Genomic DNA, 198,346 nt, shown 5'->3' with positions numbered 1-198,346 from the left:
GCGATCACTGGAATCATCGGTGGAATCACTGGTGGTGATCTAGGCAACAATCCTGTCACTGGCGTGATTCAAACTGGTATTGATGTACTCCAAGGTGTCGAAAGCCTGAAAACAGATATTATCAACACAGGTATTAGCACTGTAGGCGGTGCAATTGGTAGCGTACTTCCGGGTGTTCATCCAGTTACGGATCTGACCAATCTCGGTACCCTCACCTTTGAAACTTCTCGCGATACTGTAAACGGTACACTTGAAGCCATTTCTGATTTAGCAGGCGCTGATATTGGTGGTGCTGCGGGTGCTCTTACTGGCGTTGTCGGTACACTGATCACCAATGGTTCAACGGCTTCTGGTCTGGTTCAACATGCAGTTGGTGACCTCACTGATGTTGGTGGCTTGCTTGGTGGTATCACAGGCGGTATTGGCGGCGGTGAAGGTGGTCCTCTTGGTGCGATCACTGGCATCATCGGTGGAATCACTGGTGGCATCGGTGGTGGTGAAGGTGGCCCATTAGGCTCAATCACTGACATTATCGGCGGTATTACTGGTGGTATTGGCGGCGGCGAAGGTGGTCCTCTGGGTGCAATCACTGGAATCATCGGCGGAATTACTGGTGGCATCGGTGGTGGTGAAGGCGGTCCTTTAGGTTCGATCACTGACATTATCGGTGGTATTACTGGTGGTATTGATGGTGGCGAAGGCGGTCCTTTAGGTGCAATTACTGGAATCATTGGTGGTATTACTGGCGGTATCGGCGGTGGTGAAGGCGGGCCTCTTGGCGCGATCACTGGAATCATCGGTGGTATCACAGGCGGTGACCTTGGTAACAATCCTGTCACTGGCGTGATTCAAACTGGTATTGATGTACTGCAAGGTGTCGAAAGCCTGAAAACAGATATTATCAATACAGGTATTAGCACGGTCGGTGGTGCAATTGGTAGCGTACTTCCGGGTGTTCATCCAGTTACCGACCTGACTAATCTCGGTACCCTCACCTTTGAAACTTCTCGCGATACAGTAAACGGTACACTTGAAGCTATTTCTGACTTAGCAGGCGCTGATATTGGCGGTGCTGCGGGTTCTCTTACTGGTGTTGTCGGTACACTAATTACCAATGGTTCAACAGCTTCTGATCTGGTTCAACATGCAGTAGGTGACCTCACTGATGTTGGTGGATTGTTAGGTGGCATTACGGGCGGTATTGGCGGCGGTGAAGGCGGTCCTTTAGGCGCAATCACTGGCATCATCGGTGGCATTACTGGTGGTATCGGTGGTGGTGAAGGTGGTCCTTTAGGTTCAATTACTGACATTATCGGCGGCATCACTGGCGGTATCGGTGGTGGTGAAGGTGGCCCATTAGGTTCAATCACTGACATTATCGGAGGTATTACGGGTGGTATCGGTGGCGGTGAAGGTGGTCCTTTAGGCTCAATCACTGACATCATCGGTGGAATCACTGGCGGTATAGGTGGTGGTGAAGGCGGTCCTTTAGGCTCAATCACTGACATTATCGGCAGTATTACAGGCGGCATTGGCGGCGGCGTAAATAGCGGAGATATTATTTCTGGTATCGCTCAACCAATCCAGACCGTGATTAGTAGCGTAAATGTGGCTGTTGATACATTACAAGACCACGTGAGCACCCTCTTCGGTGATGGCTCGCTTGATAGCCTCAATAACCTCATTAGTATTAGTGCTGGAAATGGCGACTACAGTATCCATGGTAGCGTTGATGGAATTTTAGATGCGATTACAGGAACAGTTTCCTCAAGTTCAGGTATTGCGGTGGGTGAACCAAATCCAAATGGTGGTTCTTTAACCGACCTTGTATCGCTTCAATCTTCTTTAGGTAATTTAACTGATCATCTCTTCAGCTCAGTAAATCACTTCTAAACAAATCAAGAAAAAAGCCGCTATTATTAGCGGCTTTTTTATTTTTTAATAAAACAACCGCTCACTCCTAAAAAAACAGCTCATATAAAAACCCTAAATCCACTTAAATAAAATATAAATTCTAAAAAAATAATAAACATCCCCACAAAAGATTAAAATAATTCCATTTAAAAAACTCAAATAATCACTCCGCTATAGCGCTTGATAAAAACTATTCACTCTATTAAAAATCTACCTGTATTAAAGGCTTAAGCATTTTAATATTTTTAAATAACACAACAATGACACATCATCCCTAAGGGATGCTTTATAAACTTTTCAGGATGAAAAAATGAGAGTTACGGTTTTAATTGCCAGCATATTCACGATCATCACCAGTTCAGCATTTGCTGCTCCTCACATGTATGGTGAGATCGACGCCAGTGTTGATTATTTACCCGAAAAGAATGCCCATACAAAAAATAAAGATGTATGGAAAATCAACACGAATAGTTCCTTTGTCGGTCTTAAAGGTGAGGAAAAACTAACAGATCGTTTAGACGCAGTTTACTTAGTCGAATGGGCATTTAATGCTGATGGAGATGGTACCGATTGGTCACAACGGGATCGATATGTAGGTTTAAAAGATAAATATCTAGGTACGCTAAAAGTTGGCAAACATAATTCACCGTTAAAGAGACTTTCAAGCCCAGTAGATAGCTTTAACAACTATGTTCGTAATACCGCAGATGTCACTGGCATTATGCCTGGTGAAAACCGGATTAATAATTCGGTGTTATATGAATCACCTAAGTTTTCTGTAGGTCAGGATGCCAATGTTGAATTTATTGCCCTTCTGGCAACTGGAGAAGGCCAAGGTATCAAAAGCAGTCAAGGGGGCGTTACTGTTGACGGTAAAGGCTTAGGTGATGCGTGGTCAAGCTCTCTGACCTATACCAATCCATTTCTTGTCGCAGGTATTGCCTATGATAAGGCGATCCCAAGTAACTTTTTAGGGCAAGGTTTCCTGAACGCATCAGACACAAATATTAACATCGATGGTGTATTGGCTGCCGCAAACACAACACGCTTAATCACTCGTATTAAAGCAACCGACGACCTTGCTTTAAAAGCTTTGATCCAGAAATCTCAGATCGAAGAGGCAAAAGGGAATCAGGAAGGTGCAGCCAATATTGATGATTCAGTGGGCTGGCTTATCGGTACGGAATACAAGATTCCAAATCATGAAAAATGGAATGTGCAAGCCCAATACAGCACCAACAAAACCAGTTTTAAAGATCAATCTGCCGACTATACAGCCCAGCAAATCATGACAGGTGTCGGTTATTCATTTAGCAAGCAGGTAAGATCGTATGGCTATACAGGCTATGCACGCTTTAAACAGGCAAATCTAAAGGATAGTCAAACTCTTGTAGGCACAGGTTTAGAATTTAAGTTCTAAGTCCCTACATCGCTCAGAATTTATAATCATTAAAAGCCAGAAGTTATATTTCTGGCTTTTAAACTCATGAGCAAAATCCCCCCTTATGACAGGAAAAACCATTTTACTCATCAGATTAATCCATTAAAAAATTAAAACCGTTTAAATTCAGCAATCCGTACCTTCTACATCCATTTTTAAAAACACCTAACACTCCAAATAAATTAACAATATAGGAATATTTTAAAACCACACCATTGACTCATAAAATATAGTGCTAATCTCAATAATAACCAAGTCACACAATAGTAAAAATCTAAAACAGAGGTTAATGGACCACCTCCAAACTAAAATTCAATTATTAATAGAAATTCTAAACTCTTATTAAAAGCAGCACCATTAAATATGCATGAATTTGCATATCAATATAATTGTTTACGGAGAAACATTTAAAATGTTAAGAAAAATTTTATTCACAAGTACATTGATCACCTTAGGATTCGGTTTATCTGCATGTGATAAGAGCAAAGGCCAAGTCGGAGAACCCAAACGTCCTGAATGTATTGCCCCTGCTAAACCGGGTGGTGGCTTTGACCTGACTTGTAAACTGGCACAAAAAGCATTTAGAGAAACTGAACTTCTCAACTCTCCAATGCGAGTGACCTACATGCCAGGCGGTGTGGGTGCAGTGGCATATAACAAGATCGTCGCTAATGATCCAGCAAATGACAATGCTATTGTCGCATTCTCAACAGGCTCACTCCTTAATTTAGCCCAAGGCAAATTCGGACAATACACCGAAAAAGACGTACGCTGGCTCGCAGTGGTTGGTACAGACTACGGCGTTGTTGCTGTGAGTGCCGAATCACCCTACCAAAATCTTAATGACCTGATTCAGGCTCTTCAGAAAAATCCGAAATCGATTAGCTTTGGTGCGGGTGGCAGTGTTGGTGGTCAGGACTGGATGCAAACCGCAATGTTGGCGAAAGCCGCTGGCGTCAATCCGAAAGATATGACTTATATCGCGATGGAAGGTGGTGGTGAAGCCATTACTTCAGTTTTAGGCAATCATATTCAAGTCGTCAGTGCAGGCATTGCGGAGGTTATTCCTCATGTTAAATCAGGCAAGTTACGTGCTCTTGCAGTTTTTGCACCAGAACGACTCCCTAATTCCCTAGCAAATATCCCGACAGCAAAAGAACAAGGTTATGACATCCAGTGGCCTGTTGTACGAGGCTATTACGTTGGTCCAAAAGTGAGTGATGCAGCCTATCAATGGTGGAAAACAGCATTCGACAAAATGCTCACTGATCCAAAGTTCACTCAGACCCGCGAACAGTTTGATTTACTGCCATTTTCGATGACTGGCGCTGAGTTAGATCAATTCGTCTTACAACAAACCAATCAGTTAAGAGATCTCTCCAAAGAGTTCGAACTCATTACCAAATAATCCCGAAAACAATAAATAAAAGTATTTCAGCCTCTGGAGGTTTCTCTCGCTGAAACTCCAGTGTCCTGAAATGTATCTAAAAACCAGATCAGAAAAGGAATGATTATGCCCATAGAAAGAATTTTTTCAGGGATTTTAGGGATTGTGAGTCTTGGTCTGCTTTATTTATGCTGGAGCTATGTTGCACCCATTGCCTATGATCCATTAGGGCCAAGACCCTACCCCGCACTTCTATTATTACTATTAATTCTATGTTGTTTTTATCTCGTTATTCGGCCCAAGAAACTTGCAGAGTTACTTAACCTAGGGCTATCCCGAAGCATCTTAAAAAAAGTCGGTTTGCTCATGTTATTCATGCTGATTTACGCAACCACTTTTGAGCTTTTAGGTTTTCCTATCGCGACTGCCCTGATGTTTTTTCTGGTCGGCCCTCTTTTCGGTGGCAGCCTCAAGGCTTCACTTGTCACTGGCATTGTCTTTGGTTTCTTACTCTACGGACTATTTGATTATGTACTAGATGTCCCTCTGCCATTAGGCCTCTTTAATTAAAACGGGGAAGAATAAATGGATGTTTTTGAATATTTAATGTACGGTTTTCAGGTTGCACTGACCCCACAAAACTTATTTATTGCCCTTATTGGCGCATTTATCGGAACCATTGTCGGCTTATTACCCGGCTTAGGCCCGATTAACGGCGTGGCATTACTTTTACCCTTTGCCTACGCGCTTGGCCTACCTCCTGAAAGCGCACTGATTCTTCTCGCTTCGGTCTATTTAGGCTGTGAGTTTGGGGGACGAATTTCAGCAATTCTGATCAATGTGCCAGGTGATGCGGCAGCCATTATGTCAACGCTTGATGGTTATCCACTTGCTAAACAGGGTAAAGCTGGTATTGCATTATCATTGTCAGCCATGAGCTCATTTATCGGAAGTATCATTGCCATTGTTGGGATTATTTTATTCGCACCACTCTTGGCAAAATGGGCGATTGTGTTTGGCCCCGCCGAATATTTTGTTCTGATGGTATTTGCACTCACCTGCTTAAGTGGTTTAGTCAGTGATCAACCTGTAAAAACAGCAATCTCCGCTTTAATTGGTTTATTACTCGCGACAGTGGGCGTAGATGCCGTAACAGGTGTATATCGCTTCACTTTTAACTCTGTCAGTTTAAGTGATGGAATTCAATTTACCACGATCGTGATTGGTTTCTTCAGTATCAGTGAAATCCTGATCATGCTGGAACAAACGGCGATTGGGCAAAAAGCGTTAGGACAAGGTAAGCGTAGTCTATTCAATTTAAAGGAATTTACTTTTACACTCGGCTCTACCCTTCGCAGTTCTTTTCTAGGCTTTATTATTGGTATTTTACCCGGTGCAGGTGCCACGATTGCCAGTGCTTTAGCCTATACCAGTGAACGCAAGCTGGCAGGTAAAGACAGTAAATTTGGTGAAGGAGATTTACGCGGAATTGCTGCGCCAGAAGCTGCGAATAATGCCTCAGCATGTGGCTCGTTTATTCCAATGTTGACTTTGGGCGTGCCTGGTTCTGGAACGACAGCGGTCATGATGGGCGCTTTAACTTTATATAATATTACGCCGGGTCCACAACTCTTTACCGAGCAACCAACGATTGTGTGGGGACTTATTGCTTCGCTCTTTATTGCCAGTGCCCTGCTCCTATTTATGAACATTTCACTGGTTCGCTACTTTGCCAAGCTCCTGAGTGTTCCACATTTCATTTTACTACCCGCCATTGCAGCGGTAAGTTTTGTTGGAGTATATGCCATCCACAGTACGATATTCGACCTGATTTTAATGGTCGTACTCGGTATCTTTGGTTATATTTTACGTAAGCTCAACTTTCCGCTTTCGGCATTAATCCTTGGCTTTGTACTGGGTGGATTGATGGAGTCCAGTTTACGTCGTGCTCTTTCTATTTCACATGGTGAATTATTTATTCTCTTTGATGGTTATATCACGAAGGTGTTATGGATCATGGCAGGTATCATGATTGTGTTGCCACTGATTCGCTGGTTACGTAGCAAACGTCAAAGATCTTAATTGCATGGCCAATAGCAATCATGTATTGCTATTGGCACCTTTGCTTTGGTTTATTCACTTATTTTCGGTGGCTTGAATGATGTACCTCAAGTATGCGTTGAGTCTAGCGGTTGCCTTTTTAGGTACCCACTTGGCGGAATGGTTACATCTGCCACTTCCATGGCTACTTGGGCCTTTATTCATTACCGCATTTCTTAAAATGAATCATGCGCCGATCGAATGCCATCACAGCGCACGTAATATCGGCTTGTCGATTTTAGGACTAACGCTGGGTCTCTATTTTACTCCTCAAATGATTCAACTGATTGCAATGCAGTGGCCTCTTCTGCTTGGCGGGCTACTCTTTGCCTTATTCTTGGGTGCAATCGGCTCTGCCATATTGTATCGCTGGGGAAATGTTGACTTTAAAACTGCTTGGTTTGCTTCCGCAATCGGTGGTGCAAATGAAATGTCTAACTTGGCTGAGCATTATCAAGCCCGCGTCGATAAAGTTGCCTCTGCCCATACCTTACGTGTATTAATGGTGGTGGTCATCGTTCCATTTTTTTATCAATTTATGGGATGGCATGGCCTTGATCACAGTACGCTTCATCGTCATGGCGAAGTGAATTGGTATGGTCTTGCCCTGTTAGCAAGTTTGGCTTACTTTGCCAGCCGTCTTTTTAAATATTACAAGCTGCCAAACCCTTGGACCTTTGGGGCACTACTGGTTGCAATTCTATTTACTACACAAGATATTCACCTGTCGGCGATGCCAACATCTATTTTACATCTAGGCCAAGTCTTACTGGGCTGGTCTTTAGGCAATAAATTTAAGCCAGGATTTTTCAAAACTGCACCGCATTATCTCAGTATTGTGGCCCTAAGCAATCTAGGCGCTATTCTGTTCGCTGGTTGGCTTGCCTACGGCCTCACCTTCTGGACAGAGATTCCCTTACCCACACTTGGTTTAGGTCTTGCCCCAGGTGGTGTTGCTGAAATGGCATTAACCGCCAATGTGTTACAGCTCGGCGTGCCTATGGTGACCGCATTTCATGTGATCCGTATGGTGGGTGTGCTTGGGACAGTGGGTTATCTTTATCAAATTTTAGAAAAACATGAACATAAATTTCAACTTAAGTAGTTGAATAAAAATAATAAAACTAGTGCTTTCTAAATAAGTTAAATATGTAAAAACACAAAATTCAGGCACAAAAAAACCGCAGTTAAGCGGTTTCTTCTATTTAAGTTGGTGCGCTCAGAGAGATTCGAACTCCCGACCCCTTAGTTCGTAGCCAAGTGCTCTATCCAGCTGAGCTATGAGCGCATTACTTAGGTTGCCAATAATGGCATGTGTTACTTTAAATCTTTACTTGGTGCGCTCAGAGAGATTCGAACTCCCGACCCCTTAGTTCGTAGCCAAGTGCTCTATCCAGCTGAGCTATGAGCGCCTTAAGTAAAGTGGCGGTGAGAGAGGGATTCGAACCCTCGATACAGTTACCCGTATGCATCCTTAGCAGGGATGTGGTTTCAGCCACTCACCCATCTCACCGTAACACGAGCGCAATAATACAAACTAAAACCACATTACACAAGGGATGTTCCTATTTTTTTCCACTATTTCAGCTCAATCAAATACTTTTTAATCAATTTACGCATTTTTTCAGCATTTTTTAGTTCTACGCTTGTTAATATAGTGTTCTCTCCTTTATTCAGATCGGAGCGATAAACAGAATCTTGCAATCTTTGACGTGCAGTTAGAGTTTGAATGACTTATGCTAAACCGATCTGCCAGATGTGAAATGAAACGATATGACTAAAAATTGGGCTGATCCCGAAGCAAAAGCAGAAGCGCAACGTTACGATAATCCTATTCCTAGCCGAACTCTTATTTTAACTACATTAGAACAATTAAAAACTGCACAGTCTCATGCAGAGCTGGTTGACCACTTTAATATCCCAGATCAAAAAAGTATTGATGCATTAAACCATCGTTTAAGCGCAATGGTGCGTGATGGGCAATTAATGAAGGATGGTTTCAAATACCAGCCTGCAACAGATTTACCGAGCCATGAAGCAACGGTCTATATCAATAGTAAAGGACTGGGCACCGCCAATATTGCTGGTCAGGATGATGTTCTTCTGCCTGAACGAGAGTTACGTCTGGTCTTTAATGGTGATCGCGTTAAAGTACGCCAAACGTCTGTTGACCGTAAAGGCAAAGCTTGGGGTTTTATTACCGAAGTGGTACAACGCCGCGTTAAGCAGATTATTGGTAAAGTCTCTGAGCATGACGGTGAATACTTCATTCAACCCAGCAATCCAAACCAGCATCAACCGATTACCTTAGAAAAAGAATTGATTGAACATGCCAATGCCAAAGTTGGTGATATGTTGCGTGTTGCCATTGATGACTATCCGACCCGTGAAGAACTGGCGACAGGTCATGTGGTTCAATCCATGGCAGACAAAGCAGATACGGAAATCATCATTCCGCAAACCATTTTAGAATTTGGTTTGCCTTATGAATTTCCAGATGCTGTGATTAAAGAAGCAGAAAGCTTTAAAGAGCCTTCTGAGCAGGATCGTCAAGGTCGTGTTGATTTACGTGATCTGCCATTGGTTACAATTGATGGTGAAGATGCACGTGACTTTGATGATGCGGTCTTTGCTGAAAAACGCCCAGGCGGTGGTTACCGCGTTGTCGTCGCCATTGCAGATGTCAGCCATTATGTTCGTTTAGATTCTCCGTTAAATGAAGAAGCGGAAGATCGTGGAACATCGGTGTATTTCCCGCACTTCGTGTTACCAATGCTGCCAGAGGCATTATCCAATGGCTTATGTTCTTTAAATCCACATGTTGACCGCCTATGTATGGTCTGTGATTTAAAACTTTCTCGTGCAGGTAAAGTCACAGGTTATGAATTCTACCCTGCGGTGATGCATTCTAAAGCGCGTTTGACCTACACCCAAGTCGGTCAATATTTTGAAGGCACAACGGATGCTATCCCTGAAGATAAGACCATTCATAAATCGCTGAACACCTTATTCCAGCTTTATCAAACCTTAAAAGGCCTTCGTGCTGAACGTCATGCAATGGAATTTGAAACCATTGAAACCTACATGACCTTTGATGAGTTAGGTGGAATCAAGGAAATCTTGCCACGTACACGTAATGATGCACATAAGCTGATTGAAGAATGTATGTTACTGGCAAACGTTGCAGCAGCTGAATATGCTCTAGAGCATGATATTCCAATGCTTTATCGTGTGCATGAAGCACCTGAATTCTCACGTATTCAAAAAGTCCGTGACTTTGTGAAATTACTCGGCTTGCCATTCCCTGAGCAGCCAACCCAAGCCGATTACCAAGCCGTGATTGAAGCGACCAAAGATCGTTTAGATGCACCAAGTATTCATGCAGTGTTATTACGCTCAATGATGCAAGCATATTATGGCGCGAAGAACGCGGGACATTACGGTCTTGCTTATGAAGCGTATACACACTTTACTTCGCCAATTCGTCGTTATCCTGATTTATTGTTACATCGTGCGATTAAGGCTTATCTTGATAAGAAACCTTACCCGCTTTCAGGTGCAGCATTAGATGATGCGGGTGAGCATTTCTCACAAACCGAACGTCGTGCCGATGAAGCTTCACGTAGTGTGACAACATGGTTGAAATGCCATTATATGCAACAGCATTTAGGCGATGAGTTTGTTGGTATCATTAGTGCCGTGACTGAGTTCGGCCTATTCGTCACCCTCAAAGATCTTTATGTTGATGGCATGATTCATGTCAGCCAATTGGGTGAAGACTTCTTCCTGTATGATCAAGCCAGCCAAAGCTTAATCGGTCAGAATCGTGGTCAATCATTTAGCCTCGGTGATGAAGTCAAGATTCAAGTGGCAGGTGTAAATCTGGAAGAACGTAAAATTGATTTCCAGTTGGTTCAACAATTAACGCACTTAGGTCGTGTGATTCGCCAGAAAGCCCCTCGTACTGCGAATCCTTCTAGCTCAAATCGTGCTTCAACAACTGAAGAAGTATTTGGCAAACCCGCATCTACGAAGTCTAAAGTGAGTGAAGACGGCGAAAAGCCTGTGCGTAAGAAAAAGGATAAGAACAAACCAAGTTCTTATAGCAAAAAGCCAGCTAAAAAAGCAGCTGCTAAGCCTGAAACGAAAGAAAAGGCCAAAAAGAAAGTGAAAAAGAAAAAGTCGAATGCGAAAGCAAAGGCTGAGTAATTGATAAAAGATAAGGGAGCTTCGGCTCTCTTATTTTTTGTTATAGAATGAATAGATAGACTATTTTTGAATATAAATAAAATCCTAATGCCTCATTACCGCATCACCAAATATTATTATCATTATTACGTTTATATACTCTTTTTCTTTTTCACAATCTGTGCCGCTATATCTATATTTTGGAGTGATTTTTCACCTAGTTCTACTAGTAGAAATTGTCGCCTTGATCATTTCTTGTTTTCTCTATGCTTTACTCCTCATTTATTTTCTCTACCTGAAAAAGAAACAGGAATGGGTAATTCCTAGACAATGGGAGAAAGTACAAAAACAACCTAAACATTATGCTTTATTTATTTTCCCTTTATTCATTATTCCCATACTCTGGCTCAACTTGGCGGGTACGCTTCCAATGATCTGGACGTATACCACTGGAGATTCGGAAAGGATAGAGGCATCAGCGATTGCCGAAAAAAAGCACACGAGACATGGAAATATCTATTTTTTTAAAACAGCTTATTCCGACATACCGATCTTTAGAATGACATTGACTGAATATCAAGCGTATAAAAACCATCAACTCAAATTGAAGTTATCGACACGTCAAAGTTATTTTGGCACATATGTACTGTCGATTGATGAAATCCAAGTCGCAACGCAAAACCCAACGAATAAATAATCAATCAACCTTGATTTCTCCCTCGCTAAGCCCTACATCTATAACTATGTTTAAAGATGATATGGCAAAAATACAATGACACTACAGCAAGCGACACTTCCCGTTCCTCAGTTTGATCGCATTCAACTTGCCGAATTAAAACAACAGATCGAACAGACGATTCAAAATGGTCAGAACTTCTTAAATCAACTCAATGAAGTTCCTCAAGGCACAGAAGCCCAACTTGCAACATTGACCGAAGTCGATCAACTTGAAAATAACATGAGTGAGTCATGGGGCATTTTGTCGCATCTGAATGCGGTTATGAACAATGCCGAAACCCGTGAGGTTTACCAAGCACTTTTACCAAGTTTGAGCGAATATTATACCCAATTGGGCCAACATACACCGTTGTATCAAACTTATCAGCAGATTCACGATAGCGCTGCATTTCAGGCACTTAGCGAAGCGCAACAAAGCGCCATTAAACTGGCTTTACGTGACTTTAAACTGTCTGGTGTTGCACTCGAAGGTGAAGCGAAAAAACGTTATGCAGAAATCTCGGCACGTTTGTCTCAGTTATCTTCAGACTTCTCAAATCACGTGCTCGATGCAACCCAAGCCTACTTCAAGCCATTAATAGAAGATCAGCTCAAAGGCTTACCACAAAGCAGTATCGAACTATTAAAGCAATACGGACAACAACGCGAGCTAGAGCAAGCCGTTGCCACACTCGACTTCCCTGCTTATTTTGCGATTATGACCTATGCAGATGATCGCGAATTAAGAGAAGAACTCTACAAAGCTTATGTCACCCGTGCATCTGAGCAGTCCGACAAGACTGAGTTTGATAACACACCTGTGATGGAAGAAATCCTGAGCTTACGTCAGGAAATGGCACAACTGCTAGGTTTCAATAATTTCGCTGAATATTCACTTGCCAGTAAAATGGCACCAGATGTCGAGACTGTCGATAAATTTCTGGTCGATCTGGCAGAACATGCACGCACCCCAGCACTGGCTGAAATTGCAGAGCTCAAGGCCATTGCACAGCAAGATGGCATTGAAGAACTCAAACCGTGGGATGCAACCTATTATTCTGAAAAGTTAAAACAACAACAGTTCAACCTTTCTCAAGAAGCGCTTAAACCATATTTCCCAGCACCAAAAGTGGTACACGGTTTATTCCAGATCGTACAACGTCTTTACGGTATCCAGATCGTCGAACGTCAGGCACCCGTGTGGCAAAATGATGTGCGCTATTTTGAAATTGAAGATCAAGGCCAAGTGGTGGGTGGTTTCTACTTCGATTTATATGCCCGCAATGGCAAACGAGGTGGTGCATGGATGAGCGGTTTCCGTTCACGTGTGCAAACGGCAAATGGCCTGCAAAAACCGATTTGCTACATGGTCTGTAACTTTACTCCACCGATTGGCGATCAACCTGCCCTGCTGACCCACGATGAAGTGATTACCTTATTCCATGAGTTTGGACACGGCTTACATCACATGCTCACTGAAGTAGATAACATCTCGGTTGCAGGTACACACGGCGTGGCGTGGGATGCAGTTGAATTACCAAGTCAGTTCATGGAGTTCTGGGCATGGGATAATGAAAGTCTGGATGTCCTGAGTGAACATACCGAAACCAAACAAACCCTGCCACAAGAACTGCTATCAGCGTTATTGAATGCACGTTTCTTCCAATCTGGTATGCAAACCCTGCGTCAGATTGAATTTGCATTGTTTGACCTGACGATCCATCGTCAAGCACCAGCATTAAACAGCCAGCAGATTCAGGAAACGCTGGACGAAATTCGCAATAAGTTTGCCGTTGCTCCAACTGTTCCATACAACCGTTTCCAGCACAGTTTCAGTCATATTTTCGCGGGTGGCTACGCTGCGGGCTACTACTCATATAAATGGGCCGAAGTTTTAGCAAGTGATGCCTTTGACCGTTTCGAAAGCGAAGGTATTTTTAATACTGAGACTGGAAAAGAGTTTAGAAAGTTTATTCTAGCAGTTGGCGGAAAAGATACAGCACTTGATGCGTTTCGCAATTTCCGAAAAAGAGAGCCTAAAATAGATGCGTTATTACGTCATCAAGGTTGGACGAACACAGATAAAACCGCTTAAACTATGTCATTATTATTCACAGGGTGTAATTAACTGACATGAAAAGACAATTCATCGCGGGTGCAAAATGTCCCAAATGTGGAGCGTTAGATCGTGTGGTTAAGATCATCACTGTGGATGACGAGTGGATTGAATGTATCGACTGTGCTTATAGCGAGAAGCGCCCAACCCACGTGGAAGAGCAACAACCCGCTGAGCCAGATGAAATTGGGGTGATACAGTTCAAACCTCGTCATTTTGACTAGAAAGGTTAAAAATGATGTCCACATATCCAACTGAAAATTCCAGATTATTATGGATGATAATCGGTGGAATAAGTGTTGTTGTGGTTCTGTTCCTTGCTGTCCAATGGTTTTTAGCACAAAAAGATCAGCAATCGACAACAACGCCAACACAACCTGTTGCAGCTCAAACCACTGTTACAAGCTCTCAACCAGACACGACGGTCAGCAATGAAACAGTGACTGCGGAAAATAAGCCTGTTGAACCAATTAAGCTGGTTGAAGAATCGATTATTAAAGCGCCTCTTCCGACCAATGACAGTCTAGCCAAAGAAGAAATTGCAAAACTGGATGATATTCACCTGCAACTTCAAGACCAGCAACATGAGCTTAAGCAGCAACATGAAGATGTTGATCAAATGCTTAAACTAAAGGAAGAGCAGATCAAGTTATTAGAGGCGCAACTCGCTGCCCAGAATCACTCTTAAAACAGAAAAAGCTTTAACCTTCGTTAAAGCTTTTTTATTGCCGAACGATTTAATCTAAAATTTGTTCAGAACGAGATTTCAACTGAAGCGGTTTTTGAATCGTTTGTGCAATCAAGATTCCCAGCAAAGTCAAACCACCACCAATATAATGGAACATTTGCAAATGTTCTCCGAGTAGAGCCACTGCAATCAATGCGGTAAATAAAGGCAATAAGTTCATAAAAATACTGTTGCGATTCGGCCCTAAATGCCTGACCCCTTCAATCCATAAATAAGACAGCAATACCGATGAGAAAATGCTGGCATACACAATCAACGGAATAGTTTGCTGATTCAGTTGTATATCTTGGGCGGGTAAAAACACAAAGAATGGCAATACATATAAAATCGCAAAGCTAGATTGTACGAAATTAGATTGCCAAGCAGGAATCGGCATTTTCCAGCGTTTTAACAACACTCCATATAAAGCATAGCCTGCTGCTGCAATCAGCATTAAGCCATCGCCGAGATGTACACCCTGCCCCCATATATTGCGAATACTACCGTGACCCAATAAATATAAAATGCCATAAAAAGAAAGTGCGCCACCGAATAACATGCCATAGCTGATTCTGTCTTTGAGCATCACGCTACTCAAGATCATGGTGAGTAATGGAATCAAGGCGGTGACAATCGCCATATTGGTTGCGGTGGTCGTCGACGCGGCCTGATACGACAAGAATTGGAACAGTGACACTGACAAGAAACCGCCCAATGCCAATTGCTTCCAGTATTGCCTGATGGTGTGCTGGTTTTTCCAGACAGGAATCAGAACAAACGTACTCATCACGGCGAGCGCCAGTACCAGTCGATAAAAAGTAATCGCCACAGGAGAAATGGCATGACTCGCCATTTTGGAAACAACAACATTGCCAGCCCAAAATAAAATAGCGAACAATGGATAAAAATAAGCTTTCTGAAACATAATCTAAACCTGTACATTGCCGTACAGATCATGCTAAAAAATAATCAACTTATAGTTTCTCGATAAAAAGACGATAACTATCGTAAAAAGGACAATTTATTTCAGGTTTAGCTCAGCATGGGGAAAAACTTTAAACATGGCTTCTTGGATTATCCAGTCTATGCCTTCTCGGAGAATTATCCGCATGGCCATATTGAAGACTGGCATAGTCATGACCGTATCCAGCTGATTCATACCCTGACAGGTGTGATCCGTGTCCAGACCCATGAAGGAATCTGGATTATTCCACCTGGACGTGGTGTGTGGATTCCCGCACACAAACCCCATGCCCTGTTAAGTAGTGGTGATGTCAGAGCACGGGGCGTATTTATTGAAAATACCACGCAGCACGATATACAAAATGAATGCCGTGTAGTCGCAATTCCTGCCCTATTAAAGGAGTTAATGAGCAGCGCGATGGACATCCAAAACGAGATTCAACCTGAGAGCCGCAATGAAAGATTATTGCAACTCATTCTGGATGAAGTCCGTTTGTTACCTGCACTGGCTTTTAATTTACCTGATCCACAAAGCCCGAAGCTTCAGCAGCTCTGTCAGAGAATTAAAGAAAATCTGGCTTTGGAATGGAGTCTGGAAGAGAGTGCCCAACAATTACATATCAGCAGTAAAACACTGGCACGTCATTTTCAAAAAGAAACGGGCTTACATTTTTCTCACTGGGTTCGACAGGCAAAACTGATGCAAGCCATGATTGATCTCGCCATGAATAAGCCCGTACTCAATGTTGCCTTAGATTTGGGATATGAAAGTCCCAGTGCCTTTAGTGCCATGTTTAAACGCGAAACCAGCATGACACCCAGTGATTATCTAAAACAATTTTCCAGCCCTACACTTTGAATGTTGGCATTAGTTCAAGTCTATTGGCCTCTATGGCATTTTTGACTGTTCGCGCCCTCACTCAAACCGAACCACCTGAACGCATCGTGTTTTATTTCTGCCTAATCGGCTCTTTGCTTTCGGTGATCCCGATGTTATGGGTTTGGCGACCTTACCCCTATATGAATTATTTTTCCTGATCTCAGCAGGTGTATTGGCCAATGTCAGCCAGATTTTTATGTCTCATGCCTATCGTCTAGCACCAGCTGGACAGATTGCACCTGTCAATTATATTGCGATTATCTTCGCGGGCATTTGGGGATTTTTGCTCTGGAATGAAGTACCTGATTTATACAGTGTGATTGGCTTCGGTATTATTTTATTGGCAATTTTATTATGCAGCCTGCTGATCTAAAGGATAAAACGATCTAAATAGCCAATCACTTCTATATCAAAACTCACCAATAAAGGCACCACTATTATTTTATTGAGCCTTTTGATAAATTGTGCGGCTTTATAACAACTGGAAATATCAAGTGAATAAAATATTTTTAACCTCATTCATCGGGGCATTTTTACTTCTTTCTGGATGCTCAACCACAATGCCTATTCATTATATTGCTTCTCCATCTATTCGAGGACAAGGAGATATTGGTGTGGGCGTATTCAAATATATCCCCGCTGAGAAAGGTTTGGTTAAACAAAATGAATTTCAAAAACCAACAGCAGCAATTGGTAGCATGTATATGTCTGATAAAGCAGATGTATTGTTAAAATCATCCTTAACTAAAGAATTAATTGCTGCTGGATTCAACCCAAACCAAGATGCAGATCTCAAAATCTCAGGAGATATTCAAAAATTTGAATATAATTGGATTGGCTTTGTAGAAGTAGACTTTTATTTAGATATTGAATATTTAGTCACAAAGAATGGAAAAATAATTTATAAAAATACTATTAAAACCCATAAAGCAGCTCCCAAAACAGCAGGAGGCACGGATTCTGAAGCTGTACGCTCAGCGATTTCTTCGAATATTGGAGACCTTTTACAAGATTTAAGAAGTCAGAAAATTATCTAAAAATAGTTTTATTTAAATCTCTATTTATTTAGTAATAAAAAAGCACCCGTAGGTGCTTTTTTAATGTCAACTGTTAGTGTTTATACCAGCCAAACATCTGGAAGATATAAGGTGCATAGGTCACCAACACCAACGATGAGAACAATACAATAATCGGCAATAACCAACGTTCATAACGGAAGTAGAAACTGGTGTATTTCTCTTTCGCTTCCCTGTCGGCGGCCGAGACTTCCTCATCCCCGACCGAGAGCCTCGTCAGCAAGTGGTTCAAGGCAACAGGCGGTGTCACATAACCAAACTCGAAGGCAACCAGTACAATCATCCAGAAATGAATCGGATGGATACCATTCTCGTAGGCCACAGGTGCAACCGTTGCAGCAACCAGAATCACTGCACCAAATGGATCGGTCGTCATACCAATAATGGCAAGTAGCAGTGCAATAAAGGCAAGTGAAATATAGATATTACCGAGATGCGTTGGTAATAATTCCACAACTTCAGCACGTTCAATTAAGCCACCGACGCTTGCAGACAATGCCATAAGCAGAATCAACGCACCAATATGCCCAACTGTTTCTGAGGTTGCAAAACGTAATGCTCCACCAAAACCTAAGTGCTTACCGCCATGTGGATCATGTGATTTCAGGAACTCAGATTTTTTCTCATGTTCACGAACCAAAGCTTCATGCTTAGGATCAACCACAGGCGCTGGTGCCACTTTTGATGCAAATAACTTGTCAAACAAGATCATTGCAATCAATACCAACGGTAAAATCATTGGAGCAGTGAATTCATTGATAGACGTATCTAAAGCCAGCTTATAGAACATCACGACGGCGAAACCGATAATCACGTAAGGAATGACAGGGACACATGCGCGTAACATGCCCGGTACCGCAACTTTAGGTGAGTTCACACGGAATTTTTCTTCGGCAAGAATCAAGGAAACACCAAGGAAAATAAACGCTGTTAGCCAGAAGACATAGATACCATGATCAAATAATTCGGTAGATGTCACATGGCGACTGTCTAACATTGAGATCAGGATCACAAGTAGACATGGACGAATCACCACACCTAAAGAGCCTGACATTGCCGATACAGCTAAGGCGTATTGACGACGAGCGCCCGAATTCCAGACTTCCTTATAGATGATTGCACCCGCTGCAATAACGAAAATCCCTGAAGCACCTGTATAGGCTGTTGGAATCGCTGCCGCAATCAAGATTAACCAAGTTAACGTTTCAGGCGCCAAGTTCCATGGACGCAGGATATTTAAGAATAAATCCATGACACGGGTTTGGGTCAGCAACATACCTGCCCAGATGAACAATGCAAGATTTAAGAAAATACCCGAGAACTCAACCAGAATACCTAAGTAGATCCCTTGCCCCATTGGATAGTCCATGAAGAAGGTAAATACAATACCGGTCACCAAAGACATGAAGGCATACAACGGCACGCTGAGTAAAGCTAAACCAAAGTTACCCTTCGGCTGAGCCGTTTTCGGTATAAAGATAAACTGGAAGATACTGATAATGGTCAGAGATACGAATAACGCAATCCATAACCAATATAAGACTGTGGTTTTACCAGCAACCTCAACGCCTGAATTCAATACTGAATGATATTGGCTTAAGACCGAATAACTCAGTAATGCATTCCCCGCCACCATCAACGCTGAATAAACACGGAAGTCGATTCTGGTTTTTGGTGCACGTAAACCAATGTGGTGGTAACGCAAAGACGCTGTAATTGAAGCAAATAAAACCATAACCAGTAGAATTACAGTCTGGTTTTCAGAACCTAATTTGAAAATTCCGAAGAATGTTGTCTCAACTTTACGATAAGTACGAATACTTGGATGTGCTTCCAAATGCTTCATCGCTTTATCATAGAATTGATATTTTTCTTCACACTGCTGCTGTGCTGCCAATAATGAGGTACGCACATCAGACTCAGAAGCAGCCCCGAACATACTTGCAAATTCATCCGCAGCATTGGCCTTCATCTGCTCTTGAACTTGTGCATCAATGTTAGGATGTCGATCGCAAGATGGTTTTTCAGGCTCCGCCCTCAAAAACGAATATTGCATTCCTGTGGTTTGATCACCGTAAAGCCGCTCCCCCATACGGAGCATTTGACCGTGAATCATCTCGCCAGTACCAATAAGCAAGGTCATTAGCAACAAAGCAAGAATGATGAATGTTGATATCCAATCATTCCAGATATAGCCTAACCGGGCTAATCCAGACTTTTTCTCTTGATCATTTTGCATGTCTATTCCAGTTTATTCTTATCAACATCCATCCAAAGATGTTGAATCATGCGCTGTCCATGGTTGATAGATAAATGAATTTACCCTCTTATTAACCAATCCCTTTAAACCGCTTAAATTTGAATCAATCTTTTTCAAAAAAGAATGACTACAATCACTTTTTTGTTGGTTGTTTTTATCAATTTATGTGTTCTCTATTTTTTTCCTTCTTACAAATAAATAACTTAACCCACATAGGAGGCCACCGATAGCACCAATTAAATGTGCTTCAGTCAGGACTGGGCTGCCAATCAACTGAGCTGTTCCAGTTTGTCCAAAGGTATTTTCCCAAATCAGTTTTGCTGCAATCAGGGCTAAAACCAGTATTGCAAACTTACGTTCTTTCTTATATTGCAGATAAACCAGTCCTACAGCAGTGTACAGACCATGTAGCACACCAGAAAGCCCAGCATAAGCATCAATATAAGGTAAGTAGAAATAGAAAACTAAACTAATGAATGGCGGCAAAATCAGTAGTAATGCCCATAAATGCCAATTGCGGACATGCGGAAAGATGAAAGGTAAACACGCAAATGCCAGCATATTTAAAAGAAAATGAATCCAGCCAACATGTACCCAGTGTGCGGTCCATAAACGCCAGAACTCACTAAGTAAACTCGGTCTCCAGTAAATGAAATGATCAGCAAAAACTTGCAGACATGCCGATATCGAAACACATATCGCGATCAAAATGACTTTTTCTATCCATATTTGATCTTTCATTTATCGACCACCTCTTGAAAAAACAGACCTTTTACAAAGTGTAGATGTTTGCAATGTAAAAGGCCGTTTAATTCAGGTTACTCTGCTGGTGTTTCTTGCGCTGGAGCAGCCTCATCCTGTGCAGGTGCAGAAGCACCCTCGCCACCATCAAAGAGTGAATCCAGTTCAGCTGAGCTTTCTTGTTTATCATCCCAGAATGTGGTCAAGCCTTCATCGCTTGCTCTCACACCTGTATTTTCAGTCCAATAACGGTCTGCGATGCCGCGAACCATCAAACCTGCCATTTTATCGATCAGTCTGAACTGAGGATTTGCAGGTTTGTCATCACCTGTTGCTGCTGCATAAGAACGAAGCGCATCACGTAATTTTGCATCATCACCACTGGCCTGTGCTGCCACGGCATATAAAGCATGCGATAAGCGAACACCTTTCTTCTCACCAATTGCCATCGATTGCTTCATCGTGGCATAAGGTTCAGGTTTACCATCGCCTGCACCTGGCAATAAAGTCCAGATCACGGCGCGAGTCGCCATTGGCGCACCCCAGAATTTTTCATTGTCCAGACAGGTCATGCCACGTTCAACAATCCCTGCGATATCCTTAGGAACATTGATCGCACCGCCAGAGTTAATGTCATTGGTCATGGCTTGTAAACCACTCACCATACCCAACAAATAAACAGTCTGATCCAGATCATTACGCATGGTTGGGCATGAATCACCTAATTTATATTTGTATTTTGATTCCCAACGATTTGCAAAAAGTTGATAGCCTGCATATTGACGTTCAGCCGCAATCCCAGCCCAACGTTTCTGTTCAATACGCGCATCTTGTGCTTCCGATACCTGACCTGCTTTAGAAGCACGCAAATAGCGTAACTCTGCTTCCAATGCCTGATTTTCAGCACAAATTCCTGCTGCGGTATAAAGCAGAACTGCCATGCGGGTTGGGTCTGCACCCATATCTTTGGTCGACATCACTGCCGGTGTTAATGCATTACCTGAGTTACACACCATTTCAGCATCATCCATTGCCAAAATCGGTGGAACAATATGTTTTTCACCAAAACCTAAGGCGACATTCGCTCCAGTTTTAACGACGTATGAACATCCAGATAACATTGATGTTGTCAGCAAAGCAACCGCTACGCCCTGTCCCATTTTATGGAGTTTAGACATACTTCCTGTCCCTCTAATAATTTGTTTTTTCCTTTTAGCTGTACATTATCAGATGCAATACTTGAATTAAAGAGTAATTGCTCTAATTTCACGGGGACATTTTGACATACTTCACAAATGAATGAATTGACAGATTTGCGGGAATACAGAAATTTCAGGCAAAAAAAAGTAGCATTGCGACGGTTCAGCACATGCTACTTATTAACTGGTAAAATCGTGAAACTCTTTATATTTTAGTTTTGTTGAAAATAATCCTTGAGTAATGTTCCGGCTCTTCCTACTACAATCGCCATAACGATCGCAATTACCAGAAACATCCACATTGAAATCTCCATAGAGACCTCCTACACTTTTGTATCTACTTTTGATAGATACTAGATTGGCGTTCACCATCGATATTCACGGGAGAGTGATATATTGATGATACTTTCAATCTCTTTCTCTTGGTCACAGCAACAGGTTGATGTGATTCAAGATATTCCCTGAGTAAAGTTCCTGCTCTTCCTACTACAATCGCAAAAACAATTGCGATCACCAGAAACGACCATGTTGGAATTTCCATTTTGGACCTCCACCACACTTTACGTTGGTGTTTGTACTTTAACGAAAATAAATCAGCCTTGACTGCCAAATTGTCTGACAATCATAATTTTCACTATTTTTTAGAGTATTTAATCTAACAATTTGACTAAAAAAGACGCTTAAAATAACTATACTATTGAAATTTATAAAATAATTAATTATATACAGATGTAGAATTGTCAAACAATTATGCAAGTTTTGCGTGTAATTTTAGCTTTTTCCACTGTAAAAGTGATAACTGATCCCACCAAATAATGAAATTTTTATGTTCTGGATCAGAAAAATAAAGCACGATATAGGCTTGATGATCGATTATTTTTTCGATTTTGCGACACTGGATGGGGAGAGATGAATCATAAAACTCAAATGACCATTCCTGCTGATCCAGATATTCAAAACGTTTTAATCGGGGTTGTTTAAGAAATAGAAACCAGCTCAACACCAATAACAAGCAACTGCTTAACCATAAAGCTAAAGAAAGTAGAGAATAAGTGAGGCTGACAATCAAAAGTAAAATAATCAGTTGCAATGCAATCGAAAAACGACTGTATTGCAACTCAAAAACACGATTAGCCGTGGACATAATGTTTTAATTTTAGAATAAATTCTTTCAGTTCAGTCCGTGGCGGTTCCCCAACTTCCATGAACCAGTCCAGTAAATCTGGATCTTCCTGATCAACCAGCTCTGCAAACAAGGCCTTTTCAGCAGGATCCGCGGTGAGATAGTAGTTTTTAACATACGGGTCAAAATATACATCGATTTCTTTTAAACCGCGACGTGCACGATACACGACCTTACGTTCTTCCAGTGTCATTTCATCAGACATTATCTGTTCCACTATGCAACAATTTTCTCTCATAGTGTACCCGATCCCCGTTTAAGTTCGCAGCGTTTTTTCTCAAGTGACCAAATACATCAATCAAATTGAGCATTGATCACATTGTTCACTATTTTCTCTTTCTTGTATGGTGAGGAAGATGATTTACATTCAACAAACTAGGGAAAATATAACAAATGCAATCAGGTGCAATTCGTCCAGTTCCAAATATGCTCGCGCGTAAACTTTTTACTTCTGATCATGAAGCATTTCGTGAAACTGTACGTAAATTATATGAAAAAGAAGTTGTTCCAAATATTGAAAAATATGAAAAACAACAACATGTTGACCGCGACTTATGGAATAAGGCAGGCGAACTTGGCCTGCTATGTACCACCATGCCAGAGCAATATGGCGGTTCGGGTGTTGACCGACTCTACAGTATGATTCTGATCGAAGAACAAGCCTATGCGATGGATTCCAGCACTGGTTTTTCATTACATTCAGATATCGTTGCCAACTATATCAACAACTTTGGTAATGAAGAACAAAAGCAGCTCTGGCTTCCAAAAATGGCAACGGGTGAAACGGTTACCGCGATTGCCATGACCGAACCAGGGACAGGTTCAGACCTTCAAGCTGTACGTACCACAGCGGTACTAGATGGCGATGAATATGTCATTAATGGCTCAAAAATCTTTATTACCAATGGCTACCTATGCGACATGGCCATTGTGGTCTGTAAAACTGGTAATAATGAAAAAGGATCAGCCAATCTTTCTTTAATTATTGTGGAAGCAGATCGTGCAGGCTTCAGTAAAGGAAAACCTTTAAATAAAATTGGGATGAAAGGTCAGGATACTTGCGAATTGTTCTTTGATAATGTTCGCGTTCCGAAAGAAAACCTGCTCGGTATGGAAGGCATGGGCTTTATGATGCTGATGAAAGAATTGGCATGGGAACGTATGCTGGTTGCTATTATTTGTCAGGCTGGTGCTGAAGCTGCTTTTGCACATACCGTTCAATACACCAAAGACCGTAAAGCGTTTGGTAAGCCAATTGGCACCTTCCAGAACACCCGTTTTAAACTGGCTGAGCTACGGACTGAAATTGATTTCTGCCGTACTTATTTAGATCGCTGTATGGAGTTACAACTCGAAGAAAGCTTAGGTGTTGATGCTGCCGCAGCTGCAAAATACAAAATTTCGGATATGTTCTCGAAAGTTGTCGATGAATGCTTACAATTGCATGGTGGTTATGGCTACATGCTGGAATATCCAATTGCACGTGCTTATATCGACAACCGTGCCAATCGTATTTATGCAGGTACCAATGAAATCATGAAAGAGTTGATTTCACGTACCCTCTAATAAATCTATAAAACCTAAGGGATCACGCTAGATGCATGATCCCTTTTTACTTTATTTTGGTGCTAGTTTCTCATTCGCCGTTTGAGCAGGTTGCGGATTCATCCGTTCCATTAACTGCTTCACCTTAGGATTTTCACTGTATTGTTGCATGGTCGTATTGAGTGCATTACGCGCATTTTGTGTGGTGAAATGTGCAACCTCACTGCCGACATCACTTGCCTTCTTCGCCCAGACTTTACCTTCAGCAGATTGATAAAAATTTAAAGCTGCTTGCAGTTCTTTTTGATTAAAGCTTTCAACATAACGCTGCACAATAAACTGCTTACGCTGTTCACTATTCAAGTTTTTACTTAAATCGATATAGAAGCTTTCGGGTAGATCTTTTGGCAAACGCATCCGAATTTGCTCTAAAATCATTTTATCGGTGTTTTGCAAACCTTGCTCGGTACCATCAACCGATACCAGTTTTTGTGCAATCGCTTCCTTCTGTTTTGCATCATCTGCAAAAGCCAAACCACTTGATAATATAAGCCCCAAAATGATGAGTTTTTTCATCACACTATCCCTAATCTTAATTTTCTAATCTGCCCAATATACGTGATATTTTTAGAATTCAAAGCCTCTTTCAAATAAAAAACCCTATGTATTGACATAGGGTTGTTCAATTATTGGATATTTAAATTACGACACCAATTTTGGTTTACGATCTGCATGTTCATCACGTTTGTGGAACTGTAGAACACCATCATTAAATTTAGCATCTTTCAATTCTTTACGATCTGCCAAATAGTTATTGGTAATTTTCCAAGGGGCTTGCTTGCCTTGTTTAGGCATCACATCTGCTGCACGAGCAATATAACCAGAAGACATTTTGCCCATAATCGTGTCATGTTCAAGTTGCGATGGATCTGCATGCGCAATGACTTCGTCAAAACCATTCTTGTCCATATGATTAAGCAAGCGGCAAATGTATTCAGCTGCAATATCAACTTTTAAGGTCCAAGACGCGTTGATATAACCAATGATCATTGCCATATTTGGTACATCGCTGACCATCACACCTTGATATAACATGTGTTGTGATGTATTCATCGGTTTACCATCAATTGAACCTTTCATACCACCCAGAATCTGAATTTCCAGACCTGTTGCAGAAATAACGATATCCGCTTCAAGATGTTTACCAGATTTTAGTTGAATACCATTCGCCGTGAATTTCTCAATTTGATCTGTTTCTACACTCGCTTGACCCTGACGTAATGCTTTAAACAAATCGCCATCTGGTACTACACATAAACGTTGATCCCAAGGGTTATAGCTTGGCGTAAAGTGCTTCATGTCGACTTTACCCTTCAACTGCAATTCAATCCCTTTCAGCAATAAGCGACGCACGGTTTTCGGATATTTTTGAGCTAAAGCATAAATACCACGTTGCATACCAATGTTACGTGCACGCGTAAATTTATAAGCAGTTTCTTCAGACATAAATTTACGGGTCTTCTCATAAATAAAGTCAATTGAAGGGACTGTTGCAATATAGGTTGGTGAACGCTGTAACATCGTCACATGGCCTGCCCCACCTTTCACCATTGAAGGAACCAAGGTAATAGCAGTTGCACCACTACCAATGATCACGACTTTCTTACCCGTGTAATCCAGATTCTCAGGCCAGTGTTGTGGATGAATGAACTGACCTTTGAAATCTTCCTGTTTCGGGAATTTCGGTGCATAACCTTGATCATAGTTATAGTAACCCGTACAACCCATCACGAAGTTTGCTGACCAGATTTGCTTTTTCTTGTTGCTGTCTTCTACTTCAACAGACCATTTTTTCTTTGTTGAATCATAATTTGCAGAAAGCACACGATGACCAAAATGGATTTTTTCTTTCAATTGATTTTCGCTAATGACATCACTCAAATAGCTTTTGATTTCAGAGCCACTCGCAAGTACTTTTTCTTTTGCCCATGGTTTGAAGTTAAAACCAAAGGTCGACATATCCGAATCAGAACGAATACCAGGATAACGGAATAAATCCCAAGTCCCGCCAAAACTGTCTCGACGCTCTAAAATTTCAAATTTGCGTTGTGGGCAATGCTTAGAGAGATGTACAGCCAACCCGATTCCTGAGATCCCTGCACCAATAATTAATACGTCAACTTGCTTTTCCATTTTTTTTATACCCTGTATAAACCATGTCTTTATTAAAGCACAAATTTGACAATACACAATGTCAAGTTTAGTCATTCATCGGTTTTTTTATATCAGTTCGGGACATTTTGATAAAAATTCGCTGTCAAAAATGTTGAGATTTTTGCTTGGATTTCTTGGATAAGCATGATGAGTCAAGTAAGAGGATTGGGGAAATTTTGAAGTGATGACACATTGGATTTTGTCCGATCTCAACGCAGCATAACAATTAGGAAAAAACAAAATAAGAGAAAATAACTCATTAAAATCAGCCTAATAAGTCTTTTTTATAGAAGAATTTAAAATGAATGACTCTGAAAAATGGCTTTTGAGCAATTTCATATAATACGGTCATTAAGAGTTTGCAAATAGGCCTAGAGTAGAAAAAGCTTCATTAAAAGCTCATCTGTATATCCAGCATTATTTTTCAAAGCTTTTTGCTCCGTCCCATAGACCTGAAAGCCAAATTTTTGATAAAGCTGAATCGCTGACTGATTGCCATCAGCAACTGTCAGCAAAATTTGTTCGACCTGTGCTTTAGCATAGGCAATAACAGTGCGAAGCAATGCACTTGCAATACCTTGTCTTTGAAATTCAGGCTCAATAAATACACTAGATAAAACAGCTTTGTGAGACAGCTTTATACCTTGCTTTCGTGTTAACGTCGCCAAACCTATAATTTTACCTTTATGATAAACCCCAAAGATTGTTGAACTTGATAAGCAACTTTGAAAAAAGCTTAACGGCTTTATGATTTCTGCATCATAAGTAGAACCAAACATTTCTGGGGCTTTTACTAAAGCTGAAAGCCGAATCTCTCTAAAATCATTCAGCTCATCTACACCTAAAATCTTAATCTCAATATCTAACATATGTATTTAAATTTTTTATAGTGTCTCGGCTTAATTTAACATATTGGTCAAATACTCAAAGCAGTATTGAGAAGCAAAATATTATTTAAAATCTTCCCTTTCCCAAAATGATTAAAAATAAACAATAAAAAAGGCCGGTTATTACACCGGCCTTTTTTGGAACAACTGACTGTTCTACACGTAGAAGTATTATTTTACTTCACGGTCAACAAGTTCAACGTAAGCCATCGGTGCAGCATCACCTGCACGGAAGCCCGCTTTAAGAACACGAAGATAACCGCCGTTACGTTCTTTGTAACGAGGGCCAAGAACGGTAAATAATTTACCAACAGTTGCTGCAGAACGAGTACGAGCAAACGCTAAACGACGGTTTGCTACTGTATCGTTTTTTGCCAAAGTGATTAAAGGCTCAGCAACGCGGCGAAGTTCTTTCGCTTTAGGCAAAGTTGTTTTAATTAACTCGTGCTCAACTAAAGCATTTGTTAAGTTTTGGAACAACGCCTTACGGTGGCTGCTTGTACGGCCTAATTTCACACCACTATTACGATGACGCATGGTGATAGTCCTACTTAATTAACGGCTACGATAGGCAAAACGGTCATCCATACGGAGACTAGCTGGTGGCCAGTTCTCTAAACGCATGCCGAGTTGTAAACCTTTCGATGCCAAAACATCTTTGATCTCTGTTAACGATTTTTTACCTAAGTTCGGAGTTTTTAACAACTCAACTTCAGTACGTTGAACAAGATCACCAATGTAGTAAATATTTTCTGCCTTCAAACAGTTAGCAGAACGAACAGTTAGCTCGAGATCATCTACTGGACGAAGCAAAATTGGGTCAACTTCTTCGCGAGGTTCTTGAGCAACAGGAGTTTGATCTTTCTGAAGATCAACAAAAATTGCAATTTGTTGTTGCAAGATTGTTGCCGCTTTGCGGATTGCTTCTTCTGGATCAACAGTTCCGTTAGTCTCAAGATCGATCACTAACTTATCAAGATCGGTACGTTGTTCAACACGAGCATTTTCTACTGTGTATGAAACACGCTTGATTGGGCTATAAGAAGCATCTAACTGTAAACGACCTACTGGACGTGTTTCACCTTCAGGGAAACGTGAGTCAGATGTTTCATAACCACGACCTTGAGCAACTTTAAGGCGCATTTTTAATGAACCTGAAGAACTCAAAGTACCGATTAAATGATCAGGGTTAACCACTTCAACATTATGAGGTAAACGAAGGTCAGCTGCAGTTACATCACCTGCCCCTTGTTTCTCTAATGTTAAATATGCTTCATTTTGATCGAACAGCTTAATAGACAATCCTTTTAGGTTCAGCAAGAGCTCGACGATGTCCTGCTGCAAGCCTTCTAAAGTACTGTACTCGTGCTCGACGCCTTCTATTTCCACTTCAACCACAGCTGCGCCAGGTAAAGAAGACAATAGAATGCGACGTAAAGCATTACCTAGAGTATGACCAAAGCCACGCTCTAAAGGTTCCAGAATCACTTTTGCCGAGGTCCCGCTCACCGCTTCGACCTTGATCGCTTGCGGAGTTAGAAACTCGTTTGCAGTACGCGTCATTTATTGCTACCTCAAGGATTATTTAGAATACAATTCTACAATCAAGCTTTCGTTGATTTCAGCAGGTAAATCAGAACGATCTGGCGCAGCTTTAAACGTACCTTCTAACTTAGAATGGTCAACTTCCATCCAAGCAGGGATACCACGTTGAGCAGCTAATTCAATTGCGCTTTTGATACGTAATTGTTGTTTAGCGCCTTCATGTACTGCAATTACATCACCAGCTTTAACTTGGATAGATGCAATGTTAACACGACGACCGTTCAAAGTGATGCTACGGTGAGATACTAACTGACGAGCTTCTGCACGTGTAGAACCAAAACCCATGCGATAAACAACGTTATCAAGACGGCTTTCAAGCAACTTCAACAAGTTTTCACCTGTTGCGCCTTTAACACGAGCAGCTTCTTTATAGTAGTTACTAAATTGACGCTCTAACACACCGTACATACGACGTACTTTTTGTTTTTCACGTAATTGTAGTGAGTACTCAGATTGTTTGCTACCACGAGCTCCGCCATGTTGGCCAGGAGCTTTAGCATGTTTTTTAGTCTTAACGTCAAATGGTTTAACGCCAGATTTTAATTGCAGGTCTGTCCCTTCGCGGCGAGAGAGTTTGCATTTTGGACCAATATAACGAGCCATGAATGTTTCTCCTTACACGCGACGTTTTTTAGGTGGACGGCAACCGTTGTGCGGAATTGGAGTCACATCGGTAATGCTGTTAATTTTATAACCCACTGCACCTAATGCACGAACCGCAGATTCACGACCAGGACCAGGACCTTTTACAAGGACGTCCAAGTTTTTCAAACCGTAATCTAAAGCAGCTTTACCAGCAACTTCAGCAGCTACCTGAGCAGCAAACGGTGTTGATTTACGTGATCCACGGAAGCCTTGTCCACCTGAGGTAGCCCAAGCCAATGCATTACCTTGACGATCGGTAATCGTAACAATGGTGTTATTAAAAGAAGCGTGAATGTGTGCGACACCTTCAGAGACGGTACGAGTGACCTTCTTGCGTGCGCGAGTATCTTTAGCCATCTTTTAGCTTCCAGAAATCTTATTTCTTAATCGGTTTGCGCGGACCTTTACGGGTACGTGCGTTAGTTTTGGTGCGTTGTCCGCGAACAGGCAAGCTGCGACGATGACGAAGACCGCGGTAGCAGCCTAAATCCATTAAACGTTTAATGTTCATGGAAATTTCGCGACGTAAATCACCTTCGGTCGGAACCTTAGCAACTTCTGCACGAATCGCATCAAGCTGAGCATCATCTAATTCACGAATTTTCGTAGTTTCAGTGATACCTACAGCAGCTAAGATATTCTTAGCAGTGTGGCGACCTACACCAAAAATATACGTGAGAGAGATAACAGCATGCTTGTTATCCGGAATGTTTACACCGGCAATACGAGCCATTCAATTTTCTCCAAAAAGGCAGTCAAGATAATCAACCGCCCCACAAAAATCTTGAGGGGCGGATAATAACCTAATTAGCCTACTGAAATCAACAGGTCTTAATTAAATTAACCTTGACGCTGCTTATGACGAGGTTCTGCGCTACAAATTACGCGAATTACCCCATTACGACGGATAACTTTACAGCTACCACAAATTTTCTTTACAGAAGCTTGTACTTTCATGATGAAACCTTCTAAGTGCGCTTATCCCTTAGGATGAGCAGTCGTTTTTCTCATTAACGTTTGATTATCATACTGATGCGAAGTAAGGTGCGCTTGGAGTTGCGCCATAAAGTCCATTACTACTACCACTACAATCAGTAACGATGTCCCACCCAAATGGAATGGAATACCGAACGAGCTTTGTAGCACCATAGGCATTAAACACACTACAGTGATGTAGATTGCACCAATGAAGGTCAAACGGTTAAGAATATGATCTAAATAACGAGCCGTTTGCTCACCTGGGCGGATACCAGGCACATATGCCCCGCTACGTTTTAAATTCTCTGAAACCTCTTTAGGGCTAAATACTAGCGCCGTATAGAAATAACAGAAGAAAATGATCAACGCGCCGAAGAGCATTAAATACAACGGCTGTCCAGGCGATAACACCAATGCCAGATCTTGTAGGCTACGTTTTACAATCCCTGCATTTGGATCAGCACTTCCTAACCATTGTCCCAAGCTCGCTGGAAATAATAACAATGAGCTTGCAAAAATCGCTGGAATTACACCTGCCATGTTAATTTTTAACGGCAAATGTGTTTGCTGTGCAGTAAATACACGACGACCTTGTTGTTTTTGTGCGTAGTTCACTGGAATACGACGCTGTGCTTTTTCAATAAACACGATCGCAGCTAATACGGCTAATGAGAGTAAGCCGAATACAACTAAACCAATTAAACTACCCTGACCATTCTGAACAGACGTAAACGACTGAATCACAAGATTTGGCAAACCTGCCACAATACCTGCGAAAATGATCATCGAGATACCATTACCAACACCACGTTCGGTAATTTGCTCGCCCAACCACATCAAGAACATTGTTCCTGCAACTAACGAAGTTACTGCTGGAACATAGAATGCCAAGCCTGACGTTAAGGTAATACCTTGACTAATCAAGCCAGCACACATCCCTACACCTTGCACGAGTGCAAGAAATAAGGTGCCATAACGCGTATATTGATTGATCTTACGTTTGCCTTGCTCGCCTTCTTTTTTCAAAGCTTCTAGCGAAGGAACTACCGTAGACATTAACTGCACGATAATCGATGCAGAAATGTACGGCATGATCCCTAACGCCAGAATCGACATGCGTTCTAATGCACCGCCAGAGAACATATTAAATAAACCTAAGAAGGTACCTTCATTAGCTTTAAAAAAATGTGCTAGCGCGACATTATCAATCCCCGGCAACGGAATATGCGCTCCTAGTCGAAAGACCAATAACGCGCCAATCAAGAACATTAATCGACGAATAATTTCACGGTATTTCACATGAAACGGTTGGCCTTTCATCATGTTGACATGACCTGAAGAACTAGGAGTCATAGACACTCGAGATTACTCCTCGACTTTACCGCCAGCAGCTTCAACAGCAGCTTTAGCGCCTTTAGTCAACACAACACCTTTAACAGTGAATGCGCGAGTGATTTCACCAGAAAGAACGATGCGAGCACGAATTTGGTCACGACGAACAACATTCGCAGCTTTTAAAGTTTCAAGGCTAACAACATCACCTTCAACTTTATTCAACTCAGACAAACGTACTTCAGCAGTTTTCAAAGCGATTTGGCTAGTGAAACCGAATTTAGGCAAACGACGATATAACGCAGTTTGACCGCCTTCAAAGCCCGGACGAGTACCACCACTTTTACGTGAGTTTTGACCTTTGACACCACGGCCACCAGTCTTACCAACACCAGAACCGATACCACGGCCTAGACGACGGTTTTCACGTTTTGCACCTTCTGCAGGTGAAAGTTCATTTAAACGCAGAGTCATGGCTTATTCCTCTACACTAACCATATAGTAAACTTTGTTGATCATACCACGGTTAGAAGGCGTATCTTGCACTTCTACAGTATGACCAATACGACGCAGACCTAAACCTTGAAGGCAAAGTTTATGATTTTTTAAACGATGCGATGAAGATTTAGTCTGGGTAACTTTAATCGTTTTCATGATTGATTACCCTTGAATTTGTTCTACTGAAAGACCACGTTTCGCAGCGACTTTCTCAGGAGAAGTCATATCACGCAAACCTTTGAAAGTTGCGTTTACTACGTTAGCAGCATTTGTAGAACCATAACATTTAGCAAGTACGTTATGTACACCTGCAGCTTCAAGAACAGCACGCATAGCGCCACCAGCAATTACGCCAGTACCTTCTGAAGCAGGTTGCATGTATACACGGCTTGCGCCATGACGAGCATTCACAGGGTGTTGTAAAGTAGTACCCGCAAGGTCTACAGTGATCATGTTACGACGAGCAGCTTCAAGTGCTTTAGAAATAGCAGCTGGAACTTCACGTGCTTTACCACGACCAAAACCTACACGACCGTTACCGTCGCCCACAACAGTTAATGCTGTGAAAGAGAAGATACGACCACCTTTAACAACCTTGGCTACACGATCAACGGCAACCAGCTTTTCAACGAGACCTTCGTTTTGTTCAACTTTCGCCATGATTAGAACTCCAAGCCGCCTTCACGAGCAGCATCAGCCAAGGCTTTGATACGACCATGATATTTAAAACCAGAACGGTCAAATGCAACTTTAGTAACACCAGCTGCTTTAGCACGTTCTGCGATCAAAGCACCAACTTTCGTAGCTGCATCTACGTTACCAGTAGTACCACTACGCAAAGATGCATCTAAAGTTGAAGCTTGCGCTAAAACTTTGCCACCATCTGCTGAAATAACTTGCGCATAGATGTGACGCGGAGTGCGGTTTACACACAAACGAGTCGCACCCAATGCACGAATGTGCAAGCGTGTGCTTTTCGCACGACGCAAACGGGTTTGTTTCTTTTCGTTCATAAGAACCTCGCGCCTTATTTCTTCTTAGCTTCTTTACGAAGAATAACTTCATCCGAATAACGAACACCTTTACCTTTATATGGTTCAGGAGAACGGTATGCACGGATTTCCGCTGCCACTTGACCTAACAACTGCTTGTTTGCTGATTTCAAAATGATTTCAGTAGCAGTTGGAGTTTCCGCTGTTACACCTTCAGGTAAAGCGTAGTCAATTGGGTGTGAGTAACCAAGGTTAAGGTTTACAACAGTACCTTTAACCGCAGCTTTATAACCAACACCAACAAGCTGTAACTTACGTTCGAAGCCTTCGCTAACACCTTTTACAAGGTTGTTCAATACAGCGCGAGCAGTACCAGCTTGCATCCAAGCGTCTTTCGACTCTTTAGCCGGAGCAAGTTGAAGTTTACCTTCTTCCTGTTTTAGCTCGACCAGCGCATGCAGGTTGAAAGACAATGTACCTTTGCTGCCTTTCACTTCGACCTGCCGGCCGTTCTGAGTAACTGCTACACCATTAGGTACAGTTACTGGGGCTTTAGCCACACGAGACATGAGGAATCACCTATTAAGAAACAAAAGCAATAACTTCACCACCGATGCCCGCAGCACGTGCAGCGCGATCAGTCATGATGCCTTTGCTTGTAGAAACAATTGCAATACCCAAACCTTGCTTAACGCTAGGAATTTTATCTTTACCGCGGTATTGGCGAAGACCTGGACGGCTTACGCGCTTAACGGTTTCGATAACTGGTTTGCCTTCGAAATATTTTAAAGTAATTGTCAGAGTAGCTTTTGTCTCTTCTTGAGCAACTGCTACATCTGAAATATAACCTTCTTGTTGAAGAACGTTTGCAATTGCAACTTTCAACTTAGAAGAAGGCATAGAAACAGTTTGTTTCTTAGCCATTTGTGCGTTACGAACACGGGTTAACATGTCGGCAACGGTATCTTGCATACTCATTTAGTCGCTCCTTACCAGCTTGCCTTAACAACGCCCGGTACATCACCTTGCATTACTGTGTCACGTAATTTGTTACGGCTTAAACCGAACTTACGGAAGTAACCATGAGGACGACCAGTTAAACCACAACGGTTACGAAGACGTACTGGAGATGCGTTACGTGGCAATGCCTGTAACTTTAACGTCGCTTCGAAACGTTCTTCGTCACTCGCATTTACATTTGCAATCGTTGCTTTTAATTCAGCACGTTTTGCAGCGTATTTAGCAACTGTCTTTTCGCGTTTCAATTCGCGATTAATCATACCTTTCTTAGCCATATCGACCTCTTATTTGAACGGGAAGCCGAATGCACGCATAAGCGCACGGCCTTCGTCATCGCTACGAGCAGTGGTCGTAATAGTGATATCTAAACCACGGATACGATCAATTTTGTCAAAATCGATTTCAGGGAAAACGATTTGCTCTTTTAAACCCATAGAGTAGTTACCACGACCATCAAATGATTTCGCAGAGAAACCACGGAAGTCACGGATACGAGGGATTGCGATCGAGATCAAACGATCCAAGAATTCGTACATTTGGTCGCCGCGTAAAGTAACTTTACAACCGATCGGCCAACCGTCACGGATTTTGAAACCAGCGATTGATTTACGAGCAAGAGTCACAACTGGTTTTTGACCAGCAATGAGTTGCATATCAGCAACAGCGCCATCTAATAATTTCTTATCAGTTGCAGCTGCGCCTACACCCATGTTCAGGGTGATTTTCGTGATGCGAGGAATATCCATCACGTTCTTAACGCTAAGTTCTTCTTTTAACTTTGCTTTAAGTTCGTCGTTGTAACGTGCTTTAAGTCTGGCCATTGCCTTTTCAACCTATTACTTCGCTACCGCCACTGATTCACCATTTGATTTATAAACACGAGTTTTCGCGCCATCAATCACTTGGTAACCAATACGGTCAGCCTTTTGGGTTGTAGCATTAAAAATTGCCACGTTTGAAATATGAAGCGTAGCCTCTTGAGTAACGATACCGCCTTCAGCGCCAGTTACACGGTTTGGCTTTTGATGCTTCTTCACTAAGTTAAGGCCTTCGACCTTAACTCGATCTTCAGAAACAGACAAAACAACACCTTGTTTGCCTTTTTCTTTACCTGCGATCACGATTACTTGATCGCCTTTTTTAATCTTAGCCATGATTGCCTCTTATAGAACTTCAGGAGCCAATGAAATGATTTTCATGAACTGTTCAGTACGAAGTTCACGAGTCACTGGTCCGAAGATACGAGTAGCAATCGGAGCTTTGTTGTTGTTCAAAATAACAGCTGCGTTATCGTCGAAACGAATAACTGAACCGTCTGGACGACGGATGCCGAACTTTGTACGAACAACTACAGCATTCATCACGTCACCTTTTTTAACACGTGCGCGTGGGATTGCTTCTTTTACAGTAACTTTAATAATGTCGCCAACTGAAGCATAACGACGGTGTGAACCACCAAGTACTTTAATACATTGTACGCGGCGTGCACCACTGTTGTCTGCTACGTCGAGCATACTTTCGGTTTGAATCATTGCCCTACTCCAAAACCGAGCATCACCGGTCACAATTTCGAAAGGCTCAAAGAGTACTCGAAATTGTCCGATGATGCAACAAGAACGTCTAATTACTCAGCAGCAGCTTCAACTACTTCCACTAAAGTCCAAGCTTTAGTTTTAGAAATTGGGCGGCTTTCTTTGATGGTTACCAAGTCGCCTAATTTAGCAACATTGTTCTCATCATGAGCGTGTAATTTAGTTGAACGGCGGATTGATTTGCCATACAACGGGTGTTGAACGCGGCGTTCAATAAGCACAACAATAGACTTGTCCATTTTGTCGCTTACGACTTTGCCGGTTAACGTGCGGACTGTTTTTTCACTCATTGTCCGTTCCCCTGTTTTTCGGTAAGGAGTGTCTTAATACGAGCAATTGTCTTACGAGCAATTTGCACTTCATGCGATTTGCCTAGTTGACCAGTTGCTTTCGCCATACGAAGACGGAATTGGTTAAGCTGTTGCTCATCAAGCAAAGCTTTCAACTCTTCTACCGACTTTTCACGTAGATCTTTAGTTTTCATTACATCACCGTCCGAGTCACGATAGTGGTTTTAAACGGGAGTTTAGCAGCAGCTAAAGCAAAAGCTTCACGCGCTAACTCATCGCTAACACCTTCAATTTCGTACAGGATCTTACCTGGCTGGATCTGACAAACCCAGTATTCCACGCTACCTTTACCTTTACCCATACGAACTTCTAATGGTTTTTCGGTAATTGGTTTGTCTGGGAATACGCGGATGAAGATTTTACCACCACGTTTGATACGACGGCTAATGGTACGACGTGCAGCTTCAATCTGACGCGCAGTCATACGACCACGTTCAGTTGCTTTAATTGCAATCGAACCAAATGATACTGTACTACCACGATGCGCTAGACCAGTGTTACGGCCTTTGTGCACTTTACGGAATTTGGTACGTTTAGGTTGCAACATGGATTATTCTCCCTTGTCAGCAGCACGGTCACCGCGACGACCACGACGCTCTTGACCTTCACCACGACCACGACCGCGTTTAGCTGGACGCTCTTCAGCAGGAGCAGGGTTCATGACTTGTTTCATGCCACCTAAGATCTCACCACGGAAAATCCAAACTTTAACACCGATCGTACCGTATGTTGTTTCTGCGCGCATAGTTGCATAGTCGATGTCAGCACGAAGTGTATGCAAAGGTACACGACCTTCACGATACCACTCAGTACGAGCGATCTCTGCACCACCTAAACGGCCAGAAACTTCAACTTTGATACCTTTAGCGCCAGCACGCATTGTGTTTTGAACCGCACGCTTCATAGCACGACGGAACATAACACGCTTTTCTAATTGAGAAGCAATTGCTTCAGCAACTAAACGTGCGTCCAAGTCAGGGCGATCAATTTCATTGATGCTAACTTGAGCTGGAACACCCATAATATTGGTGAGTTCGCGCTGTAATTTTTCAATGTCTTCGCCTTTTTTACCGATAACGATACCAGGACGAGCAGTGCTAATAGTTACTTTAGCAGCGCCTGTAGGACGTTCGATAAGAATATTGCTGATCATCGCGTTTTTAAGTTTTTTGATTAAAAACTCACGAACTTGAAGATCTTTAAGCAAGTATTCAGCGTATTGCTTCGGATTCGCATACCAGTTAGCGTTATGGCGTTTCACAACACCTAGGCGGATACCGATTGGATGAACCTTCTGACCCATATCAAACCCCTACCTTAACGGTGATGTGACAAGTACGCTTAGTAATACGATCTGCACGGCCTTTAGCACGTGGCATGATACGTTTAAGGCTCATGCCTTCATCAACGTAAATCGTAGTTACTTTAAGGTCATCAACATCTAAGCTGTTGTTGTGTTCAGCATTCGCGATTGCAGATTCAAGTGCTTTTTTAACGAGCACAGCTGCTTTCTTGTTGCTGAAGTTTAAAATGTCTATCGCACGTGCAACCGACTTACCACGGATCAAATCAGCAACTAAACGTGCTTTTTGTGCCGAGATAGCGGCACCGCGTAATTTAGCAGTTACTTCCATCATAGCACCTATTAACGTTTAGACTTCTTATCAACACCGTGACCACGATAGGTACGAGTTGGCGCGAATTCACCCAATTTATGACCAACCATGTGTTCAGTAACAATTACTGGAACGTGGTTACGGCCATTGTGAACAGAAATTGTTAAACCAACAAAGTCTGGAAGGATCATTGAACGACGTGACCAAGTTTTGATCGGCTTACGGTTGTTAGCAGCTACAGCAGCTTCAACCTTAGCGAACAAATGTGCGTCGACGAATGGACCTTTTTTTAATGAACGAGGCATTATTCAGATTCCCTTACTTGACGCGACGGTCGCGAATAATCATCTTAGTCGTACGCTTGTTGGTACGTGTCTTGTACCCTTTAGCTTTTTGACCCCATGGGCTTACAGGTTGAATACCTTTACTACGCCCTTCACCACCACCGTGCGGGTGATCTACTGGGTTCATCGCCATACCACGAACGGTAGGACGAATACCACGCCAGCGCGCAGCACCAGCTTTACCCAATGAACGAAGGTTGCTTTCTTGGTTAGAAACTTCACCAATTACAGCACGACATTCAACATGGACTTTACGCATTTCACCAGAACGTAAACGAACGATAGCGTAAGAACCATCACGACCCAACAACTGAACTGAAGTACCAGCAGAACGTGCTAATTGAGCACCTTTACCGATTTTAAGTTCAAGGTTGTGAAGTGTAGAACCGATTGGCATGTTACGAAGTGGTAAGCAGTTACCTGGACGAATTGGAGCATCGTTACCAGATTGAACTTTATCACCAGCACGTAAGCCTTTAGGTGCAATGATGTAGCGACGTTCACCGTCAGCATATTTCAATAAAGCAATATGAGCTGTACGGTTAGGATCGTATTCGATGCGCTCTACAGTCGCTGGAATACCATCTTTGTTACGTTTAAAGTCAACAATACGGTAGTTTTGCTTATGACCACCACCCACGTGACGTGTAGTGATGTGACCATTGTTATTACGACCACCAGTACGTTTTTTAGCTTCTACCAACGGTGCATAAGGAGCGCCTTTGTGAAGGTGGTCATGAACCACTTTCTCTACAAAGCGACGTCCTGGAGACGTTGGCTTACATTTTTGAATTGGCATAATTCTCGTCCTTATTCCGCTGCGTTTTCAGCGGTATCGCCCAAGTCAGCCATTTCTACATCTTGGCCAGCTTTCAGGGTGACGTATGCTTTTTTCACATCAGAACGACGTCCTAATGTTTTACCAAAGCGTTTTGTTTTACCTTTAGTGATCGTTGTATTGATTTTTACAACTTCAACACCGAAGAGCTGCTCAACTGCTTTCTTGATTTCAAGTTTGTTTGCATTTAATGCAACTTTGAACACTTGAACACCAGCAGTATCACCTAAAACTTGTGCTTTTTCTGAGAATACTGGTCCTAATAGGACTTGATAGATACGTTCGTTGTTCATCCGAGTTCTACCTCAATTTTCTTAGCAGCAGCTACAGACATTACAACTTTATCAAATGCGATCAAGCTAACAGGATCAATAGCAGTAGCATCAACCACATCAACGTGTGGAAGGTTGCGAGCTGCGAGATACAAGTTCTCATCTACAGCATCTGTAATGATCAATGCGCGAGTTGCATTCAAGTCAGTAAGCTTTGCAAGCAATTCTTTAGTTTTTGGAGCTGCAACAGCAAACTCTTCAACTAATACAAGACGATCTTGGCGAACAAGTTCAGCTAAGATACATTGCATTGCACCGCGGTACATCTTACGGTTTACTTTTTGAGACCAATCTTGTGGGCGAGCAGCAAAAGTTTTACCACCACCAACCCAGATAGGGCTACGAATAGAACCCGCACGAGCGCGACCAGTACCTTTTTGACGGAATGGTTTTTTACCACCGCCAGAAACATCTGCACGTGATTTGTGAGCACGAGTACCTTGACGACCACCAGCTAAGTAAGCTGTAACAACTTGGTGTACAAGAGCTTCGTTAAATTCACGTCCGAAAGCAACTTCAGACAATTCAACAGCAGAGCCGGAAACAGTTTTTAAATTCACAGTATTTCCCCTCAGGCCTTGATGGTAGGACGTACAACAACGTCACCGCCAGTTGAACCAGGAATAGCACCCTTAACAACTAAAACAGAACGTTCAGCGTCAATAGATACGATTTCAAGACCTTGAACTGTTACGCGTTCGTCACCTAAGTGACCAGCCATTTTCTTGCCTTTGAACACGCGACCAGGAGTCTGGTTTTGACCTGTAGAACCTAATACACGGTGAGATACAGAGTTACCATGAGTAGCATCTTGCGTACGGAAATTCCAACGCTTAACACCACCTTGGAAACCTTTACCTTTTGATTGACCAGTTACGTCAACAATTTGACCAACTGTGAACAAATCAACACCGATAGAAGCACCAACTTCACGGCCTTCAAGCTCAGCTTCAGTAACACGGAACTCTTTAACTAAACGACCAGCAGCAACACCAGCTTTCGCGAAGTGACCTTTCTGAGCGTTAGTTACGCGCGATTCGCGACGTTCACCAGTAGTTACTTGAATTGCTTGATAACCATCAGTTTCAAGTGTTTTGATTTGCGTAATGCGGTTTGGATCGACTTCGATAACTGTAACAGGTACAGATACACCAGCATCCGTAAAGACGCGAGTCATACCACATTTGCGACCGACTAAACCAATAGCCATGTGCATAAACCTCTAATAAAGCGGCCTAATTAACTTAAAAGTTAATCAACCGAAAGCCTTAACCCAAAGCGATCTGAACATCAACACCAGCAGCAAGATCTAACTTCATCAATGCATCAACAGTTTTATCTGTTGGTTGAACGATGTCGATCAAACGTTTATAAGTGCGGATTTCGTACTGATCACGAGCGTCTTTGTTGACGTGTGGTGAAGTAAGAACGTTGAAGCGTTCGATGCGAGTAGGCATCGGAATTGGACCACACACTTGTGCGCCAGTACGCTTAGCGGTTTCTACGATCTCTTGAGCAGATTGATCAATCAGACGATGATCAAAAGACTTCAAACGGATACGAATTCTCTGGTTAGACATACCAGTAAACTCCAAGCCAAATATATAAAGAATCACCCATGACGCACCTCACCTTTTTGGTAAGTGTCAAGGGCAGTGAAAATCACTATGGTCGTGATCGATGCCACGACTGTAATGCGTTGACTACTTTCTTCGTAGTAAACGCCCTCCATTTGAGGGTCGCCCATTATAACGATTGTTTAAGTCTTATGCAATTCTTCTTTTCATTTTTTAAGCATTTTGTCAGCTCAAGCACTCACCACATAATCAATCGCCTGATTGAGTAAACGATTTCCCTGCTCAAATTTACTTTTCAAGCTTCTTTTTAATTCAGCAATGGGCTGTACATACCTTCCATTAAAAACAGCCATCTCTTCCTCTCCCTCAATCAACAGAGCCAAGGCGTGTGGTGTCATCTCTGGATGAAACTGAAATCCCAATACATTGCGTCCAATTTGATACATCTGATTTAAACACACCTTATTTTCCGCTAGACGTATTGCGCCTTTGGGAATTTCAAACGTTTCACTATGCCACTGTAAAATATTCAATTGTTCTGGTATCTGGAAACATTGCTCTGGAATGTGTGAAGCACGCCCTACATCCATCCAGCCAAGCTCCTGATCAGGATTACGACTGACTGCTGCACCCAAGGCATTCGCAATCAATTGTCCACCCAGACACAACCCAATAGCAGGTTTTCCCGCAGCCAGATAACGTCTTAGCCACCTTTTTTCTAATTTTAACCAGGGATAATTCGCCTCATCATTCACGCTCATCGTTCCCCCCATAATAATCAAGAGATCAACTTCATCTACGCGTGGCAGCGCTTCAAGCTCTAAAGGTAAATCTACAGGTAATGCAAAAAATTCTGTTGCTGTAATTTTTGCGTGATGTGCTTTTAAAAAGTCATAGCAACTGCCAAAACCTTCGCCAGCGATGTGCTGAAAATAATGCACTCTTAAATGCGACTTCATGCGCGAAAACCTATTATCGTTAGAATGATGATTAGTCTTAGCAAAAATAAAGCCAGTTTTTATTGATGACCTGAATCTGTACCGATTCTGTACAAAAGCAGCAAAGCACTAGCAGCTTTTATCATTTTCTCTTAACCTGAGACGCATTCTATTGATTTAATTTTGCCCTATGACAACTCACAATAAAGCACAAACTGATCTCATTCATGCACCACGTAAAGCCCCTCAATACATAGAAACCATCCAGCCTCCCCTATTTCGTGCATCTACGATTATTTTTAAAACAACAGCGCACCTTTTTGATCGCCACTGGACCGATACCTATGACTATAGTTATGGCACACACGGCACCCCAACTACTTTTACATTAGGGGACAATATTGCAAAAATTGAAGGCGGAAATTATTGCCTGCTTGCACCCAGCGGCTTATCTGCAATTAATCTGGTGAACAGTACATTTCTAAGCACTGGTGATGAGGTTTGGGTCGCCGACAATATCTATAGCCCTAACCTTGAACATTTGAATAATCTGCAAGACCGGTACGGCATCAGCGTAAAAATTTATAATCCAATTGATGCAGCCAGCTTTCAACCCACAGAGAAAGCCAAATTAATCTGGCTCGAAGCAGCTGGCTCAGTCACCTTAGAATTTCCCGATCTCAAAAATCTGGTCAAGAAAGCCCAACAAGCCAATGTACTGACTGCATTGGATAACACATGGGGTGCAGGACTTGCTTTTAATGCTTTCGATTTCTCCGATGAACATTTAGCGGTCGACATCACCGTACATGCACTCACCAAATACCCAAGCGGCGGTGGCGATATTCTCATGGGTTCAGTCGTGACCCGTGATCAACAGTTGCATCACAAACTCTATCGCATGCATGCCATTCAAGGGATCTCTGTATCAGGCGATGATACTGCTCAGATTCAGCGTAGTCTGGCTCACATGTCGCTCCGCTATGAACAGCAAGCACAAAGCGCCCGTGTATTACTAGAATGGCTCAAACAACAGCCTCAATTTAGTCAGGTTTTGCATCCAAGCTCACCAGATTCAGCAGGTCATTCGTTCTGGTCAGATATTTGTACCACAGGCAAAAGCGCAGGTTTGGTCAGCGTCATTTTTAAAGCTAATTATGACTTGACGGCGGTTCGACAATTCTGTGATAACTTGAAATTGTTTAAACTTGGATTTAGCTGGGGTGGCCCAGTCAGCCTAGCCATGCTCTATGATTTAAAGCAGATGCGTTCGCTGAAAAATACACATTTACAACAAGGTTTATTGGTGCGCTTCTGTATAGGACTAGAACATCCAGAAGATTTAATCCAAGATATTCAAAACGCATTAAAACAGCTCGATTGAGATCAAAAAAACAGGTGAAGAATGAGTACACCAATCGTTATTGCTAAAAAAACCACAGATACAACACAAGATATTGTTTTGCATTCTAAATTTGCAAACCGACATGGCTTGATTGCTGGTGCAACAGGTACGGGGAAAACCGTTACTTTAAAAGTACTGGCAGAAAGCTTTTCCAGACTCGGTGTACCCGTCTTCCTCGCCGATGCCAAAGGCGATGTCTCTAGCCTTGCCAAAGCTGGCGAGAGTAATCCTAAATTTGATGAACGACTGAAAAACTTACAACTTGAACCCGTCCCATTTGCCGCTTCTCCTGTCATTTTCTGGGATTTATTTGCTCAGCAAGGCCACGCGATCCGCACCACGATTTCAGAAATCGGCCCTTTGCTGCTGGCGCAAATGCTTAATCTGAACGACACACAAGAAGGTGTCCTTTCGGCCGTGTTCCGTGTTGCTGATGATCAGGGCTTACTGCTGATCGATTTTAAAGATCTAAAAGCAATGCTGACCTACGTCAGTGAAAATGCTGCTGAACTAAAAGCTGAATATGGCAATCTCTCTCCTGCCAGTCTAGGCGCAATTCAACGTAATTTACTGGCCTTAGGCGATCAAGGTGGAGAACAGTTCTTTGGTGAACCCAGTCTAAATATCCTCGATTTCATTCAGACCGATACCAATGGACATGGCTATATCAATATCTTAGCTGCTGACAAGCTAATGAATACGCCGAAGCTGTATGCCACTTTCTTACTCTGGATGATGTCGGAACTGTTCGAACAACTACCAGAAGTCGGCGATATGGATAAACCAAAACTGGTATTCTTCTTTGATGAAGCTCATCTGTTATTTGACAATGCCAGTCCAGCTTTACAACAAAAAATTGAACAAGTGGTTCGCTTGATCCGTTCTAAAGGTGTCGGGATTTACTTTATTACTCAAAACCCGCTGGATCTACCTGAAAGCGTTTTAGGGCAACTCGGAAATCGTATACAACATGCTTTACGTGCTTTTACCCCTAAAGACCAGAAAGCTGTCAAAACTGCTGCAGACACCTTCCGCGCCAATCCTGAGTTTAAAGTTGATCAAGCCATTACCGAACTCGCAGTTGGTGAAGCATTAATTAGCTGTCTAGATGAACAAGGCACACCACAAATCGTAGAGCGTGGCTGGGTCATGCCGCCCTACTCATCATTTACGCCGATTAGTCCCGAAGAACGCCAAGTGATCATTTCACAAAGCATTGTCGCTGGTGTTTACGATCAAGCGGTAGATCGGGATAGTGCCTATGAAATGCTGCAAAAGAAAGTATTGCAACAATCCCAGCAAAAAGAAGCCGATGATCTAGCACAACAACAAAGCAAAGAACAGGAAGCGCTCGCCAAGCAACAAGCCAAAGAGCAAGAACGTTTTGCCCGTGAACAGCAAAAAGCTGCTGAAAAAGCACAACGTGACCGTGAGAAGCTGACACAGGATATCGTAGGAACATTTGCCAAAAGTGCCGCGCGTAGTCTAGGTGGTAGTACTGGACAGAAAATTGTGCGTGGTCTACTCGGCTCCCTCTTCGGCAAAAAATAAAACAATACTCAATTGAAAATTAAGGGATAATTTATTATCCCTTAATTTTTTTATGGCTTTTATTTAATTTAGCATTGCAAATCTATTTTTAAAGGTATATTTTAAATACATCTTATAAATGATAGCCAAGAGAGATCTCCTATGACTCCGCAGCAAATTGACCTTGTTAAAGCAACAGTTCCAGTTCTTCGTGAAAACGGCGTAGCGCTGACTGGATACTTTTATAACCGCATGTTGGGCAACAACCCTGATTTAAAAGAAACCTTTAACATGGGACATCAGCGCAGTGGTGCACAGGCACAGGCGCTTGCGGGGGCGGTTTTAGCTTATGCGGAGAATATTGAAGATCCTTCCGTACTTTTACCTGTGGTTGAACTGATTGCGCATAAACATGTCAGCTTAAATATTCAGTCACCAGATTACGGCATCGTGGGTGAAAACCTGCTGCATTCCATTAGTGAAGTACTGAATATTTCAATGGAAGATCCATTAATTGGTGCATGGGCTGCGGCTTATGGTCAATTGGCTGATTTATTTATCAGTACTGAAAAAGCAATTTATGACCAACATCAACAAACCAAAGGTAGCTGGTTAGGCTGGCGTAATTTCAAAATCGCCAAGAAAGTCGTAGAAAGTGACGAAATTACCTCTTTCTACCTTGCGCCTGTTGATGGTGGGGAATTACCAAAATATGAAGCAGGCCAATATATTTCAGTTCGTGTGTTCGTACCTGAGCTTAATTTAAGACAACCTCGCCAATACACACTTTCAACTAGTCCACAGGCAGATTACCTACGTATCTCGGTGAAACGTGAAGATGAAAAAGGTGAACTTGCTGGTGGTTGGGTATCAAGCACATTACATGGTTTAGCTGAAGGTTCAGAAATTGAAGTGTCTGCACCGACAGGAAACTTCTATTTAATCGACAGTAACAAACGCAATGTATTTATCAGTGGTGGTGTCGGCTTAACTCCAATGATTGCGATGCTGAATCAATTGGTGACTTTAGATATGCCGCAGCCTGTCAGCTTTATTCATGCATGTCGTAGTAGCCAAGTCCATGCGATGAAGAAGCATATTCATGAATTGAAAAGCAAGTTTCCACGTTTGAGTACATTCACTGCTTATGAATTTCCACATGCAGCAGATGTGCTCGGTGAAGATTATGATGCCGCTGGTCGTTTAGACCTCAGCACCTTAGATGCAGCGTTATTACCAGTCAATGCCGATTACTATTTATGCGGCCCGATGCCATTTATGGCAGAGCAACACAAGGCACTGGTAGCACGCGGCATCCCTGCTGAAAATATTCACAGCGAAGCCTTTGGTACAGGTGGCGTTAAGCTCAGCTAATTTACACCACATTTTGTATAAGGCTAGCCTGTGATAGACTAGCCTTTTCTATTTATTGCTCCAGATTGAGCGAAACCACATGCAACTTAATAAGTTTACAGATTATGCACTCAGAATCCTGATGTATGTCGCTCGCCCGAGTGATGTACCGTATACGATTGCAGATATCGCGCAGGACTTACATGTGTCACAAAATCATCTGGTGAAAGTGGTTCACTTCATGGGCAAACAGCAATGGATTGTGACCATTCGTGGTAAAGGAGGCGGTCTTCGCCTAAACCCTGAAGCCAAGAACTTGAAGTTAGGTGAGATTGTCCGAACCTTGCAAGGTAGCCATCAAATTGTTGAGTGCAATACCCCGCCCTGCGTATTACGCTCCCATTGCGGTCTCAAAGGTATTTTAGATCAGGCACTAGAAAGCTTTTATCAAAGTCTGAATCAATATACGCTCGGTGAAGTGGTTCAGCACGGTATTGTTCCTTCTCCGATCCATTCAGAGATTAACTTTTTAGAGTTGTCACAGAAAGCTTAATAAGCACTTCAACATCAAGATTCGCACGAAGCCGTCACATCCTTTATAATGGTCGTTGCTATTTCAATTCAAAAGTAAGCTTCTATGCGTCGCAGTGAAAAATCCAAAGACACCAAAGCCAAACTCGCTCCCAAACAAAAAATCAGTTATGAGAAAAAAGCTGACCCTGCAGTGACTGAATATGCAGTACAGTCTCTCACTTGGTTACGCCAAGCTGAATTTTTGATGAGTGCGCCAAAACTGTCTTTATGCGTAGAAGATACAGGCTATGAAATTGCATTTGCTGGTCGTTCTAATGCAGGTAAATCCAGTGCCATCAACACCTTAACCAATCAAAAGCAGCTCGCACGTGCTTCTAAAAAACCTGGTCGTACTCAAATGATCAACTTTTTTAGTTTAGGTAACCCTGATCAGCGTCTGGTCGATTTACCAGGTTATGGTTATGCGGCTGTTCCAGAAGCTATGAAAATCGTGTGGCAGAAAGAACTAGAAAACTATCTGATCCATCGTAAAAGCTTACAAGGTCTAGTGTTATTAATGGATATTCGTCATCCATTGCAACATTTTGACTTGATGATGCTGGAATGGGCACATTCACGTCACTTATTCGTGCATATCCTGTTGACCAAAGCGGATAAACTGAACCGTGGCCCTGCCAACAAAGTGCTGTTAGAAGTTAAACAGCAGTTGAAAAAGATGAAGCTTGATTTCTCAATTCAGCTGTTCTCGTCATTGAACCGAATCGGCTTAGAAGAACTGGCCAGTGTGATGGCAGGTCGCTTGAATTTCACCCTCGATCAACCAACTGAATTTGACCTCGATCAGATTCCTGAAGCCTCAGAAACTGACGTAGAAGAATAAAAAATGCATTTTATGCAACTTGATGCATTAAATAATTTTTAATTGTCCCGAATTGCTAAACACAAACACTAGGTAGTTTACATATACTGCTTAGTGTTGGTTCATTGCACTATCGATTAGGACTAAACAACAATGAAATTACTATCATTTGTGAAGAACAAACTTGGTTCTTCGATTGACTATAAAATCCTCCCGCGCAAAGTTAAATTTGATTGGGAAAATACACCAGTGGATTGGATTCCAAACCAGCCTTTTGCCAGCTATTTTATTAATGAAATTAACAATATTCTACCTGCTGGTGAATTTTGGTTTTGCCGTTTATATAACAAAGTCCTCCCTGAAATTACCGATGAAAAACTAAAACAGGATGTGCAGGCATTTATTCGTCAAGAAGCCATGCATGCCGTTGCGCACACCTCTGCCAACAAGGAATATCTCAGCCAACGCAATATCGATATTCAGCGCAATCTCGACATCATGGATTTCTTATTCACCAAAGCTTTGGCAGATAAACCTTTTGGTAAAGAAATTCCAAAAGCACTTGATCATCAATGGGATTTATTCCGTCTCGGAGTGATTGCCACCGTTGAGCACATGACTTGTGTATTAGGTAAATATGCGCTTTACAACAAACGCTGGGAAGAACTGGGCGCCGATCCTGAAATGCTTGATTTGATTAAATGGCATGGGTCGGAAGAAATTGAACATCGTACCGTTGCCTTTGATCTTTACCGTCATTTAGGTGGTAGTTATATCGCACGTTACTACCTCAGTGTTGCAGTCATTGCGGGCGTTTTAGGACTCTGGGTCGACGGCGCAGCACATATCATGAGTCAGGATCCACGTTTCGCAGATAAGAAGCCAAGTGTGTTCAAGCCATGGATCTGGATTGAATGGTCGAAGATAGCATTAAAAGATTCTAAAATTTTGCCGGGTCCAGCATGGTTAGTGGCACAGCAATTGGATTATTTAATGCCGTGGTACGACCCTGTTAAGGAAGGTAATACTCAAGATGCCGTGAATTACTTAAACAATTCACCAGCCGCAAAACGTGCTTTACAACAAGCCGCTTAAACTTTAAAGACAAAAAAAGCAGGAGTGATCTCCTGCTTTTTTTATTCCAATTCAGCTTAGCCTGCTTCAGCCTCTGCCTGTTTGGCATAACGATCTACCACCACACTGATCATCATGTCACCCTGTACATTGACCACCGTACGTACGGTATCTAAGACACGGTCGATCGGCAGTAAAATCGCAATCGCTTCGGCGGGTAGTCCCACAGATTGTAATACCATGATCATGGTGACCATGCCTGCACTTGGAATACCCGGTGCGCCCAATGAAGCAATCATCGCGGTTAAACAAACGATAACTTGCTGAGTTAAACTTAGATCCAGTCCCATCAGATTCGCAATAAATAAAGCCGCAGCTGCCTCATAGAGTGCCGTACCATCCATATTTAACTGCGTACCTAATGGAATCACGAAACCTGCGGTTTGTGGTCGCACTCCCAGATTTTCCTGAGCACATTTCATACTCAATGGCATGGTCGCAGAACTTGAGCTAGTCGCAAATGCGGTGACCAATGCGGTTCTCGCACCTCTGAAAAAGGTGATCGGATTCATGCGCCCGAAGATCCAGAGTAAGGCAGGCAACACCACCACTCCATGAAAAATGGTTGTCCCTGTCACCACCGCAGCAAACTCGACCAGACGACTGAGTACGGACAGATCTTCTGTCGCAATCAACTTCGCCAATAACGCAAAAATACCAATCGGCGCAAGCTTCATTACCCAGCCTACCAGCATCATCATGATGTCAAAAAATTGCTGGCTAATATTACGGACTAAAACAAAACGTTCCCCGCCCTTGACCAAGGCCACGCCAAGGAATAAAGCAAATACCACCACCGCAAGTACATTGCCTTCGCTGAATGCTTTGAAGGGATTAATTAAGGTATTTTGAATAAAAGTGGTGAAAAAGCTGGACGGCGTTAAGGTATCGGGTGTTTGATGATTATCCATGGCAGCCTGAAACAACTGGATATCGACACCTTTGCCCACATCAAACAAATGCGCACAACTGATCCCTAAAATCAAAGCCAAAGTCGTGGTGGTAAAACAACTCAACGCTGTAATTTTCCAGACCCGACCAAATTGACCGCCTGCCTGTAAATTGGAAACACCCACCACAATTGAACTAAAGATCAATGGGATCAGTAGCATTTTCAGCAAGCCAATAAAGATACTACTTAAGACACCAAGACCATATAGACTGTAGTCAACAAATGCCGTTTGCGGATAAGCAATCAGCAGAAAACCAAATGCTACACCGAGCACGGCTGCAATCAAAATCTGTGTATTTAAATTCATTGTGATTGATAAAGCTCTTTAACTTCACCTTACTATGGCATGCTCATGTTGAAGAATCGAGCAATTTTTTGTCAGCCTTATGCTAAAAAAGCCATCATAATGATGGCTTTATTATGGGCTTATTTTTATTGAGTTTCGATTTCTCTGAGCCGAATCAAACCTTCTTGGACAGTACTACACACCAACTGACCATTTTGCCACATCCGCCCAAAGTTCAGACCGCGAGAACTAGCACTCACTGTTGCCTCCATATCGTAGAGCATCCATTCATCAGCACGTAACGGACGATGGAAATAAATGGTGTGATCAATACTGGCACATTGCAGATTCGGAGAAATCCAAGATAAACCGTGTGGACGCAATGCCGTCGTCATCAAAGTAAAGTCCGAATAGAACGCAACAATTGCCTGATGTAATGAGATTTCATCCAGATCTTTCGGAATCGTACCGTGGGTACGAATATAGTGCGCATAAAATGGAGCTTCAGGTTGAGGCTGAAATGGATTGATTAACTGCGTTGGACGAATCTCGACATGACGTTCACGCATAAAGCTGGCACGCACATTTTCAGGCACGAAATTAATCAGACTTTCTTTCAGTTCATTTTCTGACTTTAATGTTTCAGGCGCAGGATATTCTGGCTCTTTGTGCTGATAGTTCAACCCTTCTTCTGGATAGGCAAAAGATACCATCGCAGAAAAAATAGTACGTCCATGTTGAATGGCACGCACCTGTCGGCTGGCAAAACTCTTACCATCACGAAGTGGGTCGACTTCATAGATAATCGGTGCATTGACATCGCCCCCGTACAGGAAATAGGCATGTAAAGAGTGTGCCGGACGATCCGTCGTATATGACGCTGCTCTCAAGGCCTGTCCAAGAACCTGTCCGCCGAATACCCGTTTGCCTACCAAATTGCGGCTATTGCCTCGGAAAATATGCTGTTCCAGCTTTTCCAGAGTCAAAAGTTCAACCAATTCTTGAGTTAACGCATTCATGTAATATTCTTCCAACATCAATGGGGAGAGATCAACCAATCCTTTCAGGGTTGATAATTTTGATTGTGCCACAAATTCAAATGACAATGGTCAGGATAAAATGATTCATCCGTCACGTTAATCGTATTTATAACTGCTAAAAATACGATTTTTAACGATAAAATCTACCAAATACGCTATATTTTGTCAGAAAATAACATACCGTTTTATGTAAGAATACCGCAGAATGTCGTGTTCATCATGAATCGATGCCAGGATTATGATTTAGGAGTTTGTAATGTCCAAGACTGGATTTGGTCAAATGTATCGCCAACTTTCGAGTAAGTTACTTGACCTTGTGGTAACCCCACATGTTCTTGGTGAAGTTCCTACAGAATCCACCACAGCAGAGCAAAATACAACAGAATCAAATAAGTTAGTTTGCTATGTTTTACAGAATTATTCGCGTAGTAACGCATTGGTGGTCGATGGTGAAACCCGTCGCCTCAATTTAAAACCGGCACTGGATCCGTTGAGTTTTGGATCATATCAAGAAAAAAACTCAGTCCTGTTTTTACATCACAACGAAAATAATTTCTTTAATACGCAAACCTTCCCTCCTCGCCTATTACAACTTGTTGAAGCACTTGAACAACATCCTGATGTTGATATTCAACTGGTGCCTGTTACGGTACTTTGGGGACGTTCGCCAGATAAAGAAGATTCCTGGTTCAAACTTTTATTCTCTGATACATGGGCAACCCCGGGTACAGTCAAACAGTTGATGAATATTGGTCTACATGGACGACAATCTTATTTAGAGTTTCATGAGCCGCAATCGCTACGTGAACTGGTTGACTATGCCAAGACCAATCATCCGAATGTTTCACCAGCCACCTATATTGCCAGCTCACTAGACACTTACCTCGATCAACAGCGTGAAGTAGTTCTCGGCCCCGATTTATCAGATCGCCGTAATGTGATGCAATCGGTAATCAAGTCACCTGAAGTGCAAGATGCGATTCGTCGTGAAAGCATTCAGCATAAAATCAGCATGCTCGAAGCAGAACGTCGTGCAATTGGCTATGTCAATGAAATCGTCTCTGATTACTCGGCATCTGCAGTCCGTTTTGCCGATATGGCCTTAACCCGTTTATGGACACAGCTCTATGACGGCGTTGAAGTCCATAACTTCAGTACGGTTCGTGAACTAGCAAAAGACTACGAAATCGTTTACACCCCTTGCCACCGTAGCCATATCGACTATTTATTATTGTCATACGTGATTTATAAACGCGGCTTGATGATTCCGTATATCGCAGCAGGTGATAACCTCAACTTACCATTTGTAGGCCAGTTATTACGTGGTGGTGGTGCATTCTTTATTCGTCGCTCTTTCCGTGGCAATGCACTTTATACATCTGTATTTAAAGAATATTTATACAGCATCTTATCGCGCAACACCCCAATCGAATACTTCATTGAAGGTGGTCGTTCACGTACAGGGCGTTTATTACCACCGAAAACAGGTATGTTGGCGATGACCATTCAAGGGCATTTACGTGGCCCTGCCAAACCAATCGTATTTGTACCCACCTATATCGGTTATGAGCGTCTGATGGAAGGCTCAACCTATGTCGGTGAAATGCAAGGTAAGCCGAAAGAAGCCGAATCAATTTTTGGTATTGTAAGAACCTTACGCAAAATTGAACGCATCTTCGGTAAAGTTCATGTGAACTTCGGCGAACCTGTGTTCCTGAATGACATTCTGAAGCAGAATAATATCGAGCAAAACCCGACTGACGTACCAAGCTCTACCGAGATTTCAACGGTCGTTGCAGACTCAGCGCATCTGATTCTGGAAAATATCAACCGTGCTGTGGTAATCAATCCAGTTTCCTTGCTTTCTTTAATCTTGCTTGCAACACCAAAACACACTTTGGATGAAGAGATCTGTGCAAAACAACTCGACATCTATCGTGATTTGGCAACTCAGCAACCTTATGATGAACGCACTCAAGTGACTTCATTATCAGGTAAAGAAATCGTTGCCTATGGTCTCAAGCTAAAACTGATTAAACGCGTACAACATGTATTAGGCGATATTATTGCGATTGAAGATAACCAAGCAGTCTTGCTGACTTACTTCCGTAATAACATCCTACATGCCTTTGTATTACCGTCACTGGTCGCTTCTCTGGTTGAGCACAACGGAAAAATTCACAAGAATGATTTAAGCAACGTGATTCGCACCTTATATCCATTCTTGAAAGCTGAACTGTTCATGAAATGGCAAGTGAGTGATTTACAGCAAAAGATTGATAGCTATATCGACGCATTGGTGAAGATTGGCCTGATTTTCCAGGATAACGATGGCAACCTGTTTAGCCCAACACCAAACAGCGAAGAACATCAAAAACTGGTTACATTGGCAATGCCAGTGAAACAGAGCCTAGAACGTTACTACATGACGCTAGCACTGATTACACAACGTGGTTCAGGTAATATCTCAACCAAACAAGTGGAAGAACTAAGCCATTTACTTGGTCAACGCCTGTCTGTGCTGTATGAATTCAACTCGCCAGAGTTCTTCGATAAAGCGCTATTCCAAAGCTTTATTAAAGTCCTGACACAGCAAAATTACATTCGAAACAATGAGCAAGGCTTCATTGAATATGATGATAATTTCAGTGAAATGGCAGCTGGGGCACAACTGGTGCTGGATGAAACCACCTTACAAATGCTACAGCACATCACCACTTTTAGTGATGAAGAACTGGCTGAGGCATTGGAAGCAATGGCATCACAGCAAGCCAAACGTCGCCTAAAACGTAAGAAAGCATAAGCATAAAAAAGGCAACTTCGGTTGCCTTTTTCTTTCACTGTTAGCGGCGACAGCCTAGATATTTAGGATCATCCTGACAACGCAGCCGATTAATCAACTCGACAAAGTACGCATCGTAATAGCCTGCATCGACATAACGTTTACTAATCTTGGCCACCAAAGCATCGTATCCCTGCTTTTCATAACCCGAGATATCCGCCCAGTAATAAGCAGGTAAATGATTTTCCCACTGGATCGCCTGTGCAGCCAAGACATTGCTATTATTGACAAACCATGCGCGTATCTGATGACCAAAACTAGCGGGATAAGCTTGAGGCCGAATCACAATATTCATGGCAAAATAAGCCACAGGAAAATTCACCACCTGTGTTGCCTCACCAAATTCTTTTTTTAGGTTATACGGCAGTATTCCATAAGCAGGGGCCGCCAGAATATCAATCTTTTTACGCTTAAATGAGTCCACCGCATTAGAGAAATCGACATAAATCGGCTTCGAACCCACACTTTGCACCAAAGCCAACTGTGGGGGATTATCGGCCAGAATCCCAATGGTTTTATTTCTTAGCTGCGACACTTTACTGATCTGCTGGGTATTCATGATCATATAAGCCGTTCCAATCGGAATCATCCCCAGCATTTCATAATCTGAACCAACCATCCGTTTTTCAACATTAGGATGATTTAACAGTTGTAGAAAGGCGCGCACCACACGATTATTCGGGATGAGTCCAATTCCTCCCGTTGTCGCCATAAAATTGTTATAGCGATGCGTATTAAAATTTGAAGCCACTAAACCAGAACATTGTTTTTGCTCAAAGGATTGTATTGCGTCTTTTTCATTTTTAAAGACTTTAAACTTGAGCTGCACCTGATTTTGTAATGCGTATGCACGAACATCCTGTAAACGGCGGCTAATATCCCCTTGTGTACCCAATGGATCAAATACACACCAGCTTTGTTCAGTCGCCCAACTCGCTGTTGTTATTAATCCAAGCAGGCCCATGCACATTATTTTTCTCATTGATCACCCTTTTACACCCTACAGCAAACCTCGTGCTCAACTCAGGCAGTTCCTTTCCGGAATCTGTTGATAGTTATGATTCAAAATCCATACCAACTCTTTAAGCTTTCTTTACAGTGTAGTCGAATTATTTTTCATTACTATGGACAGATAAAGCCGCAGCGTAGTCATTAAAGCAAATCAAATGGTCAAATTTAAATCCGGTTTTTGGCAATCGTGTGGCATATATTTGCTTGCCAGTCTGTTGTTCTGAAAGTAATTTTAAAGGTGCTAAATTTAATTGCTGTTGAAACCACAACAGAATTTCATGCATCGGAATAGGTAAATTATTGGTGACAATATAGCTTGCTTCGACTTGAGCCAAATTAACCAATAACGCTAAAAATTTCGCCAAGTCATCAATATGAATACGATTACTGAAATGAACCGTAGGATAAGTCGAGCTTTGCTCAGCCAGTTTTTTGAGTCGGGAAATGGAAGTTCCGTATATTCCTGTAGGGCGGACAATAATGCTGTGTTGCGGATAATGCTGCTGCCACATCAGCTCCATGCGTCGAAGCAGATGTCCTTGCGGATCAGCAGGTTGAATCTCGCTCTCATCATCAATGCACTCCCCTGCATTTTCACCATAGACGCGGGTTGAAGATACAATCACGATGCGCTGAACAGGGTGCGCTTTTAAGGCCTGAGCGATAGGCTCAACACTGTCGACATAAGTCTGCTGATAAGCTTCAATACCGCTTTGAGCAGGAGCAAGCAGCACGTACACCATCTGTATAGGAGGAAGCTTGGTCAAATCAAGTTGCTGGATATCCTGAATGTAATGGGTCGCGTAACAATCTGTTTTTGCACTGCGACTTATTGTGCTAATGTGGTGACCTTGCTCAAATAAGTGTTTAGCGACACGCTGAGATGTTTTACCATAACCAATAAATAAAATATGCATACACACCTTTGACCAGAGATGACATCAGTTCAGCAATTACAAGGCGTTGGTGCTGCCGCAGCGACCCTCTTAGAAAAGCTTCATATTTTTAGCACGGATGATTTGTTATTCCATCTTCCCCGTGACTATGAAGATCGTAGCACTATTATTCCAATGAATCAGCTGGTCGTTGGACGAAGTTATTTGCTTGAAGGTGAGGTTCGCTCTGTAGACTTCCCACCTGGAAAAAAGAAATCCCTTGCCGCTCTGGTTCAAGATGATTTCGGAAAGGTCACCTTACGCTTCTATCATATCTATAAAGGCTTAACGGATCGCATCAAAATGGGGCAACGCCTGCGCATTTTTGGTGAGGTGCGCGTTGGTGCGCGTGGTCTGGAAATGTATCATCCTGAAATTCAGGTGATCCAGCAACATACTGCCCTGCCTAAAACCCAGCTTACGGCGATTTATCCAAGTACCGAAGGCCTGACCCAACCCAAATTACGTGAGTACGTGCGTCAGGCACTCACTCATCACAGTGATGACCTGCCCGAATTATTGCCGAGCAAATATAGTAATGGCTACGAACTGAAAGAGGCGTTGCATTACATCCATGAGCCACCAACCGATGCCAATATGTTGCAGCTCAATCAAGGCTCACATCCTGCACAACAGCGTCTGATTTTTGAAGAACTGGTGGCGCATCAAATCAGTTTACTCACACGTCGAGCCTATATCCGTCAGATTTCAGCCCCACGTTTTAGTAGCAGCAAAGTATTGGCCAAGAAATTATTAGAAGGCCTTCCTTTTCAGATGACCAATGCGCAAAAACGCGTTTCTAAGGAAATCTTGCAAGATCTTAAACAAGATCAACCGATGTTGCGTCTGGTACAGGGTGATGTAGGTGCTGGCAAGACACTGGTCGCCGCTGTCGCAGCCTGTCATGCGCTGGAAGCGGATTGGCAAGTGGCACTTATGGCACCGACCGAGATTTTGGCCGAACAGCATTATTTAAACTTTAAACGCTGGTTTGAGCCTTTAGGCATTCAGGTGGCTTGGCTGTCAGGCAAACAAAAAGGCAAGGCCAGAACACAGGCAGAGCAACAAATTAAAGAAGGTCATGCCCAACTAATTGTTGGCACGCATGCCCTATTTCAAGATACAGTGGGCTTCTCTAAATTAGGTTTAGTGATTATTGATGAGCAGCACCGTTTCGGGGTCGATCAACGTCTTGCTCTGCGCAATAAAGGTGCTGACCAGTTCACACCCCATCAATTGGTGATGACAGCAACCCCAATTCCCCGAACCTTAGCCATGAGTGCCTATGGCGATTTAGACACCTCGATTATTGATGAGCTACCTCCAGGTCGTACCCCAATTCAGACCGTCACCATTCCACTCGAACGTCGGGAACAGGTATTACAGCGCATAGCAACCAATTGTCGTGAAGGTAAACAGGCTTATTGGGTGTGTACTTTAGTCGAGCAATCCGAAACGCTCGATGCCCAAGCCGCGGAAGCAACCTACCAAGAGATTAAAGAACGCTTCCCAGATATCAATATTGGGCTGGTACATGGCAAAATGAAAGCCGATGAAAAGCAAGCGGTCATGCAAGCCTTTAAAGACAATCAATCACAACTGTTAATTGCCACCACGGTGATTGAAGTAGGTGTTGATGTACCCAATGCTTCAATTATGGTGATTGAGAATGCTGAGCGTTTAGGGCTATCTCAATTACATCAGCTACGAGGTCGTGTAGGTCGTGGTGCTACAGCCAGCTTCTGCGCCCTGCTCTATAAAACGCCGCTATCACAAAATGGGCAAGAACGGCTTTCGATTTTACGGGAAAGTAATGATGGCTTTGTGATTGCAGAAAAAGATCTGGAAATTCGCGGTCCCGGTGAATTGTTAGGGACCAAACAAACGGGCGATATGGGCTTTCGTGTAGCTCGCCTAGAACGAGATGACCATCTGCTCACCCAAGCGCATTATGTGGCAGAGCAAATCCTGAAAGACTATCCACAACATGCAGAAGGTCTGCTTAAACGCTGGTTACCTGAAGCCCCAAGATATGCCTATGTTTAAATTACTTGGCAAATCCGCACAACAGCTATTTGATTATTTTACCCCGTGTAGCCTGTGTGATATTGGTATGAAACGGCACTTTGGCATTTGTCAGAGTTGCTGGCAACAATTACCATGGTTCAAACAAAGCATTGAACGGAATCAACAGCAGATTCTGGTGGCCTGCCATTATCAGTATCCGATTGACCGCATCATTCAACAGTTTAAATATGAGCAGAAACTGCATCATCAACGTTTATTGAATGGCCTGTTATTACAAGTCAGACTTCCTAAAGTTCATGCGATTGTGCCTATGCCCATTTCCACAGATCGTCTGGTCGAGCGTGGTTTTAACCAGACCCTTTTATTGGCACAATCTCTAAGTCAGCACTTAAATATCCCTGTCTGGCAGCCAGTACAACGTTTGGCTCAGCATTCTCAAAAAGGCTTATCCCGTCTGGAGCGGCTAGAAAATATTGAACAGCAATTTGTTGCTGCGGCACCCAACCAGATTCGTTATCGCAAAGTTCTGATTGTCGATGATGTGGTCACCACAGGTAGTTCGATTACGGCCTTATCACAAGTGCTTGAACAACTTGGCTGCCAACAGGTCTATAGTCTGTGTCTGGCAGCCGCACAGGATCAAGAGATTAATTCAAACCATGCTGCTGACACCACGGAATCACAACTTCTTTAGTTAAAGGCGCCAATACCGTCGCTTGGTCATCCAGATCAATCCACTTCATCTCAGCAATTTCGGCTGCAATTTGTGGTGCCTGCTTTAACTCAACCGCATATACATAGCTAATTAAAGCATGATCCGGCTCATTGGCTGCCGCTGTTCTAAATTCACCAACAAATTCTTTTAACTCACATTCGCAGCCAATTTCTTCCAGAATTTCACGCTGAATCGTCACTTCAGGTGCTTCATCTAGCTCAAGCTTACCACCGACCTGCATAAACGCATGTGTATTTTGCTTACGGACCAACAGTAATTGATTTTGCTCATTCAAGATAATGGCGGCAGCAACAGTAATGGTTTTCACAATTTTATCCTCAAGCCTGAATTTCAGTGGTAGATAGCCACTTTGGAGTCGCAGGCTGATAAGCAGCAAATGCTTCCAGAACTTCTTCAATCTGTTCTACCACAATGAGCTTGTCCACAAAACGTGCTTGGGTAAAACCACTGTCAACTGAGGCTTGAAGCATTTTCAGCAGATCGGTATAGAAGCCATTTACATTTAAAAAAGCACAAGGCTTTTGATGGATTCCCAACTGACTCCAAGTCCATTGCTCAAAGATTTCTTCGAGTGTTCCCGCACCGCCTGGCAAAGCCACAAATGCATCAGATAGCTCAGCCATTTTGGTCTTGCGCTCATGCATATTGTTAACCCGATACAATTCGGTTAAACCCGTATGGGCAAGCTCTCGATCCACCAAGGCATGAGGAATCACACCAATGACACGACCGCCAGCCTGTAGCGCACTATCGGCCACCACCCCCATCAGACCCGAACGTCCACCACCATAGACCAGCGTTTTGCCTTGCGCTGCAATCACCTGCCCTGTCAACTGGGCCATTTGCTTGAAAACAGGATCATTCCCGAGAGAGGAACCACAGAAAACACATATAGAATTCATACAATTAAAACCGTTTTATAGAACTGTCATGCTGATAAAGTAGGCTATGTAACAAGATTTTTGAAAAAATAACGTTTAGGCAAGTGTTTTTCGCTTCATCCTTGTCTAAAATACACGCTGCTTTTCGGTAAAAGACCGGAAACTTTACATCGACTGCGCAAGGAAAAAAGACATGCTTGAAGCCTTTTATGCCACTGAGCGCGGTAGTCTAGAAGATGCAACAATCAATGGCAGTTTCGACCTTCATCCTGAACTGGTCTGGATCGATCTCATCGCCCCATCCCAAGAAGAACAACAATGGATTCTGGATGCGTATGAGCGAAACCTACCTACCTTAAAGTCACTTGAAGATATTTCCTCATCGGCACGATTCTACCGTGATGATGACGGAATTTTGCATATCAGTACCTATTTTTTAACAAAGAATAAAAATTTTCAATCTGATCGTGAACAAGAAGACCTCGAGAATACACTCGCGGCTACCGTCCACACGGTTGCTTTTCTACTGGATAAAACGCAACTGATCACGTTACGTGGCGAGAAACTGGTTGCCTTTCGGGCCTTTCGCGCTCGTGCAAGACGCAATGATTACAGCATCGACTATAAAGATCCGGTATGGATTTTATTAGGTCTACTTGAATCTAAACTAGATGAACTTTCAGATATTCTGGAAGACACACATAAGTATTTAGAAGAATATTCAGCCGAGGTTTTAAACGACCACCATCGTGAACAGATCCTTGATCTGGATGACATGATCACACGGCTCGCACATCAGGAAGATATGTTAGGAAAAGCTCAACTTTGTTTGACCGACTTACGCCGAGTCCTGTCTTTTCTTTCACGACCGCGTGCTCTAGGCAGTCATATTTACGATCCTGATATTCGAGAAATGAGTGAAGATGTGCGCTCTCTACTTGAGCACAACACATTCCTGTTTCAAAAACTAAAATTCTTACTGGATATTACCACTGGTTTTGCCAATACCGAGATGAATGAGACCTTCAAACGCTTCTCTATTCTTCCAAGTATGCTTGCTCCTCCAATGCTGGTTGCCAGTATTTATGGTATGAACACAGAGGTTTTGCCTTTTTCTCATGGCACTACCAGTTTCTGGATCGTGATTACGCTGGTGTTAACTTTCCTGATTGGCCCGACACTTTACTTCCGTTGGAAAAAATGGATTTAATATTTTTATCACTAGGATATTTTGGCTAAGGTCAAAATATTCTTTCCCCTTATGATAAATTAAATGCAATAAGGTCTTTTTCATTCTCAATAAAATAATCGATTAAGGCATCATGCCCTTTTGTTTTCCATTGTTGATATTCTTTTGTGCTTAAGAAAACAACAAGAATAAAATTATAATTTACCCCATTAATTTCGAATTGATTAGGTAAAAAATTTAAAATATTCGATGTAATAATTGGCAATAAGATTATTCCTCTTACGTCATTTTCTATAAGGCGAGTGTCATCAAACAGCTGAACACAACCAATACCTATTTGCTCATGTCCTTCAATATCTTCAAGTGTTGCAAATAGCTGCCTGATTAAATTAGCATCACCATCAGAAACCGTAATATAAATATTATGTGTATTCGTAGGTATCGAAAAAATAAGATGTAAATTTACATCATCACGCAATGTGCTTACGGCTTGATGTCTTTTTGTCCCATCCGCCTTTTCAAAATAATAAAGATTACAGTCATCGCAAAATAGATCATTATTGATTACCGTATTGACTATTGTTGAACGTATTCTTTCCATATCAAATACATATCCCATTTCTACCCCAAAACAAAAAAAGAGAGTTAGGTAACTCTCTTTTCTCGATGAATAAGTAATATCAAATCAATTTCAGATCATCTTGTAAATGACAGGCTTGGATGATTTTCAGCATTTTTTCAGACACATTCTTAAAATGCAGACCTTGATTTTCTGGCGTTTGACGCAACCATTGCACCAGTACAGCCAAAGATAAAGTATTGCCCTGTTCAAGCTGGCCCAAATCAACAACTAAAGGAAAATTCTTATGCTGTTGAATATGCTTTAAGCCGGTTTGATAGATCTGCTCTGCATTTGCAAAATTAATCGTTTTTGAAACGACAAGTTGCTGATCAATATACTGAATCACCCGTCACCTACTTATTTTTTGCTAACTGCAGCATCTGCATCTGGTTTAAAGGTTGCAATCGCTTTATTAATATCGCCACCGTTACGTTGAACAGTTGCAGCGAACTGGTTACGGAACTGTAAGCCCAAGTCGATACCAGACACGTTAATGTTACGTACTTTCCACTGGTCACCCTTGTCCGTTAACTGGAACGACACAGGGATTTTCTCGCCATTGTGCAAGAAGTCCAAAGTCACAACAGGTGTTTTGCTGTTGGTCGATTTAAACGGGCGCATGGTATAGCTTTCATTGGTATATTTTGCGAAAGCACCGCCATAGTTCTCGATAATCACTTCACGGAAGTTCTTCTCGAACTGTGCACGTTGTGCAGCATTGGTATATTGGTTATTCGCATAAGTACCCAACACAATACGCGTAAACGCTTGAGAATCCACATACGGGTCAAGGTTTTGACGAATAATGCTTTTCACCAATGTCGGATTATTTTGCAACTTGGCATGATCCGCTTTTAGACGCGTAATTAAGCCATCAGCCACACGTTTAACAAAATCAGGTGGGGTTTCTGTTGGTGCTGCAAATGCCGCACTTGCAAGCATTGTCGATAATACGCTTGCGGTTAGCGTTTGTTTCAATAATGTATTCACTTCAATCTCCTAACCTGAATTACTCAACAAAAGAAGGTTCTGCTTCAGCAGCTGGCTGTGAAGCTTGGCTCTCTGTCGCTGTTGAGCTTGATGTGGCTTTACCAGCACCACCAGTAATAAACTTACTGATCAAATCTTCTAAATCCATTGTGCCTTGGGTATTTGAAACCACGTCACCACGTTTAAGGTAATTCACACCGCCACCTGGGACAACTTTCAAATATTTCTCACCCAATAGACCATTGGTTGCTACCATTATATAAGCATCTTCATCGAGTGTGGTGATGGAGGTCATGTTACTGGTAAGTTGCTGTTCCATTTCTTTTTGTTTCGCAGCATCAGCTTGCTCATAGTCAGAACTATAGTGCAGCTCTTCCAGTGCATTCTTCTGCACCTCTTTAAGTTGTTCTGGGTTAAAGCTGGTGAGCTTACCATCCAGATCAAACTTGACTGTCGCCAGACGAGAAACAGGATCAAGCGTAATCGATTCAACACGACCGATGGTCACACCACTCATGGTCACTTTGGCACGTGGCTTTAAACCATTTACGTTGTCAAACTGTGCTGTCATGCTGTAGCTATCACGTAGATTAGTACCTACCAACCCACTCACTTTCATCGCAAGAAAAAATAGAGCGACACCGAAGATAATGACAAAAATACCTACGGCCAGCTCACTAGTACGTGATTTCATTAAATCCCTCCGAACATGACCGCAGTCAACACGAAATCAAAACCTAATACACAAAGTGAAGAATATACGACCGTTCTGGTCATTGAAGTCGCGATACCTTCTGGGGTTGGTTCACAAGCATAACCCTGATACACCGCCACCCATGTACAAATTAAAGCAAAGACAATGCTTTTGATAATGGTGCCATTAAAAATGTCATGCCAGAACTGTACGCTACTTTGCATACCACTCCAGAATGAACCTTCATCAGCACCTAAAAAATCAACACCAACCAGCTTGCCGCCAATAATACCAATCGTTGCAAAGATCACCGTAAGCATCGGTAAACTCACAATACCCGCCCATAGACGAGGAGCAACAATCTGACGCAGTGGATCAACCCCAATCATTTCCATGCTGGCAAGTTGTTCACTTTGTTTCATGGAACCAATTTCAGCAGTCAAAGCTGAACCTGCACGTCCTGCAAATAATAATGCAGCGACAACAGAAGCAAGTTCGCGTAGCAACGTCAGTGAAATTGCAGTACCTAGCATTGCTTCACTGCCAAAAGTCACCAGAATGCTATACATCTGCAAACCCAGCACGGCACCAATGAATAAGCCTGAAACAGCAATAATCAGCAGGGACATCACCCCGACACGATACATCTGATAAACAAAGCGCTGAAAACCACCTTTTGATGGCATGGAAAATAAAACTTGCAGGAGCATCAGCGCGGCAGCACCGATTCCTTTTATTCGCTCAATAACGAGTCTACCTAGCCAGGCAATCGCATTCATGGACGAACCTCGTTATCTAAATATGCTTGATGAGTAAATTGATATTCCACAGGCCCCTCAGCTGAACCTGTTAAAAACTGACGGACAAAAGGTGAAGCATGATTTTTTAATTCTTCTGGAGAACCTTCACCCTGAATCTTACCTTCTGCGACCACATAAATATAATCTGCAATCGACAAGGTTTCAGCCACGTCATGCGACACAATAATAGTCGTTAGATCCAAAGCATCTCGTAGCGAACGAATGAGACGGGTTAATACACCCATTACAATCGGATCTTGTCCAGCAAATGGTTCATCATACATGATCAGCTCAGGATCCAGTGCAATTGCACGCGCCAAAGCAACACGACGGTTCATACCGCCTGAAAGCTCGGTTGGCATTAACTGCTCAGCACCACGTAATCCGACTGATTCCAGTTTTAAAGCTACCAGCTCTGCAATAATATGTTCTGGCAATTTGGTATGTGCGCGGATTGGGAATGCCACATTTTCATAAACCGACATGTCTGTGAATAATGCACCACTCTGGAATAACATTCCCATACGTGCGCGTGCAGCGAATAATTCATGTCGTGACATTGCCGCAATATTTTTGCCATCCAGCAACACCTCGCCATGATCTGGGCTCAACTGCCCACCAATCAAACGCAACAAGGTGGTTTTACCTGTGCCAGATGGTCCCATAATTGCAGTAATTTGACCAAGTCGAATTTTGAGACTGATATCGTCATAAATGACGCGTTCTCCTCGATTAAAGCTTAAGTTTTTAACTTCAATTAAGGCTTCTGCATCGAGAGGAGATTTGTTATTCATAATGGCATTCATTCCTGCACTTTTTATGCACGCATACTATACACTGAAACATTAAACGCTTGTTTCCATTTTGATAAGGGATGTATCAAGAGTATTTAATTTATGTAGTTATTCTTGGGAATAATCTGGCTGGTTGTATGATGAGAATTAACATTAAATGACTCAGCGTTAATCGTATCAAATAACGCATAAGCAAAAAATAAACCGTTACAGAGCATTAAAATGACGAATAGGCATGGCAGCCCTTCACTACACATGAAAGACCAAGCTTGACTCAAAAGGCTTTTATTTTGCTTAACCTTATTCATTTCTTATATAAAATTTGAATTAGTACACATTTTTATAATTTTACATGACTAAACCGAAATAAAAAAGCCAGTTTTTCAACTGGCTTCTTCATTCTATCGGTTTTTAACGATTAAAAATCGTTTTTGCGACGACGGTCGCCACCGAAAGTTTCTTCACGTGAACCGCGTACTGGACGCTCATCGTTACCAAACTTACGCTTTGGACGGTCATCACCACCGAAGCTGCGTTTTGGACGGTCATCACCGAAGCTACGCTTTGGACGATCACCGAAACCGCCTTCACGTTGTGGACGATCACCGAAATCACGTTTTGGACGGTCACCGAAGCTACCTTCACGACGTGGCTTATAGTCTACACGGTTACCACGGTTGTCATCATTCGAGTCAAAACGCGGTTTATCGTTGAAGCCACCTTCACGGCGTGGGCGATCAGAATTGAACTCGCGACGTGGACGGTCTTCACCACCAAAACTACGTTTTGGACGATCATCGAAACCGCCTTCACGACGTGGACGATCTGAATTAAATTCGCGACGTGGACGGTCTTCAAAACCACCTTCACGGCGTGGACGATCTGAATTGAACTCGCGACGTGGACGGTCAGAGTTGAATTCACGACGTGGACGATCTTCGCCACCAAAAGATGGACGCTCACCACGTGGTTTGTCATCGAAGCTACGACGTGGACGATCATCACCGCCTTCACGACGTTTGAAGTTACCTTCACCTTCAAAACGACGACCACCGCCAAAACCACCACGACCACGACCGCCGCCATCACGACCACCGCGACCACGACCACCGCCATCACGACCTGAACGTGCAGGAGGTGGAGATGGCTCTAAACCTTCGATTTCAGATACATTTAAACGTGCATCTAAATAATCTTCTAAAGCACGGATTTTGCCACGCTCACGGTAAGTTGCCAAAGTCACAGCTTGACCTGTACGACCCGCACGACCTGTACGGCCAATACGGTGTACATAGTCTTCATTTTTCATCGGTAAACCGAAGTTAATTACGTGAGAAATGGTTGGTACGTCTAAACCACGCGCCGCAACATCAGTTGCAACCAGAATTTTTGCACGACCTTCACGGATGCTACGTAAACGACGGTTACGAACGGTTTGTGGCATCGCACCATGCAATGCAACAACAGAGTGACCCGCTTCAGCTAATTCTTCAGCAAGCATATCTGTATCTTCTTGCGTGCTTGCGAATACAACAGCTTGATCTACAGACTCATCAGATAACCAGTGAGTTAATAATTTTTTCTTGTGTTCAAAGCCATCAGTCCAATGTAATGTTTGAGTTACATCAGTGTTAGTGCTGTGACCAGTTTCAATTGCAATACGTTGCGGATCATTCATCATGCGTTCAGCAAGACGGATAATACGATCAGCAAAAGTTGCAGAGAACATTAATGTTTGATTACGGTTTGCAGCTAATTCACCAATTGCTTCCAAGTCTTCAGAGAAGCCAAGATCAAGCATACGGTCAGCTTCATCAACAATTAATGATTCAACTTTATCAAGTTTAATTTGACGACGGTTTACAAGGTCAAGTAAACGACCAGGAGTCGCAACGACAACTTGTGCACCTTTAAGCTGTTGAATTTGCTTACCGAAAGGCATACCACCCATAATTGCAGCAATACGAACACCTTTCATGTGACGTACAAATGCAATCGCGTCTTGGCTTACCTGTTGAGCCAATTCACGCGTAGGAGAAATAACTAAAATCGTTGGCTGAGTGACTGCTTTCATGCGCTCTTTAAATGGCACAAAAGTATCTTCACCCGCTAAAGCGTTTAATGTAGGAAGTAAAAATGCTGCTGTTTTACCAGAACCAGTCTGGCTTGAAACTAATAAATCTTTACCTTCTAATGCAGCTGGAATCGCTTGTTCTTGCACAGGAGTTGGTGTCGTAAAACCTAAACCTTCTAGGGCTTGTTGTAAGGTTTCGTGCAAAGAAAATTCGGCAAAAGTTTTGCTCATAGAGAGTTTCACCCTTGTGGGTGCTCCATTTTAATAAATACAAAAAATAGACATCGGCAACAAGCGGCAAAGCGACTCAAGCTGAAAATATATGAAATTCAGCGGCGATCCGAATAACGACGATGTGGACTAAACGCACGCTTGATTACTGCCTCAACCTGAAGAATCGCTAAGCGATTTGGGCGCAAGATGTGGTCCTCTCTATGGACAGCGTGCGCTAATATGAATAGAACTGAATGTTCAGGTAATGAACTGGAATTTAAGTGCGTGGGCGGATTATAGCAGAATAATTTTAAAAGTCACCTTTTTTAATTGGTTTTTCTATTACATCACATTTATTATCAGGACTTTCAGCTTCGAACCGCTCTAAAATCAAACAGCAGATTAAAAGATATACAGCGAAATATCAGCAAGTTAAAAATAATAAAAAGTGCTTTTTTTTATGAAGCTCGCGCAATTACAAACAGAAAAATAATATTTATTTTTACAAAAACTGAGAGGAGTATGCCAATTTAACGGAGCTTACATCCTAGCCCTACCCACATAAGGCACCTGTGCTGTTCATTCAACATGGCATTTTAAATCCACATAAAGATTAAAGTGTGAATAAGCTTTAAATTTCTCTTTTTCTATCTCATTATTTAAATAAATTATTATTTCCTCATCGACCTCAAAGCAATCAAATAGATCAGAATTTCGTTTCCTTATTTTCTAAACGCATAAAAAAACCCTCAACATATTGAGGGTTTTTTCTATATTTACAAATTATTTCGCAGCTTCGCCCCAAGCTGGAACAACGTTTTGCATCAATGGTTTTAGCATCTTAAGTGAACATGCAAGCACCTGACCATTGTCAAATGATTCATTACCACCGCGTGCATCAACAACAACACCGCCCGCTTCTTTCACGATTAATTCGCCCGCAGCGATATCCCACGGTTTTAAACCAAGCTCAAAGAAACCATCAAAACGACCCGCAGCAACATAGGCCAAGTCTAATGCAGCTGAGCCACCACGACGAATTTGCGCGCCAGATTTAGTCACTGCCAATAATGATGCAAAATGTTGTTCTGCATAAGAAACAATTTCACCATTACGCTTTGCACGGTACGGATGACCGACGGCAAGGAAAGTATTTTCAAGGTTTTCTTTTACATTGACACGGATACGGCGTTGGTTCATCACTGCACCACGACCGCGGCTTGCAGAGAATAGCTCATCACGTACTGGATCATAGATCACACCGTGTTGAGTCACACCTTTATGTTGAACTGCGATAGAAATACAGAAATGCGGGAAACCGTTGATAAAGTTTTGTGTACCGTCTAAAGGATCAATCACCCAGCACCAGTCTGCATCGTGACCTTTACCTTCTTGCATACCAAACTCTTCACCAAGGAAGCTGTGGTTTTTATAGCTTTTGCGAAGTGTATCAATTGTAAGTTGTTCCAAGTAACGATCAACACGTGTTACTGGACCATCAATGCCTTTTTCTTCAACTTGTAAATCGAGTTTATGACGATTTTGATGTGCCTTTAAAAGCTCTTGACCAACTGTTTGAGCCGCACGCGCAGCCATAACCACCATAGGTTCCATTGAACACCCACTACAAATTTGAAGATTTTGACAAAGAATAATGCATAAAAGCGCGTATATTCTAGCAAATATAAGCGCTTTTAGGGGAAAAATGTTGCGAAAAATTATTTTCGCGTTTACATCAACTTATAAGTTAGAACCAAGCTTGCTCAATTGAAGCTAAAATTCCCTGAGCATCCAAACCGCAATCCTGCAACATTTGCTGATGCGTGGCTTGATGTAAGAATGTATCCGGCAAACCGAGATTCAGGATTGGTTTTACAATTTTTGCTTGTGCCATGAATTCATTGACGGCACTGCCTGCTCCAGCCATTACGGCATGTTCTTCAACAGTGACAAACAGTTGTGTGCTTTCTGCCAAGTCACGAATCATTTTTTCGTCCAATGGCTTTACAAAACGCATATTCACAACACGCACGCCAATAGCATGCTGATGTGCAAACTGTTCTGCAGCTTCAACTGATGGCGCAACACGGCTACCAAAAGCCAGAATGCTGATGTGCTGTTCAGCATCAACATTAAATTCAGCAACGATTTCAGACTTGCCAATTTCCAAAGCTGTCATTTGCTGTTGAATTTCAACACCCGTACCCGCGCCACGCGGATAACGTACCGCGGTTGGTCCTTCGTAGAGGTAGGCGGTATGTAGCATCTGACGACATTCATTTTCGTCTTTCGGCGCCATAATAACCATGTTAGGCACCGTACGCATATAAGCATAATCGTATGCACCTGCATGCGTTGGGCCATCTTCACCCACTAAACCTGCACGATCGATACCAAAAGTGACATCCAGATTCTGCAAGGCAACATCGTGAATCAACTGATCGTAACCACGTTGCAAGAAAGTTGAATAAATCGCGACAACCGGTTTTAACCCTTCACATGCCATACCAGCGGCTAAAGTCACCGCATGTTGTTCAGCAATTGCGACATCAAAGAAACGCTCAGGGTATTGCTGTGCAAATTTCACCATACCCGAGCCTTCACACATCGCAGGTGTAATGGCGAGCAGACGTTCATCTTGAGCTGCTTCATCACATAGCCATTGCCCAAATACATCTGAGTATTTAGGAGGTGATTTTTTTACGGGTGCTGCTGCGGTTGGCGCAATTTTAGTAATCGCATGATAGGTAATCGGATCTGCTTCCGCTGGTGCGAAACCTTTACCTTTTTTAGTATAAATATGAACTAGACGTGGACCTTTACGTTTTTTAAGTGCATGGAAAACCTGTGCCAGTTGTTCCACATCATGTCCGTCAAATGGCCCGAAATAATCAAAACCAATTGCTTTAAATAAATTATCAGCGGCATCTGTCGCAGATTGATGCAAACGTGAATTATAGGTCCACTTTGGATGAGGTTGAACATAGGCTTCACCCTGTTCATTCACATTGATCAATTGCCCTGTTTCCCAAATGGCAGCCAGATGTTTGGCAAAACCACCCGTACTGCAAGAGATCGACATATCGTTATCATTTAAGACCACGATTAAGTCCGCATCATGCGCAACCGCATCATTCATGGCTTCAAATGCCATACCTGCCGTCATTGCACCATCACCCACGATTGCAACAACATCACATGGATCTTTTTGATAACGGCGAGCCAGTGCCATACCCAAACCTGCTGAAATGGCAGTTGAGGAATGGCCTACACCAAAGGTATCAAATTCAGATTCATCACGTGCAGGGAACGCAGCCAAACCATTTTTACTACGAATGGTAGCGATGCGATCACGACGACCTGTCAGCACTTTATGTGGATAAGCCTGATGGCCCACATCCCAAACCAAACGATCATCTGGCGTATTAAAGCTATAGTGCAAGGCCACAGTCAGTTCGACCACTCCTAAATTTGCACCAAAGTGTCCGCCACTCTGCCCAGCTGCATACAAAATATATTGACGTAACTCATCCGCCACTTGAACGAGTTGGCTTTGCTCGAGCTGACGTAATTGTTGTGGATGATCAATTCCATCTAACAATGGCGTAACAGGGCGTTGAGTTGGAATTTCGGTATACAACATAATGTGGCAAAGCCTTTTTAAGCCTGGCAAGTCCGAAGCTGGGTTAAATGGGGGCAATCATACAATTAAATATGATCTGCCTTCAATCAGCCACACGTGCGAATGATGTAGTGCTGAACATTCTTATGCAATTTTTAAAGAATGACCCGTAGATTATCCTGAATTATGTCACTGTTTATCAACCATTATTGTGTGCTTTGTATGAAAAAGAAAAACTTATATAAAAAATCAGAAATTCCAGTTCGCGCAATCTTCACACATTAAGCTATACTCAGACTGTTTTTATGATCATAGTGAGTTCTCTGTGCCGATTGAATTTATTGCAACATCAAAGCTGCCGACTGCCTTTGGTGACTTCAATATTTCCGTGTTTCAAGATCCAGAAACGGGTGAGGAACATGTGGCGCTTTCTAAAGGGTTAGAAACTGCTCCCAATAAGCCTGTACTTGTGCGTATTCATTCAGAATGCTTGACTGGTGATGCTTTCGCTTCACTTAAATGTGATTGCGGCCCACAGCTACAAGCCACCCAACGCCTGATTAATGATGCAGGCCAAGGCGTAATTTTATATTTGCGTCAAGAAGGGCGTGGTATTGGTTTAACCAATAAAATCCGTGCTTATGCCTTGCAAGATCAAGGTCATGATACCGTTGATGCGAACCTGTTATTGAACTTGCCTGCTGATGCGCGTCGCTACGATATGTGCAGCATCATGCTCGATCATCTTCAAGTTAAAGAAGTGAAACTGGTCACAAATAATCCACTTAAATTAAAAGCATTGACTGATCTGGGTATTAATGTGGTTGAACGTGTCCCACTGACTGTCGGTCGCAATCCATTTAATGAACAATATTTAAAGACCAAACGTGAACGTATGGATCATCTCTATAAAAAAGATGACTTCTGACTTTAGAGTCATTTTTTTGCTTAGATAAGAGAGTTTATCAAAATGAAATTATTAAATATTTTCTTGGTGATAGGTCTCCTGCTACTAAATGGCTGTACTCAGGCAAAAGAGAATAAAGAGAATCCATCAAATGCTGGAATTATCAATCAATTGCATCAATTCCAGCAACAAGATCATTTTTTAACTGATGGCTATCTATATTCTGGCGTTCAAGATCCTCAATTAAAAAAGTTATTGAACCAAAAAGTAGCCGAGACAGCTGAAGCGTATATCCAACTTTATCAGCACTCTGCTCAACCAAGTAAACAACAACGACTTAAAATACTTTCTGACGGTATCCATCAAATTAATCCCGATTCACTAGGTACCGATGATAGAGAGCAAGTTGCTGGTACCTTTGAACATTTTCTAGATATTACTGGCTTGGAAAGTTCTGAAGGTATTTTAAATACTTGGTTATATAATGAAGAAATTAATGATCTTATCGAAAAGAACCGCTCGAAAGATCAAAGTAAAAACCCAAATTAACTGAACACTACTTTTCATCCTGAATCATGCAAATTTCATATAGGTTTAAAAATCCCTTACTTTTTTTATGGATTTATGTTTTGATATCAGTAATTCCTAGATCTTATCAAGAGGATCATCATGCAGCATCCAACTTCAGCTGATATTCAACGTGTTCGCGAGTTTTTACTCGATCTACAGGCACGCATTTGTGCAGGACTAGAGCAACAGGAACGTGCAGGCGGTGGTACCGCTGAGTTTATCATTGATGATTGGCAACGAACCGAAGGCGGTGGTGGTCGCTCTCGTGTTTTGCAAAATGGTGAAGTGATTGAAAAAGGTGGGGTCATGTTCTCCCACATCAATATCAGTAAACTCCCCGCTTCAGCGACTGAACGTCATCCACAAATTGCGGGTGCAAAGGCACAAGCATTGGGCGTATCGTTGGTGATTCACCCGAAAAATCCAAATACCCCGACCTCTCATGCCAATGTCCGCCTATTTGTGGCTGAGCCTGAAGGACAGGATCCAGTGTGGTGGTTTGGTGGCGGTTTTGACTTAACCCCATTCTATCCAGATGATGAGGATGTGCTGAATTGGCATCAAAAAGCTCATGACCTGTGCCAGCCTTTTGGTGAACATGTTTATGCCGAACATAAACAATGGTGTGATGATTATTTCTATTTAAAACATCGTGATGAACAGCGTGGTGTAGGCGGTTTATTCTTTGATGATTTGAACCAGTGGGATTTCGAAACCTGTTTTAAATATATGCAGGCGGTCGGAAATGGTTATTTAGAAGCAATCTTGCCGATTTTTGAAAAGCATCGTGAGCAGCCTTATACCGAAGCTCAACGTGAGTTCCAGTTATATCGTCGTGGTCGTTATGTCGAATATAACTTGGTATATGACCGTGGTACATTGTTCGGCCTACAGACAGGTGGGCGCATTGAATCGATCTTGGTGAGCTTGCCGAATCTGGCGGGCTGGTCATATAGTCCTGAATGGGATGCAGATTCAGCTGAGAAACGTCTTACTGATTATTATTTAAAACCACGAGACTGGCTGGGTTTAAATAAATAAAAGAAATGATTCATCCCTGACATATAGTTCAGGGATGAAATCTTTTAGGGAATCTTAAAATAAAAATATTGCGGTATTGGGGATGGGGCGCTGGATTAGGTCTGATCTAAAATTTTGCATCAGTTCCCGACTCAATGGCTGCGGTGTATGTTTTAGCGTGAGCAATAATTGTAAGAACTGCCCATGCGTAAATATAGCTAAGTTTTGATGTACGTATTCCTGTGCCAATTGTCTTAATTTTTCATGAACACACTGCACTCGCACATATAAGTCAGCAAAAGATTCCGCATCATCGGCATCCCGATAGTCATAATCCATTCGCTTCCAATACGCATTAACCCATTGCTTGCGATCATCCAGATTGGTGTTAGCGCATTTCCTTTCCGAGAGATAACTAAACTCATGCAAGTTGTGATCGACTTCTGCTGTGATCTGATATTTGTGTAAAATCGGTTGTGCGGTTTGATAGGTTCTTTGGTATTTAGAAATAATGACGTGATCAATAGTTGGCAATGCTTCACAAAGTTGTTCTGCCTGCTGCTTACCCTGCTCGCTCAATGCAATTGCAGCATGCGATCTAGTTCGCCCATTGATATTGGCTTCACTCTGCGCATGCCGAATTAAATAAATACTCATCTTTAAAACTAGACCCAACATTTGCAACTCTAAAAATATCAAAGCATGTTCTTGTCCTGAAATCATGCCCTCTTTGAATGTTCAGGTGTAAATCAATATTGCAGCATCCCCCTCAACTTTATAAACTTTAACGACCTCATAAGAATGATTCCCTCATGACCAAACAATTTGCTGTAATTGGAAATCCGATTGAACAATCACGCTCACCAGAGTTACACCATGCATTCGCAGCAAAAACTGGGGTCGACTTAAACTATAAAAAAATTCTTGCGCCATTGGATGGTTTTGAAAATACAGCCAAAGCATTTTTTGCCCAGAATGGTGTGGGGATGAATGTCACCGTACCCTTTAAAGAACAAGCCTTTGCGTTATGTGATCAACTAACTGAACGTGCCAAGATTGCCAAAGCTGTGAATACGCTGTGGATGGAAGATGGCAAGCTCTATGGCGACAATACTGATGGTCAGGGTCTGGTTGCAGCAATTCAAGCACTAGGCTGGGAACTTAAAGATAGCCGTATTTTGATTTTAGGGGCTGGTGGTGCAACGCGTGGCGTGATCTATCCATTAGTACAAGCAGGCGCGAAGCAGATTGTGATCGCGAATCGTACCCTCGCCCGCGCGGAACAACTGGTTGAAGATTTAAAAGATGCTGTGCCACAAACTGAGCTTAAAGCGATTCGCCTAGAACAGCTTTCAGGTGAGTTTGATTTTGTGATTAATGCAACTTCAGCAAGTTTAACGGGAGATGCTTTACAGTTGCCTGAAAGCTTAATTTTCCATCATGCTTATGAAATGGCCTATGGCAAACCTTCCAGCTTTCTGGATCAAGCCCAACAACGCCAAGTGCCTGCTACGGATGGTTTTGGCATGTTAGTGGGTCAAGCAATTGAAGCGTTCTCTATCTGGAATGGGGTTAAACCTGAACTGAAAGATTTTTTATAATCGATTAAACATTAGATAGAAAAAGAGCCTGTATATTACAGGCTCTTTTTTGTGGTGAATTACTTAAGATGTAACATCTTCTGATAGACCTCTTTAAAGATGCCATAATCAATAAATTCATTATGTTCAATCTTTAAGGCTTTGATCGATTGCTCAGACAGTTTGTTTTTACGTGCATCGACATATACCTGCCCCAAGATATTTGCCGTTTGTTCGAGCCAGCGTTTTTCTTCACCTGACACACCGTTATCTTGTTCGAACTGGATTTGATATTGCTTGGCAAATAACTGCTGCGGCTGCTTATACTGCGCCTGTAGCTTTTTCCATGCCTGACGCTGTTGATCACCCTGCATTGCATCACTGACGATATGATGAACCGAACGTCCTAAACGATCATCAAACTGGTCTTCATATTCCAGATGATGTTTCTTTTGCAAAGCTTCAATCTTTTGCAGTGCTTTTCCTTCTGGATTATAAACATCTTCATCGGCATACCAATAAGCATATACACTGGCAATTTCCTGCAACTCTTGGCTTGAGTAACGCTGCACGATGTGTGGCGCACTTTCTGTCAATTTAGCAATAAACACTGCTTTATAAGTTGGCTCATAAGCACGTGTTGCATCATAACGCTGTTCCGCAATGACATTGAGCTGATCATCTAAAGATAGCGTATACGGCTCCGCTGAACGCTCCTGAATACCGGTCTGCCCCAACTTTTCAGAGAAGCTGTTCACTGCCTGCTCTAGCATTGAACCTTTGCTGGCTTCTGCCCATGTTTTCGCCTGTTTCAACTGAGCCTGATCAATCGGCGTACCTTTACCATAATTGGAAATCAGCATATCTGCCTTGACATTAAAGCGTGATTTCAACTCAGGCAGACCATAATTTAAATCATAGTCAATCTTCACAGCACGCCCTTTGGCATCCAATCCGACATCCATAATAAATGGGTTACGTTTATCAACAGGCGGTAAAGCTTTCTCAATGTCCGCCTGATGTTTAAGCCAAAGTGTTTTAAATGCCTGATCATCAACAAACTGGTTTTGATCGTAAACCGCAAATTCTTTTTCAACAGCTTGTAACTTCTGGATATAAGTCAAGAAACCTGGTTCAACGGGCTGATCCGAGAAGACGTCAATGCCATATACACTTTGACAATACTGTACGTCACCATAAGTCGTGTTTTTAGTGTTTTGCAATACCGAACATTGTTCTTCGCTTAAGCCAGTTTGCGCCTCAGCTTCTGAGGCATTTGCTTCTTCATCTGCTACCGCGTCCGCCTGCTGTGAGGCTTCTTCTGCGGCTGCTACAGCGTCATTCGCGGCTTGACTCGCATCTGCACTCTCATCAGCATAATCTTCTTCGACATCCTCAACTCCAAAGTGCTGATTCACAAGACGGTATAACTGTTGGCTAACTAAGTTTGCATCATCTGCCGAATCTTTTGCTTCCAGTAATGAGGCTTTAGATTTTGACTCCTCGGCATTGGCAACTTCATCTATAACCAGTTTTTCTAAATTCTGTGCGTTCAGATTTAAAACGCTTTGCATCAAATATTTTTCATTGACCTTGCTATATAAGTTCGCTTGTAAAATCAGTTCTTCAACCGAGGTTTTTAAACGAATTTTTTCTACGACTCCAGCCGCCTGATCCGCAGAAGAAATAGATAAGGCCTGAATATTATTTTGATCCGCAAGACGATAGTAAACCGCGCTCGACGCTTTAACATATTCAGCAAATTTCTTGTAATCCACTTGCTTGAAAGCATCCTGATATTTTGAAAAATCCAGATAGGCCAGATTGTTCTGGTTTTCTTTATTGACCAGATAAGGCATCAAGGCAAAGTAGTTGATATAGAATTTATAATTATTCAGATCCAGCACCATCGGCACTTTGGCTTGTACCAGCAGCGTCGGCTTTTCATAACGCGCGGTCAGGTTAAATGATCCCATTTTCTGGCGATAATGCACTGAACCATCATATTCAAACTGCATTTCATTCAGAATATTGGTCATGACCTGAGTAAATTTGTCAGCCTTGGAACGACCAGAGCTTTTCTGTTCTTGCGCCAGTGCCGTATACAAGGCCTGCTTCTGTTTATTGTTTAAATTGACCTTCTGCTCTCGTAAGTATTGGTCAACTTTTTGCTTAAGCGCTGGATCTAAAGATGCAGGTTCAGCTTTTGCATTATTTTTACTGGGCTCCTGATCCACATGAATATTGAATTTCCCACGATAATCATAGCTTGGATATTCATAGATGGCATTGAGGCTATTGACCGCCTTCTGCTCAAGGTTCGCCGAAGCTGGATTGGTTTTAATGACATGTTGAGAACATGCAGAAAGACTGAGACCCATTAAACATAAAGTTAAATATTTTAGACGCATAGCTTTACCAAACACCTTTATATCATTATATTTTCAAGTATAGAATTAAGTATTTTTCACGTTTAATATTAGTTTAGACACCAACAGAAAAGTGATTTTTCCATCTCCATCGAATCTAGATGATTCGCTTTTCTGACATTCTTTTCCCCAGTGATTATCAATGTATTTTTATCACCATTGTGAATAATCAAAGTATCGAAACAGATAATCCAAAATGATTCAAATACAGGATTAAGATTATGCCAGCTTATAAAGCCCCGCTCCGTGATATTCGTTTCTTAATGAACGAAATGTTAGATTATCCAGCACATTACCAAACTTTGACAAGTGGTCAAAATGCGGATGCTGATACGGTTGATATGATTCTTGAAGGTGCGGCAGATTATTGCGAAAACGTACTTTCTCCGCTTAACCAGTCAGGTGATGAAGAAGGCTGTACGTTCAACAATGGTGAAGTGACAACACCTAAAGGCTTTAAAGAAGCGTATGACCAGTTTGTGATGGGTGGCTGGCAAGGTCTTTCTTATCCAGAAGAATTTGGTGGCCAAGGCTTGCCAATGTCTTTAAACCTGATCAAATCTGAAATGATGGGGACTGCCAACTGGTCTTTCACCATGTATCCAGGTTTAAGTACAGGTTGTATGAACACCATCATGCAGTTTGGTACAGACGAGCAAAAAAATACTTATATGCCTAAACTGGTTGAAGGCACTTGGTCAGGCACAATGTGCTTAACTGAGCCTCAATGTGGTACAGATTTAGGTCAGGTAAAAACCAAAGCAGAACCAAATGAAGATGGTACCTATAAAATTTCTGGTACTAAAATCTTCATCTCTGCGGGTGAACATGATTTAACAGAAAATATTATTCATATCGTATTGGCTCGCCTTCCAGATGCGCCTGCTGGTACACGTGGTATCTCTCTATTCATCGTGCCTAAATTCATCCCGACTGCGGATGGTGGCGTGGGCGAGCGTAATGCAGTTTCTTGTGGTTCTATCGAACACAAGATGGGTATCAAGGCTTCTGCAACTGCCGTGCTTAACTTTGACAATGCAACAGGCTACTTGATCGGTGAGATCAACAAAGGTTTACATGCAATGTTTACCTTTATGAACACGGCTCGTATCGGTACCGCAGTTCAAGGTATTGCACACGCTGAACTGTCTTTCCAAGGTGCTTTACCGTATGCCAAAGACCGTATGTCAATGCGTGCCCTTTCTGGTAAGAAAGAACCTGAACGTGTAGGTGATGCGATTATTCACCATGCTGATGTTCGTCGTATGTTATTGACGCAAAAAGCGATTGCTGAAGGTGGTCGTTCAATGATCTACCATGCAGCAAAACTTGCAGACAAAATGACAGATGCATTGGTCAGTGGCGATCAGGCAGCTTATGAAGCTTATGACGACAAACTTGGTTTCTATACGCCGATCTTAAAAGGTTTCTTGACTGAGCTTGGTTTAGAAGCAGCCAACCACGGTATGCAAGTGTATGGCGGTCATGGCTATATCCGTGAATGGGGTATGGAACAAATCGCACGTGATGCCCGTATCTCAACGTTATATGAAGGGACAACAGGCATTCAGGCACTCGACTTGATTGGTCGTAAAGTGCTCTTAAGCTCGAAAGGTAAAGTGGTTCGTGATTACACGGCTGAAATCTTGAAGTTCTGTGCAGCACACGCACGTAATAAATACTTACGTCGTTTCGCATGGGATTTAACCAAGCTTTGCGCGCAATGGAACACATTAACAGTTCGTATCATGCTTGCTGCACGTAAAGACCGTGACATCGTTTCTTCAGCTTCGGTTGATTTCTTGATGTTCTCTGGTTATGTGATGATGGCTTACTTCTGGGCACAACAAGCAGTTATTGCCTCTGAAAAATTAGAAGCAGGCAACGGTATCGAAACACCTGAATTCTATAAAGCAAAAATCAAGGTTGCTGATTTCTACTTCGACCGTTTATTACCACGCGCTCAAGGCCATGCCGAGTCAATGGTAACAACATCTCGTACCTTGACTTCACTTGCACCTGAACACTTCAGCTTCGATTACTAATCAAGGCTGTAAAAAAAGAGCGCTTTATGCGCTCTTTTTTTGTTTTGCAAAAGATGGGCGTTTATTCCACTCTTTTGAAAACATAAGCCTGTTGGGGAAAAGGATATTCTTTAAAGAACTTACGGTTATTGCCGTTCCCTTCATTCCACATCTTTTCCAGATTAAAAACCAGATCCTGATTTTGATTAATCTGATAATAAAGACTTAAATCTGCCGCATCACAACGCACCATAATTTCATTCAGTTCTTTATGGACGTGCCAGTGCACCTGCTTACAGGTTTGCTCAATCTTGGCAACACTACGTGTTGGATCGGAACCGAGACGCCCAAAGCTGGTATTGGTCCAGTACACAGAACCATCACTTAATAAATTCAGAATATATTCAGCTTCTTTTTCATTATTTACACAGCCAGCAAAAGGATCTGTACAGGGAATGCGGGCATGATAACGACCGACATAAATCAGATCGGCTTCTGAAGGCTGACTATGGTTCTGTTGACGTACCACTGGGTGTGGCAAAGTTGCTTGTCCAGCAACCTGATTGAGCGACATCGCTTCTGTATCAGAAGAAGCGTGCTCTTGTTCATCTGCGAGGACATGGCTCGCCTCACGATCCGATTGCGTCTGGGGTTGTTGTCTTACAGGTTCTGGATGACGGCCATCACAAGCAATCAAACCTAAACTCAATAAGACTCCTACACTAACATGCTGTAAGAATAACCTGAACTGCATATCTATAAATCTCTAACATCAACATCGCTATCGCGTACTTTTCACTACATTCCCTAAAATTTTGCACAATAAAATATAGGGTTCAATTGAGTGCTCGTCGATTGCCTAGAAAGGTAAGCAAAACGGTCGCAACAAGATGGAAATAGCAAATTAAAAAGCAGTGTGCTTTAAGTCGGTGCATTTTAGGCGATACTGTTGTTTTTTCCAGCAACCATTTACACAACTTAACTAATCTCTCATCTGTTTAAACTTTAAAAAAAATCAATTGCCCCTATTTCTTAAGTAATAGCAGCCATTCAATGAATATTTTACTTTTTGCTGCCGTTTCATGAATTTAAGGAGACAAACTCGATGACCAACTCTGGTTTATATCGCTCAAACCAACAAAGCATGATCGCTGGTGTAATGGGCGGTATTGCGGAACGATTTGGTTGGAATGCAAATTTATTACGCCTGATCTTTGTTGTGATCTCGATTATGAGTGCCGCCTTTCCAGGTATTTTGGTGTACTTCATTTTGTGGTTGGTCATTCCAAAACAGCAACAAGCTCGTGTTGACCATGTTCAAGGTTACAACCAGCCTGTGAAAACAGTTTATGAAGATCAAGGCATAAAACGTTAATTTCACTTTTACCTTTTTGGTCGCTACGGTTGAAATTACCCCTAATCCAACCGTAGCTTTTTTTATCTAAACCAATTTCCGGTTAAGCTGCTGTTGTAAGGCAGCGATCATATCTGCACGACTAATAATTCCCACCAAACGCTGATTTTCCACTACAGGAATATAGTTAAAAGACTTCTCTACAAAGTACGGCACTAAATCCTGAATTGGCTGTAACGGATCAACGGTCACCACTCTCCGACTCATAATCTGTCGCACAAAATGCTGCCATGAATTACGTGGATCGGTCGCGCCCTTAAACCATTCCACCACTTCGTATAAAGCCAGTGTTCCCACCAGATTTTCTTCTGCATTGACCACAGGCAAACTCATCAGATTAACCGCTTTGAATTTATCTAGTGCCTGATGAATATCATCATTTTCATGCAGTTTAATGACATCCCGACTCATAATATCCTGACAGACAAATGAGTTGACCAGACGCTCATTGGCATGCTCTTGCGCTTCTAAAATGATTTTTTCCAGATCATATTGGCTAATGTCCAATAGCTCGGTGTGATGCTCTAAAGCATATTCAATATCTTTCGGCTGGATCGAAACTTTCTGCGTTGGTGTTGGATCTTTCGATCGCTCATTCACATGTGCAGTTAAAGGATAATGGCGCCCAATCAAACGGTTAAATACCACCGCGAAAACCAGCAGTAAAATCGAGTTCAGAAGCACGGGATATAACACGAAATGGAAACCCAGCCGATGTACCGCTTCCCCGCCTAACACGGCAGTAATCGCCACTGCTCCACTCGGTGGATGGAGAGAATCTGTGGTCATCATCATAAAAATTGCTAACCCGACGGCCACACTAAAAGCGCTCGTTAGGTCAGGCAAAAATTGAGTGCAAGCAACGCCGATTAAACCCGCTAATGTATTACCAACCACCACATTCCACGGTTGCGCTAAGGGGCTATTGGGCACGGCAAATAGCAGTACCGAAGAAGCGCCCATGGGTGCAATGTACCACGCATTCATACCACCCAAGACATACCAGCTAATGAGTGAAGAAATCGCCAAGCCACATAAAGCGCCGATACCTGAAAGCATCCTCTCTCTCAAAGGCAGGACTTTATAATTAGGTTTAAGAAAATTTAGCCAGTCTGATTGGGTAGAGCTCACAATGCACCTTGCTGGAATAGTGTTGTTTTATTCGAGGCAGAAGTATACGCCTACTCGGGCTTAAGATGTATTTAAATTATAGTTTTAGATTATGAGTAAAGTTGTTGAAAATAAAATTTATCAGTTCAGATACTCCTGAAGCTGCTCGAGTCGTTCGCCATATTTTTGCATTGGACAATATTCATACATCGGTGAGCCGATATACGCACCAGCATTAAGGCACTCTTGCTCAACAAAGCTTTTCCACAATTGTTGTGATTTCATAATATCGCTATAGCGCTCAGGCTGTTGATATTCTTGACTCTGTTTTTTAATTTGATCCAGTACTTGGACAATCTGCTTTGCATACAGTGTCTTGGTTCTATGACTACAGATGTCCACCACTGCATTATTGATATTCCCGAGCCCGAGTTCCTGAATGGTTTCGTCAACACATACGCTATAAGCATCCGTTGATTTACTTTCTGTCTCGGCAAAGGCATGCATGCTCGAAAAACTCATCGCAAGCAAGAATACTTTAAAATTTAATTTGGTCATTTTTCGGCTCTTTGTTTTAATCATTTTTAAAGTCATTATCAAAAAATCAAGAACAAGATTATTATCTACTCAGATTACGTTACCAGTGCAAGTGTGCCTCGAACAAATCCATGTTCAAAATACAGTAATGCACTTAAACATATTTTTCATTGAGATAACGCCAATAACGTTTCGGCAAATATTGCACATGTAATTTGATATTTTGTCGTTCTTTAATATTGATACTATTGAAATAATCCTTCCATAATTGATCATATAACGCCTCCTGCTCATCTAGCTCTAACTGGAAGCTTTGGCTAAAGCCCGTTTCGATATTACGGTCAACCTCTTTCACATCCATCAAAACTTCATGAATCTCATGCAAGTCATAATACAGCCCATATTGACGCTTCTCATCGTAAATCAGCCAGCGCTGGTCCTGATAACGGCGTTTAAAATGCGGTTGGATCAAAGGCAACACATTAAAATCAGGCCGTACCAGACTGAGAAATAGCCCATCTGTCGTTTTCTTAAAGCGAATAAACGCCTCCATCCGATGCTTTTCACGTCCGACTTTTTTAGTCCATTGCGAAATCGCTAACACACTTGGATGTAAATAGTCCTTTTCAACTGAAAGCTGCTGCTGGAACACATAAATACAGTAATTAAATAAATGCTGATATGCCTCAATCGATTCAGATAAAGACGTAAAATAAAATTGCCTTAACGCCGATTGCGACAACTTTTGTTGCAGGCCTGACCAGACTCGTTGAGCATGCTGCTCATGCGTCGGCACCTCAATAAGACTGGCAAATAAGCCATGTTGTGTTTGATTTTCCAGACACAGTTGCACCTCAAATTCTTTGAACTGAAAGGCTCGAAAAACACAACTCAGCAACCCTGCCATTGAGCCATCAAAGCAATACGCCACTGGTGCATTGAACACGGCTAAAATCCCAAACTAAGTTGCGGTGATAATTGTTGCACGTACTTAGATGAACCTTGCGTCAAGATTTGCTGGCGGATGTAATTGGGTGACAGTTCTTTCTGAAAACGCGGACTATCTTCACAACGAATAAAAAATTTCGCCCGCGAATAGGCCACACCGAGCTGTTTCAATAAATCAATATGGATCTTGCCAAAACGACGGGCCTGTACAATTTTCTTGGCTGATTTCACCCCGATGCCGGGCACACGCAGCACCATCTGATAATCGGCACGATTTAAATCTACGGGGAATTGTTCAGGATGACGTAAAGCCCAGCTCAGCTTTGGATCAATATCCAAATCCAGATGCGGAAAACGCTCATCCACAATTTCATTGACCTGAAAGCCATAAAAACGCATCAACCAGTCACTTTGATAAAGCCGATTTTCACGTAATAATGGCGGTGCCGAACCCACTGCGGGCAAATAATTATTTTCGGTATTAATCGGGATATAGCCTGAGAAATATACCCGTTTGAGTTTAAATTCTTTATAGTGCCGATCCGCCATTAACAACACATCCTGATCGGTTTCCTGATGTGCACCCACCACCATTTGTGTGGTTTGCCCCGCTGGTACATATTTGGGGACGTGCTTGATCACCTGACGTTCATCTTTCAACTGAATCAGGCGATCTCGAACTAAACCCAAATCTTTTTGTACTTCCTGATGCGACTTTTCAGGGGCAAAAGTTTTCAGTCCGACTTCTGTCGGCATTTCCAGATTAATGCTCATTCGGTCAGCATACAATCCAGCTTCATGAATCAGTTCTGGTGAAGCCCCCGGAATGGTTTTGAGATGAATATAACCATTAAAGTTTTCTTCAAGACGCAGTTTTTTAACGACCTGTAACATGCGCTCCATGGTGTAATCTGCGGACTTGAAAATACCTGAACTGAGAAATAGCCCTTCAATATAATTACGACGATAGAAGTTAATGGTCAGGTCAACCACTTCCTGCACGGTAAAGGCCGCACGTTTCACATCATTAGAACGGCGTGATACGCAATAAGCGCAATCAAAAATACAGACATTACTGAACAGGATTTTCAGCAAAGATACACAGCGTCCATCTTCGGTATAGCTATGACAAATCCCCGAATGACTGGCATTCCCTAGCCCCTTATCTTTATTTTTACGGTCACTGCCGCTGGAGGAACAGGACACGTCATATTTGGCAGCGTCCGCAAGAATCTGGAGTTTTTCACGAATGCGATCAGACATTTCAAACGACCTGAAGAAACAGAGAATATCGTTTAAAAATTAGCATTTCAAAGTTGTGAAATTAAGTACCCAAAAGATGCAATACGTCATGAGGTGACGTGTGGATTTTCACTTTAAATCCAGCCGACTTATTTCAACGTCATTTAATCGATCTATAAATATAATTAAGAAGAATCGATCTATTTTTTATTTCTGATCAGAACTTGCGGGCGAACTGTTAGAAGCCTTTGCCACTCACCACCAAAATCCTTATACTTAACCACAATTTTTGTTTGATTCCAGTGGATGCACCATGAGTCGTGCTATATCGCATATTGACACATTTCAGGGCTTGATTCTTGCCCTACAAAACTATTGGGCGGAGCAAGGCTGCGTCGTATTACAACCATATGATATGGAAATGGGCGCAGGGACATTCCACACTGCAACCTTCTTACGTGCTTTAGGGCCAGAAACCTGGAACGCGGCTTATGTTCAACCTTCACGTCGTCCAAAAGACGGTCGTTATGGTGAGAACCCAAACCGTTTACAACACTACTATCAGTTCCAAGTGGTGCTTAAGCCAAACCCGGATAATATCCAGCAGCTTTATCTCGATTCATTAAAAGCAATCGGCATTGATACCCTAACTCACGACATTCGTTTCGTGGAAGATAACTGGGAATCTCCAACACTTGGCGCTTGGGGCTTAGGTTGGGAAGTCTGGTTAAATGGTATGGAAGTGACTCAGTTCACTTACTTCCAGCAAGTGGGTGGGATTGAATGTTACCCAGTCACAGGTGAGATCACTTATGGCTTAGAACGTCTGGCAATGTACCTGCAAGGTGTAGACTCAGTTTACGATCTTGTTTGGACCAAAGGTCAATTCGGTACAGTAACTTACGGTGATGTATTCCATCAAAACGAAGTTGAGCAATCAACCTATAACTTCGAATATGCACCAGTCGATAAAATGTTTGAATTATTCGACTTCTATGAAGCCGAAGCCTCTCGTTTAATCGAAGCTGAATTGCCACTTCCAGCCTACGAACAAGTGATCAAAGCATCACATTGCTTTAACTTGCTCGATGCACGTGGTGCGATTTCTGTGACTGAACGTCAACGTTATATTTTACGTGTTCGTACTTTGGCGCGTTCAATTGCACAAAGTTATGTGGCTGCCCGTGCCAAACTTGGTTTCCCAATGGCAGAACCACATTTGCGTGATGAAGTATTGGCCCAGCTCAAAGCACAAGTTGAGGCAGAAGCAGCCCAAGCTGAAAAAGCGAAGGAGAATAAATAATGACGAAGCATACAGTTTTATTCGAACTTGGCTGTGAAGAACTTCCACCGAAAAGCTTAAAAACCTTACGTGATGCACTCAAAGCAGAAACTGAAAAAGGCTTAAAAGATGCAGGCTTAAATTTCGCCGCTATCGAAGCCTATGCTGCACCACGTCGTTTAGCATTGAAAATTGTTGATATCGATGCGGCTCAAGCAGATACACAAAAACGTTTTGACGGCCCTGCTGTACAAGCTGCCTATGATGCTGAAAGCAAACCGACCAAAGCACTTGAAGGCTTTATGCGCGGTCAAGGCATTACAGTTGATCAGCTTTCAACTTTCCAAGCAGGTAAAGTTGAAAAAGTATGCTTCCTGAAAGATGTCAAAGGTCAAAGCCTTGACGTTTTACTACCGCAAATTTTACAGACTGCATTGGACAACTTACCAATCGCAAAACGTATGCGCTCAGCGGCAAGCCGTATTGAATTCGTACGTCCAGTAAAATGGGTCGTGCTACTAAAAGATGCTCAAGTCATTGATGCAACCATTCAAGATCATAAAACAGGTAATGTGACTTATGGTCACCGTTTCCATGCACCTGAAGCAGTGACTTTGACGCATGCAAATGACTATTTGACGACTTTAGAAAAAGCGTATGTCGTTGCAGATTTTGAAAAGCGTCAAAACACGATTCAAGCACAAGTGAAGACATTGGCAGATGAAGTCAATGCGACTGCAATTGTGCCAGCAGACTTGCTTGATGAAGTAACTAGCTTGGTTGAGTGGCCAGTTGCTTTACGTGCAACTTTCGAAGAGCGTTATTTGGCTGTTCCGCAAGAAGCCTTGATTACCACCATGCAGGATAACCAGAAGTATTTCTGTTTAATCAATGCCGAAGGTAAATTACAGCCTTACTTCATTACCGTTTCAAATATTGAGTCTAAAGATCCGACTCAAATTATTGAAGGAAATGAGAAAGTTGTTCGCCCTCGTTTGTCTGATGCCGAATTCTTCTTCTTACAAGACCAAAAGCAACCGCTTGCATCTCGTAAAGAAAAATTAGCCAACATGGTGTTCCAAGCGCAATTGGGTACGCTTTGGAATAAATCTGAACGTATTGCGAAACTGGCTGTGGCATTGTCGCCGATTACAGGTGCAAATGCTGCCGATGCAGAGAAAGCAGCATTATTGGCTAAATGTGACCTAACTTCTGAGCTTGTTGGTGAATTCCCTGAACTTCAAGGGATCGCTGGCACATACTATGCTCGCCTTGAAGGTGAGAATCATGAAGTTGCTGAAGCTTTAGGTGAGCAGTATTTACCTAAGTTTGCAGGCGATGTATTACCGCAAACCAAAACTGGTACAACCATTGCTCTTGCGGACCGTTTAGATACATTGGTTGGTATTTTCGGTATTGGTCAAGCACCAACAGGTTCGAAAGATCCATTTGCATTACGTCGTTCTGCGATTGGTATCTTGCGTTTAATCATTGAAAATGAATTAGACATTACCATTGAAGAATTGGTGAACTTTGCATTGCAAGGTTATGGCGACATCATCAAAGATCACGATAAGACACGTACCGATGCAGTTGCTTTCCTTGAAGGCCGTTACCGTGCTAAATACGAAGATCAAGGCGTTGCAGTTGATGTGATTCAGGCTGTTCAAGCGCTTGCACCAAAATCTCCACTGGATTTTGATAAGCGTGTGACTGCGGTCAATCATTTCCGTACCTTGCCAGAAGCGGCTGCATTGGCTGCGGCAAATAAACGTGTTGCCAATATTCTTGCCAAAGAAGCGACTCCTGAAGGTGCTGTGGTTGAAGCGAATCTGGTAGAAGCTGCTGAAAAAGCACTTTATGCAGAACTTCAAGCATTGACGCCTGTGGTTCAACCATTGCTTGCTGCACGTAACTATACAGAAGCCTTGTCTAAGCTTGCTGCACTTCGCGCACCAATCGATGCCTTCTTTGAAGGTGTGATGGTGATGGCAGATGATGCAGAGTTAAAAGCTAACCGCTTACGTTTACTCGCTCAATTGCGTGATTTGTTCACGGCAATTGCGGATGTAAGTGTGTTACAGGGTTAAGCTCTCAGCTCATCTTCAATAAAGGGATCTTTTATAGATCCCTTTATTCTTTCTCACTAGAAATTCATCCTTTATACATAACTGTATCAATTTCATATCATCCCCTCTCTTTTCTTCTACCGAACGATAAGATATAAAATCTCGAATGCGACACTATCGCTGAAAGGACAGAAAAGATGATGAATAAAGTACAACTCTTATGTTTAACCACTGCACTCGCGGCCTCGTCTTCTCTCTGGGCAGCAGATACAACAAACACCACAACAACTGTATCAAATGCAGAACCTGAAAAAGCGATGCCTTATGGCGACAACCCAAGTATCGGTCGTGTATTACTTTATAAAACAGGTAAAGGCATGCAGAACTTAGGCAACTCAATTCAAGGTGCATCTGAAAACACATCTCAAAAGATCAGTGAAAGATGGCAAGACACCAAGAAATATACTGAAGAACAATCTGAAGTTGTTCAAACACAAGCAGAGAAAGCTAAACAATTTACGGCTAAAAAATGGCAAGACACCAAAGATGCAGTCGTCGGGACCAATGAAGGAAATGTTCCAATTGAGCGTGCTGGACTCAGTCAACCTTCATCGAATTAATCAAAAAAACCTCTAGCTAAATACTAGAGGTTTTTCTATCTCACTTGAGCTTAAACAGGCTCGGTCTGTGGTTCGACCTCACGATCAATCAGGTATTCATTTAAATTAAAATGACTGAGTTGCTGACGCATCTTAAACGTCGTCCACGGCCATACCGTACTGTTACGCCCATTGCGGTCAATAAAATAACTCTGACAGCCGCCTTTATTCCAGACTGTGGTTTTTAAAGCCTCTTGTATACGTTGATTGAACTGGGCCATCCGCACAGGATCAGGTTCAATTGTTTGAATATTTTGCTGAATCGCCTGTTTGAGCGCATCAATAATATAGGCGAGTTGCGCTTCGATAATGATAAAAGCCGAAGAACTCACCGCAATATTTGGCCCAAACATCAAAAATCCATTTGGACAGTCAGCCACCATCGTTCCCATATAACCTTCTGGACTGCCCTGCCAAACCTCTGACATGCTTTGACCATGACGGTTAAAGACGCGTTGGGCAATTGGTGGTTCAGCCACTTCAAAACCTGTCCCGAGAATAATGACATCTGCCTCTACGCTGCGACCATCACTGGCAAATAATCGATTACCTTTAACTTCACTCAGGCCAGCAGCCACCACCTCAACATTCGGTTGTGCCAAAGCAGGATACCATTCATTGGACTGGAGAATACGCTTGCAACCAATCACATAATTCGGCGTGACTTTACGGCGTAATTCAGCATCTTTAATTCCCTGTTTAATGTGAAATTCAGCAATACGTTGTACTTGCTGCATCGCTGCATTACTTTGTAACCCGCCATTCAACGTCTCAAAAATGCCATATACCGAACCGCGCATAAGTGATTGAGCCACAGGTAGATATTTAAAAACTGTCTGGATCGGACGAGGCAAAGGCATATCCGACTTCGGCAAAACCCAGTGTGGTGTTCGTTGAAAGACAGTCAGTTGCTTTACCAAAGGTTGAATCTGGGGAATAAACTGGATGGCAGATGCGCCCGTGCCTATCACAGCCACGCGTTTTCCAGTTAAATCCAAATCATGCCGCCAACGCGAAGAATGGAAAATTTCCCCTTTAAAATCTTTTAATCCGTTCACATCAGGAATGACAGGCTCATGCATCGGGCCACACGCCATAATCGCAAACTGCGCATGAAACTCGCCTTGATTAGTACGTACAATCCAGCATTGTTGTTGATCTGACCAGCTTGCTGCCAATGCCTCATGCTGAAAATAGACATGCGGCAGTACCTGATATTTCTGTGCGGTATTTTGCAAATATTGTTTGATTTCAGCCTGTCCAGCGAACACTCGACTCCACGAAGGATTCGGTTCAAAAGAATAGGAATACAACGCCGAAGGCACATCACAGGCGCAACCGGGATAGGTATTTTCACGCCATACGCCACCCAGCTCATCCGCTTTCTCAAGCAAGATAAAATCATGAATGCCTGCTTCTTTCAGTTTGATCGCTGCCCCTAATCCCGCAAAACCACCACCAATGACGATGACCCGATGAAACGGTATAGCCTTCGATTTCATATTCATGCGCTCTTTTTTCCATCTTTTTATATCGACAACACTATGGCATTAACCCACAGCATGTTCATTATCAAGACAGGTCTTTTATCAGGTCATTTCTGACACAATTTGCTAAGCAGTATTACTATTGGATTTATTTAAAAAAATAAGCTTAAAATTTACAGTGTTATCTCAAAACATGCATTGAACTTCACGCCCCTAGACCACACACTAAAATGATAATTTCATAGGACTGGAATTTTGCCCATGATGCGTCGCCCATTTAAAATTATTTTTATTTCGATATTTGGTGGAATGAGTTTCACAGCTTGCTCTACTTTTCAGACTCCGAATCCAAGTTCAGCGCAAAGTCTGGAACAGGTTAAAAATATTGGTGCTTCTCCAACAACAGAAGGCAATATTGCGAAACTGATGAAACAGGACAAAAATTGCGTTATTGAATTCACGGGTTATTTTGATGGTGGGCAAGCGGTCGAGCACTGGACCTTTAACCATTCAGGATTAATTTCAGCGAGTTCATCGACCCAACATACCACGCTTGTTTCAGCCAATACTTCAACAGCTTTTGACATTGATGATCCTGCTGTACAGGCAAATTTCAAGAAACTGCAAAGTAATTTCAGTGCGAATAATCTGGCACAATGTCATTAATTCCATAAAAAACTCGTTACATCGATGACTACGCGCTGTAACGAGTGATGGCTTTTAAACGATGCTTTGGATCAATCTTTAACTTATAAAATAAGTTTAATTCAGACTGAGTCCACTGGTTGCCGCGAGTAAATCGATACGTGGAAAAATTAAGCCTGTTCGTGCATCCCTGACTGTTTTACCTGTTGCCTTTAAACGGTTAATGCTCTGGTTAATGGTTTCTGATGGTCTTACATTATTTGCCCGCAATACAGCAATTGCGCCCGCGACATGAGGGGTGGCTTGTGATGTTCCTCCCATCCGATAACCACCTGCTGTAATCATCGCGCCTGGCGCAACAAGTGTGACCAGAGAGCCACCATTACTAAAGCACGTAATCTGGTCTGCCTGAGTCGTAGCATCGTTGCATACAGATGACTTGATTGAGCCCAGATTTGCATCATAAACTGCACCGACTCGTACTGCACCAGTCACGCATGCAGGCGAAGCAATACCATCGGCAAAGGCATCATTCCCCGCAGCAACCACAGGAACGACACCCGCATTCCGTGCTCTGGAAAAAGCAGTGCTATAACTACTATTGCGGCATTCAGACGTATATTTACGTCCAGGAACACTTAAACTCAGGTTAACCGCTTTAATATTATAAGTTCTTGCATTATTGACCGTCCAATTCAATCCAGCCAGAATATCACTGTCATAGGCAATATTCTGTTGTTGCCCATTGGTCACTACTGTTCGAAACGCATCAATACCAATGATCTTGGTTTGAGGTGCTACTTTTGCCACAATGCCTGAAACATTACTGCCATGCCCATCATTGTCGAGTTGATTATCATTCGGTGCACTATCAAAACTATAAACGACCCGACAGCTTGAAGCAGGTGTATTGACCGCAGTACAGCCAAAGTCAGCATGCTTATAATTCACACCTGTATCAATCACTGCCACACTGGTTCCCGCACCTGTAAAACCATTGTTTGCCGCTTGCGGCTGGTTAATTAAAGCTAAGCTTTCAATCGTGGTGGTCGTATTTCTACGGTTGGGATATACCCCTTTTACCATAGGATCATTTAAAATTTGAGCCAGTGTTTCCCGATTTTGAATCCGGTATAAACCCAAAGGCAAACCATTAAATTCTCGCAGCGTCTGAAAACCTTCTGTTCTGATCCATCTATTTTTAAACCGATTTTTACTATCCGCAATAAAATCTCGCTGTGCTGGATCTGACAGCGTATTTTCAGTATTTAGATCATATTCAATAATTAAGTCATTCGATTCATTGCTCACCAATGCATTAATATCAATTTTTCCTTGGGTAATTTTGTTGACAGCAGCAGCGCTGAATCGCTGTTTAAGCTGAGCCGAGTTGAGTGTTGCAGCAGAGGTTGTCGTTATACAAAAAACAGATAAACCGATAAATATTAAAATTTTATTGTTCACTTTTCATCTCCATCATTCTCAAATTAAGAATGGTTTTATTGTCTGGTTTCTTAAAAAAACCCTGATGATTTAAAGCTGTTTAATTTCGTTTGCAGGATCAGTCGCTGGATCAATCGGCTGTAGCGAAGGATCACTTTTCGTGTCATAAAATTCTGGTTCTTGTTGAGAAGTATCCGATAGATTGTCTAGCGTTGAATTGGTTGCTTGTTTGGTTTTTACCTCCATTTCTTGTATTTGGGTTGTTTCCGAATGACTCGGATGCTCTTGATAAACCGTGGTATTCACCATTGACTTGGTTGGCTGCAAATACATCACCACCATGCCTAGTCCAATTAAAACCAGTAAAAATGCTGCCATCTTTTTCATTCTGTTCTCCAGCGCCTCATACTCACCAAGATTTGGCTTCTACTTCTTCTATTTAATACAATTATTCTTTAGAAACTAACTGCCACTCCCTTTTTAGTCTTCAAATAAAAACAACAGATACCCTCCATCAACAGATGAAGGATAAAAAATAAAGCTCCTTAAAAATAAAAATTATTATGCCGACGAAGCATGTTCAGACATGAATGAGTCTTGCTTCTTCTCATTTTTTAATCTTTTTTATATTATTTAGATATTCTTAATTTGTATATTTATTATTCTAAAATATAGAATAAATTTAGAATAACTGTTCATAACCTGCTAAATTATTATTTTAAAAATTAAACAAAATAAATTATTTACAACAACTTAAATTCAAATAAAAACTATATTTTTCATGTTTTTATTCCCGTAATCAATCTTCACAATTTCTATCTAAAGTGTGTTTGAGCTGTAATCTGGTTGTAATTTTTGATGAAAATCACACATTTCTACTTTTTAGCTCGCTATGATGCAATGGCGTTAATGAAGTACCACTTTACGGTACATCGCTAAGGAAATCGCAATGAAAAAAATGATCAAAACAGCTATCGTGACAACAAGTATCCTCGCTTCTGCTTCTGTTTTTGCACAGAGCGCTGAGGTGAACGCGAATGGCTCAGCTCAAGTCAACGTTCAATCAGGTGGCTTGCTTAAGGGTGTGACTGGCGCAGTAAAAAATACTGCTCAAGGCGTAGGTCACGTAGCACAAGGCGTAGGTCATACTGCACATAATGTAGGACATGCCGCTGTAAATACGGGCGTAACAGCCACTCAAAAAACTGTTGGAACAGCGACCCATATTGGTTCACATGTCGTGAACAAAACTGGTGAAGCAGTTAAAAATACAAAAGATTATGCGGTAGACAAAGCCGTTGATGGTAAAGAGATTGCAGCCGATACCACTGCAAATGTCAAAAAACGTATTGAAGACAAAAAAGCATCTAACCAACCTAAATCGTTAAATTTAGGTGCGCAAACCAATGCTCAAGCACAAGTAAATGGTAAAACCTCTGGTGTGAATGCCCAAACTGGCTTGAATGCAGATAAGAAAGGCCTTCAAACAGGTGCAAATGTCGGTGTGAAAGTTCTAGGCGTGAATGCCAATGTAAATACCAACGCAAAAATTGGTGCAAACTAATCCTTTAAGTCCGTTCTAAAAAAAGCCCTTTGCAATGCAAAGGGCTTTTTTATGGAAAAGATCTAGTTACATAGCTGTAGCTTGGTCTGCTCATCCACATTATTTTCAACAAAATGACTGAATCCCTGTTCATCACAGTTTAATGTCAGTTGCTTATAACTGATGCTACAAAACTCTGCATAGCGTTTAAACACCAGTGGTGACTGGTCTAAAGCCAAGGCTTCGCCGACTTTTACCAGCTTGTGAATACCACGGTCATTCATGGTCAATAAATAATTTTCATTATTCAGTTCAAGTTCCACCAATGCATTGGCTGTGACGTTTAACGGAACAAGATAGTTCAGATTGGCTGCAAGCGTATCTGGACGATAACTCTCTAGCTTTAAGCTCACCAGATTAAAGACCAGACAGGTCTCCTGAGCCGTCATAACGGTTGGCTTTGAACTGCCTGCCTGTTGCACGAAATGCGGCTGAATCCCGAGCTTATGCAGGTTCTGTTCTGTGCCCTGCTTAAGATTAAATAATTGCTGAACCAGCTTTTGCTTCATGATCGCATCAAAATAGCGTTCATCCAGTTCAAACTCATTCTTTTCTAAAATCTTTAATAAGGCATGATGATGTCTTGCCAGCAAGGCATCCAGTACATGACGATAATAGAATTTACTTTGCTTTTTGACTTCACGTACACGCTTGTAGAAATAAGTAATTTCAAAAGGTTTTTCAACAAAATCATTGAGCAATTGCGAACTTGCCAGAACCGAAAGTGCCTCATGACCAGTAAATGGCAAATGAATGACATGCATATTTGGCAATAAAGGCTGAATCTTTAAGAAATGCTCTTTATCTTCAGCAAAGTAGGGATCGTAAACAATAATGTATTCACGTGATGCATCCACTTCATCGGCCTGAATCTGCATGTCTTGATGAATACTTGCATCAAAAAACTCTGCATAACGGCGATCTTGAACGACATCTGGATCAATTGAATATTGTGGGACAAAAGCCACCACTTTTTGCATATTCAACAGGTTGGAATATTTAATCGCAGCATAGCCACCCATTGACCCGCCATAGCCCACAATTTCTTTGAATTGCTGCAAAATTGGCAGAATCTGTTGCTGCATCTGAAGCATGCTGCTTTTAGGAAACCATGATTTTTGTTTTGGCATAATGCCAAGGACGTTGTATTGATATTTTATTAATGATTTTTCAGCATTAATGGACATTCCTTTGGCGCGACTAATTAAATCGCCGAACGAAACCACTAAAGTGTTACTTGAACCTTTTAGAAAAATAACGCGAATATGTTCGTCTTCAAATACGATTTGCTTATCCATGCTCACACTGAAAAATTGATCCAAGGTCTGTAGCAAAAAGTCACCAAATGGTGGCTTTGCCAAACCATAATTGCGGAGTATCTTATTTTATAGAGATAAGACAGATTAAAAAGCGCAAAAGATGACACAATCCTTACACCCAGCCGCTCAAAAAGGCTTTAGTTTAGGTGCCGAACTGTACCAGCAGGTTCGTCCCAGTTACCCGCAAAATATTGCCATTTGGCTGCAAGATCCCCTCCAAATAGGTGAAAATTCCACTGTTATTGACCTTGGTTCGGGGACTGGCAAATTCTTACCCTACCTGTTACAGAGCAAGGCAAAAGTGATTGCGGTTGAACCTGTCGCTGAAATGTTACAACAGCTTCAGCACAGCCATCCACAGGTGAAATGTATTCAGGCTTCCAGCGATCAATTACCGCTGGCAGATGCTTCAATTGATGCCATTTTGTGTGCCCAGTCATTCCACTGGTTTGCGAATATTGAAACATTAACCGAAATGCATCGGGTACTGGCCCCATCGGGACATTTAGGGCTGATCTGGAATCAACGCGACACAACGGTTGATTGGGTTCAAGCACTGGCGGATGAAATTACACCTTTAGAAGGTGATACGCCACGTTATCACAGTGAGTTATGGAAACAGGTGTTTGAGCATCAGCAACTGTTTAACTTTGTTGAATTGCAGACCTTTCAGCAAAAACATCATGGCACGGTTGAGCAAGTGGTGAGTAAGCGTCTGCTATCGACCAGTTTTATTGCCGCCATGCCTGTCGCAGAACAACAACAGTTAAAAGCAAAGTTCGAACAAATTGTATTTGATTTTACAGGCTTAACTGCGCAAGATCAGATTGATTTCCCCTATACCACTTTTGCTTATCATTTTCAGAAAGCTGCAAACTAAATATTTATCGAGTTGATCCATGCCTAGTATTAAAACCACATTTGCCCTGACATGTATGCTCAGTTCAGCCCTGCTCTTGAGCGCATGTAATAAAGATAAACAACCGACTGCTCAACAAGAGCAGCAAAGCAGTTCCGCCAATGATACGATTGGTCAATTAAACCAGACGCCGATCAAACAGTTCCCTGCAACCGCAGATGATGGTCATGATATTGCAATACTGGATGACTATGACCGTCGTTTTACCGACATGAGCGATAGCATGGAAATGGAATTGGCGAAGATGAAAGAAGCCAATACCTTAACGCCAGAATTTGAACAACAACGCCAAAAGGACAATGTCAAATCTGCCCTGTCTATGTTGAAAGATCTGGAACTAAAAACCGAGCAAGGCCGTTACATTCAAGGCTTGCTGTATGATTATTGGGAACAGCAGGCTAAAGTTTTAGAACCGGCCAATACTTCAACAGCGGATAGCAACCAGCAAGTCAATCAGCTCAATGAATATCTACATGCACAAAGCCAGTTACATCACTGGAGAAGCACACAGACCGCTTAAACCAAAGTACAGGAAGAATAATTTACATGCATAAAAAAGAGGGATTTCGCGCCCTCTTTTTTATTTAAATACAGCATCCAGTTAAATATTCTGTTTCTCAATCCACTGAATTGAACTGACACGGAACAATTCACACGCACCATCGCCCACACCACCTGGGGTAAGCGATGATTTCCACACCAGATCTTTATCACGAATTTCGACCAGTTCGCCTTTTAACTGCACCAGATCACCACGCTTCACCTGTTTAATCTGTTTGGCAATTTCTGGATTGGCAGGAATAATGTGCATATTCGATACCATTTTTATTGCCTGATCGGGTGGAACAGGTAGTGTTTTCATTTTCCAGTTCAGGTAACGGTCATACTGTTGAACATCAATCGTCCGCGCAATCTGAGGGTCAGCAAAAAGTCCTAAACTGACCGCATAATCAATCGGAGAAAATTTGGCTTGCTCATCGTCATGATAGACTTTTGAACCGAGAATACGGAAGTTCCCATCAAAAGGCTTCAGTACCGAAATCGATTGATATTTCACAACGGGCGCTAAACCATTGGCAATATTGTATTCTTCCCCACTGGTCGATGCATGTGTCTGCCCAATTGCAACAACCATGCATAAACTCATCAACAGACGTTTTTTCATGGCTCAATCATCCTCAAAATAACGAAAAACTTAGAAAAGCACTTCTCTTCATAGTATGCTTAGATGGTGAAAAAAAGTGCTTTTTTTAGTAACAATCAAACTCACTTTAGTCATATTTTTGTGGTGCAGTCACTCTATTTTTATTTTGAATCAACGAATGGATTTCCATGATTTACCAATTTTACCAGCGTCATATATTTCCCCACTTACTTAATCAGGTCATGCAAACTGCGAGTCTGATGGATCGACGTCGTGAATTATTGTTACCGATTGAAGGAGACATACTCGAAATTGGTTTTGGTACAGGTCTGAATATTCCTTTCTATGGCAATGTCGATACGCTCTATGCCTTGGAGCCCAATCCAGATATTTATCTGCTTGCGGTTGAACGGGTTCAACATGCGCCGTTCTTTATCAAACATGTGCAATCTAGCGCAGAGAAACTCCCCTTTGCAGATGCGTCTCTGGATCATGTGGTCTCAACCTGGACTTTGTGTAGTATTGCACAGCTCGATCAGGCACTTGCAGAAATCTATCGTGTGCTTAAACCTACCGGAACCTTCCATCTGGTTGAACATGTCAAACATCCAGACTCTGCGAAAATACAGTCCTTGCAGACTTTACTCACCCCCATCCAGAAACGTATTGCCGATGGTTGCCACCTCAATCGCGATATTGAACGACATCTATTACAAGCCAAATTTAAATTTATAGAAAAACAATATTTTGATGCGGAAGGCATCCCTGCAATTGCACAGAAGATGTTATTGGCGCGAGTACAGAAATTAGAAATTCCGCTTTAGTCTTCAAAATCGATTCTAAGGGTTTCAAAACGAATCCGCCCTTCACGTACCGCTTGAGCAATCGCCTGCTGTCCCTTGCTTAAGCGTGCACCACCACTTTTAATATCCAGCAGAATAACTTCGATATCTTCGGCAGTGCCGTCGCCATCCCGGAAATCGGTATAACCATCAAACACCACATAATCGACTGGATCACCGAGGAATTTGGCATCACTCGGTAAATACTGGAACTCTGGCAAGATCGGCGCAAATTGTTCCGCCATTTTTCCTTTTAAGACCGCACGACTGGTATTGACACTTCGCTTCTGCGCATCCAGCAAAGCCTGTTTATGTTCCAGCTCCAGCTCGGCAATATATTTTTCATATTCCGCTTGCACACGACCATTGCGGGTACTCGACAGAATAATGGTGGTGATCACAACCCCTATACAACCACCAATCAACATTGCAAGCCAAACCGACATAACACATTCCTTTTCCTGAATGCAGCTATTTAACTGCAACATTAAACTTTTGTCATGTGTAACACACTCGACGCAAAAAGATGCTAAGGTATAGTTGAATACGAGAGCCTAGTTAAATAAATCTAATTTCATGAAGACAATATTAATCGCAAATCAAAAAGGTGGCTGTGGTAAGACCATGACAGCGATCACGCTCGCTGCTGCATTATCACAAAAAGGCTATAAGGTCGCGTTGGCCGATGCCGACAATCAGAAATCATCTTTGCAATGGTTAAAGCAGCGTCCAGATACCGTGACAGGCATTCAAAGTCTGGATTGGCGACATGAAAAATCAATTGGTGAAGCACCGAAAAATCTGGATTATTTAATTATTGATGCGCCCGGCGCCCTGTCAGGTGAACATGCAGAACAACTGGTCAGTGAAGCACATGCAATCGTCACACCGCTGCAACCTTCGTTCTTTGATATTGATAGTACTCGTCGTTTCCTTAAACATTTACAAGACATTAAGCGTATTCGTAAAGGTAAGGTACAAATCCTGCTGATTGCCAATCGGGTTAAACCGAACAGTTCTAGCTCTAAAGACATTCAGGACTTCTTTAACAAGATTGAACAGGAACCTGTGGCATGGATTTCAGAGCGTACTGCCTACGGCAGCTTAGCCATGCAGGGCCTGAGTATTTTTGATAAAACCCAGAAAAATTTTGTCAGTATCCAAAGCCAGTGGCAACCCGTGTTAAACCAGTTAGTCGATGATCCAAGCGAATGGTTCTAAAACGACTTGTTCCATCTCAGCTGGATGGAACAAGTAAAAAATTTGGTGCTTAATCTGCATCTATTCAGAGTAAATTGATTTTTATTCGGGTGTGATGAAAGGTGCTGGATTAGGGCTAGGCTCATCTTTTTCAGCACTTTCATCTTTCAAGTTATGCTTCATTTCATCGCGATCTAGGTTTTTAACCGCTTTACGAATATTTTCATTACCGTGACTGCCCTCAGGGTTTTGAGAAGCAGCACTCTGATCTAAGGTCTGTTGTAATTGATCCGTATCCGTCAGCCCTTCAACCTCTTGATAACTGACTTTATCGTTACTCAATAGCTTCGCGACCTTGTCATTGGGCTGGGAAGCCTCATTGGGATTCACTTTTGCTTGATTATGCGGATCTGCTTTCTCAGGTGATTGATTCTGATTATTTGAATAAGCCATCGTACTACTCCTTAAAATTCATTTATGGATACGTGATGGATTTAATCTAACAATATGCTTTGTAACTCTTTGCCGACTCCTGTATTAAACTCGATAGCAAATGTTGCTAAGGTGAATTCATGTATTTTATGCATCTGTGAGGTAATAATTTTTCTAAATATGTCTGGTTCTTTTCAGCTTATTCAAGAGCAAAAAAAGTATAGGGATGACATTTTAAATTTTATGCTTTTATTGCCCCAAAAGATTTAAACGTGAAATTACCGAATGAAATTTTACTGTGCCCATTTTTCAGTTAATATGATTTTATTCAACTTTTATGATTAGAGACGGACGCTTGTGCAACAATACGCTCCCATATTACAACGCGTTTTGCTATTTGGACTGTTCTTTGTCCTGCTCTTTTTGGGATTCAGTATTCTCAAATACTTTATTGTCCCTGTGCTTTGGGCTGCCATTATTGCTTATATGACCTGGCCTGTGTATTTATGGGTACAGCGTCGTTTCTTTGGTGAAAACCGTCCAACCTTAAATGCCACACTGATGATCACACTGGTGATTTTAGTAATCGGGATTCCGTTCATCTTTGCCATCTTTATGTTGCAGTTGGAAGGGCGCAATTTATATTTTAATTTACAGCGTCAACTGTTCTCAGGCCATATTCAGATTCCTGACTTTATCAAGAACCTGCCGATTATTGGTAAAGACATCAGCCGTACCATTAATGAACTGAGTAATGATCCCAATAGCATTACCAAGAATATTGCGGAATGGATTCAAAGCCACTTGAGTTATGGACGTTTTGTTCTCAGTGAAATTAGCCGAAATCTGGTTAAACTCACTTTTGCAATCATGACCCTGTTCTTCTTCTACCGTGATGGACAAATGATCCTGTCTCAGGTTAGCCGTGCCTTGGAAATGGTGATTGGGCCACGTGTGCATCATTATCTGGACACCATTTCAGAAACAACCCGCGCGGTAGTCTATGGCGTCGGTTTAACAGCAGTGGCGCAAGCCTTATTGGCTGGTCTGAGCTACTTTGTGGCGGGTGTACCGAACCCAATGCTGCTCACCATGGTGACTTTTATCCTTGCCCTGATCCCTTTTGGTACGCCAGTTTCCTATCTGGGTGTCGGTCTGTGGCTATTTGCACAAGGCCAGACCATGGAAGCAATTGGGGTGGTTCTGTGGGGCGTATTGATTGTCAGCAGTTCGGATAATGTGATTCGTCCATTGGTCATTTCAGGTGCCACCCAGATTCCATTTATCCTGATCATGTTTGGTGTACTGGGCGGGATTGCCAGCTTTGGTTTAGTCGGTTTATTCATTGGCCCTGTGATTCTGGCGATTCTGCTGGCGATCTGGCGTGAATGGTTGCATGAAAATGTTGAAGAACCGGTTGCCGCGCTGGATGCACCACCTGAGAACAAATAGGTTTGTTTTGTTTAATTTTTTGTCATGAATTGATTAATGTTACTTGCGGGATATCCCTGACTTTGTTTGAATCGTCAAATAAAGATAATTTATAAGGATATCTTCGCAATGACTTCTACGATTCAAAAACTCTCTTTACTGAGCTGTCTAGGCTTAAGTATTGCTGCCTGTTCCTCTGCTGATTTAGATCACAATGCATCTAAAATCCAGACCCAATCCACCACGCAAGAGCAAAAACAACTGGTACAAGTCTATCAGGTCGATGCCAAAGGTGTTGGCTCTTCAATTGGTACAGTGGCTTTTCAGGAAACCCCCAAAGGTCTGTTAATCACGCCAGCTCTTGGCAAGCTTTCTCCAGGTGAACATGGTTTCCATATCCATGAGAATGGCTCGTGTGAAGCGGCAATGAAAGATGGCAAAATGGGTGCGGCACTGGCAGCTGGAAGTCATTTAAATCCAAATAATGCGCCACATCACGGTACGCCAGAAGATGGTCATTTAGGTGATTTGCCTGTGCTGGTTGTGGATGAAAAAGGTTTTGCAACTGCACCTGTGATCGCGCCACGTTTAAAACTGGCTGATATCCAAGGTCGTGCAATCATGGTTCATGTCGGCGGCGATAATTATTCTGACTCACCGAAACCTTTAGGCGGTGGCGGCGACCGTATTGCCTGTGGTGTGATTAAATAATTTACCAACTGTGGGTATCTAAAAAGATATCCACAGTTTTGCTGTTGTTTTGAGCAGTATAAAAAAGCTGAGACATTGATCTCAGCTTTTTTATTAGTTCATGCCTTCTGCTTTACGCTCGAGCATGACCTGTTTTAATACTTTCCGAGGTTGTGCAAACCAGAAAGCGATCAGCACCACACTCACCAGTGCAAAAGCCCAGATATGCACATGGGTATACAGCACCCGTACCAGTTCAATAATGACAAAATAACTGACCATCATCAGCATCGAAACTGCCGCTGCAACCGTGCCTTTTGACACTTCAGATGACATTAAGGCAAAGCGATACATCACAGAGAAACTGATCCCCTCGCCTAAACTTACCAATGTCATGCCAATCAATAAACATGGCACCAGATAATCTTGCCAGATCACACCCAGCACCAAGAATAGCGTTCCCAGTAACATAATCGGTAAGCCCATTAAAATGGTTTTACCTAAAGGGAAACGGTCAATAATCTTGATCAGGATAACATTACCAATGATCAGGCCAAAGAACACAGGAAACTGGGCCAAGCCATATTGCACACTACTCAGCTTCAACTCATCCACCAGAATGATTGGTGATAAAGCAATCCAGAGCATTAACGGCATACCAACCAAAGGTAAAGCAATGCTTAAACCGAGGAAACGGCGATTGCTAAACACTTTTTTAAAGTCATCAAAAATATAGCTAAATGGCTGTTTCGGTTGTTTGCGACTTTCCTGTGTGGCTGGCATAAATTTCTTTAAACCAAACCAGCTCATGAAAGACACCGCCGCAATGGCGACAAAGCCCCAATGCCACGAGACATAATCAATCAGGAAAGCACCCAGTACAGGCCCGAGCAAAGGTGCAAGCAAAGAAATATTGGCCATTAATGCCATGACTTTGATGGCATCACGCTCTTCAAAAGTTTCCTGAATCGCAGCATAGCCCACTGCTGAAATCACAGATAAACCAATCCCTTGCAGGAAACGTAATGTTAAAAACTGCTCGATATTATGTGTCAGCAAAATCAGTAAACAGCAGATGGTAAAGAAAGCCACGCCTGCCAGTAATACTTTTTTACGTCCAAGCCGATCCGAAAGTGGGCCAAGTAACCATGCCACACTGGCACCACCCAACAGATAGAATGACATTGAAGATGGCGCCCAAGTTGCACTCACAGCAAACTGTTCTGTAATGGCCAGCATGGCTGGCTGAATCAGGTCATTACCGATATAAACCGAAAATTCAAATAGCACTAAAGCTAAAGGAAACATGAGCGTTATACGGTTTAACGTCATGTTCTGATTATTTGTCATCATGTTTTATTCACAAAAATAACCAACTAGCGCCCGTCCCATTTTCAAAAAAAGAAAACAGGATCACGACCACGAGATTTTATGGTTTAGATTTAAATTTTGATTTCATGCTATAAAAAAGCATGTGATAAATGTGAAAACACCGTATTCACTAGGTGTATATAAGAAAAACAATCTATTTACGTGAGACTGGTAAATGTTTTTACCTTTTGGCTAAATCGCCAGGCGCAACTTTAGCACTTTTTTAAAATGACAGCAATTTTAATCCATCTTCCACAGGGATTTTGACAATGTGAATAACCTAGAAGTTATCCACATTTTTGAATAGATTTTAGACTGGACAATAGAGTCCCGATAATTATGGGCATAACTCAAACTGGAAGGTTTCCGTATTTTCGCCTCTGGCACATTGATAACTTTGCTTCTTATTCACAATTTTCCAGACATCCTGATCACGCTTTAATTGATACTCTGTACGCACAGCCACGACAGAATCATCCAATTGTGCCTGTTCAACCGTGATCTGTGCATCAGTAGGATTTTCTGCCGTATTAAATTGCTGATCTATTTTTAAATTATTTTCATCGTGAAATAAATTCGGCTGATCCAGCAAAACAGCATGCATGGCCGTACTTTTTTGAACCGCCGCCTGTTGTTGTGATTCGGTGATCGGTTGATTACATGCGCTAAGCAATAAAGCACATCCCAACAGCATAGCCATTTTATACATTTTGCCCCCTCCACTTCACATTGCTCATTTATGCTACTATACAAAACAGCATTGCCAAGCAACAAAATGTTATGGCGTGCAAGGATTTGTTGGATTCAGCAATCCCTTTATAAATAAACAAATAAATCGAAGATACTGATTTTATAACCTTAATATCACAACAATTTAGGCATACAGAGATGTCAGATTTAACTAAAAAATTAACTGTTATTTTAATACTGGGCAGCAGCTTGGTTGCCTGTTCAAAACATCCAGATCATGCCGCAAATGAGGCTGCTGTTGCGACTGAGAGTGTTGCACTCGATAGCGAAGCGGCACAGGAAAATGCCGCGAAAAATCCTGAACAACTGGTGAGTCAGCAACAAAATGCGTTGGAGCAGAATCGTCAACTAGTTAAAAGCGCCCAACTCCAATTTGAAGTCAAAGATGTATTAAAAACTACCTCTGCACTTGAGCAACAGTTATCGCAATACAAGGGCTATATCGAAGAAAAACAGATTAATTATCAAGTCAGTGATCGTTCTGAACGAGACCGTATCGATGGTAGTGTCGACATCTACGAAAAAATCACCCCGACTGTACAACTCACAGTCCGCATTCCCAATGAACAGGTCACGCCATTCCTGAATCAGTTATTGCCACTCATGTTGAACTTTAATAGCCAGACCTATGAAGCCAAACGTTATGAATTAAAATTGCTTGAAGAAAAACTCAATACAGCCAATCAGAGTAACAGCGCTTCGAATGCTGTGAACAATCAACTACAGCAACTGACGAATCTGGAAGTCAAAGACCGTTTGGCTTATAGCACCATTCGAATTGAGTTTTTCCAGCAAGCGCAAGTACGCAAGACCCGTGATCTCAATATCAATCGCATTGCAACTTTAGACAGCGATCCTTTACTCAGCCGAATTTGGGAAGCTATAAAAGTCGGACTCTACGGCTTAAGAGAAACCATCATCTGGTTAGTCATGCTCTGGCCGCTTTATCTTGCGGTTGCAATCTTATGGGCGATCCATCGTTGGTATAAAGCGAGAAAATCAAAAACCGAATAACTCCATTCTTGATTTTTGATCAATAGTATTTTGCTCATTTATGCATTTTTACTCATGAATAGATTTCCTAAAATGCGTCCATATTTTTAGAGATTTATTCCTGAGTCCTCCCATGAGCAATATTTTAATTATTAATGGTGCCAAACAGTTTGAACACTCAAATGGCGAATTGAATGACACCTTAACCGAGTTTTCCGAAGCACATTTACAAAGCTTAGGTCATAACGTACAGGTGACACGCACCGACAGTGACTATGACATTCAAGCCGAGATTGCCAAATATTTATGGGCAGATGTAGTGATCTATCAAATGCCAGGCTGGTGGATGGGTGCTCCATGGACCATGAAAAAATATATTGATGATATTTTTACTATTGGTCATGGTTCACTGTATGCCAGCGATGGTCGTAGCCGTTCAGATGCATCTAAAAAGTATGGTTCTGGTGGTTTAATTCAGGGTAAAAAGTACATGTTGTCTTTAACATGGAATGCACCGATGGAAGCCTTTACCGATCCAGACCAGTTCTTCCACGGCGTTGGCGTGGATGGCGTTTATTTACCTTTTCACAAAGCCAATCAATTTTTGGGTATGGAATCTCTACCTACATTTATCGTCAATGATGTCATCAAGGCACCAAATGTACCAAGCTATATTGAAGCCTACAAAGCGCATTTAGATCAATTATTTGCAGCACATTAAGTGAGAACATATCATGCTAATTATTATTGCTGAAATTCGTACCCATGCAGGTGCTGAGCATCGTCAAGCGGTTTTAGATGCATTTAAAAAAGTGACACCAACTGTGCTTGCAGAAGACGGCTGTCATGGCTATGAAGCCTTGATTGATCACCTGCCTGCGATTGAGATGCAGGCCACTGATGAGAATACCATTGTCATGTTAGAGAAATGGCAAAGCACCGCTCATTTGGAAGCTCACATGCAAACTGCGCATATGCAGCAGCATTTTGAAGCAACCAAAGACCATGTTGCGGATGTGAAAATTCGTATTCTAAACAGTGGGATTTAACAGATAAAATGATTAACTTGAGTTCGACAAGAAATATAATTGTCAGGAATAAGTCCATTGAATATTTAAGTCGACTCAGGTGTTAAGTAAACGCATTGTTTTACTGATAGTAATGCTGTTTTAAATGACGGCTATAATCGGTTAAATAGGCTTCCAAACTGGCACGACGATCTGCCTTGAGCATCGACTTTGCTGCCAGTTGCTCTATCTTGCTTTGCAACAGTTGAAGAATCGCAGCTTGTTTCGCTTGGGGTAGCTGTGCTTTTTCTTGCTGCTGCTTTTTAATTTCCAGATAATCTTCTGCCCAATGCCGTAATGGGTCATTCACATCGACTTGTGCAAACAGATCGGTGATCAGTAATTCAGGCATCTGTTCTTGGGTTGCCAACTCAGCCGACATTAAACCACGAATCGAATAAAAGACTTTTTTATAGGTAAAGTTATCTGCGGTTTGCATCACTTTCATCCCACCTTTTGCCAATGATAAATAGTGGTGATACAAGGCACTATAGTCGATTCGCTCTAGCAATCCATTACGAAAACCCTGCCATTCAGGAAAGGCATTAAAATACACAATATGTGCTCTGACCCACTCCAAAACAGTGGGGTTACTTTTTGCCAGTAGCCCAAACATTTTATCGAGGTCATAAGAAACAAAGTCAAAGTCTCCGTCCATGATCTCAATCAGATCACGATATTTTTTATAATCAAAATATTGGTCTTTACTCGGTAGATGAAAACCGCGTACATCGTAGTCACTATCAGGACTGGCCATGCCCCATAAACGGCTGCCACTTTCGATATAAAATAAGGGGATGTCTTGACGTTGTTGAAACAGTTTTTCGATTTCGTAATGGATATTCATTGCAATGGCTTCATTATTTAAAAATTTATACTTGTGAGAGACAATACTCTTTTTGACTGCACTCATTCATTTGATTTTAAAAAGATCACCAACTGATAAAATCAAGCTCTATTCAATATAACAAATAGGATCATGCATGCGACTGACTTATGCGGGACAGGTTTTCTTAGTGGTGGTTGCGACCTTATGTATCTGGTCTTTTGTACTGACAAAGTTTTGGCTAAAGCGTTTATCCAAGAGTCGTGACAGCAGTAAGTTTGAATTTGCTTATTTATTTGTTGTGGTGTTTAGCATCAGTTCTTTGTTTTTCCCTTTTAGCTATTGGGTCTCGCAAGCGATATATGGCTTAGTGACTAAGCCTAGCTATGATGCAACCATCGTGAGCTATCACTCTGAATGGGTTGATACCGAACGTACGGATTCCAACGGGCGTAAATATAAAACCAAAACTTTAATGCATACGGCACAAGTACAATTTAAAGATGATCAAAACACAACATTGGTCTTGGATAACTCAGTCCGTTCAGGTGATGTGCCTGTCGTCGGAGATCATATTCACGTGGTTTATGAAACGGGGGATCGTTCTGCACAAGAAAAGAGTTGGCGTACAGGGTTATTGTTTGCCGCTACTCTGTTTATGCTATTTATCATGGGCTATATCTTAGTCATGATTATTGCCTATGCTTTGCATCGAAACATGGAACCTTATAAAGACTTTGCCAACGTATTAATTTTTAGAATCACCCTCCCTCTTGGCACCATGGCGATGTTCGGGATGCTGTCTCATTCCGTTTTTGCTTATTTCTTTTTAGGAGATCCACAGAATCTACCTGTCTGGGCTGTTGCAATCTGTGGCTTCTTTGCACTCTGCCTTTTACCGCTGATTTATCATATTTTGACAGGTTGGAAAGCGTATGGAAGGTAATGTGATTCCTCCGTTATTCTCCGATTTCCGTTAGATAAACGATTCCTACACTTTTACCTTGAAAATCCAATATCGGATAATTTTTCATCAACATAATTTGATCTAAAAATTGTCCAAATACAATTTCACAGACCAAAAACTCATCCAAGATTTTCTTTTCTTCATCTTTCAAATATAGGCGCATCATATGGTTTGAATCTTCTATTTTCATAAACAAAATCATACTTATATACAAATCATTATTCTTGTTATGAAAATTAACATAGTCAGCAGCAATGTCTTTACGATGTAAGCAAATATACCCCTGACAAATAGTTTGTTTTTCTATCATTTATTCTTTCCTACATAACAAAAAAGCGCATCTTTCGATACGCTTTTAGCAGAACTTCTTTTATCTAATCAAGCATTAAAGATCAAATAATTTACCTGGGTTCATAATCCCTTTCGGGTCGAACGCCAACTTCAATGCTTTCATATATTCAATTTCTTCAGGCGAACGTGAATACTCTAAATATGGCTTCTTGGTCATGCCCACACCGTGCTCGGCAGAGATTGAACCATCATATTTTTTCACGGTATCAAATACATATTTATTCACTACCTGACACTTCGCAAAGAACTCATCTTTGGTCAAGTTTTCAGGTTTTAAAATATTTAAGTGCAAGTTACCATCGCCGATATGACCAAACCAGCAGATTTCAAAGTCAGGATAGTTATCTTGAACAATTGTATCAATCTCACGAATAAATGCAGGTACGTGGGTAATTAATACTGAAATATCATTTTTGTATGGAATAAACGGCGCGATTGATTCAGAAATATCTTCGCGTAAACGCCATAAGCTTTCGACCTGATCAAGGCTCTGGCTCATAACACCATCAAGTACCCAACCTTGCTCCATACAATGCTCAAAGATTTCCATTGCCTTGTCGACAATCGGCTCATACGGCGCTTCAAACTCAAGCAATACGTAGAACGGGCACTGTGTTTCAAATGGACGTTGTACATGACCGCGGTCGAGTACCTTTTGCATCGCAAGTTCACCAAAGAACTCAAATGCTGTTAAGTCGATATCTTTCTGAAAAGCATGTAATACAGGCATCACGGCATCAAAATCAGGCACACCGAGAACCAGTACCTGTAAGTTCTGTGGCTGACGCTCAAGCTTGATTTCCGCTTCAGTGACTAGGCCTAATGTGCCTTCGCCGCCGATAAATAAATGCTGAAGCGAATAACCCGTCGCATTCTTAATCATGCCTTTGTTTAAACGCAGGATATCACCTTTACCTGTAACGACTGTCAAGCCAAGTACCCAGTTACGGGTCATGCCGTATTTAATAACTTTAATACCGCCCGCATTGGTTCCGATATTACCGCCAATCTGGCTTGAGCCCGCTGAGGCAAAATCCACTGGATAGTACATACCTTGTTCTTCGGCATAATTCTGTAATTGCTCAGTCACTACGCCTGCTTGTACTCGTACCATACGATCCGCTGGGTAGAATTCAAGAATCTGGTTCATCTTGTCAAAGCTAATTACGATCTCGCCATTGGTTGCGACCGCGCCCGCAGAAAGGCCAGTACGACCACCTGATGGAGTAATTGCAACATTAAACTGGTTGGCAAGTTTGACAATGGCCTGCACTTGTTCAGTGCTTGAAGGGAAAACGATGACTGATGGGTTCGGATCAAAATGTTTAGTGTGATCACGTCCCCAATTTTCCAAACTGTCGGCATCGGTTTTAATACGGTTTTCACCCACAATTGCCGTTAATTGGGTCAATAACTCAGGTGTTAAAGCGACTGAAGCATTCATCGTTTACAGGCCTAGCAAGAAGTAAAGATAGAGCGTCTGGATAACAATATAATATTTTTCAATATTTTAAATTGTAGTATCCAACATATAGAAACTCGGCAGAACAGCGCAAACCTGATGGTTTCAGGTTTGACTATCAGATACCTGCATTTTACATAGAAGCAGGCATGGGATAAAGCGTAGGTTAAAGATACTGTGATAACAAAATGTGTTTAACCAATAAAATTCACTCTTAACTGAAAAATTATCAGCAATTCTGATGCGGTAATTTTAAACGAAATATTTATATCTCAAAGCTGTATGCTATAGTACTGCAACTAAATTTTGGCCTTTGTAGCGGAGCCGTAATGAGCCAACATCTATCACTACCTAAAGACAAAATCCGTTTCCTTCTGTTAGAAGGTGTGCATCAAAATGCCATCGATACCTTAAACGCAGCGGGTTATACCAACATCGATTACCACAAAACTGCGCTTGAAGGCGAAGCTTTGAAAGAAGCGGTTAAAGACGCTCACTTCATTGGTATTCGTTCCCGTACTCAATTGACTGAAGAAATCTTTGCAGCTGCGAACAAACTGATCGCGGTTGGCTGTTTCTGTATTGGTACAAACCAAGTCGATTTAAAAGCGGCAATGTCTCGTGGTATCCCAGTTTTCAATGCACCGTATTCAAATACACGTTCGGTTGCAGAATTGGTTCTTGCTGAAACGATTCTGTTGCTTCGTCGTGTACCTGAAAAATCGAAAGATACACATGCGGGCGGTTGGAATAAAGCTGCGGTGGGTTCGTTTGAAACTCGTGGTAAGACTTTGGGTATCGTCGGTTACGGCTCGATCGGTTCACAACTTTCTGTATTGGCAGAAAGCTTAGGTATGAAAGTCATCTACTTTGATGCTGTGACTAAATTACCATTAGGTAATGCACGTCAAGTTGGCTCTTTAGATGAACTTTTAGAAACTGCGGATGTGGTGACTTTACACGTTCCAGATGTTCCATCTACGCGTAACTTCTTCAAGAAAGAACAGTTCGCGAAAATGAAAAAAGGCTCAATCTTCTTGAACGCAGCACGTGGTACATGTGTTGTGATTGAAGACTTGGCTGACGCAATCAAATCAGGCCACATCGCTGGTGCAGCGGTTGACGTATTCCCGAAAGAACCAAAAGCAAATGGCGAAGAATTCCTGTCTCCACTCCGTGGCTTAGACAATGTGATCTTAACCCCGCACGTGGGTGGTTCAACGATGGAAGCGCAAGCAAACATCGGTTTAGAAGTTGCTGAAAAATTCGTTGCTTATTCAGACAAAGGTATGACGCTTTCTGCGGTGAACTTCCCAGAAATCGCATTGCCACTTTCTGATGGTCAGCACCGTTTGCTTCACATCCATAAAAACGTTCCGGGTGTGTTATCGAAGATCAATACATTATTTGCTGAACAAGGGATCAACATCTCTGGTCAGTCTTTAATGACCAAAGGTGATATCGGTTATCTCGTCATGGATGTTGATGCATCTGCGTCTCAAGAAGCGCTTGATACATTGAACCACGTTGAAGGTACCATCCGCGTTCGCGTATTGTTCTAATCTCTGTCTTAGAACAATCCTGAAAAAGCCACAGTTGATGCTGTGGCTTTTTTATGGGCATTTGAATTATTATGTGAATATTATACTGAATGTAAAAAAATAAGATGTCGAACCCTGTACTAAAAACACCTCTGCATGCTTTATTGCTCCTGATGATTGCCATGTTATGTGTACAAGGCAGTGGTTCTTTAGCCAAAGTCCTGTTTCAAAGCTTTCCTGTACTGACCGTCTCTGCCATGCGCCTTTTTTTTGGTGCAATCATTCTGGCCATCATTTTTAAGATCTGGACCATCAATTTCAAAGTGGTTCGCTGGAAAGCCATTCTGACTTATGGCGTCGCCCTTGCAGGGATGAATGCCCTGTTCTATTTATCGCTTGAACGCTTACCTCTAGGTTTAGCTGTTGCCTTTGAATTTATCGGCCCCTTAAGTGTGGCGCTCTATCATGCTCGCCAAAAATACGATTTTATTTGGGTCGGCTGTGCCATTTTAGGTCTGGTCTTATTGTTTCCATTACAGCAAGCACAACAAGGTCTGGATCTCGTTGGGGTATTCTTTGCCGTGAGTGCGGGTGCGTGTTGGGCCCTATATATTATTGCGGGGCAAAAACCGTCAGGCATCTCGGGTAATCACACCGTCTGCTTAGGCATGTCGATTGGTATGCTCTGTTTACTGCCCTTTGCGCTCTTTTCAGGGGCAATCGATCGGGTCTTTGAACTGCCAAATTTATATTATTTTATTGGTCTTGCGATTTTAGCCAGTGCCTTACCCTTTACCTTAGAAATGATCGCCTTGCGCAGTTTAACTCCGCTTAGCTTTGGTACATTGATGAGTCTGGAACCCGCGGTTGCTGCCCTCTCAGGCTTTATCTTTCTGGGTGAAATGTTACTTTGGAATCAGTGGCTTGCTTTGGGTACGATTATCATTGCTTCGATTGGCTGTACCTTTACCACGCAACATGCTCGACAGCAAAAAGAGGCTGGATAATCAGAGTATTCAGTAAGTGCATATGGAAGAATATTTAGAACTCACGTTGATGACCTTAAACACCTTGTCTGAGCAAGCTGGTAAACCCATCAACCAGTCAGCTTATCTGGCCTCTTTAATGCAGGCTTCAACTCAAGGCTATCTATTCGAATACCGAAATAATCAGCAATTACTGGGTTACTTCACTGTTGAGTACATGGAACAGCAGACCTGGTTTGTTCCAATTTTAGTTGTTCATCCAAAGTACCGAACACGAAAGGTATTTACATCATTACTTTCGCAACTCATTCAATTTATTGAAGCTAAACAGGCGACAACTTTAATCAGCCACGCATTAAAAAATAATACCTTATCTATAAAATTCCATAAACGATTAGGCTTTAACGTCATTCGAGAGAATCACGTCGCTTTTGAATTTCAACTCGATATTAATGAAACAACCAAAAAGGCATGGTGTTCTTTTTATTCACAAGGAATACATTCTCATGGCTAAACACCTTATCATCGTCCTATGCATGAAGTGGCTACCAACATGAAAAATCTCCAGTTAGTCGCTGTGTTGTACATGGTTTTGTCCATGTTGTCTTATCAAATCAGTGCTTCATTCGCCAAGCAATTGATTGCCACACTCGATCCACTCACAGTGACGATTTTAAGACTGTGTTTTGCCACCATTCTGGTTGCAATCATGTTTCGTTCATGGAAAATCATTTCCAAATTAAAGGAACTCAAATGGCGTGATTTACTGTGTTATAGCGCTGCCTTGGGCTGTATGAATATTCTGTTCTATACCTCTTTAGGCAAGCTTCCTCAAGGTATTGCTGTAGGTCTGGAATTTATTGGCCCGCTGGGTTTGGCACTGCTCTCGATTAAACAGCGCAGTGACTATATTTGGGTCGCATTTGCGATTTTAGGTATTGCTTTAATGGTGCCGTGGCATGATGCCAATGCGCAACATTTTTCCTATATCGGTGCGGCGTGTGCATTGAGTGCAGGTTTCTTCTGGGCACTGTATATTTATTATGGACATCGTGTGGTACAGCAAAATATCGGCATGCATGCACTGACCATTGCGATTGGTTTATCTGCCCTGACCTTACTGCCTTTTGGTCTATGGAATAATGCTCCTGTACTTCTGGACACCCAATATTGGGGCAAAGCACTGGTCATTGCGCTGCTGGCAACGGCGATACCTTATGCACTGGATTTAATGGCACTGAAACGTCTCAGCAAACTCAGTTATGGGACGCTTTCCAGCCTTGCGCCTGCACTTGCAGCTTTAGCAGGTCTGGTATTGTTACACGAGCGAATTAGCCTGATTCAATGGGTAGCTTTGGCTTGTATTATGGTCGCGTCGATTGGTGTCACGTTGCGCGGAGGGAAGACATAATTTTTTAAGGAAAGTCATTAGGAACTGGAGATTGATATGGAAATTGATGAAGAGCTCACCCTTAAAAAAATACAAATCTTCCTCGCTTTTATGCGCTGTGGAAATCTTTCCAAAACAGCAACTGAAATGCAGCTCAGCAATGTCAGTGTTCATAAAGCGTTACACTCGCTGGAAAGTGCCCTACGTTGTCCACTTTTTAAAAATGAAGGTCGTAATTTAATTCCATTAAAGAGCGCTTATGTATTTGAAGAACGTGCGCAAAAAATCGTACAGGACATTTTTATTACGGTAAATAAAACCAGAGAAGCTGCGGGCTTTGCAGCCAAAGTTCTACATTTAGGTTCTCTTTATTCTTTAACCGTAAAAACGATTCCCAATGTGATTAGCGGACTCAAATTAAGACGTAGTGAACTCGATATTCAATTACTTCTTAGTTCAAATCAGGATCTGGTGAAAAAGCTTAAAACGACGGAACTTGATGCCATTATTGTGGCACTTAATGAAACAACACAAGATGATGACTTTGAAATTTTGCCAATGTTCTGTGATGATATTTTTTTAGCAGTAAATAAAGACTCTAAATATGCTGATTTTGAGGAAATTGATCTCAGTCTACTCAAAGAAGAGACCTTTTTGACTTTAACTCAGGGCTTTGCCACCCATAATGACAGTGATTTCATTTTTAAAAAAGCTGGTTTTTCACCTAAAGTTGCCTTACAACTCAATGATATTTTTACTTTAATCAGTATGGTTAGCTCAGGTGTTGGTTTTGCACTTTTGCCCGGTCGTATTTCTGCGGTATATGAAAGCTCAGTTAAGCTCATTCCTTTAAAACAGCAATACCATCTGCAACAGGAAATTGGGCTGGTATTTCTAAAAAGTAAGGAACGTGATCCCAATTTACTGGCATTAATTGCAGAGTGTCGTATGTTTGCTTCTCATGTGCAGAAATGAATGATAAGCAACTTATAACAAATGAATAAGTTGCAAATATTCATGCTTGATTAGTTATCCGAAAATTGCATTTACCGTGAGAAAAAAGACAGACGGGCCAAGTAAACAACCTAGACCTGTATAAAAGGTTGCCACCAATGCACCATAAGGAACTAATCGGACATCTGTACCTGCCAATCCTGCGGCTGTACCACTGGTTGTGCCAGCCAGCCCACCAAAGACCATGGCTGAACGTGGACTTTTTAGATACATGAATTTTGCAAGGAGTGGTGTGCCAACCATAAAGAACACCGATTTGATCAGGCCAATTGCAATAGAAAGCGCGATCACATCGGAACTTGCACCAATGGCTGTTCCTGTGATTGGACCCACAATATAAGTCATAGCGCCTGCGCCAATCGTTGTCATGGAAATCGGATCTCGATATCCCATAACCCATGCAACCATTACACCAATTACAAAAGGAACAATACAGCCAAGCGTGAGTGCAATCAGGCCAATTTTTCCTGCTTTTTTGACTTCTTTAACATCCACTTCAAATGCAGTCGATGCAATTGCCAGATCACGGATCATTGCACCGCCCAACAGTGCAAAGCCAGAGAAAATAGCAATATCAGAAATCCCTTTTGTACCTTGTGTATAGACGCCTGCAAAATACGCCACTACAAGCCCTAAAGTAATGGCGATTGCCGAGCTTTGCAGTTTTCCTTTGGTCAAATATTTTGACAGCAGATGAGATACAAACATCATCAAACCTGTGACCGCCAGTGCAGTCACCAAAGCATTTTTTGTAAATACCGTAATTAACTCGTCCATTGTTTAAGTCCTTTTGTTATTCATTATCGTGAAGATTATTTATGCTGCTTTTTCAGTGCCTTCTATTGTCCATTCATAGGTTTCATAATCACCACTTAATCGGTTTAAATGGCGAATAACCAGCACCGTCCCAATCAGGGAAGTAATAGAAACGATCAGCCCCAACATACCGCCAGATAACGCTGCAACCACATTTTGCCCTGCCGACATCGCCACCACGATTGGAATATACATACCGGACCAATATAAGATTCCAAACTGTGTCACCTGTGGTAAATAACCTTTTTTTGCTAATAACTCTTTAGCGAGAATCAAAAGAATCATAGAGATGGCAACACCACCTACATTGGCTTTTACCCCGATAAGGACACCTAAGGTATTGCCAAGATAATCACCGAGTAAATGACAAATCGCTAAAATTGCTGTTCCATATATAATCATTGTAAATCCCTCATATCCTTGGATTACTTAAATTTTTTAAATCATATTCCCATAGAAATCTGATTTTCCTGTTCTTTTTGCATTGCCATTCGAATGCTATCTAAGCGCGTTCCCTGAAATGACAATACAGTTCCTTCTTGAAATGGTCGACGTGCAAGTGCCGTCAGTACCGTTCCCGGTAAAGCTTCAATCTGTAATCTGACACCTCGTTCCCATGCCGCCTGAATAGTGCTTTCCCAATCTACAGTGCGACTCATATTAAAAGCCAAGTCATCACCAACCTGTTCTGACCTGCCAAGTGTACGCGCCGTTGTACCACTTAAATAACGTATTTTAGGCTGCTTTAAAGTCACTCCCTCCATAGACGCTGCAAGCTGCTCAGCTTGCTGACTTAATAATTCACAATGCGATGGCACCGATACATCTAATTTTTTTGCCACTACACCTTGTTGCTTCGCCAAAACTGCAACTTGGTTCATGGCTTCAAAGCAACCTGAAATAACAATCTGATTATGTGCATTAATATTGGCGACAAAAACCTGTGGCGTTATTTCATAAACTTGTTTCACCCACTTCTCAACAGATGTGCGATCTGTACCTATTAATGCGGTCATGCCATATCCTGTTGGATAGGCGTTTTGCATAAGTTCACCACGATAGGCAACCAAACGAACAGCATCTTCATAGGTTAAAACGCCTGCTACAACTGCAGCCGACCAAGCACCAATCGATAGACCCGCGACATAATCAGGCATTAATTTTTCAGCAGTTAATAGGGCTGAACTCACCACACCTGAAATCAGTAAACATAGCTGTACTGAACGTGTCGATTGCAATGCAGCCGAGCTGTCCAACAATAAGACATCTTCTTTAAGTGCATCCGATGCACGCTCAAGGTATTCTTTAACCAGAGCCGTTTGTGGCAGGTCGTGCAGCATATTGCTTCTTTGCACTCCCTGTCCTGGATACACCCAAATCGAAGCCATGACACCTACTCCCTAATTCCATGGGTTTTCTACTAAAACAGCACCATCAGGACGCTTCAATAAAACTTTTCCACGATTCCCAGCCCACTCTTTTAACGCCAGACCACCTTTTGGTAGTTGTAGCTGTATATCTACATTCAGCCCTGCTTGCTGAAAATCTTCGAGTAACGCAATTGCCTGCTTTTTGGCAAAAGGCTGTTCCGCTCGAATCAACAAATCGATATCGCTGTGCTGGGTGACGGTTTCAATACCTGTTGCCAGTTCAAAACCGAAACTTCCTGTATACCCCCAATACCCCGAAAAACTTTTCATGATGTTGGAAATGCTCTGTAGACGTTCTGCCAAATGTTTAAAGTGACTGGTATTTACTTGAGTCAGTGCTTCGGGTTTAAGCTGTCTAGTAATGGCAGATCGTGGCATTTGCGTTGCATATCGTTGATGACGGAATTGCCCTCTTACACCTACCGCCACCTGATCTACAGAAATAATTGCCCGTCGAACGACAACAGGATCACCTCGCAGCAAAACCTCTTTCACCCAAAGCGGAGCATCATCAGCCAAACAACTAACCGTCATGCCCCAGAGTAAATCATGGGCTTGCAGCTCAAGTTTCATGACCATTGCTCACGCAATAATTCACGGACTTTTTTAGACATCTGACGATTTTGTCCATGAAGTCGTTGTTCCAGACCTCTGGACGGCTCAGCATGAATCTCTTTAAATGCTTGTTCTACAGCCAGCTTTGCCAATGAAAGATCATTCACTGTTGGTTGCTCTGGATTCTCAACCGATAAAAGTTCAGACAACAAACCAAGCGTTGCATAGCTCTCAATGTCATAGGCCATTGGAGGAATGCTTGATGCCAATTGCTCTAACTCATCAACCGACCGCAAAGTAACGCGTGCAGCAGATTCTTTACCCATTGCATGCACCATAACACCTGAATCTTTTAAGGCAATAATACGATTGGCTTGGTAACCATGCGCCAAGAAAGCACCCGACATCGACTTTCCAACCAATAAACTGACAATAGGATGACCTGCCAATCTGGCTCTGGCATAGCGATCTACTGCACCTGCTAATGCTTGATGGATACCCAGCAATTCTTCACGGCGTCCATAAGCCTGACTAGGCACATCCACCAGGCATAAAATGCCACGTTTCGTTTCAGCATTTGCATCAGCTTGAATCACGTCATCAACCGCCTTTGCCAAACTCCAACCTTCCAGCAATCCAACTTCACCTTGTCTTGCACGCGGGAACAGATTATTACTATCTGGAACAACAGCAATTACCCGTAGTGCTTGTTGACCGATCTGACCATCCGCAACCAAAACAGAAGCTGGAAAGCCTTCAACTACCTTAAAACCTTGCGTAAAAGCCTTAAACCAATCTGCACCTCGAGTAGATGCTTTTAATGTATCAACGGCGATATTCATGCTTGCTCTCCTTGATACAAAGCCTGAACCTGTGCTGGAGTAATTTGCTCTGCAGTATCGACTTGTTGTAGCTGCGCTAAATAGAATGCGTAATTTGAACTGCGATGTTGATGAGGCAAACCTTGTTGCAAATAATCAATCACTTGTTGACGGATTATATTGCGGTCATCATCCACATAAGCATCGGCCAAACCACTGGCGAAGCGCTGATTACCACCTGTAATACTCCAAATAAATGGACGATCTTTGGCGTTATATTCTTGTATGCCTGCTTCCTGCTCAATCACTTGTGGGCCATTCAACCCCAATCTGCCTTCTTGCGTCATCACAATATAACTGCATAATCCGGCAGCAATTGACATACCACCAAAGCACCCGACACTCCCAGCAACCACAGCAATCACTGGTTGATACTGACGTAAATTCACAATTGCGGCCTGAATTTCAGCAATTGCAGCCAAACCCAGATTTGCCTCTTGTAAACGAACGCCACCCGTCTCTAACAGTAAAATTGCAGCAGTAGGAATACCCTTGAGATTATCTTCAACCGCAAGCTCTAAAGCGCCCGCAATTTTGGCACCACCGACTTCACCCAAGCTTCCACCTTGGAATAAGCCTTCAATTGAAATTAAAACTACTGGCTGTTCTTGAATAGAACCTTTTGCAATCACCACGCCATCATCGGCTTGCGGGACAATATTCTGCCGAATCAGCCAAGGTGACATGACGCGTGCAAACGGATCAAGCAACTCTCGAAAAGTGCCTTTATCTAACAATGCTTTGGCACGTTCCCTTGCGCTGAGTTCAATAAAATCCTGTTTATTTAACAAGCTCTCGATATCAGTCATGCGCAATCTCCTCTAATGCTTGTTCCAGACGTAAGCGAACCACACCGGGGGTTGCACCAAAGTCATGAATATCAATTTTGACCGCTGGCGGTGTTTGTGCAGTAAAAATTCGTTCAAACAGATTGTGCCAACGTGCCGCACTACCATCTACCGAAGTGACGACATGAATAGAAGCGTTCCCTTTCTCGCCAGGTTCCATCAAAATTTCTAAATCACCCGAGCCCACACACCCTACCAATGCTTTTTTTACAGGTGGCTCTGTCGCAACAAACTCAAAATGAAGTGTTTCCATCATCAAAATCCCTCTTTATTTTTTAAAGTTGACTGCTCAACACGATCTATAAACAAGGTTGCTGCCAACAAATCTGCAGCACCGCCGGCAGAAGCTTTCATACGAAGTAGATCAATCTCTAAAAGATGCAAAGCACGTCGGCCTTCCAAGCTTGAGCTTCCGCCCAAATCCAGTACTTGCTGTGCCCCTTGTTGCATACGCTTTAAACCCGATATTCCCGAGCGATAAAGCACGCAGGTATCGGTCAGATCAGTCATCATGGCAAGCAAGGCATCTAGACGAGCAAACGCTTCTTTCATAGGTTTATTGCGACTTTGATAAAGCTGCTTTAAACCAAAATTCACAATCGTTGGAAAACCTTGTTGAGCCTGTTCTTTGGCGCCTAAGATGCCTAATTTCTTCTGAACCTGCTGACCATGACTCAAGGCTTGCTCTGGAATAAAACGATCTTCAAACTGGGCAAGCTGACCTGCTAACTGACATAGCTCAACAGCCGATAAATATTGTTGATTGGTACGTGCCAACGCTGCCGCCGTCACCATTAAACCCAAGGCCCAAATTGCACCGCGGTGTGTGTTGACACTATCTGTTGCCAACATCATGGTTTTTTCACCTTGGCGGCCAATTTCACCAATGTCTTCACGCAAAGCTAAACAAACTTTTCCATGATGCACTGCGGCTTGGGCCATCGTCTCGAACATGGGTCCTAAACTTTTTGCAGAGCGCTCCATTAATTCCAATGTCAGGTCATCATGGGCACCACTACCACGGCGATCAACCAAGGCGGGTTTAGGCGTCAGATTCACTTCATCAATCAAAGCCTCGACCGCCATATCTGCCAGAAGCTGACTATCGCTGAGTGTTTGATATTGAACTTGTACCATCATTACCAACTCCTGAATTTTGCAGGGGGTTGATATAGACCATCTGACCATGTCACCAAGTCGGCAATATTTTTCGCAGCTAAAAGCTCACGTGTTGCATCGGTGCGGCGAATGCCTAAATCTTCAGGGAACACCACCAAGCCTTCGCTTCTTAAACGCGCTGTCGTTTTAGGGTCTTGGCTTAAACCAATACTGGTCACGCCTGCCACCGCAGCAATCATGGCTTGACGCTCTTCTTGGCTACTTGCTTTATATAGATACGCAATGCCTTCTTCAGTCAGTAGATGGGTGACATCATCGCCATAAATCATGATTGGTGCTAAAGGTAGGCCTGCTGTTTTAGCCACATCAATGGCATCAAGGCGATCTACAAAAGTCGGCTTGCCACCCTCTTGGAAGGTTTCCACCATTTGAACAACTAACTTTTTACCACGTGCCAAATAGGTTTCTGTTTCATTGGCACCTTGCAAACGCATATCAAGCCATGCTGGCGTATCGTGACGACGTCCACGTGGATCATGCCCCATATTTGGTGCCCCACCGAAACCCGCCAAACGACCTTTAGTGACCGTCGAAGAATGGCCCATGCCATCAACCTGCAACGTTGCACCGATAAATAAATCAACCGCGTATTGACCTGCGAGCTGACACATCATGCGGTTGGAACGTAACGCGCCATCACGACCTGTAAAGAAAACATCGGGACGAGCTGCAACATATTTTTCCATACCGAGTTCGGTACCAAAGCAATGCACACTTTCAACCCAACCTGTTTCAATCGCTGGAATTAAGGTTGGATGCGGATTCAATGTCCAGTTTCGGCAAATTTTTCCTTTTAAACCTAAAGACTCACCATAGGTCGGTAAAATCAGTTCAATTGCTGCCGTATTAAAACCAATGCCATGATTTAACGATTGCACATTATGCTTTTCATAAATTCCACGAATTGCCATCATCGCCATAAGCACATGCACAGGCTTAATGTGTTTTGGATCACGAGTAAATAACGGTTCGATGTAAAATGGCTGATCTGCCACAACCACATAATCAACCCAAGAGGCAGGAATATCGACACGTGGTAACTCTGAGACGTCATCAACCAGTTCATTCACCTGAACAATCACAATGCCGTCGCTAAAGGCTGCTGGCTCAATGAGTGCAGGAGAATCTTCGGTACTTGGCCCTGTATAGATATTGCCATGACGGTCTGCCATAAAGCCCGCCGACAGCACCACATTTGGAATTAGATCGACCACCAAACGCGAATACAGTTCGATATAGGTATGAATCGCACCGACTTCCAATAAACCATCTTCAATGAGCTGGCTAATGCGCAAACTCTGTGGACCAGCAAAAGAAAAATCGAGTTTACGTGCAATGCCTTTTTCAAATAGATCGAGATGTTCGGAACGACCAACGCTTGGCATGATCATATGTAAATCATGCAAAACATCTGGATTGGTTTGCGCTAAAGAACGCGAGAGGAAATCTGCCTGTTTTTGATTATTACCTTCGAGTACAACTCTGTCGCCCGGTGTAATCAATGTTTCCAAGACTTTAATAATGTCTTGAGTTGGAATGACCACACCATCGGTATATTGGTTTGCCATATCCAGCTTTAGCTGTTTAGCATGACGCCGCTTTGTCCATAACCGTTCTTTATTCTGAACTGAGCCTTCCATGTGTGCTTACCTATAGATCACAGTTTTATTCTGAATCTATAAAAGCGCTTTATGAAATTTTGATCAATCAACCTACAGCGCTGGTTATTAACCTGAAGTTAATGGTTTTTCAGCAATCACTGTAATCACAGCGTTAAGCCATTATTTATTAAAATATTTACGATGTTCCACTCAAAATCTGATATCCCAATCGGCAAATCAAGATACTCACCAAAATCAAGAATAAAATACGGATAAAACCACTGCCATATTTTAAAGCCAAGCGTACGCCCAATAATGAGCCTGCAATATTAGCAACCGCCATCATCAAGCCTAGTGCAAACAGCACATGACCAGTTGGAATGAAGAAGCTTAATGCCGCCAGATTGGTCATTAAATTGCCAATCTTTGCCAATGCCGAAGCATGTAAAAAATCGACCTGTAGAAAACGAATAAAAAAGAAAATAAAGAAACTGCCCGTACCCGGGCCAAAAATACCATCATAGAAACCAATGGCTAGACTACCAATTGCAGCCAGTACCAATAACTTTGGCGTGATCTGTTGATCGACATGGACTTGCCCAAACTGCTTTTTGGCGAAGGTATAAATCGCAATCACAATCAGCATAATCAAGACAATCGGTCTTAAGATATGTGTCGGAATCAATGATACACATGCTGCACCAATAAAGGAGCTAATAAAGGCAAACAGCGCAATCACGCCCAACAGCGACCACTGCAATTTCACCCGACGTACAAATGAAAATGCAGCAGAGCCTGTCCCAAAAATGGATGCCAGCTTATTGGTTCCAAATAAGGTGGCTGGTGCGGTCTGCGGTAAAGCGCCCATCAATGCGGGAATCTGAATCAGCCCACCTCCGCCTACGGCAGCATCAATTGTTCCTGCACAAAAAGCAAAGAACACCAGTGTCAGAATCAGTTCCCATTCCATGGACAATACCTTTTATAGATTTAACAAGCGTTTTGGTACTAGACGTTTTTTATCTGTGATTTCAGCCAGACCTAGACAACGTTCGCCATCGAAAACCAGTACTTCAGGCGCAGCTTCATGATCAATATTACTTTCCTGACCATTGCCAAAATATTTTTCACGGCCTTCTGGCAATTGTACGCGCGGGAAATGCTCAACGGGTGCATACACAGGCAACAATAAAGCATCCCGTTGTTCTAAAGTCAGGCCTTCAAGATATTCGATGGTATAACCTGGATTAATTTCAAAATGCCCGGTTTGGATACGGTGCAACTTGGTTAAATGCCCACCACATCCCAAAGCTTCACCAATATCTTCACCCAATACACGAATATATGTGCCTTTCGAACAGGTCACATCTAGCGTCAGGCTATCTTCGGTAAAATCAACTAAGGTTAAATCATAAATCGTAACTGGACGTGCTTCACGTTCAATCTCAATGCCTTTACGTGCCAATTCATATAACGGACGGCCTTCACGCTTCAATGCTGAATACATCGGTGGTACTTGCTGAATATCGCCTCTGAATTGCGCCAGCACCTGTTCAATACTTTCTGCCGTTAAAGTTGGTACTTCTCTCTGCTGGAGAATTTCACCTTCAACATCACCCGTTGCCGTGGTTTGCCCTAACTTGACCGTAGTTTGATAGCGTTTGGTTGAATCGAGTAAATAATGCGAAAACTTGGTCGCTTCACCCAAACAGATGGGCAATAGTCCTGTTGCCAATGGATCAAGTGCACCGGTATGCCCTGCCTTTTGTGCATTAAAAAGACGACGCACTTTTTGCAATGCTGAGTTAGAACTTAAACCTAAAGGCTTATTTAATAGGAAAACACCGCTTAAATGGCGGTAAGTACTTTTTTTCATAAAAAGAAAAGTCAAAGCATAAAGACCTATTTTAGCAAAACTAGGTCGAGGATTTAGAAAAGGATTGGCTTTTAAGCACAAACAAGCATAAAAAAATGCGCCAAAGGCGCATTTTTTTGCTTTACAACAAAGTTAAAATTAACCTTGTTTACGAGCTGGTAACTTTTCACGAATACGTGCAGCTTTACCAGACAACTCGCGTAGGTAGTAAAGTTTAGCACGACGAACGTCACCACGACGTTTCACTTCGATCTTAGCAACGATTGGAGAGTGAGTTTGGAAAACACGCTCAACACCAACACCGCTAGAGATTTTACGAACTGTGAAAGCAGAGTTTAAACCACGGTTTTTCTTCGCGATTACAACACCTTCAAATGCTTGAAGACGCTCACGGTCACCCTCTTTTACTTTAACTTGAACGATAACTGTATCGCCCGGTGCAAAAGCAGGGATGTCTGATTTTAACTGTGCATTTTCAACAGCTTGAACTAAAGGATGTTTACCACTCATGTGGAATCTCCAATATGTGCGGGAGAGAAGAGGTCTCTGACGCCGCTGGGAATAGAGGCTAAAGCGCATATTTCCCGTTTAACTTTCCCCTTAAGACAAACGTCTTAAAGAGCCTATTTTTAACTTAAACCAAGTTTAAGTAGAACTCGAAGCAAAGCTTCTCGTTGGGTGCGAAGATCAACTGATATCAGTTTAACCTTTCGAATTTTTTAACCATTTAATTTGCTGTTTGCTCAACTCTACTTTTTCAACCAGTTCTGGTCGACGATCTAAAGTTCGTTGATAACGCTGCAAAAAACGCCACTTCTCAATATTGGCATGATGTCCTGATTTAAGTACCTCAGGCACATCTAACCCTTCGAAATGGTCAGGCTTTGTATATTGTGGACAATCAAGAAGACCATCTACAAAAGAATCTTGTATCGCAGATTGCTCGTCAGTCATGACATTGGGCAAACGGCGAATAATACTATCGAGCAACACCATGGCAGGAAGTTCACCGCCCGATAAAACGTAATCCCCGATTGACCATTCTTGATCAACATAATGCTGGATTAAACGCTCATCGACGCCCTCATAACGCCCACACAATACAATCAAACCATCATAATCAACGAATTGTTGTACTGCCTGCTCATTCAAGGTTTTGCCTTGCGGTGACATATACACCACTGGGGCATGAACACAGCCTGCTTGCGAAGCAAGTTGTTTGGCATGATTAATTGCTTTTGCCAAAGGCTCAGCCATCATCACCATACCTGGGCCACCACCGAAAGGACGTTCATCCACCCGTTTGTAATTGCCCTCAGCAAAATCTCGTGGGTTAATGCAAGTCACTTGCACGATGTCACGCTTTGCTGCACGTCCGCTAATCCCGTACGCTGTAATCGCTTCAAACATTTCAGGAAACAATGTGATGACTGCAAAAAACACCGCAGACTCCTCTATTTTCCTGCTGCGCTACTTTCCCTAAAAGGATTAGTAGTCTACGCCCCAATTGACGTAAATACGACCAGCTTCAAGATCAACGCGTTGTACCACATCTTTATGCCACGGAATCATTCGCTCTTCAGCATCAACACTGTCAGCAGTCGCTTTTACGACCATGACATCATTGGCACCTGTTTCAAACAGTTCGTAGATTTGACCGAGATTGACTTCTTGTTGTTCATCATCAAGACCTAACACCGTTAAGCCTTTAAGATCAGACCAGTAGTACTCGTCTACATCTGCTTTTGGAAGCTGAGATTTGGCAATCCAGATATTTGCGCCAACCAGATTTTCTGCACCAGTGCGATCATTTACGCCTTTTAATGCAACAACCAAGCCTTTGCCATGTGGTTTCCAACGTTTCACATCTATTGTTTGCCAACCTGCCTTGGTCTCAATGTACCAAGGAAGGTAGTCAAACATATTACTCATAGGTTCAGTATTTGAATAAACCCAGAGCCACCCATTCAATCCATAAGCTGAACGTAACTGTCCAATCTGAATACGATCTTCTGGCACATTCTGTGTCGATGTCATGGGCTACCTACTACTATTACGCAGCAGTTGCAGCTTTTTTAGCTTGAGCAGCTAAAGAAGCAACGCGCTCTGAAGGTTGAGCACCTTGAGCAACCCAGTGAGCAAAACGGTCAGCGTCTAAACGAACTTTTTCAGCTTTACCTTGTGCAGTTGGGTTAAAGAAACCAATACGTTCGATGAAACGACCGTCACGTGCGTTACGGCTATCAGTTACAACGATTTGATAGAATGGACGTTTTTTTGCACCACCGCGCGCTAAACGAATAACAACCATGAGAACAACCTTATAATTTTTACGGATTATCCCTGCACCGACCATCGGCAACACTTCAAACCCCTTTCATAGAGGGCGATATTCTACGTTAAATTGACTTTGAAATAAAGATTATTTTTCGGCTTATCCACAGCTTTGAATTTAATTGATAAAATCTGCTGGCTTACCAGTCTTCTTTATCTAACCCGCAATCTTGCGTTGTAATATTTGCAGGTGTTTTGGTCTTACATTTAATGCCCGCACTGGTCAAAAGTAATGAATAATTTCGCGGGCTCTGGCTCACAGCTTTTAAAGACCATGTTTGAGCATTCACAGTTAAGGTAAGAGTAAATTTCTGCTTGCCACTGCTTGCGTCTAAAGGTAGCAACAACATTGTCTTGGTTGCATTATTAACATCTGCGTATGGTCCCTCATTAAGTACAGGGTCTCTTAAGAAAAACCCATCATAACTAAAATTCCGCGTCCGATGCTTTTCCAGCAGTTCTGCAACCTTTAGCATTTCCTGTTGTGCTGTAGATAATTCTGCACGGCGGATATAAACCTGATAACTCGGAATAGCGATCGCTGCGATAATCGCAATGATTGCCACCGTAATCATCAATTCAATCAAAGTGAAGCCTGTAGCTTTAATTAATCTACTTTCATCAAAGGAAGGAGAGTGCACATCTCTCCTCCTCCCTTGGGCAAGATAATGGTATTGCTTCCTTTTATTCATTACGTTCATACCAAGTCAGTGGAACCAGTTGGCGACGCATTTGATTGACAGGTAAACCACTCAACGTATTGCTACTATTCCCCGAAATCAACCCACGTGATTGTAAATTGTTTTTGCTTGTCGAACCTGCACCAACGCTGAGCGCCACAATGCCATCCCCAGATTTACCCACCAATCCAACAGATTCCGAAAGCTGTGTTTGCTCACACACACCAAATGGTAAACAATAACGATACACCTCTGTTTTCCCACGTACCTGAACTGGACAGCTTGGCGTTACACCGCGATCATACACACTGGCATATAAATTCTTGTTCATCACAACCATTTCATCTGTAACCTTTTTCGCATTGGAAAAAGAAACCGCCCAGCCATTTGGCATTAATGCTTTTACTTCTGCAATATTCTTATCTTTAGCTTCATCTTTACTCAATATGCCGCGTAGTGCTTTGCCTGTTGTAGTTAAATCAATATCTTTTGTCTCTAATTTATCTGCTGACAATGTATATAAATTGGTTTTGATTACATCACGATCAAACAAATTATAAATAGCACCTGAGCTAGAATCACTGGCTGGTAAACTGCGATTACCTGAGGCAATGCTAATGACAGCTAATGGTTGTTCATAACCATAAACAGTAAAGTTTGGCGCATCAAAAAAGCGTGGGCTAAGACCACCTGTTTTATGTAAATTTAGGATACGTGTCGCACGTTGTGCAAAATCACCTGTTGTTGTATTGGCATTGATATCCACACGCCAAACTTGTCCACCCAAATCCCCAAAATACAAATGATCAACCAAGCCATTGCCGTCACGATCAGCGACACTGATACGACTGACAACGCTATAATCCATATTGCTTACATTTAAGGCATTCTCTTTTGCAGTATCGTTTTTAGTTGTTGCACTTGAACTTGCCCACCACAATAAATCCCCATTATCAGCATCAAACATATAAACCCCTGCACCTTTTTTATTGGTTTGGTTATATATTGGGCACTCATATCCCTTGTTACTATAAGCAGATAAACTCACACCTGTTTCTGATTCAGCACAAGCAACGGTGCCTGAGGCATCATAGCCGCCTCCGACAAACATTACTTGTTTACGTTGCCCTTTCCAATTGACATAAGCAATTGTAGGTTTAGACCAGCTCTGTCCCATATTCTCGATTGCTGAGAATGCTTGCCCTGATGGGTTCGCTGCTGAATAAACTTTGCCTGTATTTGGATCGATATGGAATTTGATTTCGGGCTTGTCTAGATCAGCAAGATTAAGTGCGTAATAACTACGACCTCCCATACGCAAGCCACCATATAAAGTTTGTTTCCCAGTTGCGATGACAATATCTTTATTCTTCGCTTGCTGAACAGTTGCATAAACTTTGCCATCACTACCCATACCATAGGCATATTCAGTATAAGCGGTCCACGCACCGTCTATTCCATACGCCATATCAGGCCAATAACCTTTACGGTCTTTTACAAAAGCTTTTCTTTGCTCAGCATTTTCCAGCATTTCATTTGGCAAAAAAGCAAATTTCTCCTTCCCATCATCAGCATCCACCACATGTAATAAACCTTGGGTTGAACCAAAAGCAATGTAGTCATCCCGATCAATTTTGTTCGTATCAAACTTAGCATATTGAGTCAGTTTTAATGGCGTAGAATGAAGTGGCATCCCCACTTGCCAAAGTGGTTCGCTTTGAGTAAGGCTATTTCCTGTTGCGCTTTCAGGATTATCTAACTGATAGCCTAAAAGACTCATTAAATAACCACCATAGCTATCTTTGGCAGAAGCATTGATTGCACAGCGCGCCTCACTCGAATCAGCCAAATAATCAGTTGTTACTTTTTTCAGGCTTGAACTTTCAGTAAAGCTGCCATCAGTTTTACAATTCCGGTTAATCCACAACTTGCGTGCAGAGGTATCCGTCTTAGTTGGACGTAAAGTCTTAAGTTGGCCTAATGCACCGCCAGTAAATAATTTAGTGTTTTTATCTTGATCTTCTAATTCATTACTATTCCATTGATCTTTCCAATCCACCATACGGATAACATTATTTCCACTGGTCATATCTGTAACGGAGTATTTTTTAAGATTTCCAAACCAATTTTGTTGATCTGCTGGTGCAAACATACTGTTATAGACGTCATTGCTCAATTGATACGGTGTTAATGGATCAGCAGGAATGGTTTGTAAGCCCATAAACGGCGCTGATTCCACATCAGCAATACGCTGATTAAAATTGACAATACTTTGTGCAATTCCTCCTGTACTTGCTTCTGTATACCAACCACCTTTACCCTCTTTCCCCCAATATGCAAGATTTCTCACATCTCCCAATTCAGCATCAGTTGTAGGCTGGGTCGGCAAGATGATATCAACAACATTTAAAAGTGGTCTTAGGTCAGCAATAATACTCAAGAGGCTCAATGCAGCATTTAATAAACTTTTTACACTGCTCAACAATGTATTGACAATACTCCCACCTGTACCCGCACCAATAACATTATCGCCATTGAGCCTTACATAATTGAACTCTTTACCGATACCTGCTACACCTGTTTTAATCTCAACCTGTGTTCGATAAGCGGCATTAGTATCCAATAATGCCTTGGAATAATTCGCCAAGCATGCCCAGGTCGCTGTAGAGGTGCCCAATTCCCACCCACTTGGTGGACTTACCTTACAAAAATCATTGATATTGGTTGTTGCAGCTTTCCCAAGAGACTTCTGCATAATACGCTGCACACCCAACGCATCAGCAGGCACAAGTTTTGGCGCATTGCCTGTTAAAACAAAAATACCCTGAGCTTGGCATTGTGAAGTTGTCGCCCCACTTATTTTTTGTTTGATTGAAGTTGGATTATCATATTCATCACTATTCGCCTTCATTGGAATAGCTGTAGAACGATAGTTATAACCAGAATAACTCGCATCCGCAGCATAGTAATAACGAATCACGCTCTTATTCGTATTACCAGACAGCAAACCAAGCAGTGCTCCTAGCAAATCGCCTAGCACCCCATTGCTTGGTGTTACTTGTTCCGTACGAATGTAACCCGTTGGAATGGGATATTCTATTAATGTGTCAATTGGCCAACTATTCTTTTTATGATATGAAGTACAATCATTATTGGTTTGCCGAGTTAAACATTTATATGCAACACTTGGCTTGGCAACAGACACTTCAAACTCAGACAGAACCTCGCCAGTTCCTCTGGTATTATGTCCGAGTAAATAAGCACCAGTTTCTGCATAAGCTGTAACCAACGGTGATTCTGGATTATTTAGTAAAGCCACAAGCGTAGCGGGAAGACTACCAATAAGCCCAAGTACATCTGTAACTAAACCAAGAATATTAAGCCCATCAAGTACATTGCCCAGAATGCCTACAACTTTATCCAAGGTATTTCCCAACGGATCCGAACTTGGTGCCAAACCATCTATCGCGGCTTTTAGTGCTTTCCGTTGATTACTATCATCAGCTACAACTGCACCACTCTCATCTTTATCGCCCTTTTTATAGCCTAGCTCTAGCGCAGGGACGACAATCATGCCTGCTTTTTGGTTTACACCACTACTGTTTTTAGCAGGAGCAACCGTTAGTCCTATTGCTGTTTTAGGAGATAATGCCGTAACCCCATTTTTTGCATTACCATTTAAAACATCACGTACAGCCATTTTGATTCGGGATAACCGACTATAACAACGGTAACCCTCACCTAAATTAATATTTACGGAAAGGATTTTATTACTCCGAACAGGCTCACTCGCTTCAAGTTTAGAAAATGGCGTACAGCTGGCACGCATGTAATCCAATGAGCTTTGCAAACCTAATAAACTATTTTTTTGAGTTCCTGTAATGGTATCAACCGTACTTAATAAGTCTAAAACTGCTTTCGGAAAAACCACATCACAATAGGCCTCTGTTCCCGCGGGTGGTGTCAACTTAACATCTACAACCGGCAATGCCCCGACAACTGCAAAAACTTTACTACTGATACATAATGGATAGTCTTTTAATAGGTCCAGTGCGGGAGATCCCATGCTTTGGGAGGTATCTACCATCAACATAATTGTACTATTTCCACCACTACTTCCTTGGCGATAGATTTCAACGTCACTCGCATGAGTTGCAGGTGAAACGACCAACAAACATGACAGTGCAGAACTGACCAATACAAACCATTTTGTACTATTATTATTCAGATCGGTTTGTTCTTTTTGTTTTATCTTATTATTTTTCATAACTATTTCTCCCTTATGAACCTGATGGCTCAAAGTCCGATAAGAAGCGATATTCTGCCACTTGTATGTTATATATCGGTTTTTCTGTATTCTGTTTGAGGCAGTTAGCAACATCATTAACGCCATTATTATCAATACTCTTGGTCAGGCAGCCTTTATCAGGATCATTGCCTGCTTTAAATAAAGCGTCAGCGGTCAATAGCCCTTGCATCACCGATACCACATAGACACGCAAGCGAATATTGTTTTCAATTTTTGCCCCAGTTGCCTCGGTGCCCCGGGATAGATCTGCAAAAGGAGAAGTTGATGTTAAGGCTCTTTTGATATAGACCTGAGTCACTACCTGTTTACGGCCACTTGAAGTTTTTGCTGAAGCTTCTGTACATGCACCTGCGCCAGAACTATTAATATTAAAAGACTGACTATTCAGCCGATAACCCGCTTTACTTAATGCAAATGGATCGGTTCCTGAAAAACAAAATACGAGTTCTGCATCTTGGTTATTTTCATTTTTAAAGAAACCAACAAGACCATTCGCCGCAGCAATGCTCTGGGTGATCTCAGGATTCTGAAATGCCATCAATGCTGCATCCGCATTTTGGGCCAACAGAGTCTGGATCTGATGATTACTCACCAGCTTTAATGAACTCACACTTTCACGTATCGCCAGCGTCCCAATAATCGTAATCATTAATAAAATCATGAGTACAACGATGAGTGTCGCACCACGTTGAGCCTGAATCATGTTCCAGCCCCCCCATTTGTACAGGTTTTGGTTTTACTGCTATCACAACCTTCCGAAACCCACCCCATTGCATTTCGTAAAGAGATTGTTTGATTCACAACCTGACGTAAATAATTATCCTGATAGGTAGATATCAGATTGACTGGAGTACCCAAGACTTGAAATGGCTCTTTGTTCCGCTCTTTAATAATCGACTGATTACCCGTTCTATCATCAGAACGAACTAGCACTCCCAATTGAATGGCATGGACATGTGGCCGAACAGCCTCTGTAACTCCATCAATATTTTTTGACGTTGCCTTTAAGGCCATATAGTTTTTAATATCGGCATAGGCCAAGGTACTATTTGCACTATTGAGGTCGCCATCCATATAACCCAAACGTACCTGAAAGAAATCAACATTAGGTAAAATGACCTGACTGTCTTCCCAAGCAAGTTTTAAACGATCCGTCGATGTCTTGGCATCCAGTGAAGCTTGACTATATTGTGCAGCTTGGCAGCGTAAAGACTTACGTGAATCTTTTACAGTAGAATCAACATAATAGCGCTGCACCACAAATATCCCGCTACTCACATCCTTACCCGAGCAGTCCAACCCACCTTGTGGCGCTTGATAACGGATGAGTAATTGATCATTGGTTAGGCCCGTCACATTGGCATTACCAAAACTGGTGAGCTGATTATTGGCAAAGCAATCTGCACAATTCAGATCAATCTTTTCACCAACATTGTTTGAGGTCAGCAAAATTCCTGCATAACCAATCTGGTCATTAACGGCAGGTACAGGCGAACTCAGATTGGCTTTGCGAATATCATCAACAATAAAATTCAAACCCAAACTGGCATTATCCTGAATATGTGCCATAGCTTTTTGTAATTTATAGCTGGTAATCCCAGTAATAAACAGTTGAATTGCCGCAGCGACAATCAACAAACCTAAAGTCAGTGAAATCATCAGCTCAATCAATGTAAAGCCTGATTGACTGTTGGTATATGGCTTAAAATCTGCAAGGCTTCTTCCCATTTTAATAAGCCTCCAGAAACAGACAATGTGATCCTGAAACGTAAGCCCCATCTTTTATGCATGAAGCAATTCCAGTATTTCCTGCCAGATTGGTCTCGTCCCAGGCGACATAAATACATTGTCGGTTATTTCCAGTTGGACATTGATCCACAGCGAGATTCATTCCACTATCTTTGGCTTGTAGCGCAGCATTTTGTAAATCTTGTAGCGCGATCTTTTCAGGTTTATCCGCTACATTTGATACTGCGATTTTTGGCACCTCTACTGCTGCAACCTTATATTTCCCTGCTCGGGTCGCCTGTGGATTTGCACGCATTTTCTCTGCCAGATCGCGTGCAATGGTGAGTGCTATCACCTGTTTATTAGCTTCCAGACTGGAATCCACCGCCCGTAACTGCAAAGCAGCAAAACCCAATACGCTGATCGCCAATAAAACCAGCGCAACCAAGACTTCAACCAGTCCAACCCCTTGTTGTTTTATATTCATGGGCAGGCTCCTTCCGTGATAATGGTATCTCCGATGACACCGACCCGAACACAATAAGAAAGACCTTGTCGCTCCAACATAAAGTCTTTTTGTGCAGTAATGCTGCCATTAGTTCTAAAACTGAGACTTGTCACAAAAGAACTGCCAGTATTAGCTGTTACACTAGGCTCCATATAAGCCAAAAAAGTATTATTTATAGAAATTGATAATTTTTCTGCACATTTCTTACGTTCTTTAATATCTTCTTCTGAAGGCAATTCAACAACACAAAGTCCAGCAAGCTGACGAGTCATTACTGCTTGGCTTCTTGCTTCTGAAACCTTCATCGTCAGTTCACGTACGGAGGACTCTAACTTTTGGCGGTTATACATGGAGGCAAATGAAGGTGCAGCCATTAAAGCGATAATTGCTAAAATAGCGATGGTGATGATCAGTTCAACCATCGTAAATCCCGAGCAAGGTTTGGCCTGTGCACAAGATAAAGCGCGATGCTCCGCGTCGTAATGGGCTTGTTGCATATAGTCCTCCATATGCACAAATCTTTTTGTTGTAACAGCGCTCTCAAGTATTTTAAGTAAGTAAAATCAATTCATTATATAAATGAGAGAAGCGCTATTTTTCGTGATTGTTTTCATGTTTAGTTATCAATTTCAACCTAAAATACACGAAAAGCTACCATTAGGGGATAAAAGGTATAGAACAGCAGATAAGTGATAATTTGATCACATTCACTTGTTATTATTGTCAATAATGTTAAATAACATCAAAAATTATTCATAAAAAAAGCAAACCTCGTTAGGATTTGCTTTCTCTAGTTTGCCAATCATCGTTATAAAAAGTTAGCGACCGTCCCAGTTGGTAGTTGCGGATGGAACACAGGCTGTACCACTATTTTTATCACTCCCTTTGGTCCAGCATTTATGTCCTTGGTTATTTAAAACCACATGCCCATCACCTATTTGTCCATTAATAGGAGTCGCTGTGAGTATCCAAGTCTGATCAGCCGTAGTTAAATCGATAGTATAAGATGCATTAGATACTGGATAGTTTTTTGTTAATGTTCCATTATCCAGCTTAGCATCTTTATATTTATGATTAATCACCCGATAACTTTGTAATCGTTGGGCAATATTCATCATTTCACTCTGTAGATCAGCACGTTTAGTACGCTTCACGTATTCTTGATAAGAGGGATAAGCTATAGCAGCTAAAATAGCAATAATTGCGACTACAATCATGAGTTCAATTAAAGTAAAACCTCGTTCAATCATCCGCATTACCATTTCTCCACGTTATCAGAGCTACCACAGTCAATATATTTTTGTAGATTCTCCGTTTGAGTTTTGGTCATACAGCGAAGACCGAGGCTTGTTAATAGCAAATCATAATTTTGAGGGTCTTTTACAACGGCCTCATCCCCTACACCACTCATCGTCCGTTCAACTTTTATTGCCCAATTTAATCCCTTAACTGATTTAGAGCTTGAGGTCTCTATACCTTTATCGTCTACAGTCATAGTTAAAGGTTTATGCCCAGCCCCTCCATCAACTAAGGTTAGTCTGTATTTAGCATTCGTTGATGTTGCCCCAATAGGTAAGTAAAGTGTTCCAGTCGTATTATCGTAATAACTTTTCTGTGTACCATTATCATCATAAGCATACCAAAAAGATGCATCAAACCCTTTATAACTAAAATTTTTAGATTTAAAACGCTCCAGCTCATTTGATATACGTAAGGCTTCTTGCTTTGCTACGGCCAAATCGCGCTTACGCATGTAACTTTGATAACTTGGAATCGCAATTGCCATGAAAATAGTCACAATAATTAAAACCACCATGAGTTCGATCAAAGTAAAACCATGATATTTTTTCATAGATTCACCTTATCTTGACTCATACCAACGTAAATGCTGCAATCTAGCACCTGTATCAAAGAGTTGACATTCAGGTTTATTTTTATTTGCCGTATCTTCGCAGTATCGATCTGTTTTCTTCACAATCAGACCTGTTTCATCAGGCTTATTACTAACTCCCTGCCCTAATCCTGTTCCTAAAATCCCGCCACCCAAAACGGTCTTATTTGGGCCAGTTGTCTCAGTTGTATAAAAGCTACATTTTCCGGAAGGTAAACAGAATTGATAAAGTTCCGTATCTCCTATCACACCTGAGCCACATGCTCCAACAATACCAGTACCATCTTTATTATAAACATTGACATACAACATACTATCCAAAGCATAAATCTCATTCATACCTTTATATTGACCAGCTGTTGCGCTGTACTGATATTTCCACCCTCCATTATAACTCGCACCATTTTTCTGAGCGACCCCATCTCGTAGAGTTGCAAATGTCGCAGGTGTTATTGAAATTAAAGATACTCCTGTATTGGTCGAAGACGTTCTTAATTCACTATTCGCGATTTTATATAAGTCTGAGCGGGCGACATCATTGTCATAAATGACATATACAGCATCATTAGCAGTTGTGGTAGTTGTATCCACCCCATCAATTCTATGTACTCCTGCCAAAGGCGAGCTACGATTCCCAGAACTTAAAGCTACTACACCAAAGAATCCATCCACTCCACTATGAACAGAGAAACTTGGCATTTCATAGAAACGAGGACTTGCACCGCCAGTAGTATGTGCATTATACAAACGAACAATACGTTTACTAAAATCAGTATAAGTTGTCGCTTTATTATTTAAATCAATACGGAATGCTTGTCCGCCCAAATCTCCAAAGAATAAATGATCAACTAAGCCATCATTATCACGATCAACAGCATTAATTTGGCTCACAACACTATATTTTAAATTAGCATCATTCACTCCAGTGCCAGTCGTAGAGCTTGTTACATTTGCACTAGCCCACCATAATAAATCACCATTCCCCGCATCAAACATATAAACACCCGCTCCTCTTTTAGGCGTTGTTGTATTACTGTCTTGATCATAGTTAGGTGCCTCGTACCCCTCATCATAGCCACCACCAACAAACATGACCAGTTTACGAACTCCTCCCCATTTCACCCATGCAACCGTAGGTTTAGACCAGCTTTGGCCCATATAACTGAGTGGATTATTCGCATCTGGGATCGTTTTACCACTTGCATCAAGTCGAGGAATACCATTATCTTTTATTACAGCATCTTCTGGATTGATATGGAATTTTAAACTTGGGCTACTAAGAGTAGTAAGATCCAAACCATAATAACTCCGCCCTCCCATTCTCAAACCACCATAAACCCATTGCAAACCTTTTTGTTCTAGATCTTTACCATCATTATCTTTACGTCCAGAGGTCCCAACCGTTAATGTTTTATCGGTTTTAGACACATATTGGGTATACGCTGTCCAAGCCCCATCCATTCCATAATATAAATTTGCTCGTCCACCATTTGTGGCTCCTTCATTCAGAAATGCTTTAGGCTGCTTTTCCATCATTTCATGCGGTACAAATGTAAAAACCTCTTTTCCTCTGTCCGTATCAGTATCACTTCCAACTTCAACGACATGTAAAGAACCTTGATTACTCCCAAATAATAGGTAGTCCTTACGATCTGTTGTGGTTACTAGTCCTTTATTGTCACCTGTAGTTGGAACAACAATTTTACCTTGCTGAGTTAATAAGATTGGTTTCGAGTGCATAGTTGCACCTAATTGCCGTTGTACATCGGTAGGCAATGTTGCTACTGTTATTCCCGTAGCATTTTCATTAACTTTATAACCTAAAATATTTAACCAATAATTTTTTTTAGGATCATTGCGCAAGGTACCTTCAGCATCTGTATTAAATAAGGTCCTTAAATTTACCTTTTGCAAACTACTGGCTTCTTCAGCTATCCCACTTACAGAATTAATTTGACGATTTGTAAATACAGTACGATTTGATGATTGTGTTTCTGTTGAAGCATCTGAAAATGTCCCTAATGGTAACTTACCTAGCACCCCCCCATTCCAGATTCCACTGGCTGAGTTATTCAATTTACCGCTATCTTGAATGAGTCGAATGGTCTTCGTATTGTCATAGAGCTGACCATCCTTAATATGATATTTATTAAGATTTCCAATCCAAAGCTGATAAGGTTCTTGTGGCTTAGGAGTAAACCTCGCATAATAACCATAAGGTTGGATTTGTATTGGATTTAAGGCATCTACAGGTAAAGTCGGTGAACCTGTCGGAATAGGATCAAACTCAGGCTTCATATCCTCAACAAAATTTTTAAGACTCTCAATCACTTCTTCTGTAGAAGATGCAGAATAGAAACCGCCCTCACCATATCCTCCCGAACCAGCAATAGTCGTTGTGGTACCATCAGAAAATTTACTTTGCATTCCCCAATTACAAGCATTTTTTTGGTCATTACCTGTAAGTTTACTGCAATCATAATAAGTTCTTTTATTACCCGTTTTAGGGTCAATTAATTCTTTACGAATTTCGCCTCGTGGATCAGCGACATCAAAAACCGACCCGAAACCCACTACTGCTGTTTTAATAACATGTTCATTATTACGTTGCGTACTATTAAAGAGAGGCTGTAAAACACTTCCTGTATTTAAAGATTTAGCAAAAGACCCTATTGATTGCCAATCTGATCGATAATTTCTAAACGAATTATTATTATCATAGTAGCCATTATTTGTTAACCCAGTTGTATATGAATAGTTTCCACTTAAATTTAAGGCATTTTTCATCAAGGTACTGGTAATAGCACTTGTACTCGCATTAGGCTCACCATCGGTTAAAACATAAATTCCTTTTCCTGAACATAATGGATCTTTTGTCTTATCCAATGGCGTGACATATTTCCAAGTTGAAGCATTTGTACCTGTACGAACATTTATACCCTCTGCAACACCAATACCACTGTATATACTATTTCCTCCTGTTGTAGTACCTAACAAATAAGCTGCTGCCTCTGCATAAGCTGATGAAGTTGGTGTACCTCCACTTCCCTTAAATCCTGAATTTCGAATTAAGGTTAATACTCGATCACGCTGAACACTACCCACAGCCCCCCATTGGTCTGCTGCAATACGAACATATCCTCTATTCCCATCCGCATTATAAGAAAAAGTTCCTATACCTATTTTTGTATTCAAAGGAATATCATTTGAATTTGCCAGTATATATAAAGAATTTTTTAATCGACTAATACGATCATAATATCTTTTTGTTTCACCATAATTATAATAATAATAAAAATTATTACTACCAGTACCCAAGTTAGACCTTGTGTATTTAAAAATTTCTTCATTATCAGGTCGACTTATAAGGGTATTACAGTTAGCGACTGTATTGTCAGATGTTCTGGTACATTTCCACCAATTTGTTTCATCGCTATTAGCACGATAGTAATATAAATTATTCCTACCTTTTGTTCCTGTATAACAAAAGTTAGTACTATAGCCCCCTGCTACTGTATCACCAGTTACTTTACCTGAAGAACGCACTGTGCCTAAATCACAAGGTCCATTATCCGAAACAGCTGTTAAATCCATACTTCCTGACAAATCCAGCATCATCATAATGGTGAGTTCTGTTGCATCAGGCAACTTATAAATATCAATATCACTAGCTTGAGCAGTAACTACATGACATATCGACATAGTCATCAACATTGATACCGATGCCGAAAGTAGTTTTTGATTAAAATTTTTCATTTTTTCACCCCTTACAGGTAGGTATCAATTAAGACTTAAGCTTTGGCGAGCTGCCAACAATATAATCTGCATGCTGAAGGTTATAAGGCACATTTAAGGCTTCAAAACATTCTTCAACCGTCTGCGTATCTTCATTTTTCTTAATTGCCGTGTTCTTAAAACAACTCTCAATTTGTGTATCCGTCGCATCTGCATAACTTGGCAAAATAGAGATCACGGTTACACCGATATTGTTTGCCACAACAGGCACTTCACTTTGCCCCAGACTTGTACCCGATGGTGCTGTACTAAAAGGTGAAGCATTCGGCTCTTTATTTTTCTTTAAATAGATTTGCGCCTGTATTGCTGAGCGACCTGATGAAAATTCCCCAACTTTACAAAAACCGGTATTCCCCATTTTGGTGGTTTTACCATCTTGTTCAATTACACTCGCTTTATCCATTGAATAAAACGTACTCATAGACGCAGGACGATAGCAAAAAACCAATTCATCTTCGATATTTTCAACAGAGTTAAAATAACTAAACATGCCATCAAGCGCTAATTGACGAGCAATCTGATTTGGATCTTCAACGTTAAATAAGGCTGAGTTGCTATTTTCTAGCAGGAGAGAGCGGACTTGACTATTGGTTGAAATTTTTAATCCCAAAATACTAGACTTGACAGCTAAAGTACCGATAAGTGCAATCACAACCAATATGATTAAGATCATGATTAGTGTTGCACCATTCTGCTTTTTCATCATGATGCCCCCAAAGTATTTCTAAATGCCACAACCTGACTAAATACTTCTCGAAGAAATTTTGAGCCCTTTTGCTGAGTATCATTTAAAGTTACATCACTTCCTATAATTTTAAATTTTTTCGTATTATCAATAAGCTGCTCAGAATTTAATGGTGTTGTTGAACGAGCTAACAATCCTATTTCAACAGACACCACGTTATAATAATTTTTGCTATCAGTTACGGTAGCAGGCATTAAAGCTAAATAATCATTGATACTCATATAGCGAAGTTTGCCATTTTTATCCTTCACCTCTAAACGCACCTTAAATGTATCTATGCGCTGCATGAGTTGTGAGCCATTTGCTCCAACCTTCATATCTGTAATCGCCTCATTACCATCTTGATAATAACCAGCATCACAATATAGGGAGTACGCTGTTGGCTGCCCATCGATTTGATTAGGGTCTGCCTTTATATGATAGCGTTGGACAATCGTAGTAACCCTATCAAACTCAAGTCGGTTACCTTCACAGTCCACACTTCTAGCCGTATAGATCGTTACATCTTCTTTATCAGTATCTGCTGTACAATCAGGTTTATCCTGCTTACATTTTCTTTTAGTAATAGTCTGATATTCAGGAATAAATTGGATCGTCAGCTGATCACTTTTTCCTGTAGTAGCATCATTATCTCTGGCTTGTCGAGTAAATAAAGTTGTACTCACTTTTGACAGAGAGGAAGGTAAGTTAGCGGTGCTAAAAATGACCCCAGAACCCACCTGCTTATTATTTACTTTTTGAGTTGAAGGCGTATTCAAATTGGCATGACGTAAATCATGCGTAATCATGGCCAAACCAAAGTTCGCATTTTGCTGTAATTCTCCCATGCTACCTTGCAAACCTAATGAACGTTGTCCACTCAAAAATACGCCTGTACCAGCAGCGACAATCAATAACCCCAGAAATAATGCAATCATTAATTCCAGTAAGGTTAAACCTCTGTGTTGATTAATCATCATAGTTATATACCTCTACGATAATACATTTCGCCTCAGGTACATACGCTACGCCATTAGTGCAATTTGAAGTGGTCGTACCATTATCAGGAGTAGTTCCTTCCCATGCCACATAAATACATTTACGCTTTAAACTGGCTGTTCCCTGACAGTTTTGGATCGCTAACTGCATTCCTAAATCATTAGCTGTATCGCTAACTTTTACAAAATCATAAGCAGCCATTTCTGTTGCAGAACAAAATGCCGCATCAGTTTCATTAGCACAATTTTTGTTATTTGTTATTTTAGTGGTGTACCCGTTCTTATCTTTAAAAGCCTGTAAACCATCACGATTACTACGTATACGTTCAGATAAATCTCGTGCGATATTTATTGCTTGAATATTACGTCCAGCCTCATGACTTGCTGCAATTGCCTTCATCTGTAAAGCTACAAAACCCAATACAGCTATTGATAAAAGGATTAATGCAACCAAGACTTCCACCAATCCCACACCTTGTTGATTAGATCGCATCATATACCTCTATTCATTCCCAAGATTTGCTGGGCAAGCTGTAAATGATTTATCAAAAATAACCAGACCATTTTTACGAGCTATAATTACAGCCTTCATCGTCATATCTTTTACATGAACCAGAACAAAACATAAGTTATTGGCTGAATCTAAACGGCCTAGAGCATCGTAAGAAAGTGTTGTAACTGTAGGCTGTCCCGTATCCCAATGAATATGATCGGAAGTTTTCCAAGCCTCGGCTTCATTCTCATCTAAAGAAAGATCTTGACCTTTTTGCTTTAAAACGGCATCTGAACGTAATTCAACTAATTGATCAGCAAAATCACGTGCATCATTATTTAACTGACTTTTATAAATAATCTTCGTTAATACCGGCACAGCCATCATCGCAATCACAGCCAACACCGCAATTGTCACCATCAATTCAATTAAGGTGAATCCCCGAGTTTTCCCCATTTCCCCAGCACCTAATTTTTAAAAATTCACTACTCTATCTTAATTTTTATTTTTACAGAACCAATACAAAGCAGATAAGCAGCAAAAAAAACGGATGGAGTGTCATCCATCCGTTTCCAGTTCACATTTTTCTAATAAAATTAGGCTTGTATCACCTGTATACGCAACTCTTTTGGTAGACTAAAAGTGATATTTTCCTCACGCCCTTGTAACTCTTTTGGTGGTGTTGCACCCCAATCTTGTAAACGCTGGATCACTTGTTTAATTAAAATTTCAGGTGCAGATGCACCCGCAGTCACACCAATTTTACTATCCGATTTAAACCAGTCTTTTTGCAATTGATCTGCGTTATCGACTAGATAAGCAGATTTACCCATACGCTCAGCCAGTTCACGTAAACGGTTTGAATTTGATGAGTTTGGCGAACCAACCACCAATACTACATCACACTGCTCAGCAAGATCACGTACTGCATCCTGACGGTTTTGTGTGGCATAGCAAATATCATCTTTACGCGGACCTTGAATTTGAGGAAATTTCGCCCGTAACGCATCAATCACTTTCGCTGTATCATCAATTGAAAGTGTGGTTTGGGTAACAAAAGCCACTTTATCTGGATGATTGACCGTTAAAGCTTCAACATCTTCTTCGTCTTCGACTAGATAAATTGCGCCACCTTTGGTTTTATCATACTGACCCATTGTGCCTTCAACTTCTGGATGGCCTTCATGCCCAATCAGAATGGCTTCAGTTCCTTCACGTGCATATTTGGTCACTTCGATATGCACTTTGGTGACCAACGGACAGGTTGCATCAAATACTTTTAAACCACGGCGATCAGCTTCTTGTTGTACCGCTTTGGATACACCATGCGCACTAAAAATCACAATAGAATCATCAGGAACCTGATCTAGCTCATCAACAAAAACGGCGCCACGCTGACGCAAGTCATCGACGACAAATTTGTTGTGTACCACTTCATGACGGACATAAATTGGTGGATTAAAACATTCCAGTGCCCGATTGACGATTGCTATAGCACGGTCAACACCAGCACAAAAGCCTCGTGGATTGGCCAACACGATTTCCATAACAACCTCTCTGATCAACTGAATTTTTACGCCAAACTATTTCGTTTAATGGCACGCTACACTACAATAGCCAAGATATTTTATCATATTCAGGAAAAATATCATGTCGGGTCTCTTGTTTGTCGTTTCTGCAGCCTCAGGAACGGGCAAAACATCTTTGGTCAAAGCCCTACTCGATCGAGTCAGCAACCTACACGTTTCTGTCTCACACACTACACGCGGTCAGCGTCCTGGTGAACTTGATGGTGTTCACTATCATTTTACCAGTAAAGAAAGTTTTTTAGCACAAGTCGATGAAGGTGGTTTCATCGAATACGCAGAAGTATTTGGAAACTATTACGGTACTTCGCAAGCCAAAGTAAAAGAACAACTCCAACAAGGTCACGATGTTTTACTTGAAATTGACTGGCAAGGTGCTGAACAGGTTCGTCGACTTTTTCCTGAATCAAAACAGATCTTTATTCTCCCTCCAACCCAATACGACTTAAGACAGCGCCTGTCGAATCGCGGTACAGATTCTGTCGACGTGATCGAGCATCGCTTGAGTTGTGCCGTGGAAGATATGCGTCATTTTGCCAGTTTTGACTATGTCATTATCAATGACGATTTCAATAAAGCCGTGCACGATCTAGAAGCCATTATTACCGCAAACCGTTTGGTGACCTTGCAACAAAGCAACCGCCACCAGCAATTAATTGAAAACTTGATTACCCTTAATCGCGAATAACTTGAGTCTTGTATAAAAGCCTTTTATACTACTCAGTCTTTCAAATGTGATGTTCAGACGAGACAACTTATGGCACGTGTAACCGTTGAAGATTGTTTAGACCATGTAGATAACCGCTTCGAGTTGGTACTGGTAGCGAGTAAACGTGCACGTCAATTGGCACGTCAAGGTATGGAACCAACTGTAGAGTGGGATAATGACAAACCAACAGTGGTTGCATTACGCGAAATTGCGGTGGGTCATGTCACTAAAGAAATTTTAAAACAACGCGACCAAGACTACCAAACATCAAATCTTGATATGGTATTGTCTACAAATTCATTAAACTTAGAAGGTTTCACTTTCTAAATCGAATTTGCTTTGCTGAAAAGCCCATTGTGAAGACACTGGGCTTTTTTGTTTGTTGTAAAATTCAGCGTTATATTGGTAAAAACAATATACTTCATTGAAAAAATTTACGAGTTTTTATAATGAACAAATTGACAAGCTTTGCAATTTGCTTTTCATTAGAAGATAAGCTTATTCATTACTGAATTCATGTTAAAAAGGTGTTATATGCCAGGCGAAGAAGTCAGCCAAGCCAAGCAACAGCTCAAAGTCATCATTGAAGCCTATCTCAAGGATAGCGACGTTCAACGTGTGCTTGCTGCCTGCGATTTTGCTGATTTAGCCCATAGCGGTATTACCCGTAAAAGCGGTGAACCCTATGTATTACACCCGATTGCGGTCAGTTGTATCCTCGCACATATGCGTCTGGATGCAGATACACTCATGGCAGCTTTACTGCATGATGTAATTGAAGATACTGAATTTACCAAAGATGAAATCGGACAAAAATATGGTCTGGTGGTTGCAGAGCTGGTCGATGGTGTCACCAAACTCAGCCATTCCAGCGATAAAGAATATAACAAAGCCGCATCATTCCGAAAAATTCTGCAAGCAACGCTACAAGATCCGCGTGTCATTATTATTAAACTGGCAGACCGCTATCATAATATGACTACTTTGGGCGCGCTCCGTCCCGATAAACGCGCGCGTATTGCACAGGAAACCTTTGATATTTTTGTACCGATGGCACGTCTGGTCGGTATGAATGAAATGGCGGACAATCTTGAACATCTCTGCTATCAAAATCTTGATCTGGATATGTTTAATGATGTGCAAACCGCATTATTAGAGACCAAACCAAAACGTTGTGAATATCAGGCGATCTGGGAACAGAAACTGACTGACCTGTTAAAAAATCATGACTTAAAAGGTCGTATTAAAAAGAAAAATAACAATATCGAATTACTCCGCCACTTTGTTAAAAATGAAATCGACCTGAATGAACTCAGCCACAGCCATGCCTTTGAAATCATTTTACAAAGCATCGCTGACTGTGACCGTTTAGTCGATGCGCTTAAAGATAATTTTCAGGTTTTACAATATAGCGATCATATTCGCCGTCCTCTCCCTGGGGGCAACCAGTCTTTAATGATCAAGCTGAAAGGTGAGAAAACCACGCTTTCCTTGACTATTCAAACCGAACTGATGCGTAAAGCTGCGCGTTTCGGGGTAGTCCTTGGGGAAAATGCGCCACAGGCCTGCCGTTCTGCAATTCAAGCATCGATGCAGAATCTAAATACATTGATCGATAGCGGTTGCGCGAAAACGACGTTTAGCGACTTACTCGATTATTTACACCAAGAAAAAATCTGGGTGTATACCCCACACGGGCAATTGCACGAATTACCACAAGGCGCAACCGTTGTTGATTTTGCCTATTCAGCTAGCCTATTTTTAGGTAACCATGCCGTAGGCGCCAAAGTAGATGGGGAAATCCGTCCTTTATCGACACCGTTGCACAGTGGACAAGTGGTCGAGATCATTACCGATGTCCTTGCGACACCAAATCCGGACTGGCTCAGCTTTATTAACACCCAAAAAGCCCGTCGTGCCTTGCAGAACATGCTGCGTGAACAAGATATTGATGAACAACGTCTGGTCGGCCAGCAAGCACTGAATCGTGCCTTAAAACTGTTCCAGCGCTCGATCAATGATCTTTCACCAACCGACTGGATTAATGTTCTGGAATGGCGTCATGTCAGCAGTAAAGATACGCTTTTTGAACAAATTGCAGTGGGTGACTTATTACCTCAATTGGTGGCAAATCATTTATTTTCGCAAGACTATTCACAGCATCAGGAAACTTCTGACCGCCTCATCGTGGGTACAGAAGGCGTTGATGTAAAATACGCACATTGTTGTAATCCTGTTTTGGGCGATCCGATTCAAGGGCACTTATCACGACGTGGTTTAATTGTGCATCGCTCACGTTGTCGTAATTTATTGCATGAACAACATCTACATCCAGAAAATATTATGCCGCTCAACTGGCAATCTGAAGAAATTGATGATGTCCGCTTTAGCGCCTACCTATGCATTCATATGGAAATGAATGATGAACAAATTTCCGACCTGATTTATCAATGCCGTAAAGCCAAAACAGGTGTTGAAATGGTTCAATCTCAAGACCATAAAACCTATGTCAACATCGTGGTCAGCAACCGTAATCAGATCGCACAAATCATTCGTGACTTACGTATGCACTTCGGTTTCCCTCGTATCGAACGCCTGAACATGCCAATCGTGCAACCTGAAGTGACTAAAGCCGAAACAGTGAATTAAGCCAACGTTACGGCTGCAACGTAAATCACAAACATGTGACTGCAATAAAAAACTCAAGAATAAATTCAAACAACAGCGACTAAACAGTATTCAGCCCTTTCGTGTCTGCACTTTTGTGTTAAAGTCGCATTGTTTAAGAGGAAACATAGGACTTAGGAGAGCTTAATGTCACGTCAAGTTATTCATACTGAACACGCCCCTGCTGCTATCGGAACATATTCTCAGGCAATTCTTGTTGGCAACACGCTCTATCTATCAGGCCAGATTGGCTTAGATCCGTACAGTATGGAACTTGTAGAAGGAATTGAAGCTCAAATCCGCCGTGTATTTGATAATCTGAAAGCAGTATGTACCGCTGCTGGCGGTAGCTTGGCAGACATAGCCAAACTCAACATCTTTCTGACTGATTTATCTCACTTTCAACTCGTCAATCAAATTATGGGTGAATATTTTGCTCAACCCTACCCAGCACGTGCAGCACTTGGTGTTGCTAGCCTGCCAAAAGGCGCACTGGTCGAAATGGATGGGATTGTGATCATTCCATAAGATATTTTTAACTTATAGTTATCAATAAGATAAAAAACACTCAAAATACCGCCGATAAAGCGGTATTTTTTTATTCAAATTCCCAATAAACATATTCTACCGCTTAGAATGAAATTCATTGACAAACGATAATAATTATCAATAATATCAATTATCGCATTTATATTTGTGGATCACTCCCATGTATGTCTGTTTATGTCGTGGAATTACAGATCAGGATATCAAAGACGCTGTTGCAAACGGCGCTGAAAGCTATCGTGAAATCCGTGACCTACTCGACCTAGGCACGTGTTGTGGTCGTTGTGCGCCTGAAGCACGCGCAATTATTAGTGATGAGCTTGCTGAAATTGCAGCACGCATCTCCATCGCAGCCTGATTTCGTTTAAAAATTACCTCTTAATTTACCGCATCTTTTACGACTCCACCGCTTCTTGCAGAACTTTTAAGTTCCTCATCCAGCGGTTTTTTTATGAAAATCATATTTCTATAATGATGTTACGGAGTTTCAAATACTCCACTTATGATTGTGATTTTCATTTGCCGTTCTATAAATTACTCGCCAGAACATTATTTGTTGATTAATATAAGATAAATTGCCTTAGCTACTAGGGCATCAACACTTGGTGTTTTTGGAGTAAACGCAATGAAAGGCAATCGCGAAGTTATCAACCAACTGAATCAGGTGCTTTACCACCATTTAACCGCCATTAACCAATATTTCTTACACTCGCGTATGTTTAATGATTGGGGTATTGAGCAGTTAGGTTCAGCCGAATACAAAGAATCGATCCGTCAAATGAAACACGCTGACAAAGTCATCGAGCGTATTTTATTTTTGGAAGGTTTACCGAACCTACAGCATTTAGGCAAACTCTATATCGGTCAACACACCGAAGAAGTCCTGAACTGCGATATTCGCAAAGTGAAAGAAAATATTGAAGCAATCAAGCAAGCGGTTGAACTTGCTGAAGCAGAACAAGATTATGTGACCCGTGATTTAGTTCAAGAAATTCTAGAGAAAGAAGAAGAATATTGGGACTGGCTCGATACACAACTTGATCTAGTTGAAAATGTGGGTATTGAAAACTATATTCAAAGCCAGATTTAAAATTATTTCAAATAAAAAAACCAAAGCAATGCTTTGGTTTTTTTATTGCAAAAATCGTAGTTTAAGACTTTTTGATCTGCGCCTTTTTATTTAATTCGATGATGTCTGCCAGACTCACCTTTTGTTTATACAGCTGTCTCAACACAATAAGCTGTTGCTCTGCTTCATCTAACTTTTGATTGTAAGCCAGTAACTGCGCATACTTCTTCAAGTTGTATGGTGTGGCTTTATTCTTCACCATCTCCCCAAGCAGTCTTAAATCAGCCTCAGACATCTCTACCTGTGGTTTTAACGCAATCCAGTCAAGACGTTGCTGGAACTGCGTCAAAACTAAAATTTTAGAACTTCCTAGAACTTCTGCTGTCGGCTGTTGGTTTTTAAAGACCAGACGGCTATTGTCCTGATAAAGCTTATAATCCCGCCAAATCAGCAATACCACGATAAGTGCACACACGCCAACAACGCGAATGACATTGTTATCGACCATCACTCCTTTTAACTTCGGAGTCTGCGCCTGAATAAGTCCTAACAAGAAGCCCATTGGCAGCAAGAAATATGCATAGCGTTGTGGAAACTCGAGCATCGCATGAATCAGGATTGCACAGACCATCAAGATCGCAATTATCGAGGTCATATCCTTGGCATTTTTATTGAGCCAGAATAACCATAATGAGATATAGCCAATAATCAACAGCCCCAGAGGCACGCCGTTCCAGACCAGTAAATCGAGCAACACATTATGCGCACTGTTATACCAGACTTGTACGGTATTAAATTGAATGCTCTCGACCACCGCTATGCTGGTTTGACTCCAACCATAGCCAAACCAAGGCTTGTCAGCGATTGCATGTAAGATCTGTACCCACATACCAAGTCGTTCATGTCCCGAACCTGCACGTTGCGCAATGGATGCTGTTTGAGTCACACCCGTATCGATATTTGAACTTAAGAGCTGCGTCAGAACAGGCAATAAGTAACCCGCAATGACAAAGTACAGCCCGACCCAAAGCAATAATCTTGGGAAATTAAATCGAGGTGAGGTTTTGTATTGCTTATAAATCCAGTAAAAGAACAGGAAAATACAGACCACCCAAGAAGTTCTTGATTGAGTCAGTGTGATTGCAAATAGTGTGACCAAGCTGGCTGGGATTAACAACCATAAGGTCAGCCTTCTTTTTTCATATAAATATAAGCCACCCATCAAGCCCATAATTAAAAAGGTTGCCAGATTATTCGGTTGTCCGAAGTTGGCATAAGGGCGACTGGTTTTGAGCTGTATAATTCCATCAATATAAGCTTCAAGATTTAACCACTGCACAATGGCCATGATCGCACTGACAAAAGAAATACTCAGCAATAGATAGCTCATACCCAGCATGATGCGTTCCCGTTGCTCTGCTTGCAAGCTTAGGTTGTATCCTGCAATGATCATTAACCAGAATACAAAGAGATAAGCGGAGCTAAGGAATGCTGTACTGAAATCCGTAATTAGGCCAAAAGCCCACTGGCATAGCGGAATTAAAGCAATCCCCAGCATCAAGATTTGAGGACGCGGGATTTTTACATTTTTATTGAACAGCAAGGCAAGTAACGCCACGCCACCACCAAAGCTCGCCAGTTCACTGGAAAAAGTCACCCAGGGATAAGTATGGACTGGGGATAGCCAGGCAAAACTAAACAAGATGCTGGCAAGTAAAAAGCATAAAAATTGCATAGGTCATACATGAAAAAAGGCCTAGCGAATTATATCGTTAAGCCTTGAGATAAAAATCGAATATTAGATAAAAACTACAATTTACTTCCACGGACGTAAGTCGACAATCTTAACCACTTCGCCTTTTTCTTTGTTAATGAGAACGGTCATATCAACAGCATTGGCTTTTAATGGGACAAAGGCAGTTGCTTGGGGATATTCAGTTAAAGTTTCTTTTACAACTACTAGATCATTATATTGTTTTAATTCATCCAACGTTTTAGCATGTTGCTGCATTTGGGGCTTTACTTTGGAAAAATCAACGTAACGCTCAGGTTTTTGTGCTAACGAAATCCCACTCATCACCTCTGTAAACATATCATCACTACGAGTTTTAGAATCTTTAGCAAACTCAACCCCTACATACTGCGGTTTAAACCATGAAGGATTCTGATATTTTGGCAAAGCTTTTTGAATGTTATCCTCAAGAATTTCATTTTTTCGAATTAATTCAAATCCATTTACATAATAAGCAATCCATACAGGTCGACCTTGCTCGATACTATACATACCATAACCTAAAGCACTTAACTGCAATAAAATAATGATACTTAAATCCATTTTTAAGGTTTTTTTGCCTTGTTTATAAACCAATAGACCTAATATTGGACCAATAATGACATCAATAGCTAACATCATCAGAAAAAGATGTGTGACACCAACGGCTTGAGCAAGAGGCAATGGATACCACATACAAAATACAATGCTTATCACAATCAACGCAATTAAAAAAGAGAGTGTTAAATGACACAGAAAAAATTTAAGGCGTTTTGACATTATTTTATGCTTCCTCTTCAGATATTTATATTTGCATATATTCCGCCTAATCAAGCGAGCTCAAATTATAATGATATAAAATAAAAAAAGCACGGCTATATGTAATCATAGAATATGTAACAATCACTCACCCCTATCTCGCTCAACAATTTTCACTAGCCCTGTTAACAAAAACAGTCACTTCATCACATTTTTAGACTCATCATTTTCTAAAAATAAAATTAAACAATTGTTTTATAAGTATTTTAAAAGATGGCACTTTTTTTGCTTAAAATAAAAAATAATCGTATTTTTAGGGAGAATCATCATGCAAAAAGGATTTACATTAATAGAGTTGATGATTGTAGTGACAATTATTGGTGTTTTAGCAGCAATTGCTATTCCAGCATATCGAGATTACATTGTTAGAACGCAAGTATCTGAAGCAATTATTTTTTTTGGTAGATATAAACAAATTATTACTTATATATATAACCAAACAGGTACTTGTCCCACAGCAGTAGAAATGAACTTATCCAATCCTCAAAATGGAGGTGGTAAATATGTTGACTCTGTAAACCTTATAACCCATACAGATGCAATATGCGCTGTTTCCTTTACCTTTAAAAATAATGATGTTTCAGCTCCAATACAGAATAAACATCTTATTCTAGCAATGATGAGAAATAATGTAAGTTTAGAACCATCTCATTGGCAATGTATATCTACAGATATAGCACAGAAATATTTACCTAAAATATGCACAGGTAGCTAAGTCATTACTTTCTTTTGGATTTATATTTCAACAAATAACGAGGTCTATTTTTGACCTCTATATATACTCGTCCCAAATACTCGCCTAATACCCCAATACCAATAAGCTGTACCCCTCCAAGAAAGAGAATAGATACAAGTAATGATGGGTAACCTTTAACTGGGTTACCCCAAATAAGTGTTTGTAAAATCATCCAAGTACCATATAAAAATGATAAGGTTGCGATGAATAAACCTATATATGTCCATATTCTAAGTGGAAAAGTCGAAAAACTGGTTACACCCTCTAAAGCTAAATTCCATAATTTCCAAGCATTAAATTTTGTTTGTCCTGCAACTCTCGTAGCTCGTTTATATTCTAGTGTAATTGTTTCACCACCGACCCATGAAAATATCCCTTTCATAAATAGATTTTTTTCGGAAAGCAATAAAATTTGTTCAACAATAGGTCGTGATAATAGCCTAAAATCACCTACATTTTCTGCAATTTCAGGATAACTAATTTTATTATGCAATCTATAAAAAATAGAAGCTGTTACTCGTTTCAACCAACTATCACTTAATCGATCTATTCGTTTAGCTAAAACAATTTCCGCACCATTTTCCCAAGCTTCTATCATTTGTGGGATTAACTCTATAGGATCTTGTAAATCTACATCTATGGGAATAACAGCATCACCTGTTGCATAACTTAAACCTGCCATTAATGCAGCTTCTTTGCCAAAATTTCGGGTAAAACTTATTGCTTTAACCAAAGAATCATTTCTTTCAAGCAAATAAATAATTTCTTCTGTTATATCATGACTTCCATCATCAATAAAAATAATTTCTATTTTGTAAGGACTTGATGCAAGATAGGACCGTATTTTATCATAAAAAAATTCGATGGTTTCTTGCTCATTATGGACAGGAACAACTAAAGAGATTTTCATTTACTACTCTCCTTAAATACAAAATATTTTGATAAAAAATACCCTATAAATAAACTTAATAAAGACGAAACCAACAAAGTAAAAATTGGATAAAAATCCAAGCTATCAGCACATCCACCTATACTTAAATTTAGCCCCCCCATTAAACAAAAAAATAAAATAAAATTTTTTAAAGATTGTTTGGAATGAAAATTATACCTTGCATTAATAATATAAGAAAAAATAACTGCACAGAAAAAACCTATAAAATTACTAAGATACTGCTTAAAATCAAAAAAATACAAACCAAAAAATACAACCCAATGTATAACCGTATTAACCGAACCAATTAAACCATACCGAATAACCCCTAACATACAAAATCACTTACTCTCTAAAGATTTAAATTCAATAACAACATCCTTAGAGCTGTTATATATCGTATAAAATTGAGTATCTTTTATCACTATAAGATCATTCTTTTTTTTCACATAATTAATATATTCATTTTTATCACTTTCTAATCTAAATTTTATATACTTTAATTGATATGGAAAGTAATTCTGTATTTTATAAGTATAATAAGATGCATTTGTTGCAATCCCACCAATAATAGGATATTTATAAATCAACTGTTGTACAGTATAAGGAATTGATTCACCATAAAAAACAACTGTTTGATTTTCAGAAAAATTATTTTCATATAAAACACTTACAATATCCATAATTATAGCATCATCAAACTTGTTTTTGTATTTTTGTGCATTAGATACATTTAAAGCAATCGATAAAAAGTAAAAACCAACGAAAAACAATATGGCATAACTATATTTTCTATATTTATCCACACTCATAATTTTAAAAAAACTTAATAACAAATAGCTAATATAAAAACCAAAAAATATAAAAGTTCGATATTCAAATCTTGGAACATCCAACAAAACATTAACACCAGCCGCAGAAACAACAAACCCTAAATGTATTAAAATAAAAACAACTAAGCTAAAGTAAGAAAATTTCTTCTTTAAATAAAAAAAATTAATTACCAACAAATAAAAAAATATAAATAAAAACAAAAACCCCGTATCACTTTCAAAGACTACACTAACATCTTTTACTACTTGGACAATGTTTTTAAAAAAATTATACATAGACATCTGGCTATGTGTAGTTGAGTACCAATTATAGTCTGTAGTAAACTTCATGATTGTAAAATAATAAATTAACACCCCTATCAAAAAAATAAAAAAATAAGTTAAAGATTTCAAAAACCACATTTTAAATATATCTATTTTATTTTCACTTTCTTTTATACCATATACTAAAAACAATGCAGTACAAACATATGCAACTATTGCAGGCTGATATAATCCACATGTCACAAAAACCAACATTATTGCTCTAATATATTTCCTATTATCCACACAAAATACTGCTACAACAGACAATAGAATAGCAAGTAGCATAAAAATAGAGTCGTAACGAAAATATAAATTAGAAAGTAAAAATGGACTCCAAACTATTGGAATGAATACCAATAAAGTAGGAATATTTAACTCTCCACTATTAAATCTTTTAATATATAAATAATAAGTAAAATACAAAAAAAACAAGGAAAAAATCTGTGGCAATGGTGTCAAATCAGTAAAACGCCTACCTAAACCTAAAAAATAATACAACCAATCTGCAAAAGGACGAAAATCCCCTCCCCAATTATAATAACCTCCGGCAGCTCGATAATTATCATCAAAATAATAAATATTCGGACTCAACAAAGCCCACATCCATAGAAGATTCACAAAAACAAATAAATGATATTTATATTTTTTTATTAAATCTAAAATTTCCATTTTACCCTCTATTAAAATCTTCCTCCTATAATAAAAAATAAACTCTCTGACGAGAGTTTATTTTTTATAATAAAATTTTGTAAAATATTAAGAACCAGTACAAGATTTTGGTAAGTATTTTTGTTCCATAGAAGAAGTACATCCAAAATTAAAAGTTGTACTATCTGCTGTTAAATCTGGCGGTGTTAAAGTGACAGTTTGACCTGCAACACGAGCACTGACATCACCTGCACCTTTCATAGTTACAGTAATTACACCTGTATCTTCTTCAACGGCTGAATCTGCATACGTACCTGAAACTGCTAGACTAGCAGCTGTAGGGGCAGTAGCAGTACCAGGATAAGCACCATTATTTTGCGCATATTCAGCAATTGCTGTTTTTTGCCCTGAAGTCATTGCAAATGCTTCAGAAACTTGTGAACGCGCGATATAGTCCTGATAAGCAGGAATCGCAATCGCAGCCAAAATACCAATGATCGCCACAACGATCATCAATTCGATAAGAGTAAAACCCTTTTGCATTGATTTCATAACATTTCTCCAATGGATATTTTTATAAGCTTTTTTCAGCTACTTAGTATTTAGCATGTTTTATGCCAGTCCTTAGCTTAGCCAATTTTACTCTAAAAAAACAGGGACTTAAAAAATTTTCATGTTGGATAAAAGCAGAGCAATTTAGACATTTTAAGAAAAAAAATGACAAATAACGTCAGCTTTACTGCTTTATTATTCATTTTTTTAGATATCAAATTTGACTATTTTCTAATAGTATTTAAATTGAGCGACCTGAATCACACAAAATTTATTTTAATTATTTTTTATTTTTTCTTGCCGTTTATCGGAAGCTGATAAGAAGGCTTGCGATTCAGAAATTTATATATACAGAATTGTCTGCACAATAATTTATTTTTTCTAAAATAACAAGCCTGATTTTTGATGAGAAATTAAAAACCGAACTTAATTTAAAATGATCGGTTCATTTGGCAGTTCATTTTGATCATTCAGGTCTGATTTTACATAATATTGATCTAGAATCTGTCCAATTTCAGTAACCCCGTTGGTCACCGCTTGCAGATATTGCTTCTGAGCGAGCAACAAGACAATACTTTGGCAAATCCCGTTCCAGATTTCAGTTTGAGTAGCATTCTTTAAGCCACGATCAATCACGATTTCAACTTTACGCTCGCACAAGTTCAAATACAGCAATACACCACTATTCAGCTCAGTATCCCAAACACCCAGTTCAGCAAATAGTTGCTGCGCCCGTAAGCGGGTATTCTGGTGATAGGCTTGCGAACATGGGATATGCCCTTCGATCACCACCTGTATTTCCCCTACATGGCCTTTTTCTGCCTGCTGTACCGCTTTGGCAATCTCGGTTCGGTCTTGCTTGCTAAAATAACGATGCGCCGAGGAGACATAGAGGAAATGCTTAAACCAACGTTTCAAACTTGGTTGAACATGCTCATCCAGTTTAGGCTGGGTAATAATCTGTGTTGTATCTGTCTTGGTTACCATGAGCCTGATGCTCCTCCCCCGCCAAAGCTACCACCGCCGCCACTATAGCCACCGCCGCTGCCGCCAAAACCTCCACCACCACCGCCTCCGCGGCCGCCACCTGACAAGAACATCTGGAAAATCAGTTGCGCGAGTGAAGTAATCAATAAAAAGAAAATCCCGACACCGAGTAACAGGCTCATCACCAGACCTGCACCATTCACAAGACCAGCGACCGTTGCTGCCACGGCAGCTGTTGAAGCACTTAAACGATTACCGACAATAAACGACCCGACCACACCTGCAATCAGGATAAATAAGGCCATGGTGAGGGTATTGTCTTTGGCTTGTTGCACATGTAATGCCTGCTCATGACGGTCTTTTAACTCTTGAGCAGCTTGCTGGGCAATTTCAGGATCTAAATTCACAATACGGGTGATTTCATCTAAACCCGCTGAAATCCCTTGTGCGTATTGCCCTTGTTTAAAATAAGGCGTGATCTGATTTCGAATAATGCGGCTAAGCACCAAATCTGGAAGTACCCCTTCCAGACCATAACCAGTCAAGATCTGGATATTACGGTCATTCACCGCAATCGCCATCAGTAAACCGTTATCACGTTTGGCTGAACCCAGTTGCCATTTTTCCCCAGCACGGAGCGCAAAATCAAAGATCGCTTCCTGTCCCGTGGTCGGCACGATAATTACACCGACTTGGGCCTTACCTTGTTGGTACAGACTCAGGATTTTCTGATTAAGCTGCTGCATTTCAGCATCACTCAATATCTTGGCCTGATCAATGACGGGCTGATTTAAGCTCGGCAATCCACGTATGGACTCACCTTCAGCCATGTCATCGGCAACTTTGGGCAATACAGGTGTTTCATTATTCGATGTAGTCGAAGGCGCGGGCTTATTCTTTTGCTGTTCCTGAATAATTTTGCCTGCAACCACCAGATCACTTTGATCTGTTGCGGTTGCAACCTCGGCCCAAACCGTATGTTGAAAACAAAGTGTCGCAAAAACAAGTAACAAGGCAGGCAAAAGCTGCTGTTTTATTTTTTGCTGTAACGCTTCTAACATACGGTCACTCCCCAACATTTAAAAACAATTTCAAAACTTAGTTAAATGAAACTGTTGGTGCTTGTTGAGCAGACTGTTCCGCCTTGAAGTTTTCTTTGGTTTTCATGCCAATCACTTTAGCGGTCAAAGCTTGAGGGAATTGACGTACATAGCCGTTATAGTCCTGAACAGTTGTAATATAACGGTTACGGGCAACCGCAATACGGTTTTCAGTGCCTTCTAGTTGAGCTTGAAGATCACGGAACTGCTCATTGGCTTTCAGATCAGGATAGTTTTCTGAAACGGCGATCAAACGCGACAATGCACCCGTCAATTGGCTTTGTGCCTGTTGATATTTCTCAAATAGGGCAGGATCTTCCAGCACCTCTTTATCGACTTTCAAACCAGCAACATTCGAACGCGCCTGAGTCACCTCAGTCAGCACTTGTTCTTCATGTTTGGCATAACCTTTTACGACATTAACCAGATTAGGTACAAGGTCAGCACGGCGCTGATACTGGTTCTGTACTTCAGACCAAGATGCACTTACCGCCTCATCTTTCACTTGCAAAGTGTTATAACCACAACCTGTGAACAGGAGTGTGCTTGCCAATACGGTTGCGAGTGCTGTTTGCTTAATTGCTTTCATAAAAATTTATCCTCAGGTTTTTCTTTATATTTTTGCGATAGTTCATTGTAATGTGATTTTTTACTGGCTGTGTAACATTTATTAAAGTTGATTTATCACTGTTTAAATAAAAAAGGCATTACTCAACGATATTGATGTAATGCCATGCTAAGCAAACTTTATTTTTAAATGCGGCGATTAACTATACAGTTGAGAGGCTGTTCCCTCCTGAAAACTCACCATGCCATATTCATCCGCCATACGCGCTTTCCAGTAATTGACCAATTGCGTGTAATCATGTTTTGCAGGATGAAAATCGGCCTGATAATAGGACAAATACTCTGGAATTAGTTGAATCAACATTTTCGCCAATAAGTAAGTGCCAAACAGATTGCCACCCAGCTTCGGTAAGCTTTTCCATTTATCCTGCCAGATGAGTCGTGAAGTCGCATAGAAAGTGAGGCTGGCAAAGCCTGTAGTCACACTACGCATCAATAGACGGCGGATACGGTCATCACCATAGACTTCCTGATAGACATCAAAAGCCACTGAACGATGCTCAATTTCTTCAATGGCATGCCATACCCACAATTTCATCGCATCATCATCCAGCGTACTTAAAATTTCTGGATGTTTCAGAATATAGCCACCTAACATTGCAGTGAAATGTTCAAAAGCACAGGTCAAAGCCAACTGTAATTTAGGATGAATATTGCGGAGCAGATCATCCCGTTTCGCCAGCCATGCCTGAAAACGGTCTAAATTATAATCATCCCGTCGCCATGCATCATTAAACTCGGTATGCGCTTTGGAATGCATCGCTTCTTGCCCAATAAAGGCCGCAATTTGTGCCTGTAATTGTGGATCTTTGACTTTGTCACGAACATTACGGACGCTATTCACAAAGTACTGTTCGCCAATTGGGAAGGTCGAAGAAAGTGCGGTCAGTAGATGTGACATGACAGGTGAATTGGCAAAATAATGGCGTTTGATTTTTTCTGGATTAAATTGCAAACGACGCACGGTAATCCCCAACGCTTTGGGGCGATTTAAATAGCTTTTTTCTACATTCGCATTTGCAAGGGCCATCGTGATTACCTTGTTCATTTTATAGTCCGTCTTCGAGTATTGCGCTGTACAAACATCTAGGACAGGGCAAAAAAGCTTAGAAGATTTGCCAAAACTACCAAAATGACAAGATGAAAAAAATAAAGCCTGCATTGAGCAGGCTTTATTTCAATAGATTCTATCTTGTGTTGATTAAACGCCAAGATAATCCAGAATACCTTCCGCAGCTTGACGGCCTTCCCAGATCGCAGTCACAACCAGATCAGAACCACGTACCATGTCACCACCCGCAAAGATTTTTGGGTTAGAAGTCTGGAACTTGAACTCTTGCTGTTCAGCGGCAACAACGCGACCTGAACCATCGAGGCTCACATTTGCACCACCAAACCAGTCTGCTGGGCTAGGACGGAAACCGAAGGCAAGTAATACCGCATCTGCTGGCAAGATTTCCTCTGAACCAGGAACAGGCTCAGGGCTACGGCGACCACGGCTGTCTGGTGCACCCATTTGTGTGGTTACAACCTTAACGCCAGTGACTTTGCCATTCTCACCCATAATCTCGATTGGCTGACGGTTGAACAGGAATTTCACACCCTCTTCATAGGCATTTTTTACTTCGCGCGCAGAACCCGGCATGTTGCTTTCGTCACGACGGTAAGCACAGGTTACATCATGCGCACCTTGACGCAATGAAGTACGGTTACAGTCCATCGCGGTATCACCACCACCCAATACGATGACTTTCTTGCCATCGACGCTGATGTATTCGCTTGGATCTTTTTCCCAGCCTTGGCAACGGTTGACATTGGCAATCAGGAAGTCTAATGCATCGTAAACACCATTCAAGTCTTCACCCGGGAAACCACCTTTCATATAGGTATAGGTTCCCATGCCCATGAACACAGCATCGTATTCAGCAAGCAATTGTTCAATGGTGACATCAACGCCAATCTCGGTATTTAAGCGGAACTCGATGCCCATACCAGTAAAGATTTCGCGACGACGTTTCATCACATCTTTTTCCATTTTAAATTCTGGAATACCGAATGTGAGCAAACCACCAATTTCAGGGCGTTTATCAAATACGACTGGCTTGACACCACCACGCGCCAAAATATCAGCACAACCTAAGCCCGCTGGGCCTGCACCAATAATCGCAACTTTTTTATTGGTCCACTTTACCCCAGACATGTCTGGACGCCAGCCCAAAGCGAAAGCAGTATCATTGATATATTTTTCAGCATTACCAATGGTGACTGCACCAAAACCATCATTTAAGGTACAAGCACCTTCACATAAACGGTCTTGTGGGCATACACGGCCACAAACTTCCGGCAAGGTGTTGGTTTGGTGGCAAAGTTCAGCTGCTTGGAAAATCTGGCCTTCTGCAATCAGTTTTAACCAGTTTGGAATGTAGTTATGTACCGGACATTTCCATTCACAATACGGGTTACCACAGCCTAAACAACGGTGGGTCTGATTCGCAGCCACTTCCGCAGTAAAAGGTTTATAAATTTCCACAAACTCTGCCTTGCGGACAGTAATATCTTTTTTCTCTGGATCTTGGCGTGCTACATCCAGAAATTGAAAGTCATTATTAAGGCGCTCTGCCATGTCTCTCTCCGTGGGTAGGCGCAGCGATGTCCCTCATCTCTGCACCTGCCTATGTCTATGCAGTCGTGGAATTATTGTGGATCAGCTTGGGTTGTTTTCAAAAGCGTCTGTAAATTAGCAGCTTTTGGTTTCACCAGCCAGAACTTACGACTATAGAAGTCGAACTCATTACGGATCTTGTAAGCCCATGCACTACCCGTCTCCTGAATATGTTCATCCAAAATACGGAGTAGGTTTTCTTTGTGGTCTTCCATCGCTTCTGTAGAGATACGATTCAGATCAATAAGTTCGTGGTTATAGTAGTCGACAAAGTCATTATCAAGGTCGAGTACATACGCAAAACCACCAGTCATACCTGCACCGAAGTTATGACCCACTTTACCTAATACGGTTACCACACCACCCGTCATATATTCACAACAGTGGTCGCCCGCACCCTCAATAACCGCAAATGCGCCTGAGTTACGAACCGCGAAACGCTCACCAGCAGTTCCCGCAGCAAAGACTTTACCGCCAGTCGCACCATATAAACAGGTGTTACCAATAATTGCGGTATTTTGGGTCTGGAACGGCGAACCTTTTGGTGGGAAGATCGATACACGACCACCAGCCATACCTTTACCGACATAGTCGTTGGCATCACCTTCAAGTTTGATATGCAAACCACCCGCATTCCATACCCCGAGTGACTGACCCGCAGTACCGATCAGGTTCATGACCACTGGATTATTTTCCATACCCAGATTGCCATAACGACGTGCAATCTCACCTGAGATACGCGCACCAATTGAACGGTCACAGTTACCTACAGTGAAGTTGAATGAACCACCTGTACCCGCTTCAATTGCTGGCAACATTTCTGCTACCATTTGCTCAGCCAAGATACCTTTATCAAATGGTGCATTGCCCTGAACTTGGCAATATTGCGCCTTACCGTCAGCAGCAGGATGTGAGGTTAATAATGCACTGAGATCAAGATGTGCATGTTTGTCTGTTTCACCCGGTAATACTTCGAGTAAATCAACACGACCAATCAAGTCTTTCAGTGAGGCAACACCCAATGCAGCCAACCATTCACGCGTTTCTTCTGCAATAAACTTGAAGAAGTTGATCAGCATTTCAGGTTCACCAATATAGTGTTCCTGACGTAAATGATCTTGTTGTGTTGCAACACCCGTTGCACAGTTGTTCAAGTGACAGATACGCAGGTATTTACAGCCCAATGCGATCATTGGCGTAGAACCGAAACCGAAGCTTTCCGCACCTAAAATAGCCGCCTTGATGACATCCAGACCCGTTTTCAAACCACCATCGGTTTGTACACGAACCTTGCCACGCAAGTCATTTACACGGAGTGCTTGATGCGCTTCGCTTAGACCCAATTCCCACGGTGAACCCGCATGGTGAATCGATGAAAGTGGTGATGCCGCCGTACCACCATCATAACCTGAAATGGTAATGAAGTCGGCATACGCTTTTGCAACACCCGCAGCAATTGTTCCAACACCCGGTTCAGATACCAGTTTGACTGATACCATCGCTTGAGGATTGACCTGTTTTAAGTCAAAGATCAATTGCGATAAATCTTCAATCGAATAAATATCATGATGCGGTGGTGGTGAAATCAAGGTAACACCGGGTACTGAGTAACGTAAACGTGCAATTAAGCCATTCACTTTACCACCTGGTAACTGACCACCCTCACCCGGTTTTGCACCTTGCGCTACTTTGATCTGTAATACTTCAGCAGATGTTAGGTAAGCTGGCGTTACACCAAAACGACCTGATGCAATCTGTTTGATTTTCGAGTTACGAATCGTGCCATAACGAGCAGGATCTTCACCGCCCTCACCCGAGTTCGAACGACCACCAATGGTATTCATAGCAATCGCAATCGCTTCATGTGCTTCTGGTGATAATGCACCTAAAGACATCCCCGCAGAGTCAAAACGTGGCAGAATTTCTTCAATCGTTTCAACCTGATCAATCGCAATTCCGTCCGTGGTTTTTAACTTGAATAAATCACGAATCGTTGCAACTGGACGGTTATTAACCAGTTCTGCATATTCTTTAAAGTCTTGATATTGGCCTGAACGTACAGCTTTATGCAAGGCATTGATCACGTCTGGGTTAAACGCATGGTACTCTTTACCAAATACGAATTTAAGCAAACCACCTTGATCAATCGGCTTACGGTTCTGCCAAGCAGTCGTTGCCAATTTCTTCTGGTCATTTTCCAGATCTACAAACGTTGCACCTTGAATACGGCTTGGTACGCCAAGGAAACATTTATCAACCACTTCAGAAGATAAACCGACTGCTTCAAATAACTGACCGCCACGGTAAGAGGCAACCGTTGAGATACCCATTTTAGAAAGAACTTTGAGTAAACCTTTCTCAATCCCTTTACGGAAGTTTGCTTGTGAATGGATTGGGTCACCCAATAATTCGCCTTTAGCAACCAAGTCATTGATGACATCATAAGCCAAATATGGATATACCGCAGTCGCACCAAAGCCTAGCAATACCGCAAACTGATGTGGATCACGTGCAAAACCTGTTTCAACTAAAATGTTCGCATCAGTACGCAAACCCGTTTTAATCAAATGATGGTGTACTGCACCTGTTGCCAATGCAGAGTTTGCAGGCAAGAAGCCTTCACGGAAGTTTTTATCTGTTAATACAATCAGTGTTTTGCCATCACGTACCGCCTGTGCTGATTCTTCACAGATACGTGCGATTGCTGCTTGTAAACCTTCAGTTTCAGCATAGTTCAGATCAATATCAACTACACCATAGCCTTCGCGCTCTTTTTCAACATCGCGAAGCTGCTGCATTTTTGAATTAGACAATACAGGGCTTGAAATGATGATACGGTCGGCATGCTCTGGGCCTTGCTCGAACACGTTCTGTTCACGGCCTAAACAGGTTTCCAGTGACATTACGATCGATTCACGTAATGGATCGATTGGCGGGTTGGTGACTTGAGCAAACTGCTGACGGAAATAGTCAGAAACATGGCGCACTTGACGAGACAATACCGCCATTGGGGTATCATCACCCATTGAACCCACAGCTTCCTGACCGCTTTCTGCAATTGGACGTAACAATTGATCGCGCTCTTCAAATGTTACCATGAACATTTTTTGTGCTGCTTTTAACTTATCTCCTGTTAGACCTTGATCCACCAGTTGCTCTTCAAGCTGTGGATTTGCCTGTAAGCGAATCGCATGATCACGCAACCATTCACGGTATGGACGCATGTTTTTCAGGTGATTGCTGACATCTTTAGTATCAAGCACTTTGCCAGTTAAAGTATCAACCACGAGGATTTGACCAGGGCCAACACGGCCTTTAGACACGACATCTTCTGGCTCATAACCCCACACGCCGATTTCAGAAGCAAGTGTGATGTAATCATTTTTTGTGATTACCCAACGCGCTGGACGTAGACCATTACGGTCAAGCATACAGATCGCATGACGACCATCCTGAATCACCAGACCTGCTGGGCCATCCCATGCTTCCATGTGCTTCGAGTTGAACTCATAGAAGGCACGTAAGTCAGCATCCAGAGTTTCAACGTTTTGCCATGCTGGTGGAACCAGCATACGCAGTGCACGGAACAGATCCATGCCACCGCCAACAAGAATTTCAAGCATGTTATCTAGGCTTGATGAATCCGAACCTGTACGGTTTACGATCGGATTTAACTCAGTCAGACCTGGAAGTAATGCATTTTCAAATTTTGGTGTACGTGCCAATGCCCAGTTACGGTTCGCCGTAATGGTATTAATCTCACCATTATGTGCAAGGTAACGGAATGGCTGTGCCAATGGCCAACGTGGCAAGGTATTGGTTGAGAAACGTTGGTGGAACACCACGATATGTGATTTTAAGCGCTCGTCAGCCAAGTCGGTATAGAAGTCAGCAATCGCTGCTGGCATCATCAGACCTTTATAGCTGATCACTGTAGTCGCTAATGTGGTCACATAGAATAATGGATCATTTTGTAATTTTTGTTCTGCACGACGACGGGCCAAGAAGAGCTTACGGTTAAACTCAACTTCGGTTAAGCCCATTGGGCAGTTCACGAGAATCTGTTCAAATGCAGGTAAAGATTGAAGTGCAATCTCACCTAATGCATCGTTATTGGTTGGAATGACACGCCATGCTGCAACGGTCAGGCCCGCAGCTTCGATTTCCTTATTTAAAATGTTTTTCGCATTTTGCGCTAAAGCAGGATCAATATTTAAAAATACCGTACCAGCAGCAAAAATCTCAGTCAGGTTGGTTCCCAGTTTCTGAGCTTCGTCACGGAAAAATTGTTTCGGCATCGCCAATAACAATCCGCACCCATCTCCTGTTTTACCATCCGCGGCAATACCACCACGGTGCGTCATGCAACTTAAACTGTGAATCGCAGTTTCGACCAGATGATGGCTTGATTCACCCTTCATGTGGGCAATCAGACCAAAACCACAGTTATCCTTAAACTCGTCAGGCTGATATAAACCTTGAGCGGGAGCTACAGTATTAGGCGATGGCATGTGCATAGCGTACCCTTCTTTCAACATGGCTCTTTCGAGCAACAAACATTCAATTCATTTTCTGCGATATTGCCGATCAACTCATTTAAAGTTCAATGCTTCGCGAAAACATTTTTACTGGCGGATTTGCAATATACGCCTTTCTTTTTAAAGACGCAGTGCATTTCGCCATCTAAAGTGTTTTCAGTTATTACACCCTCAAAAAAGTTTGTAAAGCACAAAAACTTTCCATTTCACTAAACTAATGAATCATTTAGTACCAAAAGGCGCAATGAGCAGACAAATTAGCACCACAAGAATGCAAAAAACATGCCATGTAAAATAGGATTTACTAAATCATTAAAAAAATTAAAATAACTTTAAATTATAAGGGGCAAAGAACTTGCCCCTAGTTATAAAACGCACCAAAAAAAATCATGTTGCTATAAAAAGAATCACTTCTGCACAATTTTAGTGCAACATCAATTAAATGGATCGCTTACTTCTCGTTTAGAAGAATCTGAATTTTCTTTTATTTTTTCAGCATTTGTCGGTGCTGGAGGGGCCGATTGGCTTTGTTTAACGTTAACGACATTACCTTGTGCATCACGTTGAGTCACAGTCGTTTTAACAGTTGTTGATGAATCTGCCGCCCGATTGCTCGTTGCTGGTGCTCGATTCATTAACAAGGTTTCATCCACTCTAGGCAGTGCTGCAGGTCTTAACTGTACTGCATAAAGCTGATTGGTCGCCGATTTCATTTCATCAGAGCCCAAATCATTCACAAACTCAGCATATGTTGTCAGCTGTTGTGCTTTCGGCTTTATCGACTCAGGAAGTGTCAGATTGAGCTGGGCAAATTGACGGGTGGCTTCTTCTGCATTTGAAAAAGCACCATAAGTAAGCACATATTGCTCAACCTGATCTTCACCACTCAGACGGAAATAAACAAACTTCTTGCGATCAGCTCGATTTAACAAGAAATTTTTAATAATTGCTTCATCTGAACTGCGGAAAATTTCCATCGTCCACTGACGTTGATTATCCTTAACATATTTGGTTCCACGGAATTCAGGCGCATGATCATTAGAGACAACAACACGTGTCGTGGTATCTAATGGCTTCACCTCATCCGAGAGTGCACCCAGATGTGCAGTCGCAGCCACCTTTTCAGGTTGAATCTGAACCTGTGTTTCCGTTTCAGTCGGCTGTTGCTCTTTGACCAGGGCTTTAGTATCCGTAACGCCCCAGAATATCAATGCAGCAATTAAACAAGCCAACGCGAAAACGAGCCAGCTATATTGTTGAATATTTTGCCAAATTGATCGTGACACAGCCATGCTTTACCCAAATAATTAATTATGCAGATTGATTTGCAAGAATAGATTGTTTCATTAACTCAACGTCAAAGTCTTTGGTAATCACCGCCTGACCTAATGTTTTCAATAAAACCAGACGTAACTGCCCATTTAAGACTTTTTTATCATGCGACATATAAGCCAAGAATTCATCTAATGGAATTTTTGGACATGATATCGGTAAATTGGCGCGTTGAATGATATTTTTTGTACGTTGCACATCTTCGGCTGAAATCCAACCTAAACGATGAGACAAATCTGCTGCCATCACCATACCCGTAGCTACAGCTTCACCATGCAACCATGTGCCGTAACCCAGATAAGATTCAATCGCGTGTCCAAAAGTATGCCCAAGATTGAGTAAGGCACGCTCGCCCTGCTCTTTTTCATCGTTTGCAACAATACGAGCTTTATGTGCGCATGAGCGATACACCGCTTCTGCTAATAAATTTGCATCACGTGCAACCAAAGCATCCATGTTCTGTTCTAACCAGACCAGAAAATCAACATCACCCAATAAGGCATATTTAATGACTTCTGACAGGCCCGCAGACAGTTCGCGATCTGGCAAAGTCTCTAGCTGAGCCATATCCGCCAGCACCACTTGTGGCTGCTGGAAAGCACCCAGCATATTCTTGCCCAACGGATGGTTAATACCCGTTTTGCCACCTACGCTTGAGTCAACCTGTGACAACAAGGTGGTCGGCACCTGAACAAAATAGACGCCACGCTGGAAACAGGCTGAGGCAAAACCTGCCATATCGCCAATGACACCACCACCCAGAGCCAATACGGTACAATCCCGATTAAAGCCTGCTTCAAGCAAAGCATCGAAAATAAGATTCAAATGCTGAAGGTCTTTATATTTCTCACCATCTGGCAAAATGCATTGAGCGACTTGTTTATCAAGCTGAGTCAAGGCATCCATATAATGTTGTAAATATAAAGGCGCAACCGTTGAGTTAGACACCAGCATGACTTGTCGACCATGTAAATAAGGCTCAAGCAATTCTTTTGGATCTAAATGACTACCAATAAATATTGGATAACGACGATCACCCAACTCAACATGTAACGTTTGCATAATGACAACCAACCAGCGATTACTTAACTTGTTTAGATAAAATGACGTGCAAGATACGTTGTGCTAAATCCCGTGCGGCACCTTGATTTGTTTCAATGACATAGTGTGCGACCTCGCGATATAAAGGATCACGCAGTGCCAATAAGTCACGTAGTTTTTGCTCTGGATTTTCGACTTGTAATAAAGGGCGATTTTTATCGCGATAGGTTCGCTGTAGTTGTAACTCTACAGGAGTATAAAGATAAACAACGATTCCACGCTGTTTAAGAAATTCTCGGTTTTTCACTTGGGTGACTGCGCCACCGCCTGTAGCCAATACCAATAATGGACGAGAGGTTAAGTCATTCAATACATTGGTTTCGCGTAACCGAAATCCGACTTCCCCTTCTTTTTCAAAAATCCATGGAATTGTGGCACCTGTTTTACGTTCGATTTCATGATCGCTATCAATAAAATCACGGCCTAGCAATTCTGCTAAATGCCGGCCAACTGTTGTTTTTCCTGCCCCCATTGGCCCTACCAAATAAATATTTGGTAGGGTTTCAAACGCTTTGCTTGGCAACGCGCCACCTATATGAATTGCGATTATTGAAAATATATTAATGATTTCTGGTTAAAGTGTCATTAACAATTCTCGGCGTAATAAAAATAAGTAGCTCACGTTTATTGTCTGTTTTCAAGTCACGGCGGAATAAGCGTCCGACATAAGGTAAGTCACCCAAGAATGGTACTTTCACTTGAGAACTGATATTTTCCTGCTCAAAAATACCACCAAGCACTACGGTTTCACCATTATCCACCAGTACATTGGTATCGATCTGGTTTTTATTAATGGTGAGCTGTCCTGTTGGTGTCGGCGTACTTTGCGAGTCTTTGGTAATGTTCAGCTTCATCATGACTTTACCGTCAGGAGTAATGCTTGGTGTCACATCCAGACTTAAGGTCGCATCAATAAACTCTGTTTTAGGCACGGCATTCGCACCACCACCCGTTGATGAGGTATAAGGAATTTTCTTACCTGATTCAATTTTTGCAGCTTGCTTGTCGGCAGTCATGACTTTCGGTGTCGAAATCACTTCGCCATAGCCATCGGCTTGTACCGCTGAAAGTTCTAAATCCAGCATAAAGTCTGACAGGCTAATTAAACCAAAAGCAATACGGCTTGCCCCAGGTGTAACTGCACCCAAGTCGACATTCAGGTTATCTGGACGTTCAATTTCATATTTCCAGCCACCTGTATCGCTATCTTTTTCAGGCTTTCTTAAATCCCATAATGTCTGATCACTACCGCCCACTAACAGGTCATTATTTTTAGTAATCCCTTGAGACAAGATTCCCCATTTTACGCCCATCTCTTTGGTAAAATCGGTACTGGCACTGACAATACGCGCTTCAATCATGACCTGTTTAACCGATACGTCTAGCAGATCAACCATCTTACGGATCTGGTCAATTTTCTGAGAAGTATCATTCACGATTAAGGTATTGGTACGCGGGTCAATCGAAATAGTTCCGCGAGGACTTAACAAACCACCCGCTAAATTGTCATTGCTGATTGAGTTTGAAGAATTACCATTGTTGGAGTTCGCATTCTTCCCTTGGGTAATCAGCTTTTCAATATCCGCTGCTTTTGCATAACTTAAAGTAATATATTCAGTTTGTAGAGGCGCCAGTTTCACGCTTTGTGCCTGCGCTTTCGCTTCTTCTTCCTCAGCCTTAATCAGCTCTGAAACTGGTGCAATCCAGATCACATTACCATTACGACGCTTGTCCAGATTCTTGGTTTTCAAGACAATATCCAAAGCCTGATCCCACGGCACATCTTTAAGACGTAAGGTGATATTACCTTGCACCGTATCTGCGGCCACCATATTGATACCGGTAAAGTCTGCAAGTAACTGCAATACACGACGGACTTCAATATCCTGGAAGTCTAAAGAAATTTTATTCCCAGTATAGGTTTGTGTCTTGGCCTTGGTCGGTGATTTATCTTCAGGACGCTTTAAGCTGATGGTCAGTTTATTTTCTGCCTGATAAGCCATATATTCATAGCTACCCGCAGACTGAATGGTGATGACACCATTGCCCTTGTCGTTATAGGCATCAATACTTGCGACAGGCGTTGCGAAGTCATTGGTATTTAAACGACGAGCCAAATGCGTCGGGATTTTATTCCCCATGGTACGCACAACAATTTTACTGCCTTGCTGTTGTACATCTACAGGTGTGTTATTCCCTAATAAATCAATAACCACCAGCCCTTCGCCTTGATTGCCACGCTGGAAACCAATATTGGAAATACCTTGTTGCGCCTGACGCACAGCAGCGACTGGAGCAGCCATTGCCGCAGGCTTGGCTGAATTAATTTTCAATACAAAAGTATTGCCTTCCACACGTGTCGTAAATGCACCAGCATCTTTCAAATTCACAATCACACGAGAACGTTGGTCATCTGCCGCAACTTCAACAGAACTTGCTTCATTGGTTGAAACTGGAATAGAAGTTTGTTTTAAAGTTTGTTGTGCTTTATCAAAATCCAGAATCAAGCGAGCAGGCTGTTCAAGCTGATAAGCTTGTGGTTGCGGTGGCAAACCATTAAACATGACGCGGATTTCTGTACCTTGTTCAGCCAAATTCATGGGTACAATATTGGTCATGCTGACTTGTGCTGATGCAACCTGCATCACAGCAAGCGTAATCGCAGCCATAGAAAATTGACGGAATGCATGATTCATGGTCTTCGCTTCCCCAAATAAAGAATCTTTAAACTGTTTTTTCATTGTTATTCCCTTAATCTTATGGTGCTGGTCCAATGAGAACGAGTGTTCGAGGTCTTTCTACGTAACCTTCTCGTCCATCAGGTACGATTTCCACCAAATCTATCTGAGTCGGGCTAATTTTAATGATGCGCCCCTGATTCATCCCCAAATAACTACCCACTTGTACGCGCTCGATTTGCCCATCAGGTGTTTGAATCAAAGCAATCGTCTCGCTGCTTCTGCCACGCATACTACCCTTCATATTTAATGATTCCAGCGCATAGCTCTCTAGAGGTTGTGGCTGACGATTAAAGTTCGGATACACACGTTTGCCTGCCATAATCTTTAACTCGGCAGCTAAAGAACTTGGCATAAATGGGCTTTTCAGCTGATGTGCCGAATAGTTAAATAACGGTACAGGTGTAAATACAGGTGCAGGTTCAATCGGTAAAGGCGGCTGATTTCGGATTTCAGCCATCTTCTGGTTGACTGCATCAATACGCGAATCACATCCAACCAACCCCAATCCAAGCAACAAGCTAAGTAGTAATTTATAATTATTCATGGCTTACTTTCCTCCTGCAGCAGGTGGATTATTTGTCGCTGCCGCAGCGGCATTGGCCTGATCATCCGCACCTACATAACGGTAGGTCTTGGCTTTCACAGTATAATTCACCACAGGAATATCAGATTTTTTCTGGGTATCTTCTTTTGCTTCAACCGTAAAGTCATGCAAAGTCACAATACGAGGCAAGGCTGCAATACCTGTCACAAACGCACCAAACGCATGGTAGTCACCTGTCGCATCGATACTGATTGGCTGCTCAATAAAGAACTCTTGTTTGACTTCATTTTCCAGACGGATATTTTTAAATTTCAGGCCAGAGTTGACACCCGTCAAGTTGATGTCTTCAACCAGACTCGGAATCTCTGTTTCTTTTGGTAGCTGTTCTAATTGTTGATTAAAATTCGCTTCCATTTCTTGCAACTGCGCTTGGTATTGTTGCAAGTTACGCAGTTTGGAATCTTTTTCTCTAAATTCATTCAGTAAGCTTTGTTCCTGTGCCTGAGCGTTCTCAATCGCTTCGAGCTGAGATTTAATCACCACAAAATAACCCAGTGCAATCACAGCTAAAAATACGAAGATCCAGCACGTGATTTTGACGGATAAAGGCCAACTGCCGTAATTGTTCATGTCCAGCGTATTAAATTGCTGGAAGAACTGCTCGACCGTCATTTTCTTTTTCTTGACAGCAACGGTGTCTTGATTCAATTCATCTTGGTTCATTTCGCGGTCCCCACTGCTACTGTCCCTGATGCTGCCTGTTCTGTTGTTGGTGCAGCCTCAACAGTTGTACCAATCTCACCCAAATCTACAGTGACAATAAAACTTCCATAATTTTCCTCAACCCGAGGAACCAGCGAGCTTGCTGCTTTATCTTTGTTTTTATCTTCATCTACTGCAAGGAATGAATTCATAAAGGCATTGCGATACCACGGCGAAGCCTCAAGATTACGCAACAGTTCAGCCACGGTATTCGGACTTTCTGCTTTACCTTCGATGGTGAATTTATCACCTGTACGCGTAAACTTGGTCAAGTACATGGTTGGTGGTGTGACGCGAACCAATTCATCCACTAGACGTACCGTAACTGGACGCTGACCTTGTAAACCCTGAATCAGCTTCATGCGCTCAATAATGGCATTACGGCGTTCTTGCAAACCATCCAGAGCTTTCAGTTGTGTATCCAGATTCTGATTGGTACTCACAATCAGCTGATTGGCCTGTTCCTGATCACTCAATTTATGATCAAAATACATCCATCCTGAAAACACCGATGCAACCCCTAATGCAGCAACCCCAACACAAAAAGCGACAAACTGTTTCTTTCTTTGTTCTCTTAGCTCATCACGCCAAGGGAGTAAGTTAATCTTTGCCATTAATCAAAACTCCTCATTGCCAAACCACATGCCACCATTAAAGAGGAAGCATCATTTTCAATTTTTTTAATATCAATTTGGGGAGAAAAACCCATTTGTAAAAATGGATTGGCAATGGTCACCCGGTAACCGAGCTTTTGTTGTAATAATTTCGCCAGACCAGGAATATTGGCATTCCCGCCAGCAAGTAAAATATGATCAATCTCATTGAATTGAGAAGATGAAAAGAAGAACTGGAGTGAACGTGCAGCTTGCTGAACGACTGCATCAAGGAAAGGTTCAAGCACTTCGGTATCATAATCGTCTGGCAGTGTTCTTTCTTTTTTGGCACGACCCGCTTCCTCAAAAGACAAGCCATAGCGACTTTGTACATCTTGAGTCAGTTGACGACCACCAAACACTTGCTCACGGGTATAGATAATTTTGCCTTTCTGCATCACAGAAAGCGTAGTCATGGTATGACCAATATCCAGAATACCGACCGTATTGGCACCCATTGGCAAGGTATCAGCAAAGACACTAAAAGCACGCTCCATTGCGTAACTTTCAACTTCGGCGATTTTTGCGGTGAGGCCAGCCAGTTCGAGAACTTCGACACGCGTATCTACATTTTCTGTTCGCGTGGCCACGAGCAGTACGTTTACCCGGTTTGCATTGGCCAAACGGTCAGGTAAAACTTCAAAATCCAGACTCACTTCATCTAACGGGAACGGAATGTATTGCTCAGCGTCCATACGGATCTGAACTTCACGTTCTTCATCCGACATGTCAGCATCCATTTCTATAATCTTGTTAATGACCATAGAAGTAGGCACTGCAAATGCAACATTGGTGGTGTGAGGATTCGCAAGGTTGACGACTCTCTCAAGCGCATCACCCACCGCCTCTGGGTTCAGAATGCTTTTTTCCACTACACTATTTTCAGGTAATGGCATCACCGCATAACTTTCAACCCAATATCTACCGTTCTTTACAGAGAGCTCCAATAATTTAACAGTTGTCGAACTAATATCGACACCCACTAACCCCTTATTTGGTTTACGATATAACCTGAGCACAGTACTTTCCTATTTATTTTTTTATCCCCAAAAATTCAACATACTAATTTTGTTTTGGTCTTTAATTGATACGGATACAATAACTCATCTAACAATCCGCATGTCTAAAGGATATACTGACCACAATTAGTTTGCCATTCGCTCTTATTAAAACTTACTTATTATGAAAAAGCTATCCAGTTCTGGTATTGTTCGCCCATTTTTTTTGATCGTTATTATTATCTTAGTCTCACTTCCAATGGGATTTTATGGCATGTATCTCTATCTCGCGCCATCATTGCCAGATATGAGCTCATTAAAAAAAGCGCCTTTATTAAAACCATTGCAAGTCTATACGGCAGATAATAAGTTGATTGCGGAATATGGCGGGAAATTATCAATTCCTGTTAAGTATGAACAGATTCCTCCGACCTTTATTCATGGTTTCCTTGCAGCAGAAGACTCCTCATTTTTTGAGCATAACGGCATCAGTTTTAAAGGCTTAGGGCGAGCTTTGACTGAATCTGTTACGGGTTCTGATGTCCAGACTGGGGGCTCAACCATTACCATGCAGGTTGCGAAGAACTATTATTTAAGTCCAGACCGAACACTAAGACGTAAACTGACTGAGGTTTTTCTTGCACGAAAAATCGAACAGAATTTAACAAAACAGGAAATTTTGACGGCGTATGTCAATAAAATTTTCTTGGGTAAAAATGCCTACGGTATCGCTGCGGCTGCTCGTATCTATTACAACAAAAACCTGAATGAGCTAACCACCGCACAAATGGCAATGATTGCGGGTTTACCAAAAGCACCATCAAAATATAACCCTGTAGTTAATCCAGATCGTGCACTTGAGCGTCGTAACTGGATTTTGGGACGTATGCTGCAGTTGGGTTATATCAACCAGAATCAATACCAGCAAGCGGTTGCCGAGCCGATCAATCTGAACATGGTTGATCGCTCAGTAAGTAATGTTTTTCCCTATGTCGGAGAAATGGTCCGTTCCGAATTAGTTGAGCATTTTGGCGAACAGGCGATTGATTCGGGTTATAAGGTTTACACCACCGTTGATAGCAACCGTCAGCGTTATGCAGAACAAGCGATTCAAAATGGACTGGAAGCATATGACCGTCGTCATGGCTGGCGCGGTCCAGAAGCACATGATAAACCTTTAAAACAGTTCATGGCTTATGCGAACACCTACCCTGCTCAAGTCACCAAAGTGAATAACAATTCTTTTGAAGCCTTGATGCAAGATGGTTCAACCGTAACAGTAAACTGGTCAGGCATGTCTTGGGTACGTCCATATCGCAATGCCAATAGCGTGGGTGGCGCACCATCGAATGCTTCACAGATTGTCAAAGTCAAAGATATTGTGCGTTTACGTCCAAATGAAGGCAAAACGGTATGGGCTTTGACTCAAGTACCGAAAGTACAAGGCCAGCTCATTGCCATTAATCCAAATGACGGTGCAATTGAAGCGGTTGTAGGTGGTTATAATTTTTATCAATCAAAATTTAACCGTGCTTTACAAGGTTGGAGACAACCTGGTTCTACCATTAAACCATTCGTGTATGCGCTAGCTTTAGAACGTGGCATGACGCCATATAGCATGGTTAACGACAGTCCGATTACCATTGGGAAATGGTCACCAAGAAACGCGGATGGACGCTATCTTGGTATGATTCCATTACGCCGTGCTCTTTACTTGTCACGAAACTCGGTTTCTGTCCGTTTATTACAAAATGTCGGGATCGAACGTACCCGCCAACTGTTTATGGATTTTGGTTTACAAGATGACCAGATTCCACGTAACTACACCATTGCCTTAGGTACGCCTCAGGTATTACCGATTCAAATGGCAACAGGTTATGCAACATTTGCCAATGGCGGTTACCGTATCCAGCCGCACTTTATTACACGTATTGAAGATGCGTATGGCAAAGTCATTTATGAAGCGAAGCCTGAGTACGCATGTATTCCTTGTATTGCCACTGCAAAGAACGATGCAAAACAACAAACGGCTGATGCAAGCAAAAAAGATGAAGTAAAAGAAATCACCAATGCGACTTTGGATGATACAAATGCAGTATCTGAAGTACCAATGACTGCCGCCGATACTGAAAAAGCAAGCAAGCCAAATGGTGACTATCGTCAGGCACAACGTATCCTGAAATCAAGCTCGGCTTATGACATGGCCAACATCTTACGTGATGTAATCCAACACGGTACTGGACGTGCCGCGATGAAAATCGGCCGTGATGATTTGGGTGGTAAAACAGGAACAACCAACGATGCGAAAGATGCATGGTTCGCGGGCTTCAATGGCAAGTTGGTTGCTGTGGCGTGGGTTGGCTTTGACCAACCGCGTACGCTAGGTCGTCGTGAATACGGTGGTGTTGCAGCGCTTCCGATCTGGACCAACTTCATGGGTCAGTCATTAAAAGACACGCCATCGGCATGGGTTCGTCTAGATAAAGAGGCGAAAGATCCAATTTCGCGCGATAAATTACAGATCCAGCAAAGTGAAGACAAAAAAGAATATCGTGCTTCACCACCACTGGCTCGTCCACTTTATCGTCCAGCACCGCCTGTACCAACACGTTCAACTCAAAACGACTTTTCTGACCTGCCAGGAACAACGCCACCAACCTCAGTTGAGGAACGTCCGATTGTCCCTGCCAAAAAGCAACCACCAGCAATGGGTAATAATCCAGCACCTCAAAAAGAGCGTGACGGAATTGAAAATCTGATTAATCAGATTCAGTAATCAAAAAAGAAGCCATCAAATTGATGGCTTCTTTTTTTTCTGGAACAGATAAATCTGGAAGGAGGCGGTCGCTGCAAATTGTGACGACTGCTCTAGCAGTTTTCGTCGCTCAGGATTGGCCTTATAAGCATACGGCGTCATGGCGATCAGATTTTTCAAGGCCTGCTGATCCAGTGACATGATGCTCTCAACCACCTGCTCCTGTTTTAGCTCAAACTGTGCATCTAACTGCTCCACAAACTTCTGTGGCTCATGCAAGTTCACCTGCTCAAACAGTGCTTCGCGCAAATCGTATAAATGACGTGGCGCAGGCGTAACCACAATCAGATAGCCATCCTCTTGTAGCACTCGCATGATTTCATCTTGGGGAATTGGACTAAACAGACTGGTGCAAAGGTCAATTGAATGATCCTGAACAGGCAAAGTCGCTCCTGTTCCTACCACCCAAGTCACTTTTGAATTCAACTTAGCTGCTCTTTGCACCGCAGTTTTGGCAATATCCACCCCGATACACTGTTGAGTATGCGCCTGCATTGCACTGGTGTAATAGCCTTCACCACAACCAATATCCAGCACAGCTTCAGGCTTAAGCTGTTGCAGGATCTCAACCACAGCCTGCTGCAAAGGTTGATAAAAACCTGCTTGCAGAAACTCACGACGTGCCAGTACCGACTCAGGCGTATCCCCAGGTGACTTGCTATGTTTATGCTGCACCACATGTAAATTGACATAGCCCTGTTTCGCTACATCATAGTGATGCCCTTTTTCACAACGCCAGGAGTTTTCAACCAAATTCAATGATTGGCGACAAACAGGACACATCAACAAACTCATCTATTTTCTCCAAACATAAAAAAAGCTGGTCAATACCAGCTTCTTTCTTGAATCTTGGTTTAACGTAATTTTAAGGTCATTAAGCCTAACACGACGAGGAAAATCGTGATAATCCAGAAACGAATCACAACCTGTGTTTCTTTCCAGCCTTGTTTTTCATAATGGTGATGCAGAGGCGCCATCAAGAACACACGCTTGTTACGCATACGCAATGAACCGATCTGTAAGAATACAGAAATGGCTTCCATCACAAAGACACCGCCCATAATCGCAAATACGATTTCCTGACGAACCATCACCGCAATGGTACCGAGCATCGCACCGAGTGCCAATGCACCGACATCGCCCATAAAGACTTGGGCTGGATGCGCATTGTACCAGAGGAAGGCCAAACCAGCACCGACCATTGCCGAACAGATGACTACCAGCTCAGAGGTGTATTTTACATAAGGAATATGCAAATATTCAGCGAAACGGATATCACCCGATAAATAAGCAAATACACCTAAACCTGCTGCAACCATTACGATCGGCATGATCGCCAAACCATCCAGACCATCCGTCAGATTCACCGCATTCGATGCGCCGTTAATCACCAGATAAGTAAAGACAATAAACGCCAAGCCTAGTGGAACCGCTGATAATGGAATCGAGAGATTCTTAAAGAAAGGAATCAGCAAGTCCAGCATATTCGCTGTATGTACTGCGCTATCCTGCTGTTTTGCAATCACATATAAGGCAATACCCGCACCTAGAGACGCTACCGAAGTCCAGAAAAACTTCTTGCGTGCTGGCAAGCCAGCATTGTCTTTATAACGAACTTTAATCCAGTCATCGGCCCAACCTACCGCACCGAAGACCACCATCACGCCAAGCACGATCCAGACATATGGATTGGATAAATCAGCCCACAATAACGTACTGATCCCGATAGAGAGTAAAATGAGAATCCCGCCCATGGTTGGAGTACCCATTTTTTTGGCATGGTTTTCTGGCGCAAAAGAGCTCACCGCCTGACCATATTTTAATGCCTGTAATTTACGAATCATGACTGGGCCTAATACCAGTCCGATCGTCAAGGCAGTCAGCAAGCTCAACAAAGAGCGCAACGTTAAATAACGAACAACCTGAAACGAACTGTTATAGTCCGCCAATTGTTCAAATAACCATAACAACATTTAAATTTTCTCCATCAAGTCAGCCATCAACGTTTCCATATGGGTATAACGAGACCCTTTAAACAGGAAACTCATTGACTGGGGTTGATGTGTTTGGACTAAATTAATTAAAAACGGTAATGCTTCTGCCTGTGTTGCAAAGGCATGTAACTTTTCTGAATGAGATGAACCTTGTTGCGCTGCTTCAGCGAATTCACCGACGACAACCAGATGCTCTAATGGTAACAATGCCAAGTCTCGGCCGAGATCATGATGCTCTTGCCAGCTACTGTCACCCAGCTCACCAATATCGCCCATCACCATGACTTTTAAGCCCTGCTGCTGCAAGAGCACTTGTGCTGCTGCACGCATGGAAGTCGGGTTGGCATTATAGGTATCATCAATAAACAGATGATTCTGCTGCTGAATAAAGTTCAGACGACCTTTGGCACCTTGTGCTTGCTCTAAGCCTTGCACAATATCATCAAGCGCAATACCAAGCGCTAAAGCAAATGCGGTCGCTGCTGCGGCATTCTGTACATTATGCGCCCCAGCAAATGGTAAGTTCACTGCACGAACACCTTGTGGCGTATGCAAATTAAATTGTGCCGATTGAGGATGAAGTTGAATCTCGATCGCAAAGACATCGCCGCCTTCACCAAAACTCAGAATCGGGTGTGCCTGTGCATTTTCACGAATAGTAGCTGCATAATCATCTTGTGCAGGAACAATTGCGGTGCCTTGCGGCAAAATATGTGCATAGATTTCTGATTTAGCACGGCAAATGCCCTCGCGGCCACCAAACTCACCCAAGTGCGCTGTACCAATATTCAAAATGCCTGCCACATGTGGCTGCACCAAACTCGAGGTGTAATCAATTTCACCTTGATGACTGGCACCCAGCTCCATCACGGCATATTGATGTTCCTGACGCAGTTCCAGCAACATCATCGGCACACCCAAGTCATTATTCAGGTTGCCACGCGTGATCAGGGTCGGTGCTAAACGAGATAAAATACTGCCCAGCATTTCTTTGGTGGTGGTTTTACCACTACTACCCGTTAAGGCAATGACTTTCAACTGTTGGTTTTGCTGACGGCGATAGGCTCCAAGATGCCCTAACGCCAAACGCGTATCTTTTACGACGAGCTGTGCAATATCAGCATCGACAGGATGCTCTACGATGGCAATCTGACAACCTTGTGTAGCCACTTGTGCTACAAAATTATGCGCATCAAAACGTTCACCCTTTAAAGCGAGAAACGCATCGCCCTCCTCAGCGTGACGTGAGTCAGTCAAAATACGCTTAATTTCACCCTGCGGAATATTCTGCTGATGCCACTCCCCTTGGGTGGCGAGTTGTAATTGTTCTGCTGTCCACAGTTCTAATGGAACAGTACTGGTCGTTGAGGTATGCATCGTTTTTATTTACCTTTTTTCACACTATTGCGCAGGATAAGCAGAATGTACCGAATGTGGCTGGGCAGCAATTGCAGATTGCACTTCAACCACGTCATCAAACCAATGACGCACGCCATCGATTTCCTGATAATTTTCATGCCCCTTACCCGCAATCACCACAATATCTCCCGCTTGGGCTTGCGCTACAGCAAACTTAATCGCTTCACGGCGGTCATGGATTTCATGCATCACATGGGCAGTAAAATCAATGCCCTGCTTCATGTCAGCAAAAATCTGTTCAGGATTTTCAGTTCTCGGATTATCCGAAGTCAGCATGACTGGATTGGCATGGTCAAGCGCGGCCTGAGTCATGAGTGGACGCTTGCCACGGTCACGATCTCCGCCACAACCAAATACCGCCCATAACTGTCCAGTGACATGACGTTTCAATGTGGTCAGTACCTGAATCAAGGCATCCGGTGTGTGTGCATAATCCACCACAAAGAGACGCTCAGCATCCTGAATTACCTGCATACGACCCGGCGCACCTTTCAGTTGCGGCACAAATTGCACTAGATCTGCTAGCGCAAAACCTGCATATTCAGCTGCAATCAAACTCGCCAATAAGTTTTCGACATTAAAATGTCCCAGCAATGGGCTTTGTACCGAATAAGCACCCGTTGGGCTCATCAGCGTAAAACTCGCACCACTTAAACGATATTGCAAATCAGCAATATGATAATCAGCAGAGGTTTTCGTCAAAGAATAGGTGAGGATTTTAGGTTGCGATGGATTGGCTTTTGCTGCATCCAACATAAGCGGTGCATGTGCATCATCCAGATTAATAACGACAGCTTTTAAGGTCGTAAATTTGAACAGCAACGCTTTTGCTTCAGCATAGGCTTCTAGCGTACCGTGATAATCCAGATGGTCTCGACTTAAATTGCTATACACCGCAATTTCAAGATCACAGCCATTGAGACGGCCTTGTTCCAAACCATGCGAACTGGCTTCCAGTGCAACAAAACTCGCGCCTTGTTTAGCATAATCATGTAGCGCATGTTGCAACTGCAACGCATCTAAAGTGGTGTGCGTTGATGGCGTCAAGTTAGGTAAAATCCCGTTGCCTGTGGTTCCCATGACCGCACAGCCTTTGCCTTGCGAGCTAATCAACTCTGCAATCAGGCGAGAAATCGTGGTTTTGCCATTGGTTCCCGTCACCGCAATACCACGCAAGGGCTGCACAGGATCAACTGCCTGCAAATACTGCTTTTGCCATTCGCCCATTTGATAGCGAACATCAGGACAAACCCATTCATTGGCAAAGCCTAAAGCCGTTTCACTAATTACCACCAATGCACCTGCATCTAAAGCATTCTGGGCAAACTGGCGTGTTTTTTCTGGTTGGCTATAGCTGCTCAAGGCAATAAAAATCTGTCCCTTTTCAACCTTACGGCTATCCAGGGAAAAACCTTGAAAAGGTTGACTATACCAAGCCGCATCTATGCTGATCGGATGTATCTGTTGAAAACTAATCGACATAATCTACCTACGGATTGGATTTTATAGAAGTATCAAGTGGCTTATCTAAAGGCACGTTGAGGAGACGCAAAGACTCCTGCATCATCCGTGCAAATACTGGGGCAGCAACCAGACCACCGTAATAACGACCTTGCGGGTTTTCGACCACAACAATCATCGCCAGACGCGGATCACTGATTGGCGCAACACCGGCAAACAAGGCACGATATTCACTGTTCGAGTAACCTTTACGGTCTGCACGTAATTTATGTGCTGTCCCTGTTTTACCACCCACGCGATAACCCGGAATCACCGCCTGTTTCGCAGTACCGCCCGGCATGGTCACTTGCTCAAGCATGGTAAGTACTTGGTCAGCAATTTTAGGTTCGAGAACTTGTGTTCCTTCTGGCGCTTTGTCCAGTTTGCGCAAGCTCAATGGCATTTGTACGCCATGATTCGCCAACATGGCATAGCCTTGTGCCACCTGTAAAATGGTTGCATTCAGACCATAACCGTAGGCCATAGTTCCCAACTGAGACGGGTTTAGCTTACTACCTGAATAGAGCAGACCCGCACTCTCCCCCGGGAATTTAACGGCTGAACGATGTCCAAAACCTGCACGTCTAAAGAAAGAAGGTACTGTATCTTTAGGCAAAGACAATGCAATCTTGGCTGAACCCACGTTTGACGATTTAATAATGACGCCAGATACGGTCAAAGCACCATAATTATGCGTATCACGAATCGTATGCCAACCTAAACGCATTGAACCCGGTGAAGTATTGACGATGGTATTTGGTGTGTATTTACCACTTTCCAGAGCCGCTGCCACCGTGAACGGTTTCATGGTCGAACCCGGCTCAAACATATCAATCGCACCGCGGTTACGCATCGCATCTTTGTTGTTGAGACCATTTTTATCATTCGGGTTATAAGATGGCCAACTAGTCATCGCCAGAATTTCACCGGTTTTAACATCAACCGCAATCGCAGTTGCTGAACGTGCATTATTGGCAACACCAGCTGCCGTAAGCTCGCGATACATAATGTATTGCAAACGCGAGTCGATACTGAGCGTGATATTTTCGCCAGACTCAACTTCTTTAATGACTTCAGAAACTTTAAGACGATTACCTTTTTTATCGCGAATGATTTTTTGCTCACCATCGACACCAGAAAGCTGTTTATTCAACTGCATTTCCAGACCTTCAATCCCCACCCCTTCACTATTGGTCAAACCAATAATCTGTGCATTGGGTTGCGGTTGAGGATAGTAACGCTTATAACTTTTTTCGGCATATACGCCCTGAAAGTTGCGTTTAATAATCAGGTCAGCCTGCTGTGGTGGAATTTCTTTTTGTAAAACCAGATAACGTGAACGTGGGCGTGCCTGCATTTGTTTCTTTAAATCGGCACGATCAACACCAACAACATCTGCCAGTTCGTCCAGATTCAGGTTTTTATCTGGCAATTGACGTTTTAATTTACGGTTATTCGGGTCTTTTTTTAGCTCAGCAGTAATTTCATCAAACTGCTGTTTGGTTTCCCAATAATCTCGTGGATCGATCACGATTTTCATGATCGGGGTACTAATCGCCAAAGGCACACCGTGGCGGTCACTAATCACCCCACGCATCGCCTCAAGACGTTCAGTACGCAAAATATTGGCATTGGCTTTATTTTGTAAAAAGTCTTTATTGACCACTTGAACATAGAATGCACGTGCAACCAACACGACAAAGCAAAGCAGTACCGTGCCCCAAAGCAAATAAAATCGCCACATGTCCAAAGCAAGTGTTGGTCTTTCAGAAATCGACTGCTGTTTTTTTCGTATTGGTTTGCTTCTCTTATCTGCCATACAGCATGCCTTATTTATCTTGCTTTGAAGTCATAGGTAAAGAAATCACTACAGTTTGCGTAGCGGGTGGTGAGAACATACGGAGTTGTGTCACTGCCCGAGAACCAATCTGGGCAGTCGCACCAAAGGTTTGTTGCTCGATCAGCAAACGCCCCCACTCTGCATTCAGATCATCTCTTTCACGCATATAAGCGCTTAAGTCACGATAATCATGACGATATTCAAAGACTTGAAACACCACCATCATTGCACTGGTAAATACCAATGCAACGAGCACAGCATAAACAACAACTTTTTTCAGTCCCTTTTTGCTGCTTGGTAAAACGTCGTCATCATTCTTGTTGTTCATTCTCAGCCTTTTTGCTCTAAACGCTCAGCCACACGTAGCCACGCACTACGCGAACGAGGATTTGCTTTTACTTCTGCTTCACTCGCACGAATACGAGAAACTTTCTTTAAACGTCGAGTATCAACCTGTGCTTGAGGCATACCCCAGCCTGAATCTTCGGCCAAACTCGATTCTTTTTGAATAAATTGTTTGATTAAACGGTCTTCTAGTGAATGAAAGCTAATCACGGCCAATTGTGCGGTTGGTTTTAACAGAGCAACCGCTTGCGGCAAGAATGTCTCGATATCGTCGAGTTCTTTATTAATCGCAATACGAATGGCCTGAAAAGTCCGCGTTGCCGGATGCTTATGCTTTTCCCATTTTGGATGTGCTGTTTTAACCACTTCTGCCAGTTGAGCTGTTGTTGTCATTTCACCTGCCAGTTTAATGGCTTTGGCAATGCGGCGGCTATAACGTTCTTCACCATATTGGTAAATAATGTTTGCGAGTTTTTCTTCTTCGATATCCAGTAACCATTCTGCAGCGGTTGGACCTTGCGAATTATCCATACGCATATCCAGTGGACCGTTATGCATAAAACTGAAACCACGTTCGGCTTGGTCAAGCTGCGGTGATGATACCCCTAAGTCAGCCATAATGCCGTCGACTTCGGTAATACCAATATGAGCGAGTTCAGCCTGAATATCTGCGAAGCTGGCATGAATAATTTTAAAACGCGGATCTTCTTGTTCTAATTGTGCTGCAACTTCAAGAGCTTGAGGATCTTTATCAAAAGCATAAACACGTGCATTTTGATCAAGTTTTGACAATAAAAGCTTGGTATGTCCCCCACGACCAAAGGTCGCATCGACAAAAATACCAGTATCGCGGCCTGCCAATACGCCATCAACGGTTTCATGAAGTAAGACAGAAATATGCGACATAAGAATTGGATCAACAGCTGAAAATGTAACTGCACATTATTACCTTGTTTTACGCCAGCACCAAACGACTTTTTGTAGAGAATTCTTAACTTTTCATAGATAAAACCGTTTTCTTGTCATTTTTCATGCAATAAAAAAGCAAACACCTTCAGTATTTGCTTTTCAATCTTTTATGTTGATCTGAAGGAAGACGAAACTTATGGTTTCTCTGCATAAATCTGATCAAAAATCGCACCATTTACAAAATGCGTTTTTTGCGCTTTTGCCCAACCACCAAACACATCATTTATATTGAATAATTTAATCTTTGGAAATTGTTTTGCGTATTTTGCCGCAACCTGAGGATTACGTGGACGGAAATAATGTTTTGCTGCTAACTCCTGCCCTAAAGGTGAATAAAGGAAGTTTAAATATCCTCGCGCCAATTGACGGTTGCCATTCTTATCTACCGTTTTATCCACGATGGCTACAGAAGGCTCTGCCAGAATGGAAATTGAAGGATAAACGATTTCAAATTTATCTTTGCCTAAACCTTGTGTTGCCAATAAGGCTTCATTTTCCCAAGACAACAGCACGTCACCGATACCACGCTCAGCAAATGTCGTGAGAGAACCGCGCGCACCTGAATCCAGAACTTTGACATTTTGATAAAGTTTTTTCACCAATTCCCGTGCTTTGGCATCATTACCGCCAGGCTGTTTCAAGGCATAACCCCAAGCCGATAAATAGATCCAGCGAGGCGCGCCCCCTGTTTTCGGATTTGGCGTAATGATCTCCACACCATTTTTGGTTAAATCATTCCAGTCACGAATGTTTTTAGGATTGCCTTTACGTACCAGAAAAACCACGGTTGAAGTATAAGGCGCAGAATTATCCTTAAACTGTTTTTGCCAGTCTTTACGGATTAATCCAGCATTGGCAATTTCATCAATGTCATTTGCCAGTGCTAAAGTCACCACATCGGCCTGCAAGCCATCAATGACTGAGCGGGCTTGTTTACCTGAACCGCCATGAGACTGTTTAAAATCAACCTCCTGACCTGTTCTTTGTTTCCAGTATTGACCAAAGGCCTGATTATATTCTTGATAAAATTCACGTGTAGGATCATAAGACACGTTTAAAAAAGTCGTTGCGGCTTGTGCCGCCCCATTTAAACCCAAGGCCAACAATGCCGCTGCAATCACTGTTTTCATTTATTGTTTATCCAGTCCACCCCATTTGTAACCACTATATTTATTTAAAAATAATTTACAATCAGTCGGTTATATCAATAAATTTATTACTTTGCAGTTTTTAAGCTAAGTTCAAAACCCACTGACTGGATTAAAAGTAAGCTGATGAGGACTTGTCCTTTAAAATGAGAAAAATTATCATTCTCCACTTTTTCTACACATTTGCTTGCTAAATTGCGCTTGTATACAAAGTAGTCATATTGCTATAAATGTAGATAAGGATGTGTCAAATTTTAATATTTTTGTAAAAAGTGTGACGTAGTTCTACTTTTTTATTAAGATTTATGTTTAAATCGTATTATTAAAGCAATACTATAGTAGTTTGGTTAGTCTTGTAGACTCAAATTCAAGAGGGGAATGTTAGCGATGCCAACATTAAAATTGAAGAAAACAGCATATATAAGCTTATTTTTGCTATGTTCTGTTCAAGCTGGACATGCAGCGGCAATTAAAGAAAGCAATAACATAAAAACGCTTGATAAATCATCTTCAAGCTTGATCGTCAAAGCACTTGATCAGCAAAAACGTAATACAACGATGCTGCCTTCAACCGATGACGAATTAAAAATGTTAAATACGATTCGTACTACACCAACGCAGACTTTTTTCGCGAGTCAACATGAGCGTTTTTCTCGTTTCGTTCAAACCATATTCCAGCCGCATACCTCATAATTTTTAAATATGTGCCCCTCACATGTTTAAATGAAGCCTAGTCATGTTGTGACTAGGCTTTTTCGTTATAATAGTTTCAATTTTAATTTAATCTCCGATAATTTATGAAAGTCCGTACCCGTATTGCCCCTTCTCCTACAGGTTTTCCACATGTAGGCACCGCTTATATCGCATTATTTAATCTATGTTTTGCCAAGCAGCATGGCGGCGAATTCATTTTACGTATTGAAGATACGGACCAACTTCGTTCAACACCAGAATCTGAAAAAATGATTCTGGATTCTTTGCGCTGGTTGGGTCTGAACTGGTCTGAAGGCCCAGATGTGGGCGGCCCGCATGCACCTTACCGCCAGTCAGAACGTATGGGAATTTATAAGCAATATGCGCTTGAGCTGGTAGAAAAAGGCCATGCATTTTATTGTTTCGCAACAGCAGAAGAATTAGATCAAATGCGTGCAGAACAACAGGCACGTGGCGAAACACCAAAATATGATGGTCGCGGTTTAAAATTATCAGAAGAAGAAGTACAACGCCGTCTTGCTGCGGGTGAACCTCATGTCATCCGTATGAAAGTACCAGAAGAAGGTATCTGTAAAATCAATGATTTACTCCGTGGTGAAGTCGAGATTCCATGGGCACAAGTCGACATGCAAGTGCTATTAAAAACAGATGGCTTGCCAACGTATCACCTTGCGAACGTGGTAGATGACCATTTAATGGAAATCACTCATGTCTTACGTGGTGAAGAATGGTTACCGTCTGCACCGAAGCATCAGTTGCTTTACCAATATTTTGGTTGGGACATGCCAACACTGTGCCATATGCCATTGTTGCGTAATCCAGATAAATCAAAACTGTCTAAACGTAAAAATCCAACCTCAATCAACTACTATCGTGACATCGGTGTATTGCCAGAAGCCTTGTTGAACTATTTAGGTCGTATGGGCTGGTCAATGCCAGATGAACGCGAAATCTTTACCTTACAGGACATGATTGAGAATTTTGACGTGCAACGTGTTTCTCTTGGTGGCCCAATCTTTGATGTTGAAAAACTTAACTGGCTGAATGGTCAGTGGATTAAAGGCCTGACACCAGGACAACTTTTAGACCGTTTATTGACATGGAAGAGCGACCGTCAAACACTTGAAGATATTGCAGCTGCCATTCAGCCACGTATCAACCTACTCTCTGAAGCAGTGAACTGGGCAGGTTTCTATTTAAACCATATGCCACAAATCAGCAAAGAACAGTTCGAAAGCAAAAAACTGACGGAAGAACAGGTTCGTCAAAGCCTACAGTTTGCGATCTGGCGTTTAGAAAGCCAATTTACTTGGAATAATGACACGGTCAGCCAGACACTGATGGATCTTGCCAATCAGATGGAAGTTAAACTACGTGACTTCATGCCTGCGTTCTTTATCGCCATTGCTGGTTCAACTAGTTCGACGCCTGTGATGCAAGCTATGGTTACACTTGGTCCTGATTTGACCTTTGCCCGTTTACGTCACGCACTCGAAATTGTGGGCGCACCGAGCAAGAAAGAACTGAAAGCTTGGGAAAAGTTAAATGAATCACTAAAATTGCCGAAAAATGATGCAAATAGTGAGACTTAATTCAGTTTAATGATTGACGTGTGAGCGCATTCCCCCTAATATTGCGCTCACACATTCTGGGGTCATAGCTCAGTTGGTAGAGCGCTACAATGGCATTGTAGAGGTCAGCAGTTCGATCCTGCTTGGCTCCACCATCGTTTCGAAATACGAAACGAAAGCAAGAGTTATGCTCAAGTCATCCGTGTGTTGCCTCATCTGTCCCTATCGTCTAGAGGCCTAGGACATCGCCCTTTCACGGCGGTAACCGGGGTTCGAATCCCCGTAGGGACGCCATATTCTATACTCTAATAATTATATTTTTCTCACAATCTTTCCTCAAGCAGATTGCACATTTTCGAATTTTACATAAAATAGCCGCTTCTCTATGCTTGGACAAATTGTCGTATGCAATCTTCCAACTCAAATGCGAATTCAGAACCAAAAACGCTAAAGCGTGCCATGAGCACTCGCCATTTAGTCATGCTTTCTTTAGGTGGCGCGATTGGTACAGGCTTGTTTTTAGGTTCTGGGGAAGTTATCGCTCAAACTGGACCTGTAGGTGCAATTATTGCCTATATCCTAGGCGGTCTGATTGCCTATATGGTCATGCTCTGTTTAGGTGAACTTGCAGTACATATGCCTGTTGCTGGATCTTTTGGTGCATACGCTCAAAAATATATTGGTCCAGGCACAGGTTACATGATTTCGTGGGTGTACTGGCTCACCTGGACAGCAACTTTAGGTACCGAATTTACCGCTGCTGCTCTACTGATGCAGGAATGGTTTCCACATATTTCTATGTGGATCTGGACTATTATCTTTGCCGTCACGATCTTGGGGCTAAATTTAACCTCCACCCGCATGTTTGCCGAGTCTGAATTCTGGCTCGCCTTGGTCAAAGTGGTCACGGTTATTGCCTTTATTATCCTCGGCTTGTTGGCAATTTTTGGTCTGATTCCCTTCCATGGTTATGAATCAGCCCCACTCTTCCACAACCTGACTGCACATGGCTGGTTCCCGCAAGGTTTAATTCCAATTTTCACCACCATGTTGATCGTTAACTTTGCCTTCTCAGGTACCGAGTTAATTGGTGTTGCGGCGGGTGAAACCAAGGATCCTGCTGAAAATGTGCCGAAAGCAATCAATGCAGCTATCTGGCGTTTATTGATTTTCTTTGTAGGTACCATCATTGTAATCAGCGCACTTCTTCCTTTCCAGGTTGCTGGCTTAGGTGGTGAAGGTGTGAGTAGCAGTCCGTTCGTTACGGTGTTTAATTACATTGGTATTCCTTATGCCGATGACATTATCCGCTTCGTGATTATCACAGCGCTTCTTTCTGCTGCCAACTCGGGTCTGTATGCTGCATCACGCATGATGTGGTCTTTATCAGATCAGCGCCAGTTGCCAAGTGTTTTCTCTCGATTATCAAAGAGTGGTACGCCAATCATTGCATTGGTCGTCACCATGTTTGGTGCAATTCCTGGTTTATTATCAGAACACTTTGCGCCTGAGACAATCTTCAAGAATTTACTCGGGGTTGCTGCATTCACTATGGTGATTGTGTGGATGAGTATCTGCTGGAGTCAATTTAACTTTAGACGCCAATGGTACAAGGCAGGACATACCGCAAAAGACTTAAAATTTGCTGCGCCGCTTTACCCGATTGTTCCGATCTTGGGTTTTATCTTCTGTTTCATTACAGGGCTGAGTATGGCAGCCGATCCTGAGATGCAAGCAGGCTTTATTGGTTGTTTGCTGTTTATTGCAGCATGTTATTTGAGCCATTACATTTTCTATCGTAATCGCAAATAATCAGATCTCATAAAAAATGCAGCTCAGGCTGCATTTTTTTATGTCTAAGGAAAAACTCTATTTTTCATATTTTTGAGCTTAACTGCTTATTTTTGATTATTTATTCCTCGATATGTTTTATTTTTAAACACTTGTTTGGTTTTTTTAATTTTTCTTGAGAAAAGTGTTTGACACCCCACCCAATTCAACCTAATATACGCCCACCTCTGAAACGTCCCTATCGTCTAGAGGCCTAGGACATCGCCCTTTCACGGCGGTAACCGGGGTTCGAATCCCCGTAGGGACGCCACTAAATTCGAGGAAAGGCAAAGATAAATCATCTTGCTGAGAATTTAGGCTTACAAGAGATATGTTTCATATTCTGTAAGTAAATCTCCTCCGATAAGTCCCTATCGTCTAGAGGCCTAGGACATCGCCCTTTCACGGCGGTAACCGGGGTTCGAATCCCCGTAGGGACGCCAAATTCAAATCTACTGTAATCTACGGTAGTACACAAACCCTTGAATTCATTAAGTTCAAGGGTTTTTGTTGTCTATAGCTATTCACAATATTTCCCCCAAATCTACGATTCTAAGCGGTATATTTAACGGTATATCTTAATACCGTTACGATACCGTTAAGGGGAAACAGTCATGTCGAGAGCAATAAATAGACTAACAGCCTTGAAAGTAAAAAATTTAAAATTTGATGAATCTACCAGTAATAAGTACACCGATGGAGATGGTTTATATTTGCAGATCAATAAAAATGGTAGCAAATATTGGCGTATGGATTACACCAATCCAATTACTAAAAAGCGCAATACACTTGCTCTAGGCGTTTATCCAACGATTGCATTAGAACAAGCTAGAAAGCGTCGTGACGAAGTAAAGTTACAACTTGCAGAAGGTAAAGACCCAGCAAGCGAACGAGATAGTAAGCGAGAACAAGCTAAATTAAGCATGGTTAATGCGTTTAAGATTATTGCTCAAGATTGGCTTGAACTAAGAGAAAAAGAAGGCAAAAAAGATAGTGAAGTTATACGCCGTTTAAACAAAGATGTTTTGCCTTTTATTGGAGATATGCCCATATCTCAAATTTCTCTTGAGATTATTGAAAGTGAGGTAACAAACCGTATTGTAGAGCGTGGTGCGCTTGAATTAGCTCGTAAGGTTCTCATTTCAGTTAAGCAGATACTTGAGTACGCTAGACGTAAAAAGCTCATATTGATCAATCCAGCGCATGACGTGATGCTTCCCAAACCCATTAGTGGAAACTTTGCAGCAATTACAGAACCTACTGCCCTTTCAGAACTCATCAAAACCGTATGGGATGAGACTGATACTCGAATGACATTCGTTACCCGATGTGCAGTCAAGATATCTTTATTTATTTTTTCACGCCCAACTGAAATTAGAACAATAAAATGGTCTGACTATGACAAAAAGGATGGAACACTAAACATTTACCCTTTAAAACAAGATGCAAGCAAGCCTAAAAGCTATTTGATTATTCCCTTACCAACACAAGCTATTGAACTATTAGAACAACTCAGCTCACATACTGGACACCATGAATACATATTCTCAAGTAATCGAGGTGAAGAACCATTCATTAGTGAAAGTACAGTGAATGAAGCAATTAAACGTATTGGATTTAAAGGTGAACAAACTGCTCACGGCTTTCGCGCTACAGCAAGAACGATACTTGAAGAAGAACTTGATATTGAACCTGTTTGGATTGAAAGACAGCTTGCACACAGAGTGAGAGATGCTAATGGAGAATCCTATAATCGTACTAAGCATGTGAAAAACAGAAAAGCTATGCTACAGATATGGGCTGATTATCTAACCCAAACATTACTAGAATAGATAGCGATAACTGTAATCAAAAAATATCCACTTTCAACTATCATTCATCGTTACGTACAACAGAAATATAATTAGAGTGACATAAAAATAGAGTAACGCTGAATGATAGTATCCAACCGACTGCATGATATTAGGTACACAATGAAAGATACAGAGGGCGTGGAGTATGGTTACCCATGAATACGATTTAAACCTGAAGTGGATACTCGACCACAAATAACTCCCCCTTAAAACGGAGTATATAAGGGTACGGGGGCAAAAATCAGGCATACCCCATGTTTATTATTCATAAACTTAGGCTATATCATACTAGGGTTTTGATCTAAAAATATAACACACTCTATATTTCTCTCATCTCAATTTAGAGCAACTTTAAAATAAAGATATGAAATATATATCAAAAACAATTAAATGGCTATATGAGGCTTATAGTGCTTTCTATACACATATTAATCACCTATCCTGTTTATTTAAATCAATTCTATCAATTTGACATTCCTAAACTAATAACATATATTAAGTATTAATAAAAAATAATTCCCTATAATTTTACCTATTCTATCATTCCAACATCTTTATCTAAAAATAGCCCATATTTCAGTTAGTATAAAAAATAATTCAACACTATAAAAATCCCATCTTATATAATTTTTATAGTAGTTCATCTATGACGTGTATTATATAGATATATATACTTACTTATATCTATTCCCTATACACCTCATCACCTTACCAACAAACTAATAATTAAGAGAAATTAAAAATGATTAATCCAAAATACTTATTAAAAACCACAACATTCAAAGGATATGAAGTAAATCCACATTACTCACTAAGAAAGAGTTCATTAGAAACCATACATTCATCAATGCTATGGTCTTTAAAAAACATATCCAAACCTAGAGCAATGCACATCACTATAGGCCTTACAGACAAGGATACTTTTAGTATTGAGAAGTTTAACCGCCGTTTAAAAGCTAAATTTAAAGATGAAGGCTTAGTACACCTCTATAGCTTTGAACTATCAGAGAATGACAATCATCACTTACATTGCATGTTCATCTACAATGCTGAAGTACATCGTAGCTACTACACTGTTTATAAGATGATACATGAGTGTGCTATGTTGGATGGAGTTAGAAAAGAAGTAGTAGCAATAGAACGGAAAAGCTGATGAAGTTAGATGGACTATTGCTTATCAAGAAGGTAAAAACTTCCCTGTACATTACCTCAGAACAGAAGAACAGTTCATTGATGCAATGTACAGATATAGTTATCTAGCTAAAGTTAATGATAAAGAAGGCATAAAACATAAAGGTTTTGGAGTTATTAAAATCCAAACAAGAGCTAAAATTAAAGCTAGGTAATGATTAATTCAAGCTAAAACATATTAACTCACATTAACCAAATAAAATTGAACTAGCATTCACCAAGCTTATCAATTGATTTCCTTACCAATATTTTTGCAATATCATGATTAGTATCCTTATAACTTAGCTGACGTAAACAATATGCATATACTGTAGCAGCATAATCTTTATTAAGCATAGTTCTAGATCTTTTCATTTTTCTTAGATAAGAAGCAATAATTGGAAAAGGTGACTCGCTTATATATAAATCATCATTAAACCAATTTTCAAAATATTCTAATTGAATATTATACTGTCCAGACATATCACCATGAAAAAAAGGACTTAATTCAAGTGTAATAATATCTAACACTGAAGGAGCAACACTTATATCACCATAATCAATTAATATTGGACTTAAATCTTCAGAAATAAGAATGTTTTTCCCATGTAAATCAGCATGCTGTATACTATATTTAGCGCGAATGTTTAACTCTTCAAATTTTGCTAAATCTTCAGCTTCAAAATATTCATTAATTTCTTCTAGCTTAGTATCAGGAAATATTTTTTCTCGGATTTCTTTAATAGAACATTTTTTGACTTGTTGAGTTTTTTCCCAACTATTCAATAAGCCTAGTACTTTCTCTAATACTACTAATGTATCTTCTTGATTAATTTTCAACAATCCAAAATAATCTAACTTATAATTATTAGCAAATTGATAGAAAACACCCTTAATATTTCCGCAGCCAGCAAAATATTTTCCTAGAACAGTTGGAAAACAACCTACTGGTAATTTGCTGATATATTCATCAAAATTTTTAAAATCTAAATCAACCTTATGATGTTCATCAATTTTCGCTAAAGCAAATAGACATTCATTCCCATGTTCATCAATTAAAGTAATTTTCAAAACTTTTGAGGAGGAATATCCACCTCCCATGATTGCTACTTCTGCTCCAAAGGCTCTTTTTTGTTTTACAAATAGGCGAATGACTCGCTTTTCTAAATCACTAAGTACCAAACCATTTATTAAATCAAGCCCTATTGAATCAACCTCATCAAGGCACTTTTTAGCATCTTTAATTAGTTCAAACACTTTGACTAATCTTCGCTTAGAACGGCATTTTACTAGTCCCCTATTTTTACCATCCCAAAAAGCTACTTGTTCTTGATCTTCAACATATTTTTCAATAGCTTCTTCATCACTCTGCCCAGTTAAAAATAAGATAGGTGTCCCCGGTAATACAGTCTTAATATGTTCAGCTAAATTAATACCAAATGATATATCAGCGACTATTTGCTCATCATTTAAGGGTATAGATTGGTCTAATATTACATATTCATAAATATTTTGGTTTATTAATTCTACGGCCCTGTCATAATTCACAGCATGGTCAATACTTGTACATATTTCTTTTAATTCAGGTAAAATTGTTCGTTCAAACCATCCTTTGTCATCTTCTACATGTAAAACTTTCACTCTCTCCCCCCCCTAATTGGAATCTCGAAATAAAATGTCGCTCCATAAGGTGAAGAATTTTTTAGATCCCACGTTCCTTTCATAGATTTAATCGACTTGGCAACAATTGTTAATCCAAAACCACGGCTACCTGGTTTTGTCGTGTATTGACTTTTAAATAATTTAGTTTGATTTGGTGGTAAGCCTATTCCCTCATCAATTATACTAATCCATAAGCTTTTATTTTCTAAAATTCCTGCATTAATTACAATTAAGCTTGCAATCCTATCTAATACAGATTTATGAGATTCAGTTGCATTTCTCAATGAATTAGAAAGAATTGTTCTTAACATGAAATTATCTGCTTCAAAGTCTAAATCAGATGGAATATTTATTACAAAAATATAGTTTTCTTTTTGTTTTGTCCTCTCAATCTCATCAACGACAATATCATAAATTCTAAGGTTTTGATAATTAGGAGTTTCTTCAGACTTTTTCCAAGCAGTAAAAGTATCTACCAATTCCTGTAATCGAGTAATTTCATTCTTAACTCTTGATTTTTGATAATTCTTCACTTCCCTGCTTGCAACTACTTCTAATGACCCAATCAAAGGATCTAGCTCATGTATAATTTGACCAATACTTTCGGCAACTGCTTGACTTCGTATCTCATCAACATTATATGCTGTATCATCTTCTGCATCATAATCCGTTTCTTTGTCAGAACCATTTCCATTTTCTATTAAAGAATCATTTCGAAATGAATCTTTATTTTCTTCAATTTCAAACGAATCCAAAAATACATCTAATGTATTTTTTAACCATGGCTGATTTACTGTATATAAATGTTTTTTTATTTCATGAATTTCATTTAATGTAGCCTGTTCTAAAAAAGTATGAATAGCCTGTATTTGCTCCTCAGGAGACATCATATTTAAACTATTAATTAGCTTTTGAATACTCATCAACTACTCATTATAAAAAATTGATCTAAACTTAAAAGCGTCTTTACCACCTTCCATTATTGATTCTATAGTACTCTTTATTTCTTTTTTGTTTACATTACCAGCAACACGAACAAATCCCTTTCTTCCATTTGATTCAAGATTAATAACATTCTTAGCTCCACCCAAAACAGGAATATTTGCGTTATGACTTGAAACTATCGTTTGTGCAAAAACTGCTCTTCTATTAATTGATCTAATTAAAGTATTAACAATAAATTCATTATCCAAATGATCTTCAGGTTGGTCTATAATTAAGATTCTACTCTTATTTTCCAAAATTATTGATAATATGACTGTGCACCGCTGCCCAATTGACAACTCCTTAACAGGCTTATATTCACCATGGTCTAAAAGTGAAAAATCAACAGTATCCTGAACATTTGTCGACAATATTTCCCCTAAATTAATATCGCCTAAATATCCTAATAGGCGTACTGCTCTATCAAAAGGGATTCCTAAAATTTTAGCAAAATCCTCATATTTTTCTGTAATTGAATAATACATTAACCAAGCTGGGCTAATTTTTTCGGTTATTGTTTTCAACAACTCTTTATATTTTAGCCCTGATCCTCTCAATGAATTCTCCAAAGCAGAAATATAGTTTGTAAAATCGGAATTTGGATTTATATTTATCTTAACTATAGGATTCAGATTATCATTAAGATAACTAATAACACCAAGCCTAGAATTAAATATACGTTCTTTAATTTTATTAATTTCTACAATTTTTTGCTGAATAGTATGATAAATAGAAAGTCTTTCGACGCTTTTTTGTTCAGAAAATTCTTTGATATTTTTTACTTTTGCGATCTGTTCTCTAATACGCCCAAGCTCACTTAATATACTTCCTGCTCCTTCTCTTTTATTTTCAAATTCGTTCCTTCTAAGACGAGCAGTATTTTCTAAGCTCATTTTCTCTACAGAAACCTTTAAAATTAATTCCTCAATATTATCAATCATTGAAATATTTTTTTCATATAATCCGTTCAAAATCTCATCATCTTCTGATTGATTTGAAATTAATTTCATTATTTCATCAGTAAATTCTCTACTACCTTTCAACCCCTGAAAGTCTTTATTTAAATTTATTAAGTTTTTAATACTATCAATTTTCTTATTTTGAATATCTTTAAATGACTCTAGATTATGTATATCTACTGAAAGTAATGCTGCTCTTTCTTGCAGGTCTTTAACTTCATTTTGGTTTTGTAAAAGTAAAAAATGCTTCTCCTGAATATTTTGATGCTGTGCACTGAGATCCAACTCTCTTTTTTCAAGTTCGTCTAGTGAAAACAATTGTCCTGTTAATTCTCTATATTCTTTTGATATTAAATCATATTGAGTACATAAACTTCTTAATTCATTTAATTCGTGACTAATCTGTATATTTAAACTTTCCACCTCTGGAATAAAGCTATCAATAAGTGCCATTCGGCCTTCTTTATTGAGTCCTATTGTTTCAATTTCTGTTTGTGAAAAAATAATAGGACTAGCAAAATTACTGTTACTCCAAGGTGCTTTATCTTGAGCCATTCTTGTTACAGAAAAAATTTCACCTGAAGCAGATTCTAATTCAATACAAACTTGTCCTGTTGAATTTAAAATAGATAACGCATGTGTCGTACCTTTATTACTACTATCATCAATAAAATTTTTCGCCCCCAAGCCGAAGCGGATCAACTCAATCACTGAAGTTTTACCTACTCCACGCCCCCCAACGAGCACATTTAACCCGTCAGAAAAAGTAAGATTAAGGTTATTAAAAAAACCTTCTTCTACTCTTAAACTTCTAATAATCAAGCTACTCTCCAAAAAATTTTATGTCTTTTAAAGCCAATATAAATTTTCAATTCTGAACCAAAGCTTATCATACACATCATGAATTGTAATATTCATTTGAAAGTGTTATTCATCACGTATGAGCACATACATTTCATACACAAACCAATAAAATTGTTTCTTTTCAAAAACTTAAAATATAAAAGAACTATCTATGTAAAGTTCATTAAAAACTATAATCAATTAACGTTTTGCTGCACATGCAAAAGCAATGGCGATAACACAGTATTGCAAAATCATCAAAGGCGGGAAGAAAACATGTGTTAAAGTCCATAGACAAGCTAAAGGAGCAACTATCCATCTCCCACCTGAACCAGAAGCCACAATGATACTAAAGATGAGGACTTGATAAAAAAGAACTCCTCCACCAATAACAAAGAGAGTAAAAACGGCAAACATCTACTAGCCTTATATTCATATTTATTGAAGTTAGTTGAATTGATGGAATTCCTTTTAACTCCATCAATTACTCTTATATTTAAAATTATGGATTTTCATTCATCATGTATAATGCTGCTCTTACTTTCCCCTCAAAATTAATTGAATCTAACTCTGGATATCTACCTTTATCATCTGAATTTAAATTTGCATAATCAACAAAAGTCTTTTCTTTTAGTATTTTTCTTGCTTGATCAAAACTAGCATCAAAGACAACAATCGTATCTCCTGCATAACCACACCGATCTTCTCCACTAATATTACAAACCCCACGTTTTACACCTATTACATCCAAACCATGAACCTTTACACCTTTAACTTTCCATGTAAAAAATTCTTCTGTTTTTAGTTCTGGTTTATAAACCCGAATTCCTTTACTTAACCAATAATCACCATATTTCATATCCACTACTTCTAATATAGATTTATAGGGTACTGGTGCATATCCTGCATAATTTAAAGTAGAAAAATATTTATTATATCCATTAAAATCAACCACCTCTGAATATGGATTAGGCTGTTCATCTTTTAACTTATAAAAATTACCATCAAACTCATAAGTTTTATAAACATTATAAGGAACTATCTTGGGCACTAAACTTCCTTCTTTTGATACATCCTTATTGCCTTCATAAAGCACATTTAAATTATAAACTCCTTTATTTTCCGTACTTTCATCCAAAAAGTAAAAAGAGTCATAACTAAACTCTGTATCACTACCCCAATGCTTTTGTGCTAATTTTATTTCATTATCAATCTCATAGATTTTATTTTTTGATTCATCAATAAGAATGATACTTGCAAAATTAGTTTCCTGACCACCCCCACCAAAGGAAAGGCTAGCAGCAAACCCTTTATGGTTTTTACCAATATTTATAGGCTCACTATTCATAATATGATCATAAGCCATATCATCTTTAGCAGTTGACCCAGATGAACCATTAACTAAGCCTTCACTAGAAGTACTTGCAATAAGCTCATAGCTTTCTCCTACTTTTTGAAAAAGAAATAAATCTAACATACTCCCTTCACTAGACATATCTGCGTACACAGCATCCTTATGAGTAAAAGCCACTAGATAACGGTCTACTCCATTATTTTTATAAGTCTTGATACCTTTGTATTGATATGCCGAAAGCACAGCATCTAAATAAGCAATAAAGTTAAACTCGCTGTCCTTTGCTTTACTGAAATTTTCTAAGTCTTCTTTATTCTTTATGGCATTTTTATCAACAGGTTTATATAAAATATTAAATAAAGCTTGAGCATCATTCAGATTCTTAACTAGAACTCTATTATTTTTATGATCTAATGAGGTGGAGGATGTTGAGGTTACAACACCTGTAGCGGCTTGTGGGCTTTTACCTGCATACAATTGATAAGTGTATATTGATACACCTAATGTACAAGCAACAATGCTTAAAGTGATCTTATTAAATTTCATGATGCAATCCCTTCGTTGTTTATGGTGGCAGAACGAGCAAGGGTTGACAGACTGATAGTAAAGAATCAGCACGCACAAGGCGTCCCTCACCCGCCCTACCGCAACGAGTAAGGGACGAGAAGTGCGCACAAAATTACCCCTCAGAAGGAATAACTCTGATGCTCTTTACTAAACGGCCTGTCAAAACCGACTGACAATGTGGTCAGCGACTTGATGATAATTGTTAGTGATTGGAAACGTCAATAGTTTTATAAAATATCCCTAGGTTGCTTAATAAAGAAGTAAAAAGTCTTTTATCCTGCTACTCTTTAATAATATTGAGGTAAAAATCTAGATATAGTCTCGTTCTAAAATAAGATAGTTTCGGTTCAAAACTTCCATTCATACGTAACTCTTGTTTTTCCGTTTTTTCTACCAAAAAGCCAATATTCTGCAATGTCTGATTTTTTGAGGCATTAATGGATGTAAAAGCAACTACACTTATTTCGTTATCTATACTTGGCAGTCCATGCAAAGTATGTTTTTCAACATTTTCAAGATCCTGTTCGATTTCATCAACAATGTGTCTATTTAGTTGATTAAT

Annotated in this window: 194 protein-coding genes, 7 tRNA genes and 6 pseudogenes; 68 read left to right on the top strand and 139 right to left on the bottom strand. The window is 41.4% G+C overall.

Going from position 1 to position 198,346, the window contains the following annotated elements; genetic code table 11:
* From AWW72_RS19405 to AWW72_RS05380, 6 genes and pseudogenes are all read left to right on the top strand, one after another.
* Positions 1-1,893, top strand: a pseudogene (locus tag AWW72_RS19405) (beta strand repeat-containing protein); the annotation flags it as partial.
* Positions 1,894-2,224: 331 nt separating this feature from the next.
* Entirely contained in the window at positions 2,225-3,334 is a 1,110-nt protein-coding gene (locus AWW72_RS05400) for a porin (protein ID WP_062846643.1), read from the top strand.
* Between the two features lie 433 nt (positions 3,335-3,767).
* Complete coding sequence (locus AWW72_RS05395) at positions 3,768-4,763, top strand: tripartite tricarboxylate transporter substrate binding protein (RefSeq protein ID WP_062846642.1); 996 nt, start codon at positions 3,768-3,770, stop codon at positions 4,761-4,763.
* Positions 4,764-4,868: 105 nt separating this feature from the next.
* Positions 4,869-5,312, top strand: a complete 444-nt coding sequence (locus tag AWW72_RS05390; RefSeq protein WP_062846641.1) for a tripartite tricarboxylate transporter TctB family protein — start codon at positions 4,869-4,871, stop codon at positions 5,310-5,312.
* A 15-nt stretch (positions 5,313-5,327) separates the two neighbouring features.
* Positions 5,328-6,824 carry a tripartite tricarboxylate transporter permease gene (locus AWW72_RS05385; RefSeq protein ID WP_005259783.1) on the top strand — a complete coding sequence of 499 codons (1,497 nt, stop codon included), beginning with the start codon at positions 5,328-5,330 and terminating at the stop codon, positions 6,822-6,824.
* A gap of 76 nt (positions 6,825-6,900) precedes the next feature.
* Positions 6,901-7,947, top strand: a complete 1,047-nt coding sequence (locus AWW72_RS05380; protein ID WP_062846640.1) for an AbrB family transcriptional regulator — start codon at positions 6,901-6,903, stop codon at positions 7,945-7,947.
* A gap of 106 nt (positions 7,948-8,053) precedes the next feature.
* On the opposite strand, the gene AWW72_RS05375 is transcribed toward AWW72_RS05380, so the two are convergent.
* The 3 genes from AWW72_RS05375 to AWW72_RS05365 form a co-directional block, all read right to left on the bottom strand.
* Positions 8,054-8,130 (bottom strand) — tRNA-Arg (locus AWW72_RS05375).
* A 47-nt stretch (positions 8,131-8,177) separates the two neighbouring features.
* Positions 8,178-8,254 (bottom strand) — tRNA-Arg (locus AWW72_RS05370).
* 11 nt (positions 8,255-8,265) lie between these two features.
* A tRNA-Ser gene (locus AWW72_RS05365) sits at positions 8,266-8,355 on the bottom strand.
* A gap of 260 nt (positions 8,356-8,615) precedes the next feature.
* Between AWW72_RS05365 and rnr the strand changes: the two genes are divergently transcribed.
* The 5 genes and pseudogenes from rnr to AWW72_RS05340 all read left to right on the top strand — a co-directional run bounded on the left by rnr (position 8,616) and on the right by AWW72_RS05340 (position 14,551).
* On the top strand, positions 8,616-11,051 hold the full coding sequence (gene rnr / locus AWW72_RS05360) for a ribonuclease R (RefSeq protein ID WP_062846639.1): 2,436 nt from the start codon (positions 8,616-8,618) through the stop codon (positions 11,049-11,051).
* An 87-nt stretch (positions 11,052-11,138) separates the two neighbouring features.
* Positions 11,139-11,727 (top strand): annotated as a pseudogene (locus tag AWW72_RS05355) (hypothetical protein).
* 75 nt (positions 11,728-11,802) lie between these two features.
* Complete coding sequence (locus AWW72_RS05350) at positions 11,803-13,842, top strand: M3 family metallopeptidase (protein ID WP_062846638.1); 2,040 nt, start codon at positions 11,803-11,805, stop codon at positions 13,840-13,842.
* Positions 13,843-13,880: 38 nt separating this feature from the next.
* Positions 13,881-14,087 carry a YheV family putative metal-binding protein gene (locus AWW72_RS05345; RefSeq protein WP_004775846.1) on the top strand — a complete coding sequence of 69 codons (207 nt, stop codon included), beginning with the start codon at positions 13,881-13,883 and terminating at the stop codon, positions 14,085-14,087.
* 11 nt (positions 14,088-14,098) lie between these two features.
* A complete protein-coding gene (locus tag AWW72_RS05340; protein ID WP_062846637.1) occupies positions 14,099-14,551 on the top strand; it encodes a hypothetical protein in 453 nt (150 codons plus the stop codon).
* A gap of 49 nt (positions 14,552-14,600) precedes the next feature.
* On the opposite strand, the gene AWW72_RS05335 is transcribed toward AWW72_RS05340, so the two are convergent.
* Entirely contained in the window at positions 14,601-15,515 is a 915-nt protein-coding gene (locus tag AWW72_RS05335) for a DMT family transporter (RefSeq protein ID WP_062846636.1), read from the bottom strand.
* Positions 15,516-15,632: 117 nt separating this feature from the next.
* Between AWW72_RS05335 and AWW72_RS05330 the strand changes: the two genes are divergently transcribed.
* From AWW72_RS05330 to AWW72_RS05320, 3 genes and pseudogenes are all read left to right on the top strand, one after another.
* The gene (locus tag AWW72_RS05330; protein ID WP_062846635.1) at positions 15,633-16,412 is read left to right on the top strand and encodes an AraC family transcriptional regulator; all 780 of its coding nucleotides are present in this window, start codon (positions 15,633-15,635) and stop codon (positions 16,410-16,412) included.
* Between the two features lie 2 nt (positions 16,413-16,414).
* Positions 16,415-16,806: pseudogene (locus tag AWW72_RS05325) on the top strand (EamA family transporter); the annotation flags it as partial.
* Positions 16,807-16,927: 121 nt separating this feature from the next.
* Positions 16,928-17,470, top strand: a complete 543-nt coding sequence (locus AWW72_RS05320; RefSeq protein WP_062846634.1) for a hypothetical protein — start codon at positions 16,928-16,930, stop codon at positions 17,468-17,470.
* 73 nt (positions 17,471-17,543) lie between these two features.
* Here AWW72_RS05320 and AWW72_RS05315 read toward each other — a convergent pair whose 3' ends face one another.
* From AWW72_RS05315 to AWW72_RS05295, 6 genes are all read right to left on the bottom strand, one after another.
* A complete protein-coding gene (locus AWW72_RS05315; protein ID WP_005259810.1) occupies positions 17,544-19,748 on the bottom strand; it encodes a TRAP transporter large permease subunit in 2,205 nt (734 codons plus the stop codon).
* A gap of 183 nt (positions 19,749-19,931) precedes the next feature.
* Complete coding sequence (gene rrtA / locus AWW72_RS05310; protein ID WP_004775858.1) at positions 19,932-20,510, bottom strand: rhombosortase; 579 nt, start codon at positions 20,508-20,510, stop codon at positions 19,932-19,934.
* 77 nt (positions 20,511-20,587) lie between these two features.
* Positions 20,588-21,688 (bottom strand): hypothetical protein, encoded by a 1,101-nt coding sequence (locus AWW72_RS05305; RefSeq protein WP_004775861.1) that lies wholly within the window; start codon positions 21,686-21,688, stop codon positions 20,588-20,590.
* Between the two features lie 358 nt (positions 21,689-22,046).
* Positions 22,047-22,250, bottom strand: a complete 204-nt coding sequence (locus AWW72_RS19025) for a hypothetical protein (protein WP_004775862.1) — start codon at positions 22,248-22,250, stop codon at positions 22,047-22,049.
* 207 nt (positions 22,251-22,457) lie between these two features.
* Positions 22,458-22,853 carry a hypothetical protein gene (locus AWW72_RS05300; protein WP_062846633.1) on the bottom strand — a complete coding sequence of 132 codons (396 nt, stop codon included), beginning with the start codon at positions 22,851-22,853 and terminating at the stop codon, positions 22,458-22,460.
* Entirely contained in the window at positions 22,840-23,097 is a 258-nt protein-coding gene (locus AWW72_RS05295) for an FAD assembly factor SdhE (protein ID WP_062846632.1), read from the bottom strand. Before AWW72_RS05295 ends, AWW72_RS05300 begins: the two co-directional genes overlap by 14 nt.
* A 188-nt stretch (positions 23,098-23,285) precedes the next feature.
* Between AWW72_RS05295 and AWW72_RS05290 the strand changes: the two genes are divergently transcribed.
* The gene (locus tag AWW72_RS05290) at positions 23,286-24,458 is read left to right on the top strand and encodes an acyl-CoA dehydrogenase family protein (protein WP_062846631.1); all 1,173 of its coding nucleotides are present in this window, start codon (positions 23,286-23,288) and stop codon (positions 24,456-24,458) included.
* A 51-nt stretch (positions 24,459-24,509) separates the two neighbouring features.
* Here AWW72_RS05290 and AWW72_RS05285 read toward each other — a convergent pair whose 3' ends face one another.
* The 32 genes and pseudogenes from AWW72_RS05285 to AWW72_RS05130 all read right to left on the bottom strand — a co-directional run bounded on the left by AWW72_RS05285 (position 24,510) and on the right by AWW72_RS05130 (position 42,216).
* The gene (locus tag AWW72_RS05285; RefSeq protein WP_062846630.1) at positions 24,510-25,013 is read right to left on the bottom strand and encodes a DUF2059 domain-containing protein; all 504 of its coding nucleotides are present in this window, start codon (positions 25,011-25,013) and stop codon (positions 24,510-24,512) included.
* A 126-nt stretch (positions 25,014-25,139) separates the two neighbouring features.
* Positions 25,140-26,630: a flavin-containing monooxygenase gene (locus tag AWW72_RS05280; protein ID WP_062846629.1), complete on the bottom strand. Its 1,491-nt coding sequence runs from the start codon at positions 26,628-26,630 to the stop codon at positions 25,140-25,142.
* Between the two features lie 392 nt (positions 26,631-27,022).
* Positions 27,023-27,520 carry a GNAT family N-acetyltransferase gene (locus AWW72_RS05275; protein WP_062846628.1) on the bottom strand — a complete coding sequence of 166 codons (498 nt, stop codon included), beginning with the start codon at positions 27,518-27,520 and terminating at the stop codon, positions 27,023-27,025.
* Positions 27,521-27,709: 189 nt separating this feature from the next.
* Positions 27,710-28,075, bottom strand: coding sequence for a 50S ribosomal protein L17 (gene rplQ, locus AWW72_RS05270; RefSeq protein WP_004641032.1), 366 nt, complete (start codon positions 28,073-28,075; stop codon positions 27,710-27,712).
* Between the two features lie 18 nt (positions 28,076-28,093).
* On the bottom strand, positions 28,094-29,101 hold the full coding sequence (locus AWW72_RS05265; protein WP_004660372.1) for a DNA-directed RNA polymerase subunit alpha: 1,008 nt from the start codon (positions 29,099-29,101) through the stop codon (positions 28,094-28,096).
* An 18-nt stretch (positions 29,102-29,119) separates the two neighbouring features.
* On the bottom strand, positions 29,120-29,746 hold the full coding sequence (rpsD, locus tag AWW72_RS05260; RefSeq protein WP_004775874.1) for a 30S ribosomal protein S4: 627 nt from the start codon (positions 29,744-29,746) through the stop codon (positions 29,120-29,122).
* Between the two features lie 12 nt (positions 29,747-29,758).
* Positions 29,759-30,145, bottom strand: a complete 387-nt coding sequence (gene rpsK, locus AWW72_RS05255; RefSeq protein ID WP_004281491.1) for a 30S ribosomal protein S11 — start codon at positions 30,143-30,145, stop codon at positions 29,759-29,761.
* A 19-nt stretch (positions 30,146-30,164) separates the two neighbouring features.
* A complete protein-coding gene (rpsM, locus tag AWW72_RS05250; RefSeq protein WP_004657696.1) occupies positions 30,165-30,521 on the bottom strand; it encodes a 30S ribosomal protein S13 in 357 nt (118 codons plus the stop codon).
* A gap of 107 nt (positions 30,522-30,628) precedes the next feature.
* Positions 30,629-30,745: a 50S ribosomal protein L36 gene (gene rpmJ, locus AWW72_RS05245; RefSeq protein ID WP_000867907.1), complete on the bottom strand. Its 117-nt coding sequence runs from the start codon at positions 30,743-30,745 to the stop codon at positions 30,629-30,631.
* 21 nt (positions 30,746-30,766) lie between these two features.
* A complete protein-coding gene (gene secY / locus AWW72_RS05240) occupies positions 30,767-32,086 on the bottom strand; it encodes a preprotein translocase subunit SecY (RefSeq protein WP_171067087.1) in 1,320 nt (439 codons plus the stop codon).
* Between the two features lie 45 nt (positions 32,087-32,131).
* A complete protein-coding gene (gene rplO / locus AWW72_RS05235) occupies positions 32,132-32,572 on the bottom strand; it encodes a 50S ribosomal protein L15 (RefSeq protein ID WP_004775880.1) in 441 nt (146 codons plus the stop codon).
* 3 nt (positions 32,573-32,575) lie between these two features.
* On the bottom strand, positions 32,576-32,752 hold the full coding sequence (gene rpmD, locus AWW72_RS05230) for a 50S ribosomal protein L30 (RefSeq protein ID WP_000849088.1): 177 nt from the start codon (positions 32,750-32,752) through the stop codon (positions 32,576-32,578).
* A 6-nt stretch (positions 32,753-32,758) separates the two neighbouring features.
* Positions 32,759-33,256 carry a 30S ribosomal protein S5 gene (gene rpsE, locus AWW72_RS05225; protein ID WP_004657688.1) on the bottom strand — a complete coding sequence of 166 codons (498 nt, stop codon included), beginning with the start codon at positions 33,254-33,256 and terminating at the stop codon, positions 32,759-32,761.
* A 2-nt stretch (positions 33,257-33,258) separates the two neighbouring features.
* Positions 33,259-33,609 (bottom strand): 50S ribosomal protein L18, encoded by a 351-nt coding sequence (gene rplR / locus AWW72_RS05220; RefSeq protein WP_004775881.1) that lies wholly within the window; start codon positions 33,607-33,609, stop codon positions 33,259-33,261.
* A 14-nt stretch (positions 33,610-33,623) separates the two neighbouring features.
* Positions 33,624-34,157, bottom strand: coding sequence for a 50S ribosomal protein L6 (gene rplF, locus AWW72_RS05215; protein WP_004775882.1), 534 nt, complete (start codon positions 34,155-34,157; stop codon positions 33,624-33,626).
* Between the two features lie 13 nt (positions 34,158-34,170).
* Positions 34,171-34,566, bottom strand: coding sequence for a 30S ribosomal protein S8 (gene rpsH / locus AWW72_RS05210; protein WP_004775883.1), 396 nt, complete (start codon positions 34,564-34,566; stop codon positions 34,171-34,173).
* A gap of 11 nt (positions 34,567-34,577) precedes the next feature.
* On the bottom strand, positions 34,578-34,883 hold the full coding sequence (gene rpsN, locus AWW72_RS05205; RefSeq protein ID WP_004641050.1) for a 30S ribosomal protein S14: 306 nt from the start codon (positions 34,881-34,883) through the stop codon (positions 34,578-34,580).
* 9 nt (positions 34,884-34,892) lie between these two features.
* On the bottom strand, positions 34,893-35,429 hold the full coding sequence (gene rplE / locus AWW72_RS05200; protein ID WP_004775884.1) for a 50S ribosomal protein L5: 537 nt from the start codon (positions 35,427-35,429) through the stop codon (positions 34,893-34,895).
* Positions 35,430-35,444: 15 nt separating this feature from the next.
* Complete coding sequence (rplX, locus tag AWW72_RS05195; RefSeq protein WP_004641054.1) at positions 35,445-35,762, bottom strand: 50S ribosomal protein L24; 318 nt, start codon at positions 35,760-35,762, stop codon at positions 35,445-35,447.
* A 9-nt stretch (positions 35,763-35,771) separates the two neighbouring features.
* Positions 35,772-36,140 carry a 50S ribosomal protein L14 gene (rplN, locus tag AWW72_RS05190; RefSeq protein WP_004657680.1) on the bottom strand — a complete coding sequence of 123 codons (369 nt, stop codon included), beginning with the start codon at positions 36,138-36,140 and terminating at the stop codon, positions 35,772-35,774.
* A gap of 92 nt (positions 36,141-36,232) precedes the next feature.
* Positions 36,233-36,490: a 30S ribosomal protein S17 gene (rpsQ, locus tag AWW72_RS05185; protein ID WP_004657679.1), complete on the bottom strand. Its 258-nt coding sequence runs from the start codon at positions 36,488-36,490 to the stop codon at positions 36,233-36,235.
* Positions 36,487-36,684, bottom strand: coding sequence for a 50S ribosomal protein L29 (gene rpmC / locus AWW72_RS05180; protein WP_000849927.1), 198 nt, complete (start codon positions 36,682-36,684; stop codon positions 36,487-36,489). Before rpmC ends, rpsQ begins: the two co-directional genes overlap by 4 nt.
* Complete coding sequence (gene rplP, locus AWW72_RS05175) at positions 36,684-37,097, bottom strand: 50S ribosomal protein L16 (RefSeq protein ID WP_004657678.1); 414 nt, start codon at positions 37,095-37,097, stop codon at positions 36,684-36,686. The genes rpmC and rplP overlap by 1 nt, the downstream gene beginning before the upstream one ends.
* Positions 37,037-37,853: pseudogene (gene rpsC / locus AWW72_RS05170) on the bottom strand (30S ribosomal protein S3). Before rpsC ends, rplP begins: the two are co-directional and overlap by 61 nt.
* Before the next feature lies 1 nt (position 37,854).
* The gene (gene rplV / locus AWW72_RS05165; RefSeq protein ID WP_004657676.1) at positions 37,855-38,184 is read right to left on the bottom strand and encodes a 50S ribosomal protein L22; all 330 of its coding nucleotides are present in this window, start codon (positions 38,182-38,184) and stop codon (positions 37,855-37,857) included.
* An 11-nt stretch (positions 38,185-38,195) separates the two neighbouring features.
* Positions 38,196-38,471: a 30S ribosomal protein S19 gene (rpsS, locus tag AWW72_RS05160; RefSeq protein ID WP_004775885.1), complete on the bottom strand. Its 276-nt coding sequence runs from the start codon at positions 38,469-38,471 to the stop codon at positions 38,196-38,198.
* Positions 38,472-38,484: 13 nt separating this feature from the next.
* Positions 38,485-39,309, bottom strand: a complete 825-nt coding sequence (gene rplB, locus AWW72_RS05155; protein WP_004660349.1) for a 50S ribosomal protein L2 — start codon at positions 39,307-39,309, stop codon at positions 38,485-38,487.
* 11 nt (positions 39,310-39,320) lie between these two features.
* The gene (gene rplW / locus AWW72_RS05150) at positions 39,321-39,641 is read right to left on the bottom strand and encodes a 50S ribosomal protein L23 (RefSeq protein WP_004641070.1); all 321 of its coding nucleotides are present in this window, start codon (positions 39,639-39,641) and stop codon (positions 39,321-39,323) included.
* The gene (rplD, locus tag AWW72_RS05145; protein ID WP_004641072.1) at positions 39,638-40,240 is read right to left on the bottom strand and encodes a 50S ribosomal protein L4; all 603 of its coding nucleotides are present in this window, start codon (positions 40,238-40,240) and stop codon (positions 39,638-39,640) included. Before rplD ends, rplW begins: the two co-directional genes overlap by 4 nt.
* An 11-nt stretch (positions 40,241-40,251) precedes the next feature.
* Positions 40,252-40,890: a 50S ribosomal protein L3 gene (gene rplC, locus AWW72_RS05140; protein WP_004775888.1), complete on the bottom strand. Its 639-nt coding sequence runs from the start codon at positions 40,888-40,890 to the stop codon at positions 40,252-40,254.
* A 58-nt stretch (positions 40,891-40,948) separates the two neighbouring features.
* Positions 40,949-41,260 (bottom strand): 30S ribosomal protein S10, encoded by a 312-nt coding sequence (gene rpsJ, locus AWW72_RS05135; RefSeq protein WP_000070912.1) that lies wholly within the window; start codon positions 41,258-41,260, stop codon positions 40,949-40,951.
* 227 nt (positions 41,261-41,487) lie between these two features.
* Positions 41,488-42,216 (bottom strand): type 1 glutamine amidotransferase, encoded by a 729-nt coding sequence (locus tag AWW72_RS05130; protein WP_004775889.1) that lies wholly within the window; start codon positions 42,214-42,216, stop codon positions 41,488-41,490.
* Positions 42,217-42,385: 169 nt separating this feature from the next.
* Between AWW72_RS05130 and AWW72_RS05125 the strand changes: the two genes are divergently transcribed.
* The 6 genes from AWW72_RS05125 (at position 42,386) to AWW72_RS05100 (ending at position 48,971) form a co-directional block, all read left to right on the top strand.
* The gene (locus AWW72_RS05125; RefSeq protein ID WP_062846627.1) at positions 42,386-43,579 is read left to right on the top strand and encodes a PLP-dependent transferase; all 1,194 of its coding nucleotides are present in this window, start codon (positions 42,386-42,388) and stop codon (positions 43,577-43,579) included.
* Positions 43,580-43,600: 21 nt separating this feature from the next.
* Positions 43,601-45,151, top strand: coding sequence for a helicase HerA-like domain-containing protein (locus AWW72_RS05120; RefSeq protein WP_062846626.1), 1,551 nt, complete (start codon positions 43,601-43,603; stop codon positions 45,149-45,151).
* Positions 45,152-45,292: 141 nt separating this feature from the next.
* Positions 45,293-46,504: an NO-inducible flavohemoprotein gene (hmpA, locus tag AWW72_RS05115; protein ID WP_062846625.1), complete on the top strand. Its 1,212-nt coding sequence runs from the start codon at positions 45,293-45,295 to the stop codon at positions 46,502-46,504.
* Between the two features lie 79 nt (positions 46,505-46,583).
* A complete protein-coding gene (locus AWW72_RS05110; RefSeq protein ID WP_062846624.1) occupies positions 46,584-47,036 on the top strand; it encodes an RrF2 family transcriptional regulator in 453 nt (150 codons plus the stop codon).
* Between the two features lie 84 nt (positions 47,037-47,120).
* Positions 47,121-47,897, top strand: a complete 777-nt coding sequence (gene yihA, locus AWW72_RS05105) for a ribosome biogenesis GTP-binding protein YihA/YsxC (protein ID WP_004775894.1) — start codon at positions 47,121-47,123, stop codon at positions 47,895-47,897.
* 132 nt (positions 47,898-48,029) lie between these two features.
* Complete coding sequence (locus tag AWW72_RS05100; RefSeq protein ID WP_004775895.1) at positions 48,030-48,971, top strand: metal-dependent hydrolase; 942 nt, start codon at positions 48,030-48,032, stop codon at positions 48,969-48,971.
* Positions 48,972-49,027: 56 nt separating this feature from the next.
* Here the strand turns inward: AWW72_RS05100 and AWW72_RS05095 are convergent, their stop codons facing one another.
* Together AWW72_RS05095 and AWW72_RS05090 are read right to left on the bottom strand one after the other, a co-directional pair.
* On the bottom strand, positions 49,028-50,269 hold the full coding sequence (locus tag AWW72_RS05095) for a dicarboxylate/amino acid:cation symporter (RefSeq protein WP_062846623.1): 1,242 nt from the start codon (positions 50,267-50,269) through the stop codon (positions 49,028-49,030).
* Between the two features lie 125 nt (positions 50,270-50,394).
* Complete coding sequence (locus AWW72_RS05090) at positions 50,395-51,267, bottom strand: acyl-CoA thioesterase (RefSeq protein WP_004775899.1); 873 nt, start codon at positions 51,265-51,267, stop codon at positions 50,395-50,397.
* Positions 51,268-51,544: 277 nt separating this feature from the next.
* On the opposite strand from AWW72_RS05090, the gene plsB reads away from it, so the two are divergent.
* The gene (gene plsB, locus AWW72_RS05085; RefSeq protein ID WP_062846622.1) at positions 51,545-54,091 is read left to right on the top strand and encodes a glycerol-3-phosphate 1-O-acyltransferase PlsB; all 2,547 of its coding nucleotides are present in this window, start codon (positions 51,545-51,547) and stop codon (positions 54,089-54,091) included.
* Positions 54,092-54,131: 40 nt separating this feature from the next.
* On the opposite strand, the gene AWW72_RS05080 is transcribed toward plsB, so the two are convergent.
* Both AWW72_RS05080 and AWW72_RS05075 read right to left on the bottom strand, forming a co-directional pair.
* Positions 54,132-55,112 (bottom strand): putative solute-binding protein, encoded by a 981-nt coding sequence (locus AWW72_RS05080; RefSeq protein ID WP_062846621.1) that lies wholly within the window; start codon positions 55,110-55,112, stop codon positions 54,132-54,134.
* Positions 55,113-55,239: 127 nt separating this feature from the next.
* Entirely contained in the window at positions 55,240-56,058 is an 819-nt protein-coding gene (locus tag AWW72_RS05075) for an NAD-dependent epimerase/dehydratase family protein (protein ID WP_062846620.1), read from the bottom strand.
* 18 nt (positions 56,059-56,076) lie between these two features.
* Here AWW72_RS05075 and recG point away from each other — a divergent pair, with 18 nt between their 5' ends.
* Complete coding sequence (recG, locus tag AWW72_RS05070; RefSeq protein WP_004775905.1) at positions 56,077-58,122, top strand: ATP-dependent DNA helicase RecG; 2,046 nt, start codon at positions 56,077-56,079, stop codon at positions 58,120-58,122.
* Positions 58,115-58,798, top strand: a complete 684-nt coding sequence (locus tag AWW72_RS05065) for a ComF family protein (protein ID WP_062846619.1) — start codon at positions 58,115-58,117, stop codon at positions 58,796-58,798. The genes recG and AWW72_RS05065 overlap by 8 nt, the downstream gene beginning before the upstream one ends.
* On the opposite strand, the gene AWW72_RS05060 is transcribed toward AWW72_RS05065, so the two are convergent.
* Together AWW72_RS05060 and AWW72_RS05055 are read right to left on the bottom strand one after the other, a co-directional pair.
* The gene (locus tag AWW72_RS05060; protein ID WP_004775910.1) at positions 58,752-59,147 is read right to left on the bottom strand and encodes an NUDIX hydrolase; all 396 of its coding nucleotides are present in this window, start codon (positions 59,145-59,147) and stop codon (positions 58,752-58,754) included. The genes AWW72_RS05065 and AWW72_RS05060 overlap by 47 nt on opposite strands.
* Before the next feature lie 10 nt (positions 59,148-59,157).
* The gene (locus AWW72_RS05055) at positions 59,158-59,742 is read right to left on the bottom strand and encodes an LOG family protein (RefSeq protein WP_062846618.1); all 585 of its coding nucleotides are present in this window, start codon (positions 59,740-59,742) and stop codon (positions 59,158-59,160) included.
* Positions 59,743-59,914: 172 nt separating this feature from the next.
* Here AWW72_RS05055 and AWW72_RS05050 point away from each other — a divergent pair, with 172 nt between their 5' ends.
* Positions 59,915-60,931, top strand: a complete 1,017-nt coding sequence (locus tag AWW72_RS05050) for a CorA family divalent cation transporter (protein ID WP_004775913.1) — start codon at positions 59,915-59,917, stop codon at positions 60,929-60,931.
* A gap of 49 nt (positions 60,932-60,980) precedes the next feature.
* Here AWW72_RS05050 and AWW72_RS05045 read toward each other — a convergent pair whose 3' ends face one another.
* The 9 genes from AWW72_RS05045 to dxs form a co-directional block, all read right to left on the bottom strand.
* On the bottom strand, positions 60,981-61,529 hold the full coding sequence (locus AWW72_RS05045; RefSeq protein ID WP_062846617.1) for a hypothetical protein: 549 nt from the start codon (positions 61,527-61,529) through the stop codon (positions 60,981-60,983).
* 61 nt (positions 61,530-61,590) lie between these two features.
* Complete coding sequence (locus AWW72_RS05040) at positions 61,591-61,878, bottom strand: STAS domain-containing protein (RefSeq protein ID WP_062846616.1); 288 nt, start codon at positions 61,876-61,878, stop codon at positions 61,591-61,593.
* Positions 61,879-61,889: 11 nt separating this feature from the next.
* The gene (locus AWW72_RS05035) at positions 61,890-62,522 is read right to left on the bottom strand and encodes an MlaC/ttg2D family ABC transporter substrate-binding protein (protein ID WP_004775917.1); all 633 of its coding nucleotides are present in this window, start codon (positions 62,520-62,522) and stop codon (positions 61,890-61,892) included.
* A gap of 19 nt (positions 62,523-62,541) precedes the next feature.
* The gene (gene mlaD / locus AWW72_RS05030) at positions 62,542-63,216 is read right to left on the bottom strand and encodes an outer membrane lipid asymmetry maintenance protein MlaD (RefSeq protein WP_047430477.1); all 675 of its coding nucleotides are present in this window, start codon (positions 63,214-63,216) and stop codon (positions 62,542-62,544) included.
* The gene (gene mlaE, locus AWW72_RS05025; RefSeq protein ID WP_004775919.1) at positions 63,216-63,995 is read right to left on the bottom strand and encodes a lipid asymmetry maintenance ABC transporter permease subunit MlaE; all 780 of its coding nucleotides are present in this window, start codon (positions 63,993-63,995) and stop codon (positions 63,216-63,218) included. The genes mlaD and mlaE overlap by 1 nt, the downstream gene beginning before the upstream one ends.
* Entirely contained in the window at positions 63,992-64,810 is an 819-nt protein-coding gene (locus tag AWW72_RS05020) for an ABC transporter ATP-binding protein (RefSeq protein ID WP_062846656.1), read from the bottom strand. The genes mlaE and AWW72_RS05020 overlap by 4 nt, the downstream gene beginning before the upstream one ends.
* Positions 64,811-65,228: 418 nt before the next feature.
* Positions 65,229-67,115 (bottom strand): DEAD/DEAH box helicase, encoded by a 1,887-nt coding sequence (locus AWW72_RS05015; RefSeq protein WP_005259847.1) that lies wholly within the window; start codon positions 67,113-67,115, stop codon positions 65,229-65,231.
* Between the two features lie 765 nt (positions 67,116-67,880).
* Positions 67,881-68,711, bottom strand: coding sequence for an inositol monophosphatase family protein (locus AWW72_RS05010; RefSeq protein WP_004775922.1), 831 nt, complete (start codon positions 68,709-68,711; stop codon positions 67,881-67,883).
* 133 nt (positions 68,712-68,844) lie between these two features.
* On the bottom strand, positions 68,845-70,740 hold the full coding sequence (gene dxs, locus AWW72_RS05005) for a 1-deoxy-D-xylulose-5-phosphate synthase (protein WP_062846615.1): 1,896 nt from the start codon (positions 70,738-70,740) through the stop codon (positions 68,845-68,847).
* A 304-nt stretch (positions 70,741-71,044) separates the two neighbouring features.
* On the opposite strand from dxs, the gene ribA reads away from it, so the two are divergent.
* The 3 genes from ribA (at position 71,045) to hemF (ending at position 73,237) form a co-directional block, all read left to right on the top strand.
* Positions 71,045-71,647, top strand: coding sequence for a GTP cyclohydrolase II (ribA, locus tag AWW72_RS05000; protein ID WP_004775924.1), 603 nt, complete (start codon positions 71,045-71,047; stop codon positions 71,645-71,647).
* Positions 71,648-71,689: 42 nt separating this feature from the next.
* Entirely contained in the window at positions 71,690-72,175 is a 486-nt protein-coding gene (locus AWW72_RS04995; protein ID WP_062846614.1) for a DUF4844 domain-containing protein, read from the top strand.
* A gap of 120 nt (positions 72,176-72,295) precedes the next feature.
* Positions 72,296-73,237, top strand: a complete 942-nt coding sequence (gene hemF, locus AWW72_RS04990) for an oxygen-dependent coproporphyrinogen oxidase (RefSeq protein WP_062846613.1) — start codon at positions 72,296-72,298, stop codon at positions 73,235-73,237.
* Positions 73,238-73,291: 54 nt separating this feature from the next.
* Here the strand turns inward: hemF and AWW72_RS04985 are convergent, their stop codons facing one another.
* The gene (locus AWW72_RS04985; RefSeq protein WP_062846655.1) at positions 73,292-73,873 is read right to left on the bottom strand and encodes a histidine phosphatase family protein; all 582 of its coding nucleotides are present in this window, start codon (positions 73,871-73,873) and stop codon (positions 73,292-73,294) included.
* 155 nt (positions 73,874-74,028) lie between these two features.
* Between AWW72_RS04985 and aroE the strand changes: the two genes are divergently transcribed.
* A complete protein-coding gene (gene aroE / locus AWW72_RS04980; protein ID WP_005259856.1) occupies positions 74,029-74,817 on the top strand; it encodes a shikimate dehydrogenase in 789 nt (262 codons plus the stop codon).
* Between the two features lie 59 nt (positions 74,818-74,876).
* Here aroE and AWW72_RS04975 read toward each other — a convergent pair whose 3' ends face one another.
* Positions 74,877-77,207 carry a hypothetical protein gene (locus AWW72_RS04975; RefSeq protein ID WP_062846612.1) on the bottom strand — a complete coding sequence of 777 codons (2,331 nt, stop codon included), beginning with the start codon at positions 77,205-77,207 and terminating at the stop codon, positions 74,877-74,879.
* A 239-nt stretch (positions 77,208-77,446) separates the two neighbouring features.
* On the opposite strand from AWW72_RS04975, the gene AWW72_RS04970 reads away from it, so the two are divergent.
* Entirely contained in the window at positions 77,447-79,270 is a 1,824-nt protein-coding gene (locus AWW72_RS04970) for an acyl-CoA dehydrogenase C-terminal domain-containing protein (protein ID WP_004775931.1), read from the top strand.
* Positions 79,271-79,331: 61 nt separating this feature from the next.
* Here the strand turns inward: AWW72_RS04970 and AWW72_RS04965 are convergent, their stop codons facing one another.
* Positions 79,332-80,003, bottom strand: a complete 672-nt coding sequence (locus AWW72_RS04965; RefSeq protein WP_004775932.1) for a hypothetical protein — start codon at positions 80,001-80,003, stop codon at positions 79,332-79,334.
* Between the two features lie 351 nt (positions 80,004-80,354).
* On the opposite strand from AWW72_RS04965, the gene AWW72_RS04960 reads away from it, so the two are divergent.
* Positions 80,355-80,624 (top strand): PspC domain-containing protein, encoded by a 270-nt coding sequence (locus tag AWW72_RS04960; protein ID WP_062846611.1) that lies wholly within the window; start codon positions 80,355-80,357, stop codon positions 80,622-80,624.
* Positions 80,625-80,690: 66 nt separating this feature from the next.
* Here the strand turns inward: AWW72_RS04960 and AWW72_RS04955 are convergent, their stop codons facing one another.
* From AWW72_RS04955 to AWW72_RS04940, 4 genes are all read right to left on the bottom strand, one after another.
* Positions 80,691-81,794: an HPP family protein gene (locus tag AWW72_RS04955; protein ID WP_062846610.1), complete on the bottom strand. Its 1,104-nt coding sequence runs from the start codon at positions 81,792-81,794 to the stop codon at positions 80,691-80,693.
* A 120-nt stretch (positions 81,795-81,914) separates the two neighbouring features.
* The gene (locus AWW72_RS04950) at positions 81,915-82,331 is read right to left on the bottom strand and encodes a lysozyme inhibitor LprI family protein (protein ID WP_062846654.1); all 417 of its coding nucleotides are present in this window, start codon (positions 82,329-82,331) and stop codon (positions 81,915-81,917) included.
* A 133-nt stretch (positions 82,332-82,464) separates the two neighbouring features.
* Positions 82,465-83,256: a TIGR03915 family putative DNA repair protein gene (locus tag AWW72_RS04945; RefSeq protein WP_081410360.1), complete on the bottom strand. Its 792-nt coding sequence runs from the start codon at positions 83,254-83,256 to the stop codon at positions 82,465-82,467.
* A gap of 2 nt (positions 83,257-83,258) precedes the next feature.
* Positions 83,259-84,521 carry a putative DNA modification/repair radical SAM protein gene (locus AWW72_RS04940; protein WP_062846609.1) on the bottom strand — a complete coding sequence of 421 codons (1,263 nt, stop codon included), beginning with the start codon at positions 84,519-84,521 and terminating at the stop codon, positions 83,259-83,261.
* A gap of 292 nt (positions 84,522-84,813) precedes the next feature.
* On the opposite strand from AWW72_RS04940, the gene glyQ reads away from it, so the two are divergent.
* From glyQ to AWW72_RS04925, 3 genes are all read left to right on the top strand, one after another.
* Positions 84,814-85,803, top strand: a complete 990-nt coding sequence (gene glyQ / locus AWW72_RS04935) for a glycine--tRNA ligase subunit alpha (RefSeq protein WP_004775941.1) — start codon at positions 84,814-84,816, stop codon at positions 85,801-85,803.
* Entirely contained in the window at positions 85,803-87,872 is a 2,070-nt protein-coding gene (gene glyS / locus AWW72_RS04930; RefSeq protein ID WP_062846608.1) for a glycine--tRNA ligase subunit beta, read from the top strand. The genes glyQ and glyS overlap by 1 nt, the downstream gene beginning before the upstream one ends.
* 176 nt (positions 87,873-88,048) lie before the next feature.
* Entirely contained in the window at positions 88,049-88,471 is a 423-nt protein-coding gene (locus AWW72_RS04925; protein WP_062846607.1) for a hypothetical protein, read from the top strand.
* Between the two features lie 50 nt (positions 88,472-88,521).
* Here AWW72_RS04925 and AWW72_RS04920 read toward each other — a convergent pair whose 3' ends face one another.
* Positions 88,522-90,018 carry a flavin-containing monooxygenase gene (locus tag AWW72_RS04920; RefSeq protein WP_062846606.1) on the bottom strand — a complete coding sequence of 499 codons (1,497 nt, stop codon included), beginning with the start codon at positions 90,016-90,018 and terminating at the stop codon, positions 88,522-88,524.
* A 240-nt stretch (positions 90,019-90,258) separates the two neighbouring features.
* On the opposite strand from AWW72_RS04920, the gene AWW72_RS04915 reads away from it, so the two are divergent.
* A complete protein-coding gene (locus tag AWW72_RS04915) occupies positions 90,259-90,663 on the top strand; it encodes a hypothetical protein (RefSeq protein ID WP_062846605.1) in 405 nt (134 codons plus the stop codon).
* Between the two features lie 96 nt (positions 90,664-90,759).
* On the opposite strand, the gene AWW72_RS04910 is transcribed toward AWW72_RS04915, so the two are convergent.
* Together AWW72_RS04910 and AWW72_RS04905 are read right to left on the bottom strand one after the other, a co-directional pair.
* Positions 90,760-92,106, bottom strand: a complete 1,347-nt coding sequence (locus tag AWW72_RS04910) for a S8 family peptidase (RefSeq protein ID WP_062846604.1) — start codon at positions 92,104-92,106, stop codon at positions 90,760-90,762.
* A gap of 69 nt (positions 92,107-92,175) precedes the next feature.
* Positions 92,176-92,472: a hypothetical protein gene (locus tag AWW72_RS04905; RefSeq protein WP_062846603.1), complete on the bottom strand. Its 297-nt coding sequence runs from the start codon at positions 92,470-92,472 to the stop codon at positions 92,176-92,178.
* Positions 92,473-93,034: 562 nt separating this feature from the next.
* Here AWW72_RS04905 and AWW72_RS04900 point away from each other — a divergent pair.
* Entirely contained in the window at positions 93,035-93,649 is a 615-nt protein-coding gene (locus AWW72_RS04900) for a hypothetical protein (RefSeq protein WP_062846602.1), read from the top strand.
* 62 nt (positions 93,650-93,711) lie between these two features.
* Here AWW72_RS04900 and AWW72_RS04895 read toward each other — a convergent pair whose 3' ends face one another.
* The gene (locus tag AWW72_RS04895) at positions 93,712-94,986 is read right to left on the bottom strand and encodes a hypothetical protein (RefSeq protein WP_062846652.1); all 1,275 of its coding nucleotides are present in this window, start codon (positions 94,984-94,986) and stop codon (positions 93,712-93,714) included.
* Positions 94,987-95,107: 121 nt separating this feature from the next.
* On the opposite strand from AWW72_RS04895, the gene AWW72_RS04890 reads away from it, so the two are divergent.
* Both AWW72_RS04890 and AWW72_RS04885 read left to right on the top strand, forming a co-directional pair.
* Positions 95,108-95,887: a class I SAM-dependent methyltransferase gene (locus AWW72_RS04890; RefSeq protein WP_062846601.1), complete on the top strand. Its 780-nt coding sequence runs from the start codon at positions 95,108-95,110 to the stop codon at positions 95,885-95,887.
* A gap of 19 nt (positions 95,888-95,906) precedes the next feature.
* A complete protein-coding gene (locus AWW72_RS04885; protein ID WP_062846600.1) occupies positions 95,907-96,446 on the top strand; it encodes a hypothetical protein in 540 nt (179 codons plus the stop codon).
* Positions 96,447-96,527: 81 nt separating this feature from the next.
* On the opposite strand, the gene AWW72_RS04880 is transcribed toward AWW72_RS04885, so the two are convergent.
* Complete coding sequence (locus AWW72_RS04880; RefSeq protein WP_004775961.1) at positions 96,528-97,091, bottom strand: hypothetical protein; 564 nt, start codon at positions 97,089-97,091, stop codon at positions 96,528-96,530.
* A 167-nt stretch (positions 97,092-97,258) separates the two neighbouring features.
* Here AWW72_RS04880 and AWW72_RS04875 point away from each other — a divergent pair, with 167 nt between their 5' ends.
* Positions 97,259-97,894 carry a class I SAM-dependent methyltransferase gene (locus AWW72_RS04875; protein WP_062846599.1) on the top strand — a complete coding sequence of 212 codons (636 nt, stop codon included), beginning with the start codon at positions 97,259-97,261 and terminating at the stop codon, positions 97,892-97,894.
* Here the strand turns inward: AWW72_RS04875 and AWW72_RS04870 are convergent.
* The gene (locus AWW72_RS04870; protein ID WP_004775965.1) at positions 97,891-98,358 is read right to left on the bottom strand and encodes a Holliday junction resolvase-like protein; all 468 of its coding nucleotides are present in this window, start codon (positions 98,356-98,358) and stop codon (positions 97,891-97,893) included. The two genes, AWW72_RS04875 and AWW72_RS04870, sit on opposite strands and share 4 nt — an antisense overlap.
* A 130-nt stretch (positions 98,359-98,488) precedes the next feature.
* Between AWW72_RS04870 and AWW72_RS04865 the strand changes: the two genes are divergently transcribed.
* On the top strand, positions 98,489-99,133 hold the full coding sequence (locus tag AWW72_RS04865; RefSeq protein ID WP_004775966.1) for a ParA family protein: 645 nt from the start codon (positions 98,489-98,491) through the stop codon (positions 99,131-99,133).
* An 81-nt stretch (positions 99,134-99,214) separates the two neighbouring features.
* Here AWW72_RS04865 and AWW72_RS04860 read toward each other — a convergent pair whose 3' ends face one another.
* On the bottom strand, positions 99,215-99,565 hold the full coding sequence (locus tag AWW72_RS04860) for a hypothetical protein (protein WP_062846598.1): 351 nt from the start codon (positions 99,563-99,565) through the stop codon (positions 99,215-99,217).
* A gap of 336 nt (positions 99,566-99,901) precedes the next feature.
* On the opposite strand from AWW72_RS04860, the gene AWW72_RS04855 reads away from it, so the two are divergent.
* Positions 99,902-100,996, top strand: coding sequence for an AI-2E family transporter (locus AWW72_RS04855; protein WP_047430408.1), 1,095 nt, complete (start codon positions 99,902-99,904; stop codon positions 100,994-100,996).
* A 108-nt stretch (positions 100,997-101,104) separates the two neighbouring features.
* Complete coding sequence (gene sodC / locus AWW72_RS04850; protein WP_004775971.1) at positions 101,105-101,686, top strand: superoxide dismutase family protein; 582 nt, start codon at positions 101,105-101,107, stop codon at positions 101,684-101,686.
* A gap of 93 nt (positions 101,687-101,779) precedes the next feature.
* On the opposite strand, the gene craA is transcribed toward sodC, so the two are convergent.
* Together craA and AWW72_RS04840 are read right to left on the bottom strand one after the other, a co-directional pair.
* Positions 101,780-103,015 (bottom strand): chloramphenicol efflux MFS transporter CraA, encoded by a 1,236-nt coding sequence (gene craA / locus AWW72_RS04845; RefSeq protein ID WP_502686076.1) that lies wholly within the window; start codon positions 103,013-103,015, stop codon positions 101,780-101,782.
* Positions 103,016-103,373: 358 nt separating this feature from the next.
* A complete protein-coding gene (locus AWW72_RS04840) occupies positions 103,374-103,745 on the bottom strand; it encodes a hypothetical protein (protein WP_005259888.1) in 372 nt (123 codons plus the stop codon).
* A 179-nt stretch (positions 103,746-103,924) separates the two neighbouring features.
* Between AWW72_RS04840 and AWW72_RS04835 the strand changes: the two genes are divergently transcribed.
* The 3 genes from AWW72_RS04835 to AWW72_RS04825 all read left to right on the top strand — a co-directional run bounded on the left by AWW72_RS04835 (position 103,925) and on the right by AWW72_RS04825 (position 105,828).
* Complete coding sequence (locus tag AWW72_RS04835) at positions 103,925-104,800, top strand: DUF4349 domain-containing protein (RefSeq protein WP_062846597.1); 876 nt, start codon at positions 103,925-103,927, stop codon at positions 104,798-104,800.
* A gap of 112 nt (positions 104,801-104,912) precedes the next feature.
* Complete coding sequence (locus AWW72_RS04830; RefSeq protein WP_062846596.1) at positions 104,913-105,500, top strand: NAD(P)H-dependent oxidoreductase; 588 nt, start codon at positions 104,913-104,915, stop codon at positions 105,498-105,500.
* Positions 105,501-105,513: 13 nt separating this feature from the next.
* On the top strand, positions 105,514-105,828 hold the full coding sequence (locus AWW72_RS04825) for a putative quinol monooxygenase (protein WP_047430394.1): 315 nt from the start codon (positions 105,514-105,516) through the stop codon (positions 105,826-105,828).
* Positions 105,829-105,928: 100 nt separating this feature from the next.
* Here AWW72_RS04825 and AWW72_RS04820 read toward each other — a convergent pair whose 3' ends face one another.
* Entirely contained in the window at positions 105,929-106,693 is a 765-nt protein-coding gene (locus AWW72_RS04820) for a nucleotidyltransferase domain-containing protein (protein WP_062846650.1), read from the bottom strand.
* Between the two features lie 136 nt (positions 106,694-106,829).
* On the opposite strand from AWW72_RS04820, the gene AWW72_RS04815 reads away from it, so the two are divergent.
* Positions 106,830-107,618, top strand: a complete 789-nt coding sequence (locus AWW72_RS04815) for a hypothetical protein (protein WP_062846595.1) — start codon at positions 106,830-106,832, stop codon at positions 107,616-107,618.
* A 13-nt stretch (positions 107,619-107,631) separates the two neighbouring features.
* On the opposite strand, the gene AWW72_RS04810 is transcribed toward AWW72_RS04815, so the two are convergent.
* Together AWW72_RS04810 and AWW72_RS04805 are read right to left on the bottom strand one after the other, a co-directional pair.
* The gene (locus AWW72_RS04810) at positions 107,632-107,949 is read right to left on the bottom strand and encodes a hypothetical protein (RefSeq protein WP_062846594.1); all 318 of its coding nucleotides are present in this window, start codon (positions 107,947-107,949) and stop codon (positions 107,632-107,634) included.
* A gap of 75 nt (positions 107,950-108,024) precedes the next feature.
* Positions 108,025-109,434, bottom strand: a complete 1,410-nt coding sequence (locus AWW72_RS04805) for a D-2-hydroxyglutarate dehydrogenase (protein WP_062846593.1) — start codon at positions 109,432-109,434, stop codon at positions 108,025-108,027.
* A 347-nt stretch (positions 109,435-109,781) separates the two neighbouring features.
* On the opposite strand from AWW72_RS04805, the gene serA reads away from it, so the two are divergent.
* The 5 genes from serA to AWW72_RS04780 all read left to right on the top strand — a co-directional run bounded on the left by serA (position 109,782) and on the right by AWW72_RS04780 (position 114,344).
* On the top strand, positions 109,782-111,014 hold the full coding sequence (gene serA, locus AWW72_RS04800) for a phosphoglycerate dehydrogenase (protein ID WP_004775983.1): 1,233 nt from the start codon (positions 109,782-109,784) through the stop codon (positions 111,012-111,014).
* Positions 111,015-111,118: 104 nt separating this feature from the next.
* Complete coding sequence (locus AWW72_RS04795) at positions 111,119-112,000, top strand: EamA family transporter (RefSeq protein ID WP_047430385.1); 882 nt, start codon at positions 111,119-111,121, stop codon at positions 111,998-112,000.
* A 22-nt stretch (positions 112,001-112,022) separates the two neighbouring features.
* On the top strand, positions 112,023-112,493 hold the full coding sequence (locus AWW72_RS04790; protein ID WP_062846592.1) for a GNAT family N-acetyltransferase: 471 nt from the start codon (positions 112,023-112,025) through the stop codon (positions 112,491-112,493).
* A gap of 39 nt (positions 112,494-112,532) precedes the next feature.
* Complete coding sequence (locus AWW72_RS04785; RefSeq protein ID WP_062846649.1) at positions 112,533-113,390, top strand: EamA family transporter; 858 nt, start codon at positions 112,533-112,535, stop codon at positions 113,388-113,390.
* A gap of 36 nt (positions 113,391-113,426) precedes the next feature.
* Positions 113,427-114,344 carry a LysR family transcriptional regulator gene (locus AWW72_RS04780; protein WP_004775986.1) on the top strand — a complete coding sequence of 306 codons (918 nt, stop codon included), beginning with the start codon at positions 113,427-113,429 and terminating at the stop codon, positions 114,342-114,344.
* Positions 114,345-114,398: 54 nt separating this feature from the next.
* On the opposite strand, the gene madM is transcribed toward AWW72_RS04780, so the two are convergent.
* The 29 genes from madM to ispH all read right to left on the bottom strand — a co-directional run bounded on the left by madM (position 114,399) and on the right by ispH (position 142,576).
* Positions 114,399-115,160: a malonate transporter subunit MadM gene (madM, locus tag AWW72_RS04775; protein WP_005259911.1), complete on the bottom strand. Its 762-nt coding sequence runs from the start codon at positions 115,158-115,160 to the stop codon at positions 114,399-114,401.
* 39 nt (positions 115,161-115,199) lie between these two features.
* On the bottom strand, positions 115,200-115,601 hold the full coding sequence (madL, locus tag AWW72_RS04770; RefSeq protein ID WP_004657521.1) for a malonate transporter subunit MadL: 402 nt from the start codon (positions 115,599-115,601) through the stop codon (positions 115,200-115,202).
* Positions 115,602-115,642: 41 nt separating this feature from the next.
* Positions 115,643-116,587 carry a malonate decarboxylase subunit epsilon gene (gene mdcH, locus AWW72_RS04765; RefSeq protein ID WP_062846591.1) on the bottom strand — a complete coding sequence of 315 codons (945 nt, stop codon included), beginning with the start codon at positions 116,585-116,587 and terminating at the stop codon, positions 115,643-115,645.
* Positions 116,588-116,599: 12 nt separating this feature from the next.
* On the bottom strand, positions 116,600-117,208 hold the full coding sequence (locus tag AWW72_RS04760; RefSeq protein WP_155858541.1) for a malonate decarboxylase holo-ACP synthase: 609 nt from the start codon (positions 117,206-117,208) through the stop codon (positions 116,600-116,602).
* Positions 117,199-118,026 carry a biotin-independent malonate decarboxylase subunit gamma gene (gene mdcE / locus AWW72_RS04755; protein ID WP_062846589.1) on the bottom strand — a complete coding sequence of 276 codons (828 nt, stop codon included), beginning with the start codon at positions 118,024-118,026 and terminating at the stop codon, positions 117,199-117,201. The genes AWW72_RS04760 and mdcE overlap by 10 nt, the downstream gene beginning before the upstream one ends.
* Positions 118,023-118,874, bottom strand: coding sequence for a biotin-independent malonate decarboxylase subunit beta (locus AWW72_RS04750; protein ID WP_047430372.1), 852 nt, complete (start codon positions 118,872-118,874; stop codon positions 118,023-118,025). The genes mdcE and AWW72_RS04750 overlap by 4 nt, the downstream gene beginning before the upstream one ends.
* Positions 118,867-119,166 carry a malonate decarboxylase subunit delta gene (locus AWW72_RS04745; RefSeq protein WP_062846648.1) on the bottom strand — a complete coding sequence of 100 codons (300 nt, stop codon included), beginning with the start codon at positions 119,164-119,166 and terminating at the stop codon, positions 118,867-118,869. The genes AWW72_RS04750 and AWW72_RS04745 overlap by 8 nt, the downstream gene beginning before the upstream one ends.
* Positions 119,167-119,168: 2 nt before the next feature.
* On the bottom strand, positions 119,169-120,053 hold the full coding sequence (locus AWW72_RS04740; protein WP_062846588.1) for a triphosphoribosyl-dephospho-CoA synthase: 885 nt from the start codon (positions 120,051-120,053) through the stop codon (positions 119,169-119,171).
* Positions 120,053-121,732, bottom strand: a complete 1,680-nt coding sequence (mdcA, locus tag AWW72_RS04735; RefSeq protein WP_062846587.1) for a malonate decarboxylase subunit alpha — start codon at positions 121,730-121,732, stop codon at positions 120,053-120,055. Before mdcA ends, AWW72_RS04740 begins: the two co-directional genes overlap by 1 nt.
* A gap of 157 nt (positions 121,733-121,889) precedes the next feature.
* Positions 121,890-122,663: a sulfite exporter TauE/SafE family protein gene (locus AWW72_RS04730; protein ID WP_062846586.1), complete on the bottom strand. Its 774-nt coding sequence runs from the start codon at positions 122,661-122,663 to the stop codon at positions 121,890-121,892.
* Positions 122,664-122,675: 12 nt separating this feature from the next.
* On the bottom strand, positions 122,676-123,569 hold the full coding sequence (truB, locus tag AWW72_RS04725; RefSeq protein WP_062846585.1) for a tRNA pseudouridine(55) synthase TruB: 894 nt from the start codon (positions 123,567-123,569) through the stop codon (positions 122,676-122,678).
* 138 nt (positions 123,570-123,707) lie between these two features.
* A complete protein-coding gene (gene rplS / locus AWW72_RS04720) occupies positions 123,708-124,079 on the bottom strand; it encodes a 50S ribosomal protein L19 (protein ID WP_004657502.1) in 372 nt (123 codons plus the stop codon).
* A gap of 192 nt (positions 124,080-124,271) precedes the next feature.
* Positions 124,272-125,012, bottom strand: a complete 741-nt coding sequence (gene trmD / locus AWW72_RS04715; RefSeq protein WP_005259937.1) for a tRNA (guanosine(37)-N1)-methyltransferase TrmD — start codon at positions 125,010-125,012, stop codon at positions 124,272-124,274.
* Between the two features lie 45 nt (positions 125,013-125,057).
* Entirely contained in the window at positions 125,058-125,606 is a 549-nt protein-coding gene (gene rimM, locus AWW72_RS04710; protein ID WP_062846584.1) for a ribosome maturation factor RimM, read from the bottom strand.
* A 16-nt stretch (positions 125,607-125,622) separates the two neighbouring features.
* Positions 125,623-125,880, bottom strand: a complete 258-nt coding sequence (gene rpsP / locus AWW72_RS04705) for a 30S ribosomal protein S16 (protein ID WP_004776006.1) — start codon at positions 125,878-125,880, stop codon at positions 125,623-125,625.
* Between the two features lie 163 nt (positions 125,881-126,043).
* Positions 126,044-126,478 carry a type IV pilin protein gene (locus AWW72_RS04700; protein ID WP_249409146.1) on the bottom strand — a complete coding sequence of 145 codons (435 nt, stop codon included), beginning with the start codon at positions 126,476-126,478 and terminating at the stop codon, positions 126,044-126,046.
* 109 nt (positions 126,479-126,587) lie between these two features.
* Positions 126,588-130,850, bottom strand: a complete 4,263-nt coding sequence (locus AWW72_RS04695; protein ID WP_062846582.1) for a pilus assembly protein — start codon at positions 130,848-130,850, stop codon at positions 126,588-126,590.
* Positions 130,851-130,863: 13 nt separating this feature from the next.
* Positions 130,864-131,595, bottom strand: a complete 732-nt coding sequence (locus AWW72_RS04690; protein ID WP_062846581.1) for a pilus assembly PilX family protein — start codon at positions 131,593-131,595, stop codon at positions 130,864-130,866.
* Positions 131,592-132,620: a PilW family protein gene (locus AWW72_RS04685; protein WP_062846580.1), complete on the bottom strand. Its 1,029-nt coding sequence runs from the start codon at positions 132,618-132,620 to the stop codon at positions 131,592-131,594. Before AWW72_RS04685 ends, AWW72_RS04690 begins: the two co-directional genes overlap by 4 nt.
* 1 nt (position 132,621) lies before the next feature.
* Entirely contained in the window at positions 132,622-133,107 is a 486-nt protein-coding gene (gene pilV / locus AWW72_RS04680) for a type IV pilus modification protein PilV (protein WP_005259948.1), read from the bottom strand.
* Positions 133,104-133,625 carry a prepilin-type N-terminal cleavage/methylation domain-containing protein gene (locus AWW72_RS04675; RefSeq protein ID WP_062846579.1) on the bottom strand — a complete coding sequence of 174 codons (522 nt, stop codon included), beginning with the start codon at positions 133,623-133,625 and terminating at the stop codon, positions 133,104-133,106. The genes pilV (AWW72_RS04680) and AWW72_RS04675 overlap by 4 nt, the downstream gene beginning before the upstream one ends.
* 321 nt (positions 133,626-133,946) lie before the next feature.
* The gene (locus AWW72_RS04670) at positions 133,947-134,378 is read right to left on the bottom strand and encodes a type IV pilin protein (RefSeq protein ID WP_502686075.1); all 432 of its coding nucleotides are present in this window, start codon (positions 134,376-134,378) and stop codon (positions 133,947-133,949) included.
* Between the two features lie 5 nt (positions 134,379-134,383).
* Entirely contained in the window at positions 134,384-134,980 is a 597-nt protein-coding gene (locus AWW72_RS04665; protein WP_062846577.1) for a type IV pilin protein, read from the bottom strand.
* A gap of 9 nt (positions 134,981-134,989) precedes the next feature.
* Positions 134,990-138,775, bottom strand: coding sequence for a pilus assembly protein (locus AWW72_RS04660; protein ID WP_062846576.1), 3,786 nt, complete (start codon positions 138,773-138,775; stop codon positions 134,990-134,992).
* A gap of 28 nt (positions 138,776-138,803) precedes the next feature.
* A complete protein-coding gene (locus AWW72_RS04655) occupies positions 138,804-139,517 on the bottom strand; it encodes a hypothetical protein (RefSeq protein ID WP_062846646.1) in 714 nt (237 codons plus the stop codon).
* Positions 139,517-140,515, bottom strand: coding sequence for a PilW family protein (locus AWW72_RS04650; protein WP_062846647.1), 999 nt, complete (start codon positions 140,513-140,515; stop codon positions 139,517-139,519). Before AWW72_RS04650 ends, AWW72_RS04655 begins: the two co-directional genes overlap by 1 nt.
* Positions 140,508-141,029 carry a type IV pilus modification protein PilV gene (gene pilV, locus AWW72_RS04645; protein ID WP_062846575.1) on the bottom strand — a complete coding sequence of 174 codons (522 nt, stop codon included), beginning with the start codon at positions 141,027-141,029 and terminating at the stop codon, positions 140,508-140,510. The genes AWW72_RS04650 and pilV (AWW72_RS04645) overlap by 8 nt, the downstream gene beginning before the upstream one ends.
* 9 nt (positions 141,030-141,038) lie before the next feature.
* Positions 141,039-141,485, bottom strand: coding sequence for a pilus assembly FimT family protein (locus tag AWW72_RS04640; protein WP_062846574.1), 447 nt, complete (start codon positions 141,483-141,485; stop codon positions 141,039-141,041).
* A 140-nt stretch (positions 141,486-141,625) separates the two neighbouring features.
* Positions 141,626-142,576 carry a 4-hydroxy-3-methylbut-2-enyl diphosphate reductase gene (gene ispH / locus AWW72_RS04635; protein ID WP_005259965.1) on the bottom strand — a complete coding sequence of 317 codons (951 nt, stop codon included), beginning with the start codon at positions 142,574-142,576 and terminating at the stop codon, positions 141,626-141,628.
* A gap of 103 nt (positions 142,577-142,679) precedes the next feature.
* On the opposite strand from ispH, the gene gmk reads away from it, so the two are divergent.
* From gmk to bfr, 6 genes are all read left to right on the top strand, one after another.
* The gene (gmk, locus tag AWW72_RS04630) at positions 142,680-143,303 is read left to right on the top strand and encodes a guanylate kinase (protein WP_004776023.1); all 624 of its coding nucleotides are present in this window, start codon (positions 142,680-142,682) and stop codon (positions 143,301-143,303) included.
* A 69-nt stretch (positions 143,304-143,372) separates the two neighbouring features.
* Positions 143,373-143,651 carry a DNA-directed RNA polymerase subunit omega gene (gene rpoZ / locus AWW72_RS04625; protein ID WP_004657467.1) on the top strand — a complete coding sequence of 93 codons (279 nt, stop codon included), beginning with the start codon at positions 143,373-143,375 and terminating at the stop codon, positions 143,649-143,651.
* 207 nt (positions 143,652-143,858) lie between these two features.
* Complete coding sequence (locus tag AWW72_RS04620; protein WP_004776025.1) at positions 143,859-145,973, top strand: RelA/SpoT family protein; 2,115 nt, start codon at positions 143,859-143,861, stop codon at positions 145,971-145,973.
* Between the two features lie 165 nt (positions 145,974-146,138).
* On the top strand, positions 146,139-146,519 hold the full coding sequence (gene ridA, locus AWW72_RS04615) for a deaminase RidA (protein WP_004657462.1): 381 nt from the start codon (positions 146,139-146,141) through the stop codon (positions 146,517-146,519).
* A gap of 181 nt (positions 146,520-146,700) precedes the next feature.
* Positions 146,701-146,895, top strand: coding sequence for a bacterioferritin-associated ferredoxin (locus AWW72_RS04610; protein ID WP_004776027.1), 195 nt, complete (start codon positions 146,701-146,703; stop codon positions 146,893-146,895).
* Positions 146,896-147,162: 267 nt separating this feature from the next.
* A complete protein-coding gene (gene bfr, locus AWW72_RS04605) occupies positions 147,163-147,627 on the top strand; it encodes a heteropolymeric bacterioferritin subunit Bfr (RefSeq protein WP_004657459.1) in 465 nt (154 codons plus the stop codon).
* Between the two features lie 61 nt (positions 147,628-147,688).
* Here bfr and AWW72_RS04600 read toward each other — a convergent pair whose 3' ends face one another.
* Positions 147,689-149,341 carry a PglL family O-oligosaccharyltransferase gene (locus AWW72_RS04600; protein ID WP_062846573.1) on the bottom strand — a complete coding sequence of 551 codons (1,653 nt, stop codon included), beginning with the start codon at positions 149,339-149,341 and terminating at the stop codon, positions 147,689-147,691.
* Positions 149,342-149,422: 81 nt separating this feature from the next.
* Complete coding sequence (gene tfpZ / locus AWW72_RS04595; protein ID WP_062846572.1) at positions 149,423-150,157, bottom strand: TfpX/TfpZ family type IV pilin accessory protein; 735 nt, start codon at positions 150,155-150,157, stop codon at positions 149,423-149,425.
* Between the two features lie 307 nt (positions 150,158-150,464).
* Between tfpZ and AWW72_RS04590 the strand changes: the two genes are divergently transcribed.
* Positions 150,465-150,911 carry a pilin gene (locus tag AWW72_RS04590; RefSeq protein ID WP_062846571.1) on the top strand — a complete coding sequence of 149 codons (447 nt, stop codon included), beginning with the start codon at positions 150,465-150,467 and terminating at the stop codon, positions 150,909-150,911.
* A gap of 4 nt (positions 150,912-150,915) precedes the next feature.
* Here AWW72_RS04590 and AWW72_RS04585 read toward each other — a convergent pair whose 3' ends face one another.
* From AWW72_RS04585 to AWW72_RS04500, 18 genes are all read right to left on the bottom strand, one after another.
* Entirely contained in the window at positions 150,916-151,842 is a 927-nt protein-coding gene (locus AWW72_RS04585) for a glycosyltransferase family 2 protein (protein WP_062846570.1), read from the bottom strand.
* The gene (locus AWW72_RS04580) at positions 151,839-152,198 is read right to left on the bottom strand and encodes a GtrA family protein (RefSeq protein WP_062846569.1); all 360 of its coding nucleotides are present in this window, start codon (positions 152,196-152,198) and stop codon (positions 151,839-151,841) included. The genes AWW72_RS04585 and AWW72_RS04580 overlap by 4 nt, the downstream gene beginning before the upstream one ends.
* Before the next feature lie 6 nt (positions 152,199-152,204).
* On the bottom strand, positions 152,205-153,671 hold the full coding sequence (locus AWW72_RS04575) for a glucosyltransferase domain-containing protein (RefSeq protein WP_062846568.1): 1,467 nt from the start codon (positions 153,669-153,671) through the stop codon (positions 152,205-152,207).
* A gap of 87 nt (positions 153,672-153,758) precedes the next feature.
* Positions 153,759-154,193, bottom strand: coding sequence for a pilin (locus tag AWW72_RS04570; RefSeq protein ID WP_502686074.1), 435 nt, complete (start codon positions 154,191-154,193; stop codon positions 153,759-153,761).
* 435 nt (positions 154,194-154,628) lie between these two features.
* Positions 154,629-155,189 (bottom strand): TPM domain-containing protein, encoded by a 561-nt coding sequence (locus tag AWW72_RS04565; RefSeq protein ID WP_062846567.1) that lies wholly within the window; start codon positions 155,187-155,189, stop codon positions 154,629-154,631.
* The gene (locus AWW72_RS04560) at positions 155,183-156,250 is read right to left on the bottom strand and encodes a TPM domain-containing protein (protein WP_062846644.1); all 1,068 of its coding nucleotides are present in this window, start codon (positions 156,248-156,250) and stop codon (positions 155,183-155,185) included. The genes AWW72_RS04565 and AWW72_RS04560 overlap by 7 nt, the downstream gene beginning before the upstream one ends.
* 37 nt (positions 156,251-156,287) lie before the next feature.
* A complete protein-coding gene (locus AWW72_RS04555) occupies positions 156,288-156,878 on the bottom strand; it encodes a LemA family protein (protein ID WP_004776042.1) in 591 nt (196 codons plus the stop codon).
* Between the two features lie 177 nt (positions 156,879-157,055).
* Positions 157,056-157,946, bottom strand: coding sequence for a metal-dependent hydrolase (locus tag AWW72_RS04550; RefSeq protein ID WP_004776045.1), 891 nt, complete (start codon positions 157,944-157,946; stop codon positions 157,056-157,058).
* Between the two features lie 171 nt (positions 157,947-158,117).
* Entirely contained in the window at positions 158,118-159,539 is a 1,422-nt protein-coding gene (locus AWW72_RS04545; RefSeq protein ID WP_062846566.1) for a glutamate synthase small subunit GltD family protein, read from the bottom strand.
* 71 nt (positions 159,540-159,610) lie between these two features.
* Positions 159,611-164,089 carry a glutamate synthase large subunit gene (gene gltB, locus AWW72_RS04540; RefSeq protein ID WP_171254677.1) on the bottom strand — a complete coding sequence of 1,493 codons (4,479 nt, stop codon included), beginning with the start codon at positions 164,087-164,089 and terminating at the stop codon, positions 159,611-159,613.
* 461 nt (positions 164,090-164,550) lie between these two features.
* Positions 164,551-165,408: a hypothetical protein gene (locus AWW72_RS04535; RefSeq protein WP_047430324.1), complete on the bottom strand. Its 858-nt coding sequence runs from the start codon at positions 165,406-165,408 to the stop codon at positions 164,551-164,553.
* Between the two features lie 19 nt (positions 165,409-165,427).
* Positions 165,428-166,510: a 3-dehydroquinate synthase gene (gene aroB, locus AWW72_RS04530; RefSeq protein WP_005259989.1), complete on the bottom strand. Its 1,083-nt coding sequence runs from the start codon at positions 166,508-166,510 to the stop codon at positions 165,428-165,430.
* A gap of 19 nt (positions 166,511-166,529) precedes the next feature.
* Complete coding sequence (gene aroK / locus AWW72_RS04525; RefSeq protein ID WP_104021896.1) at positions 166,530-167,099, bottom strand: shikimate kinase AroK; 570 nt, start codon at positions 167,097-167,099, stop codon at positions 166,530-166,532.
* Between the two features lie 10 nt (positions 167,100-167,109).
* Entirely contained in the window at positions 167,110-169,245 is a 2,136-nt protein-coding gene (locus AWW72_RS04520; RefSeq protein ID WP_171254678.1) for a type IV pilus secretin PilQ, read from the bottom strand.
* Between the two features lie 61 nt (positions 169,246-169,306).
* A complete protein-coding gene (locus tag AWW72_RS04515; RefSeq protein ID WP_004776058.1) occupies positions 169,307-169,834 on the bottom strand; it encodes a pilus assembly protein PilP in 528 nt (175 codons plus the stop codon).
* A 3-nt stretch (positions 169,835-169,837) separates the two neighbouring features.
* Positions 169,838-170,557 (bottom strand): type IV pilus inner membrane component PilO, encoded by a 720-nt coding sequence (locus AWW72_RS04510; protein WP_004776059.1) that lies wholly within the window; start codon positions 170,555-170,557, stop codon positions 169,838-169,840.
* Complete coding sequence (locus tag AWW72_RS04505) at positions 170,554-171,210, bottom strand: PilN domain-containing protein (protein WP_004776060.1); 657 nt, start codon at positions 171,208-171,210, stop codon at positions 170,554-170,556. Before AWW72_RS04505 ends, AWW72_RS04510 begins: the two co-directional genes overlap by 4 nt.
* The gene (locus tag AWW72_RS04500; protein ID WP_004776062.1) at positions 171,210-172,268 is read right to left on the bottom strand and encodes a pilus assembly protein PilM; all 1,059 of its coding nucleotides are present in this window, start codon (positions 172,266-172,268) and stop codon (positions 171,210-171,212) included. Before AWW72_RS04500 ends, AWW72_RS04505 begins: the two co-directional genes overlap by 1 nt.
* A 163-nt stretch (positions 172,269-172,431) precedes the next feature.
* On the opposite strand from AWW72_RS04500, the gene ponA reads away from it, so the two are divergent.
* On the top strand, positions 172,432-175,023 hold the full coding sequence (ponA, locus tag AWW72_RS04495) for a penicillin-binding protein PBP1a (RefSeq protein WP_062846563.1): 2,592 nt from the start codon (positions 172,432-172,434) through the stop codon (positions 175,021-175,023).
* 15 nt (positions 175,024-175,038) lie between these two features.
* Here the strand turns inward: ponA and AWW72_RS04490 are convergent, their stop codons facing one another.
* From AWW72_RS04490 to AWW72_RS04455, 8 genes and pseudogenes are all read right to left on the bottom strand, one after another.
* Positions 175,039-175,857, bottom strand: a complete 819-nt coding sequence (locus AWW72_RS04490; protein ID WP_062846562.1) for a putative RNA methyltransferase — start codon at positions 175,855-175,857, stop codon at positions 175,039-175,041.
* Between the two features lie 59 nt (positions 175,858-175,916).
* Positions 175,917-177,035: a phospho-N-acetylmuramoyl-pentapeptide-transferase gene (gene mraY, locus AWW72_RS04485; protein WP_004776067.1), complete on the bottom strand. Its 1,119-nt coding sequence runs from the start codon at positions 177,033-177,035 to the stop codon at positions 175,917-175,919.
* Positions 177,036-178,433, bottom strand: a complete 1,398-nt coding sequence (locus AWW72_RS04480) for a UDP-N-acetylmuramoyl-tripeptide--D-alanyl-D-alanine ligase (RefSeq protein ID WP_062846561.1) — start codon at positions 178,431-178,433, stop codon at positions 177,036-177,038.
* 24 nt (positions 178,434-178,457) lie between these two features.
* Positions 178,458-179,957, bottom strand: a complete 1,500-nt coding sequence (locus AWW72_RS04475; protein WP_062846560.1) for a UDP-N-acetylmuramoyl-L-alanyl-D-glutamate--2,6-diaminopimelate ligase — start codon at positions 179,955-179,957, stop codon at positions 178,458-178,460.
* A gap of 3 nt (positions 179,958-179,960) precedes the next feature.
* Positions 179,961-181,794: pseudogene (ftsI, locus tag AWW72_RS04470) on the bottom strand (penicillin-binding protein PBP3).
* A gap of 10 nt (positions 181,795-181,804) precedes the next feature.
* Positions 181,805-182,143 carry a cell division protein FtsL gene (gene ftsL / locus AWW72_RS04465; RefSeq protein ID WP_005227681.1) on the bottom strand — a complete coding sequence of 113 codons (339 nt, stop codon included), beginning with the start codon at positions 182,141-182,143 and terminating at the stop codon, positions 181,805-181,807.
* Between the two features lie 2 nt (positions 182,144-182,145).
* Positions 182,146-183,066 (bottom strand): 16S rRNA (cytosine(1402)-N(4))-methyltransferase RsmH, encoded by a 921-nt coding sequence (gene rsmH, locus AWW72_RS04460; protein WP_062846559.1) that lies wholly within the window; start codon positions 183,064-183,066, stop codon positions 182,146-182,148.
* A 197-nt stretch (positions 183,067-183,263) separates the two neighbouring features.
* Positions 183,264-184,259, bottom strand: a complete 996-nt coding sequence (locus AWW72_RS04455; protein WP_062846558.1) for a sulfate ABC transporter substrate-binding protein — start codon at positions 184,257-184,259, stop codon at positions 183,264-183,266.
* A 405-nt stretch (positions 184,260-184,664) separates the two neighbouring features.
* Here AWW72_RS04455 and AWW72_RS04450 point away from each other — a divergent pair, with 405 nt between their 5' ends.
* From AWW72_RS04450 to AWW72_RS04410, 9 genes are all read left to right on the top strand, one after another.
* A complete protein-coding gene (locus tag AWW72_RS04450; RefSeq protein WP_004776077.1) occupies positions 184,665-184,970 on the top strand; it encodes a hypothetical protein in 306 nt (101 codons plus the stop codon).
* Positions 184,971-185,074: 104 nt separating this feature from the next.
* Positions 185,075-186,583 carry a glutamate--tRNA ligase gene (gene gltX / locus AWW72_RS04445; protein WP_062846557.1) on the top strand — a complete coding sequence of 503 codons (1,509 nt, stop codon included), beginning with the start codon at positions 185,075-185,077 and terminating at the stop codon, positions 186,581-186,583.
* Between the two features lie 58 nt (positions 186,584-186,641).
* Positions 186,642-186,717: transfer RNA gene (locus AWW72_RS04440), tRNA-Ala, on the top strand.
* Positions 186,718-186,780: 63 nt separating this feature from the next.
* Positions 186,781-186,856: transfer RNA gene (locus tag AWW72_RS04435), tRNA-Glu, on the top strand.
* Positions 186,857-186,967: 111 nt separating this feature from the next.
* On the top strand, positions 186,968-188,374 hold the full coding sequence (locus AWW72_RS04430; protein WP_047430293.1) for an amino acid permease: 1,407 nt from the start codon (positions 186,968-186,970) through the stop codon (positions 188,372-188,374).
* 213 nt (positions 188,375-188,587) lie between these two features.
* A tRNA-Glu gene (locus AWW72_RS04425) sits at positions 188,588-188,663 on the top strand.
* 96 nt (positions 188,664-188,759) lie between these two features.
* A tRNA-Glu gene (locus AWW72_RS04420) sits at positions 188,760-188,835 on the top strand.
* 171 nt (positions 188,836-189,006) lie between these two features.
* Entirely contained in the window at positions 189,007-190,224 is a 1,218-nt protein-coding gene (locus AWW72_RS04415) for a tyrosine-type recombinase/integrase (RefSeq protein WP_062846556.1), read from the top strand.
* A 763-nt stretch (positions 190,225-190,987) separates the two neighbouring features.
* Positions 190,988-191,398, top strand: coding sequence for a hypothetical protein (locus tag AWW72_RS04410; RefSeq protein ID WP_062846555.1), 411 nt, complete (start codon positions 190,988-190,990; stop codon positions 191,396-191,398).
* 245 nt (positions 191,399-191,643) lie between these two features.
* Here the strand turns inward: AWW72_RS04410 and AWW72_RS04405 are convergent, their stop codons facing one another.
* From AWW72_RS04405 to AWW72_RS19400, 6 genes and pseudogenes are all read right to left on the bottom strand, one after another.
* Positions 191,644-193,056 (bottom strand): DNA-binding transcriptional response regulator, encoded by a 1,413-nt coding sequence (locus AWW72_RS04405; protein ID WP_062846554.1) that lies wholly within the window; start codon positions 193,054-193,056, stop codon positions 191,644-191,646.
* A complete protein-coding gene (locus AWW72_RS04400; protein ID WP_062846553.1) occupies positions 193,053-194,000 on the bottom strand; it encodes a sensor histidine kinase in 948 nt (315 codons plus the stop codon). The genes AWW72_RS04405 and AWW72_RS04400 overlap by 4 nt, the downstream gene beginning before the upstream one ends.
* Before the next feature lie 3 nt (positions 194,001-194,003).
* Positions 194,004-195,842, bottom strand: coding sequence for an AAA family ATPase (locus AWW72_RS04395; protein WP_062846552.1), 1,839 nt, complete (start codon positions 195,840-195,842; stop codon positions 194,004-194,006).
* Positions 195,843-196,064: 222 nt separating this feature from the next.
* A complete protein-coding gene (locus AWW72_RS04390; RefSeq protein ID WP_062846551.1) occupies positions 196,065-196,280 on the bottom strand; it encodes a hypothetical protein in 216 nt (71 codons plus the stop codon).
* A gap of 85 nt (positions 196,281-196,365) precedes the next feature.
* Positions 196,366-197,763 (bottom strand): uroporphyrinogen decarboxylase/cobalamine-independent methonine synthase family protein, encoded by a 1,398-nt coding sequence (locus tag AWW72_RS04385; RefSeq protein ID WP_062846550.1) that lies wholly within the window; start codon positions 197,761-197,763, stop codon positions 196,366-196,368.
* A gap of 301 nt (positions 197,764-198,064) precedes the next feature.
* Positions 198,065-198,346, bottom strand: a pseudogene (locus AWW72_RS19400) (hypothetical protein); the annotation flags it as partial.

It is taken from the genome of Acinetobacter sp. NRRL B-65365 (genome assembly GCF_001605865.1).
GTDB classification, from domain to species: domain Bacteria; phylum Pseudomonadota; class Gammaproteobacteria; order Pseudomonadales; family Moraxellaceae; genus Acinetobacter; species Acinetobacter vivianii.
Note: the sequence above shows the minus strand (reverse complement) of the source record. Positions and strands in the feature narration are given on the sequence as shown.

Excerpts from the sequence above, each read along its gene's own strand:
- ispH (WP_005259965.1), bottom strand. The coding sequence starts at position 142,576 with ATGGAAATCGTGTTGGCCAATCCACGAGGCTTTTGTGCTGGTGTTGAC.
- AWW72_RS05390 (WP_062846641.1), top strand. The coding sequence starts at position 4,869 with ATGCCCATAGAAAGAATTTTTTCAGGGATTTTAGGGATTGTGAGTCTT.
- AWW72_RS04515 (WP_004776058.1), bottom strand. The coding sequence starts at position 169,834 with ATGAATAATTATAAATTACTACTTAGCTTGTTGCTTGGATTGGGGTTG.
- AWW72_RS04960 (WP_062846611.1), top strand. The coding sequence starts at position 80,355 with ATGACCAACTCTGGTTTATATCGCTCAAACCAACAAAGCATGATCGCT.
- AWW72_RS04555 (WP_004776042.1), bottom strand. The coding sequence starts at position 156,878 with ATGAAAGCAATTAAGCAAACAGCACTCGCAACCGTATTGGCAAGCACA.
- AWW72_RS04660 (WP_062846576.1), bottom strand. The coding sequence starts at position 138,775 with ATGAAAAATTTTAATCAAAAACTACTTTCGGCATCGGTATCAATGTTG.
- AWW72_RS04970 (WP_004775931.1), top strand. The coding sequence starts at position 77,447 with ATGCCAGCTTATAAAGCCCCGCTCCGTGATATTCGTTTCTTAATGAAC.
- AWW72_RS04985 (WP_062846655.1), bottom strand. The coding sequence starts at position 73,873 with ATGAGTATTTATTTAATTCGGCATGCGCAGAGTGAAGCCAATATCAAT.
- AWW72_RS05295 (WP_062846632.1), bottom strand. The coding sequence starts at position 23,097 with ATGTCTGATGAAATGACACTGGAAGAACGTAAGGTCGTGTATCGTGCA.
- AWW72_RS05285 (WP_062846630.1), bottom strand. The coding sequence starts at position 25,013 with ATGAAAAAACTCATCATTTTGGGGCTTATATTATCAAGTGGTTTGGCT.
- AWW72_RS05010 (WP_004775922.1), bottom strand. The coding sequence starts at position 68,711 with ATGGAACCTATGGTGGTTATGGCTGCGCGTGCGGCTCAAACAGTTGGT.
- AWW72_RS04750 (WP_047430372.1), bottom strand. The coding sequence starts at position 118,874 with ATGACTGATATCGAGAGCTTGTTAAATAAACAGGATTTTATTGAACTC.
- AWW72_RS04940 (WP_062846609.1), bottom strand. The coding sequence starts at position 84,521 with ATGTCTGATCGCATTCGTGAAAAACTCCAGATTCTTGCGGACGCTGCC.
- rimM (WP_062846584.1), bottom strand. The coding sequence starts at position 125,606 with ATGACATCGACACAGAATGTGCCAGAAGATCGTATTCAGATTGGACAG.
- AWW72_RS04870 (WP_004775965.1), bottom strand. The coding sequence starts at position 98,358 with ATGTCGGTTTGGCTTGCAATGTTGATTGGTGGTTGTATAGGGGTTGTG.
- rrtA (WP_004775858.1), bottom strand. The coding sequence starts at position 20,510 with ATGAAAGATCAAATATGGATAGAAAAAGTCATTTTGATCGCGATATGT.
- AWW72_RS04570 (WP_502686074.1), bottom strand. The coding sequence starts at position 154,193 with ATGCAAAAGGGTTTTACTCTTATCGAATTGATGATCGTTGTGGCGATC.
- AWW72_RS04875 (WP_062846599.1), top strand. The coding sequence starts at position 97,259 with ATGATTTACCAATTTTACCAGCGTCATATATTTCCCCACTTACTTAAT.
- AWW72_RS05290 (WP_062846631.1), top strand. The coding sequence starts at position 23,286 with ATGCAATCAGGTGCAATTCGTCCAGTTCCAAATATGCTCGCGCGTAAA.
- AWW72_RS04580 (WP_062846569.1), bottom strand. The coding sequence starts at position 152,198 with ATGTTAGGGGTTATTCGGTATGGTTTAATTGGTTCGGTTAATACGGTT.
- AWW72_RS05330 (WP_062846635.1), top strand. The coding sequence starts at position 15,633 with ATGGGGAAAAACTTTAAACATGGCTTCTTGGATTATCCAGTCTATGCC.
- rpsJ (WP_000070912.1), bottom strand. The coding sequence starts at position 41,260 with ATGTCTAACCAGAGAATTCGTATCCGTTTGAAGTCTTTTGATCATCGT.
- AWW72_RS05130 (WP_004775889.1), bottom strand. The coding sequence starts at position 42,216 with ATGAAGTCGCATTTAAGAGTGCATTATTTTCAGCACATCGCTGGCGAA.
- AWW72_RS05045 (WP_062846617.1), bottom strand. The coding sequence starts at position 61,529 with ATGGGATATGTATTTGATATGGAAAGAATACGTTCAACAATAGTCAAT.
- AWW72_RS05020 (WP_062846656.1), bottom strand. The coding sequence starts at position 64,810 with ATGAATAACAAATCTCCTCTCGATGCAGAAGCCTTAATTGAAGTTAAA.
- AWW72_RS04920 (WP_062846606.1), bottom strand. The coding sequence starts at position 90,018 with ATGAATATGAAATCGAAGGCTATACCGTTTCATCGGGTCATCGTCATT.
- AWW72_RS04675 (WP_062846579.1), bottom strand. The coding sequence starts at position 133,625 with ATGCAACAAGCCCATTACGACGCGGAGCATCGCGCTTTATCTTGTGCA.
- bfr (WP_004657459.1), top strand. The coding sequence starts at position 147,163 with ATGAAAGGCAATCGCGAAGTTATCAACCAACTGAATCAGGTGCTTTAC.
- AWW72_RS04505 (WP_004776060.1), bottom strand. The coding sequence starts at position 171,210 with ATGGCAAAGATTAACTTACTCCCTTGGCGTGATGAGCTAAGAGAACAA.
- AWW72_RS04410 (WP_062846555.1), top strand. The coding sequence starts at position 190,988 with ATGATTAATCCAAAATACTTATTAAAAACCACAACATTCAAAGGATAT.
- AWW72_RS04610 (WP_004776027.1), top strand. The coding sequence starts at position 146,701 with ATGTATGTCTGTTTATGTCGTGGAATTACAGATCAGGATATCAAAGAC.
- AWW72_RS05120 (WP_062846626.1), top strand. The coding sequence starts at position 43,601 with ATGAGTACACCAATCGTTATTGCTAAAAAAACCACAGATACAACACAA.
- AWW72_RS04900 (WP_062846602.1), top strand. The coding sequence starts at position 93,035 with ATGAAAAAAATGATCAAAACAGCTATCGTGACAACAAGTATCCTCGCT.
- AWW72_RS05095 (WP_062846623.1), bottom strand. The coding sequence starts at position 50,269 with ATGAATTTAAATACACAGATTTTGATTGCAGCCGTGCTCGGTGTAGCA.
- AWW72_RS05055 (WP_062846618.1), bottom strand. The coding sequence starts at position 59,742 with ATGAATTCTATATGTGTTTTCTGTGGTTCCTCTCTCGGGAATGATCCT.
- rpsP (WP_004776006.1), bottom strand. The coding sequence starts at position 125,880 with ATGGTTGTTATTCGTTTAGCGCGCGGTGGTGCAAAAAAACGTCCATTC.
- AWW72_RS05110 (WP_062846624.1), top strand. The coding sequence starts at position 46,584 with ATGCAACTTAATAAGTTTACAGATTATGCACTCAGAATCCTGATGTAT.
- AWW72_RS04430 (WP_047430293.1), top strand. The coding sequence starts at position 186,968 with ATGCAATCTTCCAACTCAAATGCGAATTCAGAACCAAAAACGCTAAAG.
- rplO (WP_004775880.1), bottom strand. The coding sequence starts at position 32,572 with ATGACTCTGCGTTTAAATGAACTTTCACCTGCAGAAGGTGCAAAACGT.
- rpsK (WP_004281491.1), bottom strand. The coding sequence starts at position 30,145 with ATGGCTAAAGATACTCGCGCACGCAAGAAGGTCACTCGTACCGTCTCT.
- rplR (WP_004775881.1), bottom strand. The coding sequence starts at position 33,609 with ATGAACGAAAAGAAACAAACCCGTTTGCGTCGTGCGAAAAGCACACGC.
- rpsM (WP_004657696.1), bottom strand. The coding sequence starts at position 30,521 with ATGGCTCGTATTGCCGGTGTAAACATTCCGGATAACAAGCATGCTGTT.
- AWW72_RS04450 (WP_004776077.1), top strand. The coding sequence starts at position 184,665 with ATGCCAACATTAAAATTGAAGAAAACAGCATATATAAGCTTATTTTTG.
- AWW72_RS05340 (WP_062846637.1), top strand. The coding sequence starts at position 14,099 with ATGATGTCCACATATCCAACTGAAAATTCCAGATTATTATGGATGATA.
- ftsL (WP_005227681.1), bottom strand. The coding sequence starts at position 182,143 with ATGAACAACAAGAATGATGACGACGTTTTACCAAGCAGCAAAAAGGGA.
- mlaE (WP_004775919.1), bottom strand. The coding sequence starts at position 63,995 with ATGAATGCGATTGCCTGGCTAGGTAGACTCGTTATTGAGCGAATAAAA.
- AWW72_RS04950 (WP_062846654.1), bottom strand. The coding sequence starts at position 82,331 with ATGACCAAATTAAATTTTAAAGTATTCTTGCTTGCGATGAGTTTTTCG.
- rpsH (WP_004775883.1), bottom strand. The coding sequence starts at position 34,566 with ATGAGTATGCAAGATACCGTTGCCGACATGTTAACCCGTGTTCGTAAC.
- ridA (WP_004657462.1), top strand. The coding sequence starts at position 146,139 with ATGTCACGTCAAGTTATTCATACTGAACACGCCCCTGCTGCTATCGGA.
- secY (WP_171067087.1), bottom strand. The coding sequence starts at position 32,086 with ATGAAAGGCCAACCGTTTCATGTGAAATACCGTGAAATTATTCGTCGA.
- rplS (WP_004657502.1), bottom strand. The coding sequence starts at position 124,079 with ATGAGTGGTAAACATCCTTTAGTTCAAGCTGTTGAAAATGCACAGTTA.
- pilV (WP_005259948.1), bottom strand. The coding sequence starts at position 133,107 with ATGAATATAAAACAACAAGGGGTTGGACTGGTTGAAGTCTTGGTTGCG.
- AWW72_RS04400 (WP_062846553.1), bottom strand. The coding sequence starts at position 194,000 with ATGAGTATTCAAAAGCTAATTAATAGTTTAAATATGATGTCTCCTGAG.
- rpmJ (WP_000867907.1), bottom strand. The coding sequence starts at position 30,745 with ATGAAAGTACAAGCTTCTGTAAAGAAAATTTGTGGTAGCTGTAAAGTT.
- AWW72_RS05345 (WP_004775846.1), top strand. The coding sequence starts at position 13,881 with ATGAAAAGACAATTCATCGCGGGTGCAAAATGTCCCAAATGTGGAGCG.
- AWW72_RS04620 (WP_004776025.1), top strand. The coding sequence starts at position 143,859 with ATGCCAGGCGAAGAAGTCAGCCAAGCCAAGCAACAGCTCAAAGTCATC.
- AWW72_RS04545 (WP_062846566.1), bottom strand. The coding sequence starts at position 159,539 with ATGGCAGAGCGCCTTAATAATGACTTTCAATTTCTGGATGTAGCACGC.
- AWW72_RS04590 (WP_062846571.1), top strand. The coding sequence starts at position 150,465 with ATGCAAAAAGGATTTACATTAATAGAGTTGATGATTGTAGTGACAATT.
- AWW72_RS04475 (WP_062846560.1), bottom strand. The coding sequence starts at position 179,957 with ATGTCGATTAGTTTTCAACAGATACATCCGATCAGCATAGATGCGGCT.
- AWW72_RS04665 (WP_062846577.1), bottom strand. The coding sequence starts at position 134,980 with ATGAAAAAATATCATGGTTTTACTTTGATCGAACTCATGGTGGTTTTA.
- mdcE (WP_062846589.1), bottom strand. The coding sequence starts at position 118,026 with ATGAATATCGCCGTTGATACATTAAAAGCATCTACTCGAGGTGCAGAT.
- rplF (WP_004775882.1), bottom strand. The coding sequence starts at position 34,157 with ATGTCTCGTGTGGCTAAAGCCCCAGTAACTGTACCTAATGGTGTAGCA.
- AWW72_RS05380 (WP_062846640.1), top strand. The coding sequence starts at position 6,901 with ATGATGTACCTCAAGTATGCGTTGAGTCTAGCGGTTGCCTTTTTAGGT.
- AWW72_RS04480 (WP_062846561.1), bottom strand. The coding sequence starts at position 178,433 with ATGCATACCTCAACGACCAGTACTGTTCCATTAGAACTGTGGACAGCA.
- rplW (WP_004641070.1), bottom strand. The coding sequence starts at position 39,641 with ATGAACAACGAACGTATCTATCAAGTCCTATTAGGACCAGTATTCTCA.
- AWW72_RS05275 (WP_062846628.1), bottom strand. The coding sequence starts at position 27,520 with ATGTTAGATATTGAGATTAAGATTTTAGGTGTAGATGAGCTGAATGAT.
- hemF (WP_062846613.1), top strand. The coding sequence starts at position 72,296 with ATGCAGCATCCAACTTCAGCTGATATTCAACGTGTTCGCGAGTTTTTA.
- AWW72_RS04600 (WP_062846573.1), bottom strand. The coding sequence starts at position 149,341 with ATGCAATTTTTATGCTTTTTACTTGCCAGCATCTTGTTTAGTTTTGCC.
- AWW72_RS04785 (WP_062846649.1), top strand. The coding sequence starts at position 112,533 with ATGAAAAATCTCCAGTTAGTCGCTGTGTTGTACATGGTTTTGTCCATG.
- AWW72_RS04670 (WP_502686075.1), bottom strand. The coding sequence starts at position 134,378 with ATGATTGAACGAGGTTTTACTTTAATTGAACTCATGATTGTAGTCGCA.
- rplB (WP_004660349.1), bottom strand. The coding sequence starts at position 39,309 with ATGCCAATTCAAAAATGTAAGCCAACGTCTCCAGGACGTCGCTTTGTA.
- gltB (WP_171254677.1), bottom strand. The coding sequence starts at position 164,089 with ATGCCATCGCCTAATACTGTAGCTCCCGCTCAAGGTTTATATCAGCCT.
- AWW72_RS04490 (WP_062846562.1), bottom strand. The coding sequence starts at position 175,857 with ATGAGTTTGTTGATGTGTCCTGTTTGTCGCCAATCATTGAATTTGGTT.
- AWW72_RS05315 (WP_005259810.1), bottom strand. The coding sequence starts at position 19,748 with ATGCAAAATGATCAAGAGAAAAAGTCTGGATTAGCCCGGTTAGGCTAT.
- sodC (WP_004775971.1), top strand. The coding sequence starts at position 101,105 with ATGACTTCTACGATTCAAAAACTCTCTTTACTGAGCTGTCTAGGCTTA.
- AWW72_RS04520 (WP_171254678.1), bottom strand. The coding sequence starts at position 169,245 with ATGAATCATGCATTCCGTCAATTTTCTATGGCTGCGATTACGCTTGCT.
- mraY (WP_004776067.1), bottom strand. The coding sequence starts at position 177,035 with ATGTTGTTATGGTTATTTGAACAATTGGCGGACTATAACAGTTCGTTT.
- AWW72_RS04455 (WP_062846558.1), bottom strand. The coding sequence starts at position 184,259 with ATGAAAACAGTGATTGCAGCGGCATTGTTGGCCTTGGGTTTAAATGGG.
- AWW72_RS04835 (WP_062846597.1), top strand. The coding sequence starts at position 103,925 with ATGTCAGATTTAACTAAAAAATTAACTGTTATTTTAATACTGGGCAGC.
- glyQ (WP_004775941.1), top strand. The coding sequence starts at position 84,814 with ATGAGTCGTGCTATATCGCATATTGACACATTTCAGGGCTTGATTCTT.
- AWW72_RS04805 (WP_062846593.1), bottom strand. The coding sequence starts at position 109,434 with ATGAATGCTTCAGTCGCTTTAACACCTGAGTTATTGACCCAATTAACG.
- rsmH (WP_062846559.1), bottom strand. The coding sequence starts at position 183,066 with ATGTCGCATATTTCTGTCTTACTTCATGAAACCGTTGATGGCGTATTG.
- AWW72_RS05075 (WP_062846620.1), bottom strand. The coding sequence starts at position 56,058 with ATGCATATTTTATTTATTGGTTATGGTAAAACATCTCAGCGTGTCGCT.
- AWW72_RS04510 (WP_004776059.1), bottom strand. The coding sequence starts at position 170,557 with ATGAACCAAGATGAATTGAATCAAGACACCGTTGCTGTCAAGAAAAAG.
- AWW72_RS04730 (WP_062846586.1), bottom strand. The coding sequence starts at position 122,663 with ATGGAATGGGAACTGATTCTGACACTGGTGTTCTTTGCTTTTTGTGCA.
- AWW72_RS04760 (WP_155858541.1), bottom strand. The coding sequence starts at position 117,208 with ATGGTCATGAAACTTGAGCTGCAAGCCCATGATTTACTCTGGGGCATG.
- AWW72_RS04560 (WP_062846644.1), bottom strand. The coding sequence starts at position 156,250 with ATGTTAGAAGCGTTACAGCAAAAAATAAAACAGCAGCTTTTGCCTGCC.
- AWW72_RS05050 (WP_004775913.1), top strand. The coding sequence starts at position 59,915 with ATGCTTGAAGCCTTTTATGCCACTGAGCGCGGTAGTCTAGAAGATGCA.
- AWW72_RS04575 (WP_062846568.1), bottom strand. The coding sequence starts at position 153,671 with ATGGAAATTTTAGATTTAATAAAAAAATATAAATATCATTTATTTGTT.
- AWW72_RS04880 (WP_004775961.1), bottom strand. The coding sequence starts at position 97,091 with ATGAAAAAACGTCTGTTGATGAGTTTATGCATGGTTGTTGCAATTGGG.
- truB (WP_062846585.1), bottom strand. The coding sequence starts at position 123,569 with ATGAAAAAAAGTACTTACCGCCATTTAAGCGGTGTTTTCCTATTAAAT.
- AWW72_RS04790 (WP_062846592.1), top strand. The coding sequence starts at position 112,023 with ATGGAAGAATATTTAGAACTCACGTTGATGACCTTAAACACCTTGTCT.
- AWW72_RS05090 (WP_004775899.1), bottom strand. The coding sequence starts at position 51,267 with ATGAATGCGTTAACTCAAGAATTGGTTGAACTTTTGACTCTGGAAAAG.
- AWW72_RS04655 (WP_062846646.1), bottom strand. The coding sequence starts at position 139,517 with ATGAAAAAGCAGAATGGTGCAACACTAATCATGATCTTAATCATATTG.
- mdcA (WP_062846587.1), bottom strand. The coding sequence starts at position 121,732 with ATGGAAGGCTCAGTTCAGAATAAAGAACGGTTATGGACAAAGCGGCGT.
- rplC (WP_004775888.1), bottom strand. The coding sequence starts at position 40,890 with ATGGCTATTGGTTTAGTCGGTCGCAAATGTGGTATGACTCGCGTCTTT.
- serA (WP_004775983.1), top strand. The coding sequence starts at position 109,782 with ATGAGCCAACATCTATCACTACCTAAAGACAAAATCCGTTTCCTTCTG.
- AWW72_RS04740 (WP_062846588.1), bottom strand. The coding sequence starts at position 120,053 with ATGATGGTACAAGTTCAATATCAAACACTCAGCGATAGTCAGCTTCTG.
- rplP (WP_004657678.1), bottom strand. The coding sequence starts at position 37,097 with ATGTTGCAACCTAAACGTACCAAATTCCGTAAAGTGCACAAAGGCCGT.
- AWW72_RS04685 (WP_062846580.1), bottom strand. The coding sequence starts at position 132,620 with ATGGGAAGAAGCCTTGCAGATTTTAAGCCATATACCAACAGTCAATCA.
- rplV (WP_004657676.1), bottom strand. The coding sequence starts at position 38,184 with ATGGAAGTAACTGCTAAATTACGCGGTGCCGCTATCTCGGCACAAAAA.
- gmk (WP_004776023.1), top strand. The coding sequence starts at position 142,680 with ATGTCGGGTCTCTTGTTTGTCGTTTCTGCAGCCTCAGGAACGGGCAAA.
- AWW72_RS04925 (WP_062846607.1), top strand. The coding sequence starts at position 88,049 with ATGATGAATAAAGTACAACTCTTATGTTTAACCACTGCACTCGCGGCC.
- rpsE (WP_004657688.1), bottom strand. The coding sequence starts at position 33,256 with ATGGCGAAAGTTGAACAAAACGAAGGTCTCGTTGAAAAGCTGGTTGCC.
- AWW72_RS04745 (WP_062846648.1), bottom strand. The coding sequence starts at position 119,166 with ATGGAAACACTTCATTTTGAGTTTGTTGCGACAGAGCCACCTGTAAAA.
- rplQ (WP_004641032.1), bottom strand. The coding sequence starts at position 28,075 with ATGCGTCATCGTAATAGTGGTGTGAAATTAGGCCGTACAAGCAGCCAC.
- madM (WP_005259911.1), bottom strand. The coding sequence starts at position 115,160 with ATGGACGAGTTAATTACGGTATTTACAAAAAATGCTTTGGTGACTGCA.
- AWW72_RS04585 (WP_062846570.1), bottom strand. The coding sequence starts at position 151,842 with ATGAAAATCTCTTTAGTTGTTCCTGTCCATAATGAGCAAGAAACCATC.
- aroE (WP_005259856.1), top strand. The coding sequence starts at position 74,029 with ATGACCAAACAATTTGCTGTAATTGGAAATCCGATTGAACAATCACGC.
- AWW72_RS04550 (WP_004776045.1), bottom strand. The coding sequence starts at position 157,946 with ATGGCCCTTGCAAATGCGAATGTAGAAAAAAGCTATTTAAATCGCCCC.
- rpmC (WP_000849927.1), bottom strand. The coding sequence starts at position 36,684 with ATGAAAACTAAAGATCTACGTGAAAAGTCGGTAGAAGAGTTGAAAGCT.
- rpsN (WP_004641050.1), bottom strand. The coding sequence starts at position 34,883 with ATGGCTAAGAAAGGTATGATTAATCGCGAATTGAAACGCGAAAAGACA.
- AWW72_RS04640 (WP_062846574.1), bottom strand. The coding sequence starts at position 141,485 with ATGGGGAAAACTCGGGGATTCACCTTAATTGAATTGATGGTGACAATT.
- AWW72_RS04840 (WP_005259888.1), bottom strand. The coding sequence starts at position 103,745 with ATGTATAAAATGGCTATGCTGTTGGGATGTGCTTTATTGCTTAGCGCA.
- yihA (WP_004775894.1), top strand. The coding sequence starts at position 47,121 with ATGCGTCGCAGTGAAAAATCCAAAGACACCAAAGCCAAACTCGCTCCC.
- AWW72_RS04905 (WP_062846603.1), bottom strand. The coding sequence starts at position 92,472 with ATGAAAAAGATGGCAGCATTTTTACTGGTTTTAATTGGACTAGGCATG.
- AWW72_RS04830 (WP_062846596.1), top strand. The coding sequence starts at position 104,913 with ATGAGCAATATTTTAATTATTAATGGTGCCAAACAGTTTGAACACTCA.
- AWW72_RS04860 (WP_062846598.1), bottom strand. The coding sequence starts at position 99,565 with ATGGCTTATTCAAATAATCAGAATCAATCACCTGAGAAAGCAGATCCG.
- tfpZ (WP_062846572.1), bottom strand. The coding sequence starts at position 150,157 with ATGTCAAAACGCCTTAAATTTTTTCTGTGTCATTTAACACTCTCTTTT.
- AWW72_RS19025 (WP_004775862.1), bottom strand. The coding sequence starts at position 22,250 with ATGGAAATTCCAACATGGTCGTTTCTGGTGATCGCAATTGTTTTTGCG.
- rpmD (WP_000849088.1), bottom strand. The coding sequence starts at position 32,752 with ATGAAAACGATTAAAGTTACCCAGACTAAATCTTCATCGCATCGTTTA.
- AWW72_RS05065 (WP_062846619.1), top strand. The coding sequence starts at position 58,115 with ATGTTTAAATTACTTGGCAAATCCGCACAACAGCTATTTGATTATTTT.
- AWW72_RS04995 (WP_062846614.1), top strand. The coding sequence starts at position 71,690 with ATGAAATTATTAAATATTTTCTTGGTGATAGGTCTCCTGCTACTAAAT.
- rplX (WP_004641054.1), bottom strand. The coding sequence starts at position 35,762 with ATGGCTAAGATTAAAAAAGGCGATCAAGTAATCGTGATCGCAGGTAAA.
- AWW72_RS04865 (WP_004775966.1), top strand. The coding sequence starts at position 98,489 with ATGAAGACAATATTAATCGCAAATCAAAAAGGTGGCTGTGGTAAGACC.
- AWW72_RS05335 (WP_062846636.1), bottom strand. The coding sequence starts at position 15,515 with ATGTTTCAGAAAGCTTATTTTTATCCATTGTTCGCTATTTTATTTTGG.
- AWW72_RS05305 (WP_004775861.1), bottom strand. The coding sequence starts at position 21,688 with ATGTCTAAACTCCATAAAATGGGACAGGGCGTAGCGGTTGCTTTGCTG.
- glyS (WP_062846608.1), top strand. The coding sequence starts at position 85,803 with ATGACGAAGCATACAGTTTTATTCGAACTTGGCTGTGAAGAACTTCCA.
- AWW72_RS04965 (WP_004775932.1), bottom strand. The coding sequence starts at position 80,003 with ATGCAGTTCAGGTTATTCTTACAGCATGTTAGTGTAGGAGTCTTATTG.
- AWW72_RS04975 (WP_062846612.1), bottom strand. The coding sequence starts at position 77,207 with ATGCGTCTAAAATATTTAACTTTATGTTTAATGGGTCTCAGTCTTTCT.
- AWW72_RS04695 (WP_062846582.1), bottom strand. The coding sequence starts at position 130,850 with ATGAAAAATAATAAGATAAAACAAAAAGAACAAACCGATCTGAATAAT.
- AWW72_RS04565 (WP_062846567.1), bottom strand. The coding sequence starts at position 155,189 with ATGGTAACCAAGACAGATACAACACAGATTATTACCCAGCCTAAACTG.
- AWW72_RS04690 (WP_062846581.1), bottom strand. The coding sequence starts at position 131,595 with ATGATTCAGGCTCAACGTGGTGCGACACTCATCGTTGTACTCATGATT.
- AWW72_RS05280 (WP_062846629.1), bottom strand. The coding sequence starts at position 26,630 with ATGGAAAAGCAAGTTGACGTATTAATTATTGGTGCAGGGATCTCAGGA.
- mlaD (WP_047430477.1), bottom strand. The coding sequence starts at position 63,216 with ATGAAATCACGTACTAGTGAGCTGGCCGTAGGTATTTTTGTCATTATC.
- rplN (WP_004657680.1), bottom strand. The coding sequence starts at position 36,140 with ATGATTCAAACCGAAAGTATGCTCGACGTAGCAGACAACAGTGGTGCA.
- AWW72_RS04650 (WP_062846647.1), bottom strand. The coding sequence starts at position 140,515 with ATGATTAATCAACACAGAGGTTTAACCTTACTGGAATTAATGATTGCA.
- AWW72_RS05300 (WP_062846633.1), bottom strand. The coding sequence starts at position 22,853 with ATGTCCACGGCTAATCGTGTTTTTGAGTTGCAATACAGTCGTTTTTCG.
- pilV (WP_062846575.1), bottom strand. The coding sequence starts at position 141,029 with ATGCGATCTAATCAACAAGGTGTGGGATTGGTGGAAGTCTTGGTTGCA.
- AWW72_RS05015 (WP_005259847.1), bottom strand. The coding sequence starts at position 67,115 with ATGAGCAAAACTTTTGCCGAATTTTCTTTGCACGAAACCTTACAACAA.
- AWW72_RS05400 (WP_062846643.1), top strand. The coding sequence starts at position 2,225 with ATGAGAGTTACGGTTTTAATTGCCAGCATATTCACGATCATCACCAGT.
- AWW72_RS04390 (WP_062846551.1), bottom strand. The coding sequence starts at position 196,280 with ATGTTTGCCGTTTTTACTCTCTTTGTTATTGGTGGAGGAGTTCTTTTT.
- AWW72_RS04385 (WP_062846550.1), bottom strand. The coding sequence starts at position 197,763 with ATGAAATTTAATAAGATCACTTTAAGCATTGTTGCTTGTACATTAGGT.
- AWW72_RS05395 (WP_062846642.1), top strand. The coding sequence starts at position 3,768 with ATGTTAAGAAAAATTTTATTCACAAGTACATTGATCACCTTAGGATTC.
- AWW72_RS04780 (WP_004775986.1), top strand. The coding sequence starts at position 113,427 with ATGGAAATTGATGAAGAGCTCACCCTTAAAAAAATACAAATCTTCCTC.
- AWW72_RS05100 (WP_004775895.1), top strand. The coding sequence starts at position 48,030 with ATGAAATTACTATCATTTGTGAAGAACAAACTTGGTTCTTCGATTGAC.
- rnr (WP_062846639.1), top strand. The coding sequence starts at position 8,616 with ATGACTAAAAATTGGGCTGATCCCGAAGCAAAAGCAGAAGCGCAACGT.
- AWW72_RS05385 (WP_005259783.1), top strand. The coding sequence starts at position 5,328 with ATGGATGTTTTTGAATATTTAATGTACGGTTTTCAGGTTGCACTGACC.
- AWW72_RS04895 (WP_062846652.1), bottom strand. The coding sequence starts at position 94,986 with ATGGATAAGCAAATCGTATTTGAAGACGAACATATTCGCGTTATTTTT.
- rpsQ (WP_004657679.1), bottom strand. The coding sequence starts at position 36,490 with ATGAGTGAAAAAACAGTCCGCACGTTAACCGGCAAAGTCGTAAGCGAC.
- AWW72_RS04890 (WP_062846601.1), top strand. The coding sequence starts at position 95,108 with ATGACACAATCCTTACACCCAGCCGCTCAAAAAGGCTTTAGTTTAGGT.
- gltX (WP_062846557.1), top strand. The coding sequence starts at position 185,075 with ATGAAAGTCCGTACCCGTATTGCCCCTTCTCCTACAGGTTTTCCACAT.
- rplE (WP_004775884.1), bottom strand. The coding sequence starts at position 35,429 with ATGGCCAGACTTAAAGCACGTTACAACGACGAACTTAAAGCAAAGTTA.
- mdcH (WP_062846591.1), bottom strand. The coding sequence starts at position 116,587 with ATGGCTTCGATTTGGGTGTATCCAGGACAGGGAGTGCAAAGAAGCAAT.
- rpoZ (WP_004657467.1), top strand. The coding sequence starts at position 143,373 with ATGGCACGTGTAACCGTTGAAGATTGTTTAGACCATGTAGATAACCGC.
- recG (WP_004775905.1), top strand. The coding sequence starts at position 56,077 with ATGACATCAGTTCAGCAATTACAAGGCGTTGGTGCTGCCGCAGCGACC.
- madL (WP_004657521.1), bottom strand. The coding sequence starts at position 115,601 with ATGATTATATATGGAACAGCAATTTTAGCGATTTGTCATTTACTCGGT.
- ponA (WP_062846563.1), top strand. The coding sequence starts at position 172,432 with ATGAAAAAGCTATCCAGTTCTGGTATTGTTCGCCCATTTTTTTTGATC.
- AWW72_RS04815 (WP_062846595.1), top strand. The coding sequence starts at position 106,830 with ATGCGACTGACTTATGCGGGACAGGTTTTCTTAGTGGTGGTTGCGACC.
- AWW72_RS04415 (WP_062846556.1), top strand. The coding sequence starts at position 189,007 with ATGTCGAGAGCAATAAATAGACTAACAGCCTTGAAAGTAAAAAATTTA.
- AWW72_RS04915 (WP_062846605.1), top strand. The coding sequence starts at position 90,259 with ATGATGCGTCGCCCATTTAAAATTATTTTTATTTCGATATTTGGTGGA.
- rpsS (WP_004775885.1), bottom strand. The coding sequence starts at position 38,471 with ATGCCTCGTTCATTAAAAAAAGGTCCATTCGTCGACGCACATTTGTTC.
- AWW72_RS04825 (WP_047430394.1), top strand. The coding sequence starts at position 105,514 with ATGCTAATTATTATTGCTGAAATTCGTACCCATGCAGGTGCTGAGCAT.
- AWW72_RS05080 (WP_062846621.1), bottom strand. The coding sequence starts at position 55,112 with ATGAGAAAAATAATGTGCATGGGCCTGCTTGGATTAATAACAACAGCG.
- AWW72_RS05350 (WP_062846638.1), top strand. The coding sequence starts at position 11,803 with ATGACACTACAGCAAGCGACACTTCCCGTTCCTCAGTTTGATCGCATT.
- plsB (WP_062846622.1), top strand. The coding sequence starts at position 51,545 with ATGTCCAAGACTGGATTTGGTCAAATGTATCGCCAACTTTCGAGTAAG.
- aroB (WP_005259989.1), bottom strand. The coding sequence starts at position 166,510 with ATGCAAACGTTACATGTTGAGTTGGGTGATCGTCGTTATCCAATATTT.
- AWW72_RS04795 (WP_047430385.1), top strand. The coding sequence starts at position 111,119 with ATGTCGAACCCTGTACTAAAAACACCTCTGCATGCTTTATTGCTCCTG.
- AWW72_RS04700 (WP_249409146.1), bottom strand. The coding sequence starts at position 126,478 with ATGATTACGGTGGCAATCATTGCGATTATCGCAGCGATCGCTATTCCG.
- craA (WP_502686076.1), bottom strand. The coding sequence starts at position 103,015 with ATGACAAATAATCAGAACATGACGTTAAACCGTATAACGCTCATGTTT.
- dxs (WP_062846615.1), bottom strand. The coding sequence starts at position 70,740 with ATGTTGTATACCGAAATTCCAACTCAACGCCCTGTTACGCCATTGTTA.
- AWW72_RS05125 (WP_062846627.1), top strand. The coding sequence starts at position 42,386 with ATGACAACTCACAATAAAGCACAAACTGATCTCATTCATGCACCACGT.
- AWW72_RS04535 (WP_047430324.1), bottom strand. The coding sequence starts at position 165,408 with ATGGCTGTGTCACGATCAATTTGGCAAAATATTCAACAATATAGCTGG.
- AWW72_RS04820 (WP_062846650.1), bottom strand. The coding sequence starts at position 106,693 with ATGAATATCCATTACGAAATCGAAAAACTGTTTCAACAACGTCAAGAC.
- AWW72_RS04810 (WP_062846594.1), bottom strand. The coding sequence starts at position 107,949 with ATGATAGAAAAACAAACTATTTGTCAGGGGTATATTTGCTTACATCGT.
- AWW72_RS04885 (WP_062846600.1), top strand. The coding sequence starts at position 95,907 with ATGCCTAGTATTAAAACCACATTTGCCCTGACATGTATGCTCAGTTCA.
- rpsD (WP_004775874.1), bottom strand. The coding sequence starts at position 29,746 with ATGGCTCGTTATATTGGTCCAAAATGCAAACTCTCTCGCCGCGAAGGG.
- AWW72_RS05265 (WP_004660372.1), bottom strand. The coding sequence starts at position 29,101 with ATGACGCGTACTGCAAACGAGTTTCTAACTCCGCAAGCGATCAAGGTC.
- hmpA (WP_062846625.1), top strand. The coding sequence starts at position 45,293 with ATGACTCCGCAGCAAATTGACCTTGTTAAAGCAACAGTTCCAGTTCTT.